The sequence below is a fragment of the Allobosea sp. FG18 genome, from assembly GCF_057809495.1.
The window spans coordinates 1-184,269 of record NZ_JBMDKB010000011.1 but is presented as its reverse complement, the minus strand read 5'-3'; the positions used below and the strand labels follow the sequence as shown (position 1 = coordinate 184,269).

The window sequence follows — 184,269 nt, the reverse complement described above, 5'->3', positions numbered from 1 at the left end:
ATTCCGGGGCGCGCCGCAGGCGCGAACCCGGAACCCACGACTGGGTGAGACATCAGGTGTTCGGTTGCAAGCGGCTCACCCGGTCGTGGGTTCCGGGTTCTTCGCTCCGCGAAGCCCCGGAATGACAAAGGGTGGCGCCGACGGCTTGCCGCGGTGGTCGCTCAAGTGGCCTGAGGCCGCTTCCGCACGAACGTGACGGCGGCCAACCCGGTCGTCGTCAGAAGCCAGACGAACAGGTTCATCGATTGCGGCCACAGCGTCACCAGCCAGCTGATCAGGACGGTGAGCGCTGCGCTGAAGCCGAGCTGGGTCGCGCCCAATAGCCCGGCCGCCGAGCCTGCCAGCTCCGGCCGGGCCGAAAGGGCCTCGGCCGTCGCGCCGGGTATCGTCATGCCGTTGCCGACCGCGTTCAGGGCCAGCGGCAGGAACAGTGCCAACGGCGACCACCAGGGCGAGAGCGACAGGGCGAGCGCTATCGCGGTTCCGACGAAGGAGATCATCAGGCCGCGCCGCACCATCGTCTGCGTGCCCATGCGCACCGCCAGCCGCGACATCGCGAAGTTGCCGATCATGTAGCCGAGCGCGTTCAGGATGAAATAGGTGCCGTAGACGTCGGAGCCGCGCCCCATCGTCTCGACGATGATATAGGGCGTCGCCGCGATGAAGACGAAGAAGGCCGACGAGGCCGATGATCCCACCACGACGTTCAGCATGAAGTCGCGGTTGCGCACCAGTTCCGGAAAGACGCGGAAGACGCCGAGCAGCGAGCTCTGCCGGCCGAGATTGGGCGCGGTCTCCGGCAGGCGCGCAAGCGTGAAGACAAGCACGGCCGCGCCGAACAGGGTCATGAACCAGAAGATCGCGCGCCAGCCGAAGGCGGTCTCGATCTGGCCGCCGAGCCAGGGCGCGAGCATCGGCGCCACCACCATCACCATGGTGACGGTGGCGATCTGGCTCGCGGCGTTGTCGCGGTCGGCGGTGTCGCGGATGATCGCGCGCGACAGTGCGAAGACCGCGCCGCCGCCGGCTCCTTCCAGCACCCGCGCGATCAGCAGGACATGCGTCGTGGGGGCCAGCGCTCCGAGTACGGAGCCGAGCGCGAACAGGACGACACCAGCATTGACGCAGGGGCGGCGCCCGAAGCGGTCGGATAGCGGTCCGATGATGAGCTGGGTCACGGCGACCGCGACGAGGAACAGCGTCAGCGTGAGCTGGATCGTCGCGTAGTTCGAAGAAAAATGCCGGGCGAGCGCGGGCGTCGCCGGTGCGAGCAGGTTGAGCGCGATCGGCTGCAGCGCCGAGATCGCGACGAGGATCGCAAGCGTGGGCTTGACCGCAGCCGCCGTCATGCCGGCCGCTTCCGCGTGAGCTTCAGGTTGGAATCGGGCCGCACGCGCTGGCGATGCATGGTGTAGAGCCCGCTGCCGACGATCAGTGCGACGCCGATGAGGGCGTAGAGATCCGGCACGTCGCCCCAGACGGCATAGCCCAGCACGGTCGCGAAGACGACGATGGCGTAGCGATACTGCGAGATCACGCCGACATCGGTGCGCCGGAAGGCGCTGATGATGAAGAAGGTGCCGGCTGTGACCAGGACGGCGGCGAGCGCGACATAGATGGTCTCCACGCGCCAGATCGGCAGCCACTCCTCGGTGAAGCCGTAGGCGACGGCGACGATGCCGACGAGGATGGTCGTGGTCAGCGATACCACCGTCGAGGGCACGTCGTCGCCGATGGTGCGGGTCGTCAGGTCCCGGCCGGCGACGAGGATGGCGCTGATGACGGCGACGATGGCGGCGGCGTTGAAGGATTCGGCACCCGGGCGCACCACGAACAGCACGCCGACGAAGCCGACGGCCAACGCCACCACCCGCCGCCAGCCGACGCGTTCCATGCCCAGCAGAACCGCCAGCGCGACGATGAGCAGCGGCGAGGCCATGTTGATCGCGGTGAGATTGGCGAGCGGCATGAGGCCGAGCGACCAGCCGAAAGTCAGCGCGCCGAAGGCCTCGATAATGCCGCGCTGCAGCACGCGGGGGCGGAACGCCAGGCGCAGGCGATCGCCCTCGCGGGCGAGGAAGACGAGCGCGAAGCCGATCACGACCGCGATGCCGGCCCTGAGCGCGATCGACTGCCCGGCCGGATAAGCCTCGCGCGCGAGCTTCATGAACACGTCGTTGATGACGAAGAGCGACATCGCCGCGAGCATGAAGATGATGCCGCGGCGGTTTTCGGCTGCGCTGGCCAAGGGATGGAATCCAGTTCGGAAGGCTTCAGGCCGGCAGGCGTGACAGGGAGAACGGTTTCAGGTCGAACGGCGACTGTCCGACGGTCGAAAGGTCGGCGAGGATCTCGCCGATTGCGCTCGCGAACTTGAAGCCATGGCCCGAGCAGGCCGAAGCGAAGACGGCCTGCGGCACGCCCGGCACCGTGTCGATGATGAAACCCTCGTCCGGCGAGACGGTGTAGATGCAGCCCTTCACCGTCAGCGGCTCGCCGGCAGCGTCGGGGATATAGCGCGACAGGCATTCGCGGATGCGCGCGACCTGGGTTGCGCTCGGCGTCCGGTCGGGGTCGCGCGGGTCCATCGGCTCGCGCCCGAAATGCGGGCCGCCGAGCTTGAAGCCGGGATGCTCGTAGAGCGGGAAGCCGTAGAAATTGCCTTCCTCGACGCTGAGGATGAAGACCGGGAAGGCGCCTTCGCGGAACAGCTCCGGCCGGCGCGTGGTGAACCAGCCGATCGCCTGCTTCACCGTGTTGACCTGCCGGCTCAGTGCCGGCACCGCGTCGGTGATCCAGCCGCCGGAGGTGATGACGAGGCGCCCGGCGGAGTAAGTGCCGCGCTCGGTGCGCACGATCACGCCGCCCTGCGCCGTCGGCGTCCAGTCGAGCAGCGGTTCGTTGGTGCGGATTTCGGCGCCGCGCGACTGCGCCAGCCCGACATGGGCATAGATCGCCTTCTCCGAGGCGACGAAGCCGCCATCCGGCTGCCACAGGCCGATATGCCCTTCCGGCAGCTGGAAAGCCGGGAAGCGGCGCGTCACCTCCGAACCTTCCAGGACTTCATGCGTCAGACCGTGGTCAAGGCAGGATTGCAGCGAGGATTCGACCGGTCCGCCGCCCTTGGGCGCGAGATCGAGCGAGCCCGTGACATGGAGCAGCTTCATGCCGGCCTGTTCGCCGGTCTGCGCCCACAATTCATGCGCCCGCTTGACGATGGGGACGTAGTGCGAGCCCTCGAAATAGGCGAGGCGGATGATGCGGGTCAGGCCGTGGGACGAGCCCATCGCATGGCCGAGATCGAAGCGTTCGAGACCGAGCACCTTGAGCCCGCGCTGGGCCAGATGCCAGCAGGCGGCGGACCCCATGGCGCCGACGCCCGCGACGATGACGTCATAGCTGTGCTCGCTCATGGCTGCCTGTCCTGATGGCGCGTGAATTCCAGCCATACAGGGGCCGGCAGCGGGGGTCCAATGCGTCTCCGGCAAGGGCGCCGTGCGGCGGCGTGGAAGCCTTTGTTAACGGGCGGGGACCATAACCGGACGCGAGCTTGACCTATGGGGAGATTGGGTAGGAATGCAGGGCAGGATTCGACGATGGCTAGGCGCTCGACATGCGGTGGAGGAAGTCCCCGCGGCGCCGGTGCCGGTCGAGGAGGCTGCACCCCGGCAGGTCGCGATTCAGCCCTATGACGCCGCCGCACATGACGCCGTCGATGATATCGAGCGCGACATCCTGCGCGCGATGCAGCAGCTGACGAAGGAGCTGGGCGAGGTCGAGGAACGCTCGGCCGAATCCGAGAGCGGTTCGCGCACGATCCTCGAGAATGCCGGCAGCATGCGCATGGCCGTCGGCGCCGCCAGCGTGAACGCCTCCGCTCTTGCCGCCGCGACCCATCAGGTCTCGCAGGCGGCCGAGCAGGTCGATGGCGCCATGGTCGATGTCCGTGACAAACTCGACGCCGCCGTGTCGCGGGCCGGCGAGGCGGCGCTGATGCTGGATGGCCTGGCGACTGCAACCGGTGAGATCAAGGGTATCGTCGATTCGATCGCGGAGATCGCCCGCCAGACCAACCTTCTCGCACTCAACGCGGCGATCGAGGCCGCTCGCGCCGGCGAGGCCGGGCGGGGCTTCGGCGTCGTCGCGCATGAGGTGAAGTCGCTTTCGGTCGAGGTCAGCGAAGCCGTCGGCCATATCCGTGAACGAGTCGATCGTTTGACCCGCGCCGCCCAGGGTTCGACCGGGATCGTCAACGACACCTTGCAGATCGTGCGGGACGTCAATCCGATCATGGCGACGATCGGGCGTGCTTCCCAGGAACAGGCGAGCTCGACCGCAGAGCTCTCCCGCAACGCACACGAGGCGGCGCTGTTCGTCGAGGGCGTCGCGCGTCGCGCCGACGAGATCGACCGTATCGCGCATGAGACGGTTGCGGAGAACGAGCGCGCCCGCCGGGCCACGCAGAAGGGCAGCCGCCTCGTCGGCAACATGCTCAGGCGCTTCAAGCCCGTGCTGCGCCATTCGGCCTTCGCGGACCGGCGCCGTTTCGATCGCTTCCCCACGGCGCGCAAGGCGCATCTCGTCATCGGCAGCGTCGATGTCCCCGGTCGGCTGGTCGATCTCGGCCGAGGCGGGGCCTTGCTGGCCGGCTCGCCGCTGGCACGGCTGCCGACCGGCAGTGCGGGCATGGTCACGATCGAGGGGCTGCCGCCGCTGCCTTGTCGCATGACGGGTGCCAGCGAACTCGGCCTGCATCTCGCCTTCGCTGGCGATGCCGCCGGCTGCGGCGAGCTCGCGGGCATGATCGAGGAGATCGAGCGCTCATGGCGCCCGCTGATCGAGCGAGCCCAGGATTTCGCGCGCGAGGTTGCGGGCGCGATGGAGCAGGCGATCGAGCGTGGCCTGCTCTCCGAGAATGATCTGTTCGATCTCCGTTACGTCCCGGTGCTCGATAGTGAGCCGAGGCAATATCTGAGTCCCAGCCTGCCGGCGCTGGAAGCCGTCCTGCCGCCGTTGCTGGCTGGCACGCTCGCGGCTGATCCGCGCCTGGTCTTCGCCTTGCCGAGTGACCGCAACGGTTATGTGCCGGTCCATCACCCTGTATGGTCCCTGCCGCAACGCGCCGGTGACCCCGCCTGGAATGGGGCTTATGCCCGCAACCGGCGCATCATCGAAAGCCGCGCCGGTCTGAGCGCCGGGCGTTCGATCCGGCCGTTCCTCGTCCAACTCAGCCGGCATGAGATCGAGAACGGCCGCAGCGAATTGCTGAGCGAGGTCAACGCGCCGCTGCGCGTCCGTGGCCGCCATTGGGGCGGCGTCCGGATGGGGTATCGGCTCTGACGCGTGTCATCCCGTGCGCGCTGCGGCATGTGAATGCCGCTGCGCAGACACGGGACCGTCCTTCGGAAAAGGCACCTTCACGTCATGCGGTCCCGTGTCTGCGGCGCACCGCTTCGCGCTGCACCGCGCACGGGATGACAGCGCCCCTCTACAACCGATCCCAGCTCACGCTGATGGCGAGCTTCTGGAATGCCTGCTTCCACAGCGTGGCCGCCTGTTCGAGTCGCACCGCGTCGTACACGCCCTGGACCTGATGCACGCTCAGCTCCCAGCCCGACGCGCCCGAATCCTGCCAGACCTTGCCAAGCAGGCGCCGTAGCCGCTCCGGGTCGCGCGCGCCGGCCGCATTGCCGAACATCGTGAACTGGTTCGAGTTCTGCAGCATGTCGGAGACGAGCAGGATCTTGCGGTCCCCAGTCGGGACGCGGTTCTCACGGCGCGAGGCGACATCCCCGATCGCCTCGACGATGGGCGACTGGTTGCCCTTGCCGGGCTGGGTCAGCACGGTCAGCGCCTCGTCGAGCGGCCGGCCGAATTTTTCGACCCATTTGACGTATTCGCGCCGGGGATTGCCGATCAGCTCGCTCGCGGTCTTGCCGGGATTGCAAAGCGATACCAGCGAGGGAAAGCCGGGCTCGAACACGTCGTTGAAGACGTAGATCGACAGCATCCGGTCGGTCGGCAACTCGTCGCCGACCTGCTTGACCAGCGCCTTCAGGCGCTTCGCCTGCACCTCGCTCCACGGATCGCTCTTGTCGACGAGGATCAGCGTGTGCCCGACAGGCCCGGTCTTCGGGCACAAGGTCTCCTGGTCGCGCGGCTGGCCGCGCAGCAGGGAAGGCGCCGCGAAGAAGCCGACAAGGCCAAGCCCGGCGAGCACGGAGGCGACGATCGCCCAGTTCTCGGTCTTCATGATCAGCTCATTAGCGCTTCATTGCGGCGAAGTCCTCCGCCGCCTGCTTCTGGGCCGCCTCATCCTGCTCGAAGGCCTCGCGCCCGGCCTGCGCTGCCCGCAGCTTCACCTGCTCGATCTCCCCGGCAAGGTCGATCCCGCGCAGCAGCACCAGCCGATCCCGGAGCTTGGCCTCGATCAGGGCTGGCATGCTGGTGAGCTGTTGCTCGAAATCGTCGATCTGGCGCCGTGCCGCGACATATTCCGGCAGCTCCGCCGGCTGGTCGATCTCGGCCAGATTGAGCGATTGCGTGAAATAGGCCGGGGCGAGATCGGTGCGGACCCTGAGATTGGCCTCGCGATACTGCATCATCGCGGCGTCCTTGGCGGCGCGCAGTTGGCCCAGCCGCGAGAGATAGAGGTCGCGCGCCTTCTCGGCAGCCGCTTTCACGCCTTGCAACTTGCCGAGTTCGTCGCGGCAATCCTCGCGGAAGCCGTCCACCTGCGTGCGGATCGCCTCCAACTCGGGCAGAAGCTCAGCATCGAGCCGGCGCCGCTCCTCCTCGACCGCGCTCCAGCGCTGGCGCCAGCGCTTGTAGGCGGTGGCGTGGCCGGGATAGGTCCCGAAGGCGGTATAGCCCTTGCTCGCCGAGACGAAGGCGACGAGGCAGCCGATGATGACCAGCGCGACCGACTTGATGTCGTAGATCGCGAAGGGGGTCTCCATCATCCGCGGCATCACCTGGAAGGAGCGCGCATCCGGATTGGCGATCAGCATCTCCCGGTAATGCCCGACCGCGAGGTTGAAGAGCACGATCAGCCCGATCATCCCGGCATAGGCCGGCAGCGCCCAGAACAGGTGCGAGCTCTTCACATGCTGGCAATAGCGCGCCGGCCCGACCCCCATGAAGAAGCCGAGCGCGACGTTGAGCGCGGATATGATGACGGCTGTGGCGGCACCGCCGACCAGGCCGAAATCGCTGGCTTCGGCGAAGAAATTGCCGTTGAGCAGGCTCTCGATCACCAGCGGCACGACCAGGAAGAACAGGATGAACTGCCACTTGTCGAGTTTGGGGTCGGCCCGGCGCTTGTTCTCGTAATTGAAGAAGGCGTATTCGCGCTTGGCGCGGAGCGCGTCATAGACGCGCTGCTCCAGCTCGCCGCCATGCTTGCTCAGCATCGCGCGCATTGTCGCCTCGACGCCGCGCACGCGGCCCTCGAAGCGCTGCTGCGTGAACAATTCCCGCCGGCTGACGATCTCGGCCTGGATCGCGTTGAGGCTCGCCGCCGCCTCTTGCCGCAGCGTGGCGAAATGCTCGCGTGCCCGGGCGATCATGGTCTGCTCGGTCTGCGACAGCATCGTCGCATGCGCCGGCGGTTGGTTCTCGACGGCGTCGCTCGCGCCGTGATGCCCGGCCTTGACCGACTCGGCCAGATGATGGGCTGTCGGAGCGGGCGTCATCCGGACGACCCGCGAGGTTGCGCCGTCGTCATTCGCCATGGGCGGCTCGCATCAGGAAATGGCGGGCTTCGACGATATCGGCCCAGAAGTCGCGAAAGCCCGGATAGGCCGGGCGCAGATAGGCGCGCTTGAACCAGATCGTCAGCGCCACGAGCCCGCACAGGCCAAGGGTGGGCAGGACCACACCCGCAAGGGCTGGAATTCCCTCGACAGCCAGATGCGAGAGCATCAACGCCAGCCCGAGCGCGCTCGCGATCGCCAGCGAGGCCAGAACGCAGTGGCGGCCGGTATCGTAGGCGAGTTGCAGGGCCGCGGTCATGATGGTGATGGCGAAGGCCGCGCAGAGTTCGAGCACGGCAAGCCCGGCGACGATGGCCGCGATACCAGCCATGATCCCCGTTGGAGAGGCCGGCGACAGCGCGGCGAAAACCCCACGTGCCGAGGACCAGGCCAGGAACAGGCACAGCAGCAGCGTCGCGAGAAGCAGCACGGCGATCAGGGGCAGGGCGCGCCGCAGATTCGCGGCCATGATGGCGAGCCGCGCCGCATGGGTCTGCCTCACAGCACTATCGATCGCGCTCGCGGCCGCCTTGATCCGGCGGGCCATCGCCTTGAACTGTGACCGCATGCAACTCCACCCGTCGGCGGGACGGTGACCGCATTCGGGCGAGGGGTCAAGCGAGCGGCGGACGTCGAGGCTGGCTCAGCCGCCGGTGACGCTCATGTGCCGGCCGACGGCAGGACCGTTATGGCGGCGGTCGATGATGAAATCGTGCCCCTTCGGCTTGCGGGCGATCGCCTCGTCCATGGCGCGGAAAAGCAGGGCGTCGTCCTGCGAGGCCCGGACCGGGGCGCGCAGGTCGGCCGCGTCTTCCTGGCCGAGGCACATATAGAGTGTGCCGGTGCAGGTCAGGCGCACGCGGTTGCAGCTCTCGCAGAAATTATGGGTCAGCGGCGTGATGAAACCGACGAGCCCGCCGGTCTCCTTGACGCGGACATAGCGCGCCGGCCCGCCGGTTCGGTAGGGGTCGTCGACGAGCGTGTACTTGTCCATCAGGCGCCCGCGCACCACCGAGAGCGGCAGATACTGGTCGACGCGGCCGACCTCGATCTCGCCCATCGGCATGACCTCGATCAGGGTCAGGTCCATGCCGAGCCCATGCGACCACAGCATCAGATGCTCGATCTCGTCGTCGTTGACGCCCTTCAGCGCGACCGCGTTGATCTTGACCCGCATGCCGGCCTTGCGCGCCGCCTCGACGCCGTCGAGCACCACCTTGAGGTCTCCCCGGCGGGTGATCTCGCGGAACTTGTCGGGGTCGAGCGTGTCGATCGATACATTGATGCGGCGCACGCCATAACCGGCGAGCTCGGCGGCATAGCGATGCAGCAGCGAGCCGTTGGTGGTCAGCGTCAGCTCGTCCAGTGCGCCGGAGGTGAGATGCCGCGAGAGCGAGCGGAACAGGCTCATGATGTCGCGGCGCACCAGCGGTTCGCCGCCGGTCAGGCGCAGTTTGCGGGTGCCGCGTGCGACGAAGGCGCTGGCGATCCGGTCGAGCTCCTCCAGCGTCAGCAATTCCTTGCGCGGCAGGAACTTCATGTCCTCGGACATGCAGTAGACGCAGCGAAAATCGCAGCGATCCGTCACCGAGATGCGCAGATAGGAAATCTTGCGGCCGAACGGGTCGACCAAGGGCGGCCGCGTCAGCGGCTTCATGTCGTCGAGCAGCACGTCTGCCTCACGTTCCCGCATTGTGGAGCGGCCGGTCCGCGCAGGATGCGGGCGCGCCTTCACATTGCTATAGCATGACATTGGCACTGCGCCCGTGAAGGTCAAGCGCTAGCATCGGACCGAAAAGTGGAATGCACGTTTCGGATTAATCCGATGCGATAACAAATCGACGGATCGTCGCGCGCCCGATAGGACGCGCGGCGGTCCGTCCGATGGCAGCCTGCGAAGGACGAATACCGCCCATGTCATCCTGGCCGACCGAACTGCGCCTCTCCAAGGACCGCCGCACCCTGCATGTCGCCTTCGACGACGGCGCGAGCTTCGCGCTGCCGGCCGAGCTTTTGCGCGTCGAAAGCCCTTCGGCCGAGGTCCAGGGCCACCATCCCAGCCAGAAGACGATCGTGCCTGGCAAGGCCGAGGTCGAAATCCTCAGGGTCGAGCCGGTCGGCCATTACGCTGTCAGGCTTGGCTTCGACGACATGCACGAGACCGGCATCTACGCCTGGGACTACCTGCGCGAACTCGGCGAGCAGGGCGAGGAGAAGATGCGGGCTTATGTCGCGGCGCTGGCCGAGAAGGGGCTGTCGCGCGAAAGGCGGCGCTAAGTCCCAACGAAAAAGGCCGGCGTTTCCGCCGGCCTTTCCATCGAAATCTGCGCTTCGCTCAGCGCGCAACCACGACGCGGGTGCCGACCTTGGCGCGCTCGTAGAGGTCGATCACGTCCTCGTTCAGCATGCGGATGCAGCCCGAGGAGACCGCCTGGCCGATCGTCTCCGGCTCGTTCGAGCCGTGGATGCGGTAGAGGGTCGAGCCGAGATAGAGCGCGCGCGCGCCCATCGGATTGTCCGGGCCGCCCGGCATGAAGCGCGGCAGGTCCGGGCGGCGCTTCAGCATCTGGGCCGGCGGCGTCCAGGTCGGCCATTCCTGCTTGCGCGAGATGGTCTGGGTGCCCGCCCAGTCGAAGCCGGGGCGGCCGACGCCGACGCCGTAGCGAACCGCCTTGCCGTCCGACATCACGAAATAGAGGCGCCGCTCGGTCGAATCGATCACGATCGTGCCGGGCCTGTGCTTCGTCGGATAATCGACGACCTCGCGCGGGATGGCAGTGGCCTGCGCCTTCGCCGGATCCACGTACTGGACCAGCGGCTGACGGGTCAGAGGGTCGATTTCGGCTCGTGCGGCGGAGCCCAGGGCAAGCAGGCCAAGGCTGGCGAGCAGGGCCGGGCGGAGGGAGCGGATCATCGGAGGAACCTCGGGCGGATCGGGACGGCTGGGTCGCGAAATTGACGCAGAAAAGTCAACGTCTCCTGAACGTCCTGTCAGCTTCCCCAGGGTCGTGCAATCCAGCCGCAATCACATCGCCGGGAGCGATCGAGCTTTGCAGGGCTGCGTTGCGCGCATGCAACATCGCCGGATCGCCGTCAGCTCCGCAAGACGACGCAGGCGCCACGATCCGCCTGGATGCGCCGGCAGAGCGCGATCGCCTCGGCGCGCGTCGCGGCGGGCAGGCGCACCCGGTAGAAGGCGCGGGTGCCGCGACTGCGCAGGCGCGTCCCGATCACCATCGGCGGCAGTGCTCCGATGATCGCGCGATGGCGGGCGCCGGCCCGCTGGAACGTGGCGAGCGCGCGCGCCTTGGAGAAGTTGCCGGCAAGCTGCACGCCCCAGGGCGCGAAGGGTGCTTCCGCGATCGCTGGCAGGGCAGGGCGCGCCTGCCGGATCGCCATGAGCGTGGGCGCGCAGCTCGCCAGCGGATCGCCGTCGCGCGTCGCCGGCGGCACCGGCGGCGAGCGCCCGTCGCCATTGGCGCGGCCGACGGCCTCCTCCGCCCAGTCCTCGGCGGTTCGGCCGGTGATGGCGAAGACGTAGTTCTCGGTCTCGCTCGGCAGGAAGCGCGTCTGGCCGGCTTTTCGTGCGGCGATCCAGCCGGCAACGCGATTCGGCCCGCCATTATAGGCGGCGGCTGCGAGCCCCCAGTTGCCGAAGCGGTCGCGCAGCTCGGCCAGGAAATGCGCCGCCTTGGGCACGGCCTGCTCGGGATCGAACGGATCGACGAGGCCGCGCTCGCGCGCGGTGCCGGGCATGAACTGGGCGACGCCCTGCGCGCCGGCGGGGCTGGTGACGCCCGCGCGGAAGCTCGATTCCTGGAAGATGAGCCGGGTCAGGAAGGCGGCGGGCAGGCCCTGCGCCTTTGCTGCGTCGTCGATCAATCGGCACAGCGCGTCTTGGATGCCGGATGACGCCGGCATCGGCTCTTCGGTCGCCCGCGCCGCTGAGGAAAGCAGCGCGAAGCCGAGCAGCATTGCAAGCCCTTGCAGCAGGCTGATGGAGAGGTGAACACGGCCTGGCGTCATCGGCCTTCTCTGCCATGTTCGGTGGCCTGCGGCCATGCGGCCGTGCCTTTCGCGTTGTGACGAGGCGCCGGCCTGTGCGAAGAGGACGCCGCACGGCCGCCGGTTCCTCGTCGGTCGCGCTTCTGTTGGATTTGGCGTCGGAGCGGAAGGCCGGAATGGCGAAGGCCTGGATCAAGTGGTCGCGATGGTTCCTGGCGTCGGCGCTGGCCGTCGCCGGCCTGCTCTTCGCCTTCGTCGCGATGCTCGACCCCTTCGGCATGCGCGTCCATGCCGGGCAGGCGCCGCGGCCGATCATGGATATCAACCAGCGCTTCATGTACCCGCAGCTCGTCCGCTCCGGGCGTTTCAACGCGGCGGTGGTCGGCACCTCGACGATGCGGCTGCTCGATCCCGAGGTTCTCTCGCGCGGCCTCGATGCCCGCTTCGTCAACCTCGCGATGAATGCGGCGACGCCCTGGGAGCAGACGCAGATGGCGCAGCTCTTCCGGGAGCATGTCCGCGCGCCCAAGCGCCTGATCTGGGGTATCGACACGACCTGGTGCGAGGCTGATGCGACCGATGAGGCCAAGCGCCTGACGCCGCGGCCGGTGCCGGCCTGGCTGTCCCGCGAGGTCGGCTGGGGAGACTGGCCGAAGCTGCTCAACCTGACCAATCTGGAGATCGCCGGCCGGCTCATGGCCCATCGGCTCGGCTGGTCGCGCGAGCGTATCCGCGGCGACGGCTACGAGGTCTTCACGCCGCCGGAGACGAGCTACGACCTCGCCCGGGCGCGCTGGCACATCTATGCCGGCAATGGCGGCGTGGCCGCCGATCTCGCGCCCCTGTCTCCGCCAGCCGTCGTCACGCCGGCCGAGAGTGCAGCATGGCGCTTCCCGGCCCTGTCCTGGCTGGAAGACAGCATCAGTGCCTTCCCGACGGCGACGCAGGTGATGCTGGTGTTGCCGCCCGCCCATCTGGCCGCCTATCCGCGCCAGGGCTCGGCCGGCTGGCAGCGCTATGCGAGCTGCAAGGGGCAGATCGCCGCCCTGGCTCGCCGCCATGGCGCTGTCGTCGTCGACTACGCCCATGCCTCGCCGATCACTTCGCAGGACGCCAATTATTGGGACCCCCTGCATTTCCGGCTGGCGATTGCGGCCCGCTTCGGCGAGGAACTCGCCCGGATCGGCAAGGGCGGCGCGCCGTTGCCCGATGGGGCGGCGGTCGTACTGCGCTGACGGACGAGCGAGTAGCGGCCGCCGGCAGCGCTAGCCGCGCTCCGTGCTCTCGGTGACGCCATCCTGCGGTATGGGGCAGGGGCATGCGGCAGGTGCCGGTGGGCCTTTTGCGTTCCGGAAGATCGGTCGGTATTGGAGCAGCCTGAAGGCACGCCGGTGGCCATGCCGCGCTCCCTTCGACAGGATCCCCGCAGCACAGGACCGAAGCCGATCATGCCGAAGCTCTGCAAGTTCACCTCGCCGGCCGACGGAAAGCCCGTTTACGTCAACCCCGAGCAGGTGGCCGTGGTCTATCAGTTCAAGGGGCAGCCGGCTGACACGATCATCGCTTTCGGGAAGGATTTCCTTCTCGGCGTGAAGGAGAGCGTCGATGAGGTTGTGGCGGCGTTGGAGCGGGCATCGCCGGACAAGGCCGGGTGAGGCCGGACGCAGCACGGCTTGGCGCGCTGCCGCGTCAGAAGACTGAGTGATTTCCGGAAAAATGGTGGGCGATACAGGGATCGAACCTGTGACCCCTCCCGTGTGAAGGGAGTGCTCTACCGCTGAGCTAATCGCCCGGACCCGGCCTCTCCTAGTCGGCGCGCTTCATGCCGTCAAGGATGTGCGGGAAGGAGATTTGAACACGCGGTCGACCGCGCCGGCTAGCTCGTCGAAATGCTGGATGATCAAATCGGGCTCCAGCGTCTCGATCGGCACATCGGTATAGCCGAAGGGCACGCAGATCGTCGGGATGCCGGCGGCGCGTGCGGTTGCGATGTCCGTGCGGGAATCCCCGATCATCACGGCCCGCGCCGGATCGGCCTTCGCCGCCGCGATCGTCAGGGTGAGATGGCGCGGGTCCGGCTTGAAATAGGGGAAGCTGTCGCGCCCGGCGACGGCCGCGAAGCGGTCTGCGATGCCGAAATGGTCGAGGATCAGCCGCGTGTGCAGGATCGGCTTGTTGGTGCAGACAGCGAGCGCATAGCCTTGCGTGGCCAAGACATCGAGCGCGCCGAGCACGCCCTCATAGAGGTGGCTGCTCCCCGCCGTGTCCTGCGCATAGATCTCCATGAATTCCTGGAAGAGCCGCTCCAGTGTCTCCGGATCGAGCGGCTGTCCCGAGACCTTGAAGCCGCGCTCGATCAGGACTCGCACGCCCGCGCCGACGAGTTCGCGCGCCCGCTCCAGCGGCAGCGCCGCCAGGCCTTCGCGCACCAGGATCAGGTTGAGGACCCGCATGATGTCCGGCGCGGTCTCGGCCAGGGTTCCGTCGAGATCGAAGACGACGATCGGGGGCAGACTCATGGTCGGAACCTTCGAGGTGATTCGGTCGGGCAGGATTCGGTTAAAGGTCGTTGTGGCCGGGCTGGCAAGTCCCGTGCGCCGGCCTCCCCAAAATTGCCGCGCGAGATGGTATCGTGCGCGCGATTCGTCGCGCTGCCGGCGGCAGGGAAGATCATCATGTCGGATTTCATGGGAAGACGGGCTGGAATCGCAGGGCTGGTGCTCGGCGCGGGGCTTGCGATGGCGGGCGCGGCGCCGGCCTGGGCCGGCCCCTTCGAATTCGCGCCCGCGCCGCAGAACGACCTCAACCGCGTCTATCGGATCGACAAGGCGACGGGCGAGGTCGGCGCTTGCCAGTTCCAGCTCAAGGAGGGCGGCGTCGGCCTGACCGTCTGCTTCCCGTCGGGCGAGGGGGCCGGGCCGCAGGCACCCAGCGATTATGGCCTGATGCCGTCCCGCCATGAGAAGGAGGGCGGTATTTTCCGCGTCAACATCCGTACTGGCGAGATGAGCATCTGCTACGTCTTCGACGACAAGACGGTGTGCACGCCCCAGACGAAATGACGCCTTAAGTCTTCCGCGCGCTGGACACGCTCGCCCTGCCGGGGCAGGAGAGCGCCGTCGTCCGCAGAGGCTGCTAGGATGGGACGGCGGGCGTTTTCCACAATCTGAGCCGGACGGACCATCATGAATGCCGACGACCTGAAGAAGCAGGCTGCCGCCCGCGCACTCGAACTCGTGCGGCCGGGCATGCGGCTCGGCCTCGGCACCGGCTCCACCGCGAAGCATTTCGTCGATCTGCTCGGCGTCAAGGTTGCCGCCGGTTTCGAGGTGCTCTGCGTCTCGACCTCCGAGGCGACGCAGGCGCAGGCCGTGTCGCTGGGCATTCCGATGTCGACTCTCGACGAGACGCCGGAGCTCGATCTCACCGTCGACGGCGCCGACGAGGTCGATCCGCAACTGCGCCTGATCAAGGGCGGCGGCGCGGCGCTGCTGCGCGAGAAGATCGTCGCGGCGGCCTCCGCCCGCATGATCGTCATCGCCGATGACGGCAAGCTGGTGCAGACGCTGGGCCGCTTCCCGCTGCCGATCGAGGTCGTACCCTTCGGGCTGGAAGCGACGCGCCGGGCCGTGACTGCTGCCATCGCCGCCTCCGGTGCCGCGGGCAAGCTTGTGCTGCGCCAACGGGCGGACGGCACCACGCTGGTCACCGATGGCGGTCATTACATTCTCGACGCCCATCTCGGCACGATCGAACGTCCGGAATTGCTGGCGCAGGCGCTGAACATCGTGCCCGGCGTTGTCGAGCACGGCCTGTTCATAGGGCTGGCGAGCGGAGCCATCCTCGCGGGCGCCGATGGCCTCAAGCTGCTCGGCAGCATCGAATAATTCCATTCCGGCGCGAGACACGCTAAGGAACGCGCCACAATGACCGATCTGTCATGGCTGGTAGCGCAATCGCGCACCGGCGACGGTTCGCTGATGAAGGGGTTTCAACGCATGATCCGCCGTTCTCTCGCTCAGGCTGCCCTTGGTCTGGCGCTTGTCTGCGCAGCTCCCGCCTTCGCCCAGGCGCCGGCGCTGACCCCGAGCCATCTCCAGGTGGCACGCGAGGTCGCGGACCTGACCGGTATCACGCAAACCATCACGAGCATCTTCACCGAGTTCGAGGCGAGCGTGCAGCAGCTCACCGCGACCCGGCCGGAAATGAAGAAGGACGCCGATGCCGTCATTGCGGTGCTGAAGCCGGAGGCCGAAAAGCGCATCGACGAGATGGCCAAGACGTCGTCCGAGGTCTTCGCCCGGAGGATGAACGAGGCGGATCTCAAGGAGGTCGCCGGCTTTTTCAAGTCGCCGATCGGCCAGCGCTACAATGCGCTGCGGCGCGATGCGATGGATGACATCTTCACCGTGCTGAAGCCCTGGAGCGAGCAGACCAGCCAGTATCTGTTCGACCGCTTCTCGCAGGAGATGCGCAAGCGCGGCCACACGCTGTGATGCGGCGCGCCTGACGGCGCCTCAGGATATCCCGACGAGGCCGGCGAGCGATCGCCGGCCTTTTTCGTTGTCGCGCAACCTGGCGCCCGGCGCGCCGGGGTACTGGCATCGGGCCGAAGCTCACTTTATGGCCGGGTTGGTTGAAGCGCGAAGCCGGAGCCAGCGACATGACCCGTGATCTCGTCCTCGTGACAGGGGGCTCCGGCTTCCTCGCGGGACATTGCATCCTGTCGCTGCTCGCGGCGGGCTACGATGTCCGCACGACGCTGCGCGCTTCCGGGCGGGAAGCGCCGCTCAGGGAAGCCTTGCGTGCGGCCGGGATGGATGCCGGCGGCCGTTTGCAGGTCGTCATCGCCGATTTGATGCAGGACGAGGGCTGGGCCGAGGCGGCCGCCGGCTGCACCTATGCCCTGCATGTCGCTTCGCCGGTCGCTGCAGCCGAACCGAAGGACGAGGACGAGCTGATCCGGCCGGCGCGCGAGGGCACGCTGCGCGTCCTGCGCGCCGCACATCGGGCCGGGGTGAGGCGCGTCGTCCTGACCTCGTCCTTCGCCGCGATCGGCTATGGCCGGGCGGTAAAGCGCCCCTATGACGAGCGCGACTGGTCGAATGCCGCAGCGTCGGGCCTTGCCGCCTATCCAAAATCCAAGACGCTGGCCGAGCGCGCCGCCTGGGATTTCGTCGATGGCGAAGGGCAGGGGCTGGAGCTTGCGGTCGTCAATCCCGTCGGCATCTTCGGCCCACTGCTGGGGCCGGACCTCTCGCCCTCGATCCTGCTGGTCAAGACCATGCTGGACGGCCGGCTCTGGGCGGTGCCGCGTCTGATGTTCGGCGTCGTCGACGTGCGCGATGTCGCCGACCTGCATCTGCGCGCCATGACCGATGCGGCGGCCGCCGGCGAGCGCTTCCTGGCGACGGCCGGCGAGTTCATGACGATGCAGGCGATCGCCCAGGCCCTGAAGGACGGCCTCGGCGAGAATGCGCAGCGGGTTTCAACCCGCGTGCTGCCGGACTGGCTGGTGCGCTTCGCCGCGCGCTTCAGCGCGACCGCGCGTCAGGCCGCGACCGCCGAACTCGGCCGTAGCAAGAATGCGACGAGCGCGAAGGCGCAGGCCATGCTGGGCTGGCAGCCGCGCCCGCCGAATGAGGCTCTCGTCGCGACGGGCGAGAGCCTCATTCGGCTCGGTCTCGTCAGTCCTCGGCAGCCTTGAAGCGGTTCAGGCCCTTCATCACGAACGGTGCCACTAGCGCGATGAAGGCGATGCCGAGCAGCGTCGCCGAGATCGGATTCTCCAGAAGGATCATCGGATCGCCCAGGCTGATCTGTAGGGCGCGGCGCAGTTGTGCCTCTGCCATCGGGCCGAGGATGAGGCCCACGACCATCGGTGCGACCGGATAGTCGTAGCGCCGCATCAGGTAGCCCAGGAAGCCGAAGGCGAAGAGCATGCCGAGTTCCACCGGCGAGCTGTTGACCGCGAGCGTGCCCATCGTCGCGAACACGAGGATGCCGGCATAGAGCCAGGGCTGCGGGATCGCGAGCAGCCTGACCCAGAGCCCGATCAGCGGCAGGTTCAGGATCACCAGCATGACGTTGGCGACGAAGAGCGATGCGATCAGGCCCCAGACCAGGTCCGGCTTCTCGGCGAAGAGCAGCGGGCCGGGATTGAGCCCGTATTGCTGGAAGCCGGCGAGCATGATCGCCGCCGTCGCCGAGGTCGGCAGGCCGAGCGTCAAGAGCGGCACCAGCGTACCGGCGGCCGAGGCGTTGTTGGCGGCTTCCGGCCCGGCCACGCCCTCGATCGCGCCCTTGCCGAATTCCTCGGGATATTTGCAGAGCTTGCGCTCGGTCGAATAGCTCAGGAAGGTCGGAACCTCCGCGCCGCCGGCCGGCAGGGCGCCGATCGGGAAGCCGAAGGCGGTGCCGCGCAGCCAGGGCGCCCAGGAGCGCTTCCAGTCTTCCTTGGTCATCCACAGAGAGCCCTTGATCGGGATGATCTCCTCGGGATCGCGGGCGCGCTTGGAGGCGACGTAGAAGGCCTCGCCGACGGCGAACAGGCCGACGGCGAGCGTGGTGACCTCGACGCCGTTGAGCAGCTCCGGCACGCCGAAGGTCAGCCGCGCCTGGCCGGTGAGCTTGTCGATGCCGATCAGGCCGAGCGCGATGCCGAGGAACAGGCTGGTGAGGCCGCGCAGGGGCGAGTCGCCGAAGGTCGCGGAGACCGTGACGAAGGCGACGATCATCAGCGCGAAATAGTCCCAGGGACCGAATTTCACCGCGAGCTCGACCAGCAGGGGCGCGAGGAAGGCGAGCCCGATCGTCGCGATCAGGCCGGCGACGAAGGAGCCGATCGCCGAGGTTGCAAGCGCCGGGCCGCCGCGGCCGGCCTTGGCCATCTTCGAGCCTTCGAGCGCTGTGGCGAGCGATGCGCTCTCTCCGGGGGCATTGAGCAGGATCGCGGTGGTCGAGCCGCCATACATGCCGCCATAGTAGATGCCGGCGAACATGATCAGCGAGCCGGCCGGGTCGAGCTTGAAGGTCACCGGCAGCAGCAGCGCGACGGTCAGCGCCGGGCCGATGCCGGGGAGCACGCCGACGGCCGTGCCGAGGAACACGCCGATCAGGCAGAACATGAGCTTGGCGGGCTCGAAGGCGACGCCGAAGCCGTTGAGCAGGGAGAGCAGGGTATCCATGTCGCGCTCTCCTCAGAGGAACAGGCGCTCGAGCGGGCCCGACGGCAGGATCAGCGTCAGGAGCTTGGCGAAGACGAGGAAGATGATGAGGCCGAGCACGAAGCCGATCGCGGCATCGACAGCCAGGGCCTGGCGGCCCATGCCGCGCGCGGTGCAGGCGAAGACCACGGCGATGGCGATGATGAAGCCGCCGCCGAGCCCGATGCAGGCGATCAGGAAGATCAGTCCGCCCGCGATCCAGAGCAGGGCGGGATTGTCGGCTTCGTCGGGCTGAGGCAGCCCTTCGCGGAAGGCGACGACGAAATGCGAGAGGCCGAGGATGACGAGCCCGACGGCTACGACATAGGGCATCGCGGTCGGGCCGATGCCGTAGGTGGAGGTGATGGTCTGCTGCGAGGCGTCATAGCCGACGAGGACGGCGACGATCAGCAGCAGGACGCCCACCACCAGGGCCGGCTTGTTGGCACCTTGCGTGCGCGTGTCGTTGGTCATGGCGTTTCCGCAGTCGTGTCCGGCGCTTTTGAGGCGCTTCCGGCGGTTGGAAAAGGGGCCGGTCGCCCGGCCCCTTATGATTCTGTCGTCGTGATTGGCTTACTTCACCAGGCCGACTTCGGTCATCACCTTGCCGACACGCTCGATCTCGCCCTTCAGGAAGGTGTCGAAGGCGGCGCCGGGCAGGAAGGCATTGTCCCAGCCGCGGGCCTTGAGGATCTCCTGCCACTCCTTCGACTTGACCATCTTCTCGACGCTGTCGGTCAGGGCCTTGGTCTGCTCGGCCGAGAGGCCGGGAGGCGCGACGACCGAACGCCAGTTCAGGAGCTCGAGATCGATGCCCTGCTCCTTCAGCGTGGGCGCATCCGGGGCGTTCTCGAGGCGCTTGGACGAGGAGACGGCGAGCACGCGCAGCTTGCCGGCCTTGATCTGGCCCTCGAACTCGCCATAGCCGGAGACGCCGGCCGTGACGCGCCCGCCTAGCATGGCCGCCAGAGCCTCGCCGCCGCCTGAGAACGGGATGTAGTTGATCTTCTTGGCGTCGGCGCCGACCGCCTGCGCGAAGAGCGCCGCGAGGATGTGGTCCGTGCCGCCGGCCGAGCCACCGGCCCAGGTCACCTTGGCCGGGTCGGCCTTCAGGCGCTCGGCCAGGTCCTTGGCGGTCTTGAGCGGCGATTCCGTCGGCACCACGATGACCTCGGCCTCGGCGGTGAGGCGCGCGATCGGCGTGATCTGGGTCAGGTTGACCGGCGATTTGTTGAGCAGGATCGCGCCGACCATGACGAAGCCGTTGACCATCAGCTGGTCGCCGGCACCCTTGGCGCCGATCAGCTGGGCGAGGCCGATGGTGCCGCCCGCGCCGGTCACGTTGTTGACCTGCACGCTCTTCACGATGCCGGCCGCCGTCATCGCCTGCTGCATCGAGCGGGCCGTGCCATCCCAGCCGCCGCCGGGCGCTGCGGGGGCCATGATCTTCAGTTCATTGAGCTGGGCGAAGGCGGCGGTGGAGAGGGCAGCCAGCGCCACCGCCGTCAGGGCCGTGCGCTTCAGGATGGATGTCAGCATGAATTCCTCCGCTTGCGGGCTTTGGCCCACGGGTTTCTTGGGCGATCCGCCTGTGGCACCTAGCCGCGCCGGTCGTCAATTGCGCCTGATTGCATAATCGGAAGTCAAGAATTTTCGAAGGAGGCGGGCATCAACCGCAGAATCTACACCTTTCATCCTACGACTGTGACGCATTTGCGTGACAACGCGCTGGCGGCGTTTCCCGCTATCGCGTAAGCGCAGGCTATGAGCCAGACGCGTCTCGCCGATCGCCAGGATTCCGCGCCGCACCGCGGGCCGTTGCCATCGCGCCTGATCGGGATCGGCGTGGCGCTGATGGTGCTGATGCCGGTGGCGATGTGGCTCGCCAACCGCTCCTCGACGCTCCTGCTCGGTCTGGCGGTCATTCCCTTCGTCGCCGTGGCCGTCGCCTCGGGCGGGATGGGCGATCTCGCCTTGCGCATGTGGCGGCTGCTCGCGACTCCGCTCGGGCTGGCCGTGGCTGCGTTCCTCGGCTGGGCTCTCGTCTCGATCTCGTGGAGCCACAGGCCTGGGGCCTCCTTGCGGGTCTGGGGCGAGCTTGTGCTGCCGATCGTCTTCGCCCTCGCCATTGCCGCTTCGGGTCGGTTCCGGCCGCAGCCCGCATGGTTGCGCGCGCTCGCGCTGGCGATCATCCTCGCCTGCCTGCTGGCGATCTTCGAACTCGCTTCCGGGTTGTCCCAAAGGGCTGCGCTAGGTGTCGGCAAGCTGTGGAGCTTCGTCTTCAACCGCCCGGCGATCACGGCGCTCGTGCTGGCGCTGCCGGTGATTCATGGTCTGTGGAGCCTGCCCGGCGCGCGCCGGTCGGATCGGATACTGGCGATTGTTCTCGCCCTGGTTGTGACCGCTCTCGCGCTGCGCTCGGAAAGCTCCTCGGCGCGGCTCGGCGTTGCCGTCTGCGCCCTCTGCTGGGGGCTGTCGGCGCTCTGGCCGCGCCTGACGCTGACGGCAGCGGGCTGCGCCTTCCTTCTCGCCATGGCAGTGGCCCCCGTTCTCGGCATCGCCGCGCAGAACTGGCTGCCTTCGCTGATCCTGGATCGTTTCGCCGTGATGACCGGCCAGGCCCGCATCGATATCTGGCATAGCTTCGGTGAGGTTGCGCGCGCGCGACCGATCGCCGGCGCTGGCTTCGGAACCTCGGCCACCATGCATCAGCATCCGGTGGCGGCGGAGGTCTCGCCCGCGCGCCGCGAGCTTCTGGCGGCGAGCCATCCGCACGACATGCCGCTGCAGGCCTGGGCCGAGACCGGTGCGGTCGGTGCGGGTATCCTCGCTTTGGCGGGCCTGCTGCTGCTCGCGCGGCTGCGCCGCCTGCCGGCGCGCGAGATGGCGCCGCGCCTTGCGCTGTTCTCCGGCGCGTTCGCGATCTCGGTCGTCGGGCACGGTGCCTGGCAGGGCTGGTGGATTGCCGTTCTGGGGGCTGCTGTCCTCTGGTTCGGTCCGGGCGCTGTGGCGCCTCAGGGAGAAGACCATGACTGATTTCGACGTCGATCTCTTCGTCATCGGTGCCGGCTCCGGCGGCACGCGCGCGGCCCGCATCGCCGCCGGCCACGGCGCCCGCGTCATGATCGCCGAGGAGGACCGGATCGGCGGCACCTGCGTCATCCGCGGCTGCGTGCCCAAGAAGCTCTTCGTCTATGCCAGCCGTTTCGCGGAGGATTTCGAGGATGCGGCCGGCTTCGGCTGGACCTTGCCCCAGGCGCCGGTCTTCGACTGGGCGACGCTGCGGGATGCGGTGGCGAACGAGGTCACGCGCCTGTCCGGCCTTTACCGCAAGGGGCTCGAGGGCGCCAAGGTCGCGATCCGCGAGGAACGCGCGGTCGTCGAGGGGCCGCATCAGCTCCGGCTGACGAAGAGCGGAGAGGTGATCCGCGCTCGCCATATCCTGGTCGCGACCGGCGGCTGGCCGTCCTTCGATCCGCCGATCCCCGGCGGCGAACTCGGCATCTCCTCGAACGAAGTCTTCAACCTGCCGGCGCTGCCGAAGCGCCTTCTGGTCGTCGGTGGCGGCTATATCGCGCTGGAATTCGCCAGCCTCTTCGCCCGGCTCGGTGTCGCGGTGACGGTACTGCACCGGGGCGACAACATCCTGCGCGGCTTCGACGAGGATATCCGCACCCGCCTGCGTGATGCGCTCGTCCATGCCGGCATCACCTTGCGGCTCGGCTGCACGATTGACCGGATCGAGGAGCTGGCAGACGGCAGCCGCCGCGCCCATTGCGCCAAGGGTGAGCCGATCGATGCCGATGTCGTCCTCGTCGCGACCGGCCGCCGGCCGAATACCAGGAGGCTCGGCCTCGAACAGGCCGGCGTCGCTCAGGGCCCGCTCGGCGAGATCAAGGTCGATGTGGCATCGGCCAGCAGCGTGCCCTCGATCCACGCCGTCGGCGATGTGACCAACCGGGTCAACCTGACGCCGGTCGCGATCCGCGAGGGCCATGCCTTCGCCGACTCGACCTTCGGCAGCCGCAACTGGACGGTGGACCACGCCACCATCGCCTCAGCCGTCTTCACGACGCCGGAGATCGGCACCGTCGGCCTGTCGGAAGCGCAGGCCGTGGCCGCCGGCCATGAGATCACCGTCTTCGAGTCCGGCTTCCGCCCGATGAAGGCGACGATCTCCGGCCGTCAGGAGCGCATCTACATGAAGCTCGTCGTCGATGCGCAATCGGACAAGGTGCTCGGCGTCCATATCCTCGGCCATGATGCCGGCGAGATCGTCCAGGCGGTCGCCATCGCGGTGACGATGGGCGCGACCAAGGCCGATTTCGACCGCACCGTCGCGCTGCATCCGAGCGCCGCCGAGGAACTGGTGACGATGCGCACGCCGCGGGCCGGTTGAAGCAGCGGAACCACGTTTGTCATTCCGGGTTCGTCGTCGTGCGAAACCCCGGAATGACGAAGGTCGCTCCCGCTTCCCCGTTGAATCGCCTTGTGAAGCGCTTGAATCAGGATGGCAGGCCGTTGCCGCGATAGAGCAGCGGCACGCGCTATCCCGTTGCGAAGAATCGCTTTTGCCGGCGCATGCGCTGAGTGGCCGGGCGGCCTGCCGCGAGGGCTTCCCTCAGGCGGTGGCCATTCCCACATCATCGGTGTATAGCCGCCCCTTCGCGCTACCAAGAGGTTAACGATGCGCGATCTCACAGTCAGGAGCACGTAAGTCCCATGTCCGAGCGGTGGACGCCAGAGAGCTGGAGGGCCAAGCCCGTCCAGCAGATTCCGGAATATCCGGACCAGGCAGCCTTGAAGGCGGTTGAGCAGCAGCTCGCCGGCTTTCCGCCGCTCGTTTTTGCAGGCGAGGCGCGCAAGCTCAAACGGGCGTTGAGCAAGGTCGCTGCCGGTGAGGCCTTCCTGCTGCAGGGAGGCGACTGCGCCGAGAGCTTCGCCGAGCATTCGGCCGACAACATCCGCGACTTCTTCCGGCTGTTCCTGCAGATGGCGGTGGTTCTGACCTTCGCGGGCGGCTCGCCGGTGGTGAAGGTCGGCCGCATCGCCGGCCAGTTCGCCAAGCCGCGCTCGGCCCCGACCGAGACGATCGGTGGCGTCGAGCTGCCGAGCTACAAGGGTGATATCGTCAACGACAACGAGTTCACGGCCGAGGCGCGCATCCCCGATCCGCGCCGCCAGCTCGAGGGCTATCGTCAGTCGGCAGCGACGCTGAACCTGATCCGCGCCTTCGCGACCGGCGGCTATGCCAATCTCGACAACGCGCATCGCTGGATGCTCGGCTTCGTCAAGGATAGCCCGCAGTCGCATCGCTACCAGGAAGTGGCCGAGCGCATCACCGAGGCGCTGGAATTCATGCGCGCCATCGGCATCGACCCGGAAACCCATCCGGAGATGCGCACGACCGACTTCTACACCAGCCACGAGGCGCTGCTGCTCGGCTACGAGCAGGCGATGACGCGGACGGATTCGACGACCGGCGAGTGGTACGCCACCTCCGGCCACATGGTCTGGATCGGCGATCGCACGCGTCAGATCGACCATGCCCATGTCGAGTTCTTCCGCGGCATCAAGAACCCGATCGGCCTGAAATGCGGTCCCTCGACCACGGTCGACGGCCTGCTCAAGCTGATCGACGTGCTCGATCCGCAGAACCAGGCCGGGCGGCTCACGCTGATCGCGCGCTTCGGCGCCGACAAGGTCTTCGACCATCTGCCGGCGCTGGTGCGGGCGACGAAGCGGGAAGGCCGCAACGTCGTCTGGTCCTGTGACCCAATGCACGGCAACACGGTCAAGGCGGCGAGCGGCTACAAGACCCGGCCCTTCGACCTGATCCTGGGCGAGGTGAAGAACTTCTTCGCCGTCCACCAGGCCGAAGGCACGCATGCCGGCGGCCTGCATCTGGAGATGACCGGCAAGAACGTCACCGAATGCACTGGCGGCGCGCGCGGCATGACCGATGCGGACCTCAACGACCGCTACCACACGTTCTGCGATCCGCGCCTCAACGCGGAACAGGCGCTGGAACTCGCCTTCATCGTCGCCGAGTTGGTCAAGCGCCAGCGCGCCGGCCGGGCGCGGCCCGAGGTCGAGGCGGCCGAGTAGGGCGCTTCACATAGTCCATGAACAGGAAAGGCCGGGGCTTTCGCCCCGGCCTTTTTCTTGATGCCGTCAGTGGTTCTCAGAACTTCAGGGCGGCGCCGACGCGAGCCTGGTTCAGGCTTGTGGTGATGCCCTCGACATCGTTGAAGCGGGTGTAGAGATACTCGGCGCGGACGAGGATGTTGTCGGCCAGCGCGGCCTCGATGCCGCCGCCGATCACGCCGCCGAAGCCCCAGACATCCTTCTTGGGGCCGCCGACCATGCGCGGCCAGCCGACATAGCTGCCGAGTGCGACGCCGTTGTTATCGGTCGGACCCCAGTCGCTGTAGACCGAGACATTGGTGTCGAAACGCCCAACCGCCGCGCCGAACGTGACATAGGGCATCCACCGGCCATAGGTGTAGCCGAAGCGGGCGCGCAGCGAGGCATAGTCGTTGATCCGGGCGCTCTGGTTCAGGCCGACCGTGAGGTACTGGTTGCCGACGCGTCGCGACTCGAGGCGGGAAGCGGCAGCTGCCTGGTCGATGCGCGAATAATCCGCTTCCAGGCCCATGACGACGTCGCCGAAGGCCCAGTTATAGCCGGCATAGCCGCCGAACATGGCGCCGCTGTCGCGGCGCGGCATAGTGCGCGTCAGATCGTAGACGTTGATCGAGTTCGCGATCGTGGTGTTCAGCATCGCGTAGTCGATCAGCCTGTCGACGCTCTGATCGCGCTCGAAGCGGGATTGCGCCTGCCCGGCAAAGCCGCCGACGTAGAAGCCTTCCCAGCTGAACTGGGAGGGAGCCGGAGGGGCGTCCTCGATCTGCGAGCCGCGCAGCACGGGATAGTCCGCCGCAAGCGTTGGTGCGGCGAGAAGGCTGGTCGCGAGGGCCGTAGACCCAAACATGAGCGCGATGGAACGGATGCGCATCCTGATCTCCCCGAGCGACGGTTCGGTTCCACCCGTTTCACCTCGCTCCGGGGACAATTCATGCCTTGGTAACCCTAATGGCGGGTTAACGATGGGGAATTCGGTTTGAGTGCCGGATTGTCGCCCGCCGGCAAACGCGCCATAAGCCGGCCATGACCTCGCCTCTGGTTCGCTTCGCGCCGTCGCCCACCGGCTATCTCCATATCGGCAACGCCCGGCCGGCGCTGTTCAACTGGCTGTTCGCCCGCCGGCACAGCGGCCGCTTCCTGCTGCGCTACGATGATACCGACATCGCCCGCTCGAAGGCGGAATATGCTGATGCCATCGCCGAGGACCTCGGCTGGCTCGGCATCGTGCCCGATCAGGTGATCAGGCAGTCCGAGCGGCTGGCGATCTATGACGCCGCCGCCGACAAGCTGCGCGGGGCAGGGCGGCTCTATGCCTGCTATGAGACGGCCGACGAGCTGGATCGCCGCCGCAAGCGCCAGCTCGCCCGTGGCCTGCCGCCGATCTACGACCGCGCCGCGCTGAAGCTCACAGCCGAGCAGAAGGCCGCCTTCGCGGCGGAGGGGCGTAAACCCCACTGGCGTTTCCTGCTGGAGCCGCGCGAGGTCGCCTGGGACGATCTGGTGCGCGGTGCTTCCCACGTCGATTGCGCCTCGCTCTCGGACCCGGTCCTGGTCCGCGAGGACGGCAGCTATCTCTACACGCTGCCCTCCGTCGTCGACGATATCGAGACCGGTGTGACCCATGTCATTCGCGGTGAGGACCATGTCACCAACACGGCCGTCCAGGCCCAGATCTTCGAGGCGCTCGGCGCGAGCCTGCCTGCCTTCGGGCATCACAACCTGCTGACCACGGCGAGCGGCGAAGGCCTGTCCAAACGCCTCGGCCATCTCTCGCTGCGCGGCTTGCGCGAGACTGGCGTCGAGGCGTTGGCCGTGGCGGCGCTGGCGACGTTGGTCGGCACCTCCGATGCCGTGCGTCCGGTCGCGAGCCTCGACGAACTCGCCGGCCTCGTCGAGCTCGCCCATGTCTCGCGCGCGCCGGCCAAATTCGACGAGCACGAACTGGAGACGCTGAGCGCCCGCACGCTGCACCAGTTACCGCTCGCTGCTGTTTCCAATCGGCTGGCGGCGCTGGGCGTCGCGGCCGACGAGGCGTTCTGGCAGGCCGTGCGCGGCAATCTTGCCAAGCTGGACGAGGCGGCTCAGTGGTGGCGCGTGGTGCAGGGGCCGATCGCGCCTGTGATCGCCGATGCCGGCTTTGCCGCGACCGCGGCCGGGCTGCTGCCGGCCGAGCCCTTCGATGTCACGACCTGGAAAAGCTGGACGCAGGCTGTTTCGGCCGCGACGGGAGCCAAGGGCAAGGCGCTGTTCATGCCGCTCCGCCAGGCGCTGACGGGGCTTGATCACGGCCCGGAACTCGCCGCGCTGCTGCCGCTGATCGGCCGGAGTAAGGCGCTGAAGCGGCTGGCGGGCGAAAGCGCCTGACGATCTAACCTTTGTCATTCCGGGGCGAGCGCGTAGCGCTCGAACCCGGAACCCACGACTGGGTGAAGCGCTTCAAGACGCCGTCATCAAGGGCTCGCCCGGTTGTGGGTTCCGGGTTCAGGCCTAACGGCCTGCCCCGGAATGACAAGGCTCCGGACGCCCCCTCCTTACTCGTGCCGCTCCATCGCCGAGGCGTGCTTCGTGTCGCGCATCGTCGAATAGACCAGGAACGAGAGGAAGATGATGCCAGCAAGGTAGTAATAGAACCACTGCTCGTGGCCCTGCTGCTTGAAGAACAGGGCGATGGCCGGCGCCGTGCCGCCGAAGATCGAGACGGTGAGCGCATAGGGCACGGCCACGCCGGTGGCGCGGATCGCGGTCGGGAACAGCTCCGCCTTCACCACGGCATTGATCGAGGTGTAGCCGGCGACGAAGATCCAGGCTGCTGAAATCAGCAGGAAGGCCATCCAGGGCGACTTGGTGCCGGCGAGCGTCGTCAGCAGCGGCACCGTGAACAGCGTGCCGCAGACGCCGAAGAAGATCAGCATCGGCTTGCGGCCGATCTTGTCCGAGATCAGCCCGTAGATCGGTTGCAGCGCAGCGGCGAAGATCAGCGAGCCGGCGATGACATAGGTCGTGGTGATGTCGGAGAAGCCGGCCGTCTGGCGCACGAAGGTCTGCATATAGGTGGTGAAGGTGTAGAAGGCCGCGGTGCCGCCGGCCGTCAGGCCGACCACGATCGCGACCTCGCGCGGATATTTCAGCAGGCCACGCAGCGAGCTCTCGCGTTTGATGCCGCTCTTCTTGGCGGCCTCGAACGACTCGGTCTCGTGCATATGGCGGCGCATGAACATGGCGGTGATCGCCAGGAGCGCGCCGATGACGAAGGGAATGCGCCAGCCCCAGGCGACGAGCTGTTCATGCGTCAGGAAGACGTTCTGGAGCAGCAGCAGCACCAGGATCGCGGTGAGCTGCCCGCCGATCAGCGTGACGTACTGGAAGCTGGAATAGAAGCCGCGATGTTCGGGGTCGGCGATCTCGGAGAGATAGGTTGCCGAGGCGCCGTATTCGCCGCCGAGGCTCAGGCCTTCGATGATGCGCGCCAGCGCCAGCAAGGCCGGCGCCGCGAAGCCGATCGTGGCATAGGTCGGCGTCAATGCGATGATCAGCGAGCCGAAGCACATCATCAGGACGGAGACGGTCAGCGACAGGCGCCGTCCATAGCGGTCGGCGATATGTCCGAACAGCCAGCCGCCGAGCGGACGCACGATGAAGCCGGCCGCGAACAACGTCGCTGCGTTGAGCTGCTGCACCACCGGGTCGTTCGACGGAAAGAAATGCGGCGCGAAATAGAGCGCGAAAGCCGTATAGGCGTAGAAATCGTACCACTCGACGAGATTGCCGACCGAGCCGATGAAGATCGCTTTGAGCCGGCGTTTGGCGTCGTCGAACTGGATGGGATGGGTGGGAGATGTCGCTGTCGTCTCGGACATGGCGGCCTTCTGAGCTGGGGAGCGTCAGAAGCGGGCGCACGGCGCGAAGGGGCCGTGGGACGGGTCTGGCGGCCTCCCGGAGGCGGCTTGGATGGCCTCTTATGCTGCCGATCCAGTCATGCGTCCAGAAATCATCGCGCCGTTCGCAGGTGGTCTTCCATGCGCTGTGCGCATGGAGCTTTTTGCATTCAGGGCCGCGCGACCTGCGGGCCCAGATTGGGCGCGAGATTGGGTGCGACGATCCGCACCGTCCGGCGCTCGCCGGTGGCGCTGCCCGATTCGCTCTTCAGCCCGTCCTTCTTGTCGAGCACCTTCTCGCCGACGATGACGGGGCCGACGCCTGCCGACTCGGTGCCGGCAGTCGGTGAATCCTCGGATGGCATCGGCTTCTCGTCGGGGATGGCCGGAATCGGCGCCGGCGCCGGCTGGGCGGCCGCAGCGCCCTTGCGCTTGGGGTCGGCCTTCGGGCGCGACAGTTCGGCCGCGCGCTGCTCGCTCAGGATGACGTCGCCCTTGCGCTTGTCGAGCAGGTACTCGGCGTCACGGAGGGCGGTCGACCAGCTCTGCCCCTGGCCGCGGCAGGTGCAGGCGGCGTCGAAGCTGCGGGTGTATTTCCCGGCATTGGCCAGCGAGGAATAGGGCTGGCCGGTCGAGCGGGAGGCGGCGTTCTGGATGTCGCCGCCGGCGCTCATGCCATAGGCCAGTGTCTCGGTGCCCGGGCACAGCGCCTGGCACATCTCGTCGCCATTGCCGGTGTTGTTCGAGAGCGGGAAGAAGTAGCCGTCGCAGGTGCGCACGCAGACGGTCTGCGGACCGCCCAGACGCGGCTTCGCCGGCTCGGTCGGCTGCTCGGGATCGAGCTCGGGCAAGGTCGAATCGATCTCGCCGGGGCCGGGATCGCGTCCGAAGATCGTGTCGAAGAAGCCGCGTGGCTGCGACCGGCAGTTGTTGTTGATCGCCGCGGCCAGCTGGGCGCGGCGCTGTTCGATGCCGCCGCCTTCGGCCTGGCGCTGCAACGCGCCGTACTGGTTTTGCAACTGGCCGATCTGCTGGCGGACGAAATTGCATTGCGGTGGCGGCGATTCGAAGAAACTGAAGCCGCGGTCGCAACCCATCGAGCGGTACTGGTTGCTCAACTGCGCGAGCTGGGCGCCCACGCGCTGCGCGGCCTGCGCGGCGCGCGGATCGCCGCCGCTGCGGCCCTGAAGGCTGTCCAGTTCGGCGCGCCAGGCATTGCACGACGCCGACTGCGCCATGGCGGTGCCACTGAGGGCCGCCAGCATCAGAAGGGCCATGCCGAAGCGTCTGGACAGTCGCAGCATCATCGCAAGTCGGGTCACGTCATCCATAGTCGGGCCGGCAGGCCGGCCCTGTTCGGGAACTGTGGTCTAGAACACCCGCCAAACACGACGGAACTATGGAGCGGAGCCTCGCCTGAAAGGCCGCGGGGACGCTCCATCACGGAGCTTCGCATGCCATATTCGGACAAGCGCAGCAATGCGGGGAAGCGCGCGCCGTCGCGGTGGTGGAAAACTACCGCTTTCGCTGGAGCCGGGTCCGATCAGGTTGATTCAACCTGATTGGTGAATCCGTCTCCAAACTTGAGTGAGAGAACGCGTTATCCGATCCGACTGCGTTGCAGTCGGATCGGCGCGTGCTTTAGAAGACCTGCGGCAGCGGCCCGGCCGCGCCGGCCTTCCGTGCAGCGCCAATGAGGCAAGCCCCGCCCATGTCCGATTATCTGCCTCTTCACGAAGCCGTCATTCCCGAGCTGCCGAATTATTATCGCGGCAAGGTCCGCGAGAATTACGACCTGCCCGATAATCGCCGCATCCTGATCTCGACGGACCGGCTCTCCGCCTTCGACCGGGCGATCGCCTCGATTCCGCTGAAGGGCCAGGTGCTGACGCAGACCGCGCGCTACTGGTTCGAGCAGACCGCCGATATCTGCCCCAACCATGTGCTGGAATATCCGGACCCGAATGTCGTGGTCGGCAAGCGGCTGGAGATCCTGCCGGTCGAGATGGTGGTGCGCGGCTATCTCGCCGGCACGACCGGGACCTCGATCCTGACGATGTATAAGCAGGGCCGGCGCGAGATGTACGGCATGACCTTGCCGGAGGGCTTGCGCGACAACGAGGCGCTGCCGCAGGCGATCATCACCCCGACCAGCAAGGCCTTCGACGGCGGCCATGACGAGCCGCTCTCGGCCGAGCAGATCGTCGGGGAGGGGTTGCTGACGCAGAAGCAATGGGACACGGTCTCGGCCTATGCGTTGGCGCTCTTCGCCCGTGGCCAGAAGCTCGCCCGCGAGCGCGGCCTGATCCTCGCCGACACGAAATACGAGTTCGGCACCGATACTGAGGGCAACATCATGCTGGCCGACGAGATCCATACGCCGGATTCGAGCCGCTACTGGTTCGCCGAAAGCTATCCCGAGCGCTTCGCCGCCGGGGGCAAGCCCGAATCCTTCGACAAGGATTTCGTGCGCAACTGGGTCGTGGCACGCTGCGACCCCTATACGCAGGACCTGCCGCCGATCCCGCAGGAGCTGATCGACGAGACCTCTGCGGTCTACGTCCGTGCCTATGAGGCGATTACCGGAACGGCTTTCGCATATCCGCCGAAGGGCGAGGACCCGGCGCAGCGCATCAGGCGCAACCTGGCGCGGTATTTCTAGGAAACTCTGCCGAGTCGCTCACCCTCGACATGTCATCCCGGGCGAAGCGAAGCGGAGACCCGGGATCCATGCCTGAACCTTCATCGGAAACGTTCCGGCATGGATCCCGGATCGGCGCCGCTTCGCGGCTTGTCCGGGATGACCGCAGCGGGGAGAGGGAGGAGCTAAGCCCCGTCTTCCTCGCGATAGTTTCCGGCGAGATGCCGGCCGCGCTCGGTCAACGTCGAGAGCACGCGCTCGAACACCTTGAGCTCGTCGGGCGCGATGCCCTCGATCCAGCGCGCCTCGAAGCCCAGTGCCAGCGGCACGATCTGGTCGTAGATGCGCTTTCCCGCCGGCGTCAGCGCGACGAAGGATTCGCGCCGGTCCTGCCGGTTCTCGGCGCGCGAGACGAGGCCGCGCTTCTCCAGCTCGCCGACGGCGCGCGAGACCTTGGTCTTGTGCATCTGGGCGAGCTCGCCGATGTCGCGCGAGGTCAGCTTGCCGAACTCGCCGAGCTGCGCCACCACGCGCCATTCCGGGATGCCGATGCCGAAATGCTCGCCATAGATGCGGCCGAGCGCGCGGCCGCCGAGCGTGCCGACGACATTGAGGCGATAGGGCAGGAAACGCTCCAGATGGAGCGCCTTGGCCTCGGGATCGGTGGGTGGTTTCGTCGTCATGGCGAGGAGGAAGGCGCGCCTCAGCGCGCCTTCAGCCTGTTCATGAACGAGTCGTAGGACAGTTCCGCGACCTGCCACCAGAGCAGATTCTCGCCGCGGAAGGCGACCATCGAATCGTAGCCCTTCTTGAAATCCGGGCTCTTGGCGCTGGTCTCGGCGTAGTATTCCTCCGCCGCCTTCAGCGCCGCTTCCATCACCGGCAGCGGGAACGCCTTGAGTTGCGCGCCCTGGGCCACCAGCCGGCGCAACCCACCCGGGTTCACGAAGTCGTATTTGGCCAGCATCCAGTTGTTGGCCGCCTCGCAGGCGTTCTGGACGATTGCCTGATAGTGCTTCGGCAGCTTGTTCCAGGCGTCCTTGCCGATGATCAGGTGCAGCATGGCGCCGCCCTCCCACCAGCCGGGATAGTAATAGTACTTGGCGACGCGGATGAAGCCGAGCTTCTCGTCGTCATAGGGGCCGACGAACTCGGCCGCGTCGATCGTGCCGCGCTCCAGCGCCGGATAGACGTCGCCCGGCGCGATCTGCGTCGGCACCACGCCAAGCTTGGCCAGAACTGCCCCGCCCATGCCGCCGATGCGGAATTTCAGGCCCTTGAGGTCGTCGATGCTCTTCAATTCGTTGCGGAAGAAGCCGCCCATCTGGCAGCCGGAATTGCCGCAGGGGATCGAATAGGCGTTGAAGCGGTCGAGCACGCCGTTCACGATCTGCTCGCCGCCGCCGAAATACCACCAGCTATGCTGCTGGCGGGCGTTGAGGCCGAAGGGGATGCCGGTGCCGAGACCCAGCGTCGGGTCCTTGCCGATGTAGAAATAGGTCGGCGAATGCGCGCATTCGACCGTGCCGGATGAGACCGCATCGAGCGCCTGCAGGCCGGGCACGATCTCGCCGGGCGCGAAGACCTGGATGTCGAACTTGCCGTCGGTCGCCTCGGAGACATATTTCGAGAACTGCTGCGCCGTGCCGAAGATCGTGTCGAGCGACTTCGGGAAGCTCGACGTCAGGCGCCATTTCACCTCGGGCTGCGACTGTGCGATCGCGGGCATCGCGACCGTCGTCGCGGCGGCGGCCAGCGCCCCCGATTTCAAAAAGCTGCGACGTTCCATATGGTTTCCTCCCGAGGGCTTGTTATGCCCTTATTGGCGCGTCCGGGAAGGAATGAAAAGACATGAAGCTCGCCTCGCTCGCGCATGGCCGTGACGGCCGTCTCGTCGTCGTCTCGCGGGACCTGACCCGCGCCACCGACGCCTTTCCGGTCGTGCCGACGCTGCAGGCAGCGCTCGACGATTGGGATCGCCACGCTCCGCGCCTCGCCGATCTCGCCGAGGGGCTGGAGCACGGTTCGGTCCCGTCTTTCCGCTTCCATGAACATGACTGCGCCGCGCCGCTGCCGCGCGCCTATCAATGGCTCGACGGCTCGGCCTATGTGAATCACGTCGATCTCGTCCGGAAGGCGCGGGGCGCCACCATGCCCGAAAGCTTCTGGACCGATCCGCTGATGTATCAGGGCGGCAGCGACGCCTCGCTCGGCCCGCGCCAGGCCGTGCAGGCCCGCAGCGAGGAGGACGGCATCGATTTCGAGGCCGAGATCGCGGTCGTCACCGGTGACGTGCCGATGGGCGCGAACCGTGAGGAGGCGCTCCGGTGCATCCGCCTCGTCATGCTCGTCAACGACGTGAGCTTGCGGAACCGGATTCCCGGCGAACTGGCGAAAGGCTTCGGCTTCGTCCAGTCGAAGCCGTCCTCGGCCTTTTCGCCGGCCGCGGTGACGCCGGACGAATTGGGCGGTGCCTGGCGCGACGGGCGTTTGCATCTGCCGCTGCTGGCGCAGGTCAACGGCTCGCTCTTTGGCAAGCCTGATGCCGGCGCCGACATGACCTTCGATTTCGGCACGCTGATCGCCCATGCCGCCGCGACGCGCCGCCTCTCGGCCGGCACGGTGATCGGCGCCGGCACGGTCTCGAACCGCGACGCCGATGGCGGCCCGGGCCGGCCCGTGGCCGAGGGCGGGCTGGGCTATGCCTGCATCGCCGAGCAGCGCATGGTCGAGACGATCCGGCAGGGCGGGCCGAAGACACCGTTCCTGCGCTTCGGCGACACCGTCCGCATCGAGATGAAGGATGCTTCCGGGCATTCGATCTTCGGCGCGATCGAGCAGGAAATTCTGCCCCACAGCTAATCCAGTTCCGGTTGTCTCGGCTTGGCGGCAGCCGGGCCGCCGGATAACCTCAGGCCGATGCCAGACGCGAGAACCGAGACGCCATGATCGAGACCGTGCCGTTCTATTCGACCACCATTCCGCTGGCCTTCTTCATCTGGGGGCCGGTCCTGGTGGTGGTGCTGTTCTGGGCGGTCGGCGTCTGGTCGAGCCGGCAGGGCGTGCCGCGCATGCTCGAAAGCGACTGGGACGGCTACAGCGTCGCCGATGTCGAGAAGCTGTTCACGCTCTATGGCGAGGACAGGCGCGCGCGCTACCGCAACCGTGTCCTGCCGGCCGATGTCGCCTGCGCCTTCACCTATGCGATCGTCGGCGCCCTGCTCGTCGCCGGGCTCAGTCTGCGCGGCCAGCCCTGGTGGGTGGCGGCGCTCTGCGGCGGCGGCTGGTTGTTGGGCGGACTCTGTGATGTCGCCGAGAATTTCGCCGTGGCGCGATTGCTCGATCGCTACCCGCAGGTCGATGGCGGCAATGTCGCCTTCGCCAGCACGATGACGCGTCTGAAGCTGGTTCTCTTCGCGCTCGGCGTGATCGGCGCGCTCGTGGCCGCCTATCTCGTCTTCAAGCCGCTGACGGGTTGAGACCAGCGGCTTTACGCCTGACCGATATTGTGCGGCGCAAAGCTCTGGTGCGCCGCTGCCCGACTTCCCATATCCTGACCGGCGCCACGCTGGAACGCGCCGGGAGAATGGGAATGCTGCTTCGTCGTTGGGTCCTGGCCGCTCTGGCCCTCACCCTGCCGGGAATGATGCTGTCGCCGGCCACGGCGCAGGAAGACCTGATCTTCAGGAAATCGACCGTCTGGAAGATGCTGACGCCGAACGACAAGCTCGCCGTCTATGGCGTCGATGATCCGATCGTCGAGGGCGTCGCCTGCCATTATACCGTGCCCGAGAAGGGCGGCATGTCCGGCATGTTCGGCGTCGCCGAGGAGGTCTCGGAGGTCTCGCTCGCCTGCCGCCAGGTCGGCCCGATCAAGTTCAAGGAGAAGGCCGAGCAGGGCGACGTCGTCTTCCGCGAGCGCCGCTCGCTGGTCTGGAAGAAGATGCAGATCGTGCGCGGCTGCGACGCCAAGCGCAACGTGCTGGTCTATCTCGTCTATACCGACAAGCTGATCGACGGTTCCCCGCAGAACTCGACCTCGACCGTGCCGCTCATGCCCTGGGGCGCGTCGGGCGAGCCGCCGAAGTGCTCGGAATGGATTCGGTGAGGCCGGGCGCTCGCCACGAAACGGGGCCGGGAATGTACCAGCCCTCATCCTGAGGAGCGGCCATAGGCTGCGTCTCGAAGGATGTTCCAGTTATCTCCAGAGCCTCCTGAAGCATCCTTCGAGACGCGCTCCTCGGAGCGCTCCTCAGGATGAGGGCTCGGTCGATGATGGGCTTGTTTTACTCGCCGCAGGTGATGCTGAGCGGCTGCTCGGCAGTCTGGGCCGGGCTCTGCTTCGTCACCGAGCCGGTGAAGTCCTCGCGGGCGGCCACGCCGAAGGCGACCGCCTTCCCGAAGCCCTGCGATTCGCACCAGGCATTGGCGACGATCTTGCCGCATTCGGCCTTGGACGAGATGCAGTCGGCGACGCCGTAGCCGTCGCTGGCCGGGATCAGGAAGGTGCGCGGCTCGTTCGCGGCAGCGGCCGTATGGCTGGTCGGCATGACCGACAGCGAGATGCCGGCGGCAACGATCCCGAGCAGTCCGACGAGAGCCACGGCGCGGCGCATGAATTTGGGTTCCTGATGGGTTGCGGGCGCAGAACCCGCGAATCGGGAGGATGGTTCCGGCCGGTTAAATTTGAATGAACCGCGGCAATTCTGAGGCAATGCTGCAATGCAGCAATCGGGCGCCCTCTTGACGGAAAGCGCGCGGAAAGGCAATCAGTTCCGATCATGACGCGAGCCGCCATCAACAGCCCTTGCATTATTTGCCGCTAGCTTTCGCTGGCCGGCTGCTCACGTCCTCGTCCTGAAAAACGAACCGACAAAAGCGCCCCCGGCCAGCGGCCAGGTTGGCCCTTTCGTATTTCGCCGTTCGTTTCGTTCCAGGATTTCGCCCCGATGTCGCCGACCCTGAGGCTCTACAACACGCTGACGCGGACGAAGCAGGACTTCGCGCCGATCGATCCGTCGAACGTGCGCATGTATGTCTGCGGCCCGACGGTCTACGACTACGCCCATATCGGCAATGCCCGCCCGGTCATCGTCTTCGACGTGCTCTACCGGCTGTTGCGCCACATCTACGGGGCGGAGCACGTCACCTATGCCCGCAACCTCACGGACGTCGACGACAAGATCAACGCCCGCGCGGCGCGCGACTATCCCGGCCTGCCGCTCAACGAGGCGATCGCCAAGGTCACTGAGACGACGACGGCGCAGTTCCACGCCGATATCGATGCGCTCGGCACGCTGCGCCCGACGACGGAGCCGCGCGCCACTGAGCATATCGAGGAGATGAAGGCGATCATCGAGCGCCTGATCGCGCGCGGCGTCGCCTATGTCGCCGAGGAGCATGTGCTCTTCCATGTCCCGGCCGTGGCGCATCTCGTGAAGGCACCGAAATACGGCACGCTCGCCCGCCGCTCGCTCGACGAGATGCTCGCCGGCGCCCGTGTCGATGTCGCGCCCTACAAGCGCGACGCGATGGATTTCGTGCTGTGGAAGCCGAGCCGCGACGGCATCGACCCCGGCTGGCCGTCGCCGGCCGGCATCGCGACGCCCGGCCGTCCCGGCTGGCATATCGAATGCTCGGCCATGTCGATGGCGAAGCTGCTGACCCCCTTCGGAGGCGGGCTCGCCTGCGACGATCCCATGAAGAACGTCTTCGACATCCATGGCGGCGGCATCGATCTCGTCTTCCCGCACCACGAGAACGAGATCACCCAGTCCTGCTGCGCCTTTGGCGGAGCGGAAGGGCAGCCGCTTATGGCCAATATCTGGATGCATAACGGCTTCCTGCAGGTCGAAGGCGAGAAGATGTCGAAGAGCCTCGGCAACTTCGTCACCATCAACGAACTGCTGGAGACGGATGTGTTCGGTGGCCGCAAATGGCCGGGCGAGGTGCTGCGCCTTGCGATGCTCAAGACGCATTACCGCCAGCCGATCGACTGGACGGTGAAGGCGTTGGAGGAGGCGGAGAAGACGCTGCAGGACTGGGCCGAAGCGGCGCAGGGCGCGGTGGCCTCCAAGCCCTCGGCCGAACTGCTCGATGCGCTGGCGGACGATCTCAATACCGCCCGCGTGCTGGCTGAGCTGCATGCCCTGCGCAAGGCGGGTGACCTGCCGGCGCTGCTGGCAGGTCTCGATCTGCTCGGCATCGCTCTGCCGGAGGTGGCGGCGCCTGCCGTCGTCGCGCCCGAGGTGGAACGCCTGATCGTCGCCCGCCTCGATGCCCGCCGTGCGAAGAACTTCGCCGAGTCCGACCGCCTCCGCGATGAGCTCGCCGCGATGGGCATCGCGCTCAAGGACGGCAAGGACCCCGCCACCGGCGAGCCGACGACCAGCTGGGAGGTGAAGCGATGACCCCCAAGATCCGCCCGGCGGGCTCGCTCTCCTTCGCCATCAAGCTGGTCATGCTGGCCATGGTCGTGCCGCGCGTCGTCCGCTTCAAGTTGAGGCGGGGACGATGAGCGCGGCCCGCGTCCATCTCTTCGACACGACCCTGCGCGACGGCGCTCAGACCACGGGCGTCGATTTCTCGCTCGACGACAAGCGCGCGGTTGCAGCGCTGCTCGATCGGCTCGGCGTCGATTATGTCGAAGGCGGCTATCCCGGCGCGAACCCCCTCGACACCGCCTTCTTCGAGCAGAAGGCGACGAAGCAGGCGAAATTCGCCGCCTTCGGCATGACCAAGCGGGCAGGGCGCTCGGCCGCCAACGATCCCGGCATCGCTGCGCTGCTGGAGGCGAGGGCCGATGCCATCGTCTTCGTCGCCAAGAGCTGGGACTACCATGTCCATGTCGCGCTCGAGATCTCGCTGGAGGAGAACCTCGCCGGCATCCGCGAGAGCGTCGAGGCAGCAAAAGCCGCCGGCCGCGAGGTGATGCTCGACTGCGAGCATTTCTTCGATGGCTACAAGGCCAATCCCGATTACGCGCTCGCCTGCGCCCGCACGGCCTATGAGGCCGGCGCCCGCTGGGTCGTGCTTTGCGACACCAATGGCGGCACGCTGCCCGACGAAGTCGGCGCCATCGTGCGCGAGGTCGCCAAGACCGTGCCCGGCGACAATCTCGGCATCCACGCCCATGACGATTGCGGCTGCGCGGTCGCCAATTCGCTGGCGGCGGTCGAGGCCGGCGCGCGCCAGATCCAGGGCACGCTCAACGGGCTCGGCGAGCGCTGCGGCAATGCCAATCTCGTCACGCTGATCGGCGCGCTGAAGCTCAAGGAGCGCTATCGCGGCCGTTTCGAACTTGGCGTCAGCGAGGATCAGCTCGGCGAATTGACCCATGTCTCGCGGGCGCTCGACGAGATGCTGAACCGGGCGCCAAACCGGCACGCGCCCTTCGTCGGCGCCTCGGCCTTCGCGACCAAGGCCGGCATCCACGCCTCGGCCGTGCTGAAGGACCCGCGCACCTACGAGCATGTCATGCCCGAGGCGACCGGCAACACCCGCAAGGTCCTGATCTCCGACCAGGGCGGCAAGTCGAATCTCGTCGCCGAGCTGGAGCGCATCGGCGTCACGCTCGGCCGCGACGATCCGCGCCTCAACCGCGTGCTGCAGGAGGTCAAGGACAAGGAGGCGCAGGGCTATGCCTTCGAGGGCGCTGACGCTTCGTTCTTCCTGCTGGTGAAGCGCATCCTCGGCGAAGTCCCGGATTATTTCGCGGTCGAGCGCTTCGCCGTGAATGTCGAGCGGCGCTACAATGCGCTGGGCGAGCTCGTCACCTTCTCCGAGGCGATCGTGAAGGTGAAGGTCGGCGACGATGTGCTGATCTCGGCGGCGGAGGGCGATGCCGGCCCGGTCAATGCGCTCGATATCGCGCTCCGCAAGGATCTCGGACGCTACCAGTCATTGATCGGGGGCTTGCGCCTCGTCGACTACAAGGTCCGCATCTTCCAGGGCGGCACCGATGCCGTGACCCGCGTCCTGATCGAGTCGGGCGACGAGACCGGCGAGCGCTGGACCACGGTCGGCGTCAGCGCCAACATCATCGACGCCTCGTTCCAGGCGCTGGTCGACTCGATCACCTACAAGCTGGTCAAGGCCGGCGCGACGGCGTGACCGGAGCCTTCCCTTCTCCCCTTGCGGGAGAAGGTGGCCCGCAGGGCCGGATGAGGGGTCGCACAGGTTCGGAAGCTTGGTCTGTGGCTGGCGATGACCGTCGCGAGACCCCTCATCCGCCTGCCGGCACCTTCTCCCGCAAGGGGAGAAGGGCGCTGCTTGGCGGGCTCGCCAATCCTACTCCGTCAGCCGGATCACGCGGTCCCTGCACAGGTCCATGTCGGCGTCGCTCTCGGCTTCGTCCTCGAATTTCGCCTGCACCGTATAGGCGCAGCCCTGCGGCTTGTTGAGCTTCAGCGCAACGCTTTTGCCGGGCGCCAGCGGCTTGGCGAGCTTGGCGACGAGGCGCGGCTGATCGCCGGGCGTGGCGATCGCGAAATTGCTGAGCGGCACGGTGCGCTGGTTGGTGATCGTGATCTGCGGATGCGGTCGAGAGTTCTGCGCCACGGCAGGCAGAGCGAGGACGAGCGCGGCGGTAATGCCAACCCCGGCGGCTGCAAGCTGTTGAGCCTTCATGGTGTTTCCTTCCCTGATGGCGGACGTCGAGCGCCAGAGCCGGGATCAGATACCTGGGATGGGGCGATGGCAAGGCAGCTTTCGGGCGAGCTGCCGCATGCTCCCCACGCAACGACATTCCCATGCAATGGCGTCCGATTGCGTCTATATGGGCGCTCTAACTGGAATCGTTTGAAAATGTCCGCGCCGTCCGCGCCGCCTCCGGCGCCGAGCTTCCAACGCTCTGCCGTGATCCAGCCCGGGTCCGGCTTCTTCGCCACCTTCCGTGCGCTCTGGCCCTATCTTTGGCCGGCGGAGCGTGCCGACCTGCGCACGCGCGTCGTCGCAGCTTTCGCTCTGATGCTCTGCGGGCGGTTGGTGCTGATGGGCGTGCCCTTCACCTTCAAATGGGTGACGGATGCCTTGGCCGGCTCCTATTCCAATCTTGAGAAATGGCTGCCCTGGCTGGTCGGCGCGCCGCTGGCGCTGACGGTGCTCTACGGTCTCGCCCGCGTCGGCGCGGCGGCCTTCGTCCAGATGCGCGACGCGATCTTCGCCCCGGTCTTCATGCATGCGGTGCGGACGCTGGCGCTCCAGACCTTCGGCCATCTCCACCATCTCTCGCTGCGCTTCCATCTCGAGCGCAAGACGGGCGGGCTCACCCGCGTGCTGGAGCGCGGCCGCAACGGCATCGAGGAGATGGTCCGCCTCGGCCTCAACCAGCTCGTGCCGGTGATCATCGAGGTCGTGCTGATCATCACGGTGCTGCTCTATCTGTTCGACTGGCGCTATGTCGTCGTGCTGGTCACGATGGTCACGGCCTATATGACTTACACCATCAAGGCGACGGAGTGGCGCATCGCCATCCGCTCGGCGATGAACGAGTCGGATACCGACGCCAATGCCAAGGCGATCGACTCGCTGCTGAATTACGAGACGGTGAAGTATTTCGGCGCCGAGGCTCGCGAGACCGCCCGCTACGACCAGTCGATGGCGCGCTATGAGCGCAACTCGATCAGGTCCTATACCTCGCTGGCCTGGCTCAATTTCGGCCAGGCCGCGATCTTCGCGGTGGGGCTGACGCTCTCGATGGTGATGGCGGTGCGCGGTTTCCAGGCCGGCACCAACACGGTCGGCGACCTCATCCTGATCAACGCGATGCTGATCCAGCTCTATTTACCGCTGAACTTCATGGGCACCGTCTATCGCGAGATCAAGCAGGCGACACTCGACATCGCCCAGATGTTCTCGCTGATCGGCCGCGACCCCGAGATCCAGGACAAGCCGGGCGCGAAGCCGCTGGCGGTGCCAGCTGGCGAGGTTGCCTTCGAGGATGTGCATTTCGCTTATGTGCCGGAGCGGCCGATCCTGCGCGGCGTCTCGTTCAAGGTCCTGCCGGGCCAGACCGTCGCCATCGTCGGTCCGTCGGGCGCCGGCAAGTCGACGATCTCGCGCCTGCTCTTCCGCTTCTACGAACCGCAGGCCGGCCGCATCCTGATCGATGGCCAGCCGATCGCCGATGTCCAGCAGATCTCGTTGCGCGCCGCCATCGGCATGGTCCCGCAGGATACGGTGCTGTTCAACGACACCATCGAGTACAACATCCTCTATGGCCGCCCCGAGGCGACGACGGCCGAGGTCGAGGAGGCCGCACGCCTCGCCCAGATCGACCGCTTCATCCGCCTGCTGCCCGAGGGCTATTCGACCTCGGTCGGTGAACGCGGCCTGAAGCTCTCCGGCGGCGAGAAGCAGCGCGTCGCCATCGCCCGCACCATCCTGAAGGGGCCGCCGGTGCTCGTCCTCGACGAGGCGACCTCGGCACTCGATTCCTTCACCGAGAAGGAAATCCAGGACGCGCTCGACCGGGTCAGCGAGGGCCGCACGACGCTGGTCATCGCTCACCGGCTCTCCACCGTGGTCAATGCCGACGAGATCATCGTGCTCGACAAGGGCCAGATCGTCGAGCGTGGCCATCACCGCGATCTGCTGGCGGCGAACGGCGTCTACGCCGCGATGTGGAACCGCCAGCGCGAGGTCGACGAGGCCAAGGCCACGCTCCAGCGCGCGACCGAGGCCGAGGGCGAGAGCGTCCGGGTGACGCTGTCGTAGAAGCTGGATCAGCCATCTCCGTCATGCTCGCCCTTGTGGCGAGCATCCACGTCTTGAACAGGGCTCTGCAGCAGTGAAGACGTGGATGGTCGGGACAAGCCCGACCATGACGGCAAGGGCAATCGGCGCCTCCCATCAACCAGTTTGAAACCGCTCGCAACTGCGGTCCGTTTCCTGCATGCTGCCCCGGCAGGGTGAAGCTGGGGGGCTGCCATGTTCGATCCGACCACATTCGTAGGTTTTCACACCTGGCTGAGCCTGATCGCCATCGTGGCCGGGTTTCCGGTCACGGTCGGACTGCTCCATGGACATACGCGGCCGGGCTGGACCGGCATCTTCCTCTCCACGGCCTTCGCCACCAGTGCGACCGGCTTCGGCTTCCCGTTCAACGGCGTGCTGCCGTCGCATGTCGTCGGCGCGATCCATATCGTGCTGGTCGCGATCGCGGCCTACGCACTTTATGGGCGCAGGCTGGAGGATGGCTGGCGCCGGATCTATGCGATCATGGCCGTGCTGTCCTTCTACCTGCTGATCTTCGTGCTCGTCGCGCAGCTCTTCTCGAAGGTTCCGGCCCTGCGTGCGCTGGCCCCGACGCAGTCCGAGCCGCCCTTCGGCATCGCCCAGGGCATCGTGCTTGTGGTCTTCGCCCTGCTGACCTGGAAGGCGGCGGCGCGCTTCGTCCAGGTTCCGCACCGGGTAGCCTGACCGGAAAGGCCGCGACATCGCGCGCCGTTCACCGGCGCGTGCCGGGGCTTTCCCTTCGCGCTGGAACGCCCTAAATCAGCGCAACGTTCGCCGCCGGCCTTCGACGGCGACCATGTCATTCCCGTGCGCCCGGCGCCGACAGCCTAACGGAAACCGCTATGTCCCTCGTCGATTCCGTCCGCAAGGTGATCGTGCCCATCCACAAGGAGGGCTATGTCTTTATCGCGATCGGCCTGGTCGCGACGATCATCCTCGCCAATCTCTGGTCGCCCTTCGGCTGGATCGGCGCGATCATCACGATCTGGATCTGCTATTTCTTCCGCGATCCGGTCCGCGTCACGCCGCAACGCGAGGGGCTGGTGATCTCGCCGGCCGACGGGCGCATCAGCCAGATCGCGCAGTCGCTGCCGCCGCCGGAGCTCGAGCTGCCGGCCGAGCCGATGACCCGCATCTCGATCTTCATGAACGTCTTCGACTGCCATGTGAACCGTGCGCCGGTGCCCGGCCGCATCGCCAAGATCGCCTATACGCCCGGCCTCTTCCTCAATGCCGAACTCGACAAGGCGAGCGACGACAACGAGCGCAACGCGCTGGCGATCGAGACCAAGTCCGGCATCGTCGGCGTCGTCCAGATCGCCGGCCTGATCGCACGGCGCATCGTGCCCTTCGTCAAGGAAGGCGACGTGCTCGGCACCGGCGAGCGCTTCGGCCTGATCCGCTTCGGCTCGCGCGTCGACGTCTATCTGCCGTCCCATGTCGTGCCGCTGGTCGGCGAGGGCCAGACCATGATCGCCGGCGAAACCGTGCTGGCCGACCTGAGCGGCAACGAGCCGGTGGCGCGCAGCTTCCGCGACATCTGAGGGCAAGCGCCCAAAGAGGCGGTGTCATCCCGTGCGCGCTGCGGCATGCGAATGCCGCTGCGCAGACACGGGACCGCTCCCCGAAAGGGGCGCCCGATCCCAACGCTCCCGAGAAGAACACCCAATCCTGATGACGATCCCGCATCTGCGCAGCGGCACTTTGCGCCGCAGCGCGCGCGGGATGACACGCGCGGGCGCCTAGCCTGCGCCCTCAAAACCGCGTATTCCGGCTGACATGAGCGACCTGTTTCCTCCCTTCGAGCCCGAGCGCGCCGAATCCAGGCGCGCCCGCTTCAAGCCGATTCCCTTCCGGCTTCTGGCGCCGAACGTCATCACGCTGCTGGCGCTCTGCCTTGGCCTCACCGCGATGCGCCTGATCGTCGAGGGCAAGCTCGAGACGGCGACGATCTGCATTCTGATCGCGGCGGCGCTCGATGGTGTCGACGGCCGTCTGGCCCGCATGCTCAAGGGCACCTCGCGCTTCGGCGCCGAGCTCGATTCGCTCTCCGATTTCGTGAATTTCGGCGTCGCCACCGGCTATGTCCTGTGGATCTTCGTCCTGCACGACCTGAAGTCGTTCGGCTGGATCATCGTGCTGACGCTGGCCTGCGCCATGGCGCTTCGGCTCGCGCGCTTCAACGTGATGATCGACGATCCCGACCGGCCGGAATGGCAGAAGAACTTCTTCGTCGGCATGCCGGCTCCCGCCGGTGCGATCACGGCCATGTTGCCGGTCTATCTGCACATGATCGGCGTGCCCGTGCAGGAATACGGCGCGCTCCCTGTCGGCATCTACATCCTGTTCATCGCTTTCCTGACGATCTCGCGCATCCCCTGCTATGCCGGCAAGACGCTCGGCACCCGCATTCCGCGCACCCAGGTGCTGCCGATCTTCGTTGCCGTGGTGATCGTCGCTGGCCTGCTCTTCGCCTACACCTTCGAGGTTCTCACGGTCGTCGTGGTGGCCTATCTCGCGCTCATTCCTGTAAGCGTCGCGCGCTACCGCAAGCTGGAACGCGCGCACGCGCAGCAAGCGTCGGTTCCCGCGACGGAAGCCGCGCCTGAAAGCCAGATCTGATCGTCAGTAGAAGCTTAGCATCGGATCAATCCGATGCGATAACAATGCGCTAGATCATCATTGTCGCGTCCGATAGGACGCGCGATGCTCTAGCGGCGATAGCCGCTGAGGCGCGCCGCGTTGGCGCGGGTGCGCCGGGCGAAGGGCTCCAGCGTGCTGTCGGCAGCCTTGACCGCCGCCGTGGTGAGATCGAACTGGCCGAACGGGTTGAAGGCGAGGCCCCACCAGAAGGCCGTCGTTGCCTGCGTCGCGGCAAAGCTGCTCTCGAGCACGGCCGATACCTTTTCCGTCACGGCCTTGGTCGCCTCGCGCTGGCCGTGGCTGTCGCCGAAGGCGCCCTTCATCAGAAGCGGCATCCGCATGGCGATGGTCAGGCCGGCTTCGGCATGCATGGACATCACGCGGGCCGCGAGAACCTGCGCCTCCGCCCCGGTCGCAAGGGCGGAGCCCGTCGATTTGCGCGGTAGGGCCATGAGGGAAACTCCAATAGATCGGCGTCACCAGAGAGCGGAGCGCCGAGGGGAGGGAAGTCTGCCGGCAACGGCCCGGCTTGGCAATGCCTAGTATACCAGCCTCCCGCCCGGATTTCGGGCAGCCGGGCTGGATGCCCAAATGGGTGGCACCTCGTCGGCGCTGCCTCTCCGGATGGATTTATCGGGCTGCGGAAATGCTCTAAAGGCTGATCCGGTGCCGATCTTCCCCGGCACCTTAATTCTGTCGAGCAGCCTGTTGAGCCTTTTCTCCACTCCCAAACATCCCGGCTGGCGGCCGATGCTCGTTCTCGCATCGGCCTCGCCGCGCCGCCTCGCCCTGCTGGAGCAGGCTGGCTTGAAGCCGGACGCGTTGCTGCCCGCCGATCTCGACGAGAGCCCGCTGAAGGGCGAGCGCCCGCGCGATCTCGCCCGCCGCCTGGCGCGCGAGAAGGCTCAGGCTGCGTGCGAGGGCGCCAAGGCCCGTGCCGATCTCGAAGGTTGCTATATCCTCGCAGCCGACACGGTCGTCGCCGTCGGCCGGCGCATCCTGCCCAAGGCCGAGATCGTTGATGAGGCGGCCGCCTGCCTGCGCCTGCTCTCGGGCCGCGCGCATCGCGTCTATACCGGTGTCGCGCTGGTGACGCCGTCCGGCACGATCCGGGACCGCATCGTCGAGACGCGCCTGCGCTTCAAGCGCCTCTCCACCGAGGATATCGAGACCTATCTCGCCTCGGGCGAATGGCGCGGCAAGGCCGGCGGTTATGCCGTGCAAGGCATTGCCGGCTCCTTCGTCGTCAAGCTCGTCGGCTCCTATACCGGCGTCGTCGGCCTGCCGCTCTACGAGACGGTCAATCTTCTCGGCGGAGAGGGTTTCCCCATTCGCTTCGGCTGGATGAACGCAGCCTGATACGGCGCCGATGCGGGTTGCCGGATCACGTCTCGCGGCCGATCCTGCCGCCGGGAAACGCGCCGCGCTGGAACGCGCCGATGAAGGGGAAGCGAAGATGACGGGACGTCTGAGCGGCAAGGTCGCGATCGTGGCCGGGGCGGGGTCGATCGGGCCGGGCTGGGGCAACGGCAAGGCGACGGCGACGACCTTCGCCCGCGAGGGCGCCAGGGTCGTCTGCGCCGACATCAACCGCGACGCGGCCGAGGAGACCGCCGGCATCATTCGCAACGAGGGCGGCGAGGCCTTCGCCATGCAGGCGGATGTTACCAAGGCGGAGCAGGTCGCCGGGCTCGTCGCCCAGGCGCTCGGCTGCTATGGTCGCATCGACATCCTCGACAACAATGTCGGCATCGCCGAGGTCGGCAGCGTCGTCGATCTCTCGGAGGAGGTCTGGGAGCGCGTCTTCCGGGTCAACCTCACCGGCGCCTTCCTGGCGATGAAGCATGTCATCCCGGTGATGCAGCGCCAGTTCGCGGAAACGGGCGAGGGCGGTTCGATCATCAACATCTCGTCGATCGCCTCGATCCGCCATACCGGCGTGCCCTATGCCAGCTATTCCGCGACCAAGGCGGCGCTCAACCAGCTCACCCGGACGACGGCGGTGCAGTTCGCTCCGCAGAAGATTCGCGTCAACGCGATCCTGCCCGGCCTGATGAAGACGCCGATGGTCGAGCATTCCGCCGGCCTCGCCGCCGTCTACGGCAAGGGCGATGTCGATGCGATGTGGGCCGCGCGCGCCGCGCAGGTCCCGATGGGGCATATGGGCGAGGCCTGGGACGTGGCCAATGCCGCGCTCTTCCTCGCCAGCGACGAGGCGCGCTACATCACCGGCATCGAACTCGTCGTCGATGGAGGCATCACGCTCAAATATGACTGACACCGACAAAGCACCGCCGGCCGCGAAGCCCTGTGCGATCTGCGGCAAGCCGGCGGTTGCGCGCTTCAAGCCATTCTGCTCGCCACGCTGCGCCGATATCGACCTCGGCCGCTGGCTGAAGGGAAGCTATGTGATTCCCGGCGAGCCCGTCGAGGATGCGGAGGAGGGCGCGCCGCAGCAGCGCGAGCGCGAGGACTGAAGGGCGGAAACGCCGTCCGTGGTACGGATTGAGTTCCGAGACCCCATCGGTGCAAGCTGTGGTGGACAATCGAGTGGCCGTCGCGGGAGTTCTCCGCATGCTGACCTCACAAGCCGCGATCTCTCACCGGCGGCCGGGCCGATGACCGCCACGCCGGAGCATCACGTCGTCATCGTCGGCGCCGGCTTCGGCGGGCTCGAAGCCGCGCGCAATCTCGCCAGCGCTCCGGTCCGGATCACCATGATCGACCAGCGCAACCATCATCTCTTCCAGCCATTGCTCTATCAGGTCGCGACCGCCTCGCTGCCGACTTCCGAGATTGCCTGGCCGATCCGCTTCCTGCTGCGCGGCCACAAGAACGTCACGACCCTGCTCGGCACGGTCACCGGCGTCGACAAGGCGAACAAGCAGGTGCTGCTGGAGGGCGAGCGGCCGATTGGTTTCGACACGCTGATCCTCGCGACCGGCGCCCGCCATGCCTATTTCGGCCATGACGAGTGGGAGCCCTATGCGCCCGGCGTCAAGACGCTGGAGGATGCGACGCGGATCCGGCGGCGCATCCTCTCGGCCTTCGAGCAGGCGGAATGGGAGACCGACCCGGAGCGACGCGCGCAATGGCTGACCTTCGTGATCATCGGGGCGGGGCCGACCGGCGTCGAGCTTGCCGGCACCATCGCCGAGCTGGCGCATGACACGCTGCGCGGTGATTTCCGCAATTTCGATACACGCAGCGCCCGTGTCGTGCTGGTCGAGGCCGGCCCGCGTATCCTCGCCGGCTTCACCGAGGACCTCTCGGCCTATGCCGAGCGGGCGCTGAACCGCCTCGGGGTCGAGGTCAGACTGGGCCAGCCGGTCTCCGAATGCCGCGCTGACGGCATCATGCTCGGCGGTGATGTCCTGCCGGCGCGGACCATTCTGTGGGCGGCCGGCGTCGCCGCTTCGCCAGCGGCAGAATGGCTGGAGGCGCCGGCCGACCGGGCTGGCCGCGTCCGCGTCGAGCCCGACCTCACGGTACCCGGCGAACCCGACATCTTCGTGATCGGTGATACCGCCTTCGTTGCCGGCGCCGACGGCAAGCCGGTGCCCGGCATCGCTCCCGCGGCCAAGCAGCAGGGGCACTATGTCGCTGGCCTCATCAAGGCACGGCTCAAAGGCAAACCGGCCCCGCCATCCTTCGCCTACCGGAATGCCGGCAATCTCGCGACGATCGGCAAGCGCGCGGCCATCGTCGATTTCGGCTGGATCAAGCTGCGCGGGCGCCTGGCCTGGTGGATCTGGGGCATCGCCCACATCTTCTTCCTGATCGGCTTGCGCAACCGGCTCGCCGTCGCACTCAACTGGCTGTGGATCTATGTCAGCGGCCATCGCAGCGCGCGGCTGATCACGCAGCGCGATCCCGGAAGCGGCGGCGAGACGCGATAACGCCGCCAGCCCGGTGGCGATGGCGGCCCCCATAGTCTCTTCTCTCCGTCCGGTTGGAAAGGACCGGCTAACCAATTGGCAGGTTTGACGCTGCTGCCGATCCCCCTTCGGTGATAGTTTGAAGCTTGCTTGGCCTCTTGAAGCAATCTCCTTCGACGGAGGGGCAATGGCTGACTGGATGAAGGATCTGCTGGCGCGCGACATCGAAGCGCTGCGCGCCGACGTGCTCAAGGCTGGCCTTCTCAACGCGAAGGCTTTGCAGGAAAGCGCGGAAACCCACGTTGCGCATCTCCATGATGTGCTGCGCGAAACCCGCGAGCTGCAAGAAGCCTCGTTCCAGGTGGTGAACGACACCATCGGGTTCGCCAAGCTTCTCTATGGCCATGCTGCCATCGCCGAATCGGAGCAGGCCCGGCGCGCAGCGCTGGCCGCCATCGATCGCCTCGCGGCGGTGCTCGGGCGCTGCGAATGCCGGGAGGCAGCGGGCTCTCCCTGAACTGAGCTGGTTGTCGGCATGCAATGGCGATTTCGGGCCACCCAATCCACAGGCCTGGAGCCAGTTGACGCCGTATTGAAGAAAGCCGGCTGAAGTGACTGGACAGGCCGAGCGCCTGCCTCTATATCGCCCCCACCAACACGGACGGCCTCGCGCCGCTCCCGGTTTGCCCAGGTAGCTCAGTTGGTAGAGCATGCGACTGAAAATCGCAGTGTCGGCGGTTCGACTCCGTCCCTGGGCACCATTTTCCCGCCAAGTGGTTGGAAGCTCAAAAAATCTCGGGCCAATCCGCGGTTTGAACGCGTTTTGTGGCGTGGCGGCTGAACTGAGCACGCGCCGGAACGGCACGCTCGCTCCAGAATCGTCAGGTATGCGCCAAAGGATGCGTTGACGCTGCCGGCCGATGCGGAAACGATGGCGCATGCTTGCTGCTGCGGCTCCCGGGTGCCGGGGCCCTCATCGGTCTGGTCGACGACGGGCGCGCGTTTGCGCGGAGGCCCGCGCTTTGCCGCAGAGCTGCCAGGCCCTGATCCCCTGGAGTTCCCGACGATGAATCAGACGAGCCCGCTCGCCGCGACGGCGCCTGCGCAGCCGCTGCGCCTCACCAGCCTGGCCCATGGCGGCGGCTGCGGCTGCAAGCTGGCACCGGCCGTGCTTCAGCAATTGCTGGCGGGGCACCCGGCCGCCGGCCCCTACAGCCAGCTCCTCGTCGGCACCGAGACGGGCGACGATGCCGCAGTCTGGCAGGTCGACGAGAACACCTGCGTCGTCGCCACCACCGATTTTTTCATGCCCGTCGTCGACGATCCCCGCGATTTCGGCCGCATCGCCGCGACCAACGCGATTTCCGACGTCTATGCCATGGGCGGGCGGCCGATCATGGCGCTCGCGATCCTCGGCATGCCGCTCGACAAATTGCCGATCGAGGTGACGCGCGAGATCCTGAAGGGCGGCGCCTCGATCTGCGCCGAGGCCGGTATTCCGGTCGCCGGCGGCCATTCGATCGATGCGCCGGAGCCGATCTACGGACTCGCGGTGATCGGCCTGCTCAAGCCTGCGAACCTGCGCCGCAACAGCGGCGCGAAGCCCGGCGATGCGCTGATCCTGACCAAGGCGCTGGGCGTCGGCATCTACTCGGCCGCCTTCAAGAAGGGCGAGCTCTCGGCCGCCGCCTATGACGAGATGGTCGCCTCGACGACGCTGCTCAACCGCGTCGGCGCCGACCTGGCCGAGGATGGCGCCGTCCATGCGGTCACCGATGTCACCGGTTTCGGCATCCTCGGCCATGGGCTCGAGATGGCGCGCGGCTCCGGCGTTACGCTGAAGCTCCGGCTTTCCGACCTGCCGTTCCTGACGCAGGCCGAGCGTCTGGCGCGGGAGGGCAGGGTGACCGGCGCTTCCCACAGGAACTGGACGAGCTATGGCGAGGGTGCGGTTCTCCCGGAGGGGCTGCCCGATTGGCAGCGCCATCTGCTCACCGATCCGCAGACCTCGGGTGGCCTGCTGGTTTCCTGCGCAGCCGAGCGGGCCAATGCCCTGCTCGCGCAGATCAAGGCAGCCGGCTATCCGGCGGCGCGGATCATCGGCGCGGTCGAGGCCGGGCCGGCGCAGGTCGTGGTGAGCTGAGAAGCGTCACCGCGCCTCCTGCACCTCGAGGTTCCGGCCCCAGACGTCGAAGAAGGCGCCCTTGTTGAGGGTGAGTCGGTCCTCGCGCAGCGCCGCTTCCAGCTCGCGCAGGCGGTTGCGGGCGGTCGCGTCGGGTACGAGCCCGCCATCGTCGTCGCGGGTCGGGAAGAAGGCGGCGCCGTCCCAGTTGACGCCGGCGCCGCGCAGCATCAGCACGATGTCGCCCCAGTCGATCTCGTTCCCGACGACATGGACGAAGGTCGAGCGCAACGGCTCGATCTTCGGCTCGGCGATCTTCACCAGCACGATCAGCGCCGTGAACGGGCCCTTGCGGAAGAGCTTGCCGAGCCAGCGGTCGAAATCGGTGCCCAGCCCCCTAGAAGTCGACACGCGGCGTCTCGGGCATGTAGCGGTCGAACAGGGCGTAGAAATCGCTGCCGGTCTCGGCGCCGTACCAGTCCTCGAAGGTGGCGAGGGCCCCCTGCACGGCGTCCGGGCCGTCGCGGTCGTCGGTCATGGCGGCCTGCCAGGCTTCGAAGACGGGCGTCAACCGCGTCAGGACCAGTTCCTGTCGCGGCCCGATCTCATCCCAGCCCAGCGATTGCGCGACGCCGAGCCGGGCACGGGCAATCGCCTCGCTCGGCTCCTCGGCTGCCGCGATGGTCGTGCTTGCCTGCCGCAGCAGGTTGAGGCGCCGGAAGGCCCGGCTGCGCGCCTGCGCGAGGGCCTCGATCCGCCCTGCGGCCTCACGGCGATAGGCATCCTCGGCCGCGCGCGCATCGTCCGCCGCCTGCTCGAAGCGGGCGATCAGGTCCATGGCGGCGGTTTCTGCGTCCGTCATGCGCCCTCAGTGAACTGGCGGAAGAGAATGGGAGTCGAACCCACCAGAGACCGTCTGACGGCCCCTCCCGGATTTGAAGTCCGGACGCCCCACCGGGGACGTTTCTCCTCCATCGCTCAAGCCGGGCGGCGGGCCGAACAGGTCGAGCCGCCGCCGGTTGATGCGTCTCAGGTCGCCGCGGCGGATGGTGACGCCGTGACGATCGAAGAACTCGAGAATCTGGATAGCGACCTTTCGGCCGTTGTCGAGCCTGTCGCGGAACTGCGCCGCATTGAAGCCGGCCGGATGCAGCCCCGCAAGCTCGGCCGAGATGCCGACCATCTCGGCCAGCGTGTCGCGCAGGAAGAAATGATCGAGCGCGACCTCATGGACATCGCCGCGCCGGCCGGTGAGCCGCAGCAGGCGTCGGATCTCCTCCTCGGGCCGGCCGAGGAGATGCCCGATGTCGCGCACGCGGGGCGGGCGGAAGCGCTCGCTCTCGGCAATCAGCGGCGAGACCTTGGCCCAGAGCGCCTCGTCTTCCGGCAGGAGCCGGGCTTCGTGGCCGGGGCGCCTGAGCCAGGAACCGGCCGGCACCAGCACGCCGTCATCCTCGAAACGGACGAGCGCCTGCCGGAACAGCGGCGCCGGCCAGCGCGGCGCAATGGCGAAGCGCAGTCGCGCCAGCCCGATCCCCGGCAGGTCCGGGTGCTCGGCATGGAAGGCGTCGAGTCTCTCGGTCGCGGCCTGCGCCAATGCCTGCCAATGCGCGGGCAGCAGCGCGAGCGGGCCGATCCTGACGAGGTCCAGCCGGTTCGTAAGGTTTTCCGCCACACCGGGACCGAGCCCGCGGTCGCGCACGAAGCCGTCGAGATCGGCATGATAAGGCGGTACCGCGAGCAGGGTCTGCAGTGCATCGGCAGGGTCGGAATTGCTGAGTGCGGCGAGCTGGGCCAGGCGCTCCGGGCTGCGACGCCGGCGCTCCGGCGCACGCAAGTCGAGGAAGCGGCCGCCGCCGATCGTGCGCGAGGCGCTGGCATCGCGCAGCACGAAACGGTCCAGCGCCGCAGCGGCGAGCGGCTCGTCGAGCACGAGCTGGATCAATCCATCGTTTCCGGGAGCAATTTCGTCGCCGAGTAGCACGATGCGGGCGCCGATCTCGGACGCAGCATGATGCAGCCTCACGGGCTGCCACATCGTCAGCGCCTTCTCGCCGGGCAGCAGGGATACTTCCGCGTCGATCCGCGTCGTCGGGGCATGGAGCGTTGGCGCCAGCACCATGTCGCCGTGCTGCACGGCATCCTTCGTGACGCCGGGGCCAGCGAGATTCAGTGCGCAGCGCTCGCCGGCTAGGCCCCGTTCGGCCGGACGGTTCTGGGCATGGATCGAGCGCACCCGCGCCGGCAGTCCGCCGGGCGAGACGATGACGCTGCCGCCCACCGCGACGCTGCCGGACAGGACGGTCCCCGTCACCACCGTCCCGGCGCCCTGCAAGGTGAAGCAGCGATCGACCGCAAGTCGGAAGGCGCCGTCGCCTTGCCGTGTCTGTGCGTCCCGGGCGCGCGACACGAGTAGGCCGGCAAGCTCCGGCAGGCCTTCTCCGGTCAGCGTCGAGACGGGCAGCATCGGCGCCCCGGCGAAGGGGCCCGGCGCCAGCAGCGCCGCGATCTCGCTCTCGACCGCCTCGATCCGCGCCGGCTCGACCAGATCGGCCTTGGTGATTGCGACGACGGCCTCGCTGATGCCGAGCAGGCGAGCGATGGCGACATGCTCGTGCGTCTGGGGCATTACGCCGTCATCAGCCGCGACGACGAGCAGCAGGAGGTCGATGCCGGCAGCGCCGGCCAGCATCGTGTGGACGAATTTCTCATGGCCGGGCACGTCGATGAAGCCGACGACCGAGCCGTCGGCTTGAGGCCAATAGGCGAAACCGAGCGCGATCGAGATGCCGCGCGCCTTCTCCTCCTTCAATCGGTCGGTATCGACGCCGGTCAGGCACCGGACCAGCGAGGTCTTGCCATGGTCGATATGGCCGGCGGTGCCGATGATCATGGCGCAATCTCTGCGGGAGAGACGGCTGCGCGAGCGGCCTTGATGAAGGGCGCCGCGAGCGAGCTGCCCTTGCCCTCGGCCGAGAGCAGCAGCGCGAGCGCGCGTTCGGCATTGGCCGGCACGCCCTGGCCAAGCAGGGTCGCAGCGCCGAGCATGGCCTCGGAATCCGGATCGCCTGCCGCCATGCCGCGCTGCCACCATCGCGCGGCGGCATTGGCGTCGCGCTCCACGCCGAGCGCATCGTGATGCATCATGCCGAGCCGGGTCATGCTGGTGGCGATGCCGGCCTCCGCCGCGGTTTGCGCCCAGCGCAGCGCTTCGGCCCGGTCCGATACTTCCCCGCCTTCCAGCAGCATCCAGGAAAGCATGTCTTGCGCCGGGGCATCGTCCTGTTCGGCGGCAAGCCGATAGAGCCGCATCGCCTCGGCATCACTCTGTGCGACGCCTTCGCCCTTGAAATGCAGCGCCGCCAGATTGCGCTGCCCGACCGGGTCGCCGCTTTCGGCAGACAAGCTCAGCCAGCGCAGAGCCAGGGCCGGATCGCGTTCGACGCCGAGTCCCTCGGCGAAGCAGGCGCCGATATTGTTCTGCGCCCGCCCGATGCCGGCATGGGCGAGCGGCCCCCAGAGCGCGAGCGCAGCCGCATGGTCGCCGCGTTCGACGGCCGCTGTAGCTTGCGCCATCGTGGCGGCGACATCGCCATCGGCGGCCACGTCACGGCCGAAAAGGCGCTCAAGCCAGCGCATCGGGCCGCTCGGGTTTCAAGGCGTCGAGCTGCGCCGCGAACAGCGCCTCGTCCTCCAGGCAGCGCAGGTCGAGGATGAGCGCGCCCTGCGCGATCCGTCCGATTACCGGCACCGGCACGGCGCGGAAGGCCGCCGCCAGTTTTTCGACGGCGGAACCCGCAGCCTTGCCGGCCGGCCGCAGTGCAAGCCCCGCACTCGGCAGCGTCTCCAATGGCAGCGCGCCGGAGCCGATCTGGCTAGCGCAGTCGCTGATCTCGACGATCCAGCCCGGGCCGACTGCCGCTGTGACCTTGTGCTGAAGGCGCTCGGCCAGCGCGCGCAATTCGGCGGCAGTCCGCGTGAACAGTCTGAGCGTCGGCAGGCGCAGCGCCAATCGGTCGGGGTCGCGATAGAGCCTGAGCGTCGCTTCCAGCGCCGCGAGCCGGAGCTTGTCGAGCCGCAGCGCCCGCTTCAGCGGGTTCTTCGCCAGTTTCGCGATCAGGTCCTTGCGCCCGGCGACGATGCCGGCCTGCGGCCCGCCGAGTAGTTTGTCGCCGGAGAAGGTGACGAGATCGGCACCGCCTTTCAGCGCATCCTGCACCGTCTTCTCGCGGCGCAGGCCCCAGCGCGCGAGGTCGATCAGCGTGCCCGAGCCGAGGTCGTCGACGAAGGGCACATCGTGCTGGCGCGCGAGCTTCGCGAGTTCCGCCGGCTCGACCTCGGCGGTGAAGCCCTGCACCACGTAATTCGAGGTGTGGACCTTCATCAGTAGGCCGGTCTCGGGACCGATGGCCTCGGCATAGTCCTTGAGATGCGTGCGATTGGTGGTGCCGACCTCGCGCAAGGTCGCGCCGGCACGCGCCATGATGTCCGGCATGCGGAAGGCGCCACCGATCTCGATCAGTTCGCCGCGCGAGACGATGGCTTCGCGATCCCGGGCGAGGGTGTTCAGCACGAGCAGAACGGCCGAGGCGTTGTTGTTGACGAGGATCGCGTCCTCCGCGCCGGTCAATTCTCTGACGAGGCCGCGGACATGCGCATCGCGCTCGCCGCGCTGGCCGGCCTCGATCTCGTATTCGAGATTGGTCGGCGCGCGCATCGCCGCGACCACGGCCTCGATCGCCTCCTCGGCCAGGAGCGCGCGGCCGAGATTGGTGTGCAGTACCGTACCGGTCAGGTTGATGACCGGGCGCTGCGAGGGGCGGTTCTGCTCGTCCAGCCAGCCCAGCGCCATGCGGCCGACCTGCTCAGCCGAGGCCGCCGCCGGCGCACCGCCCGCCCGCAACCGCTCGATCACATGCCGGACCGCATCCGTCGCGGCAGCCCGCCCGTGCTGCGCGATCGCGAGCCCGCCTGCGGGGCTGCGCAGCACCGTGTCGACCGATGGCGGGCGGAAGCTTTCCGGCTTGTTCATCAGGCTCCCTCCGGGAGACGCTTGATCAGTATCCGAGCAGGAATGGGTTCACCCCGGCCCGGCTCCAGCCGGCCTCGGTCACCAGCAGGTCGAGCCCGAGGCTCGCGACATCGTCCGCCACGGCTTCCAGCTCCGGGGCCTTGCGGCGGTTCAGGATCTTCACATAGGTCCGGCATTCGTCGCAGGTCTCGGCCTTGATCGTGTCGGCGATGCCCTCGATCTCCTGATAGGCGATGCCCTTGGTCGAGCCGCAGGAGACGCATTTCACCCGGACATGGTTCCACTGCGCCGCGCAGAGCGAGCACTGGACATAGCGCACGCCTTCGACATTGAGGTCGGCGACGACCACGCTCGCCACCGGCGGCCCGCCGCAGCAGGGACAGACGCCATCGGCGACCGGCTGGGGCCAGGCAGGATCGAGCCGGGCGCTGCGCAGCGCCGCGACGACCTGCAGGGCGGCGGCGGCAAAGATGTGCTCGGCAACGGCCTCGACCGGCACCGCATCGGCCAGGACGGCGGCAAACATCGCCTGTCGTGCCTCCGGTTCCGCCGCGACGGCGCGGGAAAGGGCGGCGCGGGCGAGGTCCGGCATAGCGACATCGGCCAGCAATGCCGCCAGTCGGTCGAAGGCCTCCGAAACCGCCGGATCGGTGGCTAGTTCCTCGCGCGGAAGCAGCGGCATGCCGTTGGCCGCGCGCAATCGCAGATCACCGGGAGCGGGCAGGCCGGGCGCGTCGATCGTCGCCGCCAGCGTCGCCTGCGCCTCGCTCAAGCCGCCGAGAAAGCTGAGATAGGCTTCGAGCTGATGCCCCGGCGCCAGCGCGGCGAACCGTTCCGCCCGCAGGGCAAACAGCTTCGCAGGCTCCGGCAGGCGCAGGAAAGGCGGCTTGTCGCGTTCAGGCGTGCCGACATCTTCGAAGGTGACGAGATCCTGGTCGTCGCTCATTCCGTATCCTCTCGAACCGCACGGGTCACGGGAGGCGGAGCGGCGGGTGCCGCTCCGCAGTCGAACTCATTCGGCCGGGCCGACGCTGCGGCGGCGCGGCGGCGCCTGGCGCTCGTCGATCACGCCTTCGCGCGCTTCCTGCCGCAGCCAGAGCCGGTGGTGGCGGAAGGCCCAGCCGCCCGTCACCTTGCCCTCGGTCATGGCGCTGATCGTGCCACGGACATAGAAGCCGGCATAGATATGGACGATGACGACGAGCAGCATGGCGATCGCCGCCAGCGCATGCACGATGTGGCCGACGCGCTGCTGCTCGATGGTGAAGCTCGCGCCGAAATACTCGTACCAGATCACGATGCCCGTCCCGAACAGGACGATGATCAGGAGCGTCATCAGCCAGAAGACGATCTTCTGCGCGCCGTTATACTTGCCGACCTCGGGCAGGTTCTCCTCGCGGCCCGACATCGCTTCGCCGATATGGCTCATCCATCGAGTGTCGGCCTTCGTCCAGAAATTGTATTTGACCATCTGGATGAAGAGGATCGCGAAGCTGGCGAGCAGGACGACGCCGATCCAGGGATGCAGCGCGCGTGTGTTGGAGCCACCGCCGAACAGGCTCGACAGGAAGAACAGCGCCGGATGGAACAGCGCGGCCCCGCTGAGGGTGAGCAGGATCAGCGAGATCGCGGTGACCCAATGATTGACGCGCACGCGGCCGGGATAGCGGTCGACGGTCGTGCGCTCCTCTTCACGTCTTACGGCCACGGGCTGCCTCCTCGTCGATCAGATGCTCGGCCTCGCGGTCTTCGGCGCGGCTGACATCGTTGCGTCGGGCGATCGTCGCATGGACGAAGGCGAAGGCGGCGGCGAAACCGACGGCCGCCATGCCGGCATATTTGGTCAGCCCCTTCCAGAGCTCGACGACCTGGCTGATGCGCGGGTTGTTCGGCAGGTTGGCGTAGAGCTGCGGCTTGTCGGCGTGATGCAGCACATACATCACATGCGTGCCGCCGACGCCCGGCGGGTCGTAGATGCCGGCATTCTTGAAGCCGCGCGACTTCAGGTCGGTGATACGGCCCTGGGCATGGTCGAGCATCGCCTTCTTGGTGCCGAACACGATCGCGCCGGTCGGGCAGGCCTTGGCGCAGGCTGGCGCCTGGCCGACCGAGACCCGGTCCGAGCAGAGCGTGCACTTATAGGCCTTGTGATCGGCCTGGCTGATGCGCGGGATGTTGAAGGGGCAACCCTTCACGCAATAGCCGCAGCCGATGCAGTTCTCCGAGACGAAGTCGACGATACCGTTATTGTACTGCACGATCGCGCCGGGCGAGGGGCAGGCCTTGAGGCAGCCCGGATCGGCGCAATGCATGCAGCCGTCCTTGCGGATCAGCCATTCGAGATTGCCGCTCTCCGGGTTCTCCCATTCGGTGAACCGCATCAGCGTCCAGCTGTTCGGCGTCAGGTCGTGCGGGTTGTCGTAGACACCCCGGTTGATCCCGACCTCCTCGCGCAGGTTGTTCCACTCGAGGCAGGCCGCCTGGCAGGCCTTGCAGCCGATGCATTTCGAGACGTCGATGAGCTTCGCCACCTCGAAGTCGTGGCGGACATCCGGCGGCCTGAAATTGGTCGCCGAGATGCGGGCGAAATCCTGGCTCTGCAGTCCCATGATCGCCCTCCTAGCTCGTCGCCGGACCGTTGGACGGCTCGACATTCACCAGGAACGCCTTGAACTCGGGCGTCTCGATGTTGGCGTCGCCGACGAACGGGGTGAGGCTGTTGGGGCCGAAGCCCTTCTTGGCCGCACCGGTGAAGCCCCAGTGGAGCGGGATGCCGACGACATGGACGGTCTTGCCGTCGCAGATCAGCGGCTTGATGCGCTTGGTCACCACCGCCTTGGCATAGACCGTGCCGCGGGCCGAGGAGACCTTCACCCAGCCGCCCTTCTGGATGTTCTTCTCCGCGGCCAGCTGCTCGCTGATCTCGACGAAGAACTCCGGCTGGAGCACCGCATTCACCCAGACATGCTTCGTCCAGTAGTGGAAGTGCTCGGTCAGGCGGTAGGAGGTCGCCGCATAGGGGAACTTGTCGGAGGTCCCGAGCGCGGCGAGGTCGTCCTTGAAGATGCGTGCGGCGGGGTTGCCGCGGATCTTGGGCGCCATGACATTGGCGACCGGGCTTTCGAACGGCTCGTAATGGGCCGGGAAGGGGCCGTCCTTCATCATGCCGCGCGAGAACAGGCGTGCCGTCCCCTCGGGGTTCATGATGAACGGACCGACATCCCGCGGCTTGGCCGTGACCGCGATGTCCGGCACGTCGTAGCCAGTCCAGGCCGTACCGTTCCACTCGATCAGCTTGCGCTTGGGATCCCAGGGCTTGCCGTCGATATCGGCCGAGGCGCGATTGTAGAGGATGCGCCGGTTGGCCGGCCAGGAGAAGGCCCAGTTGGGATAGGCGCCGGTATTGGCCGGGTCGTTGGTGTCGCGGCGGGCCATCATGTTGCCCCGCTCGGTCCACGAGCCGGAATAGATCCAGCAGCCGCAGGCCGTCGAACCGTCGTCGCGCAACTGGCCGAACGTGTCGACCTGCTTGCCCTTCTCCAGCAGGACCTTGGTCGGGTCGACCGGGTCCGTCACCGTCGAGACGACATAGCCGTTCATCTCCTTGGCCATCTCGTCCGGCTGCGGATCGTCGGGCTGGCGATAGGGCCAGTGCAGATTGACGATCGGATCCGGGAAGGCGCCGCCCTCCTTCTCGTAGAGGGCGCGCAGGCGCTGGTGGATCTGCGCCATGATCCAGGTGTCAGGCTTGGCCTCGCCCGGAGGTTCCTGCCCCGGCCAGTGCCATTGCAACCAGCGGCCAGAATTGACCAGCGAGCCTTCGTCCTCGGCGAAGCAGGTCGTCGGCAGCTCGAAGACCTCGGTCTGGATCGACTCGGGCTTGACGTCGTTATGGACGCCTTCGTCCTTCCAGAACCGCGCGGTCTCGGTCTGCAGCGGGTCCATCACCACCAGGAATTTCAGCTTCGACAGCGATGCCGAGACCTTGCCGCGATTGGACAGGGAGAGCAGCGGGTTGAAGCCCTGGCAGAAATAGCCGTTCACCTTGCCCTGGTGCATCATGTCGAAGTACCGGAGCATGTCGTAGCCGGGCACGTCGAGCTTCGGCAGCCACTGGTAGGCGAAGTCGTTTTCCGGCGTTGCGGCCTTGCCCCACATCGACTTCAGGAAGCTCACCATGAACTTCTTGTAGTTCTGCCAGTAGCTCATCTGGTTCGGCCGCAGCGGCTTGAAGCCGCGCGTCGACATGTAGGTCTGGAAATCGACCTCGCTGTCGGTCCCCAGCGTGAGATAGCCCGGGATCAGGTTCGACATCAGGCCGATATCGGTCAGACCCTGGATGTTGGAGTGCCCGCGCAGCGCGTTCATGCCGCCGCCGCGCACGCCGATATTGCCGAGCAGCAATTGCAGCATCGCCATCGAGCGGATGTTCTGCGAGCCCTTGGAGTGCTGCGTCCAGCCGAGCGCGTACATCGAGGTCATGACCTTGTCGCGCGCGGAGGTCTCCGAGATCATCTTGCAGATCGCCAGGAACTTGTCCTTCGGCGTGCCGCAGATGCGCTCGACCATCTCCGGCGTATAGGCCGCGATGTGCTTCTTCAGGAGTTGGTAGACTGAGCGCGGATGCTGGAGCGTCTCGTCGATCTGGACATAGCCGTCCGGCCCGAGCTCGTATTCCCAGCTCGAGCGGTCATAGTCGCGCTTGGCCTCGTCATAGCCGGTGAACAGGCCGTCCTGATAGCCGAAGCCCTCCTTCACGATATAGGGCGCGTTGGTAAAGGCGCGCACGTAGTCGTGCTGGATCTTGTCGTTGTCGATGCAGTACTTCATCGCCCCAAGCAGGAAGGCGATGTCGGTGCCTTGCCGGATCGGCGCATAGAAATCCGCGACCGAGGCCGAGCGCGTGAAGCGCGGATCGACGACGATCAACTTGGCACCACGTTGGGCTTTCGCCTCAGTGACCCATTTGAATCCGCACGGATGCGCTTCGGCGGCATTGCCGCCCATGATGATGACGAGGTCGGTGTTCTTGATGTCCGTCCAGGAGTTGGTCATCGCACCGCGACCGAATGTTGGGGCCAGACTGGCCACCGTCGGTCCGTGTCAAACGCGCGCCTGGTTGTCGAACGCCAATATCCCGGTGCTTCGCACGACCTTGTAGGTCAGGAAGGCCGTCTCGTTGGTGGTGGCCGAAGCGGCCAGGAAGCCCGTGGTCAGCCAGCGGTTGACCGTCGTGCCATCCTGGTTCTTGGCGACGAAGTTCTTGTCGCGATCGTCCTTCATCAGCCGCGCGATGCGGTCGAGCGCCTCGTTCCAGCTGATCTGCCGGAAGGCCTTCTCGCCTGGGCCGCGATATTGCGGGACCTTGGTGCGGGTCTCGGAATGAACGAAGTCGAGGAGGGCGGATCCCTTCGGGCACAGCGTGCCGCGATTGGTCGGGTGGTCCGGATCGCCTTCGATATGGATGACCGCCGGATGGGCGTTCTTGGACTTGTCGCCCAGGCTGTACATGATCACGCCGCAGGCGACGGAGCAGTACGGACAGGTGTTTCGTGTTTCTGTGGTGCGCGCCAGCTTGAAGGGCCGCACGACCTGGGCAAGTGCCTCCTCGGCACCCCCGAACCCAAGCGCGGCGACGGCGGAGCCGGCGACACCCGCACCCGCGGCTTTCAGAAACTGGCGACGCGAGAGCTCATGCAGCATCTCAACCTCCCAGGCGAACGACAAGGCGTTGTTCGATTTGGAATAGTGAAACTCTGCAACGGAGGCGTCAAGGCGCACTTCGGGAGGGCGGATGAGCGGCTTCTTAGACTTTCGATGTACGATCGGCGGGGGCGGCGCAGCGACGCAAGCGGGCCCGGCGCCGGACGCTGTCGCATGGCAGGCGGCTCGGGTAGAGACGGGCTCCGCTGGAGCTTGCGGAGCCTTCCTTTTGCCGGTCGGTCTCGCTCTGGTGATGCCTCAGCGCGACATCATCTGCAGCGGCCACATCACGATCTGCGGGAAGATCACCAGCAGGGCCAGCACGATAAGCTGGGCGACCATGAAGGGCGTCACGCCCTTGATGACGCCCGTCATCGGCACCTTGGCGACGCCGCAGACCACGTTCAGCACGGTCCCGACCGGCGGTGTCACCAGTCCGATGGCGTTGTTCATGATGAACAGCACGCCGAAATAGACCGGGTCGATGCCCGCCTGCTTGACCACCGGCATCAGCACCGGCGTCAGGATCAGCACTGTCGGGGTGAAGTCGAGCGCCGTGCCGACGATGAAGACCATCACCATCAGGATGGCCATCAGCAGGATCTTGTTCTCCATGAAGGGCGCGACCATGTCGGCGACCTGCTGGGGAATGTTGGCCGTGGTGATCAGCCAGGCAGAAACGCCGGCCGCCGCGACCAGGAACATGATGACGGCGGTGGTCTCGGCCGCGCGGTACATCAGGCCGAACAGCTCGCGGATCTTGATCTCGCGATAGATGAAGACGCCGACGAAGAGCGAGTAGGCGGCTGCGATCACCGCGGCCTCGGTCGGGGTGAACCAGCCGACCTTGAGCCCGCCGATGATGACCACGGGCAGCACCAGCGCCCAGCCGGCATTGCGGGTTTCGACCAGCCGTTCGCGCATGCTGCGCTTCGGCTCGACGCGCGGGTTGTCGCGCTTGATGCTCCAGCGCCAGGCCAGCATGATCGCCATACCCATCATCACGCCCGGCACGATGCCGGCGATGAACAGCTTGGTGATCGAGACGCCGCCGGTGACGCCGAAGATGATCATGCCGATCGAGGGCGGGATCACCGGCGCGATGATGCCGCCGCAGGCGATCAGGCCGCAGGAACGGTTGATGTCGTAGCCGGCATTGCGCATCAGCGGCACGAGTACGGAGGCGAGCGCCGCGGTGTCGGCGACGGCCGAGCCCGAGAGCGAGGCCATGATGACGGCGGCGATAACAGCGACATAGCCGAGGCCGCCGCGGATATGGCCGATCCAGGCCATGGCCATGGTGATGATCCGGCGCGTCATGCCGCCGGCATTCATCAGCTCGCCGGCCAGCATGAAGAAGGGCACGGCCAGCAGCGGGAAGGAATTGGCGCCGTCCCACATGTTCTGGATGATGATCTGCGGGTCGGAGATGCCCATGTAGAGCATCATGGCGAGGCCGCAGCCGATCAGCGCGAAGGCGACCGGCATGCCCAGCGCCATCAGGCCGAGCAGCGACGTGATGAAGACGAAGACGATCACGGCTTGGCTCCCTGCGCCTTCATGTCGCGCTCGGCTTCGAGGCCCTCGGCCATTCCCTCCTCGTGCACGTCGATCAGCTCATTGTCGGAGACCTGTCCCAGCGCGAGGCGGATCAGGTTCGACAGGCAGATCAGCGCGATCGCGGCGCCGGTGACATAGCTCACGCCATAGACCCAGATCATGCTGAGCTGCGCGACCGGCGAGGCGTTGCCGGCGATGATGTCGTGCTGGAGATAAGTGCCGTAGAAGATGAACAGCGCGCAGATCAGCATGATGACCTGGCTGATCGCCCAGCAGACCTTGCGGCCGAAGATCGGCAGCGCCTGGACCACCATGTCGACGCCGAGATGGCTGCGCCGGTGCAGGCCGATGATGCCGCCGAGGAAGGTCATCCAGACGAAGGCGAAGCGCGGGATTTCTTCCGACAGGTCGATGCCGGTGTTGAAGAAGATCCGCAGCATCACGTTGCCGAAGACCATGACCAGCATCACGGCCATGCAGATCACGAGGATGACCTCGATCAGGCGGTAGAAACCGTCCGTCGCTGTCTTGAGCAGGCTGGTCATCGGTCACCTCGCCGGCGGCACTTGGAAGGGGATCGCCGGCTCGGCGCCGGTACTTGAGAAAAGGACAGCCGGCCACTCGGGCCGGCTGTCGTCGCGTGCCTTACTTGGCGGCGCGTGCCTTTTCGATCTCGGCGACGAAGCCGTTCACGAACTCCTCGCCGATCTGCCCCTTGAACTTGTCGACCACCGGCTGAACCTTGGCCTGCACCTTGCGCAGGTCGTCGGCCGAGACCTCGTCCACCGAAACGCCAGCGGCCTTGAACTTGGTGATCACGTCGCGGTCGCCCTCGTCGAGCAGCTTGCGCTGCAGCAGGCCGGCCTCGGTCGCGGCCTTCTGGACGCCGGCCTTGTCAGCGGCCGAGAGCGTATCCCAGAACTTCTTGGAAGCGACCAGCGCGACCGGCGTGTAGACGTGGTTGGTGATGGAGATGTGCTTCTGCACTTCCTGCATCTTGTTCGCCCACATGTGCTGGAGCGGGTTCTCCTGCCCGTCGAGCGCCTTGACCTCGAGCGCGGTGAACACTTCCGAGAAGGCCATCGGCACGGCGTTGGCGCCGATCGACTTCCAGGTGTCGAGCGCCACCGGGTTCGCCATCACGCGCAGCTTCAGGCCGTTGACGTCCTCGGCCGTCTTCACGGCGCGGCGGCTGTTCGAGAGGTTGCGGAAGCCCATGCCGGTCCAGGTCAGGCCGACGAGGCCGCTCGGCTCGATCTTCTCGAAGATCTTCTTGACCGAGGCGCCGTCGAGGACCGCGTAGACCTCCTTCTCGTTCTGGAACAGGAAGGGCAGGTCCCAGACCTGGACTTCCTTCACGCGGGTCGAGAGTGGCGCCAGCGTGCCGATGTAGAATTCCTGCGTGCCGGCCTGCGTCGCCTGGAGCTGCTTCTCGTCGCTGCCGAGCATGGCCGAGTGGAACGCCTGAATCTTGACGTTGCCATTGGTATAGGTGCCGGCGAGTTCCGCGAACTTGGCGACGGCGGTCGCCTGCGGGTGCGTGTCGGGCATCGCATGGCCGATCTTCGCCTTGACCTCGGCCATGGCCGCTGTCGAGCCCAGCAGGGCAGCGGCCAGCGCGGCGATGAAAGCGAAGCGTGTCGGATGGGTCTTGGTCACGATACTCGTCTCCGGAACAGTTGCTGGGGGATGTGTCACCGAACGAAGGCAGGCTCAACCGCTCGGCGGCGTTGTCCACCGCCGAGGGCAGGGACTCATGTCCGGTGTCTCTTGATCTCGGCGTGGACGTCGCGGGAAGATCCGGCCTGGCCGTCCCGGCCTCTTGACGGCGCGGCCAAGGCTGCTCCGGCGACAGGCGGAGTCCGGCGGGTCCCTGCGAGCATGTCGGCCTTCCCTCGATCGCGGCGCGTTGTTTTCGCTCTGGAGGCGGGCGCCGTTGCGGCACCCATAACGCGGCAGAAGTCAGGTTGTCAAACAACTGACAACATGACAATGATGTTCTAGCAGGAAGTCACCATGCAGCTCTCATCCATCGGATCACGGCCCAATCTCGCGAGCGATGCCGCCACCGCGCTGGCGACCTCGATCCGTTCGGGCGCCTTGCAGCCGGGCGATCGGCTGCCCTCCGAGACGGAGCTTGCCCGCCAGCTCGGCGTCAGCCGGCCGGTGGTGCGCGAGGCCATCGCCTATCTGAAGGCCGACGGCATCGTCGAAAGCCGCCGGGGGCTCGGGCTCTTCGTCAACCAGCAGGATTCATTGCGCCTGCGCCGGGCCGAGATCGCGGCCTCCGAGCAGTCGATCCTGCAATTCCTGGAATTCCGCCTCGGGCTGGAAGTCGAGGCAGCGCAACTGGCCTCGCTGCGCCATACGTCGGAGGACCTGGCCCGGATGGAAGCGGCCGAGGCCGCGCTGAACGCCGCCGACGATACAGGGGAGGACAGCTCGGCCCATGACCTCGCTCTGCATCTCGCCATCGCAACGGCCGCGCATAACCCGCTCTTCCTGACCGTGCTCCAGTTCGTCTCGAGCCCGCTGCTCAATTCGATCCGCAGCATGCGCGACAAGGATCGCGGCGAGGATTCGAACATCGCGATCCGCCGTGCCGACCATGCCGCCATCCTCGGCCGCATTCGTGCCCGCGACCCGGCCGGCGCCGGCGAGGCGATGCGCAAGCATATCGGCGAATCCTACCGCCGCTACGCGGCGAAGCTTGCCGCGAGCGGCACGATGCCGGCCCATCCAGCCCTCCAGATCCCATCGACATAGGACGCTTAAGCGTGACCTCTCCCTTCGATCTCTCGGGGCGCACCGCGCTCGTGACCGGTTCTTCGCGCGGGCTCGGCCGTGCCATGGCCGAAGGGCTCGCGGCTGCGGGCGCCAGCATCATCCTCAACGGTGCCGATGCCGGACGCCTCTCCGATGCCGTCGCGGCGATGACCGCGGCCGGCCACACCGCGCGCGGCCTCAACTTCGACGTGACGGATGAGCAGGCGGTGGTCGCCGCATTTGCTGCGCTCGATGCCGAGGGCATCGCGGTCGACATCCTCGTCAACAATGCCGGCATCCAGTTCCGCAAGCCGATGCTGGAGCTGGAGACGGCCGACTGGCGCCGCGTGCTCGACACCAACCTGACCAGCGCCTTCGTCGTGGGTCGCGAGGCAGCCCGCCGCATGGCCAAGCGCGGCCATGGCAAGGTCATCAATATCGGCTCCCTGACCAGCGAGCTCGCCCGTGCGACCGTCGCGCCCTACACGGTGGCCAAGGGCGGCATCAAGATGCTGACCAGGGCCATGGCGGCGGAATGGGGCGAGCTCGGCATCCAGGCCAACGCGATCGGCCCCGGCTACATGCTCACCGACATGAACCAGGCGCTGATCGATAACCCCACCTTCGACGCCTGGGTGAAGGGCCGCACGCCCGCCCGCCGCTGGGGCCGCCCGGACGAACTCGCCGGCACTTGCGTCTACCTCGCCTCCTCGGCTTCCGACTATGTCAGCGGCCAGATCATCTATGTCGACGGCGGCATGATCTCGGTGCTGTGAGCCCACGATAACCGACAAGCGGCGAGGGGCCTGCGCGCCTGCTCCCGGATTGATTGAACAGGACGAAACGCCATGAAGATCACCGCCATCGAAACCCTGCGCGCCGAGGAATTCGGCAATGTGCTCTGGGTGCGAGTCCACACCGATTCAGGCCACATCGGGTTGGGCGAGACGTTCTACGGCGCTGCCTCCGTCGAGGCGCATATCCACGACACGTTGGCCGGCCGCCTGCTCGGCAAGAACCCGCTGCATATCGAGGCGCTGCATCGCGAGATGACCAACCTGCCGATGGCGCAGTCCTCGACCGGTGCGGAATCCCGCGCGACCTCGGCGATCGACATCGCGCTCTGGGACCATTTCGGCAAGGTCTGCGGCCAGCCGGTGCACCAGATGCTCGGCGGCCTCTGCCGCGACAAGCAGCGCATCTACAACACCTGCGCCGGCACTCGCTATGTCCGCTCCAGCAACATCAAGCCGGTCTCGAACTGGAGCCTGGGCGACGAGGGCAGCCCCTATGAGGACCTCGACGGCTTCATGAACCGCGCCGACGCGCTGGCCGAGAACCTGCTGGAGCAGGGCATCACCGCCATGAAAATCTGGCCCTTCGATCCGCCCGCGATCGAGAACCAGGGCCTCTACATCACGGCCGAGCAGATGAAGAAGGCGGTCGAGCCCTTCGAGAAGATCCGCAAGGCCGTCGGCGACAAGATGGAGATCATGGTCGAGTTCCACTCGCTCTGGAACCTGCCGACAGCCAAACAGATCGCCCGCGTGCTCGAGCCCTACAAGCCGACCTGGTACGAGGACCCGATCAAGATGAACTCGCCGCAGGCGCTGGCCGAATATGCTCGCTCGACTGATGTCTGGGTTTGCGCCAGCGAGACGCTGGGTTCGCGCTGGCCCTACAAGGACATGCTGGAGCGCGACGCCGCCCATGTCGTGATGGTCGACCTGTGCTGGACCGGCGGCCTGACCGAGGGCCGCAAGATCGCGGCGCTGGCTGAGACTTGGCACCGCCCCTTCGCGCCGCATGACTGCATCGGCCCTGTCGGCTTCGTCGCGGCGGTCCACACCTCCTTCAGCCAGCCGAATACGCTGATCCAGGAATCGGTGCGCGCCTTCTATCGCGGCTGGTATCTGGAACTGGTCACCGAGATGCCGCGCATCGAGAACGGCTATGTCTACCCGATGGAGGCGCCCGGCCTCGGCGTCGACCTGCTGCCGGCCGTCTACGAGCGCTCCGACCTGACGGTGCGCCGCTCGACGCTCTGAGAATGCCGGGGCGCCGTCCGTAGCAGCGTCCGCCTCGGGAAGCGTAGTAAACATGGAGGTGCCGGAGCATATCGACGGATCGTCGACGTGCTCCGGCACGATTCTTTGCGTCACCCCCCAAATGGGAGATGCATAATAACAATGGCTTTCTCAAAGACGCTCGAATATTCCAAACGTTCGTATTTCTCGTGGGGGGGGGCTGCTACCTGTCGTGCCGGGCTGCCGGTCGCGGCCAGAACGTCGCGCCATGGCGGTTTTTGGCATGAACATCGGTGTATTCGCGCAGGAATATCTGCGCGCGGCAGTTCGCAAGCCGGGCCAGTTCCTGCAGGCGCGCCCGGCGCGGCTCTGTACCATCTGCGGTCATGAGGGGCGCTTCCTCGATGTCGGCCCGCGGCCCGAGGCGCGCTGCCCGAACTGCTCCTCCAAGGAGCGCGACCGGATCATGGGGCTGTACCTGCGCGCCAACCGCCTGGACCTGGCCGACAAGGCCGTGCTGCATTTCTCGCCGGAGCGGCCGTTCTTCCGCTTGTGGAAGGACAATCCCCGTTACGTCGCCGGCGACGTCAAAATCAGCAAGGTCGCCAATGCCGTCGTCGACATCACCAATATCCAGTTCGCCGACGACCATTTCGACTATCTGATCTGCCATCATATCCTGGAGCGCGTTCCCGATGACGCCCAGGGCATGCGCGAGTGCTTCCGCGTCCTGAAGCCCGGCGGCACCGCCTTCTTCTCGGTGCCGCTCGACCAGTCGCGGGCCGAGACCTGGGAGCCGCCGGCGGATATGCCGGCCGCCGAGATCGAGCGCATCTGCGGCTGGGACCATGTCCGGCTCTATGGCCGCGACTTTCCCGACAAGCTCGCTGCCGCCGGTTTCGACGTCGACGAGATCAGGTTCTCTGCGGAAGATGGCGACCGCAGCCGCCTGGCCGAGAAACATGCGCTCGAGCCGCAGGGGCTCGACCGCCTCTTCGTCTGCAGGAAGTGACCGGCGTCTGCGCCGCTCGGGCCGATTGCGTGAGTGATCGACCGCGGCTCGCAGGAGCCACGGTCCATCATCGTGCCGGCCGTGCCGATCACTCCGCCGGAGCCATCAGCGGCTCGTCGAGGAAATCCGGCAATTCGCCAGCGAGCGCGGCCTTCAGGCGGTTCTCGTCGAGTTCGCCTTCCCAGCGCGCCACCACGATCGTGGCCACGGCATTGCCGATGAAGTTGGTCACCGCCCGGCATTCCGACATGAAGCGGTCGATGCCGAGGATCAGCGCCATGCCGGCGACCGGGACGGCCGGAACGACCGAGAGCGTGGCGGCGAGCGTGATGAAGCCCGCTCCAGTGATGCCGGCAGCGCCCTTCGAGGACAGCATCGCGACCAGCAGCAGCAGGATCTGGTCGCCGAGCGGCAGGTGGATATCCATCGCCTGGGCGATGAACAGCGCCGCCAGCGTCATGTAGATATTGGTGCCGTCGAGATTGAAGGAATAGCCGGTCGGGATGACGAGCCCGACGACCGAGCGTTTGCAGCCGGCGGCTTCCATCTTCTCCATCAGGCTCGGCAGCGCCGCTTCCGAGGAGGAGGTGCCGATGACGAGGAGGATCTCGTCCTTGATGTAGCGGATCAGCGCCAGCACCGAGAAGCCGTTATAGCGAGCGACCGCGCCGAGCACGACCAGCACGAACACCGCCGCCGTGATGTAGAAGGTCAGGATCAGGAAGGCGAGGTTGGCGACCGAGCCGATGCCGTAGCGGCCGATGGTGAAGGCCATCGCGCCGAAGGCGCCGATCGGGGCGGCCTTCATCAGGATCGCGACCAGCTTGAAGATCGGGGTCGAGAGCGCCTGCAGGAAGTCGAGCACCGGCTTGCCGCGCTCGCCGACCATCGCCAGCGACAGGCCGAACAGCACGGAGAAGAACAGCACCTGCAGGATGTCGCCCGAGGCGAAGGCGCCGACGATCGTGTCCGGGATGATGTTCTGCAGGAAGCCGACGATGCTCGTGTCATGCGCCTTGGCGGCGTAGCCCTGCACGGCCTTGGCATCGAGGCTGGCGGGATTGATGTGCAGGCCGGCGCCGGGCTGGATCAGGTTGCCGATGACGAGGCCGACGATCAGCGCCAGCGTCGAGAAGCACAGGAAATAGATCATCGCCTTGCCGGCGACGCGCCCGACCTTCTACATGTCGGTCATCCCGGCGATACCGGTCGAGACCGTCAGGAAGATCACCGGCGCGATGATCATCTTCACCAGCTTGATGAAGGAATCGCCGAGCGGCTTCAGGGCGGCGCCCTGTTCCGGCCAGAAATGGCCAAGCAGGATGCCCGCCGCGATGGCGAACAGCACCTGCACATAGAGATGCTGGTAAAACGTCTTCGGGCGCGCCGGCTGAGCGGGCGCGACGTCGATCATGGTCGCCATGTTCTGCTCCTTGGGTCGGCGGTCGTCTTGGTTTTGTTCGAAACCGCTGCCTCTCTTTCGCAACCGGCGTGCCAACCGGCCGGAAATCAAGGAAGTTGAACGAAATCAGCGAGTTGCGATTCCCGGCGGAATCAACCTGCGAACGCCCTGGGCGGAATTCCGCACGCGGCCTCTTGATTTGTGCGGAACTCCGCACAACGACTGAGGGATGAGCCGTTCCGGGTCCGATCCATGGCGGAGTGCCACGACGCAGCGCTGGCTGGTCTTCGGGCTGGTCGTGGCGGCGCTGGCGATCGCTTCGCTTTTCGCGGCTGGTGAGATTGGCCGGAGCCGCGCTGTCGCCGCGACTGAAAGCCGGGCGACCGATGGCGGCACGCTGGCGCTGGCGATCCTGCGCGGTGAGCTCGAGAAGCAGCGTGCGCTGCCGGTCATCCTGGCGCGCGATCCCGATGTCCGGCAGGCCCTGACCGGCGGCAGCCGCCACGGGCTGGACCTCAAGCTCGAAGCCATCGCCCGCGAAGCCCGTACGGCGGTGATCTATCTCCTCGGTCCCGACGGCGTCGCGATCGCGGCCAGCAACTGGAACGAGCCCACGAGCTTCGTCGGCAGCGACTACAGCTTCCGCGACTACTTCAAGGGCGCGGTTGCGAACGGCGCGGCCGAGCAATTCGCGCTCGGCACCGTCAGCCAGCGCCCCGGCCTCTATGTCACCCGGAGGATCGAGGAGGGCGGCCGGAGCCTCGGCGTCATCGTCGTCAAGGCCGAGTTCGATCGCGTCGAGGCGGATTGGCGGGCGCTCGGCGGCCAGACCTATGTCGTCGACCGGCGAGGCGTGGTGCTGCTCTCGACGGTCGAGGATTGGCGCTTCCGGGTCGAGGCGCCGCTTGCTCCGGCGACCGCGGCCGCGATCCGGGATTCGCTTCAGTTCGGTACCGCTCCGCTGACAATGCTGCCGCTGCAGGAGCGCGGCGATCTCGTGCAGGGCGCAGATGCCTTCGCCGGGCGCTATGTCCGCATCCGTCAGCCTGTCGCGACCACGGACTGGCGCTTGGAGGTGCTCCAGCCTGTCGATGCCGCGATCACCGCCGGACGCTCGCAATCGCAGGCGCTGGTTGCGCTCCTGCTGATGCCGGGGGCGGCGCTGGCTGGCTTCGCGCTGCATCGCCGACAGCGCAACCTCGCCCGGCAGGAGGCTGATGCTCGCTCCAAGGCCGAGCTGGAGGACCGCGTCGTCGAGCGCACGGCGGAGCTTGCCGGCGCCAATGAACGCCTCGTCGCCGAGATGGCGAAGCGCACCCGCGCACAGGAACGGCTCTCCAATCTCCGCGAGGAACTGGCCAAGGCCAACCGCCTCGCGACGCTCGGCCAGGTCACCGCCGGCGTCGCGCATGAGGTCAACCAGCCGCTGGCGGCGCTGCGCACCTATGCCGAGAACGCCCGCGCCTTCCTCAAGCGTGCCGAGCCTGCGGATGCGGACGGGGCGCTGGTCCGGATCGTCTCGCTGACCGACCGGATCGGCGCGATCACCGAGGCTTTGCGCGGCTTCGCGCGGCGCGGCAAGGAGCCGTTGGCCCCGGTTCCGATCGGCACGATCATCGAGGGCGCCTTGACCCTGCTCGAAGGTCCCTTGCGGCAGGCGGGCGTGACGCCGCTCGTCACCGTGCCGCCGGAGCCGATCCATGTCATCGCCCGGCCGATCGAACTCGAACAGGTCTTCGTCAACCTGTTGCGCAATGCGATCGAGGCGTTGATGGAAGGCGGGCAGGGCGGCGAGCCTGCGCTCGCGATCACGGTCACGCCAGGCGACGAGAGGGTCGAGATCGCGATTACGGATCGCGGCCCCGGCTTGTCCGAGCAGGCGCTGGCGCAGCTCTTCGTCCCGTTCAGCACGTCGAAGCCCAAGGGGCTCGGCCTCGGGCTGGTGATCTCGCAGGACATGATCGTCTCCTTCGGCGGCACCTTGAACGCGACGAGCGCTCCCGGCGCCGGAGCCAGCTTCGTCATCAATCTCGAAAGGGCGGCGGCATGAGCGATTCCGCAGGCTCCATCGCTGCGATCGAGGTCTCCTTCGTCGATGACGACCCCGATCTGCGCGATGCCAATGTCCAGGCACTGCGCCTCGCCGGCTTCCGGGCGGTGGCACTATCCTCGGGCGAAGCGGCGCTGGAATGGATCGGGCCGGACTATGCCGGCATTGTCGTCACCGATATCCGCATGCCCGGCATGGACGGGATCGAACTGTTCCGGCGCCTGCGGGCGCTCGACCCCGATATCCCGGTGATCATGATCTCTGGTCATGCCGATATCGCCACCGCCGTCGGCGCGATGAGCGAGGGCGCTTACGACTTCATCGCCAAGCCTTATGCCGGCGAGCGCCTCGTCGAGACGCTCCGGCGCGCGGCCGAGAAGCGCGCGCTCGTCCTCGAGAATCGGCGGCTGCGGGCGCTGGCCGAACAGGGCGAGGAGGAGACCGCGCTGATCGGCGAGACCGCCGCGATCACGCGCCTGCGCCAGACCATCCGCGAACTCGCCGATGTCGATGTCGACGTGCTCGTGCTCGGCGAGACGGGCACCGGCAAGGAGGTCGTCGCCGGGCTGCTGCACCGGCTCGGTCGCCGCCGCGACAAGCCTTTCGTCGCGCTGAATTGCGGCGCGCTGCCCGACAGCGTCATCGAGAGCGAGTTGTTCGGCTACGAGCCCGGCGCCTTCACCGGCGCGCAGAAAAAGCGGATCGGCCGCATCGAGCATTCCAGCGGCGGCACGCTCTTCCTCGACGAACTGGAGAGCATGCCGCTTTCTGCTCAGGTCAAGCTCTTGCGCGTGCTGGAGATGCGCGAGATCGCCCCGCTCGGCTCGAACGACTTGCGCCGCGTTGATCTGCGGGTCGTGGCCGCGACCAAGGCCGATCTCGGCGATCCCGCCCAACGCCGCGATTTTCGCGAGGACCTGTATTATCGGCTGAACGTCGTGACCCTGCGCATTCCACCGCTGCGCGAGCGCCGCCGCGACATTCCGCTGCTCTTCACCCGGTTTCTGGCGCGCGCGGCGGAAAAGTATCGCCGGCCGGTGCCCGCGCTGGATCGGGCCGTCGAACGCTATCTGGTCGAGAACGACTGGCCGGGCAATGTCCGCGAGCTCGTCCACTTCGCCGAGCGGGTCGCGCTCGGCCTTTCCAGCGATCTGCCGGCGCAATCAGCTCGCTCTGACGCTCCGGTCGCGAGCCTGCCGGATCGCCTCAACGCGATCGAGGCCAATCTGATCCGCGAGGCGCTGGAGGCCAATCGCGGCGATGTCCGCGCGACGCTGGAGACGCTCGGCATCCCCCGCAAGACCTTCTACGACAAGCTCGCCCGTCATGGCATCGATAGGGCGGCCTATGCGATGGCGGAGTGAAATGGCGGCAGGGGCTGGCCGACCATTCTCGGAACCACGCGGGTCATCCCGGGCTTGACCCGGGATCCATTCCGGAACGCTTCCGATTGAGGTTCAGGCATGGATCCCGGATCTTCGCTACGCTCCGTCCAGGATGACCCGCGCTTTCTTACATGACAGCCAGTTCCCGGGGCATCACACGAACAGTGCCCCCGGATCCGGCGTATAGCGGCCGAGCTTGTCGCGATCGATCGTGACGCCGAGCCCCGGCAGGTCCGGAATCGTCAGCCAGCCCTCGGCGTCGAGCGCGAAGGGCTTCGCGAGGATGCCGTCGACATAGGGGCTGCCGCCGATGAACTCGACGAGATCGGCATCCGGGAAGGCCGCGGCCATCTGCAGGTCGGCGGCGAGGCCGAGCGCCGTGTTCCAGCCATGGCCGACATATTTGATGCCGAGATCATAGGCCATCCAGGCGATGCGGCGCTGCTCGGATATGCCGCCGACCTTGGTGACGTCGGGCTGGACGATGTCGAGCGCGCCGGTCGTCAGCCAGGGAATGAAGCTCTGGCGCCGGGTCAGCACCTCGCAGCCGGCGATCGGTACGGGCGAGGAGCGGCGCAATTCGCGATAATCGTCGATGGCATCGGGCCTGACCGGCTCCTCGAACCAGCCGACCTCGTAATCCGCCAGCATCTCGGCCGTGCGCTTGGCCCATTTCAGCCCATGCGGCCAAAGCGCGTCGCTGGCGCCGGCATCGACGAAGAGCTTGGACTTCTCGCCGGCCGCCTCGCGCGCGGCCCGCACGATCGCCTCGTCGAGCTTGACGTCGAGCGCCCGGCCGAACGGCCCCCAGCCGATCTTGAAGGCACTGAAACCCTTGTCGCGATAGCTCGCGACGACATCCTTCATCGCCACCGGCTCCTCCATCAGCAGCGAGCAATAGGGCTGCACGCGTTCGCGATAGCGCCCGCCGAGCAGGCGCCCGACGCTGAGCCCCGTCGCCTGGCCGAGAATGTCCCAGAGGGCAATGTCGATGCCGCTGATCGTATGGGTCAGCGTGCCGCCGCGCCCCATCCAAAAGGTGTTCTGATGCAGCTTCTCGCTGACGAAATCGGGCGAGAGCGCATCCGCGCCGAGGAAGAGCGGCTCCAGCACCTTGAGGCCCGCCTGCACGAGCCGGCCATCGGTGAAGACGCTGCCATAGCCGGTGAGGCCCTGATCGGTATGGACCGCGATCAGCGCATGGATCGAATCCTCCGGCCGGATCTCCGCTGACCAGCCGCCTTTCGGGCTTTCGCCGAACAGGGGGGCGGCCTCGATGCGGGTGATGCGGAAGGGCGGGAGCCCCGCCGTCCGGCCGGCCGCGCGCGTCTGGATGGGCTGGTCGTTCACGGCAAATCCCTTTCCTTGCGGCGCTGGGCGACGATGGCCTCGTAATCCATCGCGTGGTTCATGACGGTGATGTGCTCGTCGAGCGTGCGGGTGATCACCGCGATATCGCCGGCCTCGAAGGCGGCGAGCAGGTCGACATGCTCCTCGACCACGCCGGCCATCGGTTTGCCGAAGGTGGCCAGGCCGAAAATGATCGTGCATTGCGGCGCCAGCGTCTCCCACAGGTCGAAGGTGACGCTGTTGCCGCCGAGCCGGCAGAGTGCGCGGTGGAAGCCGGTATCGGCGACCGCGACGCCATAGGCGCTGCCGCGCGCCGCCATCAATTCCATCTCCGCCACGGCGGCACGGAGTTCGTCGAGATGAGCCCCGCGATTGCGGCCGGCGGCGACGGCACGCACCACGGCGCTCGCTTCCAGCGCGATGCGCGCCTCGATCAGGTCCGAGACGCGCTCGTTCGTCACCGGGCGGAGCCGAATGCCCTTGTAGGCCTCGCTGACCACGACGCCCTGGCTTTCGAGCAGGCGCAGCGCCTCGCGCACCGGTACGCGGCTGACCCCGAGCTTGCGGGCGAGATCGACCTCGACGATCCGGTCCCCCGGCAGGATCAGCCCGGCGGCGGCGCCCGCGATGATCGCCTCGATCGCATGGTCGACGAGCGTCTGCGGCTGGAGGGGCTGCCAGTCGGGTGCGGCGCTCTTCGCCCGCTCCTGTGTTGCCATTCCGGCTGCCCGCACTGGTCCGCCCGTATCCGTCATCCGGCTCTCTGCCTCTCGCTTGACAGATCGTATGATCGTATACAATCATACGAAACGCAAGAGCGAGAGGGGTTCGCCATGGCGTCGGAAAGTCGGGTTCGTTGCGAGATCGACTTCGAATCTTCAGGCAGGCAAGCGGGCTATCTGCGGGCGCCTCTGTCCCGCAACACGTCCGGCTGGGGCGTCGTCGAAATCCCCGTCGTCAGCGTGAAGAACGGCTCCGGTCCGACGATCCTATTCACCGGCGGCGTGCATGGCGACGAGTACGAGGGCCAGATTGCCGTCTCGCGCCTCGCCCGCAGCCTCGATCCGGCGAAGGTGCAGGGGCGGGTCATCATGATCCCGGCGCTCAACATGCCCGCCGTGCTGAACGACACGCGGCTCTCGCCGGTCGACAATCGCGATATGAACCGCTGCTTCCCCGGCAATCCACGCGGCACCTTCTCCGAGATGCTGGCGCATTTCGTCGATACGGTGGTGCTGCCGCTGGTCGATGTCTCCGTCGATCTTCACACCGCCGGCCATTCCGGCGACTCGGCGCTCTCGACCAACATGCACTACGTCGCCGACGCCAAGCTGCGCGAGCGCACCATGGCGGCGGCCGCCGCTTTTGGGGCGCCCTACAACGTCGTGTTCTGGGGCGTCGACGAGGGCGCGACGCTGACCTCTTCGGTCGAGCGCCGAGGCATCCTGTCGCTCGGCACCGAGCTTGGCGGCTGGGGCCGGGTCAATGTCGAGGGCGTGCGCATCGCCGACCGGGCGCTGACCAATATCCTCAAGCATTGCGGCCTGATGGATGGGAAGCCCGACACGACGCAGCGCGACGGCTCGCCCGGCACCCGCCACATGATGGTGCGCGATGCCGCCGGGTATTCCTTCGCGCCAGCCGGCGGTTTGTTCGAGCCGCGCAATGTGGTGGGCGACATCTGCCGGGCCGGCGATCTCGCCGGCTACCTGCATTTCATCGAGGACATCGACCGCGAGCCGCTGGAGGTGCGCTACCGCCGCGACGGCGTGCTCTGGATGTCCGCCGGTCCGGGCCGGGTCCAGCGCGGCGACGCGGTTGCCGTGCTGATGGAGGATTACGACGCGGCGCGCGCCGCCGCCTGACCAAGCTTACGCCTGAACCACCACGTGCCTGACCATCAATCCTGAGGGGACAAGAACATGGCAAAGCACCTCATCTTCGGCGCCGCCCTCGCGGCAGCGCTTATGCTCGGAGGGGCGCAAGGCGCGCTGGCCCAGCGCAAGGGCGGCGACGTCGTCATCGGCATCAGCCAGGCGCCGCCCTCGCTCGATGCGCAGATCACCTCGGCGCAGGCCTCGCGCAACGTCACGCTCCACATCTTCGAGACGCTCTATGCCCGCGACGAGAACGCCAAGCCGGTGCCGGAGCTGGCCGAGGGCGTGACGGTCTCGCCCGATGGCAAAACCTATGTCTTCCCGATCCGAAAGGACGTGACCTTCCATAACGGCAAGAAGCTCGATGCGGCGGATGTCGTCGCCTCGCTGGAGCGCTATCGCAAGGTCGGCGCCTCGCCGGCGCTGGTCGCCGCCATCGATACGATCAAGGCGAGCGGCGAGCACGAGGTCACGGTCACGCTGAAACAGGCGCAATCGACCTTCCTCGACAATCTCTCCTCGCCACGCGCCCCGATCGCGATCTACCCGGCGAGCGAGGCCGCCAAGGAGGCCGGCAAGATCGAGGTCATCGGCACCGGCCCCTACAAGTTCGTCGAGTACAGGCCGGACAGTCACGTCAAGCTGACGCGCTATGACGGCTATGCGCCCAATCCGAAGGGCACCGGCCGGGACGGCTTCGCCGGCAAGAAGGAAGCCTTCTTGGACACCGTGACCTTCCGCTTCATGCCGGAAGGCGGCGCCCGCAGCGCCGCGCTCGAGGCCGGCCAGATCCAGCTCAACGAGACCGTCGACGGCCCGACCGCCAAGCGGCTGGGCACCGACAACCGCTTCACCATCCACAAGTCGATGCCGTTCGGCCTGCAGGTGATCAAGTTCAACCAGGCGCAGGCGCCGGCCAATGACGTGAATTTCCGGCTGGCCGTCCAGGCGGCGCTCGACATGGAGGAGATCATGGCGATCTCCTATGCCGATATCTACCAGATGGACCCGAGCTGGCTCTATCCGGGCGCGGCCTTCCATTCGACCGTCGGCAGCGACAAATACAACAAGAACGACATCAAGCTCGCCAAGGAATTGCTCGCCAAATCCTCCTACAAGGGCGGCAAGATCACCTTCATCACCGACAATCTGCGCCCCAATGTCGACACCGCGACGCTGGTCCAGCAGAAGCTGAAGGAGATTGGCGTCGAGGTCGACATTACCGTCGCCGACTGGCCGACGGTCTCGAAGATCGGCTTTACCCCGACCGGCTGGACCTTCTGGACGCACGGCTTCGGCATCGAACCCTATGAAGGGCCGGGCTCGGTGATGGCGCCCTGGGTCAACGGCCTCTCGCAGCAGGCCAAGGACCCGGAGATCGACCGCATCGCCGCCGCCTTCAACGCCGAGATGGACGAAGGCAAGCGCAAAGCCCTCTTCGATGCCTTCCAGAAGCACATGTACGGTGCGGCCGTGGCAATGAAGGCCGGCAATTACGGGGTCTTCCAGGCCTCGACGGCGAAGCTCAAGAACTTCAAGCCCTATCGCATCCCGCGCATGTGGGGCGTCTGGCTGGAGCCTTGAGGGCAAGCGGTCGATGCCCGCCGTCGTAGGTATCGACCGCCGTCATATTAGCCGTGTCATCCCGGACAAGCCGCGCTGCGGCGCAGATCCGGGATCCATTCCTGAACCTTTGCCGGAAGCGTTCCGGAATGGATCCCGGGTCTCCCTTCGGCCGCCCGGGATGACGCGCACTTATCAGAACGAAGGCCTAGCGCTCGGAAGGAGGGCGGCATGGGACATTTCCTGATCCGCCGGCTCGCGGGCGCCTTTCTCGTGCTCGTCCTGGTCTCGCTGATGTCTTTCGCGTTGATCTGGCTGGTGCCGGGCGATCCGGCGGCGGCCTTCCTCGACGCTTCGGCGACACCAGACCAGGTCGCCAAGCTGCGCAGTGCGCTCGGGCTCGACCTCTCGCTGCCGCAGCAGATGTTCGGCTGGTATGGGCGCATCCTCAGCGGCGATCTCGGCCAGTCGATCCTGCTCAACCGCTCGGTCACGGCCGCCCTGATCGAGCGCCTGCCGGTCACGCTCTCGCTGGCGGCGCTGGCGCTGGCCTTCGCCGTGTTCTTCGGCGTCGCGGCCGGCATCATCGCGGCCGTCAATCACAACCGCTGGCCCGATCAGGCGGTGATGACCACGGCCCTGCTCGGGCTTTCCGTGCCGGATTTCTGGCTCGGCCTCGTCATGGTGCTGGTCTTCGCGGTGTCGCTCGGCTGGCTGCCGAGCGGCGGCTTCACGCCCTTCATGGAATCGCCGGGCCAGTGGCTGCGCGGCATGGTTCTGCCCGCGCTGACGCTGGGATTGGTGCAGGTCGGCTTCATCGCCCGCATGGCGCGCGCCTCCATGCTGGACACGCTCTCGCAGGATTATGTCCGCACTGCCGATGCCAAGGGGCTGGCCAAGCTTCATGTCGTGCTGCGCCACGCGCTGCCCAACGCGATGATCCCGATCCTCACCGTGATCGGCATCGTCTCCGGCGCCTTGCTCGGCGGCGCGGTCATCGTCGAGCAGGTCTTCTCCATCCCCGGAATCGGCCGCTTGATCGTCGGCGCCATCGCCTCGCGAGACTTCCCGGTGCTGCAGGGCGGCTTGCTCTTCCTCGCGGTGGTCTATCTCGCGATCAATCTCGTCGTCGACATCCTCTACGCCGTGGTCGATCCGCGCGTGAGGCTGGCCTGATGCAGGGCACGCCTCTCGTCGGCCGCGCCCTCTGGGGGCGCCTCTTCCGTAACCGCTCCTTCGTGATCGGGGCGGTGCTGGTGCTGCTGATGGTCGCGGTCGCGCTTGCCGCCGATTGGCTGACGCCTTTCGATCCGCTCAAGAGCAATGTCCGCGCCCGCCTTGCGGCCCCAAGCGCCGTGCACTGGTTCGGCACCGACCATTTCGGTCGCGACATCCTCTCGCGCGTGATGATCGGCGCCCGCATCTCGCTCGCCATCGGTGCCTGCACCGTCGTGCTGGCGGGAATCGCGGGTACGCTGAGCGGCGCGATCGCTGGTTATTTCTACCGGCTCGACCAGCCGATCATGCGGATCATGGACGCGCTGATGGCGTTCCCGTCGATCGTGCTCGCCATGGTGGTCTCGGCGGTGCTCGGAGCCTCGCTGACCAATGTCGTTATCGCGCTCGCCATCGCCACGACGCCGCATACGGCCCGCATCGTGCGCGCCTCGGTGCTGCTCGAAAAGGAGCAGGAATACATCGCCGCCGCGCGTTCGATCGGCGTCGGCGAATGGACCATCCTCTTCAAGCATGTGCTGCGCAATGTCGCCGGCCCGCTGATCGTGCGCCTGACCTATGTCTTCGCCATCGCGGTGCTGGCCGAGGCTGCGCTCTCCTTCGTCGGCGCCGGTCCGCCGCCGCCTGCCGCCTCCTTCGGCTCGATCATCGCCCAGGGGCGCGATTTCATGCGCGAGGCCCCGTGGATCACGGTGTTTCCGGGCCTCGCGATCATCGCCTGCGTGCTCGGCCTCAACCTGCTCGGCGACGGCCTGCGCGACGTGCTCGACCCCCGCCTGAAATTCTGACCCCTAGAGGCTGTTAGTGACCATGGGAGGCATCTGATGAGGTCAAAACCGCAGAGATGGGAGGAGCATCGCGCCGCCGATACCACTGGTATCGGCAAGCGGTGCGACGCTGCAGCTCTGCGGTTTTCACCTCACCCGGAGGGCGCGGCGCTTTTGCGCGACTGCCGTGTCGTTCTTCGTAGCAAACCGGAAGGTTTGCGTCCTCGAACTCCTTGCATTCGCGCAAAATCGCCAGCGTCAAATCCCTCCCATGGTCACTAACAGCCTCTAGGAGCCGCCCGATGAAGCGCATCCTGATCGCCGACTGCAAGCAGGAGATTTCCTCCTTCAACCCACTGCCGTCGCATTACGAGAACTTCCTGATCCACCATGGCGATGGTCTCTACGTCCAGCGCGGCCAGAACCAGGAACTCGGCGGCGCGCTCGCGGTCTTCGAGGCGAGGCCCGATATCGAGATCGTGCCGACGATCTGCGCCCGCTCCGGCAGCGCCGGCCCACTCTCGGCCGCAGGCTGGAAGAAGCTCTCGGAAGAAATCCTCGCCGCGATCTTCGCCAAGCTCGATCGCATCGACGGCATCTATGTCTCGCTGCATGGCGCGATGGGCGCCGATGGCGAACTCGATCCGGAAGGCTACCTGCTGGAGAAGCTGCGCCAGCGTGTCGGGCCGGACATGCCGATCGTCATCTCGCTCGACCTGCACGGCATCCTGACCGACCGGATGCTCCGCAATGTCGACGGTTTCGCGATCTACTGGACCTACCCCCATGTCGACTTCGCCGATACCGGCCGCCGCGCCGCCGAACTGCTGCTGAAGCTGATGGCCGGCGGCATCAAACCCGTCGCTGCCCGCGTCGTCATTCCGGCCCTGGTGCGCGGCGACGAGCTCATCACCAAGACCGGCTGCTATGGCGAGCTTCTGGCCGAATGCCGCCGGCTGGAGGAGGAGGGGCGGGCGCTCGCGGCCGGCATCATGATCGGCAACCCCTTCACCGACGTGCCCGAGCTGTGCTCGCAAGTGCTGATCCTGACCGATGGCGACAAGGAGACCGCCGAGCGCGAGGCGGTCCGGCTGGCCGAGGAGTTCTGGCCCTTGCGCTTCCGCATGCAGGGCAAGCTCGTCCCGCTGGAGCGCGCCATCGCGCAGGCCCGCAGCATCGACGGTCCCGTGATCTTCACCGATGCCGCTGACGCGACCTCATCCGGTGCCTCCGGCGACAGCAACCTGATCCTCGCCGCCTTGCGCAAGGCGGGTTACGGCAAGCGTGTATTGGCCCAGATCGTCGACGCGCCGGCTGCGGCTGCTGCGCACAAGGCCGGAGTCGGCGCGACGATCGAGGTCGCGCTCGGCGGTTCGATCGATCCCGCCCGCTTCCCGCCGATGAAGGTCAAGGCCAAGGTCAAATTGCTCTCGGATGGCGAGGCGGCGCTGGAGACGATGAAGGCGCCCCTGAGAGCCGGGCCGACCGCGGTTCTGACCTGGGACAACGTCACCGTCGTTGTGATGAGCCGCTCTGTTAGCCTGTTCGACCGGGCGATGTATTACGCCAACGGCATCGACCCCACGGATTTCGACCTGATCGTGGTGAAGTCGCCGCACACCGAGTTCCACATGTTCGACCAGTGGTGCGCGCGGAACTTCAACATCGATGCGCCCGGCGCGACCTCGGCCAACCTGAAAAGCCTGGGCCACACCATCTGCGCCCGGCCGATCTATCCGCTCGACGAGGGTGTCACCTTCACGCCCCGCGCCACGATCTACGAACTGTGAGGAGAAGGCCTGTGCCCAGAATCGAGGCCGTCGATTTCTTCTATCTCGCCATGCCCGTCGTCACCGACGAAGCCGACGGCAGCCAGGATGCGCTGCTGGTCAGGGTCGCCGCCGGCGGCCATGTCGGCTGGGGCGAATGCGAGGCGGCGCCACTGCCCTCCATCGCCGCCTTCATCTGTCCGATGTCGCATGGCGTCTGCCGGCCGGTCGCCGATTCCGTGCTCGGCCAGACGCTGGAAGGCCCGGAGGATATCGCCCGCATCGCTGCTGCCGTCGCCTATAACTCGATGGACCTGCTGCAGGCGCCGCATACCTTCTCCGGCGTCGAGATGGCCTTATGGGACATCCTCGGCAAGATGCGCTCCGAGCCGGTCTGGCGCCTGCTTGGCTACGCGAAGAGCCACCCCAAGACGCCCTATGCCTCGGTCCTTTTCGGGGACACGGCGCAGGAGACTCTCGAACGCGCCCGCGATGCCCGCAAGCGCAGCTTCCGCGCCGCCAAGTTCGGCTGGGGGCCGATCGGCCGCGGCAGCGTCGAGGCCGATGCCGAGCATTTCGTTGCCGCTCGCGAGGGTTTGGGGCAGGACGGCATCCTGCTCGTCGATACCGGCCAGATCTTCATCGAGGATGTCGAGCGCGCCGCCGCCCGTCTGCCCGCGATGGAGAAGGCGAACGTGCTCTGGTTCGAGGAGCCCTTCCACGCCAGCGCGCTCGAAGCCTATGGCGCGCTCGCCAAGCGCAGCCCCAAGGTCCGGCTGGCCGGCGGGGAGGGCGCCCATAACGAGTCGATGGCCCGGCAGCTCATCGATTATGGCGGCATCGGCTATGTACAGATCGATTGCGGGCGGATCGGCGGCATCGGTCCGTCCAAGGCGGTGGCGGATTATGCGGTCGCCAAGGGCGTGACCTTCGTCAACCACACCTTCACCTCGCATCTCGCTCTCTCGGCCTCGCTCCAGCCCTATGCCGGCCTCGCTGCGCACGAGATTTGCGAATACCCGGCCATGCCGAAGCCGCTCGCCACCACGATCTCTGCCAATCATGTGGAGCGCGATGCGAACGGGCAGGTCTCCGCGCCCGATGCACCGGGTCTCGGCATCGAGGTCGCGACGACGGCACTGCGCAGCTATCTGCAGGAGGTCGAGATCTCCGTCGGCGGCAAGCGGCTCTACAGCACGCCGAGCCTCTGACGCGATGTCCGCTTGACGCAGCGCCGCGCCCTTATAGGGTGGGCGCCGATCGAGGTTCTCCGGGTTGCTCCCGGAGCTAAGAGGGAATTCGGTGAGGCACTTCCAGTGCCAAAGCCGAGGCTGCCCCCGCAACTGTAAGCGGCGAGCTCTCCGTCCATCGTCCACTGGCGCCTGACGCGCCGGGAAGGCCGGGCGGAACAGGCATCGACCCGCGAGCCAGGAGACCTGCCCCGGTCGTCGAAGACGTCTTTCGGACGGGGTGTTCCGAAGCCTGTGTGTCGATGGCGACCCTCGCGGCCGGCCTCCCGCCCCACATGCCCAAAGCTGCCCCGGCCGTCATCTCGGGGAGCGATGAAACCCATGTTCACGAAGACCACTGCACAGGCCGCCCAAGGTGGCTTGACGGCTGCCTGCCGCGCACTCTATCAGAAATGCAACATTGTTACATTTCGGATGGCCTCGATGCCGGCAGCGCGCCCGTTCAATTCTCTGCTCCGCCTCTCGGCCGCTGCCCTGTTCGGCGCTCTCGCCACTGGCACGGCCATCGCGGCGCCGACCAAATATCCGCTGACGCTGGAGAATTGCCGCGAGACGATCACCTTCAACGCCGCGCCCAAGCGCGTCGTCGCGATCGGCCAGACGCAGACGGAAATCCTCTATGCGCTCGGCCTTGGCGACCGCGTCGTCGGCACGGCGGTCTGGTTCTCGCCGGTGGCCAAGCCCTATGAGGCGGTCAACGCCAAGGTGAAGCGCCTCGCCGACAATGATCCGAGCTTCGAGGCCGTGCTGGCGCAGGAGCCCGATCTCGTCACCGCGATGTTCGAATGGCATGTCGGCCCGAACGGCATCGTCGGCAAGCGCGACCAGTTCGCCAAGGTGAAGGTGCCTAGTTATGTCTCGCCGACCGATTGCGTCGGCAAGGACAATTCCGGCGCCGGTGACGGCGTGCGTACCCAGATGTTCACGATGGAGCTGGTCTATCGCAACATCCGCGAGTTCGGCGCGATCTTCGATGTCGCCGACCGGGCCGAGACGCTCGTCGCCGAGCTCAAGGCGCGCGAGGACAAGGCGGTCGAGCAGGTCGCGAAGCTGAAGGCGCAGGACGTTCCGGTCGTCGTCTGGTTCTCCAGCAAGGACATCAAGGGCGACGGCTTCATGGCCGGCAAGAACGGCGTGCCCGCCTATATCCTCTCCAAGCTCGGCGCCCGCAACGTCATCACGACCAATGAGGAATGGCCGCTGGTCGGCTGGGAGAGCATCGCCGCTGCCAACCCCGCCGTGATCGTCACCGTGAAGATGGATCGCCGCCGCTTCCCGGCCGACGATATCGAGAAGAAGCTGGAGTTCCTGAAGACCGATCCGGTCGCCAGCAAGCTGGACGCCGTGAAGAACAACCGCGTCGTCATCATGGATGTCGGTGCGACCCGCGCCGGGCTCGACACGGTCGACGGTATCGAGACACTGGCCAAAGCGATCGCCGGCTTCGGGCTCTCGCGTTGAGCCACGCCGCCCATGGGCCGAACTGGCCGGCGCGTGTCGCGATCGCGCTGGCCTCGCTGCTGGCGCTGATCCTCTCGGTCGCGCTGGCCGTGACCATCGGCGAGATGCGCATCCCGCTGGACACCGCCCTGAAGGCGCTCGGCAACGGGCTGTTCGACCTCGACTTTCCGGTCAGCGCGATCCAGCAGGGCGTGATCTTTGATTATCGGCTCAGCCGTGCGCTGATGGCGGGGCTCTGCGGCGGCGCGCTCGCCCTCTCGGGCGCGATCCTGCAGGCCCTGCTGCGCAACCCGCTGGCAGAACCCTATATCCTCGGCATCTCGGCCGGCGCCTCGACCGGCGCCGTCGCGGTGCTGATCCTCGGCATCAGCATCGGCGGCGCGGTGCTCTCCGTTTCGGCCGGCGCCTTCATCGGTTCCTGCGCTGCGCTCGTCGTCGTGGCGCTGCTGGCGGCAGGGGCGGGCGGGGCGAGCGATCGCGTCATCCTCGCCGGTGTCGCGACCTCGCAACTCTTCAATGCCGCGACCGCCACGATCGTCACGACGCTCGCCAGCGCCGAGCAGGCGCGCGGTGTGATGTTCTGGCTGCTCGGCAATTTCGGCGGCGTGCGCTGGCCCGACATCTGGATGGCGGCGCCGGTCGCCTTCATCGGCTTCGGCATCTGCATGCTGCACGCCAAGGCGCTCGACGCCTTCGCCTTCGGCGTCGACGCCGCAGCTTCGCTGGGCGTCGCCGTCACGCGGGTGAAGGTCGTGCTCTTCGCCACGACGGCGGTGATGACGGCGGTGATGGTCTCGATCGTCGGCACGGTCGGCTTCGTCGGGCTGATCATTCCCCATGCCGCGCGCTTCCTCGTCGGCTCCGGCCATGCCCGCTTGCTGCCAGCCTGTCTCGTCATCGGCGCGATCTTCATGATCCTCGCGGACATCCTCTCCCGCATCCTGATACCTCAGCAGATCCTGCCGATCGGCGTGGTGACAGCGCTGTTCGGCGCACCCGTCTTCGCGCTCATCCTCTACCGCGCCCGGAGGCCGGCATGACGCTCGCGACCCGCGAGGCCCGCTGGGGTGCCGGCGGCCGGATGATCGTCGACGGGGTGACGCTGGAAGCCGCGCCCGGCCGGGTGCTCGGCCTGATCGGCCCGAACGGCTCCGGCAAGTCGAGCCTGCTCCGGTTGCTCTGCCGCCTGCGCAACGTCGCGAGCGGCGTCGTCACCCTCGACGGAAACGACATCGCCAGCGTGCCCCGCCGCGAGCTGGCCCGCCGCCTCGCCTTCGTCGAGCAGCAGGCGACCACCGAGATCCAGTTGTCCGTCTGCGATGTCGTCCGCCTCGGCCGCACGCCGCATCGTGCGGCGCTGGCCTCGTGGAGCGAAGCCGACGAGGGCGCCGTGAACGAAGCGCTGGCGCGGGTCGGGCTCACCGAGCGCCACGATCAGTTCTGGCACACGCTTTCGGGAGGGGAACGCCAGCGCGTCCATATCGCCCGCGCGCTCGCGCAGGAGCCGAGCGAGCTCATCCTGGACGAGCCGACCAACCATCTCGACATCCAGCACCAGCTCTCGATCCTGAGCCTGGTCCGACGCCTCGGCATCACCTGCATCATGGCGCTGCACGATCTCAACCTCGCCGCCATGTTCTGCGACGAGATCGCGCTGTTGCATGACGGGCGTCTTAAGGCGGCGGGTGCGCCGGAGGAGGTCCTGACCGCCGAGGCGATCCAACGCATCTTCGGCGTCGCGGTTTCGATCCGCCCGGGGGCTTCGGGACGCCGGCACATCGAATATCTGGTCGAGGCCGACCCGCGGAAGGAAGCGCCCGGAAGCGCTTGAAGCCGCGCGGCGCGCAGTCTCGGGCCGTTGCTCCAATCCGCGTGGGCAATCGTTTCGTCTGGACTTGCTCCATCTCCACTCGACCATCTGAACCGGGTCTTTCATGCCCGGCTCCGAACAGGCGCGGGCTCTCGGACTTCACTTGCCAGCATCTGGTCGGGCTTCGCCCTTGATGCTCTCGCTCATCACTCAATGATGGTCTTGAGCGGGATGTTCAGCCGCAGTGCCCCTGCCTGGTCGCCGGGCGCCCAGCGGTCGACATATCATTTCTGCATACAGATGTTCTGTAAAAGAATTTTCCGTATTTCCTCCAAGCCCTATCCTTCGACCTGTCTGTTCGATGCCTTGCGCCGGACGGCTCCGGGTGGCGCTCCGCTCCAACAAAAGCAACAGGGGCACTGGCGGCTGGGCGGGTCCGGTGGCTCGACGCTGCGCAGCGCGTTGCTGACCCAAATTTCTGGGAGGAAAACATGAAGCAGACCCGATTTTCGACTGGCGTTGCCGCCCTGCAATTCGCGGCGGCATGCGGAACCTTGATGGCCAGCATCTCGCTTGGCCACGCCCAGGCTCCTCAGCCGGGCTGGGTCACCGTTTCGGCCTGCACGCCGGCGGGCCCGCTGATTCCGACCAACACCAACGAGAGCTGCGGTTCCGACATCCTGCAGCCGATCCTCGCCGGGCTCGTCACGACCGACGCGAAGACCGGCGCGATCATCGAGGATGTCGCCGCGTCGATCACGACCGCCGACAACAAGACCTGGACGGTCAAGCTTCAGAAGGGGCGCAAGTTCCACGACGGGACTGAAGTGCTCGCGAAGAACTTCGTCGATGCCTGGAACTGGGCGGCCTACGGTCCCAACGGCCAGTCGAACAATGACTGGTTCTCCGTCATCGTCGGCTATGGCGATCTGAATCCGAGGGCACCGAAGGGCGAGAAGCCGCCGGTTCCCGCGACCAACCGGATGAGCGGTCTCAAGGTCATCGGCGACCATGAGTTCCAGGTCGAGCTGAGGATGCCGGTGCCTGTCTTCAGGGCCCAGCTCAGCTACAAGGCCTTCTATCCGATGCCGGATTCCTTCTTCGCCGATCCCGCGGCGTTTGGCCGGAAGCCGATCGGCGCCGGGCCGTTACAGTTCGTCTCCGGTGCGCCGGATTCCGGATACAAGCTGGCAGCCTTCCCCGGCTATTCAGGACCTGCAAAGCCTTCGATCAAGGGGGTCGACCTCAGGATCTATACGAGCCGCGAGGCGGCCTATAACGATCTGGTCGCCGGCAATCTCGACCTGCTGCGCGACATTCCCGCTTCCAAACTTGTCGCCGATCTCTGGAAGCGCGACCTGCGCGGTCGCGCCGTCATCCAGCCGCGCGCGAATATCCAGGCGCTCGGCATGCCCTATACCGACGCCAACCCGCAATTGCTGAAGCCGGCGATCCGGCAGGCGCTCTCGATGGCGATTGACCGCAAGGCGATCGTCGACATCCTCTTCAACGGCATCGGGCAGCCCGCCACCGGCTGGGTTCCGCCGGGCACCGAAGGCTACCAGCCCGGAGCCTGCGGCGAATATTGCAGCTTCAATCCCGAGAAGGCCAAGTCGCTGCTGGCGCAGGCCGGCGGCTACAAGGGCGAGATCAAGCTCTACTATGCGGGCGACAGCGAGGTGAAATCCGCGATGGATGCGGTCTGCAACAGCATCCAGAACACGCTGTCCATCGCCTGCGTGACCTCGGCACTGTCCGACAACGCGACGTTCCGTTCGTTCACGCGCTCCGGCAAGGCCGATGGCCCGTTCCCCTCGAACTGGACCATGGATTACCCCTCGATCGACAATGCCCTGATCCCGCTCTACTCGAAGGATGGGACCTCCAACAGGGGCGCCTATGAAAACGCCGCCTTCGATGCGCTGCTCGACAAGGCCGCGAAGGAAGAGACCTCCGCCGCGATCAAGACCTATCAGGAGGCCGAGCGTATGCTCACCGCGGAGATGCCGCGCGTGCCGCTCTGGAACCCGGCCATGACCGTCGGTCACTCGCCGAAGGTGCGCTCCGTCACGCTCTACGCCAACGGTCGCATCGACTACTCGGCCCTGTTGCTGAAGGACTGAGGCGGAGCATCTGCCACGGCCGAGACATGCGAGCGACGACATGACGGGCTACATCCTGCGCCGGCTGCTGCAGTTCATCCCGGTGTTCCTGGGGACGACCTTCGTCGTCTTCTTCCTGGCCTGGGGCATGCCGGGAGACCCGCTTGCCGGAAAATGCGGCGATCGGGAGTGTCCTGACGCCTTCGTCGCTGCCGCGACCGAGGAGTTCAAACTCGATCGCCCCCTGATCGTCCGCTACGGATACTACCTCGCCGATCTCGGGCGCGGCGACCTCGGCCGCTCCTTCACGGGGCGCGACGTCTCAGAGCAGCTCGTCGCGGCCTTTCCCGCGACGGTCCGCCTGGCGCTGCTGGCCGTGCTGATCGAGGTGCTGCTCGGCATCACCATCGGCGTCTTCGCGGCGCTGCGTCCGGGGAAGACATTCGACACCGCGACCATGATGGTGGGGCTCGGGATCATCGCCTTCCCCAGCTTCGTCATCGCCAATCTGGCGCAGCTCGTCTTCGGCGTCCGCCTCGGCTGGTTCCCGGTGACGGTGAGCGATCCGACGAGCTTCGCCGAACTCCTGCTGCCGGCCATGGTCCTGGCGCTGGCGCACCAGGTCACACTCTCGCGTCTGACCCGGTCGGCGGTGATCGAAACGATGCAGAGCGATTACATCCGCACGGCCCGGGCCAAGGGGCTCGGCGAGGCGCGCATCGTCGTCGTGCATGCCCTGCGCAACAGCCTGATCCCGGCCGTGACCTATGTCGGCAAGGATATCGGCGGCCTGCTTGCCGGAGCTGTCGTGGTCGAGGGCGTCTTCAACATCAGCGGTGTCGGCGGGCTGATCGTGCAGTCGATCCGAAGCCATGACGGCATCACCATCGTCGGCGCCGTCACCGTGGTCGTCGTCGCCTATCTCTTCATCAATCTCCTGGTCGACCTCTCCTACGCCGTCCTGGACCCCCGGATCCGCTATGACTGATTGTCTTCAGGCCGCTCCGCCTGCCGGAACAGAGCCGCGCCGGCCCAGCCGCTCTCTCACCGGCGAGGCCCTGGCGCAACTCGGCCGGTCACCGCTCGTCTGGATCGCGCTCGTGATCCTCGTGATCCTCGTCGCGATGGCGGTCGCGCCGGGCCTCTTCACGAATGTCGATCCGCAGCGCTGCATGTTGCTGAACTCACGCAAGCCGCCTGCCTACGGAAGCTGGTTCGGCTTCGACATCCAGGGTTGCGACGTGTTCGCGCGGACGGTCCACGGCGCCCGTGCCTCATTGTCCGTGGCGCTTCTGGCGACGCTCGGAAGCTCTTTCATCGGCGGAATGCTGGGGCTCGTGGCCGGCCTGAAGGGCGGCGTGGTCGATGCCGTCATCTCGCGCGTCACCGATGTCGTCCTCGGCCTGCCGACCTTGCTCGGAGCGATCGTCATCCTCGCCACGCTGGGCAGTTCCGGCAGCGGCGTGCTGCGTCTCGCACTGGTGCTGTCGCTGCTCGGCTGGGCGACGGAGGCGCGGCTGATGCGCGCCAGCGTGCTGCAAACGCGGAATGCCGACTACGTCGATGCCGCGCGCGCCGCCGGCGCAAGCAGTCTCCGGATCGCCCTTCGCCACGTGCTGCCGAATTCGGTCGCGCCGCTGCTCGTGCTCGCGACGCTCTCGCTCGGCGGCTATGTGGGGACGGAAGCGACCCTGTCCTATCTCGGTCTGGGGCTGCAGCCGCCGGTGATCTCGTGGGGCACTGCGATCAGCGACGCCCAGCCCTATCTCGCCACCGCGCCGCATATGCTGCTTTTTCCCAGCCTGGTGCTGACCGTCACCGTGCTGGCGCTGGTGATGCTCGGTGAGGCCGTCCGGCGCGCCTTCGATCCCCGCTCGCGATGATCCATCCGGCAGCGCAGCGATACCGACCGTCGAGGTAACTGGCTTTGATGAACTCCTTCGCACCCTTCCTGAACAATCGGCTGTTCGAAGGCGGTTCCCGCGACACCTTGGTCACGCGGAAGCAGGCCGCGGCCGACCTCGTGGCCTTGCGCGATATCATCCGGGACCGCCATTCCTATGTTTCGGCGGTCGCTTATCCCTATGAGCGGGCCATCGACGCGATGACCGGGCAGCTCCCGGAGCAGGTCTCGATCCGCAACCTCGCCCTCCAGATCCAGAAGCTCGTCCAGCATCTCGGGGATTCCCACGCCCAGGTCGTCGACTGGATGCAGGAGCTGCCAAGTGGCGTCAGTCCCTTCGCTGTCGGCATCGAGAACAACCTGGCCTTCGCCTATGATCCGCAGACGCGGCGCCTGCTCGATCCGGAAAACCCGTTCATCAGTTCCATCGACGGCCGGCCGTTCTTCCAATGGCTGGAGAGAGCCGGCGACATCGCGAGCGGGCCTTACGCCTCGCGTTCGCAGCGCCTGGCGCGCAGCCTGCGGCTGCTTCGGCATGTCGGCTACATGCGTCGCGAGCTCGGGCTGCCGGAGGCTTCCGATATCGCGCTCGAGCTGTGCGACACGACCAATCGCTCGACCAGGACTGTCATGATCCCGGTCGCGGAGGCGCTGGAGATGTCCGGGCCGTTGCTGCCATTGTCGAACGAAAGCGGCGTCCGGCCGGGGAATATCGGCTATCTCCGCATCTATTCGCAGAGCGACAGCACTCTCGCCGCGCGTGTCGACGCGCTGATGGCGCCCCTGCGCGACACCGACGCACTGATCATCGACGCAAGACAATGCGGCGGCGGGACGCGCGAGTGCCTGTCTGCGCTCTTTCCCTATTTCATGACGCCGGAGGACGGCCCCTACATCCATAACGTCGCGCGGTTGAGAGCGCCGGCCGATACGCCTGTCCAGACCCTGATCGACCTGCTCAAGGTCGAGGACAAGGCGATGTTCTTCCGTGCCGACCCGGGCCGCCCTGCCGACGAAAAGACCGCTCTGGAAGTCCTGCTGGCTGGATTCCACCCGCAGTGGCAGGTGCCTGAGGGCGACTTCACCGACTGGTATTACGGCGTGCTGAGCGCCTTGCCCGGCAAGCCGCATTACGACCGGCCGGTCTACCTCCTGATGGACTGGGGCGTCGGCAGCGCCGGCGACATCTTCGTCTCGACCTTCAAGGGCTGGCGCAACGTCACGCTGATCGGCTCCGCGAGCAACGGAAGGAGCGGCAACAGCATTCCCTTCCTGCTGCCGAACAGCGGCATCCGGGTGCGGCTGTCCACGATGGCGTCCTTCCAGAAGACTGGCGAGATGTATGACGGCTTCGGCATCGCACCCGACGTGTTCATGGAGGCGCGGATGTCCGATTGGCTCGGCGAGACCGACACCATCCTCGACCGCGCCTTGGCGATGGCGCAGCGCGGAGCCTGAAAGCCGGTCCGATCTTCGAGATGCCTAGGGCGAAGCCAGCATCTCGGAGAAGGCCTTGGTCAGCATCGACGGCGCCATCGTGATCGATTGCGCCAGCAGCACCTCGACCGGGAGCGGCGGATTGAGATCCTTGATCGCGAACTGCCCGGAAAACGTGTTGGCGACATAGGGATTGACGACGCCGATCCCGACACCGGCGGCAACCAGCGCGCAGATGGTGATCGATGAATTGGTCTCCACCGCGACATCTTCGGGATAGCCACCCTCGGCGAGCAATTCGCGCATGCGGATGACGATGCTGTCGGAATCGTTGAGCAGGAGCAGCCGGTAGCGCTGGAGCATGTCGAGATCGACCGAGGGCAGACGGGCGAGCTCATGCTCGTGAGGAGCGATGCAGACCGCCTTCGACCGGGCGATCGTCGTGCATTGAAACAAGGCGGTGTCCATCGTCCCGGTGGTGAGGGCGATGTCGACCAGCTCCTGGCGCAGATGTTCCTCAAGCTGCGGTGTCGCCTCCGTCTGCAGGTTGATGAAGGTGCCGGGGAAGCGCTGCATGAAGCGGTCGATCACCTTCGGCAACAATCCCGTGGCGAGCGTCGGGGTGCAGCCGATGCGCAGCACGCCGGCACCGGATTTCCGGAGGATGCCGACCACGGTCTCGATCTTCTCGAGCCCCTCGAAATGCTTGCGGACCGACTGGTAGAGGTGGCGACCTTCGCGCGTCGGGCGCAAGCGCCCGTGATGCAATTCGAAGAGCTGCAAGCCGGCCGCCTGCTGGAGGTCGGCGAGCTTGCGGCTGATCGAGGGCTGGGTCGTGTTGAGCGCGATCGCCGCCTTGGTCGTCGTGCCGGTTTCCATGACCGTCTTGAAGACCTGGATCTGCTGGAAATTCAACGGCCTGCCCATGGCGGTCCTCTCAGTGTCGGTAACTCCCAATATATATCATTTCTGCATACAGATGTTTTGAAAAAGAATTTTTTTGCATTCCCCCGAAAGCCTAGCTTCGTGGCCTGTTCCTCGCCGCTTTCGGATGACGGAACCGCTGCGGGCAGCTCCGCCCGGACCTCGAAAGCACAAGTGGCGGCGATGCACAGCCTGGTTCAACCGATCCCGAGAAGCTGCCCGATCCAGCGGGTCGGAAGCGGCGTCGGTCATCATTTCTTCGGCTATTACGACAAGACCAACTGGGGCGCCGGCGATCGCCTCCTGCTCGGCCAGCGTGTCGCGGCGCGTGACTTCGAACTGGCCTCTGACAGCGCCGCCGAGGTCGGCTATTTCGACCTTGCCGGGGACGGTGCCTTCCATCCTTGCGGCCGGACGACGGCCTGGAACTGGCAGATGGGCGCCCAGTTGCAATGGCTCGACGCCACGCGCAGCGAGCGCCTGATTTATAATGTCCGCACCCGTGAAGGCCGCGGACTCTATCCCGGCTTCGGCTCGGTGATCTTCGACCTCGCCAGCGGCAACGCGCGGGACCTCGACACGCCGATCTACGTCGCCGCACCGAACGGCCGCTACGCCCTGACCGTGGACTACGAGCGGCTTTACGTCACCCACAGGACCATCGGTTATGTCGGCCTCGCCGGACGTCGCACCGACATGCCGCTTTGCCCGGCCGATGACGGTATCCACCGTCTCGATCTCGAAACCGGCGAGACCCGGCTCCTCGTCAGCTATGCCGATCTCAAGGCCCTGGATCATCGCCCGTCCATGGACAAGGCGATCCACTGGGTCAGCCATATCGAGATCAACCCGTCATCCAGCCGCGTCCTCTTCCTGCATCGCTGGACCGAGCGCGTCGAGGACGAGACCTGCTTCCTGCACCGTCTGATCACGATGGACCCCGATGGCGGCAATATCCGGCTGCTGGAATGCTCCGATCATCCCCTGCCGCAATTGCGGGAGGATTTCGACCCGAGCGCGGTCGGCACCTTCGACTACGAGAAGTCGGAGTACCAGATCTCCCATCCGCTCTGGCGCGACGACGGCCACATCATCGTCTGGGGGCCGCATGCCGGCTCGATCCACTACCATCTCTACGCCGATGCGGATCCGGTTCGGGTCTCGGTGATCGGCCGCGGCATACTGACCGAGAACGGCCACATGACCTATTCGCCGGTCGACCAGCGCTGGCTCCTGACCGACACCTATCCCGACCCCGTCAGCAACGAGCGGATCCTGATCCTCTACGACATCGCCAAGGGCGTCCGGCACGACATCGGCAGCTTCTACACCGATCCCGCGCTGACGAAGGAGAACCGCTGCGATCTCCATCCGCGCTGGAGCCAGGACGGCCGCCGCGTCTGCATCGACTCGATGCACGAGCATGAGCGGCAGATGTACGTGATCGACGTCTCGTCGATCGTCGGTTCATAGCGAGGGAGGATCATCGACATGAAGACGGTGCTGTCCACTTACCTAGGCGCTGCCGCTGTCGCGGCCGCGCTGCTGATGCCTGCAGCCGCTTCCAGCCAGACAGCGCCGCTCGAGGGTGCGTTGAAGAAGATCGCAGACGACGGCGTGGTGGTGATCGGCCACCGCGAGGCCTCTATCCCGTTCTCCTATTACGACGACACCAAGAACCCGGTCGGCTACTCTATGGATCTGACCGCGGCGATCCTCGATCGCATCAAGGCGAAGCTCGGCAAGCCCGACCTCCAGATCCGCAAGCTGCCGATCACCTCGCAGAACCGGATCTCGCTGCTGCAGAACGGCACCATCGATTTCGAGTGCACGACGACCACGCACAACGCCTCGCGCGAGCAGCAGGTCGATTTCTCCAACACCTTCTTCGTCATCGGCACGCGCCTGCTCGCCCGCAAGAGCGCCGGCATCGCGGATTTCCCCGATCTCAAGGGCCAGAACGTCGTCGTCGGCGCCGGCACGACCTCCGAGATCCTGCTGCGCAAGATGAATGTCGAGCAGGGCATGGGCATGAACATCATCAGCGCCAAGGACCATGCCGAGTCCTTCCTGATGCTGTCGACCGGTCGCGCCAAGGCGATGATGATGGATGATGCCCTTCTCGCCGGCGAGCGCGCCAAGACGAAGGACGCTTCCGAGTTCGTCATTACTGGCACGCCGCAATCGCGCGAGGCCTATGGCTGCATGGTCCGCAAGGGCGACGTGCAGCTCAAGACGTTGCTCGACGAGACGATCGCGGAGCTGCAGACCTCCGGCAAGGCCGTCGGGATCTACGACAAGTGGTTCCGGGCGCCGATTCCGCCACGCGGGCTCAATCTGGATTTTGCCTTGTCGGACGACATGAAGGCGCTTTTCGCCGCCCCGAACGACAAGATCCTCAATTGACCTGAGGGGGCGGGCTTGCCCGCCCCGCCATTGCCGGGTGGATCATGGGCTACAATTGGAACTGGGGCGTCCTGTTGCAGCCGGTGGCGACCGGCGAGGCCGCGACCTATCTCGGCTGGATCCTGCATGGCCTGCTGCTGACCGCGGCGCTGACGCTTTCGGCCTGGCTGCTCGCGCTGTTCGTTGGCACCGCTTTCGGCATCCTGCGCGCCTGGCCGAGCCGGCTCTGCGACGCCGTCGGAGCGACCTACGTCTCGCTCTTCCGCAACGTGCCGCTGATCGTGCAGTTCTTCATCTGGTTCTTCGTCGTTCCGGAAGTCCTGCCGACGGCCGTCGGCGACTGGATCAAGAGCATCACGCCGAGCACCCAGGTCTTCATCGTCTCCGTGCTGGCGCTCGGTTTCTTCACCGGCGCCCGCATCTGCGAGCAGGTCCGCGCCGGAATCGCCGCTTTGCCCGACGGCCAGGTCCAGGCCGCACAGGCACTCGGCCTCACGCGGCTTCAGACCTTCCGCCTCGTCCTGCTGCCGCAGTGCTTCCGGCGCATCCTGCCGCCCTTGACCTCCGAGTTCCTGATCATCTCGAAGAACTCTGCGGTCGCGTCGACCATCGGGCTGCTCGAGCTCAGCGGCCAGGCCCGGCAACTCGTCGATTTCACGGCGCAGCCCTATGAATCCTTTATCGTGGTGACGCTCGCCTATATCGGGCTGAACGTCGTCATCCTGCGCCTGATGGAGTGGATCCAGCGGCGCTCCCGGCTCCCGGGCATGATGGGAGCCTGACATGTTCGCTCTCGACTGGGACAGCATCGTCGCCGCCAGGAACGTGATCGGGGCCGGCGTCGCAGTCACGCTGCAGGTCACCCTGGTCGCGATCGCCGGGGGGATCGTTGGCGGTACCGTTCTGGCGATCTGCGCCGTTTCCGGCCGAAGGCCGCTGCAGCTCTTCGCCAAATTCTATGTCGCGCTCTTCAGGGCGGTGCCGCTGGTGATGCTGCTGCTCTGGTTCTTCCTGATCGTGCCGCAGGTCCTGAGAACCGTCTTCGGCCTCTCGCCAAGCATCGACATCCGGCTCGTCTCGGCCATGGTCGCCTTCGTCCTGCTCGAATCGGCCTTCTTCGCGGAGATCATCCGCGCCGGCATTCTCGGCCTGTCCAAGGGGCAGTTCGAAGCCGCTGCCGCCCTCGGCATGACCCGTTATCAGACGATGCGCCTCATCATCCTGCCGCAGGCCTTCCGCGCCATGCTGCCGATCATGCTGACGCAATGCATCGTGATTTTCCAGGATACGTCGCTGGTCTACGTCATCTCGCTCGGCGATTTCTTCCGCAACACGGTGAGCATCGGCGAGCGCGACGGCACGCTGGTCCCGATGCTCCTTCTGGCCGGCGCCGCCTACTGGGCCATCTGCTCCGGCCTGAGCGGGTTGGTCAGGGTTCTTCAGAACAGGGCGGCGGCCTGAAAGCGCAGCAAGACGCCTCGAAACGGCATCGGTATTTTCGCGCTCACCAACTGTGGCATTTCCGTCAAGAAGGGCGAGGTCGTGGTCTTCTGCGGCCTTCAGGGCTCGGTACCCCCGGCTTGAGATGCCAGGCTAACGCATTCGTTGGATAGGAGCGGTTCATGCCGCGGCCTGAAGGCCGGAGATTCGCGAGGCGCTGCGCAAACGCGCTCTCGATTCTTCTGCGAGATTGCTTTCGTGTCCAATCCACGTGATTGGGAAATCAAAGGAAAAGTGGCGGAGACGGAGGGAGTGCATTCCAATTGCGGATAAGTCATTGATTAGGCGAAATAACCCTTGAATTTCAACGGTCCATCACATAATTCTGCTACACAATCTGCTACACAAATCGGGTTCTGGCGTCTCGAAAATGGCTTCGCAAGTCCGTCATCTCCTGCACCGCAACGGCCGCTATTACGCTCGCCTTCGTGTCCCTGATTTGCTGCGTGATATTGTGGGTAAGCGCGAGCTTGCGAAGGCGCTGGACGCCGACCGGAGCATCGCCTTGCGGCTCCTGCCTTCGGCCGTTCACGCCATGCAGATTCAGTTAGACGAGGCCCGCGACCGGGCTGTGGCGATGAACGTTCCCGCGCCTGCGAAGCGCCGGCCGCTGAGTGTCCGGCAGATGGCCGTGGCGCACTACGGCCGGGAGCTTGAGCGCGATGAGATGGCGCGCGGTCGGAATCTGAACGATCCGGTTATGGAGGCGGCGATCCGGCCGACCTACTATTACGCCCTTAAGAGGGCGGCGCGGGGAGGGGCCGAGGATGACGAGCTTGCCGCACTGATCCAGTGGGCCGTTGATGAGTTCGCGAGCGAGGGCAATCCCGTCCCGGTCAAGGGCAGCGATGATTGGCGGGCGCTGGCCCGCATGCTCGCTGGCGTGAAGGCCGAGACGATCGAGAACCAGAACCGGCGCGATCGTGGCGAGGCGGACGCCCCGCCAAAGCATCCCATGCTCTTGCCGGCGAGCGAACTGCCGTCCGCTAGTGCCGACCCGCTGCGTGCCCGGATCATCGGCGCCGAGAGCATCAAGCCCTTGTCGGAAATCCTCCCGGCCATGCTGAAGGAGAAGCAGGCGAAGGACGCGACCGAATACGAGTATGGCGTCGCCGTCCGCATGTTTGAGGAATTCATGGGCGAGGGGCGGCCGGTCTACCGGATCACCCGCGCGGACGTGCTGGCCTACAAGAACGCGCTGCTCGACACGCCTTCGAACTACAGCAAGCGCTTCCCCGAGAAGCCGCTTCCCGAGGCGATCAAGCTCAATGGCGCCCGGAAGACGCCGTTCCCGACGCTGAGCGCCACGACCATCAATGACAAGTGGCTGCCGCGTCTGTCCGCGCTCATGTCGTGGTGCGTCGATAACGAGATCATCCCCGACAACCCGGCGCGGGGTGTGAAGGTCGATACGAAGAAGGGCGCGACCAAGGCGCCGCGCGTCCCGTTCACGTCCGTTGACCTGAAGGCCATCGTCGCCCCGCCGCTTTTCAAGGGCCAGGACTTCGGCGAGAAGCATTGGACGCTCCTGCTCGCGCTCTACAGCGGAATGCGAGCCTCTGAGATCGCACAGCTTCGCCTTGAGAGCATCCGCAAGGAACGCGGCGTGCTGGTGTTCGCTATCGAGGAAGAGACGAAGAACCAGCAGTCGGTTCGCCTGACGCCGGTTCATAGCAAGCTGTTGGACCTTGGCCTTGAAGCCCGCATCGCGAAGCTGAAGGCGGCCGGCGAAACCCATCTGTTCCCCGAATGGTATGGGGACGGGCAGGCCCGCATCGCGGCGAGCGCGGGCGGTAAACGCATTCTCAACCAGCCCTATAGCCAGTTCATCCCGCGATGGTTCAACCGGACCTATCTGCCGAAGGTCGGTATCACCGACCCGGCGAAGGTGTTTCATTCCTTCCGGCACACCTTCAAGACGGCGATGTCGGTGGCTGGCGTGCCGCGTGCTGTTAGCGACCATATCACCGGGCATGACGATGCGTCGTCCGGCGCCGGCTATATCCATGACGCCTCGCTTGACGTGCTGAAGGAGGCTGTTGACCGGGTGGCCTATGAACTGCCGGCTTTGCGTGGGTGATCCTTCGTCGGGAGCGTCGCAAGAATCTGTTAGAGATCGAATGCCGGCATTCGAGCTTCAGCGGGCTCACCGAGCTTGGTAGGGCACGGGCTCGCGGCGGCCCTGTTTTGATTCATATCAATGGACTTTGATTATGCCCTAAGGTAATCGGTCGGCCGGCTTGCCTCGATGAGATTGCTTGTATGCACCCGCCCCAGAGCCAATCGCGGCTACTTTCTCCTCATGAGTTGTTGCAAACAATTGATGAGAATATATCGCAGTCAAGGGGCGGCATCGGTGTCATTTCAATACAAATAGTTGATGTCGAATATTTTTTGCAAAAATTCGGCACTGTCTGTGTTGAAGAGCTTACGCGTGAGTTCGCAAAGAGACTTATCTTAACGATCTCACATTCGGGTTATTTTTGTAGAAGACCAGATTCGACTTTCGTAGTTATGTTGAATGCTCTCACGTCGACAGCCGCGCTCGAAATGAAGATCAATCAGATTGCTAATGAAGTAAGTTTTTTGGCGACGGTGAGCGACTTAGAATTCAGGATCGAATGTGTTACTGGTGCCTGCGACCCCAGTATTGTGGAGGACGCTCTATCTGCGGTGGAACGTGCAGACTCATCCTTAAAGCGCGCAATCGCTAGGCAGGTCAGTTACCACATCGATGGCCCTGGCATCGATGGTCTGCCGTTGCGATATTCTTTGGCTCGTCGCCGAAGGCGCCAAAATGAACGCCGGGGTGGTGATCGGAAGCCAGTCCAAACGCGTGCTAAGTGCTTTCTTGAGCACCTAAACGCATCAGTTGAATGCCTAGTCCTTGATGTTTCACGCGGCGGCGCAAGATTGCGAGTTTCCGATAGTTTGGTGCTCCCCGACGAGTTTGATTTGCTAATGTCCTACGAAGGTGAACGTAAGCGCGTGCGCTTGCGGTGGCGGAGGCAAATGGACATCGGCGTCGAATTTATAAAGCGTAGTGGGACTGCTACAGCTTAGGCTGCCGCATCGGCATTACTTTCTCCTTCCGGAATTCCCGAGGCGGCGTTTCTTTGCCTTGGTGCGGAAGGTTTGTAGGCCTTCCCAACTTCCTTCAATGGCCGGCAGTCGAACATTAATCGCAAGCCGGATATGAGATCAAAATCCTATTATCTTTTGTAGGTAGGATTATTAACTTGTATCGCGATCCCCCTTGTGGGACAATCTTCACCGTTGCGTAAGGTGAAGGTTAAGTTGTGTTCCGCGAGTTAGTCGGCAGCGTAAAGAAGTCACTCGGATTTCAGCTCGAACGGAAGGCGATCCCCCTTTCTAATCCTGCTATCTCTGAGTTGTTCGGCGCGCTGCCGACTGCCTCCGGTGTTCCCGTTACTGCAAGCACCGCGCTTCGCGTTCCTGCCGTTCTTCAGGCCGTGCGCCTGATCGCCGAAACTGTCGGCTCCCTTCCTTGCAAGCTCTATCGCGACGCTGACGGGAGCAAGGAGGCCGCGAAGGATCACGCTGGCAACCGGCTGGCCCATAATCGCGTCAACGGCTGGACCAGCGCCGGCCATCTCCGCACCCTGCTCACGACCGACGCCCTGCTTCACGGCGCAGGCTATGCCCATGTCGTCCGCACTGGCGACGGCCGCCCTTTCGAGATCAACCGCCTTCAGCCCGGCACGGTCCAGCGCCGTTTCGAGGATGACGGCGAGCCCTATTACATCGTCACCGACGCGAACCGCGTGCCGCGCCGGCTGTTCTATCAGGACGTGCTCTATGTCCCGGCCTTCGGCGACACGTCCCCGGTGCAGCTCGGCAAGGAAGCCATCGGCGTTTCCATGCTGTTGGAGCGTCATGCCGCGCAGTTCTTCGGCTCCGGCGCCCGCCCGGCTGCCGTCATTACGAACGACGCGAAGATGGGTGGGGAACAGGGCGCCACGACGCTGGCCAGTATTCGCAAGTCATTCCGCGAATGGCTGAGCGGCAACAGCAGCGATCCCCTCATTCTGGATTCCGGGTGGAAGTTCGATCAGCCGGCCATGACCTCGACCGATGCCCAGTTCCTTGAGCATCGCCTTGAACAGGTCCGCGAGATCGCCCGCATCTTCGGCGTCCCGCCTTCCATGCTGTTCGAACTGAGCCGGGCGACGTGGAGCAACGCGGAGCAGATGGCCGCGAGCTTCCTTCAGCTTTGCCTTCGGCCGTGGCTCGACCGCTGGCAGGACGCTTACGCGACCGTGCTGCTCACCGAGGACGAGCAGGATAGCCTCTATTTCGAGTTCGTCATTGACGACCTGCTTCGCGCCGATGCTGCCGGTAGGACCGACAACATCACCAAGCTGATTGCGGCCCGCGTCATCGTCCCGAATGAGGCGCGCGGAATGCTCAACATGCCTGCCATCGAAGGCGGCGACGAGCTTGCCAATCCCTACACGACGACCGGCCCCGCTGCCGGCGCGAACGACAATCCCAGCACCGACAAGGAAGCCGCGTGACCGAATCCGATCAGCCGAAGTTCGTCTTTCGGGAAATGAAGCTCACTCCGGAGCAGCAGGAGCGGCTTGCTGCCCGCCTTCAGCGCATTGTTCGCGAAGCTGTCCGCACGGCTTGGGAAGCTTCGGAATGAAGCACGTCGCCTTTTTCGGTGACGGCGAGAAGACCTTCGCCCTCACCATGCCCATGATCGCCGAGCTTGAGCGTAAGTCCGGCGTCGGTATCGGCGCGCTCTATCAGCGTGTCGCGCTCACCCTTCAGTTTCATGTCGGCGACGTGGTCGAAATCATTCGGCTCGGCCTGATCGGCGGCGGCACGTCCCCGGCCGAGGCCCAGAGCCTTATCGATGCCTACACCCCGGATCAGCCGCTTATCCCGCTGGCCATGCTCGCCGTGGACATCCTCAACGCCCGTTGGAACGAGCCGGTTGCCGAGGGCCAGGACGACGAGCCCGACCTCGCCGCCGCAATCAAGGCCGCCTATGCGGACGTGCCCGATGTCTGAGCGTCTGGAGATCAAGGCCGCGCTCGCGATTGACGACGCCGGCACCATCACCGGAACGGCTTGGCCCTTTGGCAGTGCCGATAGCGTCGGTGACATCATCACGAAGGGCGCCTTCAACGTCCTCGGCGAAGACACGCCGATGCTGCTTCAGCATGATCCCGGCCAGCCTGTCGGTATCTGGAACGAGATCACCGAAACCGCTGACGGACTTCAGGTGAAGGGGCGCCTGTTTATCGAGGAAAGCCAGCGCGCCCGCGCCGTCCGCTCCATGGTGAAGAGCGGCCTCATCTCCGGCCTGTCCATCGGCTTCCGCCCCATCGAGGCGAAGCAGAGCGGCCGGAACCGCATCATTTCCAAGCTCGACCTCTTCGAAATCTCTGTCGTCCGCAACCCGGCTCATCCGAAGGCCCGGATCACGAACGCCAAGGACGCCACGGCTGCCATTGCCGAGGCAATCAACCGCGCCGCCGTGGCGCTCAATCCCTGAAAGGACCAACGTGAACAACCTCGCCCATATTGAACTGAAGTCCGACGACGCCGACAACGTGCCGGCCGATGTCGCTTCGGCGCTCGCCAATCTGACGAGTTCCGTGGACGCCCGCCTCAAGGCTATCGAGACGAAGAGCGACGCCCGCCTCGACAAGCTGGAAGCCAAGGCCAATCGCCTGCCGGCTTCGAACGACAATCAGGCCGAGGACGCCCTCGAAACCAAGGCGTTCAGCGACTTCCTGCGCACCGGCCAGATTGACCAGAAGGCCCTGACGGTCGCGAACGATGCGCCGGGATATGTGCTCGCGCCGGAAGAGACCACGAGCGAGTTCATCCGCAACCTTGTCGAGTTCTCCCCGGTGCGAGCCATCGCGGACGTGAAGTCGGCCGGCTCGCACACCGTCGTCCTGCCGAAGCGCCTTTCGGTCACGAATGCGAAGTGGAAGGGCGAAGCGGTCGCGTCGGAAGCGTCCGAGCCGACCTTCGGCGAGATGGAAATCGCCATCAAGGAGCTGAACACCCACGTCGATATTTCGAACTGGCTTCTGGAGGACGCGCAGAACGTCGAGTCCGAGGTTCGGCTTGCGCTCGCCGAGGACTTCGGCGCCAAGGAAGGCACCGCCTTCGTCAACGGCAGCGCCGCCGCCGAGCCGAAGGGCTTCATGACCGAAGCCGGCATCGCACAGTCCCTCAACGGTCATGCGACGAACCTGTCGGCCGATGCGCTGATCTCTCTCATGTATGCCCTGCCGGGCGTTTATCGCAGCCGTGGCACTTGGGCCATGAACGGCTCGACGCTTGCGACCATCCGCAAGCTGAAGGACGGCAACGGCAATTACCTGTGGCAGCCCAGCTATCAGGCCGGCCAGCCCGAGACGATCCTCGGCCGCCCGGTTGTCGAGCTGATCGACATGCCGGACGTTGCCGCCAACGCCTTCCCGGTCATCTTCGGCGACTTCAAGGCCGGCTATCGCATCTATGACCGGATCGAGCTTGCGGTGCTCACCAACCGCTATCTGCTCGCGACCGAGGGCATGGTTCGCTTCCACGCTCGCCGTCGCGTCGGCGCCGGCGTCGTCCGCACCGATGTCTTCCGCAAGCTGAAGATGGCCACTTCGTAAGCCATGACCTTGCGGCCCGCATACGATGAGATCGTTCTGGAACACGGCAACAATGCCGTGATCCTGCGGCCCTCATTGCGGGCCGCGAGCACCCTTGAGCGAAGCCATGACGGCTTCGCCACGCTGATGCAGCGCCTAGCCGAGTTCCACACTGGCACCGTGCGCGAGATCATTCTTACGGCCGCCACCGACCGCAAGGATGCCACTGCCTTCCTCGACAACATGTCGCGCCAGCCGATCAACCGCTTTGTCGAGATCGCGCAGGCCCAGCTTGCCCGCCTTGTCACCGGCTTCATTCCCCAGCCTGATCCCGCCGCCAAGCCCTTGCAGGGCAAGATGGTGCCGCTGCGCGAGCTTTACCGCGACATGTATCGCAGGGCGACCGGCTGGCTTCACTGGCCCCCGAATGCGACGTGGAACGCGACCCCAACCGAAATCACTGACGCCCTCAACGCCCATTTCGAGATGCTGAAGGCCATCCACGGCAGCGCCGACGATAAGCCGGAAGACCGCCAGCACGATCCCGAACAGGCAGCGCGGAACGAAGCCGCTGGCCTCGACCCCGAATTTGACCGCGCCGGCCTGCGCGCCCTCAAGGCCAAGTATGGGAGAAAGCGCTGATGCGCACCATCCACCTTCACGGTGCCATCGGTCGCAAGTATGGCAAGAAGTTCAAGCTTGATGTCCGCACCGCGGGCGAGGCCATTCGCGCGCTCGGCGCCAACTTCCCGAATTTCCTCAAGGATATCCGCGACGGTGCTTGGCATGTCGTTCGCGGTAAGAACGTCGATACTGGCTTCAGCCTCGACAAGGACGATATCGCCGGCTTCAACCTCGGCAACGGCGACCTCCATATCGTCCCGGTTGTGGCCGGTTCGAAGCGCGCCGGCTTGCTCAAGACCGTGCTTGGCGTCGTGCTCATCGGCGCGGCGTTCGCCCTGACGGGCGGCACCTTGGCTGGTGCTATCGGCCCCGGCCTTGGTCTGAGCAGCACCGCCCTCGGCGGCATCACCGGAACGCAGGTTGCCCTCTTCGGCGCGGCCATGGCGCTCGCCGGTGTCTCCTCACTCCTGACCCCGCAGGAGAAGAAGAAGGAGAACGGCGACGACAGTTCCTTCACCATGAACGGTCCCGGCAACACGTCCGATCAGGGTGTTCCCGTCCCGCTGGTCTATGGCGAAGTCATCACCGGCGGCGTCATGATCTCCGGTGGTTATGATGTCGAGCGCATCGCCATCGTCGGTAATGGTGGCGGCAGCATCGGCGGCGGGGGCAAGAAGTGACCCGCCGTCCACCCCGCCTCTGCTCTTGCGGCAGCATCGTCGCCCATGGCGCCCGTTGCCATTGTCAGCGCGAGCAGGATCGCGTTCGCGGCGCACGGCACGATCGCGCCCGCCCTAACGCCCGCCAGCGCGGCTATGATCGCCAGTGGGAAGAGGCAGCTCGCACCTATCTGCGCCAGCCCGGCAATCAGCGCTGTGAATGCGGCGCACCCGCCACCCTTGTCCGGCACCGCATCAGCATCCGCCAGCATCCCGAGCTTCGCATGTCGCCCGCCAACTGGCGCCCCGGCTGCCGTCGCTGCAATGCCCTCGACTACATCCGAGAGAGAAGTCCCCGCCGATGAGGGAGCTAACGCACGAAGGCATCACCCAGCCAATCCGCGAATGGGCGTTGGACTACGGCATTCCGACACATCTCATCCGAGATCGTCTTCGCCGTGGCTGGACCGTTGAAAAGGCGATCACCACGCCGATGAACGTCGCTCCCGGTGAACGCTTGATGGATCGCGCACGGCGCCCAAGCGGAGCAAGCAGCCATCGTCGCCGGTTTGAGCATGCAGGTAGGAGCCTGACCGTTACACAATGGGCCGAGCACACAGGCATCAGCTACGCCACGCTCGCGAACCGCCTTCGCTCCGGTTGGCCTGTCGGTAAGGCCCTGACGAAGCCGGTGCGTCGGCAGTCCGATCAGCACCCGGGGGTGGTCTCCAATTTTCCGCCTGTTTCGGGGACCGGCGCGGGGAGCACCGCGCAAGAGACGCCCGAAATAACTTTTTCCGAAGAGGCCAATTCCTGATGAGTAGCGTCACGCTTTCGCTCGCGAAGGCGCATCTGAATATCGACCATTCGAGCGACGATGAGCTTATTCAGCTTTACCTCGACGCTGCCGACGACTGGTTTCAGGCCCAGACCGGCCGCAAGCTCGCTGATCTCTCTCCGGTTCCGGCTGACATCAAGCTCGCGATGATGAAGCTCGCGGCGTTCTATTACATGCACCGCGAGGCCGTTTCCTTCGGCGATGCGGTGCGTTTGGCGCCCTATGGCGTGCAGGCTGTGGCCAATTCCTACCGGGAACGGTGGTTCGGCGAGCCTGCGCCCGAGGATTCCGACGATGAGTTCTGACCTCGACCGGCTCAATCGCCGGTTCGCGGCGGTGCTGAAGAACGTCCGCGAGATGCTTCCGCCTGCCTTGCTGAAGGGCGCGAACGAGGTGGCAGACATGCAGCGCCGCCTCGCGCCGGTGGATGAAGGCGACCTGAAGGATTCCATCACCGTCACGCCGCCCGGTGGCACCACGCCGCCGTATTCGCAGCCGGGCGGAAGCCGCACGGCCGGCGAGCTTGAGGCCATCGTGACGGCCGGCAACAGCAATGTCCGCTATCCGCACCATGTCGAGCACGGCACTTCGAAGATGTCGGCGCGACCGTTTTTCTTCCCCGGCTGGCGCTTCGCGCGTCGTCGTTCCTTGGACCGGATCAAGCGCGCTGGCAGTAAGGCCGTCCGCACCGGATGGGACGCGCCGTGATCGAACCGACGACCGCCTTCCGCGAGGCCATCGGCGACCATCTCGCCAGCGACCCCGCCGTCACCGCGCTTGTAGACCCCGAGAACATCAGGGCCGGCGACTTCGCGCCGGATGAGCTTCCGGCCGTCCTGTTCAGCGCCGGCAATGTCATGATGCACGGCCGCGCATCGGGCGGCCAGTTCGTCGCGACGGTGTTCCTCGACCTGCATATCTGGGCGGTGGAAGACGGCCTTGACCGCGCCCAGACCATCGGCGCAGTCGTGGCGCGTCGCCTTATGGACTGGCCTGCCGGCGTAGGTTTCGAGATCGACGCCTTCCGGCACACCCGCACTGTCTGGCCGCGCGATCCGAATCCCGAGTTCGGCCATGGCGTCATGTCGGTGGAAGCCGTCATCCGGTGGAGCATCTGATGCTCGCGGCCGGCACTCTCTTCCACACCATCACCATTGAGCGCGAGACGAAGACGCGCACGCCCAGCCGTGGCACCGTTTCCGCCTGGACGGAAATCGCCACGACGCGGGCCGAGGTGGCGAAGTCGTCATCCGCCGACTTCCTCACCGGCTTTGGGACGGCCCAGCAGGGCACCGTTATCTTCCGTATCCGCTGGCGGGACGGCCTGACGGGCGCCGAGCGCATCGTCTTCAACGGCCGGGCGTATCAGATTAAGGAAATCGCCGACATCGGGCGCCGCGTTGGCCTCGAAATCATGGCGGTTGCGTCGGCGTCGTGACCCATCTTCGCGGCGTGAAGCCGGCCTTATCCCCTGATCGCGAGCCCCTGACGAAGTCCCCGCCTGCCCCGAAGTGGCTGAGCGAGGACGCGCGCGGCGAGTGGAAGCGGATCATGCCGCGCTTGATCGCCGACCGCATCGTCACGCGGGCCGATCTCACCGGCATCGAGAACTATTGCGTTGCAGTCGGGCACGTCCGCGCCATCGAGCGCACCTTCGCCACGACCGGCACGCTCGATAAGACGCTTTTCGGCATGCAGAACCGCGCCATGCAGACAGCGCGGCAGCTCGCGGCCGAATACGGCCTCTCGCCTGTCTCGCGCGCCCGCGTCGGCAGCAATGCCGGGAACGACGATGACGACGACAACCCGCTGGCGGTGCGCTGATGGCGAGCACCTATCCGGCGTGGATTTTCGACGGCAGTCCGATTGACGACCCGTTCGGCTACGGCGAACGGGCGGTTGAGTTCCTGCGCCGCCTGAAGCACCCGAACAGCACGGCGCCGAAGAACGCTTTCCGGCTTCACGACTGGCAGGAGCGCATTGTTCGTCGCATCTACGGCCCGCGCCATCCTGACGGCCGGCGCATCGTGGAAACCGTCTTTTGGATGATCCCGCGCGGGAACCGGAAGACCAGCCTCGCGGCTGCGCTCGCCCTGCTTCACACCATCGGCCCCGAGCGCGTCCCGGCCGGACAGGTCATCTTCGCGGCGTCGGATCGCGAGCAGGCTGGCCTTGGCTTCAAGGAAGCCGCGAACATCGTCCGCATGGATAGGCGCCTTGTCAGCGCGACCCGCATTTACGACGCTCATAACAGCGCGAAGAAGATCGCTTATCCGGCGCAGGGCGTCGAGCTTCAGGCCATTTCGAGCGACGGCGCCGCCCAGCACGGAAAGACGCCCAGCTTCGTGCTTGTAGACGAGATTCACGTTTGGAAGGGCCGCGACCTTTGGGAGGCCTTGAAGTCCGGCATGGTCAAGACCAGCGGCACGCTCATGGTCATTGCGACTACAGCCGGACGTGGCAGCGAGAACATCGGTTTCGAGCAGTATGAGTATGCCCGGCGCGTCGCGCGCAGCGAGATCGTGAACCAGGCCTATCTGCCGATCATTTTCGAGGCCGAGAACGATAACGACTGGCAGGATGAGGACGTTTGGCACCGGGTTAACCCCGGCTTGACTTACGGCTTCCCCAACCTTGACGCCCTGCGCTCAGCGGCGAAGGAGGCCGAGCATCGACCCGCCGACCGGCACGCTTTCCTTCAGTTCAACCTCAACATCTGGCAGGCGCATTCCCGCGACCCGCTGTTCGACATGGCGACTTATGACGCCGGCACTTTTCCGCTGGACCTCGCCGAGCTGGAGGCGCTGCCGTGTTTCCTTGGCGTGGACATGGCCATCAATGGCGACCTAACGGCCATTGTCGCGGCATGGCGCCACGATGACGGCCGGATCACGATTGCCCCTTGGTTCTTCGTCCCCGGCGATGACCTCATCGGCCGCGCCCAGCGCGACGGCGTGTCCTACGAGCGTTGGCGCGACGAAGGCCATGTGATCGTCACCGATGGCCCGATCATTGATCCCGGCACGGTGGAGGACCATATCCGGGAGCTTTGCGCCCGGTTCGATGTGCGTCAGATCGCCTTTGACCCCCACCTTGCCCGCACGACTATGCAGCGCCTCTTCGACGATGGCCTGCCGACTGTCGAGATGCGCCAGAACATCACGACCATGGGGCCGGCGATCGGCACCCTTGAGCGCTTTGTGAACGGTCGGCTGCTTCGTCACGGCGGGCATCCGGTCCTTCGCCATCACTTCGATAGCGTCGTCGCCAGCCGAAACGACACCGGGCTTGTCCGCATGCACAAGGGCCGGAAGACCGACCGCATTGACGGTGCTGTTGCTGCCGCGATGGCCGTTGCCCGCGCCGCTGCGAACGACAACCGCCGCAGTATTCACGACATGGACCCTGAAGAGGAAGCCGAGTTCTGGACCAAGGTCCACGACCTCGCCGCGTAGGAGTAGATATGGCCGAAGCCGCCGAACAGCTTGTCGTCGCCCTTGAAGCCCGAATCCGGGACTTTGAGAAGAACATGTTGCGCGCGAAGCGAGTTGCGAACGACAACTACGGTGCCATGGAGAGTCGGGCGCGCAGGGCTGGCCGCAACATGGAGCAGGCCATGGCGACCAGCAGCAACGCCATGACCCGCAGCTTGGAAGGCTTCGGCAGGGCAGCGGCCGGCAAGGTCGGCGCGGCGTTCGCCGCGATCACGGCCGGCATCGGCTTGAACGAGCTTCGGAAGACCGCCGACGAATACACCAAGGTCATGAACACGCTGAAGGTGGCCGGCGTGAAGGACGCCGACCTTTCCGGCACCTTCGACAAGTTGTTCGCCAGCGCCCAGCGCAACTATGCGCCGCTGGACGCGCTGGCAACGCTCTATGGCCGCGTCTCGGCTGCCCAGACCACGCTGAAGGCTTCCTCGCAGGAAGTCATGCAGGTCACGGACATCGTCGCGCAGTCGCTTCGCGTCGGCGGAACGTCCGCTTCGGCGGCGTCCGGCGCGCTGCTTCAGTTGGGCCAGGCCCTCGCGGGCGGGAAGATTCAGGCCGAGGAATACAACTCGCTGCTCGACGGCATGCGCCCGCTTTTGGAAGCCGCTGCCGCTGGCTTGGTTGAAGCGGGCGGCGACGTGGCGAAGCTCACCGCCCTTGTGAAGGATGGAAAGGTCTCGAGCGAGGCGTTCTTCCGGGCGATTCAGGCCGGCGCCCCGCTGCTCGAGGAAAAGCTGGCCGGCGCTGCCGTCACGACCGAGCAGGCGATGCAGCGCCTTCAAAACGAGTTCGTGAAGGCCGTTGGCGAGTTCGACAAGGCGACCGGCGCCAGCACTGCCCTTGCAGGTGCGATTGATAGCCTCGCCGGGAGCATCGGCGGGATTGGCACCGCTGCCACAAACGCCGTGGTCGGCGTGCAGAACCTTATCAACAAGGTCGGCGAGCTTGCGAAGGCCCATGCCGGCGCCCAGCGCGCCGCCGCGCTGACTTATCAGGACGAACGCGCCGCCCGCGTGGCGCAGGCCCGCGAAATGGGGCTGGCGAATGCTGGTGGCCGCGAAAAGCTGGCGCAGGAGCGCGCCGCCGCCGATGCTGCCGCGAGCGCGGCTTCCCGACAGGCCGTTTCCGGCTTCCGCCAGTCCGAAATCGACTATTCCAACCGCCTCACCACGACGACGCTGCCGCCCTCGCGGCCGAAGGGCGCCGGTAGCGATATCAAGCCGGTTTCCCTCAAGAACTACGCCGTTCCCGGCGAGGAAGGTAAGGGCGGCGGAGGTGGTGGCGGCTCCGGTGCGGAGAAGCAGAGCCGCTTTGACCGCGACCTTGAATCGATCCAGCGCCGCACCGAAGCCCTGCGCCTTGAGGCCCAGATGGTCGGTAAGGGGCGTGAGGAAGTCGAGCGGTCGAAGATCGCCCTTCAGCTTGAGCAGGCCGCGAAGCGCGATGGCCTCACCGTCACCGACGAAATGCAGTCGAAGATCGAGCAGGCTGCACAGGGCTATGCTGCCGCGAAGATGAAGGTCGAAGACCTGAAGGAGGCGATGGACGGCGTTCGCGACGCGCAGAAGTTCTTCGCGCAGGAAGTGACTGACGGCTTCGTGGATATGATCGTGGAGGGCAAGAGCGCGACCGAGGTTGTGCAGCAGCTTGGCAAGGCCCTGTTGAAGGCTGCCCTTCAGGCCATGCTTATGGGCAGCGGCCCGCTCGCCGGGCTGTTCGGAACGAAGGGCGCGGACGGCGCCGTGGGTGGCTTGTTCGGCTTCCTGCCCAAGCTCTTCGGCTTCGCGGACGGCGGCTACACCGGGCCCGGCGGGAAGTATCAGCCGGCCGGCATCGTCCACCGTGGCGAGTATGTCATGTCCAAGGCCGCAACCAGCCGCATCGGCGTCCAGAACCTTGAGGCCATGCACCGGGGAGCGCTGCGCGGCTTCGCGGATGGTGGATATGTCGGCAGCGCGCCGGCCATTCGGCAGCCGGAACTTTCCGGCGCCAGTGCCGCGCCAGTGCAGGCCATCAGCATCTCGGCCCCGATCACGGTAACGGGGAGCGCCGGAACCCCGGAACAGAACGACGACCTCGCCCGAAAGATGCAGCGAAGCCTTGAGGTGACGATGCGGTCGGTGGTGGCCGATGAGATGCGCCGCCAGACCAAGCCGGGGAACTTCGCGAACACGAGGAACCGCTGATGCCCTTGCCAACGTTCACGCCACCCATCGGCCCGACGCCGGGAACCGCGCATAAGCCGAAGGTGAACCTGCTCAAGGCCGAGTTCGGCGACGGCTATTCGCAGTCAACGCCGAAGGGGATCAACCACATTCGCCGGACGTGCAGCCTGAAGTGGGACGCGCTCACACTCGATCAGATGCAGGAGCTTGCCGAGTTCTTCGAGCGGATGGGCGGGAGCCAGCCGTTCTATTACCAGCCGCACGGCGCACGCTCGCCGGTGAAGTGGACTTGCGAGGACTGGTCGCATCCGCAGGCGCAAGACGGTGTTTGGACCTTCACGGCTGAACTGGTGCAGAGCTTCAGCAACGCCGCGTAGTAGATAGCCCCACGCTGACTCAGAGAAGGCCCAGGACTCGCCTTCGTGCGCTTGCAGGTGGCAGAGGGGCGGCCGGAAGCTGGCGCCCGCTGATGACTCTCTAAACGCTTCCGGGCGGAACGGTCCCGTTCGCCCATGAGATAGGTGACGGTCGGGAGCGGAGCGACCGGGCCGGCGCCCTCTCTATCCGGGACGGGACATCTGGTGCCGGGCACCCTACGCCTTCGGCTACCGGAGGAGTTCCTGCGGATACCAGCGGGATGAACCTTCCGGACGCGCCAGCGGCCGGGCAAGGCCGAAGGCCGCGCAGGCGAGCGCCGCAGGCGCGAGTAGTCGGGACAAGAGCGAAAATGTCCTCCCCCATTTTTCGTAGGTTATCTCTTCTTCAAATACCGACATACATATACATAAGGGAAAATGGGGGAGGACATTTCGGCGGCGGTTTGCCGTGGAAATTAGGGGAGGACATAGGAACGCAGTCCTTGACAGAAAGCGTATACTAGTATACGCTTAATCATCGTCACAGGAGTTTCCATGTCCCCCGCTTCCGTTATGCTGCGCCTTCCGCCTCGCCGGCTCGACCAGTTGAAGACCCTCTCGGCTGTGCTCAATCTGAGTCTCGCCGACACCATCGGCCACATGCTCCGCAAGGAGATCGCCGCAGGTGTTATCCCGGCCATCATCCCCGGCATTATCGTGCAGCGCGCAGGAGACAAGGTGTCTGTTGCGATCGATGACCATCCGGCCACGCTCTACAGCCTCGAAAGCGCGCGCGAGTTCGCTGAGACGATCAGGGCCGTTGTGGACGGCACCGCCAGTCCTGACACGATCAAGGTTGGTGCTTGGTTCCGGGTCCAGCGCGTCGGCATTGGCTTCAAGATCCACCTGCGAATGGGCGGGCCGGAAGTCACCCTTTCTGGCGATCTCGCGCGTGATCTTGCCGACCTGATCGAGAAGGCAGCGATCTAAAAAGAAACGGCCCAGGCGTTGGCGCGCCTAGACCGTTCAGAACTGTTTGATAGCGAGAAAATTCTATGGATACCGACGACGAAAGTCAATCAAACGGTGCATCCACGCGCCCACTTACTTCGCTTGAGTTGGAGGCGCTGGCCGCGCTCGACGCACTAGACCTCACTGTTCCGGCCTCGGAGGACACAACGCCAGCAGCGCCCAGCCCCGCCCCGGCAGCGCCGGCTCTGGGCCGGTTCCGCACGGCGATTAGTCAGGCGAAGGCCAAGCTCGCGAACGACCGGGATTCGAAGCTGGAGGTAAAGCGCAAGGCCGACAGGGACGCCTATGCCGCGCTCATCATGGAGACAGAGAAGCGCACCGTTCGCAGCCATCAACCGCTGACCCCTGAACGGCAGAAGGAGAAGGAGCTGGCGAAGTATTACGCCCAGCCGACGAGCGTGCAGAGCCAGAAGCGGCAGGAACGACGCCAGCGCGCCAAGGAGCGGAAGGCGGGCGCATCGCTCCCCGAAGGCTTCGGAAAGTTTTGACGAGCACCAGCAGTCGCACCGGCGACTGCGCTATAACGTAATCGCCAGCCTCTTAGCGGCGGCTGGTGCTCCGCCAAGACAGATTGCCGGCCCTCACCGGCAATGGCGGATTGAACCCCTCGCGATCGGCAAGCCGCGAGGGGTTTTTCGCGGCAAGAAAAGTAAGTAAGAACTTACTTAAGCTGTTGTTTTTATTTGCTAATTTATCTACGCGGCTATTGCGGCGTGGTTCCGGCCGTGCGAGTCTTCGGCTGCCAAATCACTGGCGCCAGAGACAAGCCTATGAGCCCGATCAATCACGCTTCCTATCTCGCCGACCAAACGCACCGCACGCTGGTTGACCGCCTCGCAATGGCGCACGTCGATCCCGGCCACGATCTCCGCAGCACCATCATCGAGATTCTAGGCGACGCCAATATCTGGCCGATCATGTGCCTTGAGGACCGGCTGGAGGAACGTCAGCGGCGCCGGGCGCGCGGGTTGGAAGTCTAGGAGCGGACCTATGCAAAAGGCGCAGGCCAGCTACCCGCTCCTTGTATGACATTCGCACAGACCCCCTGACTATAACTCCGTTCGTAAGCAATGAACGAAGTTGAAGCAGGAGTTGGGATGGTAACTGATAGCGCCGGACATAGTCCGGTTAGCAGGTGCATTGAGTTTATGCGCTCAATGATTGCCGATCATGAGATGGCTATACAGAGGCATCTTCGCGAAATCGAAGAGTTGGAGAGTAACGACGCGGCTGAGTTTGCCGACCGCACCGCGCCGTTCTCTGCATCCCGCACACCCAATGTGACCAATGGAGATACGAGCATGAACGAGAATACCACGCCTCTGGGGAGTGCGTCGAGCGAATGGGTTCAGCAGAACTTCGACCTTTCCCCGCGCGAGAATGTGTTGGACTACATCGGACATCGCCTCTGCGAGGCGCGTGACCACAGCGGGACCGGGATCTTCGATGTTCCACAGGTCGCGATGGAGATCCTTGAATTCATCGAAGCGCGCGCGAAGGCCATCCACCCGGACGGCTGGCTCGCCTTCGTGAACCCCGACTTCCCTGTCCAGATGTTGGAGTCGTGATGGTGGCGCTCAATCCTGCCCTCCGCGAGATGGTTGCTCGCGCTGCCGCTCGGAGTAGGCGCATTATGGTGCGGCGAGAGGTGGCTCGCGAGGTGATGACCGATGCGATCGCGGAGGAGATTTACTCCGCCACGCCGGACGACGCGGACCTCGACGTGCTCGCGCTGGCCGACACCATCGTGGACCGCTTGGAGTTGATGGGCGTCGAGCTTCCGAAGCCTCGCCTTAGTGTTCGGGCCGCGACGCAGCACACCGCCTAAACCCCAGGGCGAGTTACGACATTAGGCCCGCCGGTGCAGATCGGCGAGCTTTTGATTTGAGTCCTCTAGACGGCTGCCAGCACCCGGATTTATGTCTCTCTCAAAATGAGGGGGACACTATGGCCGACGACACCGTTGCTGCTTATCGCGTGCTTGGATTCCAAGTCGGACAAGGCCCGAATGAGGTTGCCGTGAAGCTTGAGCTGGCAGGCCAAGCAGGCCCGGCCTCGCAGATCGCAATCGCCCTTGGCCCGAAGGCTGCCGCCGAACTAGCCAAGCAGTTGGGCGAGGCCAGCGCAGCCACCGCGATTGCGAAGACACGGGCCAGCTTCAGGCAGTAGGAAGAGCGCCATGGAGTTCATCGCAGGGGTGATCGTCGGCGCGTTCATCGTATGGGCAATCATGCGTCCGATAGCGCGAGCGCACCTTCCGCCGGAAGGTCAGAACGGCCTGCCAAAGACGGACGGCTGGAAAGCCACCTACATCCGCCGACGCTAGCAGCAGCGGCTAGGGTTGCTCGCGGTAGCGCTCCAACGCCTGCCGCTTCAAATCCTCTGGACTCAGTGCCGCATGACCGAAGCCCGCGATGATATAGGCGAGGCGCGTCCGCTCGCGCTGCGCATCCTCCGGCGCAACGTCAGCCTTCACTTCTGCCCAGACTGATTCCAGCGCCGCCTGAGCAAGGGTGAGATCGCGAGAATCGGTCAGCGATGAGAACGGCACATCTTCCCCCACTGTGTTCGGCAGATTGTAGGGAAGCCGGGAGAAGGCACAAGCCGGTGCGGCGCTACACAAAAGCACCCACACTTTTGCTACACAATCGCATACAACTTCCAAGCTAAGCGATTGAAAAATAACAGGAAAAAATAGTGGCGGAGACGGAGGGATTCGAACCCTCGATACCCTTGTGGGGTATGCTCATTTAGCAAACGAGTGCCTTCAGCCTCTCGGCCACGTCTCCGGCGAGAGGCTCTATGCCCGATTGCGGAGCCGTTTGACAAGCCTCGTTGGCAACTTCCTTTGCACAGCCTGTGCATGTGTCCGAGAGAGCCATAGAGCACTCCCGTGTGAAGGGAGTGATCTGATCGTGCGCGCAGCAAGCCAGCGCAGTACACAATCGAGCCTTGCGCCAGCTCGCCTTGCCCCGATGCACGGCAGACACTAGATTGAGGCCGTCCGTTGGGGTGCCGAAAGGCTGAGAGACGTGGTTCGCGTCAACCCATCGCACCTGATCCGGGTAATGCCGGCGAAGGGAACGGTCTTCGGCAGACATCTTGATCGTGCCCCAGGCCGCTGCCTTTCCGGGAGCAGGGAAGAGCATGACGGCGCAACGCCTTCAGTCGGGCCTGAATGTCGCGGTGGTCGGCGCCGGCGTGGTCGGCCTGGCCTGCGCCACCGAACTGCTGGCGCGCGGCGCACGGGTAACCATCCATGAGCGTGGGCCGCGCATCGGCGCCGAGGCCTGTTCCTGGTATGCCGGCGGCATGCTGGCCCCGTGGTGCGAGGGTGAGAGCGCCGAGGAGCCGGTGATCCGGCTCGGGCAGCAGGCCGCCGATTGGTGGGAGCATCATGCCGGTGGCGTCACCCGCCATGGCACGCTCGTCGTAGCACCGAGCCGGGATCGCTCGGAACTGCGCCGGTTCGGCCAGCGCACCAGCCATTTCGAGGAGGTCGACGGCGAGGCCATTTCCGGGCTGGAGCCCGATCTCGCCGGACGCTTTTCGCGAGGATTGTTCTTTGGCGGGGAGTGCCATCTCGATCCCCGTCTCGCGGTCGTTACGCTCGCCGAGAGGCTGCTCGCCAACGGCGCCGTCATTCAGTTCAACAGCGCCATCGAGCCCTCCGATCTCGATGCCGATATCGTCCTCGACTGCCGGGGGCTGGCGGCGCGCGATGACCTGCCGGACCTGCGCGGCGTCAAGGGCGAGATGCTGCTGCTGCGGAGCGATGATATCCGCCTGTCCCGCCCGGTCCGGCTGCTGCATCCGCGCATTCCGCTCTACATCGTACCGCGTGCGGACGGGCTCTTCATGGTCGGCGCGACCATGATCGAGAGCGGCGAGCGGCGCCGCATCTCCGCCCGCGCCATGCTGGAACTGCTCGGTGCTGCCTATGCGCTGCATCCCGCTTTCGCCGAGGCGGAGGTCGTCGAGATCGGCACCGATGCCCGCCCGGCCTTTCCCGACAACTTACCGCGGCTGACGCGTCGCGGCCGGGTGATCCATGTCAACGGGCTCTATCGCCACGGCTTCCTGCTCAGCCCCGCCATGGCGCGGATGGCGACTGAGGCCGTGCTGAACCCGCAAGCAACACCGGAGATGCTGCATGACCTTGCTGCTTAACGGCGCGCCGCAGGATGTCGCGGCGAAGACGCTGGCCGAGGCGCTGGCCGAGCTGGGTTATGGCGGCCGCATCGTCGCGACCGCGGTGAACGGTGATTTCGTGCCCGCCCGCAAGCGCGCCGAGACGGCCTTGAGCGAGGGGGATCGCATCGAGGTCGTCGCACCGATGCAGGGAGGCTGAGGTGGCATCCTTCTATGGTTTCGAGCCGGAGAACCCGCTCTTCCTGGGCACGGCGCAATACCCGTCGCCCGCGATCCTGGCCGAGGCGGTGAAGCGCTCCGGCACCGAGGTCGTCACCGTCTCGCTGCGCCGGGAATCCTCCGGCGGCGCTGGGCAGGCCTTCTGGGCGCTGATCCGCGAGCTCGGCGTCAAGGTTCTGCCCAACACGGCCGGCTGCCATACCGTCAAGGAGGCAGTGACCACGGCGCAGATGGCCCGCGAGGTCTTCGGTACCGATTGGATCAAGCTCGAGGTGATCGGCGAGGATGATACGCTGCAGCCGGACGTGATCGCGCTGGTTGAGGCCGCGCGCATCCTCACTGACGACGGCTTCAAGGTCTTTCCCTACACCACCGAGGATCTCGTCGTCGGCGGGCGCCTGCTCGATGCCGGCTGCGAAGTGCTGATGCCTTGGGGCGCGCCGATCGGATCGGGCAGGGGGCTCAACAACCCCTATGGCCTGCGCAGCATGCGCCAGCACTTTCCCGATATCCCACTCGTCGTTGATGCCGGTATCGGGCTGCCCTCCCATGCCGCGCAGGCGATGGAGATGGGCTATGACGGCATCCTGCTCAATACCGCCGTAGCGAAGGCCGGCGATCCTGCCGCGATGGCGGAGGCCTTCGCGCTCGCCATCCGCGCTGGCCGCCAGGCTTTCGCCGCGCAGCCGATCGAGGCGCGCGATATGGCCGCTCCCTCCACGCCCGTCATGGGCAAAGCCTTCCTCGCCTGAAAGATTGCTCCCGCATGAAGCTCGACCCGTTCTACCCCATCTTCGACAGCGCCGACTGGCTGGAGCGGATGCTGCCGCTTGGCGTCAAGCTGGTGCAATTGCGCGTCAAGGACCGCCCCGAGATCGAGGTCGCGCGTGAGATCGCGCGGGCGAAGACGCTCTGCGCCGCGGCAGGCTGCATGCTCGTCGTCAACGACTACTGGAAGCTCGCCATCGCCGAGGGTTGCGACTGGCTGCACCTCGGCCAGGAGGATCTCGACGACGCCGATCTCGGCGCGATCCGCAAGGCCGGCCTGAAGCTCGGCATCAGCAGCCATGACGAGCCCGAGCTGGAACGTGCGCTGACGGCCAAGCCCGACTATGTCGCGCTCGGCCCGGTTTATCCGACGATCCTGAAGCAGATGCGTTTCGGCCCGCAGGGGCTGGAGCGGCTGGGCGAATGGAAGCGCCGCATCGGCGACCTGCCGCTGGTCGGCATCGGCGGCGTCTCGCTGGAGCGGGCGCCGGGCGTCTTCGAGGCCGGCGCCGATATCGTCGCGGCGGTGACCGACATCACCCTGAACGCCGATCCCGAAGGCCGGCTGAAGGCCTGGATCGCCGCGACGCGGAAGCACGCGGCAACCGCCTGAACACTGTCATCCCGGGCGTAGTGAAGCGGAGACCCGGGATCCATTCCGGAGCGCTTCCGAAATGGGTTCAGGCATGGATCCCGGATCGGCGCGGCTTCGCCGCTTGTCCGGGATGACCGCGAAGTATTGCGACTGTGGAGAGCGCTCTCAGCTCTCCGCCTCGGCCGACATCGTGTGTCCGTCGACATGGCCGAGGCTGCGCTCGGGGTCGAGCCGGTCGCGCACGCGCTGCTTCAGCACCTTGGAATCCGGGAAGCCGCCATCGGCCTTGCGGTCCCAGATCAGCTCGCCGTCGTAATGGATCTGGAAGATGCCGCCGGTGCGCGGGATCAGCGCGACCTCGCCGAGATCCTGCCCGAAGGTCGAGAGCAGCTCCTGCCCGAGCCAGGCCGAGCGCAGCATCCAGTTGCACATCGAGCAATAGGTGATGGCGATGCGGGGGGCGGGTTTGGTCTGGGTCATGATCGGTCACCGAAGCGGGAGGTCGTCTCCGACATCCCGCTTCGCGTGGCCCGATGCAAGTCCGAAAGCTGCATGGCTGATCGGCGATCGACTATGGCTTAAGTTTTTGTTTTTACTAAATAAAATGAAAGATCCTCACACCTCGTCGATATAGCGCCTGCGCAGGTGAGCCTTGAACACCGAGGCGTCCAGCGGCCGGCCGGTCGCTTCGGTGAGCAGCTCGTCGGTCGGGAGCAGCGAGCCCTTGCCGTGGATATTGGCGCACAGCCAGCCGACCAGCGGGCTGAAATCGCCCTTGCCGATGCCGGGCAGGATCGCGCTTTCCGCCTTGCAGGCCGCGTCGAAGATCTGGGCCGCAGTCATGGCGCCCAGCGTATAGGTCGGGAAGTAGCCCCAGCCGCCGGACGGCCAATGGATATCCTGCAGGCAGCCGAGCCGGTCGTTCGGCACGGTGACGCCGAGCAGGGATGTCATCCCAGCATTCCAGGCAGAGGGCAGCTCGGCGAGCGGCATCTCGTCGGCGATCAGCGCCTTTTCCAGCCGGTAGCGCAGGATGACATGGGCGGGGTAGGTCACCTCATCGGCGTCGACGCGGATGAAGCCGGGCTCGACGCGGGTATAGCGATGCCAAAGCGCCTCGCTCTCCCAGGCCGGGCCGGTGCCACCGAAGCTCTCCCGCATCAAGGGAGCGGCGTAGGTCAGGAACTGGCGCGAGCGGCAGGCCTGCATCTCCATCAGCAGCGACTGGCTCTCATGCAGGCTCATGCCGCGCGCGGCGCCGACCGGCTGGGCGAGATAGCTTTGTGGCCGGCCCTGTTCGTAGAGCGCGTGCCCGGTCTCGTGCAGTACGCCCATCAGCGCCTTGGTGAAATCGGCCTCGTCATAGCGCGTGGTGATGCGGACATCGTTATCGGCGCCGCCGCAGAACGGATGGGTCGAGATGTCGAGCCGGCCGCGCTCGAAATCATAGCCCAGCGCCGCCATGAACTTGAGGCCGAGCGCGCGCTGCGTCTCGCTCGCGAAAGGGCCGCCCAGCGCCGCCAGGGCCGGGCGGCGCGCCTGCACCGCCATGGCCTCTTGCGTGAAGCCCGGCAGGAAGGCGGCGAGATCGTCGAATAGCGCATCGATCTTGGCCGAGCGGCCATCGGGCTCGTAGTCGTTGAGCAGGGCATCATAGGCGGAGAGGCCGAGCTTCTCGCCCTTGGCCCGGCCGATCTGGCGCTGGAGGTTCAGGACCTCGGCGAGATAGGGCAGGAGCCCGGCGAAATCGGCATCGGCCCGCGCCTGGCGCCAGCGCATCTCGCAGGCCGAGATCGCCTTGCTCGACGCTTCCACCAGTTCGGAGGGCAGGGCGGTATCGACCGTCCAGACGCGGCGGATCTCGCGCAGGTTGGCCTTCTCCCAGGCGCCGAGGCTACCGTCGTTATCGGCCTCGCCGAGCCAGTCGCCAATGCGAGCATCGGTCGAGAGGCCGTGGCGCATGACGCGCAGCAGCGCCATGCTCTCGGCCCGCGTCTCGGCTGCGCCCTTCGGCATCATCACATCGTTGTCCCATTGCAGGATGCCGATGGCGTTCGACAGCGCGGCGATGCGGCCGAAATGGGCGGAGAGGTCGGAATAGGCGGTCATGTCTCGGCGGCTCCGGCGATTCTGTCGAACTTCATAAAGTACACGGTCATCCCGGGCGACCGCAGGGAGACCCGGGATCCATGCCGGAACGGTTCAGGCATGGATCCCGGATCTCCGCTTCGCTCCGTCCGGGATGACCTGGAACAGCGTTGCAAACTCAGGCGAACAGCTTGGAATACTGCCGCGGCTGCGAGCGCAGATACTGGTTCGGCGCCTTGACGGTGGCCCCTAGCTGGGCGGCAGCGTGCCAGGGCCAGCGCGGGTTGTAGAGGATGCCGCGTGCCAGCGCGACGAAATCGGCCTCGCCGGTGCCGATGATCGCCTCGGCCTGCTCGGCCTCGGTGATCAGACCGACGGCCATAGTGGTGATGCCTGTGGCCTGCTTCACGGCCCGCGCCAGCGGCACCTGATAGCTCGGGCCGAGCGGGATTTTCTGCGTCGCCGAGAGCCCGCCGCCGGACATGTCGATGAAATCGGCGCCGCGGGCCTTCGCTGCCGCGGAGAAAGCAATACTCTGCTCGATATCCCAGCCGCCCTCGACCCAGTCCGTGCCGGAAATGCGGAAGCCGACCGGATAGCCCGCCGGCACCACGGCACGCACCGCATCGAGCACCGCGAGCGGGAAGCGCATGCGGTTCTCCAGCGAGCCGCCATATTCGTCCTCGCGCTTGTTCGAGAACGGCGAGAGGAACTGGTGCATCAGATAGCCATGAGCGCCATGCAGCTCGATCGCGGCGAAGCCGAGCCGTACGGCCCGGCGGGCCGAGTCCGCGAAGGCCTCGATCAAGCGCGCGATGTCATCGTGGGCGAGGGCGCGCGGCGGCCGCGGGTAGGTCTCGAAGCCGATCTCCGAGGGCGCTTCGACCGTCCAGCCGCCCTGATCGAGGCCGAGCTGGCCGCCGCCCTTCCAGGGCTGGGCGAGGGAGGCCTTGCGCCCGGCATGGGCGAGCTGGATCGCGATCGGCATGTCCGACCAGCGGCGCGTTGCATCCAGAGCCTTGCCGAGCGCGGCTTCGGTTTCATCCGACCAGAGTCCGAGATCGAACGGGCTGATCCGGCCATCCGGCTCGACGGCCGTCGCCTCGATGATCAGGAGGCCGGCGCCTGACAGAGCGAGATGTCCGAGATGGATGGTGTGCCAGTCGGTGGCGCAGCCATCCTGCGCCGAATACTGGCACATCGGGGCGATGACGATGCGGTTGGCAAGCGTGAGGCTGCCAAGCTGATAGGGGCTGAAGAGCTGGCTCATGACGGGACAGGGTCTCGGAAGGGGCAGGTTTCCCGCACAGTCTAGAAGCCCACGTGCAGCCAGGGCCAGTGGCTCTCGCGCAAACGCGATGCCCGATGCGTGCAGATGCACCTCGCGCGCACAATGATGTCCGCCCCAGCCTCGGGCGTGCTGAGTTTCCTCGGAACCACACCGTCATCCCGGGCTTGCCCCGGGGATCCATCGAAGGGCGCCGGAGCTTTACGATGGATCCCGGATCTGCGCTGCTCCGCAGCTTGCCCGGGATGACGCTCAGGTTCCGTTGGAAATCAGTATGCTCTAGCTTCGCATCGATTATCCGCTCTCCCAGAGACCGCCATGTCCGACGCTTCCGATTCGGTTCAGCTCACCCGTGACGGCGGCGTCGCCATCCTGACGCTCAACCGGCCGGCGGTGCTGAACGCCATCGACGCCCCGATGGCCGAGCTCTTTCTGACGCAGGTGAAGGCGATCGCGGCCAGCAGCGATGTCCGCGCCATTCTGCTGCAAGGCAATGGCCGGGCCTTCTGTGCCGGCGGCGATGTCTCGCAGTTCCTCGCAGGCCACGACATCGCGGCCGGCATCGAGGCGATCATGGCACCGCTGCACGAGGCGCTGCGGCTGCTCGATTCCCTGCCGCTGCCCTCGGTCGCCTGCCTGCATGGCGCCATTGCCGGTGGCGGATTCAGCCTCGCGCTGGCCTGCGATCTCGCCATCGCCGCCGATGATGCCCGCTTCACCATGGCCTACGCCCGGATCGGCGCGACGCCTGATCTCGGCGGCACCTACCGGCTGGCCCGGCTCGTCGGCCAGCGCAAGGCGCGCGAGATCGCGTTGCTGGCGGAGACATTCGAGGCTGACGAGGCGCTGAGGATGGGTCTCGTCAATCGTGTCGTGCCCGTCGCTCAGGCCCGCGGCGAGGCCCTGGCAATGGCTCGCAAGCTCGCGGCGGGGCCGACCGGCGCCTATGGCCGCATCCGCACTTTGCTGACGGAGGCTCCCGATGCCGCTCTTGCGGATCATCTCGAAGCGGAGCGGGACGCCTTCCGCGAGACGACGGCGACCGCCGATTTTCGCGAGGGCGTGACGGCCTTTCTGGAGAAGCGGCCGGCGGCCTTCACCGGCCGATAATCGTCACTTCCGCTACGCCTGATCACCTTTGCGTGCGTCGCACAATCCACTCCTGAAAAAGCCGTAATCCGGCACATGATAAGCAGGCTTACGATTGGGAGGCCTGCGAATGAAGCGACCCTTGCGGCGGGAACTGGTTTTCCAGCTGGTTGAAACCTCGCGGCTGCTCCGGACCCATGTCGAGCAGCGCGCGCGCCAGCACGGCACGACGCGGGCGCAATGGGGCGTGATGTCCCGCCTCCGGCGTCAGGAGGGGCTGAAACAGGCCGCGCTTGCCGAGCAGATGGATCTGCAGCCGATCTCGCTTGCCCGCCTGCTCGACCGCCTGCAGAGCCAGAACCTGATCGAGCGCCGCGAAGACCCCTCGGACCGTCGTGCCTATCGCCTCTTCCTCACGCCGGAGGGCCGGGCGCTGGTCGACGATCTCGATGCCGTCCGGACCGAGATCGCCCAGGACGTGCTGGGCGAGACTGACGAGGAAGCGATCCTGTCGGCGCTCGGCACGTTGGCCGCGATCCGCGAGCAGATCCGTGCCCGATCCGACGACAAGGCGCCGGCCTCCGCCGGCAACGCAGCCTGAGCGAGTGGACCGATTATGAAGCGTTCAGGATTGATCATTGGCGTCGTTGCCATCGGCCTTGCAGCCGGTGGAGCCTGGTATTGGCATGCGCGTTCGCCCGAGGCGGCGCATACGGCCCGCGGCGGGCGCGGCGAGGGCGCTCCGGTCGCGGTCGTCTCCGCCGCCGCGGCGCAGGCCGATTTCCCGGTGCGCAAGCACGCCATCGGCTTCGTCGAGACGCCGGCGAGCGTGCTCGTGCGCTCGCGCATCGACAGCCAGATCACGGCGCAGCACGTCACCGACGGGCAGTTCGTCAAGGCCGGCGACCTGCTCTTCACGCTCGATGATCGCGACATCAAGGCCCAGATCGCCAAGGACGAGGCGATGCTGGCCCGCGACGAGGCGACCCATACCCGCAATCTCGCCGATCTCGATCGCTACAGGCAGCTCCTGGTGCGTAATGCCGGCACACAGGTGCAGGTCGACCAGGCGATAGCCGATGAGAAGAGCTCCGCCGCCAGCATTCAGGGCGACCATGCGACGCTCGATGCCGACCGGCTCAAGCTGAGCTATACCCGCATCACCGCGCCGATCGATGGCCGCATCGGCACGGTGCAGGTCACACCGGGCAATCTCGTCAATGCCAGCGCCAACAGCAGCGGCACCGGCCTCCTGACCATCACCCAGATGAAGCCCCTGCGCGTCTCCTTCGCCCTGCCGGAGAGCGAGTTGCCGATCTTGCAGGGAGCGCTGGCGGCCTCGAAGCCTGTGCCGGTGACCGCCCGCGTCCCGAATGCCGCCCGCACGGCCACCGAGGGCAAGCTCAATTTCGTCGATTCCACCGTCGACATCGCCTCCGGCACGATCACCGCCAAGGCCGCTTTCGCCAATGACGATCTCAGCCTCTGGCCGGGGCAGTATGTCGATGTCGAGATCATTCCGGAGGTCCTGACGGGCGTGACGGTGATTCCGACCGTCGCGGTGCAGACAGGGCAGAAGGGCCCCTATGCCTTCGTCATGAAGCCGGATTCCACGGTCGATCTCCGCCAGATCAAGGTCGCGCTCAGCGATGGCGAGCGCACGGCGGTGACCGAAGGCATCGCGCCGGGCGAGCGCGTCGTCACCGACGGCCAGATGCGCCTGAAGCAGGGCACCAGGGTGCGCGAACGCGCGGCCACCGGCGAGAAGCCGGCGCCGGCCACGCCGGTTGCGGAGGGGGCACGCTCATGAACGTCTCCGCCTTCTGCATCCGCCACCCCGTCGCGACCATCCTGATGTCCGTCTCGCTGGTGCTGGCGGGGCTCTTCGCCTGGCGCTTCCTGCCGGTCGCGGCCCTGCCGCGCGCCGAGTTTCCGGTCGTCAACGTCTCCGCGCAATTGCCGGGCGCCTCGCCCGACACGATGGCGACCTCGGTCGCGACGCCTCTGGTCAAGCAATTCGGCACCATTGCCGGCATCGATTCGATCTCGACCACGAACTCGCAGGGGGCGACCTCGATCGCGATCCAGTTCGTGCTGAACCGCAATATCGACGCCGCCGCTGCCGACGTGCAGGCCGCGATCACGCGCACTCAGCGGCAATTGCCGATCGAGATGACGACACCGCCGAGCTATCGCAAGGTGAATCCGGCCGATGCGCCGATCATCCTGATGGCGTTGAAGAGCGACGTGATACCGCTCTCGCAGCTCGACGCCTTCGCCCAGCAGGTCATCTCGCCGGCGCTTTCCACCGTCGACGGTGTCGCGCAGGTGCTGATCTGGGGCAGCCAGAAATATGCGGTGCGCATCCAGTTTGACCCGACCGCGCTCGCCGCGCGTGGCATCGGCCTCGACGAGTTGCAACTGGCGATCACCGCGACCAACGCCAACACGCCGGTCGGCACCATCCAGAACTCGGCCCAGCAGCTCACCATCCAGGCAAAGACGCAGCTCGCCGACGCGGCCCAGTTCGCCAACGTCATCATCACCACGCGCTCGGGCAAACCGGTCCGGCTCGGTGACGTCGCCAAGGTGATCGATTCCGTCGAGAACACGCAGACCCGCAGCACCTATGACGGCACGCCCGCGATCGTGCTCGCCGTGCAGCGCCAGCCCGACGCCAACACCGTCGAGGTCGTCGACCGCGTCAAGGCGATGATCCCGGCCTTCGAGGACCAGCTCCCGGCGGCCGCCTCGCTCGCGCTGCTCAACGACCGCTCGACCTCGATCCGCCAGGCCGTGGACGACGTGCAGTTCACGCTGCTCCTGACCATCGCGCTGGTCGTCATGGTGATCTTCGTCTTCCTGCGCCGGGTGGCTGCCACCTTCATCCCGGCGGTCGCGGTGCCGATCTCGATCATCGCCACGCTTGCCGCGATGTACCTGCTCAATTTCTCGATCGACAACATCTCGCTGCTCGGGCTCACGCTCTCGGTCGGCCTCGTCGTCGACGACGCCATCGTCATGCTCGAGAACATCGTCCGGCACATGGAGGAGGATGGGCTCTCCGCCTTCGAGGCCTCGCTGAAGGGCGCGGGCGAGATCGGCTTCACCATCATCTCGATCTCGCTCTCGCTGGTCGCGGTCTTCATCCCCGTCCTGCTGATGGGCGGCGTCATCGGCCGCATCTTCAACGAGTTCGCGGTGGTGGTGACGGTCTCGATCCTGGCTTCCGCCTTCGTCTCGCTGACGCTGACGCCGATGCTCTGCTCGCGCCTGCTCTCTGGCTATTCCGAGCATCACAAGGAGAACGCGCTCGGCCGCCTGCTGGAGAAGGGCTTCGACAAGCTGCTCGCTGGCTATGACGCGGGGGTAACATTCTGCCTGCGCTTCCAGCCGCTGATGCTGCTCGCCTTCTTCCTGACCATGGCGGGCAGCGTCTGGCTGCTCCAGACTACGCCGAAGGGCTTCTTCCCGCAGGAGGATATCGGCCAGCTCCAGGTCGCGACCGAGGCGCGGCAGGACATCTCCTTCGACGCGATGCAGAAATTGCACGCCGAAGTCGCCGAGATCTTCCGCAAGTCACCTTACGTCGCCCATGTCGCCTCGACCGTCGGCGGCAATGGCGGCGGCAGCGCGCTCAATGCCGGGCGCCTCTTCGTCGAATTGAAGCCGCTCGACGAGCGGCCGAAGATCGAAGCGGTATTCGCCTCGCTCAGGCGCGATCTCGCCCAGGTGGCGGGCATCAGCACCTATATGACCCCCGTCCAGAACCTGCGCATCGGCGCGCGTTCCTCGAAGAGCCAGTACCAGCTCGTCGTGCAGGGGCTCGACCAGCAGCAGATGAACGGCTGGGCCGTGCGCCTTGCCGACGCGATGACACGCGACCGCTCGACCTTCGTCGACGTCACCACCGACCTTCAGGACAACGCCCTGCAGGCGACGGTGGTGGTCGATCGCGACAAGGCCAACGCGCTCGGCATCGGCTCCGACATTCTGCGCTCGACGCTCTATTCCGGCTTCGGCGTGCGGCAGGTCTCGACGATCTACACCGCCGGCGACAGCTACAATGTCGTGGTCGAGTTCAACCCGAACGAGCACTGGACGCCGGAGCGGCTGAACGCCATCCGCGTCCGCACCAAGTCCGGCACGCTGGTGCCGCTTGGCGCCATCGCCCGGATCGAGCGCACGGCCGGCCAGCTCACCGTCAACCAGCTCGGCCAGCTCCCGGCGGTGACGATCTCCTACAACCTGCCGGCGGGCGTCGCGCTCGGTGACAGCGTCAACCGCATTGCGGCGATCAAGGACGAACTGGGCCTGCCCAAATCGATCTCGACCACGCTCGCCGGCACGGCCAAGACCTTCCAGGATTCGCTCGCCAACCAGGGCCTGCTGATCGCCGGCGCGATCCTGACGATCTACATCGTGCTCGGCATCCTCTACGAGAGCTTCATCCACCCGCTGACCATCCTGACCGGCCTGCCCTCGGCGGCGGTCGGTGCGCTCGGCGCGCTCAGGCTCTTCGATCTGGAACTCTCGGTCATCGCCATCATTGGCCTGCTGATGCTGATCGGCATCGTCAAGAAGAACGCGATCATGATGATCGACGTGGCGCTGGTGCTGAGACGTGAGGGCAAGAGCGCGCAGGAGGCGATCCATCAGGCCTGCATCATGCGCTTCCGGCCGATCCTGATGACGACGCTGGCGGCGCTGATGGGTACCTTGCCGATCGCGCTCGGCGCCGGCGCCAGCGCCGAACTGCGCCAGCCGCTCGGCATCGCCGTGGTCGGCGGCCTGATGATCTCCCAGGTGCTGACGCTGTTCATCACGCCCGTCCTGTTCCTCTACATGGACAGGCTCTCGGAAGGGCTGGTGAAGCTCGGCGGCTGGTTCCGCCGCAGCAAGCAGGAGTCGCCGACGATCGCGCATCCGGCGGAGTGAGAAGGGCGAGAACGCGCGTTTCCGTCATGGTCGGGCTTGTCCCGACCATCCACGTCTTCCTCGTGCAGTGCGGTGCTTAAGACGTGGATGCTCGCCACAAGGGCGAGCATGACGCTTCTGGAACGACGTCGAGGCTTATGCAGCCTCAGGCCGCGTCGAGCCCGTAGAGCGAGTGCAGCGTGCGCACCGCAAGCTCGGTATAGGCCGAGTCGATCAGCACCGAGAACTTGATCTCGGAGGTCGTGATCGCGCGGATGTTGATGCCCTTCTCGGCCAATGCCCGGAAGGCGCGCGCCGCGACGCCCGCATGCGAGCGCATGCCGACGCCGATCGCCGAGATCTTCACCACGTCGGTCGCACCCTGGATCTCCTGGTAGGAAATCGTGTCGTGCTTGCTCTCGAGCAGCGTTCTGGCGCGCTCGTAATCGGCCGTCGGCACGGTGAAGGTGATGTCGGTCGTCGCCTGGTCGTCCGAGACGACCTGGATGATCATGTCGACATTGATATTGGCATCGGCGAGGGGCCCGAAGATCGCCGCGGCGACGCCGGGCTTGTCGGCCACGCGGCGGAGGGTGATCTGGGCTTCGTCCCGGGAGAAGGCGATGCCGGTGACGATCTGCTGTTCCACGATGTCGTCCTCGTCGCAGATGAGGGTGCCAGGATTGGGGTTTTCGGTGTCGTCGAAGGAGGAGCGCACATAGGTCGGCACGCGCTGTGTCATGGCGATCTCGACCGAGCGCACCTGCAGGACCTTGGAGCCGAGCGAGGCCATTTCGAGCATCTCCTCAAAGGAGACCTTGTCCATGCGCCTGGCCTTGGGAACCACGCGCGGGTCGGTGGTGTAGACGCCGTCGACATCGGTATAGATGTCGCAGCGATCGGCCTTGAGGCCGGCGGCAAGCGCGACCGCGCTGGTGTCGGAGCCGCCGCGGCCGAGCGTGACGATACGATGCGTGCGCGGATTGACGCCCTGGAAGCCGGAGCAGACCGCGATCTCGCGGCTGCGGTCGAAGCCCGCGAGGATGCCGGCGCCATCGACACTCTCGATCCGGGCCGAGCCATGCGCGTCGGAGCCGTAGAGCGGGATCTGCCAGCCCTGCCAGGAGCGTGCCGGCAGGCCCATCTCCTGAAGGACGATGGCCATTAGGCCGGAGGTGACCTGCTCGCCCGAGGCGACGACGGTGTCGTATTCGGCCTGATCGAACATCGGGGCCGCTTCCTTGCACCAGCCGACGAGCTCGTTGGTCTTGCCCGACATCGCGGAGACTACGACCGCGACCTCGTGGCCGGCGTCGAACTCGCGTTTGACGTGGCGCGCCGCGTTCTTGATCCGCTCGACAGTGGCGACAGAGGTGCCGCCGAATTTCATCACCAGACGGGCCATGACGGTCTTTTCAATAGCTGTCCCCGGCGAGGCCGGGTCGAAAGGTCGCCCTCGCACTTGCAGCGGGGCGGGTGTAGATGACGGGCGACAGGCGCGGTGTCAATGCGGCATCGCATAAGCGAAGGACCGGTTCATGGCGGCTGCGACCCAGCGCACAGGCTCGACGATCGACCCGGCCGAGGTCGCCCGCTTCGATGCAATCGCCCGCGACTGGTGGGACCCGAAGGGTCCCATGGCCGTCCTGCACAAGTTCAACCCGGTCCGGCTGGGCTATGTCCGCGACGAGGCCTGCGCTCATTTTGGGCGGGATTCGAAGCGCATGCGGGCTCTCGACGGCCTGAGCCTGGTCGATATCGGCTGCGGCGGCGGCGTGCTCTCGGAACCGCTCGCGCGGCTTGGCGCCGAGGTCACCGGCCTCGATCCGGCCCCGACCAATATCGCGGTCGCGCGCGCCCATGCCGAGAAGAGCGGGCTTTCGATCGACTATCGCGAGGAGACGATCGAGGCGGTGGTCGAATCCGGCAAGCGTTTCGACATCGTGCTGGCCATGGAGGTCGTCGAGCATGTCGCCGATGTCGAGGCTTTCGTCGCAGCCTGCTGCGCGGCGGTGAAGCCCGATGGCCTGCTGGTGATGGCGACGCTCAACCGCACGCTGAAATCCTATGCGCTCGCGATCGTCGGTGCCGAATACGTGCTGCGCTGGCTGCCGAAGGGCACGCATGATTGGGAGAAGTTCGTGACGCCGGCCGAGCTCGGCGGCGCCATCGAGGGCAACGGCTTCACGATCGGCACGCAGACCGGCGTGGTCTTCAACCCGCTGACCGGCCGCTGGAGCGCTTCGCGCGACATGGACGTGAACTACATGCTCGCCGCCAGCCGCAGCGGCCGAGGGTAGGTTGCCTGACCGCCGATCGGAGTGATTTCGAGCGCGACGCTTGTCAGCAATGATCCAGCAAAAGCCCGACCAATCTGGCGCTCATTCCTTCTGCCCGCCCAGCTTCTCGCTCGCCGCGGTTATCCGTCCCAGAAGATCGGCCGGGAAGAGTTCCGCGATCCGGGCCTGGGCTTCTCGCCAGGTCGGCAAGGCGCCCTGAAGTCGCCGCAAGCCCTCTTCCGTCAGCCAGACGGCGCGCCGGCGCAGGTCCTTCTCCACTGTCGCGATCTCGATCAGTCCGTCGCGCTCCAGCCCTCTCAGGTTGCGCGATAGCGTCGAGGGATCGAGCCCGGCCCGTGCGGCCAGCGCCGCCATGCGGTCATCGGCGCTCGTCGCGATCTGGGCCATCAATCCGACCTGGGCGAGGCTGAGACCGCTGTCGCGCAAGGCTTCGTCATAAAGCAGCGTCACCCGGCGCGCAGCTTGGCGCAGGCTCAGGCCTGCGCAGCCGGCCGCCAGCGCCCGTAATTCCTCGCGAAATTCGCTTGTCTCTTTCATGGCGAATCTGAATTTACATGTAGATGCAATAATTGCATATACACCTAATTGCTATCAGGGGACCTGCCATGCCCATCGACATCCTGAGCCGTATCGGCGGCACCACGCTCTTGCCGCTGCGCCGGATCGTGCCGGTGAATGGCGCGCGCGTCCTGCTCAAGCTCGAGAGCGAAAACCCGACCGGCAGCATGAAGGACCGGATGGCGCTTGCGATGATCGAGGCGGCCGAGCGCGACGGGCGGCTCCAGCCGGGCGGCAGCGTCGTCGAGTATACCGGCGGCAGCACCGGCGTTTCGCTCGCGCAGGTCTGTGCGGTGAAGGGCTATCGCCTGCACATCGTCACCTCCGACGCCTTCGCCCGCGAGAAGCTGACCCATATGCGCCTGCTCGGGGCCGAGCTGACGATCATTCCAAGCGAATCCGGACGCATGACCGAAAAACTGACCAAGGACATGATCGAGGCAGCCCGCGTCACCGCGGCCGAGACGGGCGCCTTCTGGACCGACCAGATGCGCAACACCGACCAGCTCGCGGCTTATGACCGGCTGGCGGACGAAATCTGGGAGCAGACCGGCGGTCGCATCTGCGGCTTCGTGCAGAGTGTCGGCACGGCGGCGTCCTTGCGGGGGACGGGGGAGGCGCTGCTCCGGCGCGACCCCAAGATCGCCCTGATGGCGGTCGAGCCGGCCGAATCAGCCGTGCTCTCGGGCGGCCCGACCGGCGCGCACAAGATCGACGGCGTCGGCGCGGGCTATGTCGTGCCGCTCTGGCGCGCCGAGCTCGTCGATGCCATCGAGCCGGTTTCGACGGCCGAGGCGACGGCGATGGCATTGCGTCTCGCGCGGGAGGAGGGGTTGTTCGCGGGAACCTCGACCGGCGGCAATGTTGTTGCCGCTTTGCGGCTGGCCGAGCGCCTCGGCCCTAGCGCGACCGTCGTCACGCTGATGTGCGATACCGGGATGAAGTACCTGAACAGCTTCGCGGCCGCGCTCGCGCACTGATGCTCACGGCCGGATGACGGCCATCCCGATCAGCAGCAGCAGACCGGAGCCCGTCGCGATCGCTGCGCGCACGGCCTCGGCCGGAAAGCGCGTGGGAATGCCGTAGCGATGCCACAACCAGGCGCCGGCGAAGGCACCGACAAGCGCGATGCCGGCGTTGAACATCACGCCGAAACCGCCATCGTCGAGCAGCAGGTCGGCGAGCCAGCCGATCAAAAGGGCGCTGAGCCAGATCATCGCCATGACGATGATCGCGGACAGCATGGACATATCGGGCAGGCCGACGAGCTTCAGCAGACCGGGCATCGCTTCTCCTCGGTGCCGCACGGAAGGCCAGCGTTGCAGCAAACGATGAAGAAAGCGCAAGCGCCGGAAAGAAAGTGTTTTGCGCTGCGGTGTGATTCCTTAGGTTAATGGCGCAGCGCAACATATGGTGCATGATCGGCGTCCCAGTCCGATGCTGAGCTCCGGGCCGGGCAACGACGGAAGAGAGCAGGGAGACGACCATGTCGAAGTCGCAGGCCGCCGTGAAGCCGCTCAAGGATCTCTACGAGCTCGACGAATTGCCGCCGCTCGGTCATGTCCCGGAGAAGATGTATGCATGGGCGATCCGGCGCGAGCGCCACGGGGCGCCGCAGGAGAGCTTCCAGGTCGAGGTCGTGCCGACATGGTCGATCGGCGAGGAGGAAGTGCTACTTCTCGTGATGGCTGGCGGCGTCAACTATAACGGCATCTGGGCCGGCCTCGGCCAGCCGATCTCGCCCTTCGATGTTCACAAGGCGCCCTTCCATGTCGCCGGTTCCGATGCTGCGGGCATCGTCTGGGCCGTCGGCTCCAAGGTGAAGCGCTGGAAGGTCGGCGACGAGGTCATCGTCCATTGCAACCAGGACGACGGCGACGACGAGGAGTGCAATGGCGGCGATCCGATGTTCTCGGCCACCCAGCGCATCTGGGGTTACGAGACGCCGGATGGCTCCTTCGCCCAGTTCTGCCGGGTGCAGTCGCGCCAGCTCATGCACAAGCCGAAGCACCTCGCCTGGGAGGAGGCCGCCTGCTACACGCTGACGCTGGCCACCGCTTATCGCATGCTGTTCGGCCACGCCCCGCACACCATCAAGCCCGGCGACAACGTGCTCGTCTGGGGCGCCTCGGGCGGCCTCGGCGTCTTCGGCGTGCAGCTCTGCGCGGCCTCCGGCGCCAATGCCATCGGCGTGATCTCGGACGAGACCAAGCGCGACTACGTGCTCGGCCTCGGCGCCAAGGGCGTCATCAACCGCAAGGATTTCAACTGCTGGGGCCAGATGCCCAAGGTCAACTCGCCCGAATACAATGAATGGACCAAGGAGGCCCGCAAGTTCGGCAAGGCGATCTGGGACATCACCGGCAAGAAGGATGTCGACATCGTCTTCGAGCATCCGGGCGAGGCGACCTTCCCGGTCTCCTGCCTCGTCGCCAAGCGCGGCGGCATGGTGGTGTTCTGCGCGGGCACCTCGGGCTTCAACATCACCTTCGACGCCCGCTATGTCTGGATGCGGCAGAAGCGCGTCCAGGGCTCGCATTTCGCCCATCTCAAGCAGGCCAGTGCCGCCAACCAGTTCGTCATCGACCGCCGCATCGACCCCTGCATGTCCGAGGTCTTCCCGTGGGACAAGATCCCCTTCGCCCATCACAAGATGTGGAAGAACGAGCATGCGCCGGGCAACATGTCGGTGCTGGTCTATGCGCCGCGCACGGGCCTCAGGACCTATGAGGATGTCGCCGAGGCGCTGGCCGGCTGAGACCTCGTGAGCACGACGTTGTTCCAGCCGTCGTCATGCTCGCCCTTGTGGCGAGCATCCACGTCTTGAACACCGCAGGGGCCGAAAGAAGACGTGGATGGTCGGGACAAGCCCGACCATGACGAAGAAGCCCCGTGTCTATGGGGGCGGGATTGATACCGCAGGCTGCTCCGGTATGACAGCGCGGCTCAGGCGGCCCGCTCGCCGGCATTCACCGCTTCCATGCGGTGCAGGAAAGCGTCGACCGACGTGGTCAGCGATCCCGCCACTTCGGCCATGATCTCGGCCGCCTGCCGGGCCTTCTCGATCTCGGTCTTGGTCTCGCCCACGGCGTTGTAGGCCTGTTCGACGCGCTCGGTCGCCTGACGGCTATGATCAGCGGCGGAATCGATGTTGCTCGACATCGCGGCGGTCGATGCCCGCTGCTCCTCGACCGCGGAAACGATGGCATGCGTGACGTCATGGACGTCGAGCACGGCCTGCCGGATCGCCTCGATCGACCGCGTCACATTGGCGGCCGATGCGCCGATCGCGCCGATCCGGGTGATGATTTCGTTGCTCGCCTCAGTCGTCTGCGCGGCCAGGCCCTTGACCTCGGCGGCGACGACGGAGAAGCCGCGCCCGGCCTCGCCGGCACGCGCCGCCTCGATTGTCGCGTTCAGGGCGAGCAGGTTGGTGCGCCCGGCGATCGCCTGGATCATCTCGACGATTCCGGCGATGCCCTGCATCAGCGTGGAAAGCTGTGCGATGTCGGCCATCGCCGTCGCGCTGACCGAGACGGTGTCGCTGATCACCGCGCCGGCGCGATAGGTCCGCTCGCCGATCAGGGCGATCGCGTCGTTGAGATGGCCGGTGCTGGCGGCGATGGCATCAATCTCGCCGGTCGCGCTCGTCGCCGCATTCCGGGCGGCTCCGGCCTGGCTCGCCGTCGTTTCCGCCGTGCCGGAGAGCGAGGCAGCACTGGCGGCGATGCCCTGTGTCTCGCGTCGGACGATCGTCTGAAAGCCGGCCATCGACTGGCGGAAGGTCGCCACGATCTCCATCAACTCGTCGTGCCGGCGGCTCGTTTCGTCGCGCTCCGCCAGGGCGTTCTGCTGGAGTTCGGCACGCTCCCGGCTGCTTTCGATCGCGGCATTGCGGCCGCGCACCGCCTCGGTCAATGTCGCGCCATAGGCCGTGACGTGGCGGGTCATGAACACGAGGTAGAGAGCGAGCAGGATGGCGGCCGTCGCGGCCGTGCCGACGGAAAACTGGGCGAAGGCCAGGACGGTGGTTGCGGCGAGCGTGAGGCCGTAAGTCAGGGCTGCGCGCGGCACGACAACGAACCGGGTCATGCCGCTGGCGATCATGCCGGTGATGACGAGGCCGATCGCGATGTTTTCCCGCGGATCGGCAGTTTCTCCCGCGACCCAGGGCAGCGCGCCCCAGATCAGCCCGAGTATCGGCGCGCGCAGATGCACGATCCGCATCGGCCAGGGTGAACGCTCGTGAAGCCGGGTGCGCCAGGCGGCAATGTCGAGGCCCATCGATAATGAATAGGCCAGCGTCACCCCAACCCAGCCGACCAGAGCAGGCACGCGATCGGGCCGCCACAGCATGGCTGCTACGGCAACCACGGCTGCAAAGTTCAGGATCGCGGAGGCGAACGCGTTGCGCGCGAAGGTAACGAAGCCTTCGTGCTCGCTGTTCAGCAACTCTGCGCTGGCGGTGGGAAAAGGATGAGAAGCGTGCGGCATCGTGAAGATTTTCGGTCGCAAACGACATTGCCCACAGTGCATTGAGGATTGGTTGACGAAGCGGAAAGGAAAGCGTCGTTTTTTGTTAAGGATTGCGGCTGACCGCGTTGGTCCGCTCCCGGAGGCGTCGGGTCGGAGTGATAACTGATTGCAATTTGCAATCAGTTTGCCTATGCAGGGAGCAGCCAAGGCCCGTGCAGGAGGCTCCCGTGTCGCTCACGCTCTACGCCCATCCGTTCTCGTCGTATTGTCAGAAGGTCATCGTGGCGCTCTACGAGAACGCGACGCCCTTCACCTCCCGCCAGCTCAGCCTGGATGATCCCGAGGCGGGCGTTGAGTGGGCCAAGCTCTGGCCGATGAAGCACATGCCGGTGCTTGTCGATGGCGAGACGCCCGTCGTCGAGTCGAGCATCATCATCGAGCATCTCGGCCTGTTTCATCCGGGGCCGGTCCAGCTGGTGCCGGCCGACGCGAAACAGGCGCTCGGCGTGCGGATGATGGACCGCTTCTTCGACAACTACGTGATGACGCCGATGCAGGCGATCGTCTTCGATCATCTGCGTCCGGCCGATGCCCGCGATCCCTTCGGCGTCGCCAGGGCGCGCGCGAAGCTGGACGACGCCTATCGCTGGCTGGACGGCACGCTCGCCGGGCGGCACTGGGCCAGCGGCGATGCTTTCAGCCTGGCCGATTGCGCGGCGGCGCCCTCGCTGTTCTATGCCGACTGGGTCCATGAGATCGACGCCGCCTTCGGCAATCTTCGCGCCTACCGGGCCCGGCTGCTGGCGCGGCCGTCCTTCGCGCGCGCCGTCGAGGAGGCGAGGCCCTTCCGCAAGCTGTTCCCGCCGGGGGCGCCCGACCGCGATTGAGGCTGACATCGACGATGGAAGCATGGGGCTGGCGCGCCGGCGCTCTGTCGGCGGCGGCCGATCGGCGCTAGAGACGGTGAGGTCCGGCGGTTTCAGGTGCCAATGTCTTCGCCTCTTATTCTGCGCGCGATCCCGCTGCTCTTCACCTTCCTCTGGTCCACGGGCTGGGTCGTCGCCGGCTATTCGGCCCGTCATGCCGATGCCCTGACCTTCCTCGTCGTGCGCTTCTCCAGCGCCGCCGCGCTGTTGACCCTGATCGCGCTCGCGACCGGGGCGCCCTGGCCGCGCGGCCGCCGTGCCGTCATCGACGTCGCGATCACCGGCATCCTGCTGCACGGCATCTATCTCGCCGGCGTCTGGTGGGCGGTGCGCCATGGACTGCCGGCCGGCATCTCCGGCTTGATCGCCGGCTTGCAGCCGATCCTGACCGCACTCTTCGCGCCGGCTCTCGTCGGCGAGCGCGTTTCGGGCCTACGCTGGCTCGGCATCGCCTGCGGCTTTCTCGGCATCGCACTGGTGTTGGAGCCGCAGCTTGCCAATGTCGAGCCGGCGGCACTCTGGGGCATCGCCGTGCCGATGCTGATCAATATCGGCGGCATGTTCGCGGTGACCTTCGGCTCGTTCTACCAGAAGGCGCGCGTCGTCTCCGGCGACCTGCGCACGATCACCGCGATCCAGTATGTCGCGGCCTGCCTCGTCGTCCTGCCCTTCGCCGTCGCCTTCGAGCCGATGCGGATCGACTGGAACCTGACCATGCTGCTTGTGCTGGCCTGGTCGGTGATCGTGCTCTCGATCGGCAGCATCTGGCTCTATCTGTTCATGCTCCGGCGCGGCGAGGTCTCGCGCATCGTCACCTTCCTCTATCTCGTCCCGGCGCTCGTCGCGGTCGAGGCCTGGCTGCTCTTCGGGGAGACGCTGACCCCGCTTCAGATCGGCGGCATGGCCGTGACGATTCTCGGCGTCGTTCTCGCCAGCCGCAAATAGGCTTCTCCCCAAAAAGGAGGGTTTCGATTTCCCGCGATCTCCCTTTATGCTGCGTCGCAACAAAGGGAGGGTCGAAGACCATGAACGCCAATACGGCCGCAAAGGCTGAGAATCGGGCGAATGCGATCGCATTGATCGCAGCGGCGCTCCCCGGCTTCGAGACCCTGTTCCGGGAAGCCGTTGCCGCGGTGCGGCAGAAGGTGCTCGTCGACGGCCGGATTTCCTCCGCCCGGCTGGAGGCCGAGCAGCACGCCGCTCATGGCCTGTCCTGGCTTGCGACCTATGTCACGGCCCTTCGCGAGCTCAAGGCCTATGGCGAGCGCCTCGAGGCGGAAGGCCGCTACGGCGCCGTCGAGGATTATGCGCTGCGCATCGGTGCCGGCGAATACGCAGCCCAGATTTTCGGCGGCATTCCGATGAGCCAGGGCGAGATCCTCAGGCTGCCGGCGCTCGGCCTCTCGCAGAAGGCCGTGGCGGCCGCCTGCTCGGATGCCGTCGATGCCCTGATCGCAGACGGCAACACGCCGGAAAACCGCGCCCGCTTCGTCGCGCTCTTCAGCCAGGACCAGGGCGCCGCCAGCATCGGCGATACCGGTCTCGACGAGACGTTGGAGGCGATCCGCTCGGAGATGCGCCGCTTCTGCGCCGTCGAGGTGACGCCGCACGCCCATGAATGGCATCTGGAGAACGAGTACATCCCGATGCCGGTGGTCGAGAAGATGGCCGAGCTCGGCGTCTTCGGTCTGACCATTCCCGAGGAGTTCGGCGGCATGGGCCTGTCGAAGGTCTCGATGTGCGTCGTCTCGGAGGAGCTGTCGCGCGGCTATATCGGCGTCGGCTCGCTCGGCACCCGTTCGGAGATCGCGGCCGAGCTGATCCTCTGCGGCGGCACGCCCGAGCAGAAGGAGAAGTGGCTGCCGAAGATCGCTTCCGGCGAGGTTCTGCCGACGGCGGTTTTCACCGAGCCCAATACCGGCTCCGACCTCGCCTCGCTGCGCACCAAGGCCGTGAAGGAAGGCGATGTCTGGAAGGTCAGCGGCAACAAGACCTGGATCACCCATCCCGTCCGCGCCGACATCATGACGCTACTGGTGCGCACCGATCCCTCGGAGCCCGGCTACAAGGGCCTGTCGATGCTGATCGCCGAGAAGCCGCGCGGCAGCGATGCCGATCCGTTCCCGGTCGCAGGGCTCACCGGCAGCGAGATCGAGGTGCTCGGCTATCGCGGCATGAAGGAATACGAACTCGCCTTCGACGGCTTCGAGGTGAAGGGCGAAAACCTGCTCGGCGGCGTGCCCGGCCAGGGTTTCAAGCAGCTCATGCAGACCTTCGAAGCGGCCCGCATCCAGACCGCGGCGCGCGCCATCGGCGTGGCGCAATCGGCCTTCGATCTCGGCTTGCGTTATGCGCAGGAACGCATCCAGTTCGGCAAGCCGCTGATCGCCTTCCCGCGCGTTGCCGACAAGCTCGCGATGATGGCGGCGGAGATCCTGATCGCGCGTCAGCTCACCTATTTCGCCGCCCGCGAGAAGGACGCCGACCGGCGCTGCGACCTTGAAGCGGGCATGGCCAAGCTGCTCGGCGCCCGTGTGGCCTGGGCGGCGGCCGACAATGCCCTGCAGATCCATGGCGGCAACGGCTTCGCGCTGGAATATCCGGTGAGCCGCGTGCTCTGCGACGCCCGCATCCTCAACATCTTCGAGGGCGCGGCCGAAATCCAGGCACAGGTCATCGCAAGGCGGTTGGTCGAGGAGTAGCAAGGCGCGGCGGCCTGTCGCGCCGCATCGTGATAATTTCGCCAAGATGTCCCGGCTCGGATGCGACGCCGGCCGATGGAGGCCGGGTCAACAGGAGACATCATGTCGAATCGCCTTGCCTTTGCTCTGGCCGGAACCGTGCTCGTCGGCGCGGCGGCCTTGCTGTCCGTCCCCGCTGCAGCCCAGCAAAGCCCGTCTCAGCCCAGCCCGCGCATCAGCGTGACCGGGGAGGGCGAGGTGAATGTCGCGCCGGATATGGCGATCCTGAACCTCACCGTCCTGCGCGAGGCCGAGACCGCGCGCGTCGCGCTCACCGCCAATAACGACGCGATGAAGCAGGTGCTGGCCGCGCTCAAGGAATCCGGCGTCGCCGAGCGCGATCTCCAGACCTCGGGCCTCAGCATCCAGCCGCGCTATGCGCAGCCGGGCAAGGACCGCAGCGGCGAGCCGAAGATCGCGGGCTACAGCGTCAGCAACGCGCTGACCGTCCGGGTCCGCAACCTTGCTGATGCCGGTGGCATCCTCGACAAGGCGGTCGGGCTCGGCGTCAACCAGGGCGGTGGTATCGCCTTCGTCAAGGACGACATGAAGCCGACCCTGACCGAGGCGCGCAAGCGCGCGGTCGCCGATGCGGTGGCGCGGGCCAAGACCCTGGCCGAAGCGGCCGACGTCAAGCTCGGCAAGATCCTCTCGATCGAGGAGCAGTCGATCATGGCGCGCCCGATGCCCTATGGCGGCGCCGTGCGCATGGCCGCCAGCGATGCCGCCGTGCCGCTGGCCAGCGGCGAGAACACCTACCGGACGCAGGTCAACGTGATCTTCGAGATCGCGCCCTGAAAACCTGAACTCAAGCGCGTCCGGCCTGTTCCGGGCGCGGCTTCGCAGCCGCCGAAACCGGCAGGCTGGTGATGATGACGCCGCAGAGCACCCAGAGCCCCGGCAGCAGAAGCTCTGCCGGCGGTAGCTCTGCCAGCAAAAGATAGGCCGCGAGCGTGATCAGTGGCACGCGCAGCGTGTCGGCGCTGCAGAGTTGTAGCGGCGAAGCGTGGCGCGAGGCATTGGCGAGCGCCGCCTGCGAGACGAAGCCGCCGACGATGAGCGCGAGCACAGCGCCGCCGATGACAGCGAACTCGGGCAGCGCGAAGGCCAGCCGATAGGGCTGCCGCGGCGGCGACCACTGTTCCGGTACGAAGAACCAGAGCAGCAGATAGAGCGGCAGTTGGATGGCGTGCATCAGCAGCACGATGGACAAGGTGCTGCGCTGCGCCGCCAGTCGGGCCAGCATGAGATTGGTTGTGGTCAGCATCGCGACGGCGCCGATGGCGATGGCGAGGTCACGGCTGGGGACGGCGTCCAGCCTGAACACCAGGAGCCCGATTCCGGTCGCGAGCACGGCAAGGCCGACCGTTGCACCGATACCCGGCCGGCGGCGCAGGGTCAGGAAGAGTAGTAGCGCGGCGAAGAGCGGGCCCGAGAACTCGATCGTGGTCACCAGCGCGAGCGGCAGATGCGCCAGGCTCCAGATCAGCGCGAGCGAGCCGGCGAGGTGCAGGACGCTGCGGACGACATCCTCGCGCAGCTTCGGGGGAATGATGGCGCGGCGCTGCTCGGCCTCGCCCGCCCAGACGGCAGCGCCGGCGATGGCGAGGCTGCCGACCGAGCGCAGAAGGCCGATCTCGATGACGGTGAGATAACCGGAGAGCAGGCGGATCGAGAGGGCGATCGCGAGATAGGACGCGAGATAGGCGCTCATCCACCCGAGGAAGATCGGAAAGCCTCGGCCTGCCCCGTCCAGGGAATGCCCAGCAACATGCGCTCCAGGATGGCCATTCGCATCGGCACGGAGAGCTGGACCTGACGGAAATAGCCTGCGTTCGGGAGGCTGTCGCATGAGGTGTCGAGCTCCGAGAAGCGCGGAAGAGGGTTGAGGATCAACGTGTCTGAACGGGCGTCGAGAACCTTGCGGGCAGTCAGGGTGAAGGGTTCGCTCTCTTTTTCCTTGTCCACGGCCTCGTTGCCGAGGGAGGCATGGGCGAATTTGCTCATGTCCTGCATCTGGATGCTGAGCACGTCGTGGTCGAGCGTATGGCGGATGTCGTGGACGAGGCCGACCTGTGAGCCGAGATCGGCGAGGACAGTCATCGCCTCGCGCATCGCCGGGTTGATCGGCGTATCCGGCAGGCAGCACAGCGTGAATCGTTTCGGCGGGGAGAGGCGCAGCATCTTCACGAAGGAGATCGCGAAGCGCGCGCGCGAGTCGCTCGACAGCGCGATGCTGAGATTCTCGATCGCACCGCGCATCTGTCGGATCGCGAAGATGTCGACGAGGGCCTGGGTCGGATGCTCGTCGGCGCCGTTGCCGGCATTGATCACCGGCAGGTAGCTCAGGCGCCCGACGCGATAGGGCATGTCCTCCAGATGCGAGCGTACGATGAGCAGGTCGCTGTAGAGCTCGACGGTATGGATATGGTCCTCGATCGACTCGCCGGTCGCGGTGCCCATGCGGCTGCGATCGGTGTCGTAGGCGTCGATCGACTGGTGGCCGAGCCGCGCAGCCGCCGTCTGGAAGCCGAGGCGCGTGCGCGTGCTGCGCTGGTCGAACAGGGTGGCGATCACCTTCGGGCGGCGGCGCGGGGCGGGCGGCTGCTCGGGCAGGGGCAGGCCGGCCTTCTCCAGTTCTTCCTCATGCAGATGCCGCTCGGCGCGTTCGATGATGTCGTCGAGGTCGAAGCGCGACACGGCATCGGCGCTCAGCAGGTCCTTTCCGCTCGGATAGTTCGGGCGTTGCATCAGCTGCCTCTGGCCTCCGGCTCGCGCGGTCGTCTGCGTCCGGGGCGTATCAGGCAACCTGACTGAAGCGGCCCGGTTTGCGCGAGCCGGAGCGCGAGCGCGCCGACCCCATCCGCCCCGTGGGAACACGGTTGCCGATCATGGGCAGCAAATCGGCCGCTGTCATCGGCCGGGCGAAGATATAGCCCTGAATGCCGTGGACGGCGTGCTTTTCGATGACGGTGAGCTGCTCCTGCGTCTCCACGCCCTCGACGATCAGGCGCAGCTTCAGGTCATGCGCGAGCTGGGCGATCGCGTTCATCAGCGAATCCGCCTTGCGCGAGGTGCCGATCTCCTGGGTGAAGGCCTGGTCGATCTTGATCGTGTCGATCGGCAGATGCGCGAGATAGCTGAGCGAGGAATAGCCGGTGCCGAAATCGTCGAGCGCGATCCGCACCCCGAGCGCACGCAGCGCCACGAGCCGGGAGACGACATGGTCGGGATCGTCGATCAGCGAGCTCTCGGTGATCTCGATCGTCAGGCGCTGGGGCTCGATGCCGCTCATCCGCAGCAAGGCCTCGACGACGCCGACGATGTCATGGCCATGGTCGAACTGGCGGGCCGAGACATTGACGCTGACGCCGACGCTGCGTGGCCAGGACAGGGCCGACCGGATCGCCTCGCCCAGCACCCAGGAGCCCAGCACCGTGATGAGTCCGGTCCGTTCGGCCAACGGGATGAAGATTTCGGGGCTGACCATGCCGCGGCGCGGGTGGCGCCAGCGCAGCAGTGCCTCCGCCATGGTCGCGGTGCCGGAGCGCGGGTTGTAGATCGGCTGGAAATGCAGCTCAAACTCGCCGCGGCGGATCGCGTCGCGCAGCTCGGTTTCGAGCGCCACGCCGTCTTCATGCTCGTTGCGGATCGCGTCGGTATACATGACGAAGCGATTCCTCCCGTCGAGCTTGGCTCGGTAGAGGGCGATGTCGACACATTTCAGGGCCTCGTCGATCGAGGCGGCGCAGCCGGCGGGCGCGATGCCCATGCTGGCGGTGGCGGTGATGTGGCGCCCGCCGATGACGCGCTGGCCGGCGAGCATCATGATGAGCCGGGCGGCAAGCGCACTCGCGCCCTCGGCATCGCGCGAAGTCGCGACCATGAACTCGTCGCCGCCGGTGCGCGCCGCGATGTCGCCGACGCCGAGCTCGGCGAGCAGCGTCTCGCTGAAGCCCTGCAGCAGCGCGTCGCCGATATCATGGCCGAGGCTGTCATTGATGCTCTTGAAGCGGTCGATATCGATCGAGATCAGCGTGACCGGGCGGCCGGATGCCGCCATCTGCCGGATCTCGCGCATGAAGCCGCGACGGTTGTAGAGGCTGGTGATCGTGTCGTTGATCGCGAGGTGCTCGAGCTCCCGCATCGTGCGCAGCCGGGCGAGGAAGATCTTGTGGATCATCTGGGCGCTGGAGAAGGTCAGGACGGTGGTGAGCAGGACCGAAAGGCCGATCACCAGATAGGCGGGGTCGCGCGTCCAGAGCAGCGCCAGTGTGAACGGCGTCGCCGCAGCCAGCACCTGCACGCGGGTGATCACCGGCCGCGAGCTGTTGCGCCCGGAGATGCCGGCGAGATAGCCGATCGTCTGGGCGATCGCGAGAGCGGCGACGGGCTCGTAGGTGTAGCGCAGGATGGCATAGCAGCCATAGGCCGAGATCAGGCTGGCGGTCGACCAGGCACCGGCCATGGCGAGGTTTTCCAGCCTACCGATCTGGCTTTCGGTGGCCGTGGCGAGTTGGATGCCCTTGTAGTAGCGATGCGACAGATAGCGGAACACGCCGATGGCGACCATGACCGCCGCCATGGCGTGGAAGGCGATGTCGCCGCCGGTCAGCAATGCGCTCGCCACCATCACCGCCGCGACCGTGACGGTGCCGATGAAGATCGTTCCGGGCGTGGCATAGAGCGCTGCCACCAGCTCCGATTTCATCGCGCTGTCGGTCTCGTGAACGTCGACGATCATCAGGCGTTCCGTCGCTATGTCTGCTTGTCGTTTGGCCTACCCGCTATTCTCGCTAAAAATCTATTAAAGAACTGTATGTCGCTTTGGCGGTTTCGCCGACAAATCATCAATCGTGGCGGATATCGGGAGCTCAGCCGCGCAGCCGGTACTTGGCGAAACCTTCCGGCCCGTCTCCGGCCGGCTCCGCCTTCAGTCCTTCGGGCAGTTTGCCTGCCGCCGTGGGCGAGGTCAGGAAGGTCGCATGGACGCCGGCGGGCAGGGGCGCGAGCGACCAGTTGCCGTCGGCCTTCGGATCGATCGTCTTCTTGCCGAGGATATGGCGCACGATGACGTCGCGGTTGAGATCGGGGGCCTCCAGCACCACCGTCGTCCGCGTGCCCGGGAAGTTGCCGCCGCCGGAAGCGCGGTAATTATTGGTGACGATGAGGAATTCCGTCTTCTCGTCGATCGGCTCGCCGGCAAAGGCGAGATCGAGAATGCGGTGTGCGTCCGGTGCGACGAGCTTGCCGTCATTGTCGTAGCGCGAGGCCTGCGTGACATCGATCCGATAGGTTACGCCGTCGATCACGTCGAAATTGAAGGCGGGGAAGGCGGGGTTGATCAGCGACTGCTCGTCGCTCTTTGCAGGGTCGATGCGGTTGAAGATGCCGGCAGAGCGCTCCAGCCACTCCCTCACGTCGGATCCGCTCACTTTCACGATCTGAACCGTATTCGGGTAGAGATAGATATCTGCGATGTTCTTCAGCGCCAGCGGCCCGGCGGGAATGTCGGTGTAGAAGGAGGGGCCCGAGCGCCCGCCCGACTTGAACGGCGCCGCCGCCGAGAGGATCGGCAGGTTCTTCCAGCGCGTCTGCGCCATCAGCGGCTTGGCATAGGCGATCTGCGCCTCGGCGACGATCTGGATGGAAGGATCGTCCGCCACCAGTGCGAAATAGGAGTTGATCGGCGCGGCCGTGCTGCCCACCGGCTCGCGCATGTAGGTCAGCGTCGCCTCGTGGTCTGCCTTGACCGCGGCCAGGACGGCCGGCTCCGCGGCCGCTTTCGGTACGATCTTGCGGTCGGGCGTGCGCTCGTAGATCGGCTTCGCCTCGACCCTGAAATCGGCGATCTTCCAGCGCTCGCCACGCTTCTCCAGCTCGAGGTCGATGATGCCGAGATGCGAGCCCCAGAAGCCGGGCTGGCAGGCCGGCTTGCCGTTGAGTGAGCCCTTGACGTTGTCGACGCCGGCAATGCCGTCGAAGGACTTGCCGCCGGGAAAGACCAGATGCTGATGCCCGGTCAGGATGACGTCGATGTCCTCGACCTTCGAGAGGTGGAGCGCCGCATTCTCCTCCATGCCGCGCCGCGTGCCGCCCGCGATGCCGGAATGGCAGAGGGCGATGACGAGGTCGGGCTGGGCGTCGCGCAGGCCGGGCATGTGCTTATCGGCGGCATCGACGATATCGGTCGCGATGAGCTTGCCGTCGAGATGGCCCTTGTCCCATTGCATGATCTGCGGCGGCACGAAGCCGATCACCCCGATCTTGAGCACATGCCGGTTGCCGGCTTCGTCCTCGAAGCTCTGCTCGAACAGGCGCCAGGGATCGACCAGCGAATAGCCTCCGATGCGCTCGACATTGGCGCAGACCATCGGGAAATCGGCCTTGGCGAGGCCGTGGTCGAGAAACTCCAGCCCGTAATTGAACTCATGGTTGCCGATCGTGCCGCAGAGATAGGGCAGGGCGTTCATCGCTGCGAGCATCGGATGGGTGTCGCCGGCCTTGAGCCCCTTCTTGTAGGCGATGTAGTCGCCGAGCGAGGAGCCTTGCAGGAAATCGCCGTTGTCGAAGAGCAGGCTGTTCTTCGCATCCGCTTGCGCCGCCTTGATCAGGCTCGCGGTCTTGGCGAGGCCGACCGTGTCGTCCGGACCGTCGCGGAAATAGTCGTAAGGCATGATGTTGACGTGGAGATCGGTGGTCTCCAGCACGCGCAGCTTCAACATCGTTGGGGTTTGCGCGGCGGCCGTCCCGGCCAAGGCGGCACAGGCGGTGATCGCGGCTCCGGCCTTGAGCGTCTCGCGACGGTTGAGACGATGATCCCTTACCATGCCCGGCTCCCACTATCCTTGCCGGGACAGGACGTTAGCATTGCGGCGCGGCCGTGACACTGGGAAGATGGCCGGCTCGCGCGGCATTCGAAAGATGGTGAACGGAAACCGTGATGATCCTGATCGGCCAATATGATTCGCCCTTCGTCCGCCGCGTCGGCATCACGCTCGCACTCTATCGCCTGCCTTTCGAGCACCGGCCCTGGTCCGTCTTCGCCGATGGCGAGAAGGTCCGCGCCTTCAATCCGTTGATGCGGGTGCCGACGCTGGTGCTCGACGACGACGAAGTGCTGTTCGACAGCGCGGGCATGATCGATGCGCTCGACGATCTCGCCGGGCCGGAGCGCGCGCTCTGCCCGCGTAGCGGTCTGCTGCGGCGTCAGACGCTGTCCGCCGTCGCGCTCGCGATGGGCGCAGCGGAAAAGGCGGTCAGCCTGTTCTATGAATTGCGCCTGCACGAGCAGGTCTCAGCCGTCTTGGCGGAGCGTTGCCGCGGCCAGATCCTCTCGGCGCTCGCCGCGCTCGAGCGCGACCGCGCCGGCCGCACGACGCCCTATTGGTTCGGCGAGACGCCCGGCCATGCCGATATCGCGGCAGCGGTGGCGTTGCGCTTCATCGCCGAGGCGCATCCGGGACTGGTCGATGCCGCTGCCATACCGGCCCTTGCGGCCCATGCCGCAGGATTGGAGGCGCTGCCGGTCTTTGCCGAGATATCGCAGCCCTTCGTCGCGCCTGCTTGAGGCGTCGAGCCAATGGTCGAGCCCACCTTTGTCATTCCGGGGCGCGCCGCAGGCGCGAACCCGGAACCCACGCCTGGGGGAGACATTCGATGCGCGGTCAGTTGCGGCTCACCCGGTCGTGGGTTCCGGGTTCTTCGCTGCGCGAAACCCCGGAATGACAAAGGGGGGCAAGTCAGCAGGAAGATTAATCAGCCGGGCGGTGGAAGCCTTCCATGCGCACGCGCCCGTCCACACCCTCGGTCCAGCCCTTGACGCTGCCATCGGCCAGCCGTTTCGCCTTCACCCGGAAGACGTCGCCGGCGATCAGCGGGCTCAAGCCCCGATAGTCGAGCCGGATCGGCGCGCCGTCCGTCAGCGTCGCGATGATGTTGGCGATCAGCGTCGCCTGGATCGGCCCGTGCACGACGAGCCCGGCATAGCCCTCGATCCCCGTCGCATAGGGGGCGTCGTAGTGGATGCGATGGCCATTGAAGGTCAGGGCCGAGTAGCGGAACAGCAGTAGGGGGCTGCCCTCGACCTCCCAGACGAGATCGGCCGGCTCGCCATCGGATGCCGGGCCAGACGCTCCGGTAGGAGAGGCGCCGGGCTGCGCCGCCTCGCGATAGACGATGTCGTGTCGCTCGCGCAGGGCCACGCCGCGCTCGGTCACGTAGTCATGATGGACGGCGACGAAGCAGAGCGGGCCGCTGCGCCCCTCCTTGTAGGCGATGTCGCCGATCCGGGAGCGCCGGATGACATGGTCGCCTTCGCGCAGCGGCGCCAGCGTCTCGATCCGCCCGCCAGCCCACATCCGCCGCGGTAGCGGCACCGGCGGCAGGAACTCGCCCTTGGCGGCATGGCCGTCCGGCCCGCAGGCGTCGATATCCGAGATCGGCGGCGCCAGGCACCAATGCAGCGCCAGTGGCGCCTCGCCCGAACCATGAGCCGCGAGATGGCGGCCGAAGGTGGCCGTGAAGCTCTGTACCAGCCGCGGCGTGACGATGTCCTGCGCTTCCTCGGTCCTGCCGGTCCAAGTGGCGAGCCGGGCGATGTCGATGCTCATGACGGGCTTTCCTCGGTCTGGCGGGCGAATTCGGCGCGCAGTGCCGCATCGTGCTGGCCCAGCGCCGGCACCGGCCGCATCGCGACCCGCTTCCCATTGACGACCGCCGAAGGCGCCAGCACTTCGACCGACCCATTCGGCGTCGGCACGGGCAGGGCGGTTGCGGCGGGATGGTCGATCAATCCGCCGACGCTGGAGACCGTACCGTAGGCGATCGCATGCCGATCGAGCGCCGCAGTGACATCGGCGAAGCGCCGCCCGCCGAGCCGCGTCTGCACCTCACCATCGAGCAGGGCACGCTCCTTCACCCGCAGCACATTGGAGGCGAAGCGCGGATTATCGGCCAGTTCCGGGCTTTCCAGCACCTCGCGGGCGAAGACCTGCCATTCCCGCTCGCTCTGGATCGAGACCAGCACCTCGCCGTCGGCGAGCGAGAACACGCCATAGGGTGCGATCGAGGGATGGGCGAGCCCGACGCGCGCCGGCTCTATGCCGCCATAGCGGCGCGTCAGATAGGGCACGTTCATCAGCTCGGCGAGCGTGTCGAACAGCGACAGCGCAATCGCCGAGCCCGCGCCTGTCCGCGCTCGTTTCAGCAGCGCTTCGAGAATCGCGGCATAGGCCGCCTGTCCGGTCGCGATATCGGCGATCGAGACGCCGATGCGCGAGGGGCCGGAATCGGCGGTGCCGGTGATGGCGGACAAGCCCGATTCCGCCTGGATCAGCAGGTCATAGGCCTTGCGCCGCTCATGCGGCGTGCCCGGCGCATAGCCGGAGATATCGCAGGTGATGAGGCGGGGATGACGCTGCCCGAGCGTAGCGCTGCCGAGCCCGAGCCGCTCAGTGGCACCGGGCGCCAGGTTCTGGATGAAGATATCGGCCGACGCGATCATCGCCTCGACCAGCGCGAGATCGTCAGGCTGGCGCAGGTCTACCCGGCAGGATTCCTTGCCCCGGTTGATCCAGACGAAATAGGAGGACTGGCCCTTGGCGAAGCCGTCATAGCCGCGCGCGAAATCGCCCTCCGGCCGCTCCAGCTTGATGACGCGCGCACCGGCATCGGCGAGTTTGCAGCTCGCGACCGGCGCGGCCACCGCCTGCTCCAGCGCGACCACGACGATACCTTCCAGCGCATTCGACATCAGTATTCCCCAGACAGTCGAGAGAGGAAGAGCGCCCCGGCGCGGCCGAGTCAAACGCGAACGGCTGGTTCGTGCGTGATAGGGTCTCCCGAGTGATTGAAACGCGGCACTTGCGAAGCCGACGCAGCTTGAATCAATCTGTCACGAGCGGGCGCTATGTCGTTGATACGGCGATGAAAGGGTTGCTTCCCAAACCTCGCTCCAGCCGCGTCACATCCTGACGATGTGGCGGATCGTGCGGCCTTCGTGGAGCGCGTCGAAGCCTTCGTTGATCTCGTCGAGGCTGCCCGAGCTGGTCCAGAGCTTGTCCACGGCCAGCCGGCCGCGCTGGTAGAGCTCGATGAAGCGCGGGATATCGCGCGAGGGCACGCAGGAGCCGACATAGGAGCCCTTCAGCGTCCGCTCCTCGGCGACCAGCCGGACCGGCGAGAGCGACAGCGTATGAGCAGGGTTGGCCAAGCCGGCCGTCGTCGTCGTGCCGCCGCGCCGGGTGATCTGATAGGCGAGGTCGAGTGCCTTGACCGAGCCGGCCATCTCCAGTCCGTGGTCGACGCCGCCCTTGGTCGCTGCACGAATGGCTTCGACGGCATCGGGAGTATCGGCCTTGAAGGCATCGGTCGCGCCGAGCGCCAGCGCGAGATCGAGCTTGTCCTGCGCAAGATCGACCGCGATGACACGCGAGGCGCCGCAAGCGATGGCGCCGAGCAGGGCCGAAAGCCCGACGCCGCCGAGCCCGACCACGGCGACCGTCTCGCCGGCCTTGATCCGCGCCGTGTTCACGGCGGCGCCGACGCCGGTCAGCACCGCGCAGCCGAAGAGCGCCGCGATCTCATGCGGGATATCGGCCTCGATCTTGACCAGCGAGCGGCGCGAGATCACCGCATGCTCGGCGAAGGCGGAAACGCCGATATGGTGATGCACCGGCTGGCCATGTGTCGAGAGCCGCCGCCCGCCGCCGAGCATCTCGCAGCGCCCATTGGCGGCATTCCCGGGTTCGCAGAGGGCAGGGCGGCCCTCGGCACAGGGCGCGCAATGCCCGCAGGACGGCACGAACACCATCACGACACGGTCGCCGGACTTCAGGTCGTCGACGCCTTCGCCGGTCTCGACCACCTCGCCGGCCGCCTCATGGCCAAGCACCATCGGCACCGGGCGAAGGCGGTTGCCGTCGATGACGGAAAGATCGGAATGGCACAGCCCTGCGGCACGGATACGGACCAGAACCTCGTCGCGGCCAGGCGGCGCGAGGTCGAGTTCCTCGATCCGCAGCGGGCGGCTCTGCGCATAGGGCGCCGCAACCGGGCTCGCATTCAGGACGGCGGCGCGAATCTTCATGGGTGGGCTCCGGTCTCGGTATCCGCCGCCATCCCGACAGGAGAGGGCGCCGCTGTCAAAGCCTGACGCCTGCGCCGTCAGGCCGCGTCGGTCAGCGTTCCGCCGAGGAAGAGCTGGCCGATGCGCGGATCGGCCAAAATCTCCGCCGCCGGCCCCTGCATGCGGGTGCGGCCGAGTTCGAGTACCAGCCCCTCGTCGGAAATCTCCAGCGCCGAGCGGGCGTTCTGCTCGACCATCAGGATCGAGACGCCTTTGGCCCGAAGGTCTTTCAGGATGCCGAAGGTCTCCTGCACCATCAGCGGCGACAGGCCGATCGAGGGCTCGTCGATCAGCACGAGCTTGGGGTCGAGCAGCAGGCCGCGCACGATCTCGAGCTGCTTCTGCTCGCCGCCGGAGAGCGTCGAGGCCTGCTGGTCGGCCTTGCGACGGAGCGCCGGGAAGCGGTCGAGCGCCGCTTCGAGCCGCTGCGGCATGTCGGTGATCCCCGCGCCGGCGGCGACGGTGCCGAGCTCGATATTGTGGCGCACCGAGAGCTCCGGGAAGATGTTGCGCCCTTGCGGGACATAGCAGATGCCGGCTTCGAGGAGCTTGCGCTGGTTCCAGCCGGTGATATCGCGCCCATCGAAGCGAATGTGTCCTTCGCGCAGCTTGAGCAGGCCGAAGATCGCCTTGAACACGGTCGACTTGCCGGCGCCGTTCGGTCCGATCACGGTGGTGATCGCGCCGCGCTTCACCGCGAATGAGGTGCCGTTCAGGATGGTCATGGCGCCATAGCCGCCGACCACGCCGTCGAGTTCGAGGATCGGTGTGCTCATCGCCGCGCTCCTCAGTGTCCCAGATAGGCTTCGATCACGGCCGGGTTGGCGCGGACCTCGGCCGGCGTGCCCTCGGCCAGCACCTTGCCCTCGGCCAGCACGATCACGCGTGTGCAGAGCGACATCACGAAATCCATGTTGTGCTCGATCACGACGAAGGTCGCGCCCTGTTCGGCGTTGATCGCGCGCAGCCGCTCCTTGAGATCGCCGAGCATGGTCAGATTGACCCCGCCGGCCGGCTCGTCGAGCAGCACGAGGCGCGGGCCGGCCATGAAGGCCATCGCGGCGTCGAGCAGCTTCTGTTGGCCATAGGACAGGCCGCCGGCCTTGGCGTCCGCCAGATGGCCGAGCTTGAAGAAGCCGATCATCTGTTCGGCCTTGTCGGACAGGCCGGCATCGCGCGCGCCGAACAGCCGGCCGAGCATCGAGCCCTGATGCTCCTGGCCCGCGAGGATCAGGTTCTCGCGCACCGAGAGTTCCGGGAAGACCTGCAGGAGCTGGAAGGTGCGGCTGACGCCGAGCCGGTTGAGCGCGGACGGACGCATATTGGTGACATCGCGGCCGTCGAGCCTCACCGCGCCTTGCGATGGTTCGAGCTGGCCGAGGATGCAGTTGAACAAGGTCGACTTGCCGCAGCCGTTCGGCCCGATGATGCCGAGGATTTCGCCTTCGTTCACCGAGAAGGAGACGCCGTTCACGGCCTTGATGCCACCGAAGGCCTTGTGCAGGTCGTGAACTTCGAGGACCGGGCTCATCGCGCGCCTCCGGTCTTGCGCCGGAGCGCATTCCAGCCGCGTTCGATCAGGCCGCTGACGCCCTGCGGGCAGATGACCAGCAGCGCGAGCACGATCGCGGCGAAGATGATCAGGTAGAGCGAGCCGGCGAAGCGCAGCCATTCCGGCAACACGACGCCGAGCAGCGCGCCGACGAAGGGGCCGAAGAGATAGCCGGCCCCGCCCGCGACCACCATCAGCAGCAGGAACAGGCTTTGCGACAGCGAGAAGGGCGAGGGGTCGATGAACTCGACCAGCGGCGCATAGAGCGCGCCCGCGAAGCCGCCATAGGCCGAGCCGATGGCGAAGGCGAGCAGCGTGTAGGCGCGGGTATCGATGCCGAGGCTCGCGGCTCGCACCGGGTTCTCGCGCAGGGCCGTGAAGGCACGGCCCCAAGGGCTGCGGATCAGCCACCACAGCTTGAGCGACAGGATCAGTGTGACCACGACGACGAAGCGGTGGAATTCCAGCGCGCCGAACAGCTTGATGCCGAAAAAGTCCGGCCGATTGATGTTGGAGATGCCGAAGACGCCGCCGGTCAGCCATTGCTCGTTACGCAGCACCAGCCAGATCAGCGTCGAGAAGGCGAGCGTGACGAAGGCGAGGTAATGCGTGCGGACACGCAAAGCCGGGAAGCCGAGCAGCAGGCCGACCGCGAAGGTCAGGAGGCCCGAGAGCGCGAAGGCGGCATACCAGCTCACCCCGTATTTCGTGGTCAGGATCGCTGTGGTGTAGGCGCCGAGCCCCATGAAGGCGGCCTGCGCCAACGAAGTCTGGCCGGCATAGCCCAGCGTAAGGTTCAGCCCCATCACGCCGATGCTCATGACGAGCCAGAGCGAGAGCACATAGGTGCCGTAACGGCCCATCCCGACCGGCGCGAACCAGAGGATGATGGCGCCGAGGATGAGGCCGATCAAGGCGGCATCGATCCGGCCGGTGGCGCGGCGCGGGGCCACCGAATTCTGGACGGCGGGGGCGCTCATACGCGGCGCTCCTCCTTGCGGCCCATCAGCCCTTCCGGCTTGATCAGGATGATGGCGACGAGCAGCACCAGCGGCACGGCGAGCCGGTATTGTGACGAGACATAGGCGGCAGCCAGCGAATCCGCGACGCCGATCAGGATGCCGCCGACGAGCGCGCCGCGCACCTGATTGAAGCCGCCGACGATGGCGGCGATGAACGCGAAAAGGCCGATGGTCTCGCCATTCGAGAACTTCGCCAGATAGATCGGCGAGATCAGAAGCGAGGCGACGACCGCGAGCGCGGCATTGAGCAGGAAAGTCAGTAGCACCATCCGCTCGACGGGGATGCCGAGGATGCGCGCGACGGTCGGGTTCTGCGCCGTCGCCTGCATCTGCCGGCCGAGCCGTGTGCCGCCGACGAACCATTGCAGCAGGCCGATCGCGGCGAAGGCGACAACGATGATCGCAAGGTGCTGCAGCGAGATCGAGGCGCCCAGCAGATTGATCATGTCGGTCGGCACCAGCGAGGGGAAGCTCTGCGCCTCTGCCGAGAAGCCGTCCTTGGCGCCTTCCTTCATCACGATCGACAGCGCCATGGTGGCGATGGCGAGCGGCAGCACGCCGTGCTTGATCATCGGATCGACCACGACGAGCTTGAAGCCCGCGCCGAAGATCAGCAGGAAGACCGCGATCCCCAGCAGTCCGCCGGCCCAGAGCGGCAGGCCGAAGAGCTTGACCGCGAGCAGGATCAGCACGGCCGGCAGCATGACGAATTCGCCCTGCGCGAAGTTGATCGTCTGCGAGGTCTGCCAGACCAGCGTGAAGCCGATCGCGGCGAGCGCATAGATCGCGCCCGTGGCGATGCCGGCAATGAGATAGGCGATGAATTCGGCCATGCGATATGCGCTCGGTTGGAGAGCGTTTCGTGTTCAATCAGCGTGCGTCATCCCGGACGCAGCGAAGCGGAGCTCCGGGATCCATACAGCCGCGACGCCCTTCGATGGATCCCGGGTCGAGCGCTGCTCGCCCGGGATGACGTCGAGGATGAGTTCGCCGCTGGCCGCTTACGGCTTGATCCGGGGCAGGGTGGTGTTGATCACCTGCTTGCCGTTGACGACCTCAGCGAGGAAACTCTCGCGGTCGAGATCGCCGTTCTGCTCGATCACGGTGTCGATCAGGATGCCCGGCTCCTCGCTCGCCTTGATGGTCGCGCCGCGCAGCGTGTCGGCGAGGCCCTTCTTGTCGAGCTTCTTCTGCTTCTCGGTCGCCCATTTCACCATGAACACGGCCATGTAGCCTTTCACGCCGTTATGGTCGGAGGCGAAGCCGTATTTCTCGCGGTAGCGCTTGCCGAATTCCTGCAGGGCCGGGATCGGCGCGTCGGTCGAGAGGCCGACATGGCCTTTGGCGCCATTGGCGGCGTCGCCGGCCAACTCCAGCACCTTGGCGCCGAGCAGGGTCGTCTCGCCGATCATCGGCTTGGTGATGCCCTGCTGCTTGGCGGCGCGCAGGAAGCGGGCGCTCTCTTCCTCGTTCAGATAGACGAAGACGGCATCGGCATTGGCGTTCTTCACCTTGATCGCGTCGGCGGTGAAATCGGCCTGGCCCTGCTCGGTCGAGACGTCGACGGCGACCTTGATGCCCGCCTTCTCGAGTTCGGGCAGGATAGCGTCGCGGCCGCCCTTGCCGAAGTCGTTATTCACCCAGACCACGGCGATCGAGCCGGCCTTGACGGTGTCCTTCAGGTATTTGGCGATCTTCGGCATCGCGGCCGTCTGGCTGAGCGAGGTCCGGAAGATGTAGGGGTTGCCCTGCTTGGTGAAGCCAGCCGCCTCGCCGCCGACGATCTGCGCGACTTCGGCGCGCTGCGAGATCTGCATGGAGGCGCCGATCGGGCCTGAGAAGATCGGTCCGAGGATGGCATAGGCGCCCTCGTCGATGCCGCGCTGCACGGCGGCGCGGGTGTTCCCCGGATTGGTCTGCGTGTCGTAATGGACGATCTCGACCTGCTTGCCGAGGATGCCACCCTTCGCATTGATGTCGGCGGCGGCCATGTCGGTGCCGTTCTTCCAGTTGGTGCCGGCGGCGGCACCCGCGCCCGACAACTCGATGACGTCGACCAGCTTGACCTTGTCCTGTGCCTGCGCGGGCAGGCTGAGCGTGGCGCCGAGTGCGACGGCCATGACCCAGAGCGATTTCATTTCCTGTTCCTCCCGGACGATTCTTGTCGCATGCGCGGTCTTGGATAGCCGCGGCGCCCGCCCGCTTCTTGCCGGGCTTTGGGGCGGGATGTCCAGAGCTCGTAACCCGCGGTACGGCCGAGACTTCCGCTTTGCCGGGGATTGCGCGGCAGCGCTGACCGTTCCGTCCGCTGACGCCTGCTGTCAGCATGCGGCCGGTTCGGCCTGTCGCGGCCGGCGGTTGATGCTAAACAGGGGAGGGCTTTGCCGGAGGATGCCGCATGAAACAGGACCCGTTGTTCGAGCGTCTCTGGGACGGCTCCGCCGCGATGGAGGAATGGACGGCTGCAGTCTCGCATGGCGCGATCACGCAGGTGGACGACAACATCATCACCGTCCACACCACGTATTTCTGCGGCAGCGTCACGGCGATCCGCACGCCGGAAGGCCTCGTGCTGATCGATACGGCCAAGCCCGACACCGCCCGGCAGACGCTCGACGTCATCCGCTCCTGGGACGATGGCCCGATCCACACCGTGATCTTCACCCATGGCCATATCGACCACACCAGCGGCATCAAGCTGATCGACGAGGAGGCGGATGCGCGCGGATGGCCATGTCCGCGCATTGTCGCCCATCGCAATGTCGCCCGGCGCATGCAGCGCTATGTCGACTCGCACGGCTTCAACAGCCTCGTGCAGAGCCAGCAGTTCAACATGCCGGGCTACGTCTACCCGATCGGCCAGCGCCGCCCGGACGAGGTCTATGACGACACCCTGTCGCTGACGATCGGCGGGGAGGGGCTCGAACTCTTCCACGGCCGCGGCGAGACGGATGACGCGACCTTCGTCTGGCTGCCGGAGCGGCGCGTGCTGGCGAGCGGCGATTTCGTCATCTGGGTGTTCCCCAATGCCGGCAATCCCCGCAAGGTCCAGCGCTACGCTGCCGAATGGGCGCAGGCGCTCCGGCGGATGGAGGCGCTCCAGCCGGAAACGCTGATCCCCGGCCACGGCCCCGTCGTCTTCGGGGCGGAGCGGGTGGCGCGTATGCTGAGCGACGGCGCCGAGGCACTGGAGCATCTCGTCCGCGAGACACTGGCGCTGATGAACGCCGGGGCGACGCTCGAAGACGTCCTGAGCAAGGTCAAGGTGCCCGCGAGCTATCTCGCGAAGCCCTATCTGCTGCCGAAATACGACGATCCGGAATTCTTGGTCCGCAGTATCTATCATCTCAATGCCGGCTGGTTCGACGGCAACGCCGCCCATCTGAAGCCGGCCCGCACCGCGGAGCTGGCCGCCGAGCTTGCCGATCTCGCCGGCGGCGCCCGCAAGCTCGCCGCGCGCGCCGAGGCTCTGGCCGGGCAGGGGCAGAACCGGCTCGCCGTGGCTTTGGCCGAACTCGCGGCCGCGGCCGTGCCTGACGATCCGCAGCTCCAGGCAATCCGCGCAGCAACGCTGCGCAAGCTTATCGACAGCGAAAACTCGCTGATGGGCAGAGCTTTCCTCGCTGTCTACGAGCGCGAGGCCGGGGGGCGCTCGAAGGTCTGATGGCGGTCCACTTTGTCATTCCGGGGCTTCGCGGAGCGAAGAACCCGGAACCCACGACCGGGTGAACGGCCAACAACCGCGCGTCAAGCGCCTCGCCAAGTCGTGGGTTCCGGGTTCGCACCTGGGTTGCGCCACGGAATGACAATGGTCTTCGCCTCGCGAAGAGGTGGCTACATTCCTATGGCGAGACCGCCAATTCCTGGGATTTGCGATCGAGTTCGCGGAACAGCGGCAGTGACTGCGTCGCGAAGCGCTTCAGTTCGGCATCGTCGCCCTCGCTGGCATAGCGCTCCATCAGCAAGGCGGCTTCGTGATGCGTGCTGCGCTGGATTTCGACATAGGCTCTGTCGAAATCGGACCCCTGCCTGTCGGTGAGACCGCGCAGCAGGTCGAGCCGGCGCCCGTCCGGCCGGTCGGGCAGGGCGATGTCCGAACGCTTGGCGACGATCCGACGCAGGCCGCTGGTCGCCGCGCCCTGCCTGCTGGTCAGAGCGTGCGCGAAATCTTTGATCGCGGGCGAGCTGGTCTTGTGCAGCGCCAGCGTCGCCGCCTCGATCCCGAACATCTGTACAATCGCCGTCTGGCGCACGAATTCCTGGGCCGGAACCGGCGATTGCGCCTGCACCGCCGAGCCGAACAGGACGAGGCCGGCAAAGCCGCGCAGCAACGCCCGCCGAGAATGATGAAGTATCTGGGGCATGCTCGGGGAACGGAACAGCCGCGGCGAGGTTCCATGGGCGGCATGCCGGGCGCCGGTGCGTTCAGGCGCCTTGTCCCACCTGGCCTGCTGCGATAGCAGGAGCCCGATACGCTTGCTGCCCGGATGCAGAGGAAGTCCCATGCCGACCACCGTCGAGACCATCAGCGATGCGCTGGTGAAAGCCCGCCGCGAGCGTTCCCTGGCTGAGATCGCGGGACTGCCGGTGCCGGCGACCCTCTCCGAGGGGCTCCTCGCGCAGGCGGCGGTCGGCAAGGCGCTGGGCCTGCCCGAGGCCGGCTGGAAGGTCGGCATCGCCGAGGACGGCACGGCGGTTGCCGGCCTGATGCCCGGTCCTTATCTGGCCCCCGGCGATGTCTATGGCGGCGCGATCGGTGCGGAACTGCGCATCGAGATCGAGATCGCGCTCCGGCTCGCCCGCGACGTGCCGTTCCGTCCGGCTCAGGCTTATTCGCGCGCCGAACTGCTCGCCTGCTGCGACAAGGCCTATCTCGGCATCGAGATCGTCGAGAGCCGCCTCGCCAACTGGTCCGGCAATGTCGCCTTTCCGCTCTGGCTTGCCGATGCGATGGGCCATGGCGGCTATGTGATCGGGCCGGAACTCGACATCGCCACGCTCGATGATCTGGCCAGCCTCGGTTGCTTCATCTCGCTCAACGGCGTGACGATCTACGACCAGCCGGCCGTGCACGGAAACGGCGACCCGATGACACCCTTCCTTGCCTGGGCGAACCGCAAGAGCGATGATCTCGGCAGCCTGAAGGCAGGCCAGATTGTGACCACGGGCAGCCTCTGCGGCGGCGTGCTCTCGCCCGGAAAGGGCGAGGTCGTGACCCGGCTTTCGCCGCTCGCCACCGTGACCTTAACCCTTCGTTAGCAGGAACGTTCGAGTCCTTGAGCATTGCGCGAGCCTGTCGCCTGCCTATGATGGCGGCGGGCTTGGGCATGAATTTGCGCGTGGCGGGGGGTTGCTTGGAGGGTGGATGCGGTTCTGGCGTAGGGCAAGGCATGCGGTCGCGCTGAGCGGCAGCTGTGCGTTTGCCACACTGCTGAGCCTGCAGGCTGAACCTGCCCGGGCTTTTGATCTCTCGTCGCTCGACGTGTTCGGCCTCTTCACCAAGAAGGACGAGCCGCCGGCGCCGAGCGCTGCTGCCTTGCCCTACAAGCTCGAATTCGACCTCGGCGAGGCCGACGATGCCAAGGCGCTGACGCGCTCGCTGCAGGACGCCTCGCTGCTCTATCGGCTGCGTCAGGACGCCCCGCCCGACGGCGAAAGCCTGTCGCGCCGGATGGCGACCGATCTCAACCCGATGCTCGATGCGCTCTGGTCGCAGGGCTATTTCAACGCCGATGTCACGTTGATCGTCGATGGTGTCTCGCTCAAGGTCGGGGCCGAGCCCGACGCGGCGCTGGTGCGGACGCTCGAAGCCCATCGCAACCGCGACGCCGTGCCGATCACGGTGCGGGCCCGGCCCGGAAAGATCTTCGGCCTGCGCAGGATCGACGTCGTCGAGCGCGACGAGGCAGGTCCCCCGGCGATCACCGATCCGATCAAGGTCTCTCGACTGAAGGAAGGCGATCCTGCGACCGCCTCCGCGCTTCGGGCGGCGCAGGCGGCATTGGTCGACCATATGCGGGCACAGTCACGGCCGCTCGCCAAGGTCGTCGAACTCCGGCCCGTCGTCGACCATGCCGCCGGCATCATGGATGTGACCTATGTCATCGCGCCCGGCCCGCTCGCCGGCTTCGGCGACATCACGGTCGGGCAGACCGACGAGATTCCGCCCGAGGTCGTGCGCTCCTTCATCTATCTCGAGCCGGGCAACCCCTATTCGCCGAAGGCCCTGACTGACACCCGCCGCTCGATCGCGACGATCCCGGCCGTCGGCTCCGTCCGTATCCGTGAAGGCGACAAGCTCGACGGTGCCGGCAACCTACCGATCTTCGTCGAGGTGACCGAGCGGCCCAAGCGCCTGCTCGGCTTCTCGGCCCGCTATTCGACGATCGACGGGCCAGCGGTGAAGACCTATTGGGAGCACCGCAACCTGTTCGGTGGCGCCGAGCGCTTGCGGCTGGAGGCCAGCGTCTTCTTTGCGCCGCGCATCGACGGTACCAAGATCCAGCGCTTCGGCGATTTCAAGGAATCCGATCTCGGCGGCCGCTTCGCCTTCAGCTTCATGAAGCCGGCCCTCGGCGGCAGCCGCAACGACCTGTTGCTCGACGGCGTCGCGACGCGCGAGCGCGTCGGCCTCAACCGCTATGGCGGCTACACCGCCCGCTACGCCAACGTCACGACGGCGATCCGCAACCGCTTCAGCGATACTTTCTCGGTCCAGGGCGGCATCGAGGTCGAGCGCGGTCAGACCAGCGACGTGCTCGGGCAGGTGGATTATACTCTCGTCGGCATTCCCCTTTCGGTGAAATACGATTCCACCGACAGCTTGCTTGATCCCACGCGCGGCTATCGCGCGACGGCTTCCTTCACGCCCTATCCGACCTTCCTCGGCTCGACTGTCGGGATCTACCAGACCAAGGCGTCGGTCTCCGCCTATTACGCGCTCGACGAAGACGCCCGTTACATCCTCGCCGGCCGCATCGGCTTCGGCTCTGTTGCCGGCGCCAGCCTCGACGAGATTCCGGCGACGCGGCGCTTCTATGCCGGCGGCGGCGGTTCCGTGCGCGGTTATGCCTATCGTAGCCTGTCGCCGCTCGGACCCTACCAGCAGATCATCGGCGGACGCAGCCTGTTGGAACTCTCGGCCGAGGCACGCATCAAGATCACCGATACGATCGGAATCGTGCCCTTCTTCGACGCCGGCACCGCCTTCGAATCGAGCCTGCCGGACGGCAAGCAGAAGCTGCAGATGGCCGCAGGTCTGGGCTTCCGTTACTATACCGGCATCGGGCCGATCCGGGTCGACATCGCCGCGCCGCTCAATCCGCGCAAGGGTGACAAGCCGGTCGCGCTCTATGTCAGCATCGGGCAGGCTTTCTGATGCGCCGGCTCTTCACCGTTCCGCGCCTCGCGCTCTTTACCCTGCTGCTGACGGCGGGCTTCCTGTTCTCGGCGCATTTCGGCGGCTTCGCCCAGAATGCCCAGACCGATCGCGGCGTCATCGCCGACCTGATCTCCAAGGCGCTGTCGAGCAGCACCAGCCAGGTCTCGATCGGCCAGGTCAACGGCGCACTTTCCTCCGATGTCGAGATCCGCGACATCGTCCTCTCCGATCGCGACGGCGCCTGGCTGCGCCTTGACCGCGTTCGCCTGATCTGGACCCGCAGTGCGCTGCTGCTACGCCGGCTCGATGTCGACCGGCTGGAGATCGGCAAGCTTGAAATCCTGCGCAAGCCCGCGCCGCAGCCGGCGGGTGCAGCCCCGCCGAGCAACGAGCCGATCCTGCCGGAGCTGCCGCTCAAGGTGATCATCCGGGCGCTCCAGCTCAACGAACTGGCGCTGGGCGAACCCGTGCTCGGCGTTGCCGCCCGCTTGAGCGCCAATGGCGCCGCGCGACTGGGGCCGCCGAATGAAGGGCTCGACCTCAAGCTCGAGGCGAAGCGGCTCGATATGGGCGGGCTCTTCGACGTCACCATGTCCTTCGTGCCCGAAAGCACGCGCCTGCAGCTCGCGGCCAAGCTCGACGAGCCGGCGGGTGGCCTGATCTCCAAGGTCGCGGGCCTGCCCGGCGAGCCCCCGGTCAAGCTCGACGTGACCGGCGACGGCCCGCTCGATGCCTTCCGCTCCAGCCTCGTTTTCACGGCCGGTCCGACGATCGGTGCCGATGGCTCTGCGACGCTGTCGCGCTCGGGTGCCGAACGCCAGCTCGCGCTCGCGCTCGATGCCCGCATCGAAGGGCTGATGCCGGCGCCGGTGGCGCCGGTCTTCGCCGGCTCGACCCGCCTCGACGGCGCGGTCGGCTTCCGCGACGACAGCGGCATCGATATCCGCAATCTCGCGCTGGTCTCGGCATTGGCGCGTCTCGACGTGCTCGGCCGCTACAATCCCGACAAGACGCTCGATCTGCGCGTGACGGCCGCCTCCCGCCCCAATGCGGATGGCCGCACGGTCGCGTCCGGTACCGAAATCGGCAAGCTCGCCTTCGACGCGGCGATCCGCGGCCCGGTGGCTGGCCCGACCGTCGTCGCGAAGCTCGACGCAAGCGATGCCAGGTTGCCCGCGGGCCAGTTCGGCAAGCTCGCGCTCGCCTTCAATGCCACGCCGACCGGCACCATCGGTGAGCCCGGCACCCGCATCGCCCTGACCTCGGACGGCGAGGCCAGCGGGATCGTGCTGGCCGACAAGGCGCTGATGCGCGCGGTCGGCGACAAGGTCACCTTCACCTTGCGCGGCACCGGGCAGGATGACGGCACCGCCGATTTCGAGATGCTGAAGCTCGCCCTCTCCGGTGTCGAACTGGATTACAAGGGTAAGCTCGGCCAGGCGCGTATGCTCGGTCAGCTCAAGGCGGCGCTGCCCGATCTCGCGCGGCTGAGCGGTCTCGCCGGGCGCCCGCTCGGGGGCAGGGCGGATATTACCGCCGATGTCGATGCGACGCCGCGCCTGAACAACTACGCGGCGACGCTTGCCGGGAAGGCCGAGCGCCTCGCCACCGGTGACGCGGCCCTCGATCGCCTTCTCGCCGGCAGCCTGACCCTTGCCGGCCGCGTCAACGCGCTCGCCGGCGACTATAACGTGACCGGCCTGCGCGTGGCGGGCCAGCATGCTGCCTTCACCGCAGACGGCTCGATCGGCCAGCAGCAATCCGACCTGAAGCTCGCGCTGAACCTGCCCGATCTCAAGCGCGCCGATCAGCGCCTCTCCGGCCGCGGCGACGTCACCGCGCAGATCACCGGCCCGCAGAACAAGCTCGACGCCACGGCCCGCATCGCCGTCGCCAATGCGACCGCACTCGCCCGGCCGATTCCGCGCCTGACCATCGACGCTGTCGCGAAGGACCTGCAGGGCGCGCTCGATGCCAGCGTCACGCTGTCTGGCGAGGTCGATTCCAAGCCCGCGAGCGGTTCGCTGCGCCTCGCGCGCCAGCCCGATGATGGCTGGAATCTCTCGACGCTCGATTTCACGCTCGGCTCCATCCGCCTGAATGGCGGCCTGACGCTCGATCCGGCGAGCCGCGCCGCCGGGCGCCTGACGCTCGCCGCCCGCAATCTCGACGATCTCTCGGCGTTGGCACTGACCAAGCTCGGCGGTCAGCTCGATGTCGATATCGTGCTGGCGGCGCCGGAAGGCCGGCAGGATATCGACCTGACCGCTCGCGGTTCGCGGCTCGCTGGCCCGTCCTTGAGCATCGACAAGTTCGATGCCCGCGCCAATGCCAAGGATATCTATGGCCGCCCGATGCTCGATGCCGCCATCGCCATCGATCGCGCCGTTGCGGCCGGCGAGGCGATCAGTGGCATTCGCTTCGATTCGAAGGGCGCGCCCGATGCCAGCGCTTTCACGCTGAGCGCCAATGCTCGCGGCTTCGCGCTGAAGGGCGCTGGTCGCCTCGTTCCCGGCGAGCCGCTGAAACTGGAACTTGCCTCCTTCGACGCGCGCCGCGACGGCCGCGCGATCACGCTGGCCAACCCTGCCGCGTTCAGCTTCTCGGCTTCCGGTGTCGAGATCGCCAATCTGGCTCTGCTGATCGACAAGGGGCGGGTGACGCTCGATGGCCGCGCTGGCGAGACGCTCGACCTGCGCTTCGCGGCCCGCGACGTGCCACTCTCCGCCGCCAGCATTGCGGTGCCCAGCCTGAAGCTCGCCGGCACGCTGAACGCCGAGGCACAGGTCAAGGGTCGGCCGGGTGATCTCTCCGGCCCGTGGAAGTTCAGGATCGCCCAGCTTGTCACACCCGAAACCCGGCAGGCCGGCCTGCCGCCGGTCGAAATCCAGGGCGAGGGCGCGCTCAAGGGCGATGCCGCCGGCATCTCCGCCACCATCAATGCCGGAAAGGGCGCGAGCCTGACCTTGCGCGGCACCGCGCCGCTCAACGCCACCGGCCCGCTCGATATCGCGGCCCAGGGGCGCGTCGACGCGGCGCTCGCCAACACCATGCTCGCTGCAAGCGGCCAGCGCGTCACGGGTGCGGTCGCTCTCGATATGCGTGCCGGCGGAACCGCCTCGGCCCCGCGCCTCAGCGGCAACGCGACACTGTCGGGCGGCAGCTTCACCGACGCCCTGCAAGGCATTCGCTTCAACGCCATCGAGGCACGGATCGCCGCCAATGGCGACAACCTGACGATCGAGCGCGCCTCCGCCCAGACGCCGAACGGCGGGACGATCTCAGCGAGCGGGCAGGTCAAAGTCGACCCGGTCGCCGGCTTTCCCGGCAATATCCGCATCCGCGGCGATCGCGCTCAGCTCGTCTCCAGCGGGCTGGTGACGGCGGTCGCGGGGCTGAACCTCGAGATCACCGGGCCGTTGGCGCAGCGCCCGCGTCTCAGTGGCCGGGTCGACATCGCCTCGCTCGAAGTCTCCGTGCCGGATCGTCTGCCGGCGACGCTGCGGCCGGTCGACGGCATCAAGCATGTGAATGCGAAGGGCGCTGCCGCCGCACGGCTCGCTGCTGCTCGCAAGACGCAGAAGGCCAAGGGGCGCGGTGGCCGCCCCGCGCCGGCTTTCGATGCCACGCTCGCTTTGACGGTTTCCGCTCCCAACAAGGTCTTCATCCGCGGTCGCGGCATCGATGCCGAGCTCGGCGGCGAGATCCGCGTCGGCGGCACCTCCTCGGCGCCGGTATTGGACGGCGGCTTCGAACTGCGCCGCGGGCGGCTCAGCGTGTTGACGCAGCGGCTCGATTTCAGCCGCGGCCGGCTGACCTTCGCCGGCGGGCTGATTCCCGATCTCGATTTCATCGCCCAGACCAGTGCGGGCGACGTCACCGCCCGGATCATCATCAGCGGCCCGGCCGACCAGCCGGTCTTCGCCTTCACGTCGCAGCCCGAACTGCCGCCGGATGAAGTGCTGTCGCGGCTGCTCTTCGCCCGTGCCTCGGGCTCGCTCTCGCCGTTCCAGGCCCTGCAGCTCGCACAGGCGGCGGCGCAGTTCGCCGGTGGCGGTGGCGACGATACCTTCGAGCGGCTGCGCAAATCGCTCGGCGTCGACAATCTCGACATCCAGATGGGTGCGGGCGGGCCGACCGTCGGGGCCTCGCGCTATATCAGCGACAACATCTCGGTGGGCGTGAAGGTCGGTTCCAAGCCGGAGGATAGCGGCGTCTCGGTCGGCATCGACGTGACCAAGCGCCTGAAGCTCCAGGCCGAGACCGGGGCGGATGGCAGCGCCGCTGTCGGAATCGGGGCCGAGTGGGAATACTGAGCAGGCTTCCTCCGGGAATCGGGCTCTAGAGAGATTCGGCCCGAATTCGATTTCCGGTGGAGCGATTCCCCGGCTTCGCAAGGCAAAAACCGCTTGTGCGGTGCCGTTGCGGTTAATGCTTGGTGAATTTCGGCGGTCAAAGCGTGGCTCGCCTGCAACACCGGTTTCCAAAGCACCCCGTTCACAGGCCCGAGAGGTGGATCGTGGTTGATCGGCGGGGCGGCTTTCGTATGGTGGAAATGCGTCGGGACGTTCCCGGTCGCTGTTTTTCGCCTTCGCCTCCGAAATAGGTCGGTGACGCAGGCGAAAGACCGGGAATAGGCAGGTTCTGCGATCAGGCTGAGAGTCTGGGGCGGGGGCAGGCTGAAGCCCGAGGGTCTCGAAACTCTTTTGGAGGTTACCAAATGAAGCTCGTCAAGAGCCTCCTCCTCGGTTCCGCCGCCGGCATCGCCGCGGTCGCCGGGGCTCAGGCCGCCGACCTTCCCTCGCGGAAGGCCGCTCCGGTCGAATACGTTCGTGTCTGCTCCGCCTTCGGCGCGAACTTCTTCTATCTGCCCGGCACCGACACCTGCCTCCGCATCGGTGGTCGTGTCCGCGCTGAGTATTCCTTCGGTGAGCGTTGGAGCGCCGGTCAGGACGCGTTCGGTACCCGCGCTCGCGGCCGTATCTTCCTGGACGCCCGCAACCAGACCGCTTACGGCACGCTGCGCACGTTCATCCGTTATGACCTGACGACCACCACGGGCGTGTACCGTTATGGCGGCACCAACTCGGCTGCCAACCGCTTCTCGGGCCTGAACGGCGTGAACCAGGACGACTCGATCGGTCTGACCGACGCCGTCATCCAGCTCGGCCCGTTGACCGCCGGTCGTACGGCGTCGATGTTCCAGTTCTACGCCAACGACTACACCTTCCACGGCGCCCGCACCTCTGACCGTCAGGTCAACCTGCTCGCCTACACCGCGTCCTTCGGCGGTGGCTTCACGGCCACGCTCTCGCTCGAAGATCCGCGTACGACTGGTCGTCTCGGTACCGCCGCCTTCACCGGTGGCTACGCTGGCATGACCTATCCTGACGTCGTCGGTCAGATTCGTGTCGATCAGGGCTGGGGTTCGGCTTCGCTGTCGGGTGCCTTCGGTGACCGCAGCACCTACAGCAACCCGTATGCTCCGACCTTCGGCACCGGCGCCAAGCAGGACGAGATGGGCTGGGCTGTCCAGGCTGGTGTGAAGATCAACCTGCCGATGCTCGCCGCTGGCGATGCCTTGTTCGTGCAGGCTGCCTACGCTGACGGCGCTCTCGAGTATATCGGTTGGGGTTCCAACGCCGGTCACGGCCGCGTTGCCGCCTACCCGGTCGGCAACTATGGTGTCGAGTTCGGTCGCCTGAAGTCGAACACCGGCTACACGATCCTCGCCGCCATGCGCCACTACTGGACCCCGGCGATCCGTTCGGACTTCCTGGTCTCGTACTCGGCTCTCCAGACGGCTGGCTTCATCCCCGGCTCCACCAAGTCCTACGACCCGAAGGAGCTGGTCGCCAGCGCCAACCTGGTGTGGTCGCCGGTCTCCGGCCTCGACATCGGCGTCGAGGTTCTGTACGCCCGCACCGAGTTCGGTGGTCGTATCCCGGACGCCAAGGCCTTCGCCATCAACGGCAAGACCATCAAGTCGGACGACTCCTGGAGCGGCCGTCTGCGCATCCAGCGCGACTTCTGATCGGTTTCCGATCTCTAGTCAGGAAGCCCCGGGGAAACCCGGGGCTTCTTTTTTTTATGTGGGTTTCCCGGCTTCGCTGTTGACGGAGCCTACTCGCCCGGCCTGATCTGGCAGGGGCGTTCCGGCCGCGATCCCAGAAGGGCGCGGCTTCGATCGTCCGTTGAATCGATATCTGCGGATCGCTCGACAAGTCCTTGAGAAAACGAGAGCGATCCCGACAGGGGATACCCGCACCGACACCGGGTCGGCGTGGGGCAGGGGGCGGTGCATGTCTCAACCAGCGCGTTGGCTCTGGGGGCTGATCCCACTGGGCTTGTTGTGGGGAGCCGGGAATCTCGCGCTCGATCCCGCGATCGAGCGCGATGTCGGTCTGCGCGCCGAGCAGGCCGTGGCGGCCGTGGCCGGTACGACGCCGGGCGCCCGTCCGGTCGTTGCCCAGGTCGATGGTCGGGATGTCACCATCGGCGGCGAAGTCCTGTCCTCCGACGGCGCGAGCAAGGCGATGGCCCGGCTGCACGGCGAATTCGGTGTGCGCCGGACGCTCGGCGGGCTGTCGCAGGTCGTCGCTCAGAAGCCCTATTCCTGGTTCGTCAGTCGCCAGCCCGACATGGTGACGCTCGGTGGCTTCGTGCCGGATCTCGACACTGCGGCGGCCAATATGGCGGTGGCATCGGCGGCCTTGCCCGGTCTGCGGATCGACGACCGGCAGACGGTCGCCTTCGGCGCACCTGAGGGGTTTGCCGCGATGGCGGTGGCGATGCTCGCCGAACTGCCGAAACTGGCTTCGGGGCGGATCGCCCTTGACGATGGCCGTTTCTGCATCGAGGGCAAGGCGGTCAGCTCGGATGCGTTCCTGGCCCTCGAAGCCGCGCTGGCCCAGGCGGAGCGCCCCGGCTTCCGCGCCGTGAAATGCGATCTCGAACCGCCAATCGTGACGCCCTATCGCTGGAGCGCCGAGCATGAGGCCGGCGGCGCGGTTGTCGTGCGCGGGTTCTATCCCGACCAGGACGTGCGCCGGCAGGTGCTGGCAGCGGCACGGCAGGCGCTCGGCGCAAGCGTTGCCCTTCGCGACGAGATGAAGCCGGCGCTCGGCGCACCATCGGCCTTTCTCGCGAAGATCGCGCGTGCGGTCGGGGATCTGGCGCGGCTGCGGCAGGGCAAGGTCGAGATCAACGGCGACGCCTACACTCTGGCCGGGAAGGGGCCTGAGACCTACGAGGCCTGCCAGGCCTTGCGCCTGCAGGTCGCCCAGATGGATGGTCCGGATTCGGTGGCGCAGGCTGCAATCGAATGTCCGCCCGCTCCGCCGCCGGTGCCGGTGGTGGTGCCGCTTCCGGAGGTGCCGGGGCTGATCCTGCACGATGTCTTGCCTGCTTCGCCGAAGCCGGAAGGCGCTGCAGCATCACCCGAACCCGCACCGGCGCCTGCGCCACCGCAAACGCCTGTCCCCACGCCGCCTGCAGGTGTGCCGATGACAACTCCGCGCGCGGTTGCGCCCGTGCCTCTGGATTGGAGCGCGGTTCGCAGCGATGGCGGCGTCCGGTTGAACGGCAAGCTGCCGGACGAGGTTGTGCGCGCGAACATTCTCGCCGCCGCGCGCGGCCTCTTCGGCGCAGCGACCGTCGATGACCGGATGGCCATCGAGCCGGCCTTGCGGTCGGAACTCGACTTGCCGGCCTCGACCGTCTTTGCGCTCGAGGCCCTCTCGAAGCTCAAGACCGGCTCCGTGACGATCCGCGAAAAGGCTTTCGCGATCGCGGGCGAGATCGCGGACGCCGCGAGCCTGGCGGCGCTGCGCGATCTTCTCGCCCGCAACGCTCCCGCCGGCCTGGCATTGGCCAACCTGCCGGACAGCGTCGTCGTGCGGCCCTACGGGCTCTCGCTCGCGGCGGACCGGACCGGCCTGAGGCTCTCCGGATACCTGCCCGATCAGGCGACGCAAGCAGCGCTGCGGGCACTGGTCGGCGATTCCCCGCTGAAGGATCGCTTCGAGGACACGACGATCGTCGTCCCCGGAGCCCCCACTGGCTTCGCCGCAACGGTACGGGCGGTGCTCGCCGATCTTCTGCGCCTCGATCTCGGTTCGGCGTCGGTCGTGAACGATCAGGTGACGCTGCGCGGCCTGACCTGCCGCGACCTGATCAAGAGCGAGATCGAGACCAGTGCCGCGACCGGCTTGCCGCAAGGCTTCAAGGTCGACGCCGCCGTCAGCCTGCGGCAGACCGGCTGCGTCGTCGATCCGCCGGCGAGCTGCCAGAACGATCTCGACGGGCTGACCAGGCGCAATACCGTCCTGTTCGGTCAGGGAACCTCGGTCGTCGAACTCGACGCCACGACCGAGCGCGTGATCGGCGAGGCCGCGGCCATTCTGCAGAAATGCCCCGGCTCCCCGGTCGTGATCGAAGGTCATGCCAATCGCGACGGCGAGCGGCGCGGCTTCGACAATATGGACCTGTCGCTGCGCCGGGCCTTGCGCGTGCGCGATGAACTGGCGCGGCGCGGCATCGAACCCGGTCAGCTTGCGGTCAAGGGCTATGGCAGCACCCGCCCGCTCGTGCCGCATGAGGCGCCGGAGGCCCGGGCGATGAACCGCCGCGTGCAGTTCACGGTCGCGAAATAGGAGGCCGGCATGCTCTATCTCGCCAGCCAGTTCGTCTGGTTCCTGCTCGCCGCCTTCGGCCTGGGCTTCGCCATGGGCTGGATCAGCCATGACGGCGGCAAGGCCCGTTTCTGGAGCGGTGCCTGGAGCGTGCTGGCCGCGCTCTGGATTGCCGGTGCTGCCTCGACCTGGCTCCAGCTCCTGAACGGCATGCCGGCGACCTGGGTCGAGACGGCATTGCTGTTTGTCGCCGCCTATTGGGCGGGGTGCGCTTGTGCCGGTCTGGTGCGGAAGCCGGGGGATTCGCAGGGCTCGCAGCCGAGTGCCGCGCCCGTCGGAGCCCCGCATTCGGCCGGTGCGTCGCCCTCTGCACCAACGGCGCCGGCTGCCGCATTGCCGGTCCGCCTGCCGCCGGTCGAGAACGAAACCGAGCTGCCCGGCCAGCGTCCGACCGGGCTCGTCACGGCCCGCGACGACACGCCCGACGATCTGAAGCTGGTCAAGGGCATCGGCCGGCAGAACGAGGGTCGCCTTCACGGCCTCGGCATCTGGCATTTCGAGCAGATCGCCGGCTGGACGCCGGAGAATGTCGAATGGGTTGGCGGCTATCTCGCCTTTCCCGGCCGCATCGAGCGTGAGGACTGGGTCGGGCAGGCCAAGCTTCTGGCGGCCGGGACAGAGACGGAGTTCGCCAGGCGAGCCAAGGCCGGCGAGGTCGAAACCTCGCGCGACGATGGCACGGCGGTGCAGGGCAATGTCGCCGGGATCGTCGAGGACAAGGCCGAACGCCCGAAGCCCTGAACCGCATCAGATCGCGCGGCGCTCGGCCCGCGCGATCAGCTTGACGATCCGCCGGATCATGTCCTTGCTGCCGAGCAGCGGGGCGTGGCCCTGTCCGGGCGCGGTATGGACCTCGCAATCGGGATGGCGCTCCGCCATCTCCTCCAGCGTCTTCTCCGCCAGAAGGTCGGAGTTGGCGCCGCGGATCGCCAGCATCGGCACGGCCTTGAGCGCGTCGAAATAGGTCCAGAGCACTGGCAGCGGCGCTTCGAGATCGAGTTCCTCCAAGACCTTCATCAGCCTGACGTCGTAATCGGGCCTCAACGCGCCGTCGCGATCGGTCCAGGTGCGGCGCGCCATCATCTCCCACTCCGCCTCGCCGAGGATCGGGAACTGCTGGTCGGAAAGCCGCTTCAGGATCTCGGCGCCTTCCTGGAAGCTGCGCGGCACCGGCAGCTTGCCGACATAGCCGCGGATGCGCAGCAGGCCGCGCGCATCGATCACCGGGCCGACATCGTTGAAGACGACGCCGCGGATCATGGCGGGCCGCGTTGCCGCCAGCGCCATGGTGAGCAGGCCGCCGCGCGAGGTGCCGACGAAGACGGCCTGTTCGATGCCGCTTGCGACGAGCACCTGGACGAGATCGTCGAGCTCTATGCGGATGTCGTAGTTCTTCCAGTTCTTGTCGTATTCCGAGAGCCCTCGGCCGCGATAGTCGAGCGCCAGCACGCGGCGCGGCTTGTCCTCGTCCTGCGACAGGGCGATCGCCAGTTCGTGGAAGTCGGCAGCAGTGCGGGCGAAGCCGGGCAGGCAGATAACCGGCAGCTCGGTCGCTGCGAGCGAGCCGTAATCGCGCAAGTGCAGCTTGAGACCGTCGTTGGCGCTGACGAAGCGGGACGTGAAACCGGTTTCGGGCGTCATGCTGGACTCAAAGGAGGCGGCTGCGGCGGGAGCGCACCTAACCATGGCAGCCGCGCTCGCGAAAGCCGGCTTTCGGTTCAGGAGGCGCCCCAGCCGCGCAGCTTGGCGAGGCAGTGATTGAACTGAACGAGCTCTTCCGGCGTCAGAACCGAGAGAAAGTCTTGCTCCATCTCCTCGCCGAGCCGGTCGGCCGTCTCGCGGATGGCTTGGCCCTGCGTCGTCAGATGCAGCGCGACGCGTCGCGCGTCGGCGCTTTCCAGGGCGCGCTGGACCAATCCTGCATCGACCAGCTTGCGCAGGTGCTTGGAGACCAGCGTCTGCTCGATGAAGGTCGCCTCCGACAGGCTCCGGGACGACAGGCCGGGCTGGTCGCCGATGCCACGCAGCACCCGCAACTCGCGGATATTGAGGCCGAGCCGTTCCTTGTAGACCTGCGAGGCCTTCGCCATCGCGGTCTGGCTCAACTGGTCGAGCCGGAAAGTCAGGAACGGGTCGCGGGCCATCGTGCTCCCTTGCTCAGCCTTGCGTGCGCGTTCGGTGCGCCAGGCCCAGCACGAGGAGCGACAATGCCGTGCAGGCGAGGAGATAATAGGACGGAACCATGTCCGATCCCGTCTTCGCCACCAGCCAGGTCAGCGTGAAGGGCGCGAGCCCGCCGAACAGCAGCACCACGACATTGTAAGCGATCGACATGCCGGTCGAGCGCACCTGCGTCGGGAACATGCCGGCGAGCAGGCCCGGCGTCGGTGCCCAGATCGCGGCGATCGAGAGCGCGCAGATCGCTTGCGCGATCAGCAGGCGCTCGAAGCTCGGGCTCGCTACGACATAGGCCAACAGCGGATAGGAGAGCAGCGCGAAGCTCAGCATGCCCAGAAGCCAGACGCGGAAGGCGCTCCAGCGATCGGCGAGATGGCCCATGATCGGCACGAAGATGAAGAGCAGGATTCCGCCGATCAGCGAACTCAGCATGGCGCTGGTGAAGGGCAGCTTGAGCTGGCGGATGACATAGCCGGGCAGGAAGATGAACCAGACATAGTTCGAGGCTGTGCCGGGGATCATGATGCCGAAGCAGCGCAGCAGCGCGTTGCGGTGCTCGGCCAGCACGGTGCGGAACGGTGTCTGGCCGGTGCTCTGCTTCGTATCCTTCTCGTACTCCGGAGATTCGTCGACGAAGCGGCGGATATAGAAGCCGAGCGGCGTGATCAGCGAGCCGAGCAGGAAGGGAATGCGCCAGCCCCAATTCTGCAGGTCCGCAGGCGTCAGCAGCGTCGCCAGCGCGTAGCCGGAGAAGGCGGCGAGCGCGAGCGCGAGCGCCTGCGAGCACATCTGGAAGCTGCCGAACATCATCTTGCGGCCGGGCGGGGCATATTCGACCAGCATGGCGGTGGCCGAGGCGAATTCAGCGCCGACCGAGATGCCTTGCAGGATGCGGGCGAGGATGACGAGGATCGGCGCGAGGATGCCGATCGTCGCATAGCTCGGCGTCAGCCCGATCAGCACGGTCGAGAAACCCATGATCAGGATCATTACCGTCAGGATCGGCTTGCGGCCGAAGCGGTCGGCATAGGTCGAGAGCAGCACGCCGCCGACCGGCCGGACGAGGAAGGAGATCGCGAAGGTCGCCGCCGTCAGCCGCGCCGAGACCAGCGGGTCGGAGGTCGGGAAAAAGACCTGCGCGATCACCGTGGCGAAGAAGCCGTAGACGAGGAAGTCGTACCATTCGAGGCCATTGCCGATCACCGAGGAGATGACGGCGCGGCGGACCATAGCGGAGGAGCGCGGCTGGGCGCTCGGGATCGCGGCGGCGGTCATGCGTTGGCTCCGGTCTGGCGCTCGACGAGGCGGCACAGGATGCTGGCGCCGACCGGCAGCAGGCGGTCGTCGAAATCGAAGGTCGGGTGGTGGCACATCGCGCCCGGCTGGCCGAGGAAGATATAGGCGCCCGGCCATTGCCGCAGCATCAGCGCGAAATCGTCGGAGAAGGGCAGGGCCGTGAGATCGGTCTGCACATTGGCTTCGCCGAGCACGGTGCCGGCAGCAGCCGCAGCCGCCGCGGCGGCGCGCGGGTCGTTGAGGCAGGGCGGGCAGCTCGCCTTCTTCTCGCAGGTGATCGTGCAGCCCGACATCAGCGCCATACCCCGGCAGGCCGCATCGAGCTTGTCGATAATGCGGGCTTCCGTCTCGGCATTGTAGGTGCGGATCGTGCCGCTGAGCTCGGCAGAGTCGGGGATGATGTTGGAGGCCGTGCCGGCAACGAGCCTGCCGAGGCTGATCACCGCGGGCTGCATCGGGTCGACATGGCGACCGACGACGGACGAGATTTCGATCGCCAGCCGCGCCGCGACCTGCAGCGGATCATTGGTGGTATGGGGCGCCGCGCCATGGCCGCCCTTGCCCTTGATCGTGATCTCGAACACGGTCGTGCCACTCAGCGTCGGGCCCGGGCGCACCGCGGCAGTGCCTTCCTCGTAGAGCGGGATGGTGTGGAGCGCATAGACCTCGGAACAGGGGAAGCGCTCGAACAGCCCGTCGGCGATCATGCGCTCGGCGCCCTGGCCGATCTCCTCGGCCGGCTGGAAAATCAGATGGACCTTGCCGCGCTTGGGCGGGTTGGCGGCGAGATGGCGCGCCGCGGCCAGCAGCATCACGGTGTGCCCGTCATGACCGCAGCCATGGAATTGGTTCTTCGTGGTCGAGCGATAGTCGAGCCCGGTATCCTCCTCCATCGGCAGCGCGTCCATATCGGCGCGCAGGCCGATGGTCGGCCCTTCCGCCGCGCCCTTGATGACGCCGACAAGCCCGGTGCCGCCGAGCCCGCGATGCACCTCGATGCCGAAGGAGGCGAGCATCTTCGCGACGAAATCCGAGGTCCGGAATTCCTGGAAGGCGATCTCGGGATGGGCGTGAAGGTCGCGGCGCCAGGCCTCAAGCGTGGGCGCGAAATCGGCAATGTCCTGCAGCATCGAAATTCCTCCGCTGCTTTGCGGAGGTGCTTGAAAATTTCAAACAATGCAATCGGCAGGGAAGGTCGTTGCGGGGGATTAGGAAGCAGCAACGGTTGTCATTCCGGGGCGTGCCGCAGGCGCGAACCCGGAACCCACGACCGGGTGAAGCATCCTATGTCGAGATGTCGAGGGCTCACCCGGTCGTGGGTTCCGGGTTCTTCGCTTCGCGAAGCCCCGGAATGACAAGGGTGGTTAGAGAGCCCTCAGTCCCGCTTGCCGCCGCGCTTCAGGTCGTAATCGATCAGATAGGCCGTGCGCTGGTTCAGGCGCTCGCGATAGACCTGCAGGTTCTCCATCACGCGCTGGACGTAGTTGCGCGTCTCGGAGAAGGGGATGCGCTCGACCCAGTCGACGGCATCGACCTCCGGATCGCGCGGGTCGCCATAGATAGCGATCCATTTCTTCACATTGGGCGAGCCGGCATTATAGGCTGCGAAGGTCAGGATATAGGAGCCACGCCATTCCTTGAGCAGGTCGTTGAGATGGGCCGCGCCCATCCGCGCCGCATAGAGCGGGTCCTTTCCGAGCTTGTCCCAATCGAAGGGCAGGCTGGCGCGCCTTGCCGTCTCGCGGGCGGTTGCCGGCATCATCTGCATCAGCCCGCGCGCCCCGGCGCCGGACATCGCGGTCGGGTCGAAGGCGCTCTCCTGCCGGGCGATGGCATGAACGATGGCGCGTTCCATCGGGTCGCCGAGCACGTCGAAATCGGGAATGCCGTTGACCGGATAGGCGGCCATGTCGAGCGGGAAGCCGCGTTGCAGCGCAGCCTTGCCGATGCCGACCTGCGCGCGCGCATCCGTTTCGCGCCGGGCGATCGCGGCGATCGCCTCCAGCGCCTCGGTCGTGTGCAGGCGCTGTGCCAGATCGTTCAACATCAGCGTGGCGAGATCGCGCTCGCCGATGCGGTAGAGCAGGCGCACGGCCCGATGACCCGGCAACGTTTCGAGACCGGCGGCGCCGGTACGTCGCAGCGGCAGATCGGAGAAGCCGAGCTTCGCCCGCGCCAATTGCCCGTAATAGGCGATCGGCTGTTCCGCAGCCTTGCCGAAGGCGGCCTTGGCCTCGTCGGTCTTGTCGAGATCCTCATAGGCGCGCGCCTGCCAATAGGCGGCACGCGCGACCGAGATCGGCGTCTCGGCGATGCCGGCAGCCGTCTCGAAATGCTTCAGAGCCACATCCGGTTTCTTGAGGAAGCGCAGCGCGACGAAGCCGGCATGCCACTCGGCTTCGATCCGCTCGGCCGCGTCCTCGGCTCCGTGGCCTGACGAGACCTCGTAGGCCTTCTGCGGCTGACCGGCATCGAGGAGCTTGCGCGCGATGATGCGCCTCTCCTCCCACCAGCCATCGCCGTCGCCAAGCAGGGCGGGGTCGCGCGGGATCGCGGTCAGCGCCTTCACGGCATCGTCGAGCTTGTCGCCGCGGCGCGCCTGCTGGGCTTGCAGGAAGGCGAAGGAGATATCGCCGCGCAGCGAGGCCGGCACCGCCGCAATCAGCTTCTCGGAGATCGGTCGGCGCGCCTTGGCGCTGGCGAGCCGCGCCTTGGCCAGCACGACGTAATCAGCCGAGACGCGGGCCGCGTTGCGCAGGGCCGCCTCGCCATTCTCGCGGAACAGGAAGCGCTCGGCGCGCAGGCGGTGATCGTCCTTGGTAAGAACCGTCTCGAAGGCGCCGAGCGCGATCTTTTCGAGTGCCTGCCCGAACGGGTCCTTGCGCCAGCTCTGGCGGATGAGGGTGTTGGCCTCCTCAACCTTGCCCTCCTCCTTGAGCGCGATCGCGAGAGCGATCCGCCCGGCCGGAGAGACCGGCTGCTGGCCATGGAAGAAGGCGCGCACGATGGCCGGGCTCTTCTTCTCGGCAATCAGTGCCTCTTCGGCGCGGCGTCGAAAGCGGGTCGTGGCCGGATAGTTCGGGTGCTCGCGCAGGAAGGCGTCGATCCGCAGGAAGGAAACGGCCCCGGCATTGGCATGGATCGCGACCCATTCGAGCAGCGATCGCACGGAGCGGTCGTCGAGCCGCGCCGCGAGGTCGTCGCCCTCCGTGAGCGCGCCGCGGCGATAGGCGGCGACGGCCGCCTTAACGGCCTCGACATTGATGGCGTCCTCGCCTCGCAGTGCGTTGGCCGGATAGGGCAGCGCGCCCGTGGCCTCGACATCGCCGAGCATGGCGAGCTTGCGTTGGGTCGCGAGCATGCCGTCATCGCCCGCCCGCGTCGAAGACGCCGAGAGCAGGACGGGCAGCAGCAGGCAGATCAGTCTCCTCGCGGCCGCAGGCGAGGCCATGGCGGAACTCCAGGCTCGGATGGTCATCGACGGATGGTCGAGGAAGGCCGTTGATGAAGGCTTAACTATGAGGCCACGCATTTTCATGACTTGCCGGCTTTGCCTTGGCGAGACGACGGTTTATGTGTGGCGGCCCCGTAACCCGCGTTTTCGTCCCAGGATCGTCCCATGACCAAGCACATTGCCTTTACCGGCTCGATGCCCGCTCTGGTCACGCCGTTCAAATCCGGCAAGGTCGATGAGCAGGCGCTGCGCGCGCTGGTCGAATGGCAGATCGAGAACGGCTCGAACGGGCTCGTGCCTGTCGGCACCACCGGCGAGAGCCCGACGCTCTCCCATGACGAGCACAAGCGCGTCGTCGAGATCGTCATCGACCAGAACAAGGGCCGTGTCCCGGTGATCGCCGGCGCCGGCTCGAACAACACGATCGAGGCGATCGACCTCGCCGTCCATGCCGAGAAGGCCGGCGCCGATGCCGTGCTCGTGGTCACGCCCTATTACAACAAGCCGACCCAGGAGGGCATGTACCAGCACTTCAAGGCGGTGAACGATGCGGTCGGCATTCCGATCATCATCTACAACATCCCGCCGCGCTCGGTGGTGGACATGTCGGTCGAGACGATGACGCGGCTCTATGAGCTGAAGAACATCGCCGGCGTGAAGGATGCCACCGCCAACCTCGCCCGCGTCTCGCAGCAGCGCCACGCCATGGGGCCGGATTTCATCCAGCTCTCCGGCGAAGACATGACCGCGCTCGCCTATATGGCGGCCGGTGGCCATGGCTGCATCTCGGTCGTCGCCAATGTCGCGCCGCGCCTCTGCGCCGACCTGATGGAAGCCGTCCAGAAGGGCGACTATGCCGGCGCGCTGAAGGTGCAGGACCGGCTGGTGCCGCTCCATGACGCCATCTTCAAGGAGCCCGGCCTCGCCGGCGCCAAGCATGGCCTCGCGCTGCTCGGCCGCATCGAGGAGGAGGTTCGCCTGCCGCTGATGCCGGTCACCCCGGCGACGGGCAAGGTCATTCGCGAGGCCATGGTTTTCGCCGGGCTGTTGAATGCCTAAATAGGATGGATGGCCGCGCCGGATAGCGCGGTCATCCGCTTGCCCCGCCGGGGTAAGCGGAAGAATGACAAGACCAGTGGTTTCAGAGGCTTGGGCGCCGGTTCCGAATCGGATTCTCAAACTCTGGCAGGGCCGGTCGAGCAGCATGGATTCAGCGGAACGGCATGAAGAAACCCGATCCGGAGCGCTATCGTCTCGCGGCCGATAACCGCAAAGCGCGCTTCAACTACGAGATCAAGGAAACCGTGGAGGCGGGCATCGCCTTGCAAGGAACCGAGATCAAATCGCTGCGCGGCGGCAAGGCGACGATCGGAGAGAGCTATGCCGGCCCGATGGGGACGGAGCTCTTTCTGTTCAACGCCCATATTCCGGAATATCTTGAGGCGAACCGCTTCAATCACGAGGTCCGCCGGCCGCGGAAGCTCCTGCTTCACAGGCGGGAGATCAACAAGCTGATGGGCGCGGTCCAGCGCGAGGGCATGGCCCTGATACCGCTCAAGGTCTACTTCAACGACAGGGGCAGGGCGAAGGTTGAGCTCGGCCTCGGCAAGGGCAAGAAGCTCCACGACAAGCGCGAGACCGAGAAAGAGCGCGACTGGAACCGCGACAAGCAGCGGTTGCTGAAGACGGGCGGCTGAACACCGTTCCCGCGCTGTGCTGAAGCGACGTTTCGCTCACCCCTCGGCCGGCTCGTCGCCCTGGCGGATGCCGTAGCGGCGTTCCAGCGACGGATTGCCAGGCGTGATCGGCGTTCCACCGGCGGGCCCTGCGCTCCGGCTCGCCCGCTCGGCCGGGTCGCGGCCGATCTTCTGCATGAGCTGGGCGAGGTCGACGAACTCGTCGCATTGACGGCGCAACTCGTCCGAGACCATCGGCGGGTTGGTCGAGATCGTCGAGACCACCGAGACCTTGACGCCCTTGCGCTGCACCGCCTCGACCAGCGGCCGGAAATCGCCGTCGCCGGAGAACAGGTAGATCTGGTCGAGATGCGGCGCGAGCTCCAGCATCTCGATCGCCAGCTCGATATCCATATTGCCCTTGATCCGGCGCCGGCCGGTGGCGTCGGTGAACTCCTTCGCCGCCTTCGTGATCACCCGGTAGCCGTTGTAATCCAGCCAGTCGACCAGCGGCCGGATCGAGGAATACTCCTCACTCTCGACCAGCGTGGTGAAATAGAAGGCGCGGATCAGGTTGCCGCGCCCCTGGAATTCCCGCAGCAGGCGCCGGTAGTCCATGTCGAAGCCGAGCTGCTTCGATGTGGCGTAGAGATTGGCGCCATCGATGAAAAGTGCGATGCGCGGTGTGGCGCTCATGGCAATCACTCCTGCTGAAATATCTTAAGGCAATAAAATGGACGCAAAACGCGTTCTAACGATGTCGTTTCATGACTGAAATTTGACAAGTTGCAAGGGCTGTCCGTGGCACACTGACGCAGCTCAATTTTCTGTTACGTCAGGGTCGCAGGCGCGCCGGGTTGCCGACTGCCGTGGCGCCGGCCGGCACGTCGCGCGTAACCACGCTGCCCGCGCCGATGATGGCGTCGTCGCCGATCGTGATGCCGGGCAGAATGATCGCGCCGCCGCCGATCCAGACATTGCGCCCGATGCTGACCGGACGCCCGAATTCCAGCATCTGCCGGCGCTGGGTCGGATCGCGGGGATGGTCGGCGGTCAGGATTTGCACACCCGGGCCGATCTGCGTGCCGTCGCCGATCGTGACAGCGACGACGTCGAGGATGATGCAGTTGAAGTTCAGGAAAACGCCGTCGCCCAGGCTGATATTGTAGCCGTAGTCGCAATGGAAGGGCGGGCGGATGACGACGTCGCGCCCGACATGGCCGAAGGCCTCCTGCATCAGCGGCAGCCGCGCTTCAGGCGTCGCAACCGTGGCGTTGAAACGCTCCATCCAGGCGCTGATGCGGCGATTGTCGGCGATGAGCTCAGGGCTGTCGGCGCGGTAGAGTTCGCCGGCCAGCATCTTGTCCTTCTCGCTACGCATCACGTTTGCTGCGTCGCTCAGGCTTTGCCCTTGGGGAATTCCAGCCCCATCTCGCGGTAGCGCTCCGGATCGTCGCTCCAGTTCTCGCGCACCTTCACGAACAGGAAGAGATGGACCTTGGCCTCGGCCGCCTCGGCGATCTCGACGCGCGCCTTCTGGCCGATCGCCTTGATCGTCTGCCCGCCTTCGCCGAGCACGATCTTCCGCTGGCCCTCGCGCTCGACATAGATCGTCTGCTCGATGCGCACGGAGCCGTCCGGCTTCTGCTGCCAGCTCTCGGTCTCGACGGTGGAGCGGTAGGGCAGTTCGTCATGCAGCCGCTCGAACATCTTCTCGCGGGTGATCTCGGCGGCGAGGAAACGCAGCGGTGCGTCCGAGATCTGGTCCTCCGGATAGAGCCAGGGCCCGAGCGGCAGGCGCTTCTCCAGCCAGGCCAGGATGTCCTTGACGCCGTAGCCGGTCAGCGCCGCGACCATGAAGGTCGTCTCGAAGCTGCCGCGCTCGTTCACCTTGGCGGTGATTTCGAGCAGCTTATCCTTCGGCACCGTGTCGATCTTGTTGAGGATCAGGAATTTCGGCTGCTTCAGCTCGGCAAGCCGCTCGAACAGCGCCGTGTTCTCCTCATGGTCGAAGCGCGCGACGTCGATCAGCACGCCGATCAGGTCGGCATCGGTGGCGCCGCCCCAGGCGCTCGTTACCATGGCGCGGTCGAGCCGGCGCTTGGGCGCGAAGATGCCGGGCGTGTCGACGAAGATGATCTGCGCCGTGCCGGAGAGCGCGATGCCGCGCACCTGCGTGCGCGTCGTCTGCACCTTGCGCGAGACGATCGAGATCTTGGCGCCGACGAGCTGGTTCAGCAGCGTCGACTTGCCGGCATTCGGCGCGCCGATCAGTGCGACGAAGCCGCAGCGCGTGGCTTGATCGGTTTCAGACATTGTCACTTTCCGGGTTGTCGTTCCATAGGCCCTCGCGCCTCAGGAAGGTTTCGGCGGCGGCCTGCTCGGCCAGCCGCTTCGAAGGGCCGCGCGCCTCGGCGTCGGCGAGCCCGATGATCTTGGCGGCTACGACGAAGACCGGCGCGTGGTCGGGGCCGGAGCGGCCGCGCTCGCTATAGGTCGGCGTCGGGTAGCCCTTGCCTTGCGCCCATTCCTGCAGCGCCGTCTTGGCGTCGCGTAAAGGGCGGACCGGCTTCAGCATGCGCTCGCCGAAGGCGCGCTCGACCAGCGCACGCGCCGCCTCGTAGCCGCCATCGATGAAGACCGCGCCGATGATGGCCTCGCAGGCATCGGCCAGGATCGCCTTGTTCTTGCGGGCGCCGCCGAGGATTTCACCTTCGCCGAGCCGCATGAACTGGCCGAGATTCCAGCTTTGCGCGACCTCGGCGCAGGTCTCCTTGCGGACGAGGTCGGCGAGCCGGCGCGAGAGATTGCCTTCCTCCGACTGCGGGAACTGCCGGAACAGCAGGTCGGCGACCGACAGGCCGAGCACGCGGTCGCCGAGGAATTCGAGGCGCTGATAGCTCGCCAGCCGTGAACCTTCGGCGCTCATATGGGTGAGCGCCGTGGCGAGCAGGCTCTGGTCCGCGAAGCGGTGCCCGAGCGCGGCTTCGAGCCGCGCCGTATCCGGGGCCTTGCGCCCGCCGTCGCCCACCTTGCTCACTTGATGGTGCTGAACAGACGGTTCCAGCGAACCGTGTAGGGCCATTCCCAGATCTTCCAGGCAGAGGCGCCGTCCTCGATCGAGAAGAAGATGATTTCGGCCCGCCCGACGAAATTCTCGAACGGCACGGGGCCGACGCTGCGGTCACGCGAGTCGAGCGAGTTGTCGCGGTTGTCGCCCATCATGAAGAAATGGCCGGGCGGCACGATGAAGACCTGCGTGTTGTCGAAGGTGCCGGTATCGCCCTCGCGCTCGATGATCTGGTGGCTGACGCCGTTGGGCAGCGTCTCGCGATACTGGATCGTGGGCACGCTGCGGCCCCAGTTGTCGGCGGTCACATAGTCGGCGATGCGCTCGCGCTTCACCGGCTGGTTGTTGATGTGCAAGATGCCGTCGATCATCTGGATGCGGTCGCCCGGCAGGCCGATGACGCGCTTGATGTAATCGGTCGAGTTGTCGCTCGGCAGCTTGAATACGGCGATGTCGCCGCGCTTGGGCTCGGACGCCCAGACCCTCCCCGAGAACAGCGGCGGGCTGAACGGGACCGAGTGCTTGGAATAGCCGTAGGTGTATTTCGACACGAACAGATAGTCGCCGATCAGCAGCGTCGGGATCAGCGAACCCGAGGGGATGTTGAACGGCTGGAACAGCAGGGTGCGGATGACGAGCGCGATGAGCAGCGCCTGGACGACGACCTTGATCGTCTCGAGAACGCCGCCTTCATCCTTGGCCGCCTTGCTTTTGCTGTCGACGTCGTTGGCCACGCGGGCGCTCCTGAGGCTGCAGTCCAGCGCGCGGTCTAGCCGACTATCGCGCCTGCGACAACGCGCAAGAGCGGCAAGAGGGAAGGGCGCCAGTGGATGGCGAAAGGATGTCAAACGCAAATCCAACGCGGGGAAATGGCAAGATTGGGGTAGTTTACACCCGTGTGGCAGATTGACTGCCTTCATTTTCGCCAACAGCATCACAGTCGCGCGACACTGGGGGAAACACTCATGAGCACGAAGAAATTGGCCGCCGAAGCCATTGGCACGTTCTGGTTGACTTTTGCGGGTTGCGGCAGCGCGGTCATCGCCGCGGGATTTCCGAATGTCGGTATCGGGTTGCTCGGCGTATCGCTGGCCTTCGGCCTGACCGTCGTGACGATGGCCTATGCGATCGGCCATATCTCCGGCTGCCATCTCAACCCGGCAGTGACGGTCGGCCTTGCGGCCGGCGGGCGCTTCCCGGCGGGTCAGGTCGTTCCGTATATCGTTGCGCAAGTCGTCGGCGCCATCGTCGCGGCCGGCGTCCTCTACCTCATCGCGCGCGGCGCGCCGGGCTTCGACCTCGCCGGCGGCTTCGCCTCGAACGGCTATGCCGAGCATTCGCCCGGCAAGTACAATCTCGTCTCGGCCTTCCTCATGGAGGTCGTGATGACCATGATGTTCCTCTTCATCATCATGGGCGCGACCCATGGCAAGGCGCCCGCCGGCTTCGCGCCGCTTGCGATCGGCCTCGGGCTCTGCCTGATCCATCTCGTCAGCATTCCGGTGACGAACACCTCTGTGAACCCGGCCCGCAGCACCGGCCCGGCGCTCTTCGTCGGCGGCTGGGCTCTCCAGCAACTCTGGCTGTTCTGGGTCGCCCCGCTGATCGGTGGCGTGCTCGGCGGCGTGATCTATCGCTGGCTGGGCGACGAGCCGGAAGGCCAGGTCACCGGCCGCTGATCGGCGGGCTTAACCGGTAGCGTCTCGAAAGCCGCCGTCGTTCCGGTGCATCCCAAGCGGTGCTCCGGAAAGGCGGCGGCTTCTGCTTGAAGAGAGGGCGGTTCAGGGGACTGGCCGTGCCTCGATCACCACGAAGGCCTGCGCCAGAGGCGGGTCGTCCGTCAGCGAGACATGGACGAAAGCCTCATAGCCCGGTGGGGTCATGGCCTTCAGGCGCTCCGCCGCGCCACCGGTCAATCGCATCGTCGGGCGCCCGCCCGGCAGGTTGACGACCTCCATGTCGCGCCAGAACACGCCGAGGCTCATGCCGGTGCCCAGCGCTTTCGAGCAGGCTTCCTTGGCGGCGAAGCGGCGGGCGTAAGAAGCGGCGCGGGTCGCGCGACGGTCGGACTTCGCCCGCTCGCCTTCGGTGAAGACGCGCTGGGTGAAGCGCTCGCCGAAGCGCTCGAGCGAGCGCTCGATGCGGCGGATATCGCAGAGATCGGAGCCGATACCGAGTATCATGCCCGCGATGTAGCGCGGTTTTGGTCGGACAGGAACCGCCTTGGGATGGGGAAGGGCCGCGGCCGGACGTTCAGCGGCCGGCGCGGCCTTCATCCATAGCCTGCCGCATCCGGCGGATCGCTTCTTCGAGGCCGATGAAGATCGCTTCGCCGATCAGGAAATGGCCGATATTGAACTCGACGAAGGCCGGGACGCGGGCGAGCGTGCGCGCGGTATCATAGTCGAGTCCGTGCCCGGCATGGACTTCGAGACCGAGCTTCGCCCCGAGCGCGGCGCCGTTCGCCAGCCGCTGGAACTCCGCCTCCGCCTTGGCCGCCTCGCCATCGATGACGGCGTGGCACCAGCTTCCGGTATGCAGTTCGATGACCGGCGCGCCGAGCTTCGCCGCCATCGCGATCGGCGCCTCGTCCGGCTCGATGAACAGCGAGACGCGGCAGCCGGCCGCCCTCAGCCGGGCGATCACGGGAGTCAGATGGGCTTCCTGCCCGACGACGTCGAGGCCGCCTTCGGTCGTGCGCTCCTCGCGCTTCTCCGGCACGAGGCAGGCCGCATGCGGCTTTAGCCGCTCCGCCAGCGCGATCATTTCTTCGGTCGCGCCCATCTCGAAATTAAGCGGCCGGGTCAGTTCGGTGGCAAGGCGCTCCACGTCGACATCGCGGATATGGCGCCGGTCCTCGCGCAGATGGGCGGTGATGCCGTCGGCGCCGGCGGCGATGGCGAGATGGGCGGCCCGGACCGGATCGGGCAGGGTGCCGCCGCGCGCGTTTCGCACCGTGGCGACATGGTCGATATTGACGCCAAGACGCAGCCGATCGGCCATGATGCACTCCCCTTGTGTTCTTTAAGTCCTGCTTAGACGAAAGCAGCGCATCGGCTCAATGCAGGGATTGTGATGCCGGGCTCACGAATTGTGATCGGTCTGGCGAGTGGCGGAACCATTACGATTCGATGAAGCGGAATAAGCGCTCTTCGTGAAGGTAATCGTAACCGGAACTCCGTAATGTCGACTTCCGACAGAGCAGGGTTTGCGCAGATCGATGCAGCTTCCACTGAAAAACGCGGCCTTCCAAACCGACATCCAGCCGGACCGGCGTGACAGCCAGCAGCCGCCCGAACGGGCGCTCGGTCGCGTCATCGCCTGCGACGGCTCGCGTGCCACGATTCTCAGCGCGGTCTCGACGGGAAACTGGCTGGCGAGTGATGCCTGGGCCATCGGCCGGATGGTCTCCATCAACCTGGGCTCGAGCCGCATCGTCGCGCTGGTCTACAAGCTGCATGCCGTCGAGCCGGCCTGGAGCGAGTCCGAGGAGAACCCGATCCAGGTCGAGGTGGAATTTCTCGGTGAAGTGCAAGAAAGCGCCGAGGGGCGAGTGAAACGGCCCCCGAATTCCCCGGACAGGTCTCACCCTTAAAATAAGGGTTGGGA

The 184,269-nt window shown here is 66.3% G+C and carries 171 protein-coding genes, 4 tRNA genes, 2 pseudogenes and 2 riboswitches; of the genes and pseudogenes, 104 read left to right on the top strand and 73 right to left on the bottom strand.

The features are described from left to right. Positions 1-161: 161 nt before the first annotated feature. The 3 genes from ACODTJ_RS14465 to solA are packed head-to-tail and all read right to left on the bottom strand — an operon-like array spanning position 162 to position 3,413. Entirely contained in the window at positions 162-1,349 is a 1,188-nt protein-coding gene (locus ACODTJ_RS14465; RefSeq protein ID WP_454657605.1) for a multidrug effflux MFS transporter, read from the bottom strand. Next, a complete protein-coding gene (locus tag ACODTJ_RS14460) occupies positions 1,346-2,248 on the bottom strand; it encodes a DMT family transporter (protein WP_454657604.1) in 903 nt (300 codons plus the stop codon). The genes ACODTJ_RS14465 and ACODTJ_RS14460 overlap by 4 nt, the downstream gene beginning before the upstream one ends. A 25-nt stretch (positions 2,249-2,273) precedes the next feature. Next, complete coding sequence (gene solA, locus ACODTJ_RS14455) at positions 2,274-3,413, bottom strand: N-methyl-L-tryptophan oxidase (protein WP_454657603.1); 1,140 nt, start codon at positions 3,411-3,413, stop codon at positions 2,274-2,276. A gap of 205 nt (positions 3,414-3,618) precedes the next feature. Here solA and ACODTJ_RS14450 point away from each other — a divergent pair, with 205 nt between their 5' ends. Beyond that, a complete protein-coding gene (locus tag ACODTJ_RS14450; RefSeq protein ID WP_454657602.1) occupies positions 3,619-5,340 on the top strand; it encodes a methyl-accepting chemotaxis protein in 1,722 nt (573 codons plus the stop codon). Positions 5,341-5,488: 148 nt separating this feature from the next. On the opposite strand, the gene ACODTJ_RS14445 is transcribed toward ACODTJ_RS14450, so the two are convergent. From ACODTJ_RS14445 to moaA, 4 genes are all read right to left on the bottom strand, one after another. Beyond that, entirely contained in the window at positions 5,489-6,253 is a 765-nt protein-coding gene (locus tag ACODTJ_RS14445; RefSeq protein ID WP_454657601.1) for a hypothetical protein, read from the bottom strand. Positions 6,254-6,263: 10 nt separating this feature from the next. Then, complete coding sequence (locus tag ACODTJ_RS14440; protein WP_454657600.1) at positions 6,264-7,733, bottom strand: hypothetical protein; 1,470 nt, start codon at positions 7,731-7,733, stop codon at positions 6,264-6,266. After that, on the bottom strand, positions 7,723-8,322 hold the full coding sequence (locus ACODTJ_RS14435) for a hypothetical protein (protein WP_488849211.1): 600 nt from the start codon (positions 8,320-8,322) through the stop codon (positions 7,723-7,725). Before ACODTJ_RS14435 ends, ACODTJ_RS14440 begins: the two co-directional genes overlap by 11 nt. A 75-nt stretch (positions 8,323-8,397) precedes the next feature. Then, positions 8,398-9,411, bottom strand: coding sequence for a GTP 3',8-cyclase MoaA (gene moaA / locus ACODTJ_RS14430; protein WP_454659017.1), 1,014 nt, complete (start codon positions 9,409-9,411; stop codon positions 8,398-8,400). 257 nt (positions 9,412-9,668) lie between these two features. Between moaA and ACODTJ_RS14425 the strand changes: the two genes are divergently transcribed. Next, the gene (locus ACODTJ_RS14425) at positions 9,669-10,031 is read left to right on the top strand and encodes a gamma-butyrobetaine hydroxylase family protein (RefSeq protein ID WP_454657598.1); all 363 of its coding nucleotides are present in this window, start codon (positions 9,669-9,671) and stop codon (positions 10,029-10,031) included. Positions 10,032-10,089: 58 nt separating this feature from the next. Here ACODTJ_RS14425 and ACODTJ_RS14420 read toward each other — a convergent pair whose 3' ends face one another. Together ACODTJ_RS14420 and ACODTJ_RS14415 are read right to left on the bottom strand one after the other, a co-directional pair. Further along, complete coding sequence (locus ACODTJ_RS14420; protein ID WP_454657597.1) at positions 10,090-10,668, bottom strand: L,D-transpeptidase; 579 nt, start codon at positions 10,666-10,668, stop codon at positions 10,090-10,092. 179 nt (positions 10,669-10,847) lie between these two features. Further along, positions 10,848-11,780 carry a lytic transglycosylase domain-containing protein gene (locus ACODTJ_RS14415; RefSeq protein ID WP_454657596.1) on the bottom strand — a complete coding sequence of 311 codons (933 nt, stop codon included), beginning with the start codon at positions 11,778-11,780 and terminating at the stop codon, positions 10,848-10,850. A gap of 155 nt (positions 11,781-11,935) precedes the next feature. On the opposite strand from ACODTJ_RS14415, the gene ACODTJ_RS14410 reads away from it, so the two are divergent. Both ACODTJ_RS14410 and ACODTJ_RS14405 read left to right on the top strand, forming a co-directional pair. Further along, a complete protein-coding gene (locus ACODTJ_RS14410) occupies positions 11,936-12,994 on the top strand; it encodes a hypothetical protein (protein WP_454657595.1) in 1,059 nt (352 codons plus the stop codon). Positions 12,995-13,207: 213 nt separating this feature from the next. After that, positions 13,208-13,414, top strand: coding sequence for a hypothetical protein (locus tag ACODTJ_RS14405; protein WP_454657594.1), 207 nt, complete (start codon positions 13,208-13,210; stop codon positions 13,412-13,414). A 62-nt stretch (positions 13,415-13,476) separates the two neighbouring features. Here the strand turns inward: ACODTJ_RS14405 and ACODTJ_RS14400 are convergent. Further along, positions 13,477-13,551 (bottom strand) — tRNA-Val (locus ACODTJ_RS14400). Positions 13,552-13,579: 28 nt separating this feature from the next. Continuing rightward, a complete protein-coding gene (gph, locus tag ACODTJ_RS14395) occupies positions 13,580-14,278 on the bottom strand; it encodes a phosphoglycolate phosphatase (RefSeq protein ID WP_454657593.1) in 699 nt (232 codons plus the stop codon). A gap of 156 nt (positions 14,279-14,434) precedes the next feature. Here gph and ACODTJ_RS14390 point away from each other — a divergent pair, with 156 nt between their 5' ends. From ACODTJ_RS14390 to ACODTJ_RS14375, 4 genes are all read left to right on the top strand, one after another. Further along, positions 14,435-14,821 carry a hypothetical protein gene (locus ACODTJ_RS14390; RefSeq protein ID WP_454657592.1) on the top strand — a complete coding sequence of 129 codons (387 nt, stop codon included), beginning with the start codon at positions 14,435-14,437 and terminating at the stop codon, positions 14,819-14,821. A 123-nt stretch (positions 14,822-14,944) separates the two neighbouring features. Beyond that, entirely contained in the window at positions 14,945-15,646 is a 702-nt protein-coding gene (gene rpiA, locus ACODTJ_RS14385; protein ID WP_454657591.1) for a ribose-5-phosphate isomerase RpiA, read from the top strand. Positions 15,647-15,685: 39 nt separating this feature from the next. After that, the gene (locus ACODTJ_RS14380) at positions 15,686-16,255 is read left to right on the top strand and encodes a DUF2059 domain-containing protein (protein ID WP_488849207.1); all 570 of its coding nucleotides are present in this window, start codon (positions 15,686-15,688) and stop codon (positions 16,253-16,255) included. A 167-nt stretch (positions 16,256-16,422) separates the two neighbouring features. Then, a complete protein-coding gene (locus ACODTJ_RS14375) occupies positions 16,423-17,466 on the top strand; it encodes an SDR family oxidoreductase (RefSeq protein ID WP_454657589.1) in 1,044 nt (347 codons plus the stop codon). Here ACODTJ_RS14375 and ACODTJ_RS14370 read toward each other — a convergent pair. The 3 genes from ACODTJ_RS14370 to ACODTJ_RS14360 form a co-directional block, all read right to left on the bottom strand. After that, positions 17,447-18,946 carry a tripartite tricarboxylate transporter permease gene (locus tag ACODTJ_RS14370; RefSeq protein WP_454657588.1) on the bottom strand — a complete coding sequence of 500 codons (1,500 nt, stop codon included), beginning with the start codon at positions 18,944-18,946 and terminating at the stop codon, positions 17,447-17,449. The genes ACODTJ_RS14375 and ACODTJ_RS14370 overlap by 20 nt on opposite strands. Positions 18,947-18,958: 12 nt before the next feature. Then, a complete protein-coding gene (locus ACODTJ_RS14365; protein ID WP_454657587.1) occupies positions 18,959-19,438 on the bottom strand; it encodes a tripartite tricarboxylate transporter TctB family protein in 480 nt (159 codons plus the stop codon). A gap of 99 nt (positions 19,439-19,537) precedes the next feature. Next, on the bottom strand, positions 19,538-20,503 hold the full coding sequence (locus ACODTJ_RS14360; RefSeq protein WP_454657586.1) for a Bug family tripartite tricarboxylate transporter substrate binding protein: 966 nt from the start codon (positions 20,501-20,503) through the stop codon (positions 19,538-19,540). Positions 20,504-20,728: 225 nt separating this feature from the next. Here ACODTJ_RS14360 and ACODTJ_RS14355 point away from each other — a divergent pair, with 225 nt between their 5' ends. From ACODTJ_RS14355 to ACODTJ_RS14345, 3 genes are all read left to right on the top strand, one after another. Next, on the top strand, positions 20,729-22,000 hold the full coding sequence (locus ACODTJ_RS14355) for an O-antigen ligase family protein (RefSeq protein ID WP_454657585.1): 1,272 nt from the start codon (positions 20,729-20,731) through the stop codon (positions 21,998-22,000). Further along, positions 21,993-23,363 carry a glutathione-disulfide reductase gene (gene gor, locus ACODTJ_RS14350; RefSeq protein ID WP_454657584.1) on the top strand — a complete coding sequence of 457 codons (1,371 nt, stop codon included), beginning with the start codon at positions 21,993-21,995 and terminating at the stop codon, positions 23,361-23,363. Before ACODTJ_RS14355 ends, gor begins: the two co-directional genes overlap by 8 nt. A gap of 323 nt (positions 23,364-23,686) precedes the next feature. After that, positions 23,687-25,072 carry a class II 3-deoxy-7-phosphoheptulonate synthase gene (locus ACODTJ_RS14345; protein WP_454657583.1) on the top strand — a complete coding sequence of 462 codons (1,386 nt, stop codon included), beginning with the start codon at positions 23,687-23,689 and terminating at the stop codon, positions 25,070-25,072. A gap of 76 nt (positions 25,073-25,148) precedes the next feature. Here ACODTJ_RS14345 and ACODTJ_RS14340 read toward each other — a convergent pair whose 3' ends face one another. Then, on the bottom strand, positions 25,149-25,982 hold the full coding sequence (locus ACODTJ_RS14340; RefSeq protein ID WP_454657582.1) for an outer membrane protein: 834 nt from the start codon (positions 25,980-25,982) through the stop codon (positions 25,149-25,151). A gap of 152 nt (positions 25,983-26,134) precedes the next feature. On the opposite strand from ACODTJ_RS14340, the gene gltX reads away from it, so the two are divergent. After that, a complete protein-coding gene (gltX, locus tag ACODTJ_RS14335; RefSeq protein ID WP_454657581.1) occupies positions 26,135-27,475 on the top strand; it encodes a glutamate--tRNA ligase in 1,341 nt (446 codons plus the stop codon). 167 nt (positions 27,476-27,642) lie between these two features. On the opposite strand, the gene ACODTJ_RS14330 is transcribed toward gltX, so the two are convergent. Both ACODTJ_RS14330 and ACODTJ_RS14325 read right to left on the bottom strand, forming a co-directional pair. Continuing rightward, positions 27,643-28,968: an MFS transporter gene (locus tag ACODTJ_RS14330; protein WP_454657580.1), complete on the bottom strand. Its 1,326-nt coding sequence runs from the start codon at positions 28,966-28,968 to the stop codon at positions 27,643-27,645. A 188-nt stretch (positions 28,969-29,156) separates the two neighbouring features. Then, positions 29,157-30,308: a DUF2865 domain-containing protein gene (locus ACODTJ_RS14325; RefSeq protein WP_488849202.1), complete on the bottom strand. Its 1,152-nt coding sequence runs from the start codon at positions 30,306-30,308 to the stop codon at positions 29,157-29,159. Positions 30,309-30,697: 389 nt separating this feature from the next. Here ACODTJ_RS14325 and ACODTJ_RS14320 point away from each other — a divergent pair, with 389 nt between their 5' ends. After that, positions 30,698-31,648, top strand: coding sequence for a phosphoribosylaminoimidazolesuccinocarboxamide synthase (locus tag ACODTJ_RS14320; protein ID WP_454657578.1), 951 nt, complete (start codon positions 30,698-30,700; stop codon positions 31,646-31,648). Between the two features lie 164 nt (positions 31,649-31,812). Here the strand turns inward: ACODTJ_RS14320 and ACODTJ_RS14315 are convergent, their stop codons facing one another. Together ACODTJ_RS14315 and ACODTJ_RS14310 are read right to left on the bottom strand one after the other, a co-directional pair. Next, positions 31,813-32,310 (bottom strand): MarR family winged helix-turn-helix transcriptional regulator, encoded by a 498-nt coding sequence (locus ACODTJ_RS14315; protein ID WP_454657577.1) that lies wholly within the window; start codon positions 32,308-32,310, stop codon positions 31,813-31,815. Positions 32,311-32,330: 20 nt separating this feature from the next. After that, positions 32,331-33,416, bottom strand: coding sequence for a TRAP transporter substrate-binding protein (locus ACODTJ_RS14310; RefSeq protein WP_454657576.1), 1,086 nt, complete (start codon positions 33,414-33,416; stop codon positions 32,331-32,333). A gap of 62 nt (positions 33,417-33,478) precedes the next feature. Here ACODTJ_RS14310 and ACODTJ_RS14305 point away from each other — a divergent pair, with 62 nt between their 5' ends. The 3 genes from ACODTJ_RS14305 to ACODTJ_RS14295 all read left to right on the top strand — a co-directional run bounded on the left by ACODTJ_RS14305 (position 33,479) and on the right by ACODTJ_RS14295 (position 35,735). After that, positions 33,479-34,489: a fumarylacetoacetate hydrolase family protein gene (locus ACODTJ_RS14305; RefSeq protein ID WP_454657575.1), complete on the top strand. Its 1,011-nt coding sequence runs from the start codon at positions 33,479-33,481 to the stop codon at positions 34,487-34,489. A gap of 83 nt (positions 34,490-34,572) precedes the next feature. Further along, positions 34,573-35,106, top strand: a complete 534-nt coding sequence (locus ACODTJ_RS14300) for a hypothetical protein (RefSeq protein WP_454657574.1) — start codon at positions 34,573-34,575, stop codon at positions 35,104-35,106. A gap of 113 nt (positions 35,107-35,219) precedes the next feature. Then, positions 35,220-35,735, top strand: a complete 516-nt coding sequence (locus tag ACODTJ_RS14295) for a CreA family protein (RefSeq protein ID WP_454657573.1) — start codon at positions 35,220-35,222, stop codon at positions 35,733-35,735. Between the two features lie 178 nt (positions 35,736-35,913). Here ACODTJ_RS14295 and ACODTJ_RS14290 read toward each other — a convergent pair whose 3' ends face one another. Continuing rightward, complete coding sequence (locus tag ACODTJ_RS14290; protein ID WP_454657572.1) at positions 35,914-36,243, bottom strand: hypothetical protein; 330 nt, start codon at positions 36,241-36,243, stop codon at positions 35,914-35,916. A gap of 333 nt (positions 36,244-36,576) precedes the next feature. Here ACODTJ_RS14290 and cysS point away from each other — a divergent pair, with 333 nt between their 5' ends. Further along, positions 36,577-38,037 carry a cysteine--tRNA ligase gene (gene cysS / locus ACODTJ_RS14285; protein ID WP_454657571.1) on the top strand — a complete coding sequence of 487 codons (1,461 nt, stop codon included), beginning with the start codon at positions 36,577-36,579 and terminating at the stop codon, positions 38,035-38,037. Positions 38,038-38,140: 103 nt separating this feature from the next. Beyond that, positions 38,141-39,739, top strand: coding sequence for a citramalate synthase (gene cimA / locus ACODTJ_RS14280; RefSeq protein WP_454657570.1), 1,599 nt, complete (start codon positions 38,141-38,143; stop codon positions 39,737-39,739). A 177-nt stretch (positions 39,740-39,916) separates the two neighbouring features. On the opposite strand, the gene ACODTJ_RS14275 is transcribed toward cimA, so the two are convergent. Continuing rightward, entirely contained in the window at positions 39,917-40,255 is a 339-nt protein-coding gene (locus tag ACODTJ_RS14275; RefSeq protein WP_454657569.1) for a hypothetical protein, read from the bottom strand. A gap of 177 nt (positions 40,256-40,432) precedes the next feature. On the opposite strand from ACODTJ_RS14275, the gene ACODTJ_RS14270 reads away from it, so the two are divergent. The 4 genes from ACODTJ_RS14270 (at position 40,433) to ACODTJ_RS14255 (ending at position 44,986) form a co-directional block, all read left to right on the top strand. Further along, positions 40,433-42,343 (top strand): ABCB family ABC transporter ATP-binding protein/permease, encoded by a 1,911-nt coding sequence (locus ACODTJ_RS14270; protein WP_454657568.1) that lies wholly within the window; start codon positions 40,433-40,435, stop codon positions 42,341-42,343. Between the two features lie 213 nt (positions 42,344-42,556). Next, positions 42,557-43,048: a hypothetical protein gene (locus ACODTJ_RS14265; RefSeq protein ID WP_454657567.1), complete on the top strand. Its 492-nt coding sequence runs from the start codon at positions 42,557-42,559 to the stop codon at positions 43,046-43,048. A 74-nt stretch (positions 43,049-43,122) separates the two neighbouring features. Beyond that, positions 43,123-43,908 (top strand): phosphatidylserine decarboxylase, encoded by a 786-nt coding sequence (locus ACODTJ_RS14260; RefSeq protein WP_454659016.1) that lies wholly within the window; start codon positions 43,123-43,125, stop codon positions 43,906-43,908. A 235-nt stretch (positions 43,909-44,143) separates the two neighbouring features. Then, the gene (locus ACODTJ_RS14255; protein WP_454657566.1) at positions 44,144-44,986 is read left to right on the top strand and encodes a CDP-alcohol phosphatidyltransferase family protein; all 843 of its coding nucleotides are present in this window, start codon (positions 44,144-44,146) and stop codon (positions 44,984-44,986) included. An 89-nt stretch (positions 44,987-45,075) separates the two neighbouring features. Here the strand turns inward: ACODTJ_RS14255 and ACODTJ_RS14250 are convergent, their stop codons facing one another. Then, entirely contained in the window at positions 45,076-45,459 is a 384-nt protein-coding gene (locus ACODTJ_RS14250; protein ID WP_454657565.1) for a hypothetical protein, read from the bottom strand. 298 nt (positions 45,460-45,757) lie between these two features. Between ACODTJ_RS14250 and ACODTJ_RS14245 the strand changes: the two genes are divergently transcribed. The 7 genes from ACODTJ_RS14245 to selD all read left to right on the top strand — a co-directional run bounded on the left by ACODTJ_RS14245 (position 45,758) and on the right by selD (position 51,028). Continuing rightward, a complete protein-coding gene (locus ACODTJ_RS14245; RefSeq protein WP_454657564.1) occupies positions 45,758-46,366 on the top strand; it encodes a Maf-like protein in 609 nt (202 codons plus the stop codon). 97 nt (positions 46,367-46,463) lie between these two features. Continuing rightward, entirely contained in the window at positions 46,464-47,285 is an 822-nt protein-coding gene (locus ACODTJ_RS14240; RefSeq protein ID WP_454657563.1) for an SDR family NAD(P)-dependent oxidoreductase, read from the top strand. Continuing rightward, positions 47,278-47,484: a DNA gyrase inhibitor YacG gene (gene yacG / locus ACODTJ_RS14235; RefSeq protein WP_454657562.1), complete on the top strand. Its 207-nt coding sequence runs from the start codon at positions 47,278-47,280 to the stop codon at positions 47,482-47,484. Before ACODTJ_RS14240 ends, yacG begins: the two co-directional genes overlap by 8 nt. A gap of 141 nt (positions 47,485-47,625) precedes the next feature. Then, positions 47,626-48,906: an NAD(P)/FAD-dependent oxidoreductase gene (locus ACODTJ_RS14230; RefSeq protein WP_454657561.1), complete on the top strand. Its 1,281-nt coding sequence runs from the start codon at positions 47,626-47,628 to the stop codon at positions 48,904-48,906. A gap of 166 nt (positions 48,907-49,072) precedes the next feature. Further along, complete coding sequence (locus tag ACODTJ_RS14225; protein WP_454657560.1) at positions 49,073-49,402, top strand: hypothetical protein; 330 nt, start codon at positions 49,073-49,075, stop codon at positions 49,400-49,402. A 168-nt stretch (positions 49,403-49,570) separates the two neighbouring features. Beyond that, a tRNA-Phe gene (locus tag ACODTJ_RS14220) sits at positions 49,571-49,646 on the top strand. A gap of 305 nt (positions 49,647-49,951) precedes the next feature. Then, entirely contained in the window at positions 49,952-51,028 is a 1,077-nt protein-coding gene (gene selD / locus ACODTJ_RS14215; RefSeq protein WP_454657559.1) for a selenide, water dikinase SelD, read from the top strand. Between the two features lie 6 nt (positions 51,029-51,034). Here the strand turns inward: selD and ACODTJ_RS14210 are convergent, their stop codons facing one another. The 13 genes and pseudogenes from ACODTJ_RS14210 to ACODTJ_RS14150 form a co-directional block, all read right to left on the bottom strand. Beyond that, complete coding sequence (locus tag ACODTJ_RS14210; protein WP_454657558.1) at positions 51,035-51,418, bottom strand: hypothetical protein; 384 nt, start codon at positions 51,416-51,418, stop codon at positions 51,035-51,037. Further along, complete coding sequence (locus tag ACODTJ_RS14205; RefSeq protein ID WP_488849195.1) at positions 51,405-51,869, bottom strand: hypothetical protein; 465 nt, start codon at positions 51,867-51,869, stop codon at positions 51,405-51,407. Before ACODTJ_RS14205 ends, ACODTJ_RS14210 begins: the two co-directional genes overlap by 14 nt. A gap of 15 nt (positions 51,870-51,884) precedes the next feature. Continuing rightward, positions 51,885-51,980, bottom strand: a tRNA-Sec gene (locus ACODTJ_RS14200). A 105-nt stretch (positions 51,981-52,085) separates the two neighbouring features. Continuing rightward, positions 52,086-53,900 (bottom strand): annotated as a pseudogene (gene selB / locus ACODTJ_RS14195) (selenocysteine-specific translation elongation factor); the annotation flags it as partial. Then, positions 53,897-54,646 carry a tetratricopeptide repeat protein gene (locus ACODTJ_RS14190; RefSeq protein ID WP_454657556.1) on the bottom strand — a complete coding sequence of 250 codons (750 nt, stop codon included), beginning with the start codon at positions 54,644-54,646 and terminating at the stop codon, positions 53,897-53,899. The gene ACODTJ_RS14190 and the pseudogene selB, both read right to left, overlap by 4 nt. Then, complete coding sequence (gene selA / locus ACODTJ_RS14185; RefSeq protein WP_454657555.1) at positions 54,633-56,039, bottom strand: L-seryl-tRNA(Sec) selenium transferase; 1,407 nt, start codon at positions 56,037-56,039, stop codon at positions 54,633-54,635. The genes ACODTJ_RS14190 and selA overlap by 14 nt, the downstream gene beginning before the upstream one ends. A gap of 25 nt (positions 56,040-56,064) precedes the next feature. Further along, positions 56,065-56,985 carry a formate dehydrogenase accessory protein FdhE gene (gene fdhE / locus ACODTJ_RS14180; protein ID WP_454657554.1) on the bottom strand — a complete coding sequence of 307 codons (921 nt, stop codon included), beginning with the start codon at positions 56,983-56,985 and terminating at the stop codon, positions 56,065-56,067. A gap of 66 nt (positions 56,986-57,051) precedes the next feature. Next, positions 57,052-57,747, bottom strand: coding sequence for a formate dehydrogenase subunit gamma (locus tag ACODTJ_RS14175; RefSeq protein ID WP_454657553.1), 696 nt, complete (start codon positions 57,745-57,747; stop codon positions 57,052-57,054). Continuing rightward, a complete protein-coding gene (fdxH, locus tag ACODTJ_RS14170) occupies positions 57,731-58,648 on the bottom strand; it encodes a formate dehydrogenase subunit beta (RefSeq protein ID WP_454657552.1) in 918 nt (305 codons plus the stop codon). Before fdxH ends, ACODTJ_RS14175 begins: the two co-directional genes overlap by 17 nt. A 10-nt stretch (positions 58,649-58,658) precedes the next feature. Beyond that, on the bottom strand, positions 58,659-61,742 hold the full coding sequence (fdnG, locus tag ACODTJ_RS14165; protein ID WP_488849192.1) for a formate dehydrogenase-N subunit alpha: 3,084 nt from the start codon (positions 61,740-61,742) through the stop codon (positions 58,659-58,661). A gap of 258 nt (positions 61,743-62,000) precedes the next feature. Then, positions 62,001-63,281 carry a TRAP transporter large permease gene (locus ACODTJ_RS14160; protein WP_454657550.1) on the bottom strand — a complete coding sequence of 427 codons (1,281 nt, stop codon included), beginning with the start codon at positions 63,279-63,281 and terminating at the stop codon, positions 62,001-62,003. Continuing rightward, the gene (locus ACODTJ_RS14155) at positions 63,278-63,847 is read right to left on the bottom strand and encodes a TRAP transporter small permease (RefSeq protein ID WP_454657549.1); all 570 of its coding nucleotides are present in this window, start codon (positions 63,845-63,847) and stop codon (positions 63,278-63,280) included. Before ACODTJ_RS14155 ends, ACODTJ_RS14160 begins: the two co-directional genes overlap by 4 nt. A 100-nt stretch (positions 63,848-63,947) precedes the next feature. Continuing rightward, positions 63,948-64,961: a TRAP transporter substrate-binding protein gene (locus ACODTJ_RS14150; RefSeq protein WP_454657548.1), complete on the bottom strand. Its 1,014-nt coding sequence runs from the start codon at positions 64,959-64,961 to the stop codon at positions 63,948-63,950. 357 nt (positions 64,962-65,318) lie between these two features. Here ACODTJ_RS14150 and ACODTJ_RS14145 point away from each other — a divergent pair, with 357 nt between their 5' ends. The 4 genes from ACODTJ_RS14145 to ACODTJ_RS14130 all read left to right on the top strand — a co-directional run bounded on the left by ACODTJ_RS14145 (position 65,319) and on the right by ACODTJ_RS14130 (position 69,107). Beyond that, positions 65,319-66,068, top strand: coding sequence for a FadR/GntR family transcriptional regulator (locus ACODTJ_RS14145; protein WP_488849189.1), 750 nt, complete (start codon positions 65,319-65,321; stop codon positions 66,066-66,068). Positions 66,069-66,079: 11 nt separating this feature from the next. Continuing rightward, entirely contained in the window at positions 66,080-66,844 is a 765-nt protein-coding gene (locus ACODTJ_RS14140) for an SDR family oxidoreductase (RefSeq protein ID WP_454657546.1), read from the top strand. A 72-nt stretch (positions 66,845-66,916) separates the two neighbouring features. Then, complete coding sequence (locus ACODTJ_RS14135; protein ID WP_454657545.1) at positions 66,917-68,116, top strand: mandelate racemase/muconate lactonizing enzyme family protein; 1,200 nt, start codon at positions 66,917-66,919, stop codon at positions 68,114-68,116. Positions 68,117-68,378: 262 nt separating this feature from the next. Then, complete coding sequence (locus tag ACODTJ_RS14130) at positions 68,379-69,107, top strand: class I SAM-dependent methyltransferase (protein ID WP_454657544.1); 729 nt, start codon at positions 68,379-68,381, stop codon at positions 69,105-69,107. 88 nt (positions 69,108-69,195) lie between these two features. Here the strand turns inward: ACODTJ_RS14130 and ACODTJ_RS14125 are convergent. Further along, a pseudogene (locus ACODTJ_RS14125) lies at positions 69,196-70,521 on the bottom strand (dicarboxylate/amino acid:cation symporter). Between the two features lie 217 nt (positions 70,522-70,738). Between ACODTJ_RS14125 and ACODTJ_RS14120 the strand changes: the two are divergent. Both ACODTJ_RS14120 and ACODTJ_RS14115 read left to right on the top strand, forming a co-directional pair. After that, positions 70,739-72,559 (top strand): sensor histidine kinase, encoded by a 1,821-nt coding sequence (locus tag ACODTJ_RS14120; protein ID WP_454657543.1) that lies wholly within the window; start codon positions 70,739-70,741, stop codon positions 72,557-72,559. After that, complete coding sequence (locus ACODTJ_RS14115; RefSeq protein ID WP_454657542.1) at positions 72,556-73,923, top strand: sigma-54-dependent transcriptional regulator; 1,368 nt, start codon at positions 72,556-72,558, stop codon at positions 73,921-73,923. Before ACODTJ_RS14120 ends, ACODTJ_RS14115 begins: the two co-directional genes overlap by 4 nt. A gap of 174 nt (positions 73,924-74,097) precedes the next feature. Here ACODTJ_RS14115 and ACODTJ_RS14110 read toward each other — a convergent pair whose 3' ends face one another. Both ACODTJ_RS14110 and ACODTJ_RS14105 read right to left on the bottom strand, forming a co-directional pair. Then, a complete protein-coding gene (locus ACODTJ_RS14110) occupies positions 74,098-75,294 on the bottom strand; it encodes a mandelate racemase/muconate lactonizing enzyme family protein (RefSeq protein ID WP_454657541.1) in 1,197 nt (398 codons plus the stop codon). Further along, the gene (locus ACODTJ_RS14105) at positions 75,291-76,013 is read right to left on the bottom strand and encodes a GntR family transcriptional regulator (RefSeq protein ID WP_454657540.1); all 723 of its coding nucleotides are present in this window, start codon (positions 76,011-76,013) and stop codon (positions 75,291-75,293) included. Before ACODTJ_RS14105 ends, ACODTJ_RS14110 begins: the two co-directional genes overlap by 4 nt. A 114-nt stretch (positions 76,014-76,127) precedes the next feature. On the opposite strand from ACODTJ_RS14105, the gene ACODTJ_RS14100 reads away from it, so the two are divergent. The 13 genes from ACODTJ_RS14100 (at position 76,128) to ACODTJ_RS14040 (ending at position 92,490) form a co-directional block, all read left to right on the top strand. After that, positions 76,128-77,159 (top strand): succinylglutamate desuccinylase/aspartoacylase family protein, encoded by a 1,032-nt coding sequence (locus ACODTJ_RS14100; RefSeq protein ID WP_454657539.1) that lies wholly within the window; start codon positions 76,128-76,130, stop codon positions 77,157-77,159. Positions 77,160-77,216: 57 nt separating this feature from the next. Then, positions 77,217-78,755: an ABC transporter substrate-binding protein gene (locus ACODTJ_RS14095; RefSeq protein ID WP_454657538.1), complete on the top strand. Its 1,539-nt coding sequence runs from the start codon at positions 77,217-77,219 to the stop codon at positions 78,753-78,755. 210 nt (positions 78,756-78,965) lie between these two features. Further along, positions 78,966-79,910, top strand: a complete 945-nt coding sequence (locus tag ACODTJ_RS14090) for an ABC transporter permease (RefSeq protein ID WP_454657537.1) — start codon at positions 78,966-78,968, stop codon at positions 79,908-79,910. Beyond that, on the top strand, positions 79,910-80,758 hold the full coding sequence (locus tag ACODTJ_RS14085) for an ABC transporter permease (RefSeq protein ID WP_454657536.1): 849 nt from the start codon (positions 79,910-79,912) through the stop codon (positions 80,756-80,758). Before ACODTJ_RS14090 ends, ACODTJ_RS14085 begins: the two co-directional genes overlap by 1 nt. A 281-nt stretch (positions 80,759-81,039) precedes the next feature. Then, the gene (locus tag ACODTJ_RS14080; protein WP_454657535.1) at positions 81,040-82,527 is read left to right on the top strand and encodes a M81 family metallopeptidase; all 1,488 of its coding nucleotides are present in this window, start codon (positions 81,040-81,042) and stop codon (positions 82,525-82,527) included. A gap of 11 nt (positions 82,528-82,538) precedes the next feature. Beyond that, positions 82,539-83,717 (top strand): mandelate racemase/muconate lactonizing enzyme family protein, encoded by a 1,179-nt coding sequence (locus ACODTJ_RS14075; protein ID WP_454657534.1) that lies wholly within the window; start codon positions 82,539-82,541, stop codon positions 83,715-83,717. 35 nt (positions 83,718-83,752) lie between these two features. After that, positions 83,753-83,964: riboswitch (cobalamin riboswitch) on the top strand. Positions 83,965-84,179: 215 nt separating this feature from the next. Continuing rightward, on the top strand, positions 84,180-85,217 hold the full coding sequence (locus ACODTJ_RS14070; protein ID WP_454657533.1) for an ABC transporter substrate-binding protein: 1,038 nt from the start codon (positions 84,180-84,182) through the stop codon (positions 85,215-85,217). Next, the gene (locus ACODTJ_RS14065; RefSeq protein WP_454657532.1) at positions 85,214-86,257 is read left to right on the top strand and encodes a FecCD family ABC transporter permease; all 1,044 of its coding nucleotides are present in this window, start codon (positions 85,214-85,216) and stop codon (positions 86,255-86,257) included. The genes ACODTJ_RS14070 and ACODTJ_RS14065 overlap by 4 nt, the downstream gene beginning before the upstream one ends. After that, complete coding sequence (locus tag ACODTJ_RS14060; RefSeq protein WP_454657531.1) at positions 86,254-87,048, top strand: ABC transporter ATP-binding protein; 795 nt, start codon at positions 86,254-86,256, stop codon at positions 87,046-87,048. Before ACODTJ_RS14065 ends, ACODTJ_RS14060 begins: the two co-directional genes overlap by 4 nt. A 536-nt stretch (positions 87,049-87,584) precedes the next feature. After that, complete coding sequence (locus ACODTJ_RS14055; protein WP_488849183.1) at positions 87,585-89,150, top strand: peptide ABC transporter substrate-binding protein; 1,566 nt, start codon at positions 87,585-87,587, stop codon at positions 89,148-89,150. A gap of 40 nt (positions 89,151-89,190) precedes the next feature. Continuing rightward, positions 89,191-90,117 (top strand): ABC transporter permease, encoded by a 927-nt coding sequence (locus tag ACODTJ_RS14050; RefSeq protein ID WP_454657529.1) that lies wholly within the window; start codon positions 89,191-89,193, stop codon positions 90,115-90,117. Further along, complete coding sequence (locus tag ACODTJ_RS14045; protein WP_454657528.1) at positions 90,110-91,012, top strand: ABC transporter permease; 903 nt, start codon at positions 90,110-90,112, stop codon at positions 91,010-91,012. Before ACODTJ_RS14050 ends, ACODTJ_RS14045 begins: the two co-directional genes overlap by 8 nt. A 47-nt stretch (positions 91,013-91,059) precedes the next feature. Continuing rightward, complete coding sequence (locus ACODTJ_RS14040) at positions 91,060-92,490, top strand: S41 family peptidase (protein WP_454657527.1); 1,431 nt, start codon at positions 91,060-91,062, stop codon at positions 92,488-92,490. 24 nt (positions 92,491-92,514) lie between these two features. On the opposite strand, the gene ACODTJ_RS14035 is transcribed toward ACODTJ_RS14040, so the two are convergent. Further along, on the bottom strand, positions 92,515-93,396 hold the full coding sequence (locus ACODTJ_RS14035) for a LysR substrate-binding domain-containing protein (RefSeq protein WP_488849181.1): 882 nt from the start codon (positions 93,394-93,396) through the stop codon (positions 92,515-92,517). A 180-nt stretch (positions 93,397-93,576) separates the two neighbouring features. On the opposite strand from ACODTJ_RS14035, the gene ACODTJ_RS14030 reads away from it, so the two are divergent. The 29 genes from ACODTJ_RS14030 to ACODTJ_RS13890 all read left to right on the top strand — a co-directional run bounded on the left by ACODTJ_RS14030 (position 93,577) and on the right by ACODTJ_RS13890 (position 115,419). Continuing rightward, a complete protein-coding gene (locus tag ACODTJ_RS14030; protein WP_454657525.1) occupies positions 93,577-94,866 on the top strand; it encodes a TolB-like translocation protein in 1,290 nt (429 codons plus the stop codon). An 18-nt stretch (positions 94,867-94,884) separates the two neighbouring features. Further along, a complete protein-coding gene (locus ACODTJ_RS14025) occupies positions 94,885-95,799 on the top strand; it encodes a glutamate/aspartate ABC transporter substrate-binding protein (RefSeq protein WP_454657524.1) in 915 nt (304 codons plus the stop codon). 44 nt (positions 95,800-95,843) lie between these two features. Beyond that, a complete protein-coding gene (locus ACODTJ_RS14020; protein ID WP_454657523.1) occupies positions 95,844-96,581 on the top strand; it encodes an amino acid ABC transporter permease in 738 nt (245 codons plus the stop codon). Between the two features lies 1 nt (position 96,582). Further along, complete coding sequence (locus tag ACODTJ_RS14015) at positions 96,583-97,260, top strand: ABC transporter permease subunit (protein WP_454657522.1); 678 nt, start codon at positions 96,583-96,585, stop codon at positions 97,258-97,260. Between the two features lie 409 nt (positions 97,261-97,669). After that, entirely contained in the window at positions 97,670-99,379 is a 1,710-nt protein-coding gene (locus tag ACODTJ_RS14010) for a tyrosine-type recombinase/integrase (protein ID WP_488849178.1), read from the top strand. Between the two features lie 182 nt (positions 99,380-99,561). Then, positions 99,562-100,362, top strand: coding sequence for a diguanylate cyclase domain-containing protein (locus ACODTJ_RS14005; RefSeq protein ID WP_488849177.1), 801 nt, complete (start codon positions 99,562-99,564; stop codon positions 100,360-100,362). Positions 100,363-100,772: 410 nt separating this feature from the next. Then, positions 100,773-101,837 (top strand): phage portal protein, encoded by a 1,065-nt coding sequence (locus ACODTJ_RS14000; protein WP_488849176.1) that lies wholly within the window; start codon positions 100,773-100,775, stop codon positions 101,835-101,837. Continuing rightward, the gene (locus ACODTJ_RS13995; RefSeq protein ID WP_488849174.1) at positions 101,834-101,968 is read left to right on the top strand and encodes a hypothetical protein; all 135 of its coding nucleotides are present in this window, start codon (positions 101,834-101,836) and stop codon (positions 101,966-101,968) included. Before ACODTJ_RS14000 ends, ACODTJ_RS13995 begins: the two co-directional genes overlap by 4 nt. After that, on the top strand, positions 101,965-102,339 hold the full coding sequence (locus ACODTJ_RS13990; protein WP_488849172.1) for a gene transfer agent family protein: 375 nt from the start codon (positions 101,965-101,967) through the stop codon (positions 102,337-102,339). Before ACODTJ_RS13995 ends, ACODTJ_RS13990 begins: the two co-directional genes overlap by 4 nt. Further along, entirely contained in the window at positions 102,332-102,826 is a 495-nt protein-coding gene (locus ACODTJ_RS13985) for an HK97 family phage prohead protease (protein WP_488849171.1), read from the top strand. The genes ACODTJ_RS13990 and ACODTJ_RS13985 overlap by 8 nt, the downstream gene beginning before the upstream one ends. Positions 102,827-102,836: 10 nt before the next feature. After that, a complete protein-coding gene (locus ACODTJ_RS13980; protein WP_488849169.1) occupies positions 102,837-103,949 on the top strand; it encodes a phage major capsid protein in 1,113 nt (370 codons plus the stop codon). Positions 103,950-103,952: 3 nt separating this feature from the next. Next, positions 103,953-104,570 carry a hypothetical protein gene (locus ACODTJ_RS13975; RefSeq protein ID WP_488849167.1) on the top strand — a complete coding sequence of 206 codons (618 nt, stop codon included), beginning with the start codon at positions 103,953-103,955 and terminating at the stop codon, positions 104,568-104,570. Continuing rightward, the gene (locus tag ACODTJ_RS13970) at positions 104,570-105,232 is read left to right on the top strand and encodes a tail assembly protein (RefSeq protein ID WP_488849165.1); all 663 of its coding nucleotides are present in this window, start codon (positions 104,570-104,572) and stop codon (positions 105,230-105,232) included. The genes ACODTJ_RS13975 and ACODTJ_RS13970 overlap by 1 nt, the downstream gene beginning before the upstream one ends. A gap of 340 nt (positions 105,233-105,572) precedes the next feature. Beyond that, positions 105,573-106,028: a hypothetical protein gene (locus ACODTJ_RS13965; RefSeq protein WP_488849164.1), complete on the top strand. Its 456-nt coding sequence runs from the start codon at positions 105,573-105,575 to the stop codon at positions 106,026-106,028. Then, positions 106,028-106,354, top strand: coding sequence for a head-tail connector protein (locus tag ACODTJ_RS13960; RefSeq protein ID WP_488849162.1), 327 nt, complete (start codon positions 106,028-106,030; stop codon positions 106,352-106,354). Before ACODTJ_RS13965 ends, ACODTJ_RS13960 begins: the two co-directional genes overlap by 1 nt. Beyond that, the gene (locus ACODTJ_RS13955; protein WP_488849160.1) at positions 106,344-106,757 is read left to right on the top strand and encodes an HK97-gp10 family putative phage morphogenesis protein; all 414 of its coding nucleotides are present in this window, start codon (positions 106,344-106,346) and stop codon (positions 106,755-106,757) included. The genes ACODTJ_RS13960 and ACODTJ_RS13955 overlap by 11 nt, the downstream gene beginning before the upstream one ends. Continuing rightward, positions 106,754-107,167 carry a DUF3168 domain-containing protein gene (locus tag ACODTJ_RS13950; protein ID WP_488849159.1) on the top strand — a complete coding sequence of 138 codons (414 nt, stop codon included), beginning with the start codon at positions 106,754-106,756 and terminating at the stop codon, positions 107,165-107,167. The genes ACODTJ_RS13955 and ACODTJ_RS13950 overlap by 4 nt, the downstream gene beginning before the upstream one ends. Continuing rightward, complete coding sequence (locus tag ACODTJ_RS13945) at positions 107,167-107,487, top strand: phage head closure protein (RefSeq protein ID WP_488849157.1); 321 nt, start codon at positions 107,167-107,169, stop codon at positions 107,485-107,487. Before ACODTJ_RS13950 ends, ACODTJ_RS13945 begins: the two co-directional genes overlap by 1 nt. Further along, a complete protein-coding gene (locus tag ACODTJ_RS13940) occupies positions 107,484-107,873 on the top strand; it encodes a phage terminase small subunit P27 family (RefSeq protein ID WP_488849156.1) in 390 nt (129 codons plus the stop codon). Before ACODTJ_RS13945 ends, ACODTJ_RS13940 begins: the two co-directional genes overlap by 4 nt. Then, positions 107,873-109,504 (top strand): terminase large subunit, encoded by a 1,632-nt coding sequence (locus ACODTJ_RS13935; protein ID WP_488849155.1) that lies wholly within the window; start codon positions 107,873-107,875, stop codon positions 109,502-109,504. The genes ACODTJ_RS13940 and ACODTJ_RS13935 overlap by 1 nt, the downstream gene beginning before the upstream one ends. An 8-nt stretch (positions 109,505-109,512) precedes the next feature. Further along, positions 109,513-111,726 (top strand): tape measure protein, encoded by a 2,214-nt coding sequence (locus ACODTJ_RS13930; protein ID WP_488849154.1) that lies wholly within the window; start codon positions 109,513-109,515, stop codon positions 111,724-111,726. Beyond that, positions 111,726-112,082, top strand: coding sequence for a phage tail protein (locus tag ACODTJ_RS13925; RefSeq protein ID WP_488849152.1), 357 nt, complete (start codon positions 111,726-111,728; stop codon positions 112,080-112,082). The genes ACODTJ_RS13930 and ACODTJ_RS13925 overlap by 1 nt, the downstream gene beginning before the upstream one ends. 534 nt (positions 112,083-112,616) lie before the next feature. Beyond that, positions 112,617-113,051: a hypothetical protein gene (locus ACODTJ_RS13920; protein WP_488849150.1), complete on the top strand. Its 435-nt coding sequence runs from the start codon at positions 112,617-112,619 to the stop codon at positions 113,049-113,051. Between the two features lie 65 nt (positions 113,052-113,116). Then, positions 113,117-113,581: a hypothetical protein gene (locus ACODTJ_RS13915; protein ID WP_488849148.1), complete on the top strand. Its 465-nt coding sequence runs from the start codon at positions 113,117-113,119 to the stop codon at positions 113,579-113,581. 282 nt (positions 113,582-113,863) lie between these two features. Further along, complete coding sequence (locus ACODTJ_RS13910; RefSeq protein ID WP_488849146.1) at positions 113,864-114,073, top strand: hypothetical protein; 210 nt, start codon at positions 113,864-113,866, stop codon at positions 114,071-114,073. 321 nt (positions 114,074-114,394) lie between these two features. Beyond that, positions 114,395-114,661 carry a hypothetical protein gene (locus ACODTJ_RS13905; RefSeq protein WP_488849144.1) on the top strand — a complete coding sequence of 89 codons (267 nt, stop codon included), beginning with the start codon at positions 114,395-114,397 and terminating at the stop codon, positions 114,659-114,661. 95 nt (positions 114,662-114,756) lie between these two features. Next, complete coding sequence (locus ACODTJ_RS13900) at positions 114,757-114,921, top strand: hypothetical protein (protein WP_488849142.1); 165 nt, start codon at positions 114,757-114,759, stop codon at positions 114,919-114,921. Positions 114,922-115,040: 119 nt separating this feature from the next. Beyond that, entirely contained in the window at positions 115,041-115,262 is a 222-nt protein-coding gene (locus ACODTJ_RS13895; RefSeq protein WP_488849140.1) for a hypothetical protein, read from the top strand. Between the two features lie 10 nt (positions 115,263-115,272). Then, a complete protein-coding gene (locus tag ACODTJ_RS13890; RefSeq protein ID WP_488849138.1) occupies positions 115,273-115,419 on the top strand; it encodes a hypothetical protein in 147 nt (48 codons plus the stop codon). 9 nt (positions 115,420-115,428) lie between these two features. On the opposite strand, the gene ACODTJ_RS13885 is transcribed toward ACODTJ_RS13890, so the two are convergent. Together ACODTJ_RS13885 and ACODTJ_RS13880 are read right to left on the bottom strand one after the other, a co-directional pair. After that, positions 115,429-115,644 carry a hypothetical protein gene (locus ACODTJ_RS13885; protein ID WP_488849136.1) on the bottom strand — a complete coding sequence of 72 codons (216 nt, stop codon included), beginning with the start codon at positions 115,642-115,644 and terminating at the stop codon, positions 115,429-115,431. Positions 115,645-115,791: 147 nt separating this feature from the next. Beyond that, positions 115,792-115,882, bottom strand: a tRNA-Ser gene (locus ACODTJ_RS13880). Positions 115,883-116,091: 209 nt separating this feature from the next. Continuing rightward, a riboswitch (TPP riboswitch) is annotated at positions 116,092-116,193 on the top strand. A 74-nt stretch (positions 116,194-116,267) separates the two neighbouring features. Between ACODTJ_RS13880 and thiO the strand changes: the two genes are divergently transcribed. Genes thiO through ACODTJ_RS13860 form a run of 4 tightly spaced genes read left to right on the top strand, consistent with a single transcriptional unit; the run spans position 116,268 to position 118,845 of the window. Then, positions 116,268-117,263, top strand: a complete 996-nt coding sequence (thiO, locus tag ACODTJ_RS13875; protein WP_454659014.1) for a glycine oxidase ThiO — start codon at positions 116,268-116,270, stop codon at positions 117,261-117,263. Then, positions 117,247-117,444, top strand: coding sequence for a sulfur carrier protein ThiS (gene thiS, locus ACODTJ_RS13870; RefSeq protein ID WP_454657521.1), 198 nt, complete (start codon positions 117,247-117,249; stop codon positions 117,442-117,444). The genes thiO and thiS overlap by 17 nt, the downstream gene beginning before the upstream one ends. A gap of 1 nt (position 117,445) precedes the next feature. Beyond that, positions 117,446-118,216 carry a thiazole synthase gene (locus ACODTJ_RS13865; protein ID WP_454657520.1) on the top strand — a complete coding sequence of 257 codons (771 nt, stop codon included), beginning with the start codon at positions 117,446-117,448 and terminating at the stop codon, positions 118,214-118,216. Between the two features lie 14 nt (positions 118,217-118,230). After that, complete coding sequence (locus ACODTJ_RS13860) at positions 118,231-118,845, top strand: thiamine phosphate synthase (protein ID WP_454657519.1); 615 nt, start codon at positions 118,231-118,233, stop codon at positions 118,843-118,845. Positions 118,846-118,992: 147 nt separating this feature from the next. Here the strand turns inward: ACODTJ_RS13860 and ACODTJ_RS13855 are convergent, their stop codons facing one another. From ACODTJ_RS13855 to ACODTJ_RS13845, 3 genes are all read right to left on the bottom strand, one after another. Continuing rightward, positions 118,993-119,307 carry an Rdx family protein gene (locus tag ACODTJ_RS13855; RefSeq protein WP_047580587.1) on the bottom strand — a complete coding sequence of 105 codons (315 nt, stop codon included), beginning with the start codon at positions 119,305-119,307 and terminating at the stop codon, positions 118,993-118,995. Between the two features lie 135 nt (positions 119,308-119,442). Next, positions 119,443-120,936 carry a carboxypeptidase M32 gene (locus ACODTJ_RS13850; protein WP_454657518.1) on the bottom strand — a complete coding sequence of 498 codons (1,494 nt, stop codon included), beginning with the start codon at positions 120,934-120,936 and terminating at the stop codon, positions 119,443-119,445. Positions 120,937-121,093: 157 nt separating this feature from the next. Next, complete coding sequence (locus ACODTJ_RS13845; RefSeq protein WP_454657517.1) at positions 121,094-122,185, bottom strand: NADH:flavin oxidoreductase/NADH oxidase; 1,092 nt, start codon at positions 122,183-122,185, stop codon at positions 121,094-121,096. Between the two features lie 336 nt (positions 122,186-122,521). On the opposite strand from ACODTJ_RS13845, the gene ACODTJ_RS13840 reads away from it, so the two are divergent. From ACODTJ_RS13840 to ACODTJ_RS13825, 4 genes are all read left to right on the top strand, one after another. Beyond that, a complete protein-coding gene (locus tag ACODTJ_RS13840) occupies positions 122,522-123,313 on the top strand; it encodes an enoyl-CoA hydratase/isomerase family protein (RefSeq protein ID WP_454657516.1) in 792 nt (263 codons plus the stop codon). Positions 123,314-123,422: 109 nt separating this feature from the next. After that, positions 123,423-123,893 (top strand): MarR family winged helix-turn-helix transcriptional regulator, encoded by a 471-nt coding sequence (locus tag ACODTJ_RS13835; protein WP_454657515.1) that lies wholly within the window; start codon positions 123,423-123,425, stop codon positions 123,891-123,893. A gap of 15 nt (positions 123,894-123,908) precedes the next feature. Beyond that, the gene (locus ACODTJ_RS13830; RefSeq protein WP_454657514.1) at positions 123,909-125,102 is read left to right on the top strand and encodes an efflux RND transporter periplasmic adaptor subunit; all 1,194 of its coding nucleotides are present in this window, start codon (positions 123,909-123,911) and stop codon (positions 125,100-125,102) included. After that, on the top strand, positions 125,099-128,230 hold the full coding sequence (locus ACODTJ_RS13825) for an efflux RND transporter permease subunit (protein ID WP_454657513.1): 3,132 nt from the start codon (positions 125,099-125,101) through the stop codon (positions 128,228-128,230). The genes ACODTJ_RS13830 and ACODTJ_RS13825 overlap by 4 nt, the downstream gene beginning before the upstream one ends. A 145-nt stretch (positions 128,231-128,375) precedes the next feature. Here ACODTJ_RS13825 and ACODTJ_RS13820 read toward each other — a convergent pair whose 3' ends face one another. Beyond that, positions 128,376-129,614 carry an aspartate kinase gene (locus tag ACODTJ_RS13820; protein ID WP_488849131.1) on the bottom strand — a complete coding sequence of 413 codons (1,239 nt, stop codon included), beginning with the start codon at positions 129,612-129,614 and terminating at the stop codon, positions 128,376-128,378. Between the two features lie 133 nt (positions 129,615-129,747). On the opposite strand from ACODTJ_RS13820, the gene ubiG reads away from it, so the two are divergent. Then, entirely contained in the window at positions 129,748-130,509 is a 762-nt protein-coding gene (gene ubiG, locus ACODTJ_RS13815; RefSeq protein WP_454657511.1) for a bifunctional 2-polyprenyl-6-hydroxyphenol methylase/3-demethylubiquinol 3-O-methyltransferase UbiG, read from the top strand. Between the two features lie 81 nt (positions 130,510-130,590). Here the strand turns inward: ubiG and ACODTJ_RS13810 are convergent, their stop codons facing one another. Next, entirely contained in the window at positions 130,591-131,046 is a 456-nt protein-coding gene (locus tag ACODTJ_RS13810; protein WP_454657510.1) for a MarR family winged helix-turn-helix transcriptional regulator, read from the bottom strand. Positions 131,047-131,114: 68 nt separating this feature from the next. Between ACODTJ_RS13810 and ACODTJ_RS13805 the strand changes: the two genes are divergently transcribed. Beyond that, positions 131,115-132,047, top strand: coding sequence for a PLP-dependent cysteine synthase family protein (locus tag ACODTJ_RS13805; RefSeq protein ID WP_454657509.1), 933 nt, complete (start codon positions 131,115-131,117; stop codon positions 132,045-132,047). A gap of 3 nt (positions 132,048-132,050) precedes the next feature. On the opposite strand, the gene ACODTJ_RS13800 is transcribed toward ACODTJ_RS13805, so the two are convergent. Then, positions 132,051-132,353 (bottom strand): hypothetical protein, encoded by a 303-nt coding sequence (locus ACODTJ_RS13800; protein WP_454657508.1) that lies wholly within the window; start codon positions 132,351-132,353, stop codon positions 132,051-132,053. 200 nt (positions 132,354-132,553) lie between these two features. Here ACODTJ_RS13800 and ccrA point away from each other — a divergent pair, with 200 nt between their 5' ends. Next, on the top strand, positions 132,554-133,825 hold the full coding sequence (gene ccrA / locus ACODTJ_RS13795) for a crotonyl-CoA carboxylase/reductase (RefSeq protein WP_454657507.1): 1,272 nt from the start codon (positions 132,554-132,556) through the stop codon (positions 133,823-133,825). A gap of 188 nt (positions 133,826-134,013) precedes the next feature. Here the strand turns inward: ccrA and ACODTJ_RS13790 are convergent, their stop codons facing one another. Continuing rightward, the gene (locus ACODTJ_RS13790; protein ID WP_454657506.1) at positions 134,014-135,519 is read right to left on the bottom strand and encodes a methyl-accepting chemotaxis protein; all 1,506 of its coding nucleotides are present in this window, start codon (positions 135,517-135,519) and stop codon (positions 134,014-134,016) included. Between the two features lie 251 nt (positions 135,520-135,770). On the opposite strand from ACODTJ_RS13790, the gene ACODTJ_RS13785 reads away from it, so the two are divergent. From ACODTJ_RS13785 to ACODTJ_RS13770, 4 genes are all read left to right on the top strand, one after another. Beyond that, the gene (locus ACODTJ_RS13785) at positions 135,771-136,430 is read left to right on the top strand and encodes a glutathione S-transferase family protein (RefSeq protein WP_454657505.1); all 660 of its coding nucleotides are present in this window, start codon (positions 135,771-135,773) and stop codon (positions 136,428-136,430) included. A gap of 102 nt (positions 136,431-136,532) precedes the next feature. Continuing rightward, a complete protein-coding gene (locus tag ACODTJ_RS13780; RefSeq protein WP_454657504.1) occupies positions 136,533-137,414 on the top strand; it encodes a DMT family transporter in 882 nt (293 codons plus the stop codon). 80 nt (positions 137,415-137,494) lie between these two features. Continuing rightward, the gene (locus tag ACODTJ_RS13775; protein WP_454657503.1) at positions 137,495-139,171 is read left to right on the top strand and encodes an acyl-CoA dehydrogenase family protein; all 1,677 of its coding nucleotides are present in this window, start codon (positions 137,495-137,497) and stop codon (positions 139,169-139,171) included. A gap of 102 nt (positions 139,172-139,273) precedes the next feature. Next, positions 139,274-140,008, top strand: a complete 735-nt coding sequence (locus tag ACODTJ_RS13770; RefSeq protein ID WP_454657502.1) for an SIMPL domain-containing protein — start codon at positions 139,274-139,276, stop codon at positions 140,006-140,008. A gap of 10 nt (positions 140,009-140,018) precedes the next feature. Here ACODTJ_RS13770 and ACODTJ_RS13765 read toward each other — a convergent pair whose 3' ends face one another. The 4 genes from ACODTJ_RS13765 to ACODTJ_RS13750 form a co-directional block, all read right to left on the bottom strand. Further along, the gene (locus ACODTJ_RS13765) at positions 140,019-140,924 is read right to left on the bottom strand and encodes a hypothetical protein (RefSeq protein ID WP_454657501.1); all 906 of its coding nucleotides are present in this window, start codon (positions 140,922-140,924) and stop codon (positions 140,019-140,021) included. Continuing rightward, the gene (locus tag ACODTJ_RS13760; RefSeq protein ID WP_454657500.1) at positions 140,921-141,961 is read right to left on the bottom strand and encodes an aspartate carbamoyltransferase; all 1,041 of its coding nucleotides are present in this window, start codon (positions 141,959-141,961) and stop codon (positions 140,921-140,923) included. Before ACODTJ_RS13760 ends, ACODTJ_RS13765 begins: the two co-directional genes overlap by 4 nt. A gap of 49 nt (positions 141,962-142,010) precedes the next feature. After that, the gene (locus ACODTJ_RS13755) at positions 142,011-143,954 is read right to left on the bottom strand and encodes a putative bifunctional diguanylate cyclase/phosphodiesterase (protein ID WP_454657499.1); all 1,944 of its coding nucleotides are present in this window, start codon (positions 143,952-143,954) and stop codon (positions 142,011-142,013) included. Positions 143,955-144,084: 130 nt separating this feature from the next. Continuing rightward, on the bottom strand, positions 144,085-146,040 hold the full coding sequence (locus ACODTJ_RS13750) for a bifunctional 2',3'-cyclic-nucleotide 2'-phosphodiesterase/3'-nucleotidase (protein ID WP_454657498.1): 1,956 nt from the start codon (positions 146,038-146,040) through the stop codon (positions 144,085-144,087). A gap of 113 nt (positions 146,041-146,153) precedes the next feature. Here ACODTJ_RS13750 and ACODTJ_RS13745 point away from each other — a divergent pair, with 113 nt between their 5' ends. Further along, the gene (locus ACODTJ_RS13745; RefSeq protein ID WP_454657497.1) at positions 146,154-146,780 is read left to right on the top strand and encodes a glutathione S-transferase family protein; all 627 of its coding nucleotides are present in this window, start codon (positions 146,154-146,156) and stop codon (positions 146,778-146,780) included. 184 nt (positions 146,781-146,964) lie between these two features. Here the strand turns inward: ACODTJ_RS13745 and ACODTJ_RS13740 are convergent, their stop codons facing one another. The 8 genes from ACODTJ_RS13740 to ACODTJ_RS13705 all read right to left on the bottom strand — a co-directional run bounded on the left by ACODTJ_RS13740 (position 146,965) and on the right by ACODTJ_RS13705 (position 155,050). Continuing rightward, positions 146,965-147,822: an HTD2 family dehydratase gene (locus tag ACODTJ_RS13740; RefSeq protein ID WP_454657496.1), complete on the bottom strand. Its 858-nt coding sequence runs from the start codon at positions 147,820-147,822 to the stop codon at positions 146,965-146,967. Next, positions 147,819-148,964 carry a CaiB/BaiF CoA transferase family protein gene (locus ACODTJ_RS13735; protein WP_454657495.1) on the bottom strand — a complete coding sequence of 382 codons (1,146 nt, stop codon included), beginning with the start codon at positions 148,962-148,964 and terminating at the stop codon, positions 147,819-147,821. Before ACODTJ_RS13735 ends, ACODTJ_RS13740 begins: the two co-directional genes overlap by 4 nt. Before the next feature lie 210 nt (positions 148,965-149,174). Further along, positions 149,175-150,299: a zinc-dependent alcohol dehydrogenase family protein gene (locus tag ACODTJ_RS13730; RefSeq protein WP_454657494.1), complete on the bottom strand. Its 1,125-nt coding sequence runs from the start codon at positions 150,297-150,299 to the stop codon at positions 149,175-149,177. Positions 150,300-150,376: 77 nt separating this feature from the next. Continuing rightward, the gene (locus ACODTJ_RS13725) at positions 150,377-151,114 is read right to left on the bottom strand and encodes an ABC transporter ATP-binding protein (protein WP_454657493.1); all 738 of its coding nucleotides are present in this window, start codon (positions 151,112-151,114) and stop codon (positions 150,377-150,379) included. A gap of 11 nt (positions 151,115-151,125) precedes the next feature. Next, positions 151,126-151,869, bottom strand: coding sequence for an ABC transporter ATP-binding protein (locus ACODTJ_RS13720; RefSeq protein WP_454657492.1), 744 nt, complete (start codon positions 151,867-151,869; stop codon positions 151,126-151,128). Then, the gene (locus ACODTJ_RS13715) at positions 151,866-152,870 is read right to left on the bottom strand and encodes a branched-chain amino acid ABC transporter permease (RefSeq protein WP_454657491.1); all 1,005 of its coding nucleotides are present in this window, start codon (positions 152,868-152,870) and stop codon (positions 151,866-151,868) included. Before ACODTJ_RS13715 ends, ACODTJ_RS13720 begins: the two co-directional genes overlap by 4 nt. Beyond that, a complete protein-coding gene (locus ACODTJ_RS13710) occupies positions 152,867-153,745 on the bottom strand; it encodes a branched-chain amino acid ABC transporter permease (RefSeq protein ID WP_454657490.1) in 879 nt (292 codons plus the stop codon). Before ACODTJ_RS13710 ends, ACODTJ_RS13715 begins: the two co-directional genes overlap by 4 nt. A 168-nt stretch (positions 153,746-153,913) precedes the next feature. Continuing rightward, positions 153,914-155,050 (bottom strand): ABC transporter substrate-binding protein, encoded by a 1,137-nt coding sequence (locus ACODTJ_RS13705; protein WP_488849124.1) that lies wholly within the window; start codon positions 155,048-155,050, stop codon positions 153,914-153,916. A 260-nt stretch (positions 155,051-155,310) separates the two neighbouring features. Here ACODTJ_RS13705 and ACODTJ_RS13700 point away from each other — a divergent pair, with 260 nt between their 5' ends. After that, entirely contained in the window at positions 155,311-156,576 is a 1,266-nt protein-coding gene (locus tag ACODTJ_RS13700) for an alkyl sulfatase dimerization domain-containing protein (RefSeq protein WP_454657488.1), read from the top strand. 178 nt (positions 156,577-156,754) lie between these two features. Here ACODTJ_RS13700 and ACODTJ_RS13695 read toward each other — a convergent pair whose 3' ends face one another. After that, the gene (locus ACODTJ_RS13695) at positions 156,755-157,417 is read right to left on the bottom strand and encodes a DUF4142 domain-containing protein (RefSeq protein ID WP_488849122.1); all 663 of its coding nucleotides are present in this window, start codon (positions 157,415-157,417) and stop codon (positions 156,755-156,757) included. Between ACODTJ_RS13695 and ACODTJ_RS13690 the strand changes: the two genes are divergently transcribed. The 6 genes from ACODTJ_RS13690 to ACODTJ_RS13665 all read left to right on the top strand — a co-directional run bounded on the left by ACODTJ_RS13690 (position 157,416) and on the right by ACODTJ_RS13665 (position 169,727). Further along, positions 157,416-158,171: a hypothetical protein gene (locus tag ACODTJ_RS13690; protein WP_454657486.1), complete on the top strand. Its 756-nt coding sequence runs from the start codon at positions 157,416-157,418 to the stop codon at positions 158,169-158,171. The genes ACODTJ_RS13695 and ACODTJ_RS13690 overlap by 2 nt on opposite strands. Positions 158,172-158,277: 106 nt before the next feature. Then, positions 158,278-160,290 carry an autotransporter assembly complex protein TamA gene (locus ACODTJ_RS13685; RefSeq protein WP_454657485.1) on the top strand — a complete coding sequence of 671 codons (2,013 nt, stop codon included), beginning with the start codon at positions 158,278-158,280 and terminating at the stop codon, positions 160,288-160,290. Continuing rightward, on the top strand, positions 160,290-164,609 hold the full coding sequence (locus ACODTJ_RS13680; protein ID WP_454657484.1) for a translocation/assembly module TamB domain-containing protein: 4,320 nt from the start codon (positions 160,290-160,292) through the stop codon (positions 164,607-164,609). Before ACODTJ_RS13685 ends, ACODTJ_RS13680 begins: the two co-directional genes overlap by 1 nt. 404 nt (positions 164,610-165,013) lie before the next feature. After that, a complete protein-coding gene (locus tag ACODTJ_RS13675; protein WP_454657483.1) occupies positions 165,014-166,327 on the top strand; it encodes a porin in 1,314 nt (437 codons plus the stop codon). Positions 166,328-166,595: 268 nt separating this feature from the next. Continuing rightward, positions 166,596-168,947 carry an OmpA family protein gene (locus ACODTJ_RS13670; protein WP_454657482.1) on the top strand — a complete coding sequence of 784 codons (2,352 nt, stop codon included), beginning with the start codon at positions 166,596-166,598 and terminating at the stop codon, positions 168,945-168,947. A gap of 9 nt (positions 168,948-168,956) precedes the next feature. Beyond that, positions 168,957-169,727 (top strand): NADH-quinone oxidoreductase subunit E, encoded by a 771-nt coding sequence (locus ACODTJ_RS13665; protein ID WP_454657481.1) that lies wholly within the window; start codon positions 168,957-168,959, stop codon positions 169,725-169,727. A gap of 6 nt (positions 169,728-169,733) precedes the next feature. Here ACODTJ_RS13665 and ACODTJ_RS13660 read toward each other — a convergent pair whose 3' ends face one another. The 5 genes from ACODTJ_RS13660 to ACODTJ_RS13640 form a co-directional block, all read right to left on the bottom strand. After that, complete coding sequence (locus ACODTJ_RS13660; protein WP_454657480.1) at positions 169,734-170,627, bottom strand: alpha/beta fold hydrolase; 894 nt, start codon at positions 170,625-170,627, stop codon at positions 169,734-169,736. Between the two features lie 77 nt (positions 170,628-170,704). Beyond that, positions 170,705-171,130, bottom strand: a complete 426-nt coding sequence (locus tag ACODTJ_RS13655; protein WP_298922133.1) for a MarR family winged helix-turn-helix transcriptional regulator — start codon at positions 171,128-171,130, stop codon at positions 170,705-170,707. Positions 171,131-171,143: 13 nt separating this feature from the next. Beyond that, positions 171,144-172,439, bottom strand: a complete 1,296-nt coding sequence (locus tag ACODTJ_RS13650) for an MFS transporter (protein WP_488849117.1) — start codon at positions 172,437-172,439, stop codon at positions 171,144-171,146. After that, positions 172,436-173,590 carry an amidohydrolase gene (locus ACODTJ_RS13645; protein ID WP_454657479.1) on the bottom strand — a complete coding sequence of 385 codons (1,155 nt, stop codon included), beginning with the start codon at positions 173,588-173,590 and terminating at the stop codon, positions 172,436-172,438. The genes ACODTJ_RS13650 and ACODTJ_RS13645 overlap by 4 nt, the downstream gene beginning before the upstream one ends. Positions 173,591-173,835: 245 nt before the next feature. Further along, the gene (locus ACODTJ_RS13640; protein ID WP_454657478.1) at positions 173,836-175,911 is read right to left on the bottom strand and encodes a lytic transglycosylase domain-containing protein; all 2,076 of its coding nucleotides are present in this window, start codon (positions 175,909-175,911) and stop codon (positions 173,836-173,838) included. Between the two features lie 168 nt (positions 175,912-176,079). On the opposite strand from ACODTJ_RS13640, the gene dapA reads away from it, so the two are divergent. Next, positions 176,080-176,973: a 4-hydroxy-tetrahydrodipicolinate synthase gene (dapA, locus tag ACODTJ_RS13635; RefSeq protein WP_454657477.1), complete on the top strand. Its 894-nt coding sequence runs from the start codon at positions 176,080-176,082 to the stop codon at positions 176,971-176,973. A 164-nt stretch (positions 176,974-177,137) separates the two neighbouring features. Then, a complete protein-coding gene (gene smpB / locus ACODTJ_RS13630; protein ID WP_061964114.1) occupies positions 177,138-177,611 on the top strand; it encodes an SsrA-binding protein SmpB in 474 nt (157 codons plus the stop codon). Positions 177,612-177,647: 36 nt separating this feature from the next. Here smpB and ACODTJ_RS13625 read toward each other — a convergent pair whose 3' ends face one another. The 5 genes from ACODTJ_RS13625 to lepB all read right to left on the bottom strand — a co-directional run bounded on the left by ACODTJ_RS13625 (position 177,648) and on the right by lepB (position 181,394). After that, complete coding sequence (locus ACODTJ_RS13625) at positions 177,648-178,286, bottom strand: LabA-like NYN domain-containing protein (protein ID WP_454657476.1); 639 nt, start codon at positions 178,284-178,286, stop codon at positions 177,648-177,650. 139 nt (positions 178,287-178,425) lie between these two features. Continuing rightward, complete coding sequence (locus ACODTJ_RS13620) at positions 178,426-178,971, bottom strand: sugar O-acetyltransferase (protein ID WP_454657475.1); 546 nt, start codon at positions 178,969-178,971, stop codon at positions 178,426-178,428. 17 nt (positions 178,972-178,988) lie between these two features. Next, a complete protein-coding gene (gene era / locus ACODTJ_RS13615) occupies positions 178,989-179,906 on the bottom strand; it encodes a GTPase Era (RefSeq protein ID WP_454657474.1) in 918 nt (305 codons plus the stop codon). Then, positions 179,899-180,621, bottom strand: coding sequence for a ribonuclease III (gene rnc / locus ACODTJ_RS13610; RefSeq protein ID WP_454659013.1), 723 nt, complete (start codon positions 180,619-180,621; stop codon positions 179,899-179,901). Before rnc ends, era begins: the two co-directional genes overlap by 8 nt. A 5-nt stretch (positions 180,622-180,626) precedes the next feature. After that, a complete protein-coding gene (gene lepB, locus ACODTJ_RS13605; protein WP_454657473.1) occupies positions 180,627-181,394 on the bottom strand; it encodes a signal peptidase I in 768 nt (255 codons plus the stop codon). Between the two features lie 231 nt (positions 181,395-181,625). On the opposite strand from lepB, the gene aqpZ reads away from it, so the two are divergent. Further along, entirely contained in the window at positions 181,626-182,339 is a 714-nt protein-coding gene (gene aqpZ / locus ACODTJ_RS13600) for an aquaporin Z (protein WP_454657472.1), read from the top strand. 102 nt (positions 182,340-182,441) lie between these two features. Here aqpZ and acpS read toward each other — a convergent pair whose 3' ends face one another. Continuing rightward, entirely contained in the window at positions 182,442-182,843 is a 402-nt protein-coding gene (gene acpS, locus ACODTJ_RS13595) for a holo-ACP synthase (protein ID WP_454657471.1), read from the bottom strand. 70 nt (positions 182,844-182,913) lie between these two features. Further along, positions 182,914-183,663 (bottom strand): pyridoxine 5'-phosphate synthase, encoded by a 750-nt coding sequence (locus ACODTJ_RS13590; protein WP_454657470.1) that lies wholly within the window; start codon positions 183,661-183,663, stop codon positions 182,914-182,916. A 217-nt stretch (positions 183,664-183,880) separates the two neighbouring features. Here ACODTJ_RS13590 and ACODTJ_RS13585 point away from each other — a divergent pair, with 217 nt between their 5' ends. Beyond that, entirely contained in the window at positions 183,881-184,255 is a 375-nt protein-coding gene (locus ACODTJ_RS13585; protein ID WP_488849113.1) for a hypothetical protein, read from the top strand. Positions 184,256-184,269: the final 14 nt, after the last annotated feature.

Bases quoted from the DNA above. Each gene is read 5' to 3' on its own strand.
- ACODTJ_RS13705 (WP_488849124.1), bottom strand. From the start codon at position 155,050: ATGAAATCGCTCTGGGTCATGGCCGTCGCACTCGGCGCCACGCTCAGC.
- smpB (WP_061964114.1), top strand. From the start codon at position 177,138: ATGAAGAAACCCGATCCGGAGCGCTATCGTCTCGCGGCCGATAACCGC.
- gltX (WP_454657581.1), top strand. From the start codon at position 26,135: ATGACCTCGCCTCTGGTTCGCTTCGCGCCGTCGCCCACCGGCTATCTC.
- ACODTJ_RS13840 (WP_454657516.1), top strand. From the start codon at position 122,522: ATGTCCGACGCTTCCGATTCGGTTCAGCTCACCCGTGACGGCGGCGTC.
- ACODTJ_RS14045 (WP_454657528.1), top strand. From the start codon at position 90,110: ATGACTGATTGTCTTCAGGCCGCTCCGCCTGCCGGAACAGAGCCGCGC.
- ACODTJ_RS13735 (WP_454657495.1), bottom strand. From the start codon at position 148,964: ATGTCGAATGCGCTGGAAGGTATCGTCGTGGTCGCGCTGGAGCAGGCG.
- ACODTJ_RS13905 (WP_488849144.1), top strand. From the start codon at position 114,395: ATGAACGAGAATACCACGCCTCTGGGGAGTGCGTCGAGCGAATGGGTT.
- ACODTJ_RS13675 (WP_454657483.1), top strand. From the start codon at position 165,014: ATGAAGCTCGTCAAGAGCCTCCTCCTCGGTTCCGCCGCCGGCATCGCC.
- yacG (WP_454657562.1), top strand. From the start codon at position 47,278: ATGACTGACACCGACAAAGCACCGCCGGCCGCGAAGCCCTGTGCGATC.
- ACODTJ_RS14030 (WP_454657525.1), top strand. From the start codon at position 93,577: ATGCACAGCCTGGTTCAACCGATCCCGAGAAGCTGCCCGATCCAGCGG.
- ACODTJ_RS14295 (WP_454657573.1), top strand. From the start codon at position 35,220: ATGCTGCTTCGTCGTTGGGTCCTGGCCGCTCTGGCCCTCACCCTGCCG.
- ACODTJ_RS14135 (WP_454657545.1), top strand. From the start codon at position 66,917: ATGAAGATCACCGCCATCGAAACCCTGCGCGCCGAGGAATTCGGCAAT.
- gph (WP_454657593.1), bottom strand. From the start codon at position 14,278: ATGAGTCTGCCCCCGATCGTCGTCTTCGATCTCGACGGAACCCTGGCC.
- ACODTJ_RS13650 (WP_488849117.1), bottom strand. From the start codon at position 172,439: ATGACCGCCGCCGCGATCCCGAGCGCCCAGCCGCGCTCCTCCGCTATG.
- ACODTJ_RS14070 (WP_454657533.1), top strand. From the start codon at position 84,180: ATGCCGGCAGCGCGCCCGTTCAATTCTCTGCTCCGCCTCTCGGCCGCT.
- ACODTJ_RS13800 (WP_454657508.1), bottom strand. From the start codon at position 132,353: ATGCCCGGTCTGCTGAAGCTCGTCGGCCTGCCCGATATGTCCATGCTG.
- selD (WP_454657559.1), top strand. From the start codon at position 49,952: ATGAATCAGACGAGCCCGCTCGCCGCGACGGCGCCTGCGCAGCCGCTG.
- ccrA (WP_454657507.1), top strand. From the start codon at position 132,554: ATGTCGAAGTCGCAGGCCGCCGTGAAGCCGCTCAAGGATCTCTACGAG.
- ACODTJ_RS13590 (WP_454657470.1), bottom strand. From the start codon at position 183,663: ATGGCCGATCGGCTGCGTCTTGGCGTCAATATCGACCATGTCGCCACG.
- ACODTJ_RS14340 (WP_454657582.1), bottom strand. From the start codon at position 25,982: ATGCGCATCCGTTCCATCGCGCTCATGTTTGGGTCTACGGCCCTCGCG.
- ACODTJ_RS13655 (WP_298922133.1), bottom strand. From the start codon at position 171,130: ATGGCCCGCGACCCGTTCCTGACTTTCCGGCTCGACCAGTTGAGCCAG.
- ACODTJ_RS14390 (WP_454657592.1), top strand. From the start codon at position 14,435: ATGTCGGATTTCATGGGAAGACGGGCTGGAATCGCAGGGCTGGTGCTC.
- rpiA (WP_454657591.1), top strand. From the start codon at position 14,945: ATGAATGCCGACGACCTGAAGAAGCAGGCTGCCGCCCGCGCACTCGAA.
- ACODTJ_RS13910 (WP_488849146.1), top strand. From the start codon at position 113,864: ATGAGCCCGATCAATCACGCTTCCTATCTCGCCGACCAAACGCACCGC.
- ACODTJ_RS14250 (WP_454657565.1), bottom strand. From the start codon at position 45,459: ATGGCCCTACCGCGCAAATCGACGGGCTCCGCCCTTGCGACCGGGGCG.
- ACODTJ_RS13670 (WP_454657482.1), top strand. From the start codon at position 166,596: ATGTCTCAACCAGCGCGTTGGCTCTGGGGGCTGATCCCACTGGGCTTG.
- ACODTJ_RS13780 (WP_454657504.1), top strand. From the start codon at position 136,533: ATGTCTTCGCCTCTTATTCTGCGCGCGATCCCGCTGCTCTTCACCTTC.
- ACODTJ_RS14375 (WP_454657589.1), top strand. From the start codon at position 16,423: ATGACCCGTGATCTCGTCCTCGTGACAGGGGGCTCCGGCTTCCTCGCG.
- ACODTJ_RS14085 (WP_454657536.1), top strand. From the start codon at position 79,910: ATGCAGGGCACGCCTCTCGTCGGCCGCGCCCTCTGGGGGCGCCTCTTC.
- ACODTJ_RS14445 (WP_454657601.1), bottom strand. From the start codon at position 6,253: ATGAAGACCGAGAACTGGGCGATCGTCGCCTCCGTGCTCGCCGGGCTT.
- ACODTJ_RS14310 (WP_454657576.1), bottom strand. From the start codon at position 33,416: ATGGAACGTCGCAGCTTTTTGAAATCGGGGGCGCTGGCCGCCGCCGCG.
- ACODTJ_RS14245 (WP_454657564.1), top strand. From the start codon at position 45,758: ATGCTCGTTCTCGCATCGGCCTCGCCGCGCCGCCTCGCCCTGCTGGAG.
- ACODTJ_RS13775 (WP_454657503.1), top strand. From the start codon at position 137,495: ATGAACGCCAATACGGCCGCAAAGGCTGAGAATCGGGCGAATGCGATC.
- ACODTJ_RS13985 (WP_488849171.1), top strand. From the start codon at position 102,332: ATGTCTGAGCGTCTGGAGATCAAGGCCGCGCTCGCGATTGACGACGCC.
- ACODTJ_RS13955 (WP_488849160.1), top strand. From the start codon at position 106,344: ATGAGTTCTGACCTCGACCGGCTCAATCGCCGGTTCGCGGCGGTGCTG.
- ubiG (WP_454657511.1), top strand. From the start codon at position 129,748: ATGGCGGCTGCGACCCAGCGCACAGGCTCGACGATCGACCCGGCCGAG.
- ACODTJ_RS13710 (WP_454657490.1), bottom strand. From the start codon at position 153,745: ATGGCCGAATTCATCGCCTATCTCATTGCCGGCATCGCCACGGGCGCG.
- ACODTJ_RS14290 (WP_454657572.1), bottom strand. From the start codon at position 36,243: ATGCGCCGCGCCGTGGCTCTCGTCGGACTGCTCGGGATCGTTGCCGCC.
- ACODTJ_RS13965 (WP_488849164.1), top strand. From the start codon at position 105,573: ATGAGGGAGCTAACGCACGAAGGCATCACCCAGCCAATCCGCGAATGG.
- ACODTJ_RS14130 (WP_454657544.1), top strand. From the start codon at position 68,379: ATGAACATCGGTGTATTCGCGCAGGAATATCTGCGCGCGGCAGTTCGC.
- ACODTJ_RS13920 (WP_488849150.1), top strand. From the start codon at position 112,617: ATGTCCCCCGCTTCCGTTATGCTGCGCCTTCCGCCTCGCCGGCTCGAC.
- ACODTJ_RS13770 (WP_454657502.1), top strand. From the start codon at position 139,274: ATGTCGAATCGCCTTGCCTTTGCTCTGGCCGGAACCGTGCTCGTCGGC.
- ACODTJ_RS13700 (WP_454657488.1), top strand. From the start codon at position 155,311: ATGAAACAGGACCCGTTGTTCGAGCGTCTCTGGGACGGCTCCGCCGCG.
- ACODTJ_RS14305 (WP_454657575.1), top strand. From the start codon at position 33,479: ATGAAGCTCGCCTCGCTCGCGCATGGCCGTGACGGCCGTCTCGTCGTC.
- ACODTJ_RS13835 (WP_454657515.1), top strand. From the start codon at position 123,423: ATGAAGCGACCCTTGCGGCGGGAACTGGTTTTCCAGCTGGTTGAAACC.
- ACODTJ_RS14205 (WP_488849195.1), bottom strand. From the start codon at position 51,869: ATGACGGACGCAGAAACCGCCGCCATGGACCTGATCGCCCGCTTCGAG.
- ACODTJ_RS14300 (WP_454657574.1), top strand. From the start codon at position 34,573: ATGATCGAGACCGTGCCGTTCTATTCGACCACCATTCCGCTGGCCTTC.
- ACODTJ_RS13625 (WP_454657476.1), bottom strand. From the start codon at position 178,286: ATGAGCGCCACACCGCGCATCGCACTTTTCATCGATGGCGCCAATCTC.
- ACODTJ_RS13975 (WP_488849167.1), top strand. From the start codon at position 103,953: ATGACCTTGCGGCCCGCATACGATGAGATCGTTCTGGAACACGGCAAC.
- ACODTJ_RS13640 (WP_454657478.1), bottom strand. From the start codon at position 175,911: ATGGCCTCGCCTGCGGCCGCGAGGAGACTGATCTGCCTGCTGCTGCCC.
- ACODTJ_RS14080 (WP_454657535.1), top strand. From the start codon at position 81,040: ATGAAGCGCATCCTGATCGCCGACTGCAAGCAGGAGATTTCCTCCTTC.
- ACODTJ_RS14230 (WP_454657561.1), top strand. From the start codon at position 47,626: ATGACCGCCACGCCGGAGCATCACGTCGTCATCGTCGGCGCCGGCTTC.
- moaA (WP_454659017.1), bottom strand. From the start codon at position 9,411: ATGAAGCCGCTGACGCGGCCGCCCTTGGTCGACCCGTTCGGCCGCAAG.
- ACODTJ_RS13825 (WP_454657513.1), top strand. From the start codon at position 125,099: ATGAACGTCTCCGCCTTCTGCATCCGCCACCCCGTCGCGACCATCCTG.
- ACODTJ_RS14415 (WP_454657596.1), bottom strand. From the start codon at position 11,780: ATGACGCCAGGCCGTGTTCACCTCTCCATCAGCCTGCTGCAAGGGCTT.
- ACODTJ_RS13760 (WP_454657500.1), bottom strand. From the start codon at position 141,961: ATGCAACGCCCGAACTATCCGAGCGGAAAGGACCTGCTGAGCGCCGAT.
- ACODTJ_RS13930 (WP_488849154.1), top strand. From the start codon at position 109,513: ATGGCCGAAGCCGCCGAACAGCTTGTCGTCGCCCTTGAAGCCCGAATC.
- ACODTJ_RS13805 (WP_454657509.1), top strand. From the start codon at position 131,115: ATGCCCATCGACATCCTGAGCCGTATCGGCGGCACCACGCTCTTGCCG.
- ACODTJ_RS13820 (WP_488849131.1), bottom strand. From the start codon at position 129,614: ATGGCCCGTCTGGTGATGAAATTCGGCGGCACCTCTGTCGCCACTGTC.
- ACODTJ_RS14100 (WP_454657539.1), top strand. From the start codon at position 76,128: ATGGCGTCGGAAAGTCGGGTTCGTTGCGAGATCGACTTCGAATCTTCA.
- ACODTJ_RS14015 (WP_454657522.1), top strand. From the start codon at position 96,583: ATGTTCGCTCTCGACTGGGACAGCATCGTCGCCGCCAGGAACGTGATC.
- ACODTJ_RS14145 (WP_488849189.1), top strand. From the start codon at position 65,319: ATGCAGCTCTCATCCATCGGATCACGGCCCAATCTCGCGAGCGATGCC.
- ACODTJ_RS13725 (WP_454657493.1), bottom strand. From the start codon at position 151,114: ATGAGCACACCGATCCTCGAACTCGACGGCGTGGTCGGCGGCTATGGC.
- ACODTJ_RS14025 (WP_454657524.1), top strand. From the start codon at position 94,885: ATGAAGACGGTGCTGTCCACTTACCTAGGCGCTGCCGCTGTCGCGGCC.
- thiS (WP_454657521.1), top strand. From the start codon at position 117,247: ATGACCTTGCTGCTTAACGGCGCGCCGCAGGATGTCGCGGCGAAGACG.
- ACODTJ_RS13960 (WP_488849162.1), top strand. From the start codon at position 106,028: ATGAGTAGCGTCACGCTTTCGCTCGCGAAGGCGCATCTGAATATCGAC.
- selA (WP_454657555.1), bottom strand. From the start codon at position 56,039: ATGAACAAGCCGGAAAGCTTCCGCCCGCCATCGGTCGACACGGTGCTG.
- ACODTJ_RS14060 (WP_454657531.1), top strand. From the start codon at position 86,254: ATGACGCTCGCGACCCGCGAGGCCCGCTGGGGTGCCGGCGGCCGGATG.
- ACODTJ_RS14410 (WP_454657595.1), top strand. From the start codon at position 11,936: ATGGCGAAGGCCTGGATCAAGTGGTCGCGATGGTTCCTGGCGTCGGCG.
- ACODTJ_RS13925 (WP_488849152.1), top strand. From the start codon at position 111,726: ATGCCCTTGCCAACGTTCACGCCACCCATCGGCCCGACGCCGGGAACC.
- ACODTJ_RS13740 (WP_454657496.1), bottom strand. From the start codon at position 147,822: ATGAGCATCGACATCGCCCGGCTCGCCACTTGGACCGGCAGGACCGAG.
- ACODTJ_RS14240 (WP_454657563.1), top strand. From the start codon at position 46,464: ATGACGGGACGTCTGAGCGGCAAGGTCGCGATCGTGGCCGGGGCGGGG.
- ACODTJ_RS14330 (WP_454657580.1), bottom strand. From the start codon at position 28,968: ATGTCCGAGACGACAGCGACATCTCCCACCCATCCCATCCAGTTCGAC.
- ACODTJ_RS14155 (WP_454657549.1), bottom strand. From the start codon at position 63,847: ATGACCAGCCTGCTCAAGACAGCGACGGACGGTTTCTACCGCCTGATC.
- ACODTJ_RS14465 (WP_454657605.1), bottom strand. From the start codon at position 1,349: ATGACGGCGGCTGCGGTCAAGCCCACGCTTGCGATCCTCGTCGCGATC.
- ACODTJ_RS13855 (WP_047580587.1), bottom strand. From the start codon at position 119,307: ATGACCCAGACCAAACCCGCCCCCCGCATCGCCATCACCTATTGCTCG.
- cimA (WP_454657570.1), top strand. From the start codon at position 38,141: ATGAGCGCGGCCCGCGTCCATCTCTTCGACACGACCCTGCGCGACGGC.
- cysS (WP_454657571.1), top strand. From the start codon at position 36,577: ATGTCGCCGACCCTGAGGCTCTACAACACGCTGACGCGGACGAAGCAG.
- ACODTJ_RS14050 (WP_454657529.1), top strand. From the start codon at position 89,191: ATGACGGGCTACATCCTGCGCCGGCTGCTGCAGTTCATCCCGGTGTTC.
- era (WP_454657474.1), bottom strand. From the start codon at position 179,906: ATGTCTGAAACCGATCAAGCCACGCGCTGCGGCTTCGTCGCACTGATC.
- ACODTJ_RS13915 (WP_488849148.1), top strand. From the start codon at position 113,117: ATGGATACCGACGACGAAAGTCAATCAAACGGTGCATCCACGCGCCCA.
- ACODTJ_RS13620 (WP_454657475.1), bottom strand. From the start codon at position 178,971: ATGCGTAGCGAGAAGGACAAGATGCTGGCCGGCGAACTCTACCGCGCC.
- ACODTJ_RS14040 (WP_454657527.1), top strand. From the start codon at position 91,060: ATGAACTCCTTCGCACCCTTCCTGAACAATCGGCTGTTCGAAGGCGGT.
- ACODTJ_RS13890 (WP_488849138.1), top strand. From the start codon at position 115,273: ATGGAGTTCATCGCAGGGGTGATCGTCGGCGCGTTCATCGTATGGGCA.
- ACODTJ_RS13755 (WP_454657499.1), bottom strand. From the start codon at position 143,954: ATGATCGTCGACGTTCACGAGACCGACAGCGCGATGAAATCGGAGCTG.
- ACODTJ_RS13850 (WP_454657518.1), bottom strand. From the start codon at position 120,936: ATGACCGCCTATTCCGACCTCTCCGCCCATTTCGGCCGCATCGCCGCG.
- ACODTJ_RS13665 (WP_454657481.1), top strand. From the start codon at position 168,957: ATGCTCTATCTCGCCAGCCAGTTCGTCTGGTTCCTGCTCGCCGCCTTC.
- ACODTJ_RS14255 (WP_454657566.1), top strand. From the start codon at position 44,144: ATGAGCGACCTGTTTCCTCCCTTCGAGCCCGAGCGCGCCGAATCCAGG.
- fdxH (WP_454657552.1), bottom strand. From the start codon at position 58,648: ATGGGACTGCAGAGCCAGGATTTCGCCCGCATCTCGGCGACCAATTTC.
- ACODTJ_RS14095 (WP_454657538.1), top strand. From the start codon at position 77,217: ATGGCAAAGCACCTCATCTTCGGCGCCGCCCTCGCGGCAGCGCTTATG.
- ACODTJ_RS14010 (WP_488849178.1), top strand. From the start codon at position 97,670: ATGGCTTCGCAAGTCCGTCATCTCCTGCACCGCAACGGCCGCTATTAC.
- ACODTJ_RS13745 (WP_454657497.1), top strand. From the start codon at position 146,154: ATGATCCTGATCGGCCAATATGATTCGCCCTTCGTCCGCCGCGTCGGC.
- ACODTJ_RS13830 (WP_454657514.1), top strand. From the start codon at position 123,909: ATGAAGCGTTCAGGATTGATCATTGGCGTCGTTGCCATCGGCCTTGCA.
- ACODTJ_RS13680 (WP_454657484.1), top strand. From the start codon at position 160,290: ATGCGCCGGCTCTTCACCGTTCCGCGCCTCGCGCTCTTTACCCTGCTG.
- ACODTJ_RS14190 (WP_454657556.1), bottom strand. From the start codon at position 54,646: ATGCGCTGGCTTGAGCGCCTTTTCGGCCGTGACGTGGCCGCCGATGGC.
- ACODTJ_RS14405 (WP_454657594.1), top strand. From the start codon at position 13,208: ATGCCGAAGCTCTGCAAGTTCACCTCGCCGGCCGACGGAAAGCCCGTT.
- fdhE (WP_454657554.1), bottom strand. From the start codon at position 56,985: ATGAGCGACGACCAGGATCTCGTCACCTTCGAAGATGTCGGCACGCCT.
- ACODTJ_RS14225 (WP_454657560.1), top strand. From the start codon at position 49,073: ATGGCTGACTGGATGAAGGATCTGCTGGCGCGCGACATCGAAGCGCTG.
- ACODTJ_RS13685 (WP_454657485.1), top strand. From the start codon at position 158,278: ATGCGGTTCTGGCGTAGGGCAAGGCATGCGGTCGCGCTGAGCGGCAGC.
- ACODTJ_RS14315 (WP_454657577.1), bottom strand. From the start codon at position 32,310: ATGACGACGAAACCACCCACCGATCCCGAGGCCAAGGCGCTCCATCTG.
- ACODTJ_RS14440 (WP_454657600.1), bottom strand. From the start codon at position 7,733: ATGGCGAATGACGACGGCGCAACCTCGCGGGTCGTCCGGATGACGCCC.
- dapA (WP_454657477.1), top strand. From the start codon at position 176,080: ATGACCAAGCACATTGCCTTTACCGGCTCGATGCCCGCTCTGGTCACG.
- ACODTJ_RS14090 (WP_454657537.1), top strand. From the start codon at position 78,966: ATGGGACATTTCCTGATCCGCCGGCTCGCGGGCGCCTTTCTCGTGCTC.
- ACODTJ_RS14270 (WP_454657568.1), top strand. From the start codon at position 40,433: ATGTCCGCGCCGTCCGCGCCGCCTCCGGCGCCGAGCTTCCAACGCTCT.
- ACODTJ_RS14360 (WP_454657586.1), bottom strand. From the start codon at position 20,503: ATGCTGACATCCATCCTGAAGCGCACGGCCCTGACGGCGGTGGCGCTG.
- gor (WP_454657584.1), top strand. From the start codon at position 21,993: ATGACTGATTTCGACGTCGATCTCTTCGTCATCGGTGCCGGCTCCGGC.
- ACODTJ_RS14120 (WP_454657543.1), top strand. From the start codon at position 70,739: ATGAGCCGTTCCGGGTCCGATCCATGGCGGAGTGCCACGACGCAGCGC.
- ACODTJ_RS14115 (WP_454657542.1), top strand. From the start codon at position 72,556: ATGAGCGATTCCGCAGGCTCCATCGCTGCGATCGAGGTCTCCTTCGTC.
- ACODTJ_RS14420 (WP_454657597.1), bottom strand. From the start codon at position 10,668: ATGATCCGCTCCCTCCGCCCGGCCCTGCTCGCCAGCCTTGGCCTGCTT.
- acpS (WP_454657471.1), bottom strand. From the start codon at position 182,843: ATGATACTCGGTATCGGCTCCGATCTCTGCGATATCCGCCGCATCGAG.
- ACODTJ_RS14005 (WP_488849177.1), top strand. From the start codon at position 99,562: ATGCACCCGCCCCAGAGCCAATCGCGGCTACTTTCTCCTCATGAGTTG.
- ACODTJ_RS13765 (WP_454657501.1), bottom strand. From the start codon at position 140,924: ATGAGCGCCTATCTCGCGTCCTATCTCGCGATCGCCCTCTCGATCCGC.
- ACODTJ_RS14435 (WP_488849211.1), bottom strand. From the start codon at position 8,322: ATGCGGTCACAGTTCAAGGCGATGGCCCGCCGGATCAAGGCGGCCGCG.
- ACODTJ_RS14275 (WP_454657569.1), bottom strand. From the start codon at position 40,255: ATGAAGGCTCAACAGCTTGCAGCCGCCGGGGTTGGCATTACCGCCGCG.
- ACODTJ_RS14055 (WP_488849183.1), top strand. From the start codon at position 87,585: ATGGCCAGCATCTCGCTTGGCCACGCCCAGGCTCCTCAGCCGGGCTGG.
- ACODTJ_RS13935 (WP_488849155.1), top strand. From the start codon at position 107,873: ATGGCGAGCACCTATCCGGCGTGGATTTTCGACGGCAGTCCGATTGAC.
- ACODTJ_RS13970 (WP_488849165.1), top strand. From the start codon at position 104,570: ATGCGCACCATCCACCTTCACGGTGCCATCGGTCGCAAGTATGGCAAG.
- ACODTJ_RS13845 (WP_454657517.1), bottom strand. From the start codon at position 122,185: ATGAGCCAGCTCTTCAGCCCCTATCAGCTTGGCAGCCTCACGCTTGCC.
- ACODTJ_RS14105 (WP_454657540.1), bottom strand. From the start codon at position 76,013: ATGGCAACACAGGAGCGGGCGAAGAGCGCCGCACCCGACTGGCAGCCC.
- ACODTJ_RS13720 (WP_454657492.1), bottom strand. From the start codon at position 151,869: ATGAGCCCGGTCCTCGAAGTTCACGACCTGCACAAGGCCTTCGGTGGC.
- ACODTJ_RS14320 (WP_454657578.1), top strand. From the start codon at position 30,698: ATGTCCGATTATCTGCCTCTTCACGAAGCCGTCATTCCCGAGCTGCCG.
- ACODTJ_RS13810 (WP_454657510.1), bottom strand. From the start codon at position 131,046: ATGAAAGAGACAAGCGAATTTCGCGAGGAATTACGGGCGCTGGCGGCC.
- ACODTJ_RS13730 (WP_454657494.1), bottom strand. From the start codon at position 150,299: ATGAAGATTCGCGCCGCCGTCCTGAATGCGAGCCCGGTTGCGGCGCCC.
- ACODTJ_RS14020 (WP_454657523.1), top strand. From the start codon at position 95,844: ATGGGCTACAATTGGAACTGGGGCGTCCTGTTGCAGCCGGTGGCGACC.
- ACODTJ_RS13660 (WP_454657480.1), bottom strand. From the start codon at position 170,627: ATGACGCCCGAAACCGGTTTCACGTCCCGCTTCGTCAGCGCCAACGAC.
- ACODTJ_RS14035 (WP_488849181.1), bottom strand. From the start codon at position 93,396: ATGGGCAGGCCGTTGAATTTCCAGCAGATCCAGGTCTTCAAGACGGTC.
- ACODTJ_RS13715 (WP_454657491.1), bottom strand. From the start codon at position 152,870: ATGAGCGCCCCCGCCGTCCAGAATTCGGTGGCCCCGCGCCGCGCCACC.
- ACODTJ_RS14355 (WP_454657585.1), top strand. From the start codon at position 20,729: ATGAGCCAGACGCGTCTCGCCGATCGCCAGGATTCCGCGCCGCACCGC.
- ACODTJ_RS13695 (WP_488849122.1), bottom strand. From the start codon at position 157,417: ATGGGACTTCCTCTGCATCCGGGCAGCAAGCGTATCGGGCTCCTGCTA.
- ACODTJ_RS14425 (WP_454657598.1), top strand. From the start codon at position 9,669: ATGTCATCCTGGCCGACCGAACTGCGCCTCTCCAAGGACCGCCGCACC.
- ACODTJ_RS13990 (WP_488849172.1), top strand. From the start codon at position 101,965: ATGAAGCACGTCGCCTTTTTCGGTGACGGCGAGAAGACCTTCGCCCTC.
- ACODTJ_RS13860 (WP_454657519.1), top strand. From the start codon at position 118,231: ATGAAGCTCGACCCGTTCTACCCCATCTTCGACAGCGCCGACTGGCTG.
- ACODTJ_RS13690 (WP_454657486.1), top strand. From the start codon at position 157,416: ATGCCGACCACCGTCGAGACCATCAGCGATGCGCTGGTGAAAGCCCGC.
- ACODTJ_RS13585 (WP_488849113.1), top strand. From the start codon at position 183,881: ATGCAGCTTCCACTGAAAAACGCGGCCTTCCAAACCGACATCCAGCCG.
- ACODTJ_RS13645 (WP_454657479.1), bottom strand. From the start codon at position 173,590: ATGCTGCAGGACATTGCCGATTTCGCGCCCACGCTTGAGGCCTGGCGC.
- ACODTJ_RS13945 (WP_488849157.1), top strand. From the start codon at position 107,167: ATGCTCGCGGCCGGCACTCTCTTCCACACCATCACCATTGAGCGCGAG.
- aqpZ (WP_454657472.1), top strand. From the start codon at position 181,626: ATGAGCACGAAGAAATTGGCCGCCGAAGCCATTGGCACGTTCTGGTTG.
- solA (WP_454657603.1), bottom strand. From the start codon at position 3,413: ATGAGCGAGCACAGCTATGACGTCATCGTCGCGGGCGTCGGCGCCATG.
- ACODTJ_RS13900 (WP_488849142.1), top strand. From the start codon at position 114,757: ATGACCGATGCGATCGCGGAGGAGATTTACTCCGCCACGCCGGACGAC.
- ACODTJ_RS14365 (WP_454657587.1), bottom strand. From the start codon at position 19,438: ATGACCAACGACACGCGCACGCAAGGTGCCAACAAGCCGGCCCTGGTG.
- ACODTJ_RS13750 (WP_454657498.1), bottom strand. From the start codon at position 146,040: ATGGTAAGGGATCATCGTCTCAACCGTCGCGAGACGCTCAAGGCCGGA.
- ACODTJ_RS14380 (WP_488849207.1), top strand. From the start codon at position 15,686: ATGACCGATCTGTCATGGCTGGTAGCGCAATCGCGCACCGGCGACGGT.
- ACODTJ_RS14370 (WP_454657588.1), bottom strand. From the start codon at position 18,946: ATGGATACCCTGCTCTCCCTGCTCAACGGCTTCGGCGTCGCCTTCGAG.
- ACODTJ_RS14265 (WP_454657567.1), top strand. From the start codon at position 42,557: ATGTTCGATCCGACCACATTCGTAGGTTTTCACACCTGGCTGAGCCTG.
- ACODTJ_RS14345 (WP_454657583.1), top strand. From the start codon at position 23,687: ATGTCCGAGCGGTGGACGCCAGAGAGCTGGAGGGCCAAGCCCGTCCAG.
- ACODTJ_RS13895 (WP_488849140.1), top strand. From the start codon at position 115,041: ATGGCCGACGACACCGTTGCTGCTTATCGCGTGCTTGGATTCCAAGTC.